Source organism: Arthrobacter sp. NPDC056886 (assembly GCF_042788715.1).
Taxonomy (GTDB): Bacteria; Actinomycetota; Actinomycetes; order Actinomycetales; family Micrococcaceae; genus Arthrobacter.
The window spans coordinates 1-222,683 of the sequence record NZ_JBHUBT010000007.1 but is presented as its reverse complement, the minus strand read 5'-3'; the positions used below and the strand labels follow the sequence as shown (position 1 = coordinate 222,683).

The 222,683-nt window shown below is 65.3% G+C and carries 210 protein-coding genes and 4 pseudogenes (1 of these 214 running past the window's edge); 103 read left to right on the top strand and 111 right to left on the bottom strand.

Translation table 11 applies throughout. The features are described 5' to 3' along the window. Window positions 1–1,717: the 3' portion of a putative bifunctional diguanylate cyclase/phosphodiesterase gene (locus tag ACFRJ8_RS13950; protein ID WP_377986758.1), read on the top strand. 392 nt of this gene lie to the left of the window's left edge; the window shows 1,717 of its 2,109 coding nt (coding positions 393–2,109); its start codon lies off the left edge, out of view; its stop codon occupies window positions 1,715–1,717. 7 nt (window positions 1,718–1,724) lie between these two features. Here the strand turns inward: ACFRJ8_RS13950 and ACFRJ8_RS13945 are convergent, their stop codons facing one another. Next, complete coding sequence (locus ACFRJ8_RS13945; protein WP_377986757.1) at window positions 1,725–2,690, bottom strand: cation diffusion facilitator family transporter; 966 nt, start codon at window positions 2,688–2,690, stop codon at window positions 1,725–1,727. A 160-nt stretch (window positions 2,691–2,850) separates the two neighbouring features. Here ACFRJ8_RS13945 and ACFRJ8_RS13940 point away from each other — a divergent pair, with 160 nt between their 5' ends. The 3 genes and pseudogenes from ACFRJ8_RS13940 to ACFRJ8_RS13930 form a co-directional block, all read left to right on the top strand. Beyond that, a complete protein-coding gene (locus ACFRJ8_RS13940) occupies window positions 2,851–3,246 on the top strand; it encodes a cupredoxin domain-containing protein (protein WP_377986756.1) in 396 nt (131 codons plus the stop codon). Between the two features lie 11 nt (window positions 3,247–3,257). Continuing rightward, window positions 3,258–3,710, top strand: coding sequence for a hypothetical protein (locus ACFRJ8_RS13935; protein WP_377986755.1), 453 nt, complete (start codon window positions 3,258–3,260; stop codon window positions 3,708–3,710). Between the two features lie 27 nt (window positions 3,711–3,737). Beyond that, window positions 3,738–4,490, top strand: a pseudogene (locus ACFRJ8_RS13930) (CDP-alcohol phosphatidyltransferase family protein); the annotation flags it as partial. Window positions 4,491–4,578: 88 nt separating this feature from the next. On the opposite strand, the gene ACFRJ8_RS13925 reads toward ACFRJ8_RS13930, so the two are convergent. After that, on the bottom strand, window positions 4,579–6,156 hold the full coding sequence (locus tag ACFRJ8_RS13925; RefSeq protein WP_377986754.1) for an FAD-dependent oxidoreductase: 1,578 nt from the start codon (window positions 6,154–6,156) through the stop codon (window positions 4,579–4,581). A 28-nt stretch (window positions 6,157–6,184) separates the two neighbouring features. Then, entirely contained in the window at window positions 6,185–7,621 is a 1,437-nt protein-coding gene (locus ACFRJ8_RS13920) for a DUF2252 domain-containing protein (RefSeq protein WP_377986753.1), read from the bottom strand. Window positions 7,622–7,960: 339 nt separating this feature from the next. Between ACFRJ8_RS13920 and ACFRJ8_RS13915 the strand changes: the two genes are divergently transcribed. Together ACFRJ8_RS13915 and ACFRJ8_RS13910 are read left to right on the top strand one after the other, a co-directional pair. Next, the gene (locus ACFRJ8_RS13915) at window positions 7,961–8,290 is read left to right on the top strand and encodes a carboxymuconolactone decarboxylase (RefSeq protein WP_377986752.1); all 330 of its coding nucleotides are present in this window, start codon (window positions 7,961–7,963) and stop codon (window positions 8,288–8,290) included. Window positions 8,291–8,401: 111 nt separating this feature from the next. Next, window positions 8,402–8,980: a TMEM175 family protein gene (locus ACFRJ8_RS13910; RefSeq protein ID WP_377986751.1), complete on the top strand. Its 579-nt coding sequence runs from the start codon at window positions 8,402–8,404 to the stop codon at window positions 8,978–8,980. Between the two features lie 13 nt (window positions 8,981–8,993). Here the strand turns inward: ACFRJ8_RS13910 and ACFRJ8_RS13905 are convergent, their stop codons facing one another. The 3 genes from ACFRJ8_RS13905 to ACFRJ8_RS13895 all read right to left on the bottom strand — a co-directional run bounded on the left by ACFRJ8_RS13905 (window position 8,994) and on the right by ACFRJ8_RS13895 (window position 11,848). Further along, window positions 8,994–9,335, bottom strand: coding sequence for a GNAT family N-acetyltransferase (locus ACFRJ8_RS13905; protein WP_377986750.1), 342 nt, complete (start codon window positions 9,333–9,335; stop codon window positions 8,994–8,996). A 107-nt stretch (window positions 9,336–9,442) separates the two neighbouring features. Next, window positions 9,443–10,492 carry a pirin family protein gene (locus ACFRJ8_RS13900; RefSeq protein ID WP_377986749.1) on the bottom strand — a complete coding sequence of 350 codons (1,050 nt, stop codon included), beginning with the start codon at window positions 10,490–10,492 and terminating at the stop codon, window positions 9,443–9,445. A 72-nt stretch (window positions 10,493–10,564) separates the two neighbouring features. Beyond that, window positions 10,565–11,848, bottom strand: coding sequence for a class I SAM-dependent methyltransferase (locus tag ACFRJ8_RS13895; RefSeq protein ID WP_377986748.1), 1,284 nt, complete (start codon window positions 11,846–11,848; stop codon window positions 10,565–10,567). Between the two features lie 230 nt (window positions 11,849–12,078). Here ACFRJ8_RS13895 and ACFRJ8_RS13890 point away from each other — a divergent pair, with 230 nt between their 5' ends. Then, a complete protein-coding gene (locus tag ACFRJ8_RS13890) occupies window positions 12,079–12,423 on the top strand; it encodes a hypothetical protein (RefSeq protein WP_377986747.1) in 345 nt (114 codons plus the stop codon). A gap of 434 nt (window positions 12,424–12,857) precedes the next feature. After that, window positions 12,858–14,894: a DUF4082 domain-containing protein gene (locus ACFRJ8_RS13885; RefSeq protein ID WP_377986746.1), complete on the top strand. Its 2,037-nt coding sequence runs from the start codon at window positions 12,858–12,860 to the stop codon at window positions 14,892–14,894. Between the two features lie 24 nt (window positions 14,895–14,918). Here ACFRJ8_RS13885 and ACFRJ8_RS13880 read toward each other — a convergent pair whose 3' ends face one another. From ACFRJ8_RS13880 to ligD (ACFRJ8_RS13870), 3 genes are all read right to left on the bottom strand, one after another. Beyond that, complete coding sequence (locus ACFRJ8_RS13880) at window positions 14,919–15,056, bottom strand: hypothetical protein (RefSeq protein WP_377986745.1); 138 nt, start codon at window positions 15,054–15,056, stop codon at window positions 14,919–14,921. A 52-nt stretch (window positions 15,057–15,108) separates the two neighbouring features. Next, a complete protein-coding gene (locus ACFRJ8_RS13875) occupies window positions 15,109–15,711 on the bottom strand; it encodes a thymidylate kinase (protein ID WP_377986825.1) in 603 nt (200 codons plus the stop codon). A gap of 199 nt (window positions 15,712–15,910) precedes the next feature. Continuing rightward, the gene (gene ligD / locus ACFRJ8_RS13870) at window positions 15,911–16,936 is read right to left on the bottom strand and encodes a non-homologous end-joining DNA ligase (protein ID WP_377986744.1); all 1,026 of its coding nucleotides are present in this window, start codon (window positions 16,934–16,936) and stop codon (window positions 15,911–15,913) included. A gap of 172 nt (window positions 16,937–17,108) precedes the next feature. Here ligD (ACFRJ8_RS13870) and ACFRJ8_RS13865 point away from each other — a divergent pair, with 172 nt between their 5' ends. Beyond that, window positions 17,109–17,798, top strand: coding sequence for an alpha/beta family hydrolase (locus ACFRJ8_RS13865; RefSeq protein WP_377986743.1), 690 nt, complete (start codon window positions 17,109–17,111; stop codon window positions 17,796–17,798). A gap of 6 nt (window positions 17,799–17,804) precedes the next feature. Here the strand turns inward: ACFRJ8_RS13865 and ACFRJ8_RS13860 are convergent, their stop codons facing one another. Then, window positions 17,805–19,034 (bottom strand): macrolide family glycosyltransferase, encoded by a 1,230-nt coding sequence (locus ACFRJ8_RS13860; protein ID WP_377986742.1) that lies wholly within the window; start codon window positions 19,032–19,034, stop codon window positions 17,805–17,807. A 170-nt stretch (window positions 19,035–19,204) separates the two neighbouring features. Beyond that, window positions 19,205–21,913, bottom strand: a complete 2,709-nt coding sequence (hrpB, locus tag ACFRJ8_RS13855) for an ATP-dependent helicase HrpB (protein WP_377986741.1) — start codon at window positions 21,911–21,913, stop codon at window positions 19,205–19,207. 294 nt (window positions 21,914–22,207) lie between these two features. Here hrpB and ACFRJ8_RS13850 point away from each other — a divergent pair, with 294 nt between their 5' ends. Further along, the gene (locus tag ACFRJ8_RS13850; protein WP_377986740.1) at window positions 22,208–22,474 is read left to right on the top strand and encodes a hypothetical protein; all 267 of its coding nucleotides are present in this window, start codon (window positions 22,208–22,210) and stop codon (window positions 22,472–22,474) included. A 76-nt stretch (window positions 22,475–22,550) separates the two neighbouring features. Here the strand turns inward: ACFRJ8_RS13850 and ACFRJ8_RS13845 are convergent, their stop codons facing one another. Beyond that, window positions 22,551–22,886, bottom strand: a complete 336-nt coding sequence (locus ACFRJ8_RS13845; RefSeq protein WP_377986739.1) for a YegP family protein — start codon at window positions 22,884–22,886, stop codon at window positions 22,551–22,553. A gap of 963 nt (window positions 22,887–23,849) precedes the next feature. Here ACFRJ8_RS13845 and ACFRJ8_RS13840 point away from each other — a divergent pair. Beyond that, on the top strand, window positions 23,850–24,125 hold the full coding sequence (locus tag ACFRJ8_RS13840) for a hypothetical protein (protein WP_377986738.1): 276 nt from the start codon (window positions 23,850–23,852) through the stop codon (window positions 24,123–24,125). Window positions 24,126–24,404: 279 nt separating this feature from the next. Here ACFRJ8_RS13840 and ACFRJ8_RS13835 read toward each other — a convergent pair whose 3' ends face one another. Beyond that, a complete protein-coding gene (locus ACFRJ8_RS13835; RefSeq protein ID WP_377986737.1) occupies window positions 24,405–24,764 on the bottom strand; it encodes a VOC family protein in 360 nt (119 codons plus the stop codon). Window positions 24,765–24,973: 209 nt separating this feature from the next. Between ACFRJ8_RS13835 and ACFRJ8_RS13830 the strand changes: the two genes are divergently transcribed. Further along, window positions 24,974–25,270, top strand: a complete 297-nt coding sequence (locus tag ACFRJ8_RS13830) for a hypothetical protein (RefSeq protein WP_377986736.1) — start codon at window positions 24,974–24,976, stop codon at window positions 25,268–25,270. A gap of 118 nt (window positions 25,271–25,388) precedes the next feature. On the opposite strand, the gene ACFRJ8_RS13825 is transcribed toward ACFRJ8_RS13830, so the two are convergent. Together ACFRJ8_RS13825 and ACFRJ8_RS13820 are read right to left on the bottom strand one after the other, a co-directional pair. Continuing rightward, window positions 25,389–25,841 carry a universal stress protein gene (locus ACFRJ8_RS13825; RefSeq protein ID WP_377986735.1) on the bottom strand — a complete coding sequence of 151 codons (453 nt, stop codon included), beginning with the start codon at window positions 25,839–25,841 and terminating at the stop codon, window positions 25,389–25,391. A 226-nt stretch (window positions 25,842–26,067) separates the two neighbouring features. Beyond that, window positions 26,068–28,611, bottom strand: coding sequence for a LuxR C-terminal-related transcriptional regulator (locus ACFRJ8_RS13820; protein ID WP_377986734.1), 2,544 nt, complete (start codon window positions 28,609–28,611; stop codon window positions 26,068–26,070). A 248-nt stretch (window positions 28,612–28,859) separates the two neighbouring features. Here ACFRJ8_RS13820 and ACFRJ8_RS13815 point away from each other — a divergent pair, with 248 nt between their 5' ends. Then, window positions 28,860–29,420 (top strand): ion channel, encoded by a 561-nt coding sequence (locus tag ACFRJ8_RS13815; RefSeq protein WP_377986733.1) that lies wholly within the window; start codon window positions 28,860–28,862, stop codon window positions 29,418–29,420. Between the two features lie 283 nt (window positions 29,421–29,703). Then, window positions 29,704–31,272: a hypothetical protein gene (locus ACFRJ8_RS13810; RefSeq protein WP_377986732.1), complete on the top strand. Its 1,569-nt coding sequence runs from the start codon at window positions 29,704–29,706 to the stop codon at window positions 31,270–31,272. A gap of 161 nt (window positions 31,273–31,433) precedes the next feature. On the opposite strand, the gene ACFRJ8_RS13805 is transcribed toward ACFRJ8_RS13810, so the two are convergent. Beyond that, the gene (locus ACFRJ8_RS13805; protein ID WP_377986731.1) at window positions 31,434–32,264 is read right to left on the bottom strand and encodes a class II glutamine amidotransferase; all 831 of its coding nucleotides are present in this window, start codon (window positions 32,262–32,264) and stop codon (window positions 31,434–31,436) included. A gap of 232 nt (window positions 32,265–32,496) precedes the next feature. On the opposite strand from ACFRJ8_RS13805, the gene ACFRJ8_RS13800 reads away from it, so the two are divergent. From ACFRJ8_RS13800 to ACFRJ8_RS13785, 4 genes are all read left to right on the top strand, one after another. Further along, complete coding sequence (locus tag ACFRJ8_RS13800; protein ID WP_377986730.1) at window positions 32,497–32,940, top strand: hypothetical protein; 444 nt, start codon at window positions 32,497–32,499, stop codon at window positions 32,938–32,940. Window positions 32,941–33,029: 89 nt separating this feature from the next. After that, window positions 33,030–33,416: an SHOCT domain-containing protein gene (locus ACFRJ8_RS13795; protein ID WP_377986729.1), complete on the top strand. Its 387-nt coding sequence runs from the start codon at window positions 33,030–33,032 to the stop codon at window positions 33,414–33,416. 105 nt (window positions 33,417–33,521) lie between these two features. Then, window positions 33,522–34,676, top strand: a complete 1,155-nt coding sequence (locus ACFRJ8_RS13790; RefSeq protein ID WP_377986728.1) for an AI-2E family transporter — start codon at window positions 33,522–33,524, stop codon at window positions 34,674–34,676. Between the two features lie 39 nt (window positions 34,677–34,715). Continuing rightward, the gene (locus ACFRJ8_RS13785; protein WP_377986727.1) at window positions 34,716–35,384 is read left to right on the top strand and encodes a GAP family protein; all 669 of its coding nucleotides are present in this window, start codon (window positions 34,716–34,718) and stop codon (window positions 35,382–35,384) included. A gap of 49 nt (window positions 35,385–35,433) precedes the next feature. Here ACFRJ8_RS13785 and ACFRJ8_RS13780 read toward each other — a convergent pair whose 3' ends face one another. Next, a complete protein-coding gene (locus ACFRJ8_RS13780; protein ID WP_377986726.1) occupies window positions 35,434–37,029 on the bottom strand; it encodes an MFS transporter in 1,596 nt (531 codons plus the stop codon). Window positions 37,030–37,271: 242 nt separating this feature from the next. On the opposite strand from ACFRJ8_RS13780, the gene ACFRJ8_RS13775 reads away from it, so the two are divergent. Beyond that, entirely contained in the window at window positions 37,272–37,916 is a 645-nt protein-coding gene (locus tag ACFRJ8_RS13775; RefSeq protein WP_377986725.1) for a LysE family translocator, read from the top strand. 120 nt (window positions 37,917–38,036) lie between these two features. Continuing rightward, the gene (gene trxB / locus ACFRJ8_RS13770; RefSeq protein ID WP_377986724.1) at window positions 38,037–39,050 is read left to right on the top strand and encodes a thioredoxin-disulfide reductase; all 1,014 of its coding nucleotides are present in this window, start codon (window positions 38,037–38,039) and stop codon (window positions 39,048–39,050) included. Window positions 39,051–39,139: 89 nt separating this feature from the next. On the opposite strand, the gene ACFRJ8_RS13765 is transcribed toward trxB, so the two are convergent. From ACFRJ8_RS13765 to ACFRJ8_RS13750, 4 genes are all read right to left on the bottom strand, one after another. Beyond that, window positions 39,140–40,330, bottom strand: a complete 1,191-nt coding sequence (locus tag ACFRJ8_RS13765; RefSeq protein ID WP_377986723.1) for a hypothetical protein — start codon at window positions 40,328–40,330, stop codon at window positions 39,140–39,142. Between the two features lie 199 nt (window positions 40,331–40,529). Further along, complete coding sequence (locus ACFRJ8_RS13760; RefSeq protein ID WP_377986722.1) at window positions 40,530–41,036, bottom strand: universal stress protein; 507 nt, start codon at window positions 41,034–41,036, stop codon at window positions 40,530–40,532. 102 nt (window positions 41,037–41,138) lie between these two features. Next, on the bottom strand, window positions 41,139–41,996 hold the full coding sequence (locus ACFRJ8_RS13755; protein WP_377986721.1) for an SDR family oxidoreductase: 858 nt from the start codon (window positions 41,994–41,996) through the stop codon (window positions 41,139–41,141). 146 nt (window positions 41,997–42,142) lie between these two features. Continuing rightward, a complete protein-coding gene (locus ACFRJ8_RS13750) occupies window positions 42,143–42,940 on the bottom strand; it encodes a dioxygenase (protein WP_377986720.1) in 798 nt (265 codons plus the stop codon). A gap of 141 nt (window positions 42,941–43,081) precedes the next feature. Between ACFRJ8_RS13750 and ACFRJ8_RS13745 the strand changes: the two genes are divergently transcribed. Together ACFRJ8_RS13745 and ACFRJ8_RS13740 are read left to right on the top strand one after the other, a co-directional pair. Then, entirely contained in the window at window positions 43,082–43,420 is a 339-nt protein-coding gene (locus tag ACFRJ8_RS13745) for a YnfA family protein (RefSeq protein WP_377986719.1), read from the top strand. Between the two features lie 8 nt (window positions 43,421–43,428). Continuing rightward, a complete protein-coding gene (locus ACFRJ8_RS13740; protein ID WP_377986718.1) occupies window positions 43,429–43,833 on the top strand; it encodes a type II toxin-antitoxin system VapC family toxin in 405 nt (134 codons plus the stop codon). A gap of 22 nt (window positions 43,834–43,855) precedes the next feature. Here ACFRJ8_RS13740 and ACFRJ8_RS13735 read toward each other — a convergent pair whose 3' ends face one another. Continuing rightward, window positions 43,856–45,271, bottom strand: coding sequence for a PLP-dependent aminotransferase family protein (locus tag ACFRJ8_RS13735; protein ID WP_377986717.1), 1,416 nt, complete (start codon window positions 45,269–45,271; stop codon window positions 43,856–43,858). On the opposite strand from ACFRJ8_RS13735, the gene ACFRJ8_RS13730 reads away from it, so the two are divergent. Further along, entirely contained in the window at window positions 45,270–46,241 is a 972-nt protein-coding gene (locus ACFRJ8_RS13730; RefSeq protein ID WP_377986716.1) for a DMT family transporter, read from the top strand. The two genes, ACFRJ8_RS13735 and ACFRJ8_RS13730, sit on opposite strands and share 2 nt — an antisense overlap. A 99-nt stretch (window positions 46,242–46,340) precedes the next feature. Beyond that, entirely contained in the window at window positions 46,341–47,027 is a 687-nt protein-coding gene (locus ACFRJ8_RS13725; protein ID WP_377986715.1) for an FMN-binding negative transcriptional regulator, read from the top strand. Window positions 47,028–47,210: 183 nt separating this feature from the next. Here ACFRJ8_RS13725 and ACFRJ8_RS13720 read toward each other — a convergent pair whose 3' ends face one another. The 6 genes from ACFRJ8_RS13720 to ACFRJ8_RS13695 form a co-directional block, all read right to left on the bottom strand. Next, entirely contained in the window at window positions 47,211–47,597 is a 387-nt protein-coding gene (locus ACFRJ8_RS13720; RefSeq protein WP_377986714.1) for a hypothetical protein, read from the bottom strand. 40 nt (window positions 47,598–47,637) lie between these two features. After that, entirely contained in the window at window positions 47,638–48,360 is a 723-nt protein-coding gene (locus ACFRJ8_RS13715; RefSeq protein WP_277523959.1) for an SDR family NAD(P)-dependent oxidoreductase, read from the bottom strand. Between the two features lie 20 nt (window positions 48,361–48,380). After that, a complete protein-coding gene (locus tag ACFRJ8_RS13710) occupies window positions 48,381–49,148 on the bottom strand; it encodes an SDR family NAD(P)-dependent oxidoreductase (protein WP_377986713.1) in 768 nt (255 codons plus the stop codon). Next, complete coding sequence (locus ACFRJ8_RS13705; protein ID WP_377986712.1) at window positions 49,138–50,526, bottom strand: MFS transporter; 1,389 nt, start codon at window positions 50,524–50,526, stop codon at window positions 49,138–49,140. Before ACFRJ8_RS13705 ends, ACFRJ8_RS13710 begins: the two co-directional genes overlap by 11 nt. After that, entirely contained in the window at window positions 50,526–51,413 is an 888-nt protein-coding gene (locus ACFRJ8_RS13700) for a polysaccharide deacetylase (protein ID WP_377986711.1), read from the bottom strand. Before ACFRJ8_RS13700 ends, ACFRJ8_RS13705 begins: the two co-directional genes overlap by 1 nt. 73 nt (window positions 51,414–51,486) lie before the next feature. Next, complete coding sequence (locus tag ACFRJ8_RS13695) at window positions 51,487–52,506, bottom strand: asparaginase (protein ID WP_377986710.1); 1,020 nt, start codon at window positions 52,504–52,506, stop codon at window positions 51,487–51,489. 287 nt (window positions 52,507–52,793) lie between these two features. Here ACFRJ8_RS13695 and ACFRJ8_RS13690 point away from each other — a divergent pair, with 287 nt between their 5' ends. Next, window positions 52,794–53,834: a LacI family DNA-binding transcriptional regulator gene (locus ACFRJ8_RS13690; protein WP_377986709.1), complete on the top strand. Its 1,041-nt coding sequence runs from the start codon at window positions 52,794–52,796 to the stop codon at window positions 53,832–53,834. Window positions 53,835–54,028: 194 nt separating this feature from the next. Here the strand turns inward: ACFRJ8_RS13690 and ACFRJ8_RS13685 are convergent, their stop codons facing one another. Further along, the gene (locus ACFRJ8_RS13685) at window positions 54,029–55,474 is read right to left on the bottom strand and encodes a PucR family transcriptional regulator (protein WP_377986708.1); all 1,446 of its coding nucleotides are present in this window, start codon (window positions 55,472–55,474) and stop codon (window positions 54,029–54,031) included. A 186-nt stretch (window positions 55,475–55,660) separates the two neighbouring features. Between ACFRJ8_RS13685 and pxpA the strand changes: the two genes are divergently transcribed. From pxpA to ACFRJ8_RS13655, 6 genes are all read left to right on the top strand, one after another. After that, entirely contained in the window at window positions 55,661–56,362 is a 702-nt protein-coding gene (pxpA, locus tag ACFRJ8_RS13680) for a 5-oxoprolinase subunit PxpA (protein WP_377986707.1), read from the top strand. Between the two features lie 36 nt (window positions 56,363–56,398). Next, window positions 56,399–56,638, top strand: coding sequence for an acetyl-CoA carboxylase (locus tag ACFRJ8_RS13675; RefSeq protein ID WP_377986706.1), 240 nt, complete (start codon window positions 56,399–56,401; stop codon window positions 56,636–56,638). Between the two features lie 2 nt (window positions 56,639–56,640). Then, window positions 56,641–57,993 carry an acetyl/propionyl/methylcrotonyl-CoA carboxylase subunit alpha gene (locus ACFRJ8_RS13670; protein ID WP_377986705.1) on the top strand — a complete coding sequence of 451 codons (1,353 nt, stop codon included), beginning with the start codon at window positions 56,641–56,643 and terminating at the stop codon, window positions 57,991–57,993. Then, entirely contained in the window at window positions 57,990–58,898 is a 909-nt protein-coding gene (locus ACFRJ8_RS13665; RefSeq protein WP_377986704.1) for an allophanate hydrolase subunit 1, read from the top strand. The genes ACFRJ8_RS13670 and ACFRJ8_RS13665 overlap by 4 nt, the downstream gene beginning before the upstream one ends. After that, the gene (locus tag ACFRJ8_RS13660; protein WP_377986703.1) at window positions 58,888–59,874 is read left to right on the top strand and encodes a biotin-dependent carboxyltransferase family protein; all 987 of its coding nucleotides are present in this window, start codon (window positions 58,888–58,890) and stop codon (window positions 59,872–59,874) included. The genes ACFRJ8_RS13665 and ACFRJ8_RS13660 overlap by 11 nt, the downstream gene beginning before the upstream one ends. A 203-nt stretch (window positions 59,875–60,077) precedes the next feature. Continuing rightward, window positions 60,078–60,362, top strand: a complete 285-nt coding sequence (locus ACFRJ8_RS13655) for a hypothetical protein (protein ID WP_377986702.1) — start codon at window positions 60,078–60,080, stop codon at window positions 60,360–60,362. Between the two features lie 9 nt (window positions 60,363–60,371). Here the strand turns inward: ACFRJ8_RS13655 and ACFRJ8_RS13650 are convergent, their stop codons facing one another. Then, window positions 60,372–61,583: an alanine racemase gene (locus ACFRJ8_RS13650; RefSeq protein WP_377986701.1), complete on the bottom strand. Its 1,212-nt coding sequence runs from the start codon at window positions 61,581–61,583 to the stop codon at window positions 60,372–60,374. A gap of 239 nt (window positions 61,584–61,822) precedes the next feature. Continuing rightward, window positions 61,823–62,674 (bottom strand): MIP/aquaporin family protein, encoded by an 852-nt coding sequence (locus ACFRJ8_RS13645; RefSeq protein ID WP_377986700.1) that lies wholly within the window; start codon window positions 62,672–62,674, stop codon window positions 61,823–61,825. Window positions 62,675–62,895: 221 nt separating this feature from the next. On the opposite strand from ACFRJ8_RS13645, the gene ACFRJ8_RS13640 reads away from it, so the two are divergent. Then, window positions 62,896–63,666 carry a potassium channel family protein gene (locus tag ACFRJ8_RS13640; protein ID WP_377986699.1) on the top strand — a complete coding sequence of 257 codons (771 nt, stop codon included), beginning with the start codon at window positions 62,896–62,898 and terminating at the stop codon, window positions 63,664–63,666. A gap of 83 nt (window positions 63,667–63,749) precedes the next feature. Further along, a complete protein-coding gene (locus tag ACFRJ8_RS13635; RefSeq protein WP_377986698.1) occupies window positions 63,750–65,444 on the top strand; it encodes an alkaline phosphatase D family protein in 1,695 nt (564 codons plus the stop codon). Window positions 65,445–65,503: 59 nt separating this feature from the next. Here the strand turns inward: ACFRJ8_RS13635 and lepB are convergent, their stop codons facing one another. From lepB to ACFRJ8_RS13615, 4 genes are all read right to left on the bottom strand, one after another. Further along, window positions 65,504–66,004: a signal peptidase I gene (gene lepB / locus ACFRJ8_RS13630; RefSeq protein ID WP_377986697.1), complete on the bottom strand. Its 501-nt coding sequence runs from the start codon at window positions 66,002–66,004 to the stop codon at window positions 65,504–65,506. 5 nt (window positions 66,005–66,009) lie between these two features. Further along, window positions 66,010–67,620: a multicopper oxidase family protein gene (locus tag ACFRJ8_RS13625; protein ID WP_377986696.1), complete on the bottom strand. Its 1,611-nt coding sequence runs from the start codon at window positions 67,618–67,620 to the stop codon at window positions 66,010–66,012. A 104-nt stretch (window positions 67,621–67,724) separates the two neighbouring features. Then, on the bottom strand, window positions 67,725–69,077 hold the full coding sequence (locus tag ACFRJ8_RS13620; protein ID WP_377986695.1) for a sensor histidine kinase: 1,353 nt from the start codon (window positions 69,075–69,077) through the stop codon (window positions 67,725–67,727). Then, window positions 69,061–70,449 carry a response regulator gene (locus ACFRJ8_RS13615; protein ID WP_377986694.1) on the bottom strand — a complete coding sequence of 463 codons (1,389 nt, stop codon included), beginning with the start codon at window positions 70,447–70,449 and terminating at the stop codon, window positions 69,061–69,063. Before ACFRJ8_RS13615 ends, ACFRJ8_RS13620 begins: the two co-directional genes overlap by 17 nt. 36 nt (window positions 70,450–70,485) lie before the next feature. Between ACFRJ8_RS13615 and ACFRJ8_RS13610 the strand changes: the two genes are divergently transcribed. Further along, the gene (locus ACFRJ8_RS13610; protein ID WP_377986693.1) at window positions 70,486–70,611 is read left to right on the top strand and encodes a hypothetical protein; all 126 of its coding nucleotides are present in this window, start codon (window positions 70,486–70,488) and stop codon (window positions 70,609–70,611) included. Window positions 70,612–70,764: 153 nt separating this feature from the next. Here ACFRJ8_RS13610 and ACFRJ8_RS13605 read toward each other — a convergent pair whose 3' ends face one another. After that, window positions 70,765–71,277, bottom strand: coding sequence for a hypothetical protein (locus ACFRJ8_RS13605; protein WP_377986692.1), 513 nt, complete (start codon window positions 71,275–71,277; stop codon window positions 70,765–70,767). Window positions 71,278–71,481: 204 nt separating this feature from the next. On the opposite strand from ACFRJ8_RS13605, the gene ACFRJ8_RS13600 reads away from it, so the two are divergent. Then, window positions 71,482–73,623: a PKD domain-containing protein gene (locus tag ACFRJ8_RS13600; RefSeq protein WP_377986691.1), complete on the top strand. Its 2,142-nt coding sequence runs from the start codon at window positions 71,482–71,484 to the stop codon at window positions 73,621–73,623. A 91-nt stretch (window positions 73,624–73,714) separates the two neighbouring features. Continuing rightward, the gene (locus ACFRJ8_RS13595) at window positions 73,715–73,966 is read left to right on the top strand and encodes a hypothetical protein (RefSeq protein WP_377986690.1); all 252 of its coding nucleotides are present in this window, start codon (window positions 73,715–73,717) and stop codon (window positions 73,964–73,966) included. Between the two features lie 23 nt (window positions 73,967–73,989). Here the strand turns inward: ACFRJ8_RS13595 and ACFRJ8_RS13590 are convergent, their stop codons facing one another. From ACFRJ8_RS13590 to ACFRJ8_RS13575, 4 genes are all read right to left on the bottom strand, one after another. Continuing rightward, window positions 73,990–74,307 (bottom strand): hypothetical protein, encoded by a 318-nt coding sequence (locus ACFRJ8_RS13590; RefSeq protein ID WP_377986689.1) that lies wholly within the window; start codon window positions 74,305–74,307, stop codon window positions 73,990–73,992. Window positions 74,308–74,402: 95 nt separating this feature from the next. After that, window positions 74,403–75,668 carry an MFS transporter gene (locus ACFRJ8_RS13585; RefSeq protein WP_377986688.1) on the bottom strand — a complete coding sequence of 422 codons (1,266 nt, stop codon included), beginning with the start codon at window positions 75,666–75,668 and terminating at the stop codon, window positions 74,403–74,405. 127 nt (window positions 75,669–75,795) lie between these two features. Further along, window positions 75,796–76,311 (bottom strand): hypothetical protein, encoded by a 516-nt coding sequence (locus tag ACFRJ8_RS13580; RefSeq protein ID WP_377986687.1) that lies wholly within the window; start codon window positions 76,309–76,311, stop codon window positions 75,796–75,798. Window positions 76,312–76,382: 71 nt separating this feature from the next. Continuing rightward, window positions 76,383–76,688: a hypothetical protein gene (locus tag ACFRJ8_RS13575; RefSeq protein ID WP_377986686.1), complete on the bottom strand. Its 306-nt coding sequence runs from the start codon at window positions 76,686–76,688 to the stop codon at window positions 76,383–76,385. A gap of 179 nt (window positions 76,689–76,867) precedes the next feature. Between ACFRJ8_RS13575 and ACFRJ8_RS13570 the strand changes: the two genes are divergently transcribed. Continuing rightward, window positions 76,868–77,719 carry an alpha/beta fold hydrolase gene (locus ACFRJ8_RS13570; RefSeq protein WP_377986685.1) on the top strand — a complete coding sequence of 284 codons (852 nt, stop codon included), beginning with the start codon at window positions 76,868–76,870 and terminating at the stop codon, window positions 77,717–77,719. Window positions 77,720–77,759: 40 nt separating this feature from the next. Here the strand turns inward: ACFRJ8_RS13570 and ACFRJ8_RS13565 are convergent, their stop codons facing one another. The 4 genes from ACFRJ8_RS13565 to ACFRJ8_RS13550 all read right to left on the bottom strand — a co-directional run bounded on the left by ACFRJ8_RS13565 (window position 77,760) and on the right by ACFRJ8_RS13550 (window position 81,688). After that, window positions 77,760–78,848, bottom strand: a complete 1,089-nt coding sequence (locus tag ACFRJ8_RS13565) for a DUF3616 domain-containing protein (protein WP_377986684.1) — start codon at window positions 78,846–78,848, stop codon at window positions 77,760–77,762. A gap of 168 nt (window positions 78,849–79,016) precedes the next feature. Then, window positions 79,017–79,208, bottom strand: coding sequence for a hypothetical protein (locus ACFRJ8_RS13560; protein WP_377986683.1), 192 nt, complete (start codon window positions 79,206–79,208; stop codon window positions 79,017–79,019). Continuing rightward, window positions 79,208–81,034, bottom strand: a complete 1,827-nt coding sequence (gene ggt / locus ACFRJ8_RS13555) for a gamma-glutamyltransferase (protein ID WP_377986824.1) — start codon at window positions 81,032–81,034, stop codon at window positions 79,208–79,210. The genes ACFRJ8_RS13560 and ggt overlap by 1 nt, the downstream gene beginning before the upstream one ends. A 114-nt stretch (window positions 81,035–81,148) precedes the next feature. Next, on the bottom strand, window positions 81,149–81,688 hold the full coding sequence (locus ACFRJ8_RS13550; protein WP_377986682.1) for a hypothetical protein: 540 nt from the start codon (window positions 81,686–81,688) through the stop codon (window positions 81,149–81,151). Window positions 81,689–81,835: 147 nt separating this feature from the next. Here ACFRJ8_RS13550 and ACFRJ8_RS13545 point away from each other — a divergent pair, with 147 nt between their 5' ends. After that, the gene (locus ACFRJ8_RS13545) at window positions 81,836–82,402 is read left to right on the top strand and encodes an antibiotic biosynthesis monooxygenase (protein WP_377986823.1); all 567 of its coding nucleotides are present in this window, start codon (window positions 81,836–81,838) and stop codon (window positions 82,400–82,402) included. Window positions 82,403–82,434: 32 nt separating this feature from the next. Here the strand turns inward: ACFRJ8_RS13545 and ACFRJ8_RS13540 are convergent, their stop codons facing one another. The 5 genes from ACFRJ8_RS13540 to ACFRJ8_RS13520 all read right to left on the bottom strand — a co-directional run bounded on the left by ACFRJ8_RS13540 (window position 82,435) and on the right by ACFRJ8_RS13520 (window position 87,453). Then, window positions 82,435–83,127: a Rieske 2Fe-2S domain-containing protein gene (locus ACFRJ8_RS13540; RefSeq protein WP_377986822.1), complete on the bottom strand. Its 693-nt coding sequence runs from the start codon at window positions 83,125–83,127 to the stop codon at window positions 82,435–82,437. 298 nt (window positions 83,128–83,425) lie between these two features. After that, window positions 83,426–85,411 (bottom strand): aconitate hydratase, encoded by a 1,986-nt coding sequence (locus tag ACFRJ8_RS13535; protein ID WP_377986681.1) that lies wholly within the window; start codon window positions 85,409–85,411, stop codon window positions 83,426–83,428. A 264-nt stretch (window positions 85,412–85,675) separates the two neighbouring features. Next, window positions 85,676–86,443, bottom strand: a complete 768-nt coding sequence (locus ACFRJ8_RS13530) for a DUF2182 domain-containing protein (protein ID WP_377986680.1) — start codon at window positions 86,441–86,443, stop codon at window positions 85,676–85,678. Next, window positions 86,444–87,049, bottom strand: coding sequence for a DUF1326 domain-containing protein (locus ACFRJ8_RS13525; protein WP_377986679.1), 606 nt, complete (start codon window positions 87,047–87,049; stop codon window positions 86,444–86,446). Window positions 87,050–87,249: 200 nt separating this feature from the next. Beyond that, window positions 87,250–87,453, bottom strand: coding sequence for a hypothetical protein (locus ACFRJ8_RS13520; RefSeq protein WP_377986678.1), 204 nt, complete (start codon window positions 87,451–87,453; stop codon window positions 87,250–87,252). A 242-nt stretch (window positions 87,454–87,695) separates the two neighbouring features. Here ACFRJ8_RS13520 and ACFRJ8_RS13515 point away from each other — a divergent pair, with 242 nt between their 5' ends. Together ACFRJ8_RS13515 and ACFRJ8_RS13510 are read left to right on the top strand one after the other, a co-directional pair. Next, complete coding sequence (locus tag ACFRJ8_RS13515) at window positions 87,696–88,268, top strand: GNAT family N-acetyltransferase (RefSeq protein ID WP_377986821.1); 573 nt, start codon at window positions 87,696–87,698, stop codon at window positions 88,266–88,268. 148 nt (window positions 88,269–88,416) lie between these two features. Beyond that, window positions 88,417–89,226, top strand: coding sequence for an IclR family transcriptional regulator (locus ACFRJ8_RS13510; protein WP_377986677.1), 810 nt, complete (start codon window positions 88,417–88,419; stop codon window positions 89,224–89,226). Window positions 89,227–89,369: 143 nt separating this feature from the next. Here ACFRJ8_RS13510 and ACFRJ8_RS13505 read toward each other — a convergent pair whose 3' ends face one another. Further along, window positions 89,370–89,990, bottom strand: coding sequence for an MBL fold metallo-hydrolase (locus tag ACFRJ8_RS13505; RefSeq protein ID WP_377986676.1), 621 nt, complete (start codon window positions 89,988–89,990; stop codon window positions 89,370–89,372). Beyond that, window positions 89,987–91,111: an S-(hydroxymethyl)mycothiol dehydrogenase gene (locus tag ACFRJ8_RS13500; RefSeq protein ID WP_377986675.1), complete on the bottom strand. Its 1,125-nt coding sequence runs from the start codon at window positions 91,109–91,111 to the stop codon at window positions 89,987–89,989. Before ACFRJ8_RS13500 ends, ACFRJ8_RS13505 begins: the two co-directional genes overlap by 4 nt. A gap of 464 nt (window positions 91,112–91,575) precedes the next feature. Here ACFRJ8_RS13500 and ACFRJ8_RS13495 point away from each other — a divergent pair, with 464 nt between their 5' ends. Then, a complete protein-coding gene (locus tag ACFRJ8_RS13495; protein WP_377986674.1) occupies window positions 91,576–92,304 on the top strand; it encodes an HAD family hydrolase in 729 nt (242 codons plus the stop codon). 56 nt (window positions 92,305–92,360) lie between these two features. Here ACFRJ8_RS13495 and ACFRJ8_RS13490 read toward each other — a convergent pair whose 3' ends face one another. Further along, complete coding sequence (locus ACFRJ8_RS13490; protein WP_377986673.1) at window positions 92,361–92,777, bottom strand: hypothetical protein; 417 nt, start codon at window positions 92,775–92,777, stop codon at window positions 92,361–92,363. Between the two features lie 182 nt (window positions 92,778–92,959). Next, window positions 92,960–93,136, bottom strand: a complete 177-nt coding sequence (locus ACFRJ8_RS13485) for a hypothetical protein (RefSeq protein ID WP_377986672.1) — start codon at window positions 93,134–93,136, stop codon at window positions 92,960–92,962. A gap of 149 nt (window positions 93,137–93,285) precedes the next feature. On the opposite strand from ACFRJ8_RS13485, the gene ACFRJ8_RS13480 reads away from it, so the two are divergent. Next, window positions 93,286–94,320 carry an NAD-dependent epimerase/dehydratase family protein gene (locus ACFRJ8_RS13480; protein WP_377986671.1) on the top strand — a complete coding sequence of 345 codons (1,035 nt, stop codon included), beginning with the start codon at window positions 93,286–93,288 and terminating at the stop codon, window positions 94,318–94,320. A gap of 224 nt (window positions 94,321–94,544) precedes the next feature. On the opposite strand, the gene ppsA is transcribed toward ACFRJ8_RS13480, so the two are convergent. Beyond that, window positions 94,545–96,950 (bottom strand): phosphoenolpyruvate synthase, encoded by a 2,406-nt coding sequence (ppsA, locus tag ACFRJ8_RS13475; protein WP_377986670.1) that lies wholly within the window; start codon window positions 96,948–96,950, stop codon window positions 94,545–94,547. 151 nt (window positions 96,951–97,101) lie between these two features. Continuing rightward, window positions 97,102–97,920, bottom strand: coding sequence for a pyruvate, water dikinase regulatory protein (locus ACFRJ8_RS13470; protein WP_377986669.1), 819 nt, complete (start codon window positions 97,918–97,920; stop codon window positions 97,102–97,104). Window positions 97,921–98,038: 118 nt separating this feature from the next. On the opposite strand from ACFRJ8_RS13470, the gene ACFRJ8_RS13465 reads away from it, so the two are divergent. After that, window positions 98,039–98,383 carry a hypothetical protein gene (locus tag ACFRJ8_RS13465; RefSeq protein WP_377986668.1) on the top strand — a complete coding sequence of 115 codons (345 nt, stop codon included), beginning with the start codon at window positions 98,039–98,041 and terminating at the stop codon, window positions 98,381–98,383. Here the strand turns inward: ACFRJ8_RS13465 and ACFRJ8_RS13460 are convergent. Continuing rightward, window positions 98,380–99,318 carry a DMT family transporter gene (locus ACFRJ8_RS13460; RefSeq protein ID WP_377986667.1) on the bottom strand — a complete coding sequence of 313 codons (939 nt, stop codon included), beginning with the start codon at window positions 99,316–99,318 and terminating at the stop codon, window positions 98,380–98,382. The two genes, ACFRJ8_RS13465 and ACFRJ8_RS13460, sit on opposite strands and share 4 nt — an antisense overlap. Window positions 99,319–99,393: 75 nt before the next feature. On the opposite strand from ACFRJ8_RS13460, the gene ACFRJ8_RS13455 reads away from it, so the two are divergent. Continuing rightward, window positions 99,394–100,275, top strand: a complete 882-nt coding sequence (locus tag ACFRJ8_RS13455; protein WP_377986666.1) for a LysR family transcriptional regulator — start codon at window positions 99,394–99,396, stop codon at window positions 100,273–100,275. A gap of 169 nt (window positions 100,276–100,444) precedes the next feature. Here the strand turns inward: ACFRJ8_RS13455 and ACFRJ8_RS13450 are convergent, their stop codons facing one another. After that, window positions 100,445–100,678, bottom strand: coding sequence for a DUF6480 family protein (locus ACFRJ8_RS13450; RefSeq protein ID WP_377986665.1), 234 nt, complete (start codon window positions 100,676–100,678; stop codon window positions 100,445–100,447). A 132-nt stretch (window positions 100,679–100,810) separates the two neighbouring features. Between ACFRJ8_RS13450 and ACFRJ8_RS13445 the strand changes: the two genes are divergently transcribed. Then, a complete protein-coding gene (locus ACFRJ8_RS13445) occupies window positions 100,811–103,315 on the top strand; it encodes a molybdopterin oxidoreductase family protein (protein WP_377986664.1) in 2,505 nt (834 codons plus the stop codon). Continuing rightward, window positions 103,312–103,773 carry a hypothetical protein gene (locus ACFRJ8_RS13440; RefSeq protein WP_377986663.1) on the top strand — a complete coding sequence of 154 codons (462 nt, stop codon included), beginning with the start codon at window positions 103,312–103,314 and terminating at the stop codon, window positions 103,771–103,773. Before ACFRJ8_RS13445 ends, ACFRJ8_RS13440 begins: the two co-directional genes overlap by 4 nt. A 154-nt stretch (window positions 103,774–103,927) precedes the next feature. Here the strand turns inward: ACFRJ8_RS13440 and ACFRJ8_RS13435 are convergent, their stop codons facing one another. From ACFRJ8_RS13435 to ACFRJ8_RS13425, 3 genes are read right to left on the bottom strand one after another with little or no spacing between them, the layout of a single operon-like run. Beyond that, window positions 103,928–104,449 carry a hypothetical protein gene (locus tag ACFRJ8_RS13435; protein WP_377986662.1) on the bottom strand — a complete coding sequence of 174 codons (522 nt, stop codon included), beginning with the start codon at window positions 104,447–104,449 and terminating at the stop codon, window positions 103,928–103,930. Between the two features lie 54 nt (window positions 104,450–104,503). Beyond that, window positions 104,504–106,198, bottom strand: a complete 1,695-nt coding sequence (mctP, locus tag ACFRJ8_RS13430; RefSeq protein ID WP_377986661.1) for a monocarboxylate uptake permease MctP — start codon at window positions 106,196–106,198, stop codon at window positions 104,504–104,506. After that, complete coding sequence (locus ACFRJ8_RS13425) at window positions 106,195–106,476, bottom strand: DUF3311 domain-containing protein (RefSeq protein ID WP_377986660.1); 282 nt, start codon at window positions 106,474–106,476, stop codon at window positions 106,195–106,197. The genes mctP and ACFRJ8_RS13425 overlap by 4 nt, the downstream gene beginning before the upstream one ends. Window positions 106,477–106,970: 494 nt before the next feature. Between ACFRJ8_RS13425 and ACFRJ8_RS13420 the strand changes: the two genes are divergently transcribed. From ACFRJ8_RS13420 to ACFRJ8_RS13405, 4 genes are all read left to right on the top strand, one after another. After that, a complete protein-coding gene (locus ACFRJ8_RS13420; protein ID WP_377986659.1) occupies window positions 106,971–107,237 on the top strand; it encodes a GlsB/YeaQ/YmgE family stress response membrane protein in 267 nt (88 codons plus the stop codon). A gap of 249 nt (window positions 107,238–107,486) precedes the next feature. Continuing rightward, window positions 107,487–108,722: a DUF2382 domain-containing protein gene (locus ACFRJ8_RS13415; RefSeq protein WP_377986658.1), complete on the top strand. Its 1,236-nt coding sequence runs from the start codon at window positions 107,487–107,489 to the stop codon at window positions 108,720–108,722. A 441-nt stretch (window positions 108,723–109,163) separates the two neighbouring features. Continuing rightward, window positions 109,164–110,057 carry a potassium channel family protein gene (locus ACFRJ8_RS13410; RefSeq protein ID WP_377986657.1) on the top strand — a complete coding sequence of 298 codons (894 nt, stop codon included), beginning with the start codon at window positions 109,164–109,166 and terminating at the stop codon, window positions 110,055–110,057. Between the two features lie 147 nt (window positions 110,058–110,204). Continuing rightward, window positions 110,205–110,999: a hypothetical protein gene (locus tag ACFRJ8_RS13405; RefSeq protein ID WP_377986656.1), complete on the top strand. Its 795-nt coding sequence runs from the start codon at window positions 110,205–110,207 to the stop codon at window positions 110,997–110,999. A gap of 72 nt (window positions 111,000–111,071) precedes the next feature. On the opposite strand, the gene ACFRJ8_RS13400 is transcribed toward ACFRJ8_RS13405, so the two are convergent. Beyond that, the gene (locus ACFRJ8_RS13400) at window positions 111,072–111,347 is read right to left on the bottom strand and encodes a hypothetical protein (protein ID WP_377986655.1); all 276 of its coding nucleotides are present in this window, start codon (window positions 111,345–111,347) and stop codon (window positions 111,072–111,074) included. Window positions 111,348–111,739: 392 nt separating this feature from the next. Between ACFRJ8_RS13400 and ACFRJ8_RS13395 the strand changes: the two genes are divergently transcribed. Further along, the gene (locus tag ACFRJ8_RS13395; RefSeq protein WP_377986654.1) at window positions 111,740–113,428 is read left to right on the top strand and encodes an FAD-dependent oxidoreductase; all 1,689 of its coding nucleotides are present in this window, start codon (window positions 111,740–111,742) and stop codon (window positions 113,426–113,428) included. Continuing rightward, the gene (locus tag ACFRJ8_RS13390; RefSeq protein ID WP_377986653.1) at window positions 113,425–114,666 is read left to right on the top strand and encodes a cytochrome P450; all 1,242 of its coding nucleotides are present in this window, start codon (window positions 113,425–113,427) and stop codon (window positions 114,664–114,666) included. The genes ACFRJ8_RS13395 and ACFRJ8_RS13390 overlap by 4 nt, the downstream gene beginning before the upstream one ends. Window positions 114,667–114,743: 77 nt before the next feature. On the opposite strand, the gene ACFRJ8_RS13385 is transcribed toward ACFRJ8_RS13390, so the two are convergent. Beyond that, window positions 114,744–115,787 (bottom strand): Gfo/Idh/MocA family protein, encoded by a 1,044-nt coding sequence (locus tag ACFRJ8_RS13385; RefSeq protein ID WP_377986652.1) that lies wholly within the window; start codon window positions 115,785–115,787, stop codon window positions 114,744–114,746. Window positions 115,788–116,068: 281 nt separating this feature from the next. Here ACFRJ8_RS13385 and ACFRJ8_RS13380 point away from each other — a divergent pair, with 281 nt between their 5' ends. The 3 genes from ACFRJ8_RS13380 (at window position 116,069) to ACFRJ8_RS13370 (ending at window position 119,431) form a co-directional block, all read left to right on the top strand. After that, on the top strand, window positions 116,069–117,517 hold the full coding sequence (locus ACFRJ8_RS13380) for a sugar porter family MFS transporter (RefSeq protein ID WP_377986651.1): 1,449 nt from the start codon (window positions 116,069–116,071) through the stop codon (window positions 117,515–117,517). 99 nt (window positions 117,518–117,616) lie between these two features. After that, window positions 117,617–118,639 (top strand): LacI family DNA-binding transcriptional regulator, encoded by a 1,023-nt coding sequence (locus ACFRJ8_RS13375; protein WP_377986650.1) that lies wholly within the window; start codon window positions 117,617–117,619, stop codon window positions 118,637–118,639. A gap of 99 nt (window positions 118,640–118,738) precedes the next feature. Continuing rightward, entirely contained in the window at window positions 118,739–119,431 is a 693-nt protein-coding gene (locus ACFRJ8_RS13370) for a DUF998 domain-containing protein (RefSeq protein WP_377986649.1), read from the top strand. A 3-nt stretch (window positions 119,432–119,434) separates the two neighbouring features. Here ACFRJ8_RS13370 and ACFRJ8_RS13365 read toward each other — a convergent pair whose 3' ends face one another. The 6 genes and pseudogenes from ACFRJ8_RS13365 to ACFRJ8_RS13340 all read right to left on the bottom strand — a co-directional run bounded on the left by ACFRJ8_RS13365 (window position 119,435) and on the right by ACFRJ8_RS13340 (window position 127,428). Continuing rightward, a complete protein-coding gene (locus tag ACFRJ8_RS13365; protein WP_377986648.1) occupies window positions 119,435–120,898 on the bottom strand; it encodes a YdiU family protein in 1,464 nt (487 codons plus the stop codon). Between the two features lie 165 nt (window positions 120,899–121,063). Next, window positions 121,064–122,053 carry a manganese catalase family protein gene (locus tag ACFRJ8_RS13360; protein ID WP_377986647.1) on the bottom strand — a complete coding sequence of 330 codons (990 nt, stop codon included), beginning with the start codon at window positions 122,051–122,053 and terminating at the stop codon, window positions 121,064–121,066. Between the two features lie 212 nt (window positions 122,054–122,265). Then, window positions 122,266–123,519: an RNA polymerase sigma factor gene (locus ACFRJ8_RS13355; RefSeq protein ID WP_377986646.1), complete on the bottom strand. Its 1,254-nt coding sequence runs from the start codon at window positions 123,517–123,519 to the stop codon at window positions 122,266–122,268. 22 nt (window positions 123,520–123,541) lie between these two features. After that, window positions 123,542–123,961, bottom strand: coding sequence for a YciI family protein (locus ACFRJ8_RS13350; RefSeq protein ID WP_377986645.1), 420 nt, complete (start codon window positions 123,959–123,961; stop codon window positions 123,542–123,544). 116 nt (window positions 123,962–124,077) lie between these two features. Beyond that, window positions 124,078–125,211: pseudogene (locus tag ACFRJ8_RS13345) on the bottom strand (S1C family serine protease); the annotation flags it as partial. A 285-nt stretch (window positions 125,212–125,496) separates the two neighbouring features. Continuing rightward, window positions 125,497–127,428, bottom strand: a complete 1,932-nt coding sequence (locus ACFRJ8_RS13340) for a glycoside hydrolase family 15 protein (protein ID WP_377986644.1) — start codon at window positions 127,426–127,428, stop codon at window positions 125,497–125,499. A 255-nt stretch (window positions 127,429–127,683) separates the two neighbouring features. Between ACFRJ8_RS13340 and ACFRJ8_RS13335 the strand changes: the two genes are divergently transcribed. Continuing rightward, a complete protein-coding gene (locus tag ACFRJ8_RS13335; protein WP_377986643.1) occupies window positions 127,684–128,472 on the top strand; it encodes an alpha/beta fold hydrolase in 789 nt (262 codons plus the stop codon). A 70-nt stretch (window positions 128,473–128,542) separates the two neighbouring features. Here ACFRJ8_RS13335 and ACFRJ8_RS13330 read toward each other — a convergent pair whose 3' ends face one another. Then, complete coding sequence (locus ACFRJ8_RS13330) at window positions 128,543–129,184, bottom strand: LUD domain-containing protein (RefSeq protein ID WP_377986642.1); 642 nt, start codon at window positions 129,182–129,184, stop codon at window positions 128,543–128,545. Between the two features lie 67 nt (window positions 129,185–129,251). Here ACFRJ8_RS13330 and ACFRJ8_RS13325 point away from each other — a divergent pair, with 67 nt between their 5' ends. Further along, on the top strand, window positions 129,252–129,755 hold the full coding sequence (locus ACFRJ8_RS13325; protein WP_377986820.1) for a MarR family winged helix-turn-helix transcriptional regulator: 504 nt from the start codon (window positions 129,252–129,254) through the stop codon (window positions 129,753–129,755). 10 nt (window positions 129,756–129,765) lie between these two features. On the opposite strand, the gene ACFRJ8_RS13320 is transcribed toward ACFRJ8_RS13325, so the two are convergent. After that, a complete protein-coding gene (locus ACFRJ8_RS13320) occupies window positions 129,766–130,998 on the bottom strand; it encodes a low temperature requirement protein A (protein ID WP_377986641.1) in 1,233 nt (410 codons plus the stop codon). Between the two features lie 102 nt (window positions 130,999–131,100). On the opposite strand from ACFRJ8_RS13320, the gene ACFRJ8_RS13315 reads away from it, so the two are divergent. After that, window positions 131,101–131,391, top strand: a complete 291-nt coding sequence (locus tag ACFRJ8_RS13315) for an antibiotic biosynthesis monooxygenase family protein (protein WP_377986640.1) — start codon at window positions 131,101–131,103, stop codon at window positions 131,389–131,391. 141 nt (window positions 131,392–131,532) lie between these two features. Here the strand turns inward: ACFRJ8_RS13315 and ACFRJ8_RS13310 are convergent, their stop codons facing one another. The 3 genes from ACFRJ8_RS13310 to ACFRJ8_RS13300 all read right to left on the bottom strand — a co-directional run bounded on the left by ACFRJ8_RS13310 (window position 131,533) and on the right by ACFRJ8_RS13300 (window position 134,276). Then, entirely contained in the window at window positions 131,533–132,597 is a 1,065-nt protein-coding gene (locus ACFRJ8_RS13310) for an LLM class flavin-dependent oxidoreductase (protein WP_377986639.1), read from the bottom strand. Continuing rightward, window positions 132,590–133,054: a hypothetical protein gene (locus ACFRJ8_RS13305; RefSeq protein WP_377986638.1), complete on the bottom strand. Its 465-nt coding sequence runs from the start codon at window positions 133,052–133,054 to the stop codon at window positions 132,590–132,592. Before ACFRJ8_RS13305 ends, ACFRJ8_RS13310 begins: the two co-directional genes overlap by 8 nt. A gap of 373 nt (window positions 133,055–133,427) precedes the next feature. Further along, window positions 133,428–134,276 carry an aldo/keto reductase gene (locus ACFRJ8_RS13300; RefSeq protein WP_377986637.1) on the bottom strand — a complete coding sequence of 283 codons (849 nt, stop codon included), beginning with the start codon at window positions 134,274–134,276 and terminating at the stop codon, window positions 133,428–133,430. A gap of 579 nt (window positions 134,277–134,855) precedes the next feature. Between ACFRJ8_RS13300 and ACFRJ8_RS13295 the strand changes: the two genes are divergently transcribed. Continuing rightward, a complete protein-coding gene (locus ACFRJ8_RS13295) occupies window positions 134,856–135,770 on the top strand; it encodes a helix-turn-helix transcriptional regulator (RefSeq protein ID WP_377986636.1) in 915 nt (304 codons plus the stop codon). Beyond that, entirely contained in the window at window positions 135,767–136,156 is a 390-nt protein-coding gene (locus ACFRJ8_RS13290; protein WP_377986635.1) for a RidA family protein, read from the top strand. Before ACFRJ8_RS13295 ends, ACFRJ8_RS13290 begins: the two co-directional genes overlap by 4 nt. 63 nt (window positions 136,157–136,219) lie before the next feature. Here ACFRJ8_RS13290 and ACFRJ8_RS13285 read toward each other — a convergent pair whose 3' ends face one another. Continuing rightward, window positions 136,220–137,044, bottom strand: coding sequence for a VOC family protein (locus ACFRJ8_RS13285; protein WP_377986634.1), 825 nt, complete (start codon window positions 137,042–137,044; stop codon window positions 136,220–136,222). Window positions 137,045–137,274: 230 nt separating this feature from the next. Here ACFRJ8_RS13285 and ligD (ACFRJ8_RS13280) point away from each other — a divergent pair, with 230 nt between their 5' ends. Further along, complete coding sequence (gene ligD / locus ACFRJ8_RS13280; protein ID WP_377986633.1) at window positions 137,275–138,519, top strand: non-homologous end-joining DNA ligase; 1,245 nt, start codon at window positions 137,275–137,277, stop codon at window positions 138,517–138,519. Between the two features lie 99 nt (window positions 138,520–138,618). Here ligD (ACFRJ8_RS13280) and ACFRJ8_RS13275 read toward each other — a convergent pair whose 3' ends face one another. Next, window positions 138,619–139,080 (bottom strand): phage tail protein, encoded by a 462-nt coding sequence (locus ACFRJ8_RS13275; RefSeq protein ID WP_377986632.1) that lies wholly within the window; start codon window positions 139,078–139,080, stop codon window positions 138,619–138,621. Window positions 139,081–139,429: 349 nt separating this feature from the next. On the opposite strand from ACFRJ8_RS13275, the gene ACFRJ8_RS13270 reads away from it, so the two are divergent. Beyond that, complete coding sequence (locus tag ACFRJ8_RS13270; RefSeq protein ID WP_377986631.1) at window positions 139,430–139,948, top strand: DUF1269 domain-containing protein; 519 nt, start codon at window positions 139,430–139,432, stop codon at window positions 139,946–139,948. A gap of 59 nt (window positions 139,949–140,007) precedes the next feature. On the opposite strand, the gene ACFRJ8_RS13265 is transcribed toward ACFRJ8_RS13270, so the two are convergent. Then, window positions 140,008–140,394 carry a nuclear transport factor 2 family protein gene (locus tag ACFRJ8_RS13265; protein WP_377986630.1) on the bottom strand — a complete coding sequence of 129 codons (387 nt, stop codon included), beginning with the start codon at window positions 140,392–140,394 and terminating at the stop codon, window positions 140,008–140,010. Between the two features lie 212 nt (window positions 140,395–140,606). Between ACFRJ8_RS13265 and ACFRJ8_RS13260 the strand changes: the two genes are divergently transcribed. From ACFRJ8_RS13260 to ACFRJ8_RS13240, 5 genes are all read left to right on the top strand, one after another. Further along, the gene (locus ACFRJ8_RS13260; protein WP_377986629.1) at window positions 140,607–141,038 is read left to right on the top strand and encodes an FmdB family zinc ribbon protein; all 432 of its coding nucleotides are present in this window, start codon (window positions 140,607–140,609) and stop codon (window positions 141,036–141,038) included. A gap of 35 nt (window positions 141,039–141,073) precedes the next feature. After that, window positions 141,074–142,330 carry a formamidase gene (gene fmdA, locus ACFRJ8_RS13255; protein WP_377986628.1) on the top strand — a complete coding sequence of 419 codons (1,257 nt, stop codon included), beginning with the start codon at window positions 141,074–141,076 and terminating at the stop codon, window positions 142,328–142,330. Between the two features lie 146 nt (window positions 142,331–142,476). Next, window positions 142,477–143,334: a prephenate dehydratase gene (locus tag ACFRJ8_RS13250; protein WP_377986627.1), complete on the top strand. Its 858-nt coding sequence runs from the start codon at window positions 142,477–142,479 to the stop codon at window positions 143,332–143,334. Between the two features lie 97 nt (window positions 143,335–143,431). Next, complete coding sequence (locus ACFRJ8_RS13245) at window positions 143,432–145,597, top strand: transglycosylase domain-containing protein (protein WP_377986626.1); 2,166 nt, start codon at window positions 143,432–143,434, stop codon at window positions 145,595–145,597. Window positions 145,598–145,710: 113 nt separating this feature from the next. Further along, entirely contained in the window at window positions 145,711–146,295 is a 585-nt protein-coding gene (locus ACFRJ8_RS13240) for an HhH-GPD-type base excision DNA repair protein (protein WP_377986625.1), read from the top strand. Window positions 146,296–146,369: 74 nt separating this feature from the next. Here the strand turns inward: ACFRJ8_RS13240 and ACFRJ8_RS13235 are convergent, their stop codons facing one another. Beyond that, window positions 146,370–146,678: an MmcQ/YjbR family DNA-binding protein gene (locus tag ACFRJ8_RS13235; RefSeq protein WP_377986624.1), complete on the bottom strand. Its 309-nt coding sequence runs from the start codon at window positions 146,676–146,678 to the stop codon at window positions 146,370–146,372. A gap of 122 nt (window positions 146,679–146,800) precedes the next feature. Here ACFRJ8_RS13235 and ACFRJ8_RS13230 point away from each other — a divergent pair, with 122 nt between their 5' ends. Further along, window positions 146,801–147,349 (top strand): TOPRIM nucleotidyl transferase/hydrolase domain-containing protein, encoded by a 549-nt coding sequence (locus ACFRJ8_RS13230; protein WP_377986623.1) that lies wholly within the window; start codon window positions 146,801–146,803, stop codon window positions 147,347–147,349. Window positions 147,350–147,454: 105 nt separating this feature from the next. Here ACFRJ8_RS13230 and ACFRJ8_RS13225 read toward each other — a convergent pair whose 3' ends face one another. Further along, window positions 147,455–148,486 carry an NADPH:quinone reductase gene (locus ACFRJ8_RS13225; protein WP_377986622.1) on the bottom strand — a complete coding sequence of 344 codons (1,032 nt, stop codon included), beginning with the start codon at window positions 148,484–148,486 and terminating at the stop codon, window positions 147,455–147,457. Between the two features lie 1,069 nt (window positions 148,487–149,555). Between ACFRJ8_RS13225 and ACFRJ8_RS13220 the strand changes: the two genes are divergently transcribed. Then, window positions 149,556–149,732 (top strand): hypothetical protein, encoded by a 177-nt coding sequence (locus ACFRJ8_RS13220; RefSeq protein WP_377986621.1) that lies wholly within the window; start codon window positions 149,556–149,558, stop codon window positions 149,730–149,732. A gap of 174 nt (window positions 149,733–149,906) precedes the next feature. Further along, window positions 149,907–150,485: a GNAT family N-acetyltransferase gene (locus tag ACFRJ8_RS13215; RefSeq protein WP_377986620.1), complete on the top strand. Its 579-nt coding sequence runs from the start codon at window positions 149,907–149,909 to the stop codon at window positions 150,483–150,485. 212 nt (window positions 150,486–150,697) lie between these two features. On the opposite strand, the gene ACFRJ8_RS13210 is transcribed toward ACFRJ8_RS13215, so the two are convergent. Both ACFRJ8_RS13210 and ACFRJ8_RS13205 read right to left on the bottom strand, forming a co-directional pair. Next, window positions 150,698–151,732, bottom strand: a complete 1,035-nt coding sequence (locus tag ACFRJ8_RS13210) for an LLM class flavin-dependent oxidoreductase (protein ID WP_377986619.1) — start codon at window positions 151,730–151,732, stop codon at window positions 150,698–150,700. After that, the gene (locus tag ACFRJ8_RS13205; protein ID WP_377986618.1) at window positions 151,729–152,379 is read right to left on the bottom strand and encodes an alpha/beta hydrolase; all 651 of its coding nucleotides are present in this window, start codon (window positions 152,377–152,379) and stop codon (window positions 151,729–151,731) included. Before ACFRJ8_RS13205 ends, ACFRJ8_RS13210 begins: the two co-directional genes overlap by 4 nt. A gap of 404 nt (window positions 152,380–152,783) precedes the next feature. Here ACFRJ8_RS13205 and ACFRJ8_RS13200 point away from each other — a divergent pair, with 404 nt between their 5' ends. Continuing rightward, on the top strand, window positions 152,784–153,596 hold the full coding sequence (locus tag ACFRJ8_RS13200; RefSeq protein ID WP_377986617.1) for a hydrolase: 813 nt from the start codon (window positions 152,784–152,786) through the stop codon (window positions 153,594–153,596). A gap of 102 nt (window positions 153,597–153,698) precedes the next feature. Next, window positions 153,699–154,085 carry a VOC family protein gene (locus ACFRJ8_RS13195; RefSeq protein ID WP_377986616.1) on the top strand — a complete coding sequence of 129 codons (387 nt, stop codon included), beginning with the start codon at window positions 153,699–153,701 and terminating at the stop codon, window positions 154,083–154,085. Window positions 154,086–155,915: 1,830 nt separating this feature from the next. Here ACFRJ8_RS13195 and ACFRJ8_RS13190 read toward each other — a convergent pair. From ACFRJ8_RS13190 to ACFRJ8_RS13180, 3 genes are all read right to left on the bottom strand, one after another. Further along, window positions 155,916–156,779: an alpha/beta fold hydrolase gene (locus tag ACFRJ8_RS13190; RefSeq protein WP_377986615.1), complete on the bottom strand. Its 864-nt coding sequence runs from the start codon at window positions 156,777–156,779 to the stop codon at window positions 155,916–155,918. Between the two features lie 109 nt (window positions 156,780–156,888). After that, window positions 156,889–157,479 (bottom strand): histidine phosphatase family protein, encoded by a 591-nt coding sequence (locus ACFRJ8_RS13185; protein ID WP_377986614.1) that lies wholly within the window; start codon window positions 157,477–157,479, stop codon window positions 156,889–156,891. A 338-nt stretch (window positions 157,480–157,817) separates the two neighbouring features. Beyond that, complete coding sequence (locus ACFRJ8_RS13180) at window positions 157,818–158,726, bottom strand: LysR family transcriptional regulator (protein ID WP_377986613.1); 909 nt, start codon at window positions 158,724–158,726, stop codon at window positions 157,818–157,820. 73 nt (window positions 158,727–158,799) lie between these two features. On the opposite strand from ACFRJ8_RS13180, the gene ACFRJ8_RS13175 reads away from it, so the two are divergent. Next, window positions 158,800–159,789, top strand: coding sequence for an EamA family transporter (locus tag ACFRJ8_RS13175; protein ID WP_377986612.1), 990 nt, complete (start codon window positions 158,800–158,802; stop codon window positions 159,787–159,789). A gap of 646 nt (window positions 159,790–160,435) precedes the next feature. Here ACFRJ8_RS13175 and ACFRJ8_RS13170 read toward each other — a convergent pair. After that, window positions 160,436–161,020, bottom strand: a complete 585-nt coding sequence (locus ACFRJ8_RS13170; protein WP_377986611.1) for a helix-turn-helix domain-containing protein — start codon at window positions 161,018–161,020, stop codon at window positions 160,436–160,438. Window positions 161,021–161,141: 121 nt separating this feature from the next. Between ACFRJ8_RS13170 and ACFRJ8_RS13165 the strand changes: the two genes are divergently transcribed. Together ACFRJ8_RS13165 and ACFRJ8_RS13160 are read left to right on the top strand one after the other, a co-directional pair. After that, the gene (locus tag ACFRJ8_RS13165; RefSeq protein WP_377986610.1) at window positions 161,142–162,215 is read left to right on the top strand and encodes an NAD(P)/FAD-dependent oxidoreductase; all 1,074 of its coding nucleotides are present in this window, start codon (window positions 161,142–161,144) and stop codon (window positions 162,213–162,215) included. A 90-nt stretch (window positions 162,216–162,305) separates the two neighbouring features. Continuing rightward, a complete protein-coding gene (locus tag ACFRJ8_RS13160) occupies window positions 162,306–162,827 on the top strand; it encodes a class I SAM-dependent methyltransferase (RefSeq protein ID WP_377986609.1) in 522 nt (173 codons plus the stop codon). 180 nt (window positions 162,828–163,007) lie between these two features. Here ACFRJ8_RS13160 and ACFRJ8_RS13155 read toward each other — a convergent pair whose 3' ends face one another. Further along, window positions 163,008–163,622, bottom strand: a complete 615-nt coding sequence (locus ACFRJ8_RS13155; RefSeq protein ID WP_377986608.1) for a hypothetical protein — start codon at window positions 163,620–163,622, stop codon at window positions 163,008–163,010. A gap of 226 nt (window positions 163,623–163,848) precedes the next feature. Next, a complete protein-coding gene (locus ACFRJ8_RS13150; RefSeq protein ID WP_377986607.1) occupies window positions 163,849–164,523 on the bottom strand; it encodes a TetR/AcrR family transcriptional regulator in 675 nt (224 codons plus the stop codon). Window positions 164,524–164,721: 198 nt separating this feature from the next. Between ACFRJ8_RS13150 and ACFRJ8_RS13145 the strand changes: the two genes are divergently transcribed. Both ACFRJ8_RS13145 and ACFRJ8_RS13140 read left to right on the top strand, forming a co-directional pair. Next, window positions 164,722–165,645 carry an amino acid-binding protein gene (locus ACFRJ8_RS13145; RefSeq protein WP_377986606.1) on the top strand — a complete coding sequence of 308 codons (924 nt, stop codon included), beginning with the start codon at window positions 164,722–164,724 and terminating at the stop codon, window positions 165,643–165,645. A gap of 531 nt (window positions 165,646–166,176) precedes the next feature. Continuing rightward, window positions 166,177–166,563 carry a hypothetical protein gene (locus tag ACFRJ8_RS13140; protein WP_377986605.1) on the top strand — a complete coding sequence of 129 codons (387 nt, stop codon included), beginning with the start codon at window positions 166,177–166,179 and terminating at the stop codon, window positions 166,561–166,563. Window positions 166,564–167,003: 440 nt separating this feature from the next. Here the strand turns inward: ACFRJ8_RS13140 and ACFRJ8_RS13135 are convergent, their stop codons facing one another. Beyond that, window positions 167,004–167,666: a TetR/AcrR family transcriptional regulator gene (locus ACFRJ8_RS13135; RefSeq protein ID WP_377986604.1), complete on the bottom strand. Its 663-nt coding sequence runs from the start codon at window positions 167,664–167,666 to the stop codon at window positions 167,004–167,006. Between the two features lie 201 nt (window positions 167,667–167,867). Between ACFRJ8_RS13135 and ACFRJ8_RS13130 the strand changes: the two genes are divergently transcribed. The 3 genes from ACFRJ8_RS13130 to ACFRJ8_RS13120 all read left to right on the top strand — a co-directional run bounded on the left by ACFRJ8_RS13130 (window position 167,868) and on the right by ACFRJ8_RS13120 (window position 173,987). Then, on the top strand, window positions 167,868–171,092 hold the full coding sequence (locus tag ACFRJ8_RS13130; RefSeq protein WP_377986603.1) for a cytochrome P450: 3,225 nt from the start codon (window positions 167,868–167,870) through the stop codon (window positions 171,090–171,092). 455 nt (window positions 171,093–171,547) lie between these two features. Continuing rightward, window positions 171,548–172,594: a zinc-binding dehydrogenase gene (locus ACFRJ8_RS13125; protein ID WP_377986602.1), complete on the top strand. Its 1,047-nt coding sequence runs from the start codon at window positions 171,548–171,550 to the stop codon at window positions 172,592–172,594. Window positions 172,595–172,760: 166 nt separating this feature from the next. Next, window positions 172,761–173,987, top strand: coding sequence for a hypothetical protein (locus tag ACFRJ8_RS13120; RefSeq protein ID WP_377986601.1), 1,227 nt, complete (start codon window positions 172,761–172,763; stop codon window positions 173,985–173,987). 44 nt (window positions 173,988–174,031) lie between these two features. Here ACFRJ8_RS13120 and ACFRJ8_RS13115 read toward each other — a convergent pair whose 3' ends face one another. Continuing rightward, complete coding sequence (locus tag ACFRJ8_RS13115) at window positions 174,032–174,730, bottom strand: TetR/AcrR family transcriptional regulator (protein ID WP_377986600.1); 699 nt, start codon at window positions 174,728–174,730, stop codon at window positions 174,032–174,034. Window positions 174,731–174,860: 130 nt separating this feature from the next. Between ACFRJ8_RS13115 and ACFRJ8_RS13110 the strand changes: the two genes are divergently transcribed. From ACFRJ8_RS13110 to ACFRJ8_RS13075, 8 genes are all read left to right on the top strand, one after another. Then, window positions 174,861–176,015, top strand: a complete 1,155-nt coding sequence (locus tag ACFRJ8_RS13110; RefSeq protein ID WP_377986599.1) for a VOC family protein — start codon at window positions 174,861–174,863, stop codon at window positions 176,013–176,015. Next, window positions 176,012–176,950, top strand: coding sequence for a fumarylacetoacetate hydrolase family protein (locus ACFRJ8_RS13105; protein ID WP_377986598.1), 939 nt, complete (start codon window positions 176,012–176,014; stop codon window positions 176,948–176,950). Before ACFRJ8_RS13110 ends, ACFRJ8_RS13105 begins: the two co-directional genes overlap by 4 nt. Next, a complete protein-coding gene (locus ACFRJ8_RS13100) occupies window positions 176,947–178,845 on the top strand; it encodes an acyl-CoA synthetase (protein WP_377986597.1) in 1,899 nt (632 codons plus the stop codon). The genes ACFRJ8_RS13105 and ACFRJ8_RS13100 overlap by 4 nt, the downstream gene beginning before the upstream one ends. Then, the gene (locus ACFRJ8_RS13095; protein ID WP_377986596.1) at window positions 178,842–179,189 is read left to right on the top strand and encodes a DoxX family protein; all 348 of its coding nucleotides are present in this window, start codon (window positions 178,842–178,844) and stop codon (window positions 179,187–179,189) included. Before ACFRJ8_RS13100 ends, ACFRJ8_RS13095 begins: the two co-directional genes overlap by 4 nt. Beyond that, window positions 179,186–180,721 (top strand): bifunctional 3-(3-hydroxy-phenyl)propionate/3-hydroxycinnamic acid hydroxylase, encoded by a 1,536-nt coding sequence (locus ACFRJ8_RS13090; RefSeq protein ID WP_377986595.1) that lies wholly within the window; start codon window positions 179,186–179,188, stop codon window positions 180,719–180,721. The genes ACFRJ8_RS13095 and ACFRJ8_RS13090 overlap by 4 nt, the downstream gene beginning before the upstream one ends. Before the next feature lie 9 nt (window positions 180,722–180,730). Continuing rightward, the gene (locus ACFRJ8_RS13085; protein WP_377986594.1) at window positions 180,731–181,357 is read left to right on the top strand and encodes a malonic semialdehyde reductase; all 627 of its coding nucleotides are present in this window, start codon (window positions 180,731–180,733) and stop codon (window positions 181,355–181,357) included. A gap of 464 nt (window positions 181,358–181,821) precedes the next feature. Further along, window positions 181,822–183,717, top strand: a complete 1,896-nt coding sequence (locus ACFRJ8_RS13080; RefSeq protein ID WP_377986593.1) for an ABC transporter ATP-binding protein — start codon at window positions 181,822–181,824, stop codon at window positions 183,715–183,717. Then, the gene (locus tag ACFRJ8_RS13075) at window positions 183,717–184,736 is read left to right on the top strand and encodes a CHAD domain-containing protein (RefSeq protein ID WP_377986592.1); all 1,020 of its coding nucleotides are present in this window, start codon (window positions 183,717–183,719) and stop codon (window positions 184,734–184,736) included. The genes ACFRJ8_RS13080 and ACFRJ8_RS13075 overlap by 1 nt, the downstream gene beginning before the upstream one ends. A gap of 184 nt (window positions 184,737–184,920) precedes the next feature. Here ACFRJ8_RS13075 and ACFRJ8_RS13070 read toward each other — a convergent pair whose 3' ends face one another. From ACFRJ8_RS13070 to ACFRJ8_RS13055, 4 genes are all read right to left on the bottom strand, one after another. Next, window positions 184,921–186,267, bottom strand: coding sequence for a dipeptidase (locus ACFRJ8_RS13070; protein WP_377986591.1), 1,347 nt, complete (start codon window positions 186,265–186,267; stop codon window positions 184,921–184,923). Window positions 186,268–186,270: 3 nt separating this feature from the next. Continuing rightward, on the bottom strand, window positions 186,271–186,717 hold the full coding sequence (locus ACFRJ8_RS13065; protein WP_377986590.1) for a hypothetical protein: 447 nt from the start codon (window positions 186,715–186,717) through the stop codon (window positions 186,271–186,273). Further along, window positions 186,714–188,156, bottom strand: coding sequence for an APC family permease (locus ACFRJ8_RS13060; protein WP_377986589.1), 1,443 nt, complete (start codon window positions 188,154–188,156; stop codon window positions 186,714–186,716). Before ACFRJ8_RS13060 ends, ACFRJ8_RS13065 begins: the two co-directional genes overlap by 4 nt. 473 nt (window positions 188,157–188,629) lie before the next feature. Further along, a complete protein-coding gene (locus ACFRJ8_RS13055) occupies window positions 188,630–189,769 on the bottom strand; it encodes an aminopeptidase P family protein (protein WP_377986588.1) in 1,140 nt (379 codons plus the stop codon). 313 nt (window positions 189,770–190,082) lie between these two features. Between ACFRJ8_RS13055 and ACFRJ8_RS13050 the strand changes: the two genes are divergently transcribed. After that, window positions 190,083–191,258 carry a glutamate--cysteine ligase gene (locus ACFRJ8_RS13050; protein ID WP_377986587.1) on the top strand — a complete coding sequence of 392 codons (1,176 nt, stop codon included), beginning with the start codon at window positions 190,083–190,085 and terminating at the stop codon, window positions 191,256–191,258. A 221-nt stretch (window positions 191,259–191,479) separates the two neighbouring features. Here the strand turns inward: ACFRJ8_RS13050 and ACFRJ8_RS13045 are convergent, their stop codons facing one another. The 5 genes from ACFRJ8_RS13045 to ACFRJ8_RS13025 form a co-directional block, all read right to left on the bottom strand. Continuing rightward, window positions 191,480–191,986, bottom strand: coding sequence for an SRPBCC family protein (locus ACFRJ8_RS13045; protein ID WP_377986586.1), 507 nt, complete (start codon window positions 191,984–191,986; stop codon window positions 191,480–191,482). A 356-nt stretch (window positions 191,987–192,342) separates the two neighbouring features. Continuing rightward, window positions 192,343–192,729, bottom strand: a complete 387-nt coding sequence (locus ACFRJ8_RS13040) for a PLDc N-terminal domain-containing protein (RefSeq protein ID WP_377986585.1) — start codon at window positions 192,727–192,729, stop codon at window positions 192,343–192,345. A 94-nt stretch (window positions 192,730–192,823) separates the two neighbouring features. Continuing rightward, a complete protein-coding gene (locus ACFRJ8_RS13035) occupies window positions 192,824–193,270 on the bottom strand; it encodes a hypothetical protein (protein ID WP_377986584.1) in 447 nt (148 codons plus the stop codon). 256 nt (window positions 193,271–193,526) lie between these two features. Further along, window positions 193,527–194,213 (bottom strand): TM2 domain-containing protein, encoded by a 687-nt coding sequence (locus ACFRJ8_RS13030; protein ID WP_377986583.1) that lies wholly within the window; start codon window positions 194,211–194,213, stop codon window positions 193,527–193,529. Window positions 194,214–194,282: 69 nt separating this feature from the next. Next, the gene (locus ACFRJ8_RS13025) at window positions 194,283–194,786 is read right to left on the bottom strand and encodes a DUF1801 domain-containing protein (RefSeq protein ID WP_377986582.1); all 504 of its coding nucleotides are present in this window, start codon (window positions 194,784–194,786) and stop codon (window positions 194,283–194,285) included. Window positions 194,787–195,125: 339 nt separating this feature from the next. Here ACFRJ8_RS13025 and ACFRJ8_RS13020 point away from each other — a divergent pair, with 339 nt between their 5' ends. Then, window positions 195,126–195,911 (top strand): hypothetical protein, encoded by a 786-nt coding sequence (locus ACFRJ8_RS13020; RefSeq protein ID WP_377986581.1) that lies wholly within the window; start codon window positions 195,126–195,128, stop codon window positions 195,909–195,911. A 183-nt stretch (window positions 195,912–196,094) separates the two neighbouring features. Then, window positions 196,095–196,376, top strand: a complete 282-nt coding sequence (locus ACFRJ8_RS13015; protein WP_377986580.1) for a hypothetical protein — start codon at window positions 196,095–196,097, stop codon at window positions 196,374–196,376. Between the two features lie 35 nt (window positions 196,377–196,411). On the opposite strand, the gene ACFRJ8_RS13010 is transcribed toward ACFRJ8_RS13015, so the two are convergent. The 4 genes from ACFRJ8_RS13010 to ACFRJ8_RS12995 form a co-directional block, all read right to left on the bottom strand. Beyond that, a complete protein-coding gene (locus ACFRJ8_RS13010) occupies window positions 196,412–196,687 on the bottom strand; it encodes an ANTAR domain-containing protein (protein WP_377986579.1) in 276 nt (91 codons plus the stop codon). A gap of 296 nt (window positions 196,688–196,983) precedes the next feature. Then, on the bottom strand, window positions 196,984–197,376 hold the full coding sequence (locus ACFRJ8_RS13005) for a VOC family protein (RefSeq protein WP_377986578.1): 393 nt from the start codon (window positions 197,374–197,376) through the stop codon (window positions 196,984–196,986). Between the two features lie 91 nt (window positions 197,377–197,467). Then, window positions 197,468–198,328: an SDR family oxidoreductase gene (locus tag ACFRJ8_RS13000; RefSeq protein WP_377986577.1), complete on the bottom strand. Its 861-nt coding sequence runs from the start codon at window positions 198,326–198,328 to the stop codon at window positions 197,468–197,470. Between the two features lie 270 nt (window positions 198,329–198,598). Continuing rightward, on the bottom strand, window positions 198,599–198,832 hold the full coding sequence (locus ACFRJ8_RS12995; RefSeq protein ID WP_377986576.1) for a DUF6480 family protein: 234 nt from the start codon (window positions 198,830–198,832) through the stop codon (window positions 198,599–198,601). A gap of 123 nt (window positions 198,833–198,955) precedes the next feature. Between ACFRJ8_RS12995 and ACFRJ8_RS12990 the strand changes: the two genes are divergently transcribed. Next, entirely contained in the window at window positions 198,956–199,234 is a 279-nt protein-coding gene (locus ACFRJ8_RS12990) for a YciI family protein (RefSeq protein ID WP_377986575.1), read from the top strand. A 551-nt stretch (window positions 199,235–199,785) separates the two neighbouring features. Here ACFRJ8_RS12990 and ACFRJ8_RS12985 read toward each other — a convergent pair. The 9 genes from ACFRJ8_RS12985 to ACFRJ8_RS12945 all read right to left on the bottom strand — a co-directional run bounded on the left by ACFRJ8_RS12985 (window position 199,786) and on the right by ACFRJ8_RS12945 (window position 209,825). Further along, on the bottom strand, window positions 199,786–200,010 hold the full coding sequence (locus ACFRJ8_RS12985; protein ID WP_377986574.1) for a hypothetical protein: 225 nt from the start codon (window positions 200,008–200,010) through the stop codon (window positions 199,786–199,788). Window positions 200,011–200,018: 8 nt separating this feature from the next. Continuing rightward, complete coding sequence (pdxS, locus tag ACFRJ8_RS12980; RefSeq protein ID WP_377986573.1) at window positions 200,019–200,933, bottom strand: pyridoxal 5'-phosphate synthase lyase subunit PdxS; 915 nt, start codon at window positions 200,931–200,933, stop codon at window positions 200,019–200,021. A gap of 104 nt (window positions 200,934–201,037) precedes the next feature. Further along, window positions 201,038–202,411, bottom strand: coding sequence for an L-serine ammonia-lyase (locus tag ACFRJ8_RS12975; RefSeq protein WP_377986572.1), 1,374 nt, complete (start codon window positions 202,409–202,411; stop codon window positions 201,038–201,040). Next, window positions 202,411–203,046: a sarcosine oxidase subunit gamma gene (locus ACFRJ8_RS12970; RefSeq protein ID WP_377986571.1), complete on the bottom strand. Its 636-nt coding sequence runs from the start codon at window positions 203,044–203,046 to the stop codon at window positions 202,411–202,413. Before ACFRJ8_RS12970 ends, ACFRJ8_RS12975 begins: the two co-directional genes overlap by 1 nt. Beyond that, window positions 203,039–205,987: a sarcosine oxidase subunit alpha family protein gene (locus ACFRJ8_RS12965; protein WP_377986570.1), complete on the bottom strand. Its 2,949-nt coding sequence runs from the start codon at window positions 205,985–205,987 to the stop codon at window positions 203,039–203,041. The genes ACFRJ8_RS12970 and ACFRJ8_RS12965 overlap by 8 nt, the downstream gene beginning before the upstream one ends. Beyond that, complete coding sequence (locus ACFRJ8_RS12960) at window positions 205,984–206,391, bottom strand: sarcosine oxidase subunit delta (RefSeq protein WP_377986569.1); 408 nt, start codon at window positions 206,389–206,391, stop codon at window positions 205,984–205,986. Before ACFRJ8_RS12960 ends, ACFRJ8_RS12965 begins: the two co-directional genes overlap by 4 nt. A 29-nt stretch (window positions 206,392–206,420) precedes the next feature. Next, the gene (locus ACFRJ8_RS12955) at window positions 206,421–207,641 is read right to left on the bottom strand and encodes a sarcosine oxidase subunit beta family protein (protein WP_377986568.1); all 1,221 of its coding nucleotides are present in this window, start codon (window positions 207,639–207,641) and stop codon (window positions 206,421–206,423) included. Further along, a complete protein-coding gene (gene glyA, locus ACFRJ8_RS12950) occupies window positions 207,641–208,939 on the bottom strand; it encodes a serine hydroxymethyltransferase (protein ID WP_377986819.1) in 1,299 nt (432 codons plus the stop codon). The genes ACFRJ8_RS12955 and glyA overlap by 1 nt, the downstream gene beginning before the upstream one ends. Before the next feature lie 205 nt (window positions 208,940–209,144). Continuing rightward, on the bottom strand, window positions 209,145–209,825 hold the full coding sequence (locus ACFRJ8_RS12945; RefSeq protein WP_377986567.1) for a GntR family transcriptional regulator: 681 nt from the start codon (window positions 209,823–209,825) through the stop codon (window positions 209,145–209,147). 120 nt (window positions 209,826–209,945) lie between these two features. On the opposite strand from ACFRJ8_RS12945, the gene purU reads away from it, so the two are divergent. The 5 genes and pseudogenes from purU (at window position 209,946) to ACFRJ8_RS12920 (ending at window position 215,644) form a co-directional block, all read left to right on the top strand. Continuing rightward, window positions 209,946–210,860 (top strand): formyltetrahydrofolate deformylase, encoded by a 915-nt coding sequence (purU, locus tag ACFRJ8_RS12940; protein ID WP_377986566.1) that lies wholly within the window; start codon window positions 209,946–209,948, stop codon window positions 210,858–210,860. A gap of 91 nt (window positions 210,861–210,951) precedes the next feature. Beyond that, entirely contained in the window at window positions 210,952–213,444 is a 2,493-nt protein-coding gene (locus ACFRJ8_RS12935) for an FAD-dependent oxidoreductase (RefSeq protein ID WP_377986565.1), read from the top strand. A 129-nt stretch (window positions 213,445–213,573) separates the two neighbouring features. Continuing rightward, window positions 213,574–214,200 (top strand): cyclodeaminase/cyclohydrolase family protein, encoded by a 627-nt coding sequence (locus tag ACFRJ8_RS12930; protein ID WP_377986564.1) that lies wholly within the window; start codon window positions 213,574–213,576, stop codon window positions 214,198–214,200. Next, entirely contained in the window at window positions 214,197–215,072 is an 876-nt protein-coding gene (locus ACFRJ8_RS12925) for a bifunctional 5,10-methylenetetrahydrofolate dehydrogenase/5,10-methenyltetrahydrofolate cyclohydrolase (protein ID WP_377986563.1), read from the top strand. Before ACFRJ8_RS12930 ends, ACFRJ8_RS12925 begins: the two co-directional genes overlap by 4 nt. A 144-nt stretch (window positions 215,073–215,216) precedes the next feature. After that, a pseudogene (locus ACFRJ8_RS12920) lies at window positions 215,217–215,644 on the top strand (chorismate-binding protein). Here ACFRJ8_RS12920 and ACFRJ8_RS12915 read toward each other — a convergent pair. Beyond that, entirely contained in the window at window positions 215,628–216,323 is a 696-nt protein-coding gene (locus ACFRJ8_RS12915; RefSeq protein ID WP_377986562.1) for a GntR family transcriptional regulator, read from the bottom strand. The pseudogene ACFRJ8_RS12920 and the gene ACFRJ8_RS12915 overlap by 17 nt on opposite strands. 175 nt (window positions 216,324–216,498) lie before the next feature. On the opposite strand from ACFRJ8_RS12915, the gene ACFRJ8_RS12910 reads away from it, so the two are divergent. From ACFRJ8_RS12910 to ACFRJ8_RS12885, 6 genes and pseudogenes are all read left to right on the top strand, one after another. Beyond that, window positions 216,499–217,368 carry a methylenetetrahydrofolate reductase gene (locus tag ACFRJ8_RS12910; RefSeq protein WP_377986561.1) on the top strand — a complete coding sequence of 290 codons (870 nt, stop codon included), beginning with the start codon at window positions 216,499–216,501 and terminating at the stop codon, window positions 217,366–217,368. A gap of 12 nt (window positions 217,369–217,380) precedes the next feature. After that, window positions 217,381–219,708 (top strand): FdhF/YdeP family oxidoreductase, encoded by a 2,328-nt coding sequence (locus ACFRJ8_RS12905; protein ID WP_377986560.1) that lies wholly within the window; start codon window positions 217,381–217,383, stop codon window positions 219,706–219,708. A gap of 8 nt (window positions 219,709–219,716) precedes the next feature. Further along, window positions 219,717–220,304: a GTP cyclohydrolase I FolE gene (folE, locus tag ACFRJ8_RS12900; RefSeq protein ID WP_377986818.1), complete on the top strand. Its 588-nt coding sequence runs from the start codon at window positions 219,717–219,719 to the stop codon at window positions 220,302–220,304. A 63-nt stretch (window positions 220,305–220,367) separates the two neighbouring features. Next, window positions 220,368–221,684, top strand: a complete 1,317-nt coding sequence (locus ACFRJ8_RS12895) for a molybdopterin molybdotransferase MoeA (RefSeq protein WP_377986559.1) — start codon at window positions 220,368–220,370, stop codon at window positions 221,682–221,684. Continuing rightward, window positions 221,672–222,553, top strand: coding sequence for a formate dehydrogenase accessory sulfurtransferase FdhD (gene fdhD / locus ACFRJ8_RS12890; RefSeq protein WP_377986558.1), 882 nt, complete (start codon window positions 221,672–221,674; stop codon window positions 222,551–222,553). Before ACFRJ8_RS12895 ends, fdhD begins: the two co-directional genes overlap by 13 nt. Window positions 222,554–222,587: 34 nt before the next feature. Then, window positions 222,588–222,683, top strand: a pseudogene (locus ACFRJ8_RS12885) (catalase); the annotation flags it as partial.

Sequence of the window (222,683 nt, the reverse complement as noted above, 5' to 3'; positions counted from 1 at the left end):
CACATCCGGTGCGAGGGCCCGCACGTTGCTGGCCAACGTCCGGCGCGCCTCGCTCGACGCGCTCGACGACGACGTCAACCGTGCTGCCCAGCTCCAGCAGACGGTATCGACCGGCCGCACAGCCCTCTTTGCGCTGGCCGTGGGCGGCGTGTTCTTATTCCGCCGGCGAATGACCAAGTACCTGATGCGCCCCCTGGAGGGGCTGCACCGTGGGGTAGTGCAGCTGCAATCCGGTGACTACAGCCACCGGATCAACGTTGTCCGCAACGACGAACTCGGGCAATTGGCCGAGGCCTTCAATTCCATGGCCGCCACGGTCCACGACAACCACCTGGAACTGACCTTCCGCGCCACGCACGATCCCCTGACGGGACTGGCCAACCGTGCCGTCCTCACCGAATGCCTCGCCGACGTGTTTGGCCACGGAGCTTCTGCGCCGGAAGGCACGGAACGTACTGACACCAGGCGCAGCGACCAGCGCGAGGGCCTGTTAATCATCGACGTCGACGACTTCAAGGACGTCAATGACTCCCTGGGCCATGAAGGCGGCGACGCGTTGCTCATGCAGCTGGCCCAACGCCTGCGGGGCTGCGTGCGCTCCCATGACCTCGTTGCCCGGCTGGGAGGGGACGAATTCGCGATCGTCGTCATGGACGACGGCGGCACGGCGACGGACGACGTCGCCATGCGTATCCAGGACGCGCTGCGCAAGCCTTTCAGCATCGATGAGGTCCAGCTCTTGGTGTCCGTCAGCATGGGCGCCGCCCAGCGCAGCGGCGGAACTGCAGATCCTGCCGAGCTGATGCGGCAGGCCGATTTCGCCATGTACATGGCCAAGCACGGCGGCAAAGGCCGCTACCAGCTCTTCGATGCCCGGGGCTACGACGAAATGACCTACCGCGCCGCCCTCCGGGCGGACCTGGCCACGGCCGTGCAGGCGGGGCAGTTGCGCCTCGACTACCAGCCAGTGGTCAATCTGGGCACCGGTGAAATCGCCGGGGTCGAGGACCTGGTCCGCTGGGAACACCCGACCCTGGGCAGGCTGGGGCCGGCCGAGTTCATCCCCCTTGCCGAGGAAACCGGCGAGATTGGTCCCATCGGCTGCTGGGTGCTGGAGACCGCAAGCCGTCACGTCGCCGGCTGGCGCCGCTCCCCTGGCACCCCCGCCGACCTCTGGGTCTCGGTCAATCTCTCCACGCTTCAGTTATCCAGCGACCGGAATCTTGATGCTCTTGAGCGCATTCTGACCCACCCCGCTTCGCAGGCGGGCAAGGTGATCCTCGAGGTCACCGAATCCGCCTTGGCCACGAACGCCGACGGCGGGGTCGCGGCCCTTAACCGGCTCAAGAGCTTCGGCGTCCGGATCGCAATCGACGACTTCGGGACCGGGTTCTCTTCGCTCAGCACGCTCGCGGCGCTGCCTGCGGACATTCTTAAGATCGACCGCGCCTTCCTGTCCGGGTTGCCTGGGGACGCCCCGGCCGCAGCGATGCTCGAGGGGATCCTGGAAGTGGCCCGGAAACTGAACCTGGCCGTCATAGCCGAAGGCATCGAGGACGCGGGGCAGCTGGACCTGCTGCGCTCCCTCGGCTGCGACATGGGGCAGGGCTTCCTCCTGGCCAGTCCCAGCCCGTCCCCCGTTCTCGAGGCGCTGCTGGCCTCGGGGGCGCGGCTGCAGCCCCTGGCCGGAATGGACGCACCGGCGAACGGCGTCTGAGGCTGAGTCAGCGGTGTCCTGAAACGGCCGGGAAAACCAACGAGGGCTCGTCCGCGGTGGCGAGTGTCAGGACTGCCTCCTCGACGGTTTCGTGGTCCTCAAGCTCGCGTTCAACCCGGCGCAGGGCCACGGCGACGTCGTGTTCGCGGAGATCCCCCAGGATGTCCACTGCCGCCACGACGTAAAGCTTGCGGGGGCCGACATACTCAAGATGCAGGTAGGTGATGCGCTCGATCTCGGGGTGCTCCAGGAGGCGGCGGGCCATGGAGCCCTCAATATCGCTGGTCACGGCCTGCCCCACCAGAAAGCGGCGGTTCCGATCGATCAGCACGACGGCGACCGCGGCCAGCAGGATACCCACGAGAATGGACCCCACGGCGTCCGGCACGGATGAGCCCGTCACCTGGTGCAGGAAGATTCCGGCGAACGCGATCAGCAGACCGATCAGCGCGGCCCCGTCCTCGGCAAAGACCGCGCGCAGCGTGGGATCGGAACTCTTTAGGACTTGTTCGAGGGTTTTCCGGTCCAGCTCGCGGGCAGCCTTCCGGGTCTGCCTGAACGCCTGGATGAAGGACACACCCTCAAAGACGAACGCGACCATCAGCACCACGTAGGCGATCGCATAGTCTGCCGCGGGTTCCGGTGTGAGCAGTTGCTGGATGCCGTGCATCACCGACACCACCGCCCCGGCTGTGAACAGGCCAAAGGCGGCGATCATGGACCACACGTAGGCCTCGCGCCCATAGCCCATGGGGTGGGCCTTGTCCCGTTTCCTCGCCGCCTTCCGTTCGGCGATGAGCAGGAAGACCTGATTGCCGGTGTCTGCCCAGGAGTGGGCCGCCTCGGCAGTCATGGATGCTGAGCCGGTGATGAGCGCGGCCACGGTCTTGGCCACCGCAACCAGAACGTTCACAGCAAAGGCGATGAGCACGGTGAGCGATGCGGACCAGGACTTCTTGCTGTCACTCTTCACGCAAATCTCCCTCCGCGGCTGTGGAATGCCTGCCAGTGACTACGCTATCTCCCGAGTCCGGGGTTTCAAGGTGATCTGGCTCCATTCGTGCCGGGTAGGAGCACAATGAGACTAGTACGTTCATCGGCTCTTTTTCACAAGATGCTCGGGGTGGTGCGCTATGAATGCTCGCCGGAAGCTGCCGTCGCTATGGTTGGTGCTGATCCTGCTGGGGACCGGCGGGTGCGCGGTCGGGAGCGGAACACCGGCGTCGACGTCGGCGCCCCCACCGGACTCCGTCTACGGCGGCGGCCCGACGGCGGGCACCACCGCCGCCACGATCACCATCAAGGACTTCGCCTACGGCGACCCGCTGACCGTAACGCCGGGCGCGGCGGTCACCGTAACCAACATCGACACCGCTCCGCATACAGTCACCGCTGATGAAGGCGCGGCGTTTGATGCGGAGGTCAAAGGCGGCGGCACCGCCACCTTCACCGCGCCGACAAAGCCCGGGTCCTATCCGTACCATTGCACCTTCCATCCGAACATGCACGGGACGCTGATCGTCAAATGAGCCACCAACAAATGAGCGCCCAAAGCCCCGGAAGGTCCCGGCGGCGCCGCGGAACCGGGATGGCCTTGCGCATCCTCACGGCCGTTGCCCTGTTCATTGACGCCGCGGTCCACATCCACCTGGCCCCGGGCTACCAGGCGGGGAACCCCGCGGGGATCGGCCAAGGCAATCTTTTCCTGCTGGAATCGGCCGCGGCCGTGCTGTCCGGGTTGTATGTCCTGCTGCGCGGAAGCAGGACCGCCTACGCCGTCGCGTTCGTCGTTGCGTTCAGTGCCTTCGTCGCAGTGGTGGCGTGCCGCTATGTGGATATTCCCGCGTTCGGGCCATTTCCCGCCATGTACGAGCCCATCTGGTTCTTCGAGAAGTCCCTTAGCGCAGTGGCAGAAGGCGCCGGGGCGGTTCTGGCGGCCATAGGCTTCGCCCGGGCCGGGCGGCGGACGCCCCGGGCCCCGTCCCCCCAGTGAACAGGCCGGAACAGCGGACTTGCTAGCATGTGGGCGGGGTGGTTCAGGCTGAAGTCGACAACACGGGGCACGCAACAAGGGGGCGTTACGTCTACAGGTCCGGCTTCCAGAGGCACGCCGACAGGCCCGCCTTCAGACCTGTCGACAGACACGCCGCCCGACGCCGCAGGCCAAAGTAGCCTGGGGGCAACGGGCGCCCGCCGCGCCGTCACGGATGCGGGGACCGCCGTCGCAGCCTATCTTGTGGTCTGGGCCTCGCTCGGCACGGCGCTCTTCACCGATCCTGTTCTCTGGTTCCTGGCCCTGGCGGCGGGCGCTGCGGTAATCCTTCGGGCCGCTGGCTCCGTTCTACTGCGGAGACCCCGGTTTTCCACCCCTGCGGACCGCGTCACCCTGGGCAGGGCCACCATCGTGGCCTGCTGTGCCGCCGAGACAGTGGTTGGCCTGATCGCCGGATCCGGAACCGGAGGAAGCTCTCTGGTGGTTCTGCTGGGCTCGGTAGCGCTCCTGCTCGATGCCGTGGATGGCCGGGTGGCCCGGTTGACAGGGTCAGCCACGGCCGAGGGTTCGCGGCTGGATTCGGACACGGACGCCGCGCTTGTTCTGGTGTTGTCCTGCGCGGCGGCGGCAACGTTCGGTCCGTGGACCCTGTGCATCGGCCTGATGTACTACGCGTTCCTCGCGGCTGCCTGGTTCCGGCCGTCCCTGAAGGACCCGCTGCCGTCCAGCACCGTCCGCAGGGTCATCGGAGCCATCCAGCCAGCCACCCTGTTGTTCGCCCTGTTGCCCGGCGTCCCTCCGTCGCTGGGAGCCTTTGTCTTGGGCCCTGCGCTTGGGCTGTTGGCCTTTTCATTCGGGCGGGACGTCGTCAATCTGGAGCGGCTCCGCCGGGCGGGGAATCCGCGGGACTGCGGGGTGGGCCGGCCACAGCTGAGGCCGCGCCGGAGGGTACGGGTCTCGGCGCCAGGTTCGCCGCCGCCGGGCCCTGGATGACCGTACCGTCCGCGGCAAACCGTGAACCGTGGCAGGGGCAGTCCCACGTCGAGTCGTCCGCGTTGAACACGACCGTGCAGCCCAGATGCGTGCAGATGGCCGAAACGGCGAGGAGGTCCCCGGCAGGGTCGGCGTAGACGGCGGTCATTTCGCCGTCGACCTCCACTACGGCCCCGACGCCGGGACGGAGCCCGGCGACGGAAGGTTGATCCGGCTGCCGGTGTTGGCGTGCTTGGTCCGGCTGGGGGCTGCTCCCAGCGGCCCGGCCGTCCGCAGTAGCACGATTGGTGTCGAATACCGCCGCCCAGGGGTTGTGGCGCCCCGACAGGGTGTCCGCCAGGACCAGCGCCGCGGCTGTGCCATTGGTAAGGCCCCACTTGCGCAGCCCGGTGATCACATGAACGTGGGCCGCCGTCGGGGTCAAAGTCCCGGCATAGGGCAACCCGTCGACGGGCATGGCGTCCTGCGTGGACCAGCGGAAGCTGGTCTCCCCGGTGCCGAGGCGCTCACGGGAGAATGCCGCAAGACGGCGGTACCGGACGCCGGCATCGGCGCTCTCGGCGGCGCGGTGGCCCTCGCCGCCCGTGAGAACGTACCGGGAACCGTCGACGTCGATCGCCAGGATTGAGCGCATCGGCTCGTCGACGCTGATAAAGGTCCCGTCCAGGGGCGCTGCCGGCGCCAGGCACGCAACGATGTAGGAGCGGTGCAGGTAGCAGCGTTCCGCAAACAGACTTCCGTCGCCAAGAGGAACGTTGGTGGCAACGATCACCTCGCGCGCCCGGACCGTGCCGCGCCCAGTCTCGACGACGCCGGGCACACCATCGCGGACCGAGGTGGCGCGCGAGTCCTCCAGCACGTGGCTTCCGCCCCCGTCCACTGCGCGGGCGAGGCCCTGAAGGTACTTCACCGCGTGAAGCTGCGCCTGGCCATCGAACCGGACTGCGCCCCGGACAGCGAACGGCAGCGTCGTCTCTGAGGTAAAGACTGAAGGAAGGCCGAGCCGCCCGGCCAGGGCCGCCTCGTCGCGGACCCGGGCAACGGCGTCGTCGGATTCTGCGTAGGTGTAATTGGACACCCTGCGGAAGTCGCAGTCGATGCCCTCCTCCACCACGACCCGCGCAATGTGCTCGATCGCGGCCTGGTTTGCCTGCCCATACATCCCGGCGACGTCCCGTCCGTGCCGGGCCGCGAGTTCGGTGTAGACGAGGCGGTGCAGGGAGGTCACCTTGCCCGTGGTGTGCCCCGTGACGCCGGTGCCAATGCGCGCGGCCTCCAGTACCGCGACCGTGTGACCGGCCCGTTTAAGGGCCAGCGCCGCAGTCAGGCCGGCGATCCCGCCCCCAACGACGGCCACGTCGGCCTCGAGATCCGAGTCCAAGGAAGGATAGCCGGTGCCACCGGCCTTGGCGACCCAGAGCGAAACCTGTCGTCCTTCGAGCCGTTCACCCACGGCGCCGCCTTCCGCTGAACATTCAGAATCAGAGGCCCTCAGTTGCTTCCAGGCGGCCGGAGCGGACCGCGTCGGCAAAGGCCTGGTAGTCCTTTTCGTTCTGGTCCGCGTATCGCTCGGAGAAGTCGGTGATGGCCAGCTCGAACTTGTCGCTCCTGCCGAGGTAGGACGCGATCGCGACCGGATCGCCGGACCGGGCGTGTGCCCGCGCCAGCGTCCAGCCACACGCCCCGGCATAGAAGGTCATGCCGAGCGGCTTCATCCCTTCCACGATGGCCGAGCCCTTCATGTCACGCAGTTGGCGCCAATACAGGTACCGGTTGTCCTGCACGCCCTTGGTCCAGCCCAGGAAGATGTCGCTCGCGGCCTGCATCATCCGCTGCCCCTGCACCACGCGCTCGCCCGGCTGCTTGAACTTGCTCTTCGGCAAGTGGTCCTCAAGCACCGATTTCGTGGCCTCCTTGACCTGGAGGAACAGGGGATCCTGTTGATCGCGGCCTTGGAGCAATGCGATGAACGCCCGCGTGCCGACACTGCCCACGCCCACTACCTTGCGGGCGACGTCGATGACTTCGAAGCGCTCCAGCAGGATCCGCCGGTCATCCGGCAGCGTGGCCCGGTAGGACCGGAGCTGTTCACGGACCGCGTCCTCAACCTCATCGCCGGACATACCGTACGTATCTCCCAGGTCCCGGACCGGAATGACGATCGGGGGCTGACTGACAATCCGGTACTCCCCGTCAACGCGCTCGGCCAGCTTGGACAGTGCCTGCAAGCTGTCCCTGGTGTGGGCCTTGGCGACGTTCTGCCGCGCCACCTTTTCCATGCCCTGGGCAGCCTTCTTGAGTGCCTTCCCCTTCTGGCTTGCCACGGCCAGGTTGATGGCTTCCATCAGCTGCTCCTCGGACAGGCGCGCGTACCAAATGTCCAGAGTGCGCATTTGCGCGAACTCGGCCATCGCTTCGCGGTAGGCCCGAGCCGCGGTGAGAGCCGCGTCGCGCGTCTCTTGCTTGGTGAACGCGTTGTTCCGCGCCGCAATCGTGAAACTCGCGGCCATCCTTTTGACGTCGTACTCGAACGGGCCCGGGAGTGTCTCGTCGAAGTCGTTCAGGTCGAACAGCAGGTTCCGCTCGGGCGAGGCGAAGACCCCGAAGTTGGACAGGTGGGCGTCTCCGCACAGCTGGACGCGCAGGCCGGCCCGGGGCGTGTCCTTCAGGTCGGCGGCCATGATCTTGGCCGCACCCCGGTAGAACGTGAACGGTGAGACCAGCATCCGGCCGTGGCGCACCGGCACAAGGTCTTGTTCCCGGGTGAGGTTCTGTTCCTCGAGGAGTGCCACCGGATCGGGCCGGTCGGCAGCGGGCTTCCACCCGGTGTGGCCGGAGACGGGAGCTTTCTTGCGGTTGCCCTTGCCCTTCGACGCCCGTTCCTCGACGCTAAGATGCTTGACTTTCTTCTCGGCCATGCCCGGCGACCTCCCTTTGACGACAGCCGCCACCGGCACTGATTGCCAGGGTCAGTCCTGCTGAGCGCGCGAACGCGCCTTGGGTCGAGCTAATGCGATTGTGGCCCCGAAGCGGCCCCTCGTCAACGCGTTGGCTAGCCTTGCCGAACCCCGGCGCGGCCAATCGTCAAACGCCTTACTGAGGGATTCGGTCACGGCGGGAGGGCTGGCCATCGGCTCATCCCGTTCGGGTGATGCCTTCCTTCACTGTCTCGGGTTACGTTGCAAACGAGTGGCCAAACCCGCTCTCGTTGCCCACTCGGCACACCACACCACACGCAACCAGATGGAGACATGACCATGGCCGAAGAAGAAGCACCCGTCCTCGCCGCCCTCGCCGACATCACTGCCGTGTCGCTCGAACGCTCCACCCTCAACGCCCGCGAGTTGATGCTGGCGCGGATTGCGGCGCTCGCTGCAGTGGACGCCCCGGCCGGCTCTTACCTGCTCAACGCCGGCACGGCAATGGACGTCGGCATCACCCTGGAGGACGTCCAAGGCATCCTCATCGCAGTTGCTCCCATCGTCGGGACTCCCCGGATCGTCGCGGCGGCTGGCAACCTCGCCAGCGCACTGGGCTTTGCCCTCGCAATGGCGGAGGAAGAACTTGAAGCAGAGGCCGAGGGCTGAGCCGTCCTCGCCGAAAAGCAAACTTGACGGTACCGTTTTCTATGAACCGCACGTCACGGCGTCGGCAGTTCCTCGCTGCATCTGCCACGATGCCCTGATCAAAGGCGGCCCATGAACAAGACCCGGCTGGAGGCCTTCAGCGACGGCGTGCTTGCGATCGTCATCACCATCATGGTGCTGGAGCTTCATGTGCCCGCCGAACCCACCTGGCCGGCGTTGCTCCACGAACTTCCAACACTGCTTAGCTATTTGCTGAGCTTCATCTATGTCGGGATCTACTGGAACAATCACCACCACATGCTTCATCTGGCCGGGAGGATCAACGGCAGCGTTCTCTGGGCAAACCTCCACCTGCTGTTCTGGCTGTCCCTCATCCCCTTCACAACCAGGTGGATGAATGACACGGGCCTGGCCGAGGTTCCCGTCCTGGTCTACGGGCTGAACCTGCTGATGGCCGCTATTGCCTACTACATCCTGAAATCGACCCTGATCCGCCAGCAGGGACGTGGCGGCGCGCTGGATGAGGCGATGGGGCAGGACTGGAAGGGCAAGGGATCCCCGGCGCTCTACATCGCCGGGATGCTGCTCAGCCTCGTGAACCCGCTCTTCGGGATCGCCGTCTATTCGGTGGTTGCCGCGATCTGGCTCATCCCCGACCGGCGTGTGGAACGGTTCATCGCCCATCCCTGAGCGCCACGAACGGTCACTGCCGAACGCGTTGGGCCAGCCAGGCACTCACGAACTCCAGATGAGCCGGAGTGGGCGCCAGCACGTTGGCCGCATAGCCGGGGTGCTTTGCAAGGTACTTTTTGATGTACGGGCACACTGGAACGATCTTGAGGCCCGCGTCGACAGTCTCATCCAGTGCCTGTGCGGCGAGAACCCCGGCGAGCCCCTGGCCGCCATATTCCTCGCTAATCACGGTGTGATAAAAAATCCGCTGGGCCTCCCCGACATTGTCCACGTACGCGGCCTGGCCGATCACGGCATCAGCGTCGAGCACTTCGAAACGGCTGCGCTCCGGGTTGTTCCTGATGGTGATCATGTCAGCGGGGTCTCCTCGGATGGGATGGGTTGGCGCGGTGGCCTCTGGCTTGAAGATATTGGACTGGCGTAGGTGTTGGACGCCGCTGGGCACGGCTCCGGCACGGCCTATCCGCGTGGCCGGATGCGGGCATTTGGCAGGGCCGGAGCCGGGAGGGCTGCGGGCTGCCCGGGCGGAAACGGGCCGAACCTCAGGCCCTTCCCGGCCGCCGGAGCGGCGGACACCGCTGCTCCGGCGGGGCCGGCGTCGGAACCGTCCGCAGCACCGTTAGCAGCGCCGTCATCCGCGCCGATCTCGGCCTGCCACTGGGCCCTGTACGCAACAATCTCGTCGTGGCTGCGTCCCACGAAGTTCCACCACATCACGATCTTTTCGCCCAGCGGCTCGCCGCCGATCAGCAGGACCCGGGCCCCGTCCGGGCCTGCCGACAACGCCAGGGAGCCGCGTCCGACCGGCACGTACCCGAGGTGGTCCTTCGGGACGGGGTGCCCGTCGAGGGCCAGGCTGCCCGAGTCCACCAGCAGGCCATGTTCAAAGGACGAATCTGTTTCGAGGGTCAGTTCGGCACCTGCCCCGAGCAGGATCTCCGCGCCCAGCAGGGGCGTATGGGTGGCGACGGGCGAGACGGACCCGGAGAGCGCGCCCAAGAAGACCCGCATGGTCCAGCCGCTTCCGCTGACCGGTTCCGGGCGATAGTGCTCGAATGTGGGTGCCATGTGGCGTGCCCTGTCCGGCAGCGCCACCCACAGCTGCGCACCGTGCAGGACAGTTGTGTCCGGGGTGGAAAATTCCGAGTGGCTGATGCCGCGGCCGGCGGTCATGAGATTGACTTCACCGGGCCGCACTGCTGCGTGGAAGCCGGCCGAATCCCAGTGTTCGATCTCCCCCGTGAACAGCCAGCTGACGGTCTGCAGCCCGGTGTGCGGGTGCCGCGGGACTTTCATGCCGCCAGAATCGCCCACCCGGTCCGGCCCATAGTGGTCCAGGAAGCACCAGGCCCCGATGAGGCTGCGCTGGCGCTGCGGAAGGGTGCGCCGCACGTCCATCGCGCGCGGGCCCCCCAGTGGGACTTGCCGCGGGGCCAGGAGTTCGACGCCGGCGCGTGTCCCCTCCGTTTCGCAGAGGATTTCCTGAGGCGCAACTTCGGTATTGCTCATGAAGATAGCCTAGCTTCGCGCGGTCCGTGGGTCAGCCTTCGGGACACGGCCACAACCGTCCGGGACCCGACCTCAGATCCATGCGGACCGGCGCAACGGGGGTTCCGCGCCGCCGGGGCGCTGCACCAGGACCTGGTTCACGCCCGTGAGGCCGCCCTCGAAACCGAGAGCGCTGGCGGCCATGTAGAGCCGCCACACGAGGGCCCTGCCCACGCCGGCAAACCGCACGGCCTCGTCCCAGTGCTCCTCGAGGTTCCGCACCCAGGCCCGGAGCGTCAGGGCATAGTGGCGCCTCAGCGCCTCAACGTCCAGGACCTCCAGGTGCGCCGATTCGAGCGCAGCGACCATGTCGGAAAGGCTGAGCATCTCGCCGTCCGGGAAGACATAGCGGGGAATGAAGGAATCCGGGTCCGCCGCGGTCGGTCCGGCATTCCACGAGATCGCGTGGTTGAGCAGCCGGCCTCCCGGGCGGAGCAGCCCGGACAGCTGGGAGGCATAGTGCTGGATCTGCTCGCGTCCCACGTGCTCTGACATGCCGATGGAACTGATCGCATCGAACGGCCCGTCATCCACATCGCGGTAGTCCTGCACCCGGATGTCCACCCGCTCCGTCAGCCCGGCGTCCGCCGCCCGTTTGCGGGCCATGGCCGCCTGCTCGACCGAGAGCGTCACGCCAACGACGTCGGCCCCGAAGTGCTGGGCGGCATGAAGTGCGAAGCTCCCCCAGCCGCATCCCACGTCCAGCACCCGCATGCCCGGTTTGAGTCCCAGCTTGCGGCAGACCAGATCAAGTTTGGCCGCCTGTGCGGTGTCAAGCCCGGTTGCGTCGGATTCCCAGACCGCACAGGAGTAGACCATGGACCGGCCCAGGACGAGCGAATAGAAGTCGTTCCCGACGTCGTAATGGTGGGAGATGGCCGCGGCGTCCCGGCCCTTGGAGTGGCGCCTGCCGTACCGGCCCACGCGGGCTTCCTCCCGCGGTGGTGCCGGGTTCGGTCCCAGCGCGCCGAGACGGACGGCAATCCTCAGCAGCGCAAACACCTCCCGGAGTGTCGGCGGCCGGAACGGTCCCGGCTCGGCGAGTTTTCCGGCCGAGCTGAGGGCGGCGAAGGCGGCGAAGATGTCGCCGGGGGCCTCGATTTCACCGGCCACGTAGGCGCGGCTCAGTCCGAGCTGCCCTGGGGACCACAGCATCCGGCGAAGTGCCCGCCGCGACCGGAACACGACAACGGGAGCATTCTCCGGGCCCGCTTCCGAGCCGTCCCAGGCCCTTAGCCGCAGGGGGATGCCGTCGGTGCCAAGGATGATTGCCAATGCGTCGGCAAGCCGTGAAGCCGCATTCGTGGATGTCCCCATGTCCAGTGCCTCGATTCTCGTGACTCGTCTCAAATGCCGTGGGCTGCGCCCGGCATTTCCAAATCTAAGCGCAGGACACGGCCCGCAACCAGAGCTTCGCTACCGTTTCCTTTCGCCGCCCTTCGGGGCCGGCCCTTCCGGCCGGCGCTTTCCGCCGCCCCTTTCCAATGCGGCAGGGCGGCGGCGGGCGGCTCTGGCGCTAGCGGGTGCGGTTGCCTATGGTGTGTCCTATGTCTGAGTCTTTCTCGTCCCTCGTGGACACGTTCAAGAATGTGGGTGTTTCCCGGGCGTACGGCCCCGCCATGAACATCGCAGGGGAAGAGGTCATCCCCGTCGCTGTGGTGACGTTCGGCTTCGGCGGAGGCAGCAGCACCGAAGACGCCCAGGCCGGCGGCGGAAGTGGCGGCGGGGGCGGCGGGCTCGTGTTGCCTCTGGGTGTCTACGCCAAGGGCGCCTCGGGCCGCATGAGGTTCCGGCCCAACACCGTGGTGGTGCTTGTGGCGTTGGCCCCGCTGGTGTGCGCCGTCGGCGTTTCGCTCCGCGGCATACTGCGCACCGTCCGCCCGCGCCGCTAGGGCCGGGGCTGGGGCTGGGGCCACAGCAGACGGCATAAGGAAGTGCAGGAGGCTGGGCCTCCGGCACGCTTCTTCGGCGTCCCCGTCACGCCATCACTGCCTGGCTCGCCACACCGGCCACCCGACGCGACAGTTTGCGGAGGAACCGAGGCGGCCTGGGTCCAGAAAAACTCAAGCTGCTGCGCCCGCTTTTTGTGGACGCTCATGCTAGCCTCCGGTACAGGGTCGCATTGGGGTGTGACTTCTGACGGTAGAGGACGGCTGACATGACCGATCAGAAGTTGGCACGTGGCACGCGGAGCGTGCGGCGTTGGTGGGCCACCATTGCGGCGGCGGCGCTAGTCACCGGCATTCTGTTACCCAGTGCTCCTGCGCTGAGAGCTGAGAGCGCACCCCAGGCCTCTGGCTGGGACTGCTCTTCCGGCTTCGTGAGTATGACTTTCGACGACGGACCCAATGTGTTCAATGAGGACCGCACAAGTTGGATCCTGGACACCCTGCGCGATTATGGGGTGCACGCCACGTTCTTCATCCTGGGCGAACGGGTGGCCGACCCCAATCAGCCCACGCGACCAGACCTTGTGCTGAGGGAAGCATCGGAAGGTCACACGGTAGCCAACCACAGTTGGAACCACCCGGATCTAACCACGTTGAGCACCAGCGACGTTCAGTTGCAGCTGTCCCGCGACAACGATGCAATCACCGCGGCAGGCGCGCCGCGCCCAACGTTCTTCAGGCCCCCATACGGCTACACCAACGCCAATGTCGAGGCTGTGGGCGAATCTCTGGGCCTCCGCCAGGTGATCTGGGACGTCAACAAGGGTGATACGGCCGCGACCAGCACGTCCGGGGTTTCTGATCCGGTCCTTGCGGCAGTCCGGCCCGGAAGCGTCGTCGTACTCCATGACTGGGCGCCGTACACGGCTGAGGCGCTCCCCACGATTCTGGACGGATTGAAATCCCGGCACCTCTGCCCGGGACTGCTGGAACGTACCACTGCCTACAATGCACAATTGCGCGGCTACGTTTCTGTCGTGCCCGATCCGAACGGGCCGCACGACTCGAGCCCGCGACAGTGTCCCTGCAGTGTCTTCACGCCGCTCCAGGCCCCGAGCCTCCTAGCCAGTGCAGCCACCGGCCCGCACGAACTGGGAATGCGGTTTGCGGCCGATGTACCTGGGGTCATAACTGCCATCCGGTTCTACAAGGCCGCTGTGAACACGGGGCCTCATCCGGTTCGCCTCTGGTCCAGCGGTGGTCAGTTACTCGGTTCCGGCAGCGCGCAAAGCGAAACCGACTCCGGCTGGCAACAGGTCGACATCCCGGGTGGCGTCCACGTCCAGGCAGCGACGCAGTACGTTGCTTCGTATTCAGCGCCCGCAGGCCGATTCGCCCAGGACGTGAACTTCTTCGCAACAGCGGCGGGTTCTTCGCCCATCCGGGGGTTGGCTAGCGCAGCGGGGGCGGCGAACGGCCTCTACGCGACCGCTGCAGGATCCTTCCCCAACCGCACGTATGCGGCCAGCAATTACTGGGTTGATGTTGTCTTCGTCCCGGATCCCCCCGCACCGGCGGGCTCGGCGGTCGACGACGTTGGGTCCACGGCGTTCGAGACGGCGCTTTCGGTGCCGGCGCCGGGGGTGCTGGCCAATGACATAGGCAGCGGGCTGGCCGTCTCGGCCTGGTCGCAGCCGCAGCATGGTTCGGTAAGCATGACGGGCTCGGGCGGATACACCTATACGCCGGCTGCCGGGTTCTCCGGACTGGACGCGTTCACTTACACCGCCACGGACACGGCCGGATCGACGGCGTCCGCCACTGTGCGGGTCACCGTGTCCGCAGGGGCGATTGTCGCTCGTGACACTTTCACCCGGTCTGCCACCGGCGGCTGGGGCACCGCGGATCTCGGCGGCGTCTGGACGCCAACCAACACGTTGTTGAGTGTGGACGGCCAGCGCGGGGTGTTGGGCCTCTCTGCGGGGCAGAGCCGTCAGGTGTTCCTCAACAGCGTCAGCAAGCGGGACACCGACACTACAGCTTCGGTCCGATTGGATACCGCGCCGGGGGGAAGCGGAGCCTACGCCAGCGTCGTGGCGCGCCGCGTTGCCCCAACGGTCGAGTACCGCGGGACTGCCAGGGTGCAGGCAAACGGCGCGGTGAGCGCACTCATCTACCGGATGAACGGTTCGCTACCCGAGACGGTCATAGGACAGGAGGTCGTCATCCCGGGGTTGTCCGGGACACCGGGATCAACGCTCTCAGTCCGGTTGAGAGCGGCCGGAACCAGTCCCACAACGCTTAGCCTCACCGTCTGGCAGTCCGGTACGACCGAACCCTCGCCCCAGGTGACGGCGAGCGACAGTACCGCAGCACTTCAGGTGGCCGGCGTGCCCGGGATTACCGCGGCACTGTCGTCCAGGAACGGGCCAACTGTCGTACGGTTCAGCTTCGACGACGTCGTCATACGCTAACGGGCTTTCAAGGCACAGAAACCTCTACCTGGTAGGCAGCGCGGCGTACGACATGACGGGTTCCCGGTCGTCGTCCGCGTCGACCCAGGCCGCGAAGTCCTTCAGCGACATGAAGCAGTAGTAGTCGCAATACCGCAGGTTCTTCTTCTCCGCCTTGCTCATGCCGGTAATTCGATGCGGGCGCTGTGACGGATGGGATGGCGACGGCGCCGGTCTAGGGGGTCGGGGCCAGCCGTCCGCCTTGGCTCTTGTCGGCGTCGGCGATTGCCCGCGCAAGGTCGGAGAACACTTCCTCCGGTGTGCCCGACGCAGCCAGTTCGGTGAAGTGCGCGTATTCGGGCATCGACCGGTAAGCGGCCCTCAGCGAGTGAAGCTCACCGAGCGTTTCCGTGTCCGTGCCGCGGGCCAGCACCCTCTGATGCGCCTGTTCTGGGTCGATCACGAGGTGGATCACAACGTCAGGTTTCGGAAAAGTCGCCAGAAGAAAGGGAAGAAGCCGGCCCCGGGGAAGGCCTCGCGCCTGGCGCAGCGCAAGCTGGCAGTGCAGGTGGCGGTCCATGATGACCAGCCCCGGATGCCGGTGCGCCCTGACGTGGGAAACCACCACATTCGCAGTGCGGATGGCTGTCTCGACGGCATCCGCCAGCCGTGGGTGAAGTTGTATGCCGAACTGTGCGCTCAGCAGAGACATCCTGCGCCGGCCTGCATAGTTCCTCAGCAGCAGCGCTTTCTTGCCCGTCCGCCGTGCGGCTGCGACCGTGGCCCGTGCGGCGGTCGTTTTCCCCGATCCATCAATTCCTGTCAAAACAATCAGCAATCCGGCTCCCTCTCGTGATGGCGGTGTCCGCGCCCGGGTGTGCAACCGAGGGCCTTCCCGGTGGCAAGGCCGCATCGAGGCCGATGGCCAACGGTGAACAGTCCACTGACCAGGACCTGATGAGCTCGTGGGCTCGCCGCACCCCCGCCTACTACTACCAACGGTAGAGGCGGCTGATTCGTCCCCTGACGGTAAACCGTCAGCCGTTGTTGCGCGCCCGGCTGGGCTGGACCCGCGGCGGTTCCCCAGGCATCTTTGGATAGTCCGGCGGGAACGGCAGCTCCCCCAAACCGGCCTCCACGTCCCTGTCCCACCAGTCCAGGAGTAGATCAACGGTGCCCGCGCCTCCCGAATGCATGCCCTCCCAGGGATCGCCGGTGGCTTTGAGCCGCTCCGGCACGGTGATGATCGTGAAGGCATTCGGATCCGCGGATTCAAGCTCCTCCCAGCGGAGCGGGCACGACACCGTCGCGTTGGCGAGTGGGCGCGGGCTGTAGGCACCCGCTATCGTGCGGTCGCGGTTCGCCTGGTTGAAGTCGGCGAAGATACGGGCGCCGCGTTCTTCCTTCCACCAGGCGGTGGTTACCTGCTCGGGCAGGCGCCGCTCGAGCTCGCGGGCCGCCGCAATGACGGCGTGCCGCACCTCAAGGAACTCCCGGGTCGGCTCGATCGGGGCAAAGACATGGAGCCCCCGGTTGCCTGAGGTCTTGATAAAGGCGTCCAGCCCGGCCTCCGCGAGGACGCGCCGCAACTCCAGCGCGACCGGAACGGCATCGGCGAACCCGGTACCGGGCTGCGGGTCAAGGTCGATGCGCAACTGGTCCGGATTGTTCGGATTGCCGGCCCGCGACGGCCAGGGGTGAAAGACCACCGTATTCATCTGCACCGCCCACACCGCCGCGGCGATTTCGTCAATGACCAACTGGGGATGCGAGCGTCCGCTGGGATAGACCACGTCGACCGAACGGATGAAATCCGGGGCACCCTTGGGCGGGTTCTTGGAGAAGAACTGCTCACCGTCCACCGTGTCCTTGAACCGCTGCAGCGTCACCGGCCGGTCCCCGTTCGCCGCCAGGAAGGCATCCCCGACGTCCACCATGTACCGGGCCAGGTCCAGCTTGGTGAGTCCCAGGCCGGGCCACACGACCCTTGCCGGGCTCGACACCCGCAACTCCCGGTCGCCGTGCGGACCGCTGACAGTGAGGTGGACTTCTTCCTTGGCCATGGGGACAACCTACCCCGGCGGCGGGGACAGTTGAAGAGCGCGGCGGGCACAGCGGGCGGACAGCGGCGAACCGGCGTGCGGCGTCGTGGTCACGGAACGGAGGCCCAGCTCGGAAGAACGGCGGGGCCGTCGCCGTGAAGGAGAACAGCCCTTGAACCGGCATGATGGACACATGACAACGCCCGAGTTCCCGATCACCATTGAGGTCGGCGACGCCACAGTGTCGGGCGTCTTTGCCGAGCCCGACGGCTCCTTCGCCACCCTCGTCGTTGCCCACGGCGCCGGTGCGGGGATGGACCATCCCTTCATGGCGGGCTTCACCCGGGCCCTCAACGACCTCGGCGTCGTCACCCTGCGTTTCAACTTCCCCTACCGCGAGGCAGGACGGAAGTTCCCTGACAGGCCACCGGCGGCAATCGCTGCCTGGCGGGCGGCCATGGACGCCGCTGCGTCCCGGTCCGCCGGCCGGCCGCTGTGGGCCGCCGGGAAGTCCTTCGGCGGACGGATGGCCTCAATGGCGGTGGCGGAAGGCATGCCGGCTGCCGGACTGGTCTACCTGGGTTATCCGCTGCACCCGCCGGGCAAACCGGAAAAGCTTCGCGATGAGCACCTCTACGGGCTGACGCTGCCGATGCTTTTCCTGCAGGGCACGCGCGATACGTTCGCCACCCCGGAACTCCTGGAGGCCGTGGCCAGCAACATCGGGCCTTCCGCGACCGTGGAGTGGCGCCAGGGCGGCGACCATTCCTTTGCCGTTGCGGGCGCCAAGCGCCGTGCCGACGAGGCGGGGGCGTCCTTGGCGGCCACGGTGGCTGAGTTCCTGAAGACACACGGCAAAAATCCCGCGAACGCACTGCCCTAGCCGAATCTAACCGACGTTGCCGAAGCGGCCTGCCCCGTGGCGCACACGGGCTTCGATGGCGTCGGCGGCCGCCACGGCCCCTCCCGCGCTGCGGACAATCCGGCTCATCGCGGCCACGTTCCGCCGGACCTGCGCGTCAGTGTGGAGCGCGGCAACTGCGGCCCGGAGCGCCTCGGGCCCGACGTCTCCCGCCGCAAGGTGCCGGCCGAGACCCAGTTCTTCCAGCCGGCGGGCGGTGGCAATCTGCTCCGGCTGCTGCGGCACGGCCACTAGCGGGACGGCGAAATAGAGTGCCTCCATGGTCGAATTCATGCCTGCGTGGGTGATGAAGACAGCGGTTTGGCGCAGTACCTGCAATTGCGGGAAGAAAGGCCGGACCTGGACGTTTGGTGCGATGGCCCCGAGATCGGCGAGGTTGGTCTGGTCCCCGACGGCCATGGCGACGTCCCAGTCGCTGCCGCCGAAGGCGTCAAGGCACATCCGGAAGAAATCTGGCCGGCGGTTCAGTGGAGTGGTCCCCAGCGAAATGAAGAGCAGCGGACCCGTTCCCGCACGGCTCCATTCGCCGTCGTCGTCCCGGCCGCCTACGCTGGGCCCGACAAACCGGAACCGGTCATCGAATGTCTCCCCCATGGGCTGGAACTGGCGGGGAAGAAACACGATGTTGAACGGCGCAGGCGGCCCATCAAACATCCGCGGGGTCCGCACACCTTGCTCGGCCGCGAACTCCGCCAGCAATCGGCCCATGGCCAGCGCAACCTTCGCCATCTCGTCGGCGCCTCCCGCTGGCGGGGAAGGCATCAGCGATCTCAGCGAGAAGTGTTCGTTGCTGGCATAGGTGGGCATGAGGGCGATGGCCGGGGCGCCGATCTTTTCCGCGGCCATGCTGCCACTGAGGGTCATCGCGTCAAAGCAGACGGCGTCCGGCGGGTCTTGCCGCAGACGGTCCACCATTGCAGGAAAGCTGGATCTGATGTCCTCGAACACCCGGTTCATGATCGGCAGCATCAGGTGCGCTTGCGCCCGCTGCCCGGGCCCCAGGGATGGCATCGACGCCATCCAGTTCCCGCCTGAAGCGTAGAAAAGTGCGCCTGCGTGGCGGATCTGCGGTCCAAAGTCGGCCGACGTGAAGTACGTAACCCTGTGCCCGCGGCCTACTAATTCCGCCACCAACGGCAGGGTCGGGTTAACGTGTCCGTAGGCGGGAATGGAGACGAACGCAAGATGCATGGCCATCACTCTTCATCGCTTGGCTGAGATCACGCTTTATTTGCCACTTGACCGGCCTGTTTGCCCGGCGTCCGGCGGGCCAGGAGGCACGCCGGCGTCGTGCAACTTCATCATGCCCCTGTTGCCCGGGCGGCGCGAGAGCTCAGCCGGCGGCGCCGGGCTGCGGACACCGGCGGTCAGTTCCGGGGTTTGGTCCGGGCTGTCGCGGGTGCGGTCCACGGGTCTTCGGGCCACGGATGGCGGGGATAGCGGCCGCGCATTTCCGCCCGGACCTGCGCGTAGGGCCCGGACCAGAACGATGCGAGGTCGTCCGTCACGGCCAGGGGCCGGCGGGCCGGCGAGAGCAGGTGGAACAACACCGGCACGCGCCCATCGGCCAGCCGCGGCGTCTCTGCCCAGCCAAAGCACTCCTGCAGCTTGACGGCCACTACCGGCCGGCCGGTGGTGTCTCCCGCGTCAGGGTAATCGATCCGGATCCGTGAACCGCTGGGGACCGCCAGGGCTTCCGGCACCAGTTCACCCAGCCGGGCGGCCTCGGGCCACGGCAACAGCCGGCTCAGCGGGCCGGCGAGGTCGATCTGGCCCGTGGATGCCCCGCCGGCCAGTGCCGCAAGTTCCGGGGCCAGCCATTCGTCCAGCCGGGCCAGCAGCGCCTGCTCGGAAACGTCGGGCCAGGACCCGCCCAGCTCCCGGTGCAGGAGGGCAAGACGGCGGCGCAGGCCATCCGCCGCCGTCGACCATCCGATGGTCGCCAGACCCTCGCTCGCCAGCGCGCGGGCCACAGCCGCGCGGCCCTCCTCCGCAGAAGGCCGTACCGGGGTGGACGAGAGCACGATCGCGCCAAGGCGGCGCTCCCGCCGGGCCGAGACGCGGCCCTGGCTAAACCTTGCCTGCAGCGTCTCCCTCAGGAGATTGCGGGCGGCGGCCTCTGCGATGTCCGCCGTCAGCGGCGCCGCAGAGCGGATGACGGCGCCGGTCCCCGCCGCGTCGCGCCCCTGCGCGCGCGACACTTCGGCCACGCCCAGCCAGTCGTGCCCGGACAGGGGGCTGCCGGCCGGCAACCCGGCCCGCGTTCCGGACGTGAGCAGGTATTGTGCCGGACCCTCGCCGGGAACGCGGCGCGCCACTCGGTCCGGGAAAGCCAGCGCGACAACGAACCCGATCGCCTCCGCGGCGGCCACCGCCCCGGCGGGGACAGAGGGCCCGACGCCGGAGGGCTCCTGGCGCGCGATCGACTCCATCCGCCGGACGTCCTCCGCCCAGCGCCGGGATCCAGGATCCCGGCCCGTCCGCAGCGCGGCGACCAGGCGCGTGAGGTCAGCGCCCGGGGCGCGCTGGTCCCCCGAGACCAGCGCGACAGCCTCGGCCGCCGTGCGGTGGCCCACCGTCGCGGCGCCGTCCAGCAGGGCGCGGGCAAGCCTGGGGTCGGTCGGGACCCGGGCAAGTATCTTTCCCAGCTCGGTTGCATGACCGTCCGGAGCGACGGCGCCGAGTTCCCGCAGCACTTCAACGGCCTCGTCCATGGCGGCCTGGGGCGGCGCGTCCGGCAGGGCCAGTCCCCGGCCGCCGGGGGCTCCCCAACACGCCAGGATCAGGGCGGCGCCGGTCAGGTCAGCTGCCGCAATCTCGGGCGTCTGGTGGGCCGGCGCGGCGCCAAAGGCCCTCTGGTCATAGCAGCGGATCACGGTGCCCGGGCCCTGGCGTGCGGCCCGGCCGGCGCGTTGTTCCGCAGACGCCCGGGAGCAGGACACTGTCACGAGGCCAGACATCCCGCGGCCGGCGTCGCGGCGCGGCTCGCGGGACAGCCCGGAGTCGACCACCAGCCGGACGCCCGGGACTGTGAGGGAGGACTCGGCGAGTGCGGTAGAAACGATGATCCGAGCAGCCTCGCCGGGCTCACGCCCGGAGACAGCGCGGTCTTGCTCCGCCGGGCCGGCCTGGCCGTGGAGTTCCAAGACCTCCGCGCCGCTGCGGCCGCGGAGCCGCGCGGCGACATAGGAGACCTCCCAGGCGCCAGGAACGAACACCAGGGCGTCAATGTCCTGTCCGGCAGCTAACGCGGCGGCATGCCCCGCACCGGCCGTGTCGGCCACGTGGTCCAGGAAGGCCCGGGCCACCCCCCGTTCGTCCAGCCGCGGCACCGACGCGGGGGCCCATTCCACCTCCAGTGGGAACAGCGCGGACGGACAGTCGACAACCGGTGCCGGGCCACCGTCGTCGTCGTTTCCGTCCGCCGCTTCACCGATCAGTGCCGCGAAGCGGGGCGCGTCGAGGGTCGCCGACATGGCCACGAGCGTGAGGTCACCGCGCAGCTCGCGGACTTCGATGAGCATGCCGAGGAGGAGGTCGGTCTCCAGTCCGCGCTCGTGAACCTCGTCGAGGATCACGGCGTCGATGCCCTCGAGCCCCGGCTCCGCGAGGAGGCGGCGCAGCAGGATGCCGGGGGTAACGAACTCGATGACGGTTCCAGGACCCGTCTGGCGTTCGCCGCGGACCGTGTAGCCCACGCGGTCACCGAGCCGGGTGCCGTCCAGGGCGGCCAGGCGCCGGGCGGCCGCTCGGGCAGCCACGCGGCGCGGCTGGGTGACCACGATCCGCGGACGGCCGCCGCGCCCACCCCGCCCGCTGTTCGCGGAGTTGCTGTTGGCGGTGTTGCTGTTGGCGATGGTGCCGTTTGCGATGTTGGCCATCAGCGGCGGCACAAGCGTCGTCTTGCCCGTGCCAGGCGGAGCCTGCACCACTGCCGCCGCCCCGGCACCGCCGCCTTGCAGCACCGCTGCGAGGGCGCCCAGCGATTCCGCAAAGGTCAGGCCCGCCCCGATGGCGCCGAGGTCGAAGAGGCCCTGGGTGCAGGCTGGGTCCAGGGGTGCGGTCGCGGAAGTCACGCCTCCATTGTCTCCGCAATTCATGCCCAGGCCGCAGAGCGCGTCCCAAACGCCGCGCGCTCCCAAACGCCGAAGTCGCCGGAACCGTGCGAGTACGCCGGAAATTTCCAGCGAATTCGCATGGTTCCGGCGACTCCGATGATCGGGACCGGCCGGTTTCGAGGTCGGGACGCTCCGCGCGGCGAGCTGGGGGCTTCAATGAGTGGGATCGGCAGCTTGGATTGGGGTACCGGTTGGAATAGATGCGGCGAAGGCGGGAGACTGGATCAACTCGATCACGAAAGTGGGAACCACATGATCAACCTCAAGCAAGACACCGAGGGCTTCATCCGCATGAACAGGCATTTCCCGGAAAAGTCGCTGATCAGCATCACGTTCACGGACGGCTCAGAGCAGGTCTATTCCGGGCACCGGCTCAACGGCCTCTATGACGACGCCGTGGCCGAGTACCGGGCCCAGAACCACCTGGACGCCAAGGGATTCTCGCGGGCCCCCAAGAAAACGGTCCAGCCCGCTAACAAGATCGAGTTCGTTCCGGTGCAAGCTGGAATGGACCCGTAACAGCGCCCCGGCACGCAAACATCCGCCTGAGACGTTCAGCCTCGGTCGGCCGTCACCAGCTGCGCATCCCGCCGAATCAGCCGACGCCGATCGCGCCCGGCCCGTGCGCCGGGCGGCGGAGGGCCCGGGCGCGGATGCGGAGATCGTTGTCGTGCACCCGCCGGTCGACGCCTGGCACCGGTGTGGGCGCGGTCCTTGTCCGCGGTGCCGGTGGACTTGCGGGCAACTCTTCCGGGCACAGGTCACTGATCAGCCCCATGCCGGCGTACTCGCGCATGGCCCTAATGCCGGCAACCGCAGCGGGCTTGTCCGCAAATCCCCTAGAGACGGCCAGTACCGCCCCATCCGGTGCCCTGAGCCGGAACCTGATGCAAGCATCAGCGTCTACAAAGAGTTCAAATGTGCCGGCCATGACGATCCTCCGATTTGCGGGCTCCCCCGTCCGGGCATCATTGCCACGTAGAGACGGGGAAAGCTTCGCTGCTGCCCACTGGTTTGGTTTGCCCTCGCTGCTGAACAGACGACGTAAGCTGCGTCTTATTAGTCTCGCTGCGGCCTTGAAACGCCCACAAGGCCGGCCACGTAAATCCTAGGTAAATAGCAGCCAACAAGACCGTGCGCGAGGCCACCAGGTCCGCCGCGGGGGCAGGGACAATGCCGCCGTGCCCCTACAGGGGCGGCCAATGGTCACGGCAGTAGGCAACGCGACTGGCACCCGCGGACGGCGGCGGGATGATCCGGTCCCAACACGGGGCGACGGCGTCGCCCCGTTCTGAAGGCTCTGCCGCCACAATGCGGCCCGCATCACCGGGAAGCCAGGCCATGACTGAATCGTTGGACAACCTACCCCCATTGTTCTTGGCTGAAGGCGCACCGGCTCGCATCACGGACCGCCATGCGCCTCACGCAAGAGTAGCCGGGAGGACTGACACTAAAACAGGGACTTTGGACCGTATCGGCCAGCGCCGCTGGCGCCTAGGCCTGCCACCCGCAGGCCGCCACCAAGTATCAACCACTCCAAAATTCGGGCCACAAAATCCTGATCGCACATTTGTCGCGCCATCGGCGGCCTCAGTGATGTTCCTAAAGAGAAGCCCGACTCGTTGCAGGGCGGTGGACGTAGCGTCTCCTAATGGCCCGGACTTATGCTGGCCGCATGATGCTCCTGCGGTCCCTTGCATGGCTCACAATCTTGCTGCCGGCACTGGTGCCGGTTGCGGGGTGCGCAAGGGTTTGCCCGACAATCGCGTGGATCAACTTCGTCACTGTGGCCCTGGACGGAGACACCCGCAACGTGTACTGGGTTCAGCTGTGCACCCCGGACTCATGTTCCCAGACGACGGCGATCCCAGCGGCGCAGGCTGTACTTCCATCCGTGACCGCAACTCCAACCGGGGCCAACGGTCTCGGTTTCGCGCCCGGTGGTGGTCCCGCAGTGCGTCACATCATCGTCGAGAAGGTCGGCTCGGACAGTTGGCGGTTTGGGTTCGAGATTGACACCCCCGGGTCAGTGATCGTCCGTGCGCTCGACCCAACAGGAAGTACTCTCGCCGAGAAAAGGACGTCCTTGGCGTGGCAGCGGACCGGCGATACGGTCCGATGTGGCGGGCCGGAGATTGCATCACCCGTCACGCTGACGGTCAACGGCTAGCGCTGGCGGTCGCCGGATAGGCAGTACTCCGGTGACCCAGCTCCGAGAGGTGCCCCTGGAGGTCTCGCTTTGGGGCGTAGAAGAGCTCCTGGCTCTGATTCTTTTGAGACTGCGGATGGCGTCCGAGGAGGAGTGCCCTGGGGCGCGTTGTGACCTCCCAGGAGAACTCGGTGGGTCTTCGCCGATGCTGGAGTGCTCTTAGCCATACGCGTGGAGCGGCTTGTCGGGCTGCCAGGCGGCTGCCGACGCTGGCCGGGCTTTGGCGGCCGGGTGAACTGTTTAGTCCACGCAGAGGCAGAAGGGGTGGCTGGCCGGGTCGAGGAATACCCGGAAGGTGGTGCCCGGCTGCACATCCGCCTTGGTGGCCCCCAGTTCGACAGCAACCTTCTCGCCTTCGTCCAGGTCCTGCACCATCAGGTCCAAGTGCATCTGCTGTGGCACCTCCTGGCCCGGCCACTCCGGTGCCCGGTAGCCGTCCACCTGCTGGAACGAAATGCAGTCGCGACCATCCTCGGGACGGATCTCGGCCCAATCGCCGTCAACCTTCACCTGCCAGCCGAGCAAGGCACCATAAAAGCCCGCGAGGGCCCCGGCGTCAGGGCAGTCAATGACGAAACCTGGGAAACGTGCGATAGCCATACCGGAATGCTACCGCCGGAAATTGAACACGTCTCTAAAGCCCGCTTGCAAAATGGTCCACCGCCGTGTCGGTCACCGGCGGACGCGCCGTCCTCGAACGGCTCGGCAGCGCCGCTGCCTCGCACTGCCTTAACTAACCACTTGACAGGCCCGGTGGCGGAGTCTACGACTGGCCTTGTCAAATCCCATCCGCCAGCCTAGGAGTAGCCATGGAGACCACGCCCTACGGAATCGTGCACTTTTTCCGGGGAGGCACCAAGGAACAGTACGAGGCGTCGCTTGCGGCAGTCCATCCAGGCGAGGGGCGCCTGCCGGAGGGTCAAATCTTCCACGCCGCCGGGCAGTCAGAGGGCGGCTGGACCATCATGGCCGTCCATGACTCGAAGGAGAGCTGGGAGAAGTTCCGGGACACGATCCTCATGCCCCGGATGCAACAGGGAATCGAGGGCGGCTTCACCGCGCAGCCCGAAGAGACGGTCATCGACCTCTACAAGGTCCTGCCCTGACGCCGTAATACACACCGACTCATTGACACAGCGGATCCGCCGCCGTAACAGTCCCGGATACGCAACACTGTCGACGTCGGGACGGTCGCTGAACGTCCGCAGCCTGTCAGCCGGGGACTCAGGACGCTATCGGACGAACCACCAAGACCGGGCACGGCGAGTGGCCGGCCACCTGGGAAGAGACCGATCCGATGTGCAGGCCCGCGAAGCCGCCGTGGCCGCGGGAGCCGACCACCACCAGATGGGCTTCCCGTGCGGCGTCCAGAATTGCCGATGCCGCCGAGTCGCTGTGGACGGTCCGCGTCACCACGTTCACGCCCTCCGCAGCCCGCGCCGCTTCAGCGCAGAGGGCCTCCGCTTGCTGCTCCGGAGACGCCTCCGCCACCACCTCCCCTGCGGCGGTTTCCAGCAGTGCGGGGTACCACGACATCGGCGCCTTGCTCCAAACAGTCACTATCCGCAGCTCTGCATCGCGGTACCGGGCCTCGTCGACGGCCCATTCAAGGGCGCCGCGCGACTGCTCGGAGCCGTCAAACCCGACCACAATCACAAAAGGATCCGAATTTGTCATGATTCCAGACTTTCTCCGCCGCCATGGGGTGCCAGGAGGCCTTCGGACCTCAGCGGATTACCTTGCTCCTGATCTGCCCTTATCACTGGAGAATCCTTCCTAAAGGGACCGTCCGCCGGGAGCCCGGCAATCACCGACGGCTACCACCAGTGTCGATCCCTCACCCACCCCTGGCCTCACCCGGTTCGGGTGAACTTCCCGCCCACGGGCCCGTCCGGCCGTCGGGTCAAACGATGCCCCGTTTGGCTGCCGTTTTTAGGGCATCGCGTCGGCTCCCGGCACCGAGTTTCCGATAGATGGACCGTTCGTGCGTCTTGACCGTGTTGACCGAAATGTACAGCGCCTCCGCAATTTCAGCCGCGGTCATGATGGAGCGCATGTAGGCCAGGACTTCGCGTTCGCGCTCGGTCAGGCTCCAGTAGGACTGTGTCCGAAGCCGGGCGTCACCCTGGCTATCACGTGCCATGAGGGCTGCGATGAAGGATTCATGGGCGGTGCCCCAGACAGCGTGCTGCACGAGCAATTCTGCGAGTTCCTCTCTCCGCTCCGCAAAGGGGCGGAGGACGGATCCTGGCTCGGCCCGGTGGACCGCATGTTCAATCCGTTCATGCGCCGCCGCAGTATCCCCGGTTCCGTGCGCCACGAGCGCCTCCGTCAGACTCGCGCAGGTGTCGACATACGAGTTGGCCCGACGATGAGCCAGTGACTCCGTGCAGCGTTGGGCAGCGGTGATCTCACCTCCGCGGCGGAGCAGCTCTGCCAGCAGTGTATCCACCAGAGCCCCATGCCCGCCGGCGCCCAGCGGTTGCGCGATCGCCAGCGCCCCGTCCAAGTCGCCCTGGGCTTCTGCGACCTTCGCCAGGGCAATCGTGTGCAAGGCGTTCCATGACACGCTGTACAGCCCACGTGCATGGAAGGTCTCCAGCACCGAGCCGGATTCGGCAAGCCGGGCCGGATCGCCAGTGGCACAATCAGTCAGAACCCGGTAAATGACACTCAGCGGCCCGGACGGGAACAGGTCACTGCCCAATCTCTGGGTCTTCGCCAGGTAGGTTTGAGCCGCAGTCAGGTTGTCATTCCAGTAGCATGCAATTCCGCGTGCCAGCCAGGCCGGAGCCATCCGCTCCTGCGAACTCCAGCCGAGGGCGTCTCCGCGCTCCACCGCCCGCGTGGCATGCTCTGAAGCGTGCACCAGATCACCGGCTCCGCCAAACGCCAGCGCCAGATCGGCTTGGGCGCAGATCTCAATCCCCTCCAACTGCTCCGGGGCGCCGGTCCCGCCGGCCGTCTGAAGCAGGGCGGCCGCGAGTTCGCCGGTGCGGTGCAACCGAAATTCCGCCTGGGCAAGTAAGAAGAGTCCTGACGCGCCGGCCGCGGAGTGGCCGTTTGCAGGAACGTCCCTGCTCGGCCGGCCGGTTTCAGCGGGGGCTGCGTGGTGATCCGTGCGGCCGATGCCAGGCGTCGATTCGAAATGGGCCCGGCACCCCTCAAGCCTCCGGCGGCGAAGCGCATCCAGGACAAAGGTCCGCGATAGCGCCCGATCGGTGAGCTCGGACGCCGCGGCGCTGTCGCCAGCAAGTTCACGGCACACGGATCTGATCATCAGTATCTCGGGGTCCTCGCTCCACGGCGTGGGCAAGTCCCGGCACAGCCGTTCGAGGGTCTGGGCGTCATTGCCGAGCAGGAAGTCGAGCCAGTGCGCGCCCAGCGACATCACGGCCTGGCGTGGAGCGCGCCCTTGCAGCGCCTGGGTTGCGCACTCGACGACGTCGGCGTCCTGGTAGTACCGCGCCGCCACTCGGTGAAGACGCTCGGCAAGGAGGGGGTCGCGCCTCTCCAGGATTCGCCGGCACTGCGCCGCGAAGAGGGAATGCCAGCGGTACATCGATTCGCCGCCGCGGTAATCGTGCTCCTCGATGAAGAGGCCGTTGCGAATGCATTCCTCGAGGAGCACGCCGCCGTGCGGCCGGCCATAGAGTTCGACGGCGAGTCGGCGGCCTAGCCAGTCGCAGGTTGTGGCCCGCAAGATGAACTCCGCCAGCGATGGTTCGAGCTGGTCGAGGATCTCTTCCGCCACGTAGTCGGCCAGTGGTACGTGCTTGGCCGTGGTGCCCGGCGCGGTCGTCACCGGCACGTTGCCGGACTGCGCCAGCGCGACGATGCTCGCGTGCACGGCGACCGGCCAGCCGGCAGTCATCGTCCAGAGGGATCCGGCGTCGAAGGCCGCGTCCTGTCCGAGCGACCAGGCAAACTGCGCGACTTCTTCCTGCGTAAAGGCAAGCTCGGGGGCGCGCAATTCGCCAAGGCCCTCGCCGTACCGGAATCGTTCCAGCTGGATCGACGTGTGGCCCCGTCCTGAGAGGACCAGCCGCAATGATGGGGGCGCCGACGCCGCCAGCACCCCCACGATTCCGTTCGCCAGCCCCGGCCCGGCCAAATGGACGTCGTCAATTACCAGGACAATCGGCTCCGTGAGCTCCTCGAGGGCCCGGAGCAAAAGGTCGTAGGAGGCGGCCCGGTCATGGGCGAGGCCCTGGTCAAGGGCCAGCAGCGCATCGCTGCCTGGCAGGGGCAATGTGCTGGCCGCACGCTGGATTGCCCCAACAACCCCGTGAAACAACCGGGCGGGTTCGGTATCAAACCGATCGAGCGACAGCCAGGCGCATGGCAGATCGCAGTTGCGGACCCAGTCTCCCAAGAACGTGGACTTGCCGTAGCCGGCCGGCGCTGCCACGAGCGTCAGGCGGTGCGAATCGGCAGACGCTGACAAGGCGTGTTCCAGACGCGGACGCTCCAACGCTCCCAGCCCGCGCAAGGGTGGCCGGATCTTGAACTGAGGTCCAGGCAGCCATCCGACATTCGGCATTTCTCCCACGTAGCACATGCTAGGCCGACGCAAAAGGGCCCTAACAGGGCGCAAAGACCCCTTGTGCGCCTCCGTCTGGCGCGGCCAAATAGCAGCCGGCGCTACCCCTCTACGGCGCGTCGGGAATTGCGGGGCCGGGGGTATCATCAGTCATGGCGACGAAGCCCGGAAGCCAGCCGGACCCGATTTTCCTCCATGAGCTCGACAAAGCCGGCCGGAGGCAGGTCCTTATTTGGGCGGGATTACGGCTTGCCGCATTTGCGGTGCTAATCCTCGCGCTCTATTTCGTTATTCCGGTAGGGGGATTCAATCAGGCCAATCCGGCGGCCGCATGGATCCGTCTGGCAGCTATCGTCTTAGTGTTTCTCGCCGCGCTGTCCCTGCAATTACGGATGATTCTCGCAGCGCATATCCCCCAGGTCCGGGCGGCCGTGACCGTGGTCGAGGCCATTCTCATGTTTCTGTGTCTTTTCTCGCTGCTTTACATGTCTCTGTCCTTGACAGACCCGTCGTCGTTTAGCCATCCCCTCACCAAAACAGACGCCCTATACTTCACAACATCCACCTTTGCCACGGTCGGTTTCGGCGACATCACACCGGTGAGTCAACTGGCACGGTCGGTGGTTTCGGTCCAAATGATTGCTGACTTGGGCGCCCTCCTATTAGTCGCCAAAGTGGCCTTTTTCGCGGCGGGCCGGCGTCTGGGCATGTGAGCCTATCCCGCCTTTGCTATCACCCGAAACGGATGATTGCCGGCCAATGGGCAGAGGCTCGGCGGGGAATGCAGCAGCGGACACTCAAAACCCGTGGGCGGACGGCGATGCGGGGTGCCGATCGACCCCGCGTTGCATGACCGGCGGCCCTTTGCCCGCAGGTTAGATCACCCGGTGTGGGTGGGGTTGCGCGAACGCCCCGAGCGGACAATGAAAATTGTCATGAGTGCCCAACCGCGGTACATCGGGCCCGGTCGACGAGTTGCTACCTAGGCGGTACCCCATGTCTCTCCAAGAACAGCCCCCGAGCTCCGGCAGCACCGAACAGGAAGAAATACTGAGGCTAAGGGCCGAAGTTGCCCGGTTGCAGCGCGAACGGGACGACGCACGGCAGGCCACACAAGCCCCACCGAGGCCTTCCGGACCACGCCACCCAGGGCTGGCTCGCCGGATAGTGGCCATCGTGCTGGTGGTCCTGACGGCAGTGTTGGCCTTCGCCGCCGTGCCGGCCATGTATTTGCGCAGCGAAATCCTCGACACCGATCGCTACGTGGCAACGGTGGCACCGCTGGCATCGGACCCTGCGATCCAGGCCGAGATCACGGACAAGGTCACACAACAGATCTCCGATTCCGTGGACATCGAGGCCATCACCCGGGATGCCCTCAACGAACTCAGCAAGACGGCCCCGCGCGTGGCAGCGGTGATCACCGGGCTGGCACCGGCGATTGCGGAGCAGACCAAGAATCTGATTCATTCCACCGTGTCCAATTTCGTGGCCACGCCGCAGTTCCAGGATCTTTGGATCCAGGTGAACCGGGTGGCACACCAAGGCATCGTGAACCTTGCCACCGGTAGCACAGGCGGCGCTGTAAGTATCGACCAAAGCGGCACGGTGTCAATCTCGACCAAGGAGATCGTTGCCCGGGTCAAGGCCGCCCTCGTCGACCAGGGGGTCGGAATCGCCGCCAGAATCCCGGACATTGACAGGCAGATCACCCTGTTCCAGTCGCCCGAGCTGGTCCGGGCCACGAACGCCATCAGAACGCTGGATGCGACCGCCCCGATATTGGCGTGGTCGACGGTGATTACCGCCGTAGGCGCAATCGCTGTGGCCCCCCGCGGCCGGAAACGGAGCACCACCAGCGGTGTCGGTTTGGCCGTGGCGATAGCCATGGCGTTGCTGGCCCTGGCACTTGTCATCGGGCGCGCTGTCCTCCTCAACTCGATCCCGCCGGGTTCTGTCACCCCGGCGGCGGCTCAAAGCCTGGTCGAGACATTCCTGGTGCCGCTGCGCACCACCCTGCGCCTCGTCTTCGTGGTGGGACTCATCATCGCTCTGGCGGCGTTCTTGGGCGGCCACTCGCGTCCGGCGGAGTTTGTCCGGCACGGCCTGGCGAGTGCGGGAGACTACATCACCGGGAAGATCGGGGCAGGCCAAGCCAAACCCTGGCAACTCTGGCTGGCCCGCTACCGGCGGATATTGGAAGCGGCGATTGTCGGTATCGCTGTGCTGGTACTGATCTTCTGGCAGGACCCGACGGCGGCCGTCGCCATCTGGACAGCGGTTCTGGCCGTGCTGGCCATTCTCCTGATCGAACTGCTGTGCCGCCCCGCCGTTGCTCCCGGGCCAGGCGGCGAGCCGGCTGTCACCGAACCCGTCACCGAGCCCGTCACCGAGCCTGTCGCCGTGCCCGCCACAGGGCCTGCCCCACAGCCCACGCCGGAGTCCGCACCGGGGACTCCCCGAGCGCCGGCAACGGCGGCTGGTTCCCCGGACTCCGCCCCAGCAAAGTCATCCAGCGCGGGTGACCCCCCGGACGAGCCGAATCCCACGCTCCGTCTCCCCTGAGGGCATGCATTCCTGAGGGGCACGCTTGCGCTGGGAGACTGACACCTGGTCAGAAAGCCCCCTGGGTCTCACAGTGTCCTGTCTTGCGGTGGGCCGGCCGGTTGCGGCCGGCACTCGCCGGGCAAGCTGCCGCCAGCGCTAGGCGGCCGGCGCAATGCAGGTTAGGGAGCTGTCGGCGAGAACGGGAAGAGGTCTTCTCCTCCTCCGTGCACAACGAGGCACGTCGATTCCGGTATTTCCCTCCACGCCCCCTGCAGATCCCCCAGCGGCTCGGAAACCACCACGCGCGCGTCGGAGGATAGCTCTTGGAGCATGGGGTTATCCGGGTACTGGGCGCGAAGCGTGGAGATGTCCGCACTGTGGTAAAGCGTCCGCGACATGCCTTCACTCGAGTAGCGGAACGCCCACGTGCTCTCGCCGTCGGTGGTTGCCACAGTCATCTGGATGGGGTACTGGATGCCGTGGCGCTTTCCGACGTCTTCAATCAGTCCCACCGCGGAGGCGACCGCAGCACGCGGATCCTGCTCCAGGCCGAAGGTGAGCGCGACGTAGAAGAACAGTTCCGAGTCCGTCGCTCCCTCGATTAACGGAAACAGCGACGGCTCGACGGCGAAGGCCAAGTCGCGCTTGACCGTCGGGAAATCCGTGATGAGTCCGTTGTGCATCCACAGCCAGCGGTCGTGCCGGAACGGATGGCAGTTTGTCTGCTGGATCGCCGATCCGGTCGTGGCCCGGATGTGCGCGAAAACGCGCCCGGCGGACGCCTGGGCGGATAATTCGCGGAGATTGCGGTCGTGCCAGGCCGGCTCGGTGCTGCGGAACACCCCGGGCGTCGGGGCCGATCCATACCAGCCAACGCCGAATCCGTCGCCGTTGGTGGTCTCGACTCCCATCCGTGCATGTTTGCTCTGCATCACGAGCGAGTGGACGGGTTTGTACAAAAGATCATCAAGTTTCACCGGCGAACCTGAATACGCGAGCCAACGGCACATGGCGTCCTCCTCGTTTTGGACAGCAGTCCATCACGCGTTCCGGGCCCCGCACATCATCATCCGGGGGTGATTCGACCAGCTGTGGGAGGGCCTGGGCGCCGGCCGCAGGATCACCCGCGGCGGGTGACGCGCCTGCGTGGTCCAAAGCCAACACTGGTGGTACCTGCCAGTGATTGGGCTGCCAGGCGTCAGCCCATGAGGAGCGCAAGCCTACGGAGAGAGGGGCCTTGCAATGTCGAGACCGCAACCAGTCCTAGCGCGGATGATGGCGCTGGGGGCAGCCCTCGGGTTACTCGCCGGCTGCAGCACCACAAGCCCGAGCACCAGCCCCGCGACCAGCCAGATTAAGAGCGTTTCACCGGTGTGCGCTGCCTCGGATGCCTTCTCCGCATCGCTGACGAATTTTAAGGACACGCTCAAGCCAGGTGTCACGGTGGAACAGATCCAGTCGGCCCGGGACCAGGTCAAGAAAGCCTACGACGATCTCCTTAACGCAGCCGGTGACGCGGCCAAGGAACGGGTGGATGCCGTCAAGGCTGCCCAACAGAAGTTTGCTGCCGCAGTCAGCGCCATTCCCGACACCGCGACACTGAGCCAGGCAGCCAACTCCCTGCGGGACGAAGCCGCGAACGTGCAGGCCGCCCTCAGCGACCTCTCGAATGACGTGGAGTGCTAGGTCGGCCCGCCCGAAACCTGGACATGCCAACCCCGCCCCCAGAGCCCCGTCCACAAACAACGTTCGCCAAATGAAAGTAGGGAAGCCAAATGGATTTCTTCGAGAACTTTTGGGAAATTTTCTGGTGGCTGTTCATCTTCTATGCGTTCTTCGCATTCCTCTGGGCGTTGTTCATGGTGATCGGCGACCTCTTTCGTGACCACGAACTCAGCGGCTGGTGGAAGGCCGTCTGGATCATCTTCCTGGTCTTTGTCCCCCTCCTGTCCGTGCTGGCATACATGATTGCGCGCGGCAAGGGGATGGCGGAGCGGTCAATGGCCCAGGCGCGCAAGAGCCAGGCCGAAACCGATGCGTATATACGCCAGGTGGCCGCAGCGAGCCCGACCGACGAGATCGCCAAGGCCAAGGCGCTCATGGACGCTGGAACCATCACTCCGGAGGAGTTCAACCGGATCAAGAGCAAAGTAGTCGTCTGACTCAGATTGGGGAACCCTAATAATCGGGGAGCGAGCCGTAAGAACTCACTAATCAGCACTCCTCCTCGCCTCTACGCTGGAGCCAGGCTGAACCAAGGAGGGCTCATGGAACCGGCATCACCGGAATCCGATCCACGTCCGGCCCTCCCCCGCAGCGTAACCATCCTGCTTGCCCTGGCCGGCGCGGCCGTAGTCGCATTCGGCCTTGGTGCGATGCGAGGAATCGTCACACCGGTGTTCTTCGCGTTCGTGCTCACCTTGTGCGTTCATCCCGTGCGCCGCTGGATGCAAGGACGAGGGATACCCCGGGGCATAGCCACGGGGACCACAATCGCGGCCGTCTTCGGGTTGCTGACCGCCTTCGCCACGGTTCTCATTGCCTCACTGGCACAGTTCTCCGCGCTGCTGCCGCAATACGCCCCCCAAGTGCAGCAGCTCGGCGCCACAATTGCCAGTGCGCTGGAATCCTTGGGTTTTGGCCCTGAACAAGCCCAGGAAGTCCTGAACGGGTTTACTCCGAGCCGCATCATCGGGTTCCTCGGCGGCCTCCTGGGCAACATCGCGGGCCTGGTGGCCAGCCTCGTGATCATTTTGACAATGCTCATCCTCATGGCACTGGATGGCTCGCGCGTACCGGTGATCCTGACTCACCTGAACTACCACCGACCGGCACTGGTCGCCGCGCTTGACGTCTTCGGAACCGGCGTGCGCCGCTATATGGTCGCCACCACCGTTCTCGGGCTCGCCCAAGGCGTGTTCAACTGGCTGGTCCTTGTCATCCTGCAAGTCCCCGGTGCCCTGCTGTGGGGGTTGCTCTCGTTCATCTGTAGCTTTATCCCCAACATCGGGTACTTCATCGCCATCGTCCCCCCGCTGTTCTTTGGATTCCTCACCGGTGGTTGGCCGACTGTAGTGGCCATCATCGTCATCTATGGCGGGATCAACGGCGTCATCCAGTCCATCATTCAACCGAAGTACGTGGGCAACGCAGTGTCGCTCAGCGAGACTCTGACCTTTGTCTCCGTCCTCTTCTGGGCCGTGGTCCTGGGCCCTGTCGGTGCCATCCTCGCCGTCCCACTGACGCTCTTCGTTCGCGCCATCCTGCTCGATTCCGATCCCAGGATCGCATGGTGGCGGCCATTGACGGGCGACCAGACGGACGTGGCAATGCTGCTCAAACAAGAGGACGAGGCGATCCGCGCCCGCCGCGGCAGGCCGCGGCCAGGCCGCCCGGACACCGGCAGTGCGCCGAAGCCATGACGCGCCGTCACGGTACTGCCCGGGGCCGGTGAGAGACGCATGCTGAGCACCATCACCAGCCTGGTGCTCTTCGGCCTCGCCGGGGCGATGAGCACTGTGCCTGTCAGTGTGACGATCATGATTCTGCTCTCGCCAGATCCACGCCGCGGCGCCCTGCCCTTCCTGATCGGCAGCCTGGCGGGTTCGATCATGGTGGTGGGCCTGTCGGCGGTCGGGCTGCAGTTCTTGCCCGGCAGGCCGCCGCTCTTGCGCAAGGACGAACTACTGGCCCAGATTGCCATTGTGATCGGAGCAATTCTGATTGGTTATTCCTTATACCTTTTCGTGGGCAAGGGCCAGCGGGACAACGCCATGCTTGGCAAAATGACGTCGAGGTTCCGCTCCGCCCGGCCTTGGGAATTCGTCGTTCTGGGCCTGGGCTTGAACCTGCGTCCCAAGGCAATCCTGCTGGCCGTTACGGCAGGCGCCGTGATCAGTGTCCAGGAACCGCCGCCGCTGGAAGGGAGCGTGCTGATCCTGGCCTACGCCGTCGTGGCCCAATCCGCCGTCGTCATTCCCGTCGCAGTGTGGCTACGCTCACCGGAACGCGCCCAAGCACCCTTGACCACCCTCTACAACTGGTTGCAGCGTCACGGACGCAGGATAGCGGCGATCGTCACGCTGGCGATCGGGCTTTTCATCGTTGGCTACAGCCTCCTGCAACTCTGACCGGAAGTGCCCCGCAGATTGGCCAAAGCCGCCGCCGGAACCCCAGGGCTCAGCCCAGGACGCTCCCCTCGCCGGTGCCGGCCGGCTTGGGGTCAGGGATCCGTATCATGCGGAAGGAAGTGCCGAGCCCGGCGAGGCCGGCAAGGATGGGGACGAACAGTGCGATCTGGAGGGCCAGGGGCCGTGCCTCCGTGTTGATGCGGATGATTTCGTTCTGGATGTCCTCCGGCTGGCCGGCGATCTGTTCCTGGAGTTGCGCGTCGCTCATCACCTGGGCGTCGTCTTCCAGCACGGTCGCGACCTGCTGCTTATCGTCGGGCGGGAGGACCGTGCTGGCATTCGACAAGCCGATGAAAATGGTCGACAACGATGCCAGCATGATGCCGCCGGCGAAGGCGAGCCCGAAGGACAAACCGAACGATCCCGCGGCCGAGTTCACGCTGGCGGCCTCGCTGACCCGCTCGTCCGAAATCGGAGACAGGGTGTAGTTGTTGAGCTGGGATACCAGCAGCCCCAGGCCAAATCCTGAGATGATCAGCGGGATCAGGAGCCACCAGCCGGAGTCCGCGCGGGGCACGATCGGGACCAGCACCACCAAACCCACGACCAGGAACAAGAAACCCCACCGTATGAGGCTGGCCGGGCGCCGCCTCCCGGCTCTTTTCCCGGCGATCATGGCGACCGCGAACATGGTCAGCGAGAGCGGGGCGATCGACAGACCTGACTGCATCGCGTTGTATCCGAGCACCATCTGAAGGTAGATGGGCAGCACGATCATCGTGCCGCCCAGGGCGATCTGCTGGAGCATTTGTCCCGTGGCACCAAAGCGGAAGGTTTTCGTCTGGAAAAGGTCCGGATCCAGCAGTGTCGGCTTGTCACGGCGTTTGCGCTGAATGAGCCAATAGACCAGGCCGCCCAGGCCGACGGCACCGACAGCCAGGAGTGCGCCCACCGCCTCGCCGCCTTCCTGCCAGACCAGGATGCCGAGCACGACGCCGCCCATGCCCACGATGGACAGGATTGATCCGAAGAGATCCAGTTGCCGGGGCCCCGTGTACGGCACGTCTTTGACGAGCCTGATTCCGGACAATACGACCGCGATGATCAGGGCCTCGAGCAGGAAGGCCACCCGCCAGGACAGGAACGTGGTGATGAAGCCGCCCAGCAGAGGCCCGACGGCGGCGGCGATCGCCGCCGAGGCGCCGACCAGGGCATAGACCCGATGCTGGGCATCTCCCTCGAAATTTCCGTGGATGAGGGACTGCATGGCGGGAAGCAGCAGCGAGGCGCCAAGGCCGCCGATCAGAGCCCAGCAGATGATGATCGGGACGAGACTCTGGGCCAGGGTCATCGCCACTGCGCCGACGGCGTAGCAGGCAAGCCCGATGACGTAAGCGCGCTTGCGCCCGATCAAGTCGCCGATCTTGCCGCCGATCAGGATAAAAGCCGCGGACACCAGAGCTTCAAGGGCGATTGTCGACTGAAGTCCGCTGACGGTCGCGCCGATGTCCCTCACCACGGCGGAGATCGAGACGTTCATGATCGATGTATCGACGACGAGCACGAACATCGCCATCGCCAGCAACAGCGCGAGTTTCTGGTTGAACGGCACCGTCTGCGCGTCGCCGTCGCTTGGAGAGTTCATGATTGGCCATCCCCGCGGCTCGCCGCGTCCCGGGTCGTTTCACATGCGATGTTGAAGCCACGCTAACTGCCAAGTACCAAGTCCGAATCATTCCCGGCGGGTGAGGTTTCAGCCCCAGGGTCCGGAATAGCCAGGGAGCGCCACAGCCCAACGCCTCGATGGCCTAACGTAGGAGACTGCCCGGGCTTTGCGGGGCATTCCTTCACGTCCCACCAACGAGCCCGCCCCGGAGGCAAACCAAGATGGTCGAACAGCTAACGGCTTTTGTGCTGACCTGCCTGGTGGTGGTCCTGGTGCCCGGCCCGGACTTTGCGCTCGTGCTCAGGAATGCGGCCCGCGGCCCCCGGGCCGCAGCAGCCGCCGTCGCCGGAATCATGGTGGGCAACACGATTCTTGCCGCGCTGGCCGTTCTTGGTGTCACGGCGCTGCTGGGAGCATCGGAGGTTCTTGGGACCATAATCCGAATCGCCGGGGCCGCCTACCTGCTCTACCTGGGTGCCCGGGCGCTCGCAGAGGCATTCGCCAGAAATCCCATGAAAGAGGGCCTGCCTGCGGCATCCGTCTCTGGACGCCAACCCGGCGGAAGTTCGCCTTTCGTGCAGGGAATGGTGAGCAACCTGCTCAACCCGAAAGTCGCCGTCTTCTACTTGTCCCTGTTCCCGCAATTCACGCTCGCCCCGCTGCCGCCTCTGGCCCAGCACGCCGTGATGGCGGGCATTTTTCTAGTGATCGCGTTGGCCTGGTACGTGCTGGTGCTCAGCGCGCTCAAAAAAGTGACTGGCTTCCTCGCCCGGCCCCGAACCGGCCGGATCGTCGTCGGCAGTTCGGGCGCGGTCCTGGTCGGGGTTGGCGGCACGATCCTGACGCAGACGCTGGTCTCCGCATAACCGATCCCTAGGGCCGCGCCGCGCAGGTGCACCGGGTCACCCGAAAGGGGTGATGGCCGTCACCCGTACCGTGTGCAAGGATGAACGCCATATGGTCTCCCGGAGGGATGGCGGAATCCAATGCCCCACAACCCAGCCGAGCCAGCCGTCGAAGCCGCCGGCACCCAACAGCTCATCATCGTCGGCTCCGGCCCCGCCGGCTACACCGCGGCAATCTACGCCGCCCGCGCCGGCCTCGAGCCGCTGGTCATCGCCGGGGCCGTCACTGCCGGCGGCGCCCTCATGAACACCACCGAGGTGGAGAATTTCCCCGGCTTCCCGGGCGGCATCCAGGGCCCGGAATTGATGGACGGCCTCCAGCAACAGGCAGAGAAGTTCGGCGCCCAAGTGGTGTTCGACGACGTCACCGAAGTCCGGCTCGCAGGCCATCTCAAGCGCGTGGTCACCGGCGCCGGCGAAACGCACCAAGCGCCCGCCGTCATCCTCGCCACCGGCTCCGCCTACAAAGAACTCGGCCTGCCCGAGGAGAAGAAGTTCAGCGGCCACGGACTCTCCTGGTGCGCCACCTGCGACGGGTTCTTCTTCAGGGACCAGGACATCATCGTGGTGGGCGGCGGCGACTCGGCCATGGAGGAAGCCACCTTCCTGGCGCGTTTCGGGAAGACCGTCACCGTGGTGGTCCGCAAGGGCGAGCTCCGCGCCTCCCGCATCATGGCCCAACGCGCCAAGGACAACCCCAAGATCAGCTTCGCGTGGTTCTCCGCCGTCACCGCCATCCACGGGGACTCCAAGGTCACCGGCGTCACCCTGACCGACACCCGCACCGGCGAAACCCGCAACCACGGCGCCACCGGCATATTCGTCGCGATCGGCCATCTGCCTCGGACCGAACTGCTGGGCGGCCAGGTGGAGCTCGACGCCGAGGGCTACATCAAGGTGGACTCCCCCACCACGGTCACGAACCTTTCCGGCGTCTTCGCCTGCGGGGACGCCGTGGACCACCGCTACCGGCAGGCCATTACCGCCGCCGGAACCGGTTGCGCCGCGGCCCTCGACGCCGAACGCTACCTTGCCGCGCTCGACGACGCCGACAGCATCGCCACCGCCCTGGTCGAAGAACCCACGCACTCGTAGGCCACCGCGCCGGACGCGGGCAGCTTCACGCCTGCCTGCTGCACTCAGGGGGATAGAGCACTCACGGTTCAGCCCTCACGGTTCAGCCCTTACGGTTCGGCCGGGGTCCCGTCTGCTGCTCTTGGGGCAGGCGGGGCTGCCGGACTGGTGGGCTGTGACAGCGGGCGAGCGTGAAGCGTCGCATCGAGCTGGTCGGCGTCGACGGCGGCGAGGTTGCGGATCAGGACGATGAGCCAGGCGAAGACCAGCGAGGCGGCGATGAGCTCCACGGCGGTGAGGTTGTAGTAGCCCACGGGGAACCACAGCACAGCAGCCACTAAGATGACTGCCAGGAAGACCCAACCGAGCGCCGCGAAGGTCGCCGAGATGGAGGGAACCAGGGCGCGGATGCGGACGATCAGGGACGCGAACACCACCACCATGCCGGACGCGAACAGGGTGTGGATGCCGAAGCGCTCATCGACGGGGAATAGTCCCACGCCGGCGAGGAAGACGCCAATGAGTACGATGCCCCCTTCGAGCACCTTGACTCGATGCCGCGCCGCGGACGTCGTCGCGGTCGCCGCTAGTGTCGCCGTCGCATAGCCCGCCAGTGTGGTGACCACGACGCCGGCGACGATCAGGGTGAAGTTGAACGCCACCCCGGAAACGTCCGAGCTCATGCCGAGGGCGCTGAGGTTCTCCTGCCACCATTGCGGGTTCTCGGCAGTGAGCATGCTCGTGAGGATTCCAGTGACGAGGAATCCGGCGAGGAGCGCGGAGAGCCGATAGGCGGTCATGCTGAGCGCGGAAAGGTACGCGGTGTAGGCGCTGATGGCGCCCGTGGTCCCGACGAGGATGGCAGCCGCCACCGGATAGAGGACTGCCCCAATGAACGCCCGCTGGAAGATCGCGAAAAGCGCCAGCCAGCCCAGCAGGAAGATGAACGCGTGGGCCAGCGCGAGGCCTGCGACGTCGATGGAATTGCGAATCCGGCTGCGCCGTGCGGATGATGACAGCGCCGATGAAGACAGCGCTGATGATGACCGGGCCGACGACGACGGGGCCGGCAGTGACCAGGGCTGCCCGCGTTGCATGCAACCGGCCACCACTGCCCCGGCCCCTAGAACCGCGGTGCCGAGGGCCGCGATGTCACCGGCCGATCCTCGTCCGGACAACGGGACAGGTTCGCGCCCGACAAGCAGGAACGCGACGATGCCGAGGGCCAGGAAGCCCACGCTGCCGATGACGAGCGCCCGCGACTCGGCCGTGACGGCTGCGCGGTGGGTTGGTTCCGACATCACTCACTTCGATTCGCTGGCGTGGCAACCGGGGCAGTTCCGCCGCCAGGGCCAGCCCGGGTGGCCTCCGCCGGCGATAGCCCAACGTTAAGACCGCGTGGGCTTGGTGCCGTCACCCAGAGCGGATGAATCCCCCGGTGCTGGGCCGGACGGCGTGAGCGCCGCACCTATGTTTGCGGGCGGCAGGGCCGGCCGCGGGTTACGGCCCCAGGTGCGGAATGATCAGCACGGGCCTGGCCTGCAAACGTGTCAGGGACACGCTGACCGAGCCCTCCAGCAGCCGGCTCATCCGGGCAATCCGCCCGGGCCGCTGGCCGCCGACTATCAGCGCGGCCGCATCCGTGCTTTCCGCCAGCCGGCCTAGGGCCTGGGCGACTTCCCCGTTCAGCACCCTGAAGGACCACGCCCCGCCGGGCGGCCCTAGAATGCCCTCGAGGCCGCTGAGCAGCTGCGAGGCGGGGAATTCGGCTTCCGTATTGCGGGCAGGATCCAGGGAAGTGCTTTCCAGGACTTCGGCCGGCTCCCACTCCGTGAGATAGCTGGCCGGGTCCACGAACGCGCAGATCAAGTGCGCCCCCATGATCGCTGCCAGCCCTGCGGCGGCCCGCACCAGCCGTTCTTCGAATGCCCACGGGACGCCGAGAACCAGCGGGCCGTCCGTCCACGGCCCGTCACCGGCCTGCCCGAAATCAGCTGGCGGTTCCACGGAACCCATCAGTTGAGGCCCGCAGCCGCTGGCCGCCTATGCCCGGGGCGTGCAGAGAATCCACGCCTTCATTATGCCCATTGCTGCCCGTCGGCGAAGGTATTAGCTCGCGGTGGCGGCCTCCAGAGCCTGCAGCAGCGGCGTCGTCGGCCGTCCGATCAGCCCGGACAGCTCGCCCGTAACGGTAGCCAGCAGACCGGCTTTGGTGTCCGAGTCCAGGGCGGCGAGGAATCCTGCAGTGCCTTCGTCGAGCCCGGCAGTGGTCAGGACCTCTACCAGTTCGGGTGCCGAGACCGGCCGGTAGACCACTTCCCTGCCCGCGATCTTGGTGATCGCCGTCGCCAGTTCCTTGAAGTCCCAGGCGTAGTCGCCGGAGAGCTCGTATGTGCGGCCCTCGTGCCCGGCGGAACTGAGCACCGCAGCTGCGGCGGCCGCATAGTCTGCCCGGGTGGCGCTGGCCACCCGTCCGTCACCGGCAGCGGCCACGACGGCGCCCGTCTGCTTGGCTGTGGCCACGGCCTGGGCATAGTTTTCGGTGTACCAGCCGTTGCGCAGGATCGCGAAGTCGAGTCCCGACGCGCGGACGAGCTCCTCTGTGGCCTTGTGCTCCGGGGCCAGGATCAATTCGGTGGTGTCCGCGGCCAGGACGGACGTGTAGGCGATGAACCCGACGCCTGCGGCCTTGGCCGCATGGATCACATTGGCGTGCTGGGCCACGCGGGAGCCAACTTCGCTGCCGGAGACCAGGAGGAGTTTGTCGACGCCTGTAAGGGCTTCCGTAAGCGCCGCCGGATCGGAGTAGTCCGCGACGCGCACCTGGACGCCACGGGCGCCGAGCTCACTGGCCTTCGCGGCGTCGCGGACCACGGCCACGAGCGAACCCGGTTCCTGGCTGCTGAGCAGTTCCTCGAGGACCAGCCGGCCCAGCTGTCCTGTAGCACCCGTTACTGCAATCGTCATGTTGCGCTCCTAGAATTCGTGGTGGTTGTTCATGTCGTGATTCTGGCGTGCGGCCGAACCGGCGCCGGGGTTCACAACCGGCCCCCGGTCCGGGTCATTCCCGGTGTTACGTTGTGCGACAGTTACGTCGTGCGACCGCTCTACGGTCAGGTCAGGGTCCACGAGCGTTTGGACAGCCCGAACCAGAACCCGTCGATCGCCGTCTTGGCCTGGATGTCTCCCGAAGCGTAGGCGGCCCCGAGTGCAACATAGAGCGGAGCCCAGTGCTCGCTGCGGGGGTGCGCTTCGCGGGCGGCCGGGGCCTTGTTGAGGAAGTCCAGGATGGAGTCGACGTCGCCGCGAGCCATGGCTTCCTCGGCCCAGTGGTCGAATTCACGCGAGACGGCGGGCGGGGCGCTGTCCGGTCCGCCGGCGGGATTGAACCAGCGCAGGTTGTGCGTGGTGAATCCCGATCCGACGATCAGTGTGCCACGCTCCCGCAGGGGCCCAAGCGAGACCCCGAGGTTGAACAATCCCTGCGGATCGAGGGTGGGCATGGACATCTGCACCACCGGCACGTCCGCTGCCGGATACATCTCTTTCAGCGGAACGTAGGCTCCGTGGTCCAGGCCGCGGCTCTCGTCGCGCTCCACGTGGTGGCCGTGGGCGGCCACCAGCTTTTCCACTTCGGCAGCAAGCTCAGGCGCCTGCGGGGCGTCATAGACCACCTCGTAGTACTTCTGGGCGAAGCCTCCGAAGTCGTACACCAGCCCCGGATCGCGCCCGGTGGCGCTGAGCGTCACGGGGGCATTCTCCCAGTGGGCGGAGACCATGAGAATGTCCTTGGGCTTGCCGAACGTGCCGGACCAGGCATTGAGTTCGCGGGTCCACGTGGCGTCGTCGGCCAGCGGCGGCGCTCCATGGCTGAGGAAGAGGACCGGAGGCCGGTCGGCGGTCTGAGTCATGGAACTATCGTACCCGGATTTGATTGAAGCTTCAAGTTTCTTGTGCGCGGGGCCGCGGGCTGCGCGAAGGCGCAGCCCGAATGGGGAGACTGGGCCAGCATTGCGACGCTGCCGTCAGCAAGGCAGTGCCATTATGAACACGTGACTATCGCGAAAACGATCATGCTCTTCATCCTGGCGGCGGCCGCTGAAATTGGCGGGGCCTGGCTCGTCTGGCAGTCCGTCCGCGAGGGTCGGGACTGGTGGTGGGCCGGGCTGGGGGTCGCGGCGCTGGGCATCTACGGCTTTGCCGCAACGCTCCAGCCGGATGCCCACTTCGGACGCATTCTCGCCGCGTACGGCGGCGTGTTCGTGGCCGGGTCCCTGGCCTGGGGCATGATCTTCGACGGCTTCAGGCCCGACCGGTGGGACGTCCTGGGTACGGTGATCTGCCTGTTCGGCGTCGCCGTCATCATGTTCGTTCCCCGTGACGCCGGTTGAAGGCGACAATGACCCGCTTCGTGATTGCCCCGGATGTGGCGCTCTACCTCGCCCGCAGCGGGGCGGCAATCGCCGACGAACACCAACTGGTGGCCCCGACGCTCCTTCGCTCACAGGTGCTCTCGCTCCTGTACCAGTCGGTCCGGCGCGGCGAGCTGACGGAGGCCGACGCCGACCGTCAGCTCGACTACCTGCGTGGCCTTCGCATCCGGCTCCTCGGCGACCGCGTCCTGCAGCGCGCCGCGTGGAGGCTCGCCGAGCAGCTCGGATGGGAGGACACCCTCGACGCCGAATACGTGGCCCTGACCCAGCTTCAGGCAGACGCATTTGTGACGCTCGATGCCAGATTGGCTGTGACCGTGCAGGGACTGGTCACGATCGCGGAACCCCAGGCTCTGCTCGCCCTGGACTAACGTGGGCCAACCGGGCCCCGCCTTACCGGCCGGCCGTACGGTCGAGCACCTTGCCGAGGATCCGGGCGCCCTCCCGGAAAGCTCCCGGGTTGGGTCCGGCGTAATTGAGCCGGATGTACGGTCCCGCCGGTTCCGCTGGGAACCACTCGGTGCCGGCGGCGATGATGACCCCGGCGCCCTCGCAGTCACGGACAACCTGGTCGACGTCGGTCCCGTCGGGCAGGCGTGCCCAGAGGTTCAGCCCGCCCGTGGGGACGTGCTCCACATGGGCCTGTGGGGCATACTCCCGCAGGCTGCTGACCAGCAGGTCCCGGCGGACCAGGAGCTGGTGGCGCAGCCCGCGCAGGTGCGTCTGCCACGCCGGCTGCGTGACGACGTCGAGCGCGGCCGCCTGGAGAACGCCACTGACATACATCGATTCGGCCCCGCGCTCCGCCAGGATACGGTCGCGGGCCGGGCCGCGGGCGATCACCGCTGCAACGCGGATGCCCGGGGACACGCTCTTGGTCAGCGAGCGAAGGTAGACCACATGGCCGGAATCGTCACGGGCGGCAACGGGCGCCGCGTCGGTGGTGATGCCGAAATCGTGCGCCCAGTCGTCCTCAACCAGAAACGCCCCGTAGGCCCGCACCACCTCCAGCACCTGCTCCCCCACCCGGGCCGGCCACTGCGCGCCGGTGGGATTGGCGTAGTTCGGCTGGGCATAGAACACCCGCGCGCCGCTCTCCTCAAAGGCCCGGGCCAACTCCTGCGGGTCCGGGCCTTCGGGGCCGCTCGGCACCGGAACTACCCGGACACCGGCCTGCGCCGCAGCCAGAATAGCTCCCCAGTAGGTCGGCGATTCCACGAGCAGGGGCTGCCCACTGCCCACCAGTGCCCGGAACACGGAACTGAGCCCGCTCTGGCTGCCGGGGAGCACGATCACGTCGCTCGGGGTCGGTGGCGTGACGCCGGCCGGCGTAGAGGTGCGGAGTTCATGCGCGAACCACGACTGCAGTTCGGGCAGGCCGGCCGCGGGAGGGCGCGACAGGGCCGCCTCGCCCCGGGCTGCGCGCGTCAAGGCCGCCCGCACCAGGCGCTCGGGCAGGAGTTCCCGCTCCGGATAGCCGGAGTGGAATGCGATGACATCGTTCGGGGCGCTGCGCATGGCGGTGGAAACGGGGCGCAGCGGGGCCCGGGGCGAGCCCAGCGCGGAAGTCTGCCAACCGTAGTCCGCGGGCCGGGCTGTCCGGACGGCCCGCACGAAGGTCCCGACGCCGGGACGGCTCTCGATCAGGCCCTGCGCGTCGAGCATGCGGAGAACCTTCTGCACAGTCACCGGGCTGGCCTGGTATTCGGCAACGAGGGTCCGCGTCGAGGGCAGCCGGGCACCGGGCGCGGCATCGGCAATCCACTCTCGGAGCTGTGCCGCAATCCGCGAGGTGCTATCGTTGTACATGAGAGACAATAGTAGCGCTACTACCGTTATGGACCAACCGCTATCTACCCGGCCGGCAACCGGTGCGTGGTGGGGACTGCTCGGCGTCGCGGCCTTCTCTTTCACGGTTCCGTTCACCCGCGTGGCGGTTGCCGGGCTGTCGCCGCTGTTCATCGGGTCGGGCCGGGCGGTTGTTGCTGCCGTCCTCGCCGCATGCGCCCTCGTCCTGACCCGGCAGCGCCCGCCCCGCGGCGCCCAGTGGGCCCGCGTCGCCGTCGTCGCCGGCGGAGTAGTGGTCGGTTTCCCGTTGCTGACCTCGTTCGCCCTCGTCTCCGTTCCCGCCAGCCACGGCGCGGTCGTCATCGCGTTGCTCCCGGCCGCGACGGCGACGATGGCAGTCCTTCGCGGCCACGAACGCCCGTCCATCCCGTTTTGGGCCATCACCGGCGTCGGTGCGGTGGCGGCCATCGGCTTCGCGTCCGTGCAGTCCGGCGGGATCGGACACCTGCAGCTGGCGGACCTGCTGCTCTTCGGCGCAGTCGTGGCAGCGGCCATCGGCTACGCCGAAGGCGGCAAGCTGGCCCGCGAACTCGGCGCGTGGCAGACCGTTTCCTGGGCACTTGTTCTCGCATCTCCCCTGATGGTGGGCATGGCGGCGTTCTCCATGGCCGGGCAGCCGCCGTCCGCCACCCCTGTGCAGTGGGCGGCTTTCGCGTACCTTGGGGTCGTGAGCATGTTTTTCGGCTTCTTCGCGTGGTACCACGGCCTGGCCATCGGCCCTATGGCGCAGGTCAGCCAGATCCAGCTCGTCCAGCCGGTGCTGAGCATCTGCTGGGCCGGGCTCATCCTGGCCGAGGACCTGACCTGGACCACCATCATCGGCGGCGCTGCGGTGGTCTCCTGCGCCGGCCTGGCCCTCCGTTCCCGCTCCGGCCCGCCGAGGGCCAAGGAGACGAAGTCCAAGGAGACGGCGGAGGTGACGGCCCAATAGTGCCCCTGACCCACCCCGGTCCCGCCCTCGCCGGCACCCGCCCCCATGCCCCACACTTCGCAGCCCGTATCCCATCCGCGATCCGAACGGAAGATTCCCGTGTACATCCCCGCACATTTCGCTGCCGGCCCTGATTCAGTCCAGCAGCTGCTTAGCCGCCCGGCCGCCGCCAACTTGATCACCGCAACGGCGAACGGCATCCTGGCCACGCTCATGCCTTTTGTCTTCGACCCGACGTCGGGTGAACACGGTGCCTTGCACGGGCATCTCGCCCGCAATAACCCCCAGTGGTCCGAGCCTGCCGCCGGCGAATCGCTCGCCATCATCCAAGGCGACGACGCCTATATTTCGCCGCAGTGGTACGCGTCCAAGGCAGAGCACGGACGGGTCGTTCCGACCTGGAACTATTCCACCGCCCACGTGTACGGCAAGCTCGTCATCCACGACGATCCCGCCTGGCTCGCAAGCCATGTGCGGCGGCTGAGTGATCACAATGAGGCCGGCTCCGAGCGGCCGTGGACTGTCGACGACGCCCCCGAGCGCTACATTGCCGGCCAGCTGCGCGCGATCGTCGGCGTCGAACTCCTCATCACCCGGATCGAGGCCAAGCACAAGCTGAGCCAGAACCGGTCCGACGCCGACGTTGACGGTGTGGTGGCCGGGCTGCGGGACCGCGGGCAGATGCAAAGCGCCGCCGACGTCGAGCACGCGCGTGAGGCCCGCGATCAGATTCGCTGCCCGCACTCCGACGCCCCGGCCGCTCCCACCGCCGGGCCTGCATCCTGATGGCTGACGGCTGACGGCTGAACCCGGCTCCTGAGCCTGGCACCGGCTGGGGACGCCGCCGGAGCACCACTCTCAATGCCCCAAGCCCGGCCGTTTCCGCTCGGTTTCGCTAGGTTTTCGGACCGGCGACGCGCAAAAGGTCCGTCGCTGCGGCTATACCCGTATCGACGGACCTTTTGCGCGTCAGGCGTCCGTTTCCGCAGCGGAATCCTGTGCCATCTCTTGGCCGAGGTGCAGCACCCGGACCGCCAGCTCCCCCGTGTCCAGGTCCACCAGCGCCAGCTCCCCCGTGGCCGGCTTCCCCGTTTCCAGCTTCCCAGTCTCCAGGTCCGCGGCTGGACGCAGGTCCTGCCACCGCACCCCTTGTTTGCCCCGCAGGACGGTCGACCACAGCGCTTCGACAGTCGACACGGCTTCGGTGGCTCCCGTCGGTCCCGAGACCAGCCAGCCGTCGCTGGTCGCGGCCACTTTCGGGGCTCCCGGCCAGGATTGGCAGGCCTCGTTGATCGTTTGGGCGACGATCAGGTGCTGCCGCAGCGTCCTGGTCGGGCCCAGGACGGGATCGCTCACCACACTTCGTCCGCAGGCACCGCACATGTGAGCGTCCCTCCTAAGGCATGACGTCGCCGGAATTGGGCCCGAGTGTCTGCCCGACGTACAGGTTGCCGCCCGGATCGCTGGCCAGCAGCAGCGCAGTCGGGGCCACCTCGGCCGCCAGCCCGAAGCGCAACAGCGGCAGTCCGGCACGCTTCGCCGCCTTCCACTCCTCGGAGATGCCATCAACCAGGGGCGTCTCGATGGGCCCCGGCGCGATGCTGTTGACCAGCACGTTGTCGGCGGCGGTTTCCAGGGCCAGGGCCTTAGTCAGCCCCACGACCCCGGCTTTCGCGGCGCTGTAGTGGCTGAGCCCGGTTCCGCCCTTGATGGCCAACTGGGAGGCGATGTTGATGATGCGGCCCCACTTCTGCTGCCGCATCTCCCCCACCACCTCCCGGCAGCAGAGGAAGACGCCCGTCAGATCCACCGCAATCGTCTCGTTCCACATGGCCAGCGTCATGTCCTCCAGCGGCGATTCCGTCAGCAGGCCGGCGCTGTTCACGAGAATGTCGATGCTGCCGAGCTGGGAGCGTGCGGCGGCAAAGGCCGCCTTCACGCTCGCTTCATCTGAGACGTCGACGGCGATGCTTCCCGCCGCGCCCGACCGGTCCAGGACGGCGACTCTGTCGCCGTTGGCGGTGAAGGCTTCGGCGATGGCCTTGCCGATGCCGCTGGCTCCGCCCGTGACCACAACGGCGCGGCCCTCCGTGTTGCGGGAGGCGTCAGGGTTGTTCATGCTTGTCCTTCCGGGGCCTTTCAGGCGCGCATCTTGATGGTGAGGCCGCCGTCGACAATCAGGGACTGGCCCGTGACGTAGACAGCGTCATCGGAGGTCAGGAAGCCGATCACGCTGGCCACCTCTTCGGGCCGTCCGACGCGGCCCCAGGGGATTTCCAGACCGGCGCGCTGCAGGCCCTCGGGCCCGAGGGAGTTCACCGGATCCAGGGACTGCGGGGTTTCAATCAGGCCGGGGATTACGGCGTTGGCGCGGATGCCGCGCGGCCCCAACTCGGCGGCCACGCTGCGGATCAGCCCGAGGATGCCGGCTTTGGCGGCAGCGTAGTGGGCATGTTCCTCCCACCCGTAGACCCCGCCGGCAATGGAAGACACGGCAACCATCGCTCCGCCGTCGGTCATCCTCACGGACCCGGCGCGCAGGGTCCGCATCACTCCCGTGAGGTCGACGTCGAGCATGTCGTGCCAGCGCTCATCGGTCATCTCCTCCAGCGGTGAGTTGCGCAGGATTCCGGCGTTGGCCACCGCGTAGTCCAGTCGGCCGTACTCCTGGACGGCGCGTTCGGCAAAGGCGTCGACGGACGGGGTACTTCGGACATCCACTTCGTGGATGACCCCCTGGCCGCCGGCGGCTTTCACCAGCCGAAGGGTTTCCTCCGGGTCGTGCGGGTCGCCGGGAAAGGTGCCGATCACCGAATGCACGGCCCGTTGGGCGTAGTGGACCGCGAGGGCCCGTCCAATGCCGCTGGCCGCTCCTGTGATGACGGCCACCCTATTCTCAGACGTCATGGGGGTGGTCCTCGAGCAGGGCCTCGGCTGGCGGCTTCGCGGCGATCATCAGGAGGCCGGAGAACAGCGTTCCCGCCGCGCCGACCCACAAGGCTGCAGCGCCGGTCCCCATGCTGGCGGCCGCTACCGTGAAGAGGAAACCGCCGAGAATGGTGCCGGGCTGGCTCATGGCGCCGATGAAGGCGGTGCCGGTGGCACGGCAGCTGACGGGGTAGCACTCGGCCATGAAGTACTGGATCGCGGCGTACGGTCCGACCAGGAAGAACAGCCCCGCACCGTAGGTCACGATGATCATGAAGGAACTCTCGGCGAGGGGGCTGAGCATGATGGTGAACGAAATGCCGGAGAGAATCCAGCCGCCGATGATGGTCCGCTTCCGGCCGATCTTGTCACCGAGCCACCCGTGGAAGACGTAGCCGAAGTACGCCAGCCCGTTGATGACGATCAGCATCCAGAAGGCATCGGAGAGTTCCACACCCTTGGCGTTCTTCAGGACGGAGCTGCCGAGAATGCTGAAAATCAGGATGCCGAAGAAGTTGAAGATCCAGGCCAGCGAGAAGACGATCGTGTTCCGGCGCAGGTGCGGCTCCCAGATGCGCTTCAGCGGGGCCGCGGAGGAGTGCTCGACGCCGAATGCATGGGCAAGGGCGTGGGCTTCCTCGGTCTTGCCGTGCTTCTCGAGTTGGGTCAGCTTGTGGTGCAGTTCGAACTGGGGCGTCTCCTTCAGTTTCTTGGCAATGAGCCACACGATGATTACTGCCGGAACGCACGCCATCAGGTAGAGGGCGCGCCAGCCAAGGGACGGAAGGAAGACAAGGGCGAGGGCACTGGCGAGGAGGAAGCCTAGCGGCCAGCCGCCCTGGATGAAGGAGTAGTGGAAGCCGGGGCGCTTGCGCTTGTCCGCGACTTCGGTGACCTGGTAGACCTCGTTCATGTAGGTCGCGTTGACGGCTTGCTCCGAGAATCCGAGCCCGCCGAAGGAACGGACCAGCACCAGCAGGCCGTTGCTGAGGAACGGGATTCCGGTCGGGATCAGGGCCGTCAGGCCGGAGACGATGGCGGTCCCGCCGATGGTGGTCATCATGCCCTTGCGGCGGCCGAGCCGGTCAATGACGGGCCCGATTCCGAAGCAGACGATGGCGGTGCCGACTGCGATCCAGGTGTTGAGTGCGTAGGCTTCGGTCGCGGTCCAGCCGAATTCCTGCTGCATGGCCGGCAGGAGGGTGCCGAAAAGTCCGAAATCGAACACGGCGACGGTCCAGGCACACAGCGCCAGCACGGTGGCGGTGGTTGTGTGGTGCTTGGAGAAGACGGGGAAGCGGCGTTTCTCGTTGGGTCCGGGTTGCGTCAGATCGACGGCGGGCTGCTGGATGGTCATTACTGGTTTTCCTTTCGGGGGCTGCGGGCGAGGAAGGAGTCCGCGATCTGGTCGAACTTCAGCCAGCTGACGCCTTCGTGGGAGTTGATGTGCTCGATGAGGCGCTCAAGCATGAGCAGCACCTGGGGGCGGCCCGAGACGTCCGGGTGGATGGTCATGGTGAAGACGGCCTGATCCATTTCCCGGTACACCCAGTCGAACTGGTCGCGCCACATTTGTTCGATGTCCCGGGGGCTGACGAATCCGTGGGAGTTAGGGGCCGCTTTGATGAACATCATGGGAGGGAGGTCGTCCAGGTACCAGTTGGCCGGGATCTCGACGAGGTCGGTTTCCGTGCCCCGGACCAGCGGCTCCATCCAGGTCTCGGCGGCCTTGGTGTAGTCAATCTTCTTCCAACTGTCGCCGACCCGGACGTAGTAGGGCTCGAAATCCTTATGCATCAGGGAGTGGTCGTATTTGATCCCGCGTTCGAGCAGGATCTCGTTGGTGACCGGGGAAAATTCCCACCAGGGAGCAACGTAGCCCGTGGGCCGCCGGCCCGAGACCTTCTCGATGAGTTCGATCGAGCGGTCCAGGATGGCGGTCTCCTGCTCGCGCGTCATGGCGATGGGGTTTTCATGCGAGTACCCGTGTACGCCGATTTCGTGCCCGGCGTCGACGATCATCCGCGTCAGGTCCGGGAAGGTCTCGATCGAGTGGCCGGGCACGAACCAGGTGGCGGGCAGGCTGTACTTCTCGAAGAGCCGGATGATCCGCGGGCCGCCGACCTCGCCGCTGAACAAGCCGCGGGAGATATCGCAGGGCGAGTCCTCGCCCCCGTAGGAGCCGAGCATTCCGGCAACTGCGTCCACGTCGACGCCGAACGCGACTTGGATGTCCTTAGTCATGAGATCAACCTTTCACTGCGCTTTTTTGTTGAGGTTTGGCTTTTAGGTGAGGTTGTGATTTGCGCGGGAAGAACTAGTCAGGGACCGTGCCCCGTTGGGCGAAGGCCTCAGCAATCCGGGCGGCGGGCATGCCGAGCCTGAGCAGGAGGCTCAGCAAGACCAGCGATTGGGATGGCTTGAGCAGCCCGGAGGCGATGGCACCGGCAGCGCGCAGATCCTCGCCGCCGCCGTCGCCGTACAGGGGTACTACGGCACCGGCTTCCACGCGGGTGCTCGTCACCACGACGACACCGGCCGCGGTGGCGTCGGCGACATCCTGGCACAGCACGCGGTTGGCGTTGCCCGTTCCCGTCCCTTGGAGCACGATCCCGGCCGCGCCGGCCTGGAGAGCGGCCCGCAGGAGGGTGGAGTCTGCTCCGGGGTAGGCAGCAACAAGGTCTACGCGCGGAGAACCGGCGTCCACGCCCGGCAGCGGCAACGGGGAAAGGACGCGTCGTGCCGCCTGGATCTCGACCTCGCCGGAGTCGGACACAAATCCCACCGTGCCGAAGTCCGGGTTGGCAAAGGCGTCGAGGCTGGTTGTGTGGCGCTTGCGGACACCGGCCGCGGGGAAGATGGTCCCGGCAAACGCCAGCAGCACCCCACTTCCCCGTGCATGCGGAGAACCGGCGACGGCGATGGCGCGGGACAGATTGCCGGGACCGTCCGGTGAGTCGGCGTCGGCTGCCTGCTGGGCTCCGGTGAACACGACCGGGCGGGGATCGTCGTGGGTGAGGTCAGCGAGGTAGGCCGTTTCCTCCATCGTGTCCGTACCGTGGGTGACCACGACGCCCAGAACCTGCGGGTCGGCCAGGGCCTGCCGGACTGTGGCGCAAATGGCGATCATGTCGTCGACTGTCAGCAGATACGAGCCTTTCCGGAAAACGTCGACGACGCGGACCGGATGTGCCGCTGGCACCCCCAGGCTGGCGAACACCTGCTCCCCCGTGTCGGACGCCACGGCGGCTCCCCCGGCCCCGGACGCACGGGAGGAAATGGTTCCTCCCGTGGCCAGCAGCACCACGTGGGGACCAACCAAACCTGTGACTGTCATTTCCACTCCGTCTGATTTGCATCCGTCTCCGGATGCTCACCCAATCGATTGGGTTGTTGACTAAAAGTTATCCCTGCCATGTTTTCTGCAGATGCTCCCGGAAGTTTCAAGGGGGTAAATACTTCGCCGCCGGCTGCCGGGATTCCGTCTACCCAATCGATTGGGCCCGCCGTTTGATTGACTATAGAATGTGATGTGCGACACGTCAAGGGTGCTGGGGTCAGGGATCGAGGCATCATCAGGCACTCTTGGTGATGACGACCTTTTGAGCTGAGGCAGGGGAATGCATGGAAGAGAGCACGGCAGGCGGCCGCACAGTGACGCTGAAGGATCTCGCGAGCGAGCTCGGCATCCATCCTTCGACGGTGTCCCGGATCCTGCATTCGGGCTCCGACGTGGCCCGCGGGGCAGCTTCCGTGGCTACGGCCGAACGCGTGCGCGAGCTGGCACGGAAGCGCGGATACTCCCCCGACCCGCAGGCCGCCGGGTTGCGGACGCGGCGCACGCACCTCATGGGCGTGATCGTCCCCCGGCTTTCGGACCTCGTTCTGGCGATCATGTACGAGGGCATTGACGAGGCAGCGGCGGAACTGGGCTACTCCACTTTTGTCATGAACTCCCGCGACGACCCGGAGGAACAGCGCCGCAAGACGGACTCCATGCTGGCTCGACGCGTGGACGGGCTGATCATCGGCGACGCACACCTGGACAGCGGTCTGCTGCGGGAGCTGGCCGCCCGAAAGGTCCCGTTTGTGCTCATGAACCGCCGCGTCCCAGGCTTCCCGTCGGCTACATGCGACGACGTCCTTGGCGGCGAGCTTGTGGCAGACCACCTGTGGAACAGGGGCCACCGCAACGTCGCTGTGATCGCCGGCGAGCCCTACGCCAGCACGGCCGTCGACCGGACGGCCGGCTTCGTGGACCGCTGGCGTGCCCTGGGCGGGAAGGTCCCCCAGAACGCCGTGGTGTGGTCCCGTTTTGATACCGCTGGTGGACGGGAAGCGGCCGAGAGCATTCTGGCTCACTGCAACCCCCACCCGACTGCACTGTTCGCCGTCAACGACTTCGCGGCCATCGGCGCCATGGGAGCCCTGCGGTCCCATGGCCTCGGCGTCGGCCGCGACGTGGCTGTGGTTGGGTTCAATGACACCTCGCTGGCCGCGGAACTTCCCATCCCGCTCTCTTCGGTCCGCTCGCCCATGCTGGATATCGGTCGCACTGCGGTGCAGCTCCTCAAGGGTGTGCTGGACGGCCGGAAGGTCGAATCCGTCAGACTGAAGCCAGCCCTGTGCGTGCGGGAAAGCAGCGCCTTCGGCAACGCGGTGTGACACGGCAAGGGGATCCTCTAGTCAGTCGAATGAGTCGAATCGGAAGGCCATTCGGGCCCGCCCTCTCCGTCAATTAATGACCGACCTGGCAGGCTCTAAGCCCCATGAGTTGAGATTAGTGATCCGGCTCACAGCGTCATATCGGAGGTTCGCCCAAGATTGAGGCTACTTTTCGTGCAAACTGCACAGTCTCCCTAGCGGGCGGCCGCTACGATGCCAAGGGCAAGCATGCACGTGGCGCGGACTTCGCCATCGGACAGGTCGAGTTTCAGCAGCTCCTCGATTTTCCGCAGCCGGTAGCTGAGCGTATTGCGATGGATGAAGAGCTCATCGCAGATCTTCGTGGAGTTCCCGCTGTGGCGCAGGTATGCGTCGAAGGTTTCCCCCAGCGAGCTGCCGCCATCGGCGGCCAGGGGGGCCAGCAACCGCTGGCACATTGCCACCAGGCCAGGGCTGGGCAGTCCCTGCACAATGCCGGCGAGATCGGCCAGCGGCGCCTGGTGCACCCCGGGCCGTCCCACGTGACGGCGGGCAAGCTGAAGTGCCAACGGCAGCTCGCTGAGGCCCGCGGATTCCGAGACGATGACGGACAGTTCCGGGGCGTCCGTAAAGAATCCCCGCGCGGCATCCAGCAAGTCGGCCGCCGAGTGCCGGTGCTGCAGCAAGAGTGTCGTGAGTCCGGCCTCTTCCATGAACCGCACGGTACCGAACCCGGCCTGCAGACCCACTCGGGCGCGCCATGCGATGGCGCGCAGCTTTGCGGGGGCCACATCTTCTGAGCTGCCGATGAGCACGGCACCCCAGTCGCTGTCAGGATCGAACCCGGATTCGAGGGCGTAGCGGCGCAACGGCGCGGAGGGCTCCCCGCGGTCCTCGTAGAGGGCCTCCATGAAGCGTGCGGCTTCCCGGGAATGCAGGGGCGAATGCGACCCGAGCGTATAGCTCAGCTGCATGGCGATAACGGCAGCCACGGGACCCAGAATGGGCTGCAGCACAATGTTGCTCCCGATCCCCTCGATGGCGAGCCTGAACTGCTCGGACTCGCCGCTGGGCAGGCGGAGCGCGGTCCGCGCGGTCCCGCCGTGGGCGGCGCCGGCGGAAACGAGCTCGAAGGCGTTCTGGTCGATCACGGCCACCCTCGCATCGATGGCATCCGCTACCCGCTCCAGCACCTCCGCCAGGGAATGCCCGTCGGCCGCCAGGCGTGTGCATTGGTCCGCCAGTTCCCAGCCCTTCCGCAACTCCTCATAACGCTCGGCGGCGATGACCCGCTCCACGTGCCGCATGACCAGCACAAAGGGCACCTGCGGCGCGAGCTCCAGCAGCGGCAGGCCGTGCACCTCGCAGGCCCGGAGCAGGCCGGGCGGCAGCTCGCTGTGGGCCGCGCCCAAGCCGAACGCCAGCCCGGAGACGGGGACGGAAACCAGCCGTTCCACGTACGCGTCCCAAGTCCTGAAGTCCTTGACGTTCAGGCCCATGCCGTTGGTCAGCACCAGGGCGTTCACGCTGAGGAAGGGCGTGGGGTCCATGTGTTCGGTGGGAGCGCACCAGGTGATGGGCCGGGCCAGCCGGCCCTCGCCGCCCGCAACCCGCAGCCGGATGTTGAGATCGGCGTCGTCTGCTAAATCTGAAATACGCACGGAACCCTCCCACTACGGCGGGACTCCCCCGCCGGACAGTGCAATAACCATAATTGATGCCCGCAGATTCAGCGACCTGCACAATATCGGGCGCGTGAATTGCTGAGTAGCGTTGCACCCATGCAAACCAATGTGACTCCCGACACTTCCCCTGACACGTCTCCCTCTCCTCAAGGACGCGTCCTCTTGAACTCCGATATGGGTGAAGGCCTCGGCCTCCACGAGTTCGGCAATGACGAAGAACTCATGCGCATCATCGACGTCGCCAACGTGGCCTGTGGGTATCACGCCGGCGATCCCGACGTCATGGAACGGACCGTGGCGTTGGCTGCAGAGCACGGCGTGGCAGTCGGAGCGCACCCCGGGCTGCCGGACTTTGTGGGGTTCGGACGCCGCCGAATGTTGCTCACCCCGGCGGAGGTCGAGTCGATCATCCTGTACCAGACCGGGGCCCTGACGGCGTTCCTCGCAAAGCACGGGCTGGAATTGAACCACATCAAGCCGCACGGCGCCCTCTACGGCATGCTGGCCGGCGACGAGGAACTGATGCAGGCCGCCGCAGGCACAGCCTTGCAGTTCGGCGTTCCGTTTTTCGGTCTCGCGGGGACCGCCCACGAAAGCGTGTGCCGGGCCATGGGGGTGGATTTCGTGCCCGAACTCTATGTTGACCTCAATTACGGTCCGGCCGGGGAGCTGCTGATCCAGCGTCGGCCGGCGCCCACCGATCCCGACGCCGCCGCCGAGCGGGTCAGCAGGGCGCTGGCCGGCAAGCCCGTCCTCGCAGTTGACGGCACCGAGCTGGACATCCAGTTCCAAAGCGTCTGCGTCCACTCCGACGCACCGAATTCTGTCGCAGTGGCCACCGCGGTGCGTGCGGTCCTGGGCTGAACCGATCTATCCCACCCACCTGAAAGAGAGCCTCCCGTGGCAACCATCGTTTCCCCGCTCCCCGGCGTCTTCTACCGCAAGCCCGGCCCTGGCAAGCCGCCATTCGCCAATGAAGGCGACACCATCGAGGTCGGACAGACCCTCGGCATTATCGAAATCATGAAGCAGTTCACCGAAATCCAGTCCGACGTGGCCGGCACCCTGGAGTCGTTTGAGGTCAACGAGGGCGACATGGTCAATCCAGGCGACGCAATCGTCGTCGTCCGGGAAGGATAGCAATGAAGAAACTGCTCATCGCTAACCGCGGCGAGATCGCCGTGCGCATCGCCCGGACCGCCCGCGAAATGGGCATCGAGACTTTCGTGGTGGCTAGTGAAGCCGACGTCGAATCCTTGGCCGCCCGGTCCGCTGACCACGTCGTCGTGGTGGGTCCGGCGCCTGCCACCGCCAGCTACCTGAACCAGGACGCCATCGTCGCCGCGGCCGTGGACAACGGCTGCGATGCCGTCCATCCGGGCTACGGGTTCCTCTCCGAAAATGCGGACTTCGCTCGGAAGGTCGCTGATGCGGGCCTGATCTGGGTGGGGCCGCGTGCGGACGCCATCGCGATGATGGGCAACAAGTCCTTGGCGAGGGAATCGGCCCGGAAGGCTGGCGTCCCCGTGCTCCGCGGCTCGGACGGCCCCCTGGATGCGGCCGCCGACGCCTTAGAAATCGCCCGTGGCATCGGCTACCCGCTCGTGATCAAGGCCTCCGCCGGCGGCGGCGGCCGGGGCATCCGCTTTGTGCTCAGCGAAGACAAGCTTCTGGAATCCATTGAGCAGACTCGCGGCGAAGCGGGGGCCGTCTTCGGTGATCCCACCGTTTACTTGGAGCGCTTTGTGCAGCATGCCCGTCATGTGGAGGTGCAGGTCCTCGGCGACGGCACAAACTTCATCCATCTCGGCGACCGCGACTGCTCCATGCAGCGGCGCTCCCAGAAGGTCATTGAAGAAGCACCGGCGCCGGACCTCCCGGACCACGTCCGCCAGAGGATTCGGGAATCCTCCGTGGAACTGGCCCGCCAGTGTGGCTACAGCGGCGCTGGAACGGTCGAATTCCTCTATGACCCGGTCAACCATGAAGCCGCGTTCATCGAAATGAACACCCGCATCCAGGTTGAGCACCCAATCACCGAGGAAATCACGGGCGTCGATCTGATCCGCGAACAGCTGCAGATCGCGTTCACCGGGGCGATGTCCCTCCGCCAGGACGACATCGCATTCAATGGCCACGCCATCGAATGCCGTGTCAATGCCGAGGACCCCGACCACCACTTCTTCCCCAGCCCTGGCCTGATCACGGCCATGGACTGGCCCGCGGGCGCCGACATCAGGGTGGACACCGGGGTGGAGGCCGGTTCCACGGTCACTCCGTACTACGACTCCCTGCTGGCCAAGCTGATTGTGCATGCCGACACGCGCGAAGCGGCCACTGAGGCGATGCTGACGGCCCTGGATGAGACCCACATCGAAGGGGTCAAGACCACCATCCCGGTGCACAAAAAGCTCCTGCGACGGCCCGAATTTGCGGCCGTCACCCACCACTCGAAATTCCTTGAGACCGTCCCCGATCTGATGGAGGCACAATGAGCAGCAGCCCGGTACCCGCCGTGTTGGAGGCCCGCTACACCTGGGGCGGAGACGAATTCCTGTTCGTTGAGGTCGCTGAGTCCATGAGCCTGGCGGCGAACTTCAGGGTGATGTCCATCGCCGCGAAGCTTTCGGCCATGCAACTGCCGGGCATTGTGGACGTCTGTCCCGCCAACGCCTCGCTGCTGGTGAGGTTCGATCCCGACGTTCTGCCGCCGTCGACCCTTGAAGAGACCGTCCGGACCATTGAAGGGGACCTGACGCACCACCACGACCATTCGCTGGAAACCCGGATCATCGAAGTTCCGGTCTGGTACGAGGACCCGTTCACGGCGGAAGTGGCTGAACGATTCCGCGAAGGTTTCCATCAGGAACCCGGCGGCACGGACATTGACTATGCAGCCAAGGTCAACAACCTCAAGGATGCCGCCGAATTCATCCGGCGCCACCATGAGCAGCCGTGGCTTGTCTCCATGGTTGGCTTCGTCGCCGGCCTGCCGTTCCTCTTCCAGCTGGTGGAGCAGGAAAAACAACTCGAAGTACCCAAGTATCTGAGCCCCCGCACCGATACCCCCAAACTGACCGTGGGCCACGGCGGCTGCTTCGGCTGCATCTACTCCGTGCGGGGTGCCGGCGGCTACCAGATGTTCGGGGTCGCTGCCGCGCCCATTTTCGATCCTGCCCAGTCCCTGGCCGATTTCAAGGACTTCATGGTGTTCTTCAAGCCGGGCGACATCGTGAAGTTCAAGCCGGTCAGCGAGGCCGAATACAACAACATCCAGGCTGAGATCTCCGCCGGGACGTTCCGCTACCGGCAGGTGCCCGTGACATTTGATCTGTCCAAGGCGCTGGCGGATCCCGAAGGCTACAACCAGGAACTCATGGAGGCCCTCAATGGCGTTTGACATCAAGAACCCCGGACTGGCCACCACCGTCCAGGACCAGGGACGCACCGGCCACTACAACGTGGGCATCCCGCAGAGCGGTTCCATGGACCAATACTCGGCTGAACTCGGCAATACCCTAGTGGGCAACACCGCCAGGGAGGCCGTCCTCGAATGCACGTACCTGGGCCCGGTGCTGACCACCGACCAGGATGCCGTAGTCGCCGTCACCGGGGCGCCGGTGGACGTCAAGGTCAACGGCGAAACCCGGCCCCAGTGGACCCGGCTGCAGCTGAAGGCCGGCGATGAACTCAGCTTCGGGGTCATCCGGGGCGGCACGCGCTACTACATCACGGTCCAGGGCGGCATCGATGTCCCCGAGGTGCTCGGCAGCCGGTCCACCTACAGCCTGGGCGCGATCGGCGGGTTCCAGGGCCGCAAGCTGGAGGCCGGTGACCAGGTTCCGGTGGGTGCCCCGCTCAACGGCGGAACCCTGCCCGACGCCGATACAGTTCCGGAGGATTTCCGTCCCGTTTTCGCCAAGGAACAGGCCGTCCGGATCGTCCTGGGCCTGTACGACCACCGGCTCACCGACGAGGGACTGGACAATCTCCTCCACAGCGAATGGAAAGTCACCCCGGTGGCGGACCGGATGGGGCTGAGGTACTCAGGTCCCGGAGTGCAATGGAAGGAACGGGAGCAGCCATTCGGCGCCGGCTCCGATCCGTCCAACATCGTGGATGCCGGCTATGCCGTCGGGTCCATCCAGATTCCCGGCGGCACCCAGCCGATCATCCTGCACCGCGACGCCGTCTCCGGCGGCGGGTACGCCATGGTGGGCACGGTCATCAGCGCCGACATGGATCTGGTGGCCCGCGCCGCCCCCGGCACGTCCACCAGGTTCGTGGCAGTCAGCCTGGACGAGGCCCTGGTGGCCCGCAAGGAACTCGCCGAGCTCAAAAGGAACGCCCGGGCGGCCATCGGCGCAGGCAGCTGAGCGGCGGACCGGCGGACTACGGCGGACTGTGGCGGTTGGGCCTGAAACAAGGAGCCTTGTGCTTCTGCAGCGACGGGTCCTTACTGGTGTGAGGAGGCCTGGCCGCCCGCCACCAGGACGCGATATCCCAGGATCCAGCTCCCGGTTCAACAGCTTGGGCGGCAGGTGCTCCACCCGTCGGACCTGGACCTAGGAGGACAGTCATGTTCGCTCGCGTCAGCACGTACCAGCCCGGCCCGGACAGCTCCGGGGCACCCTCAGATGACACCGTCAACCGGGTGCTCGAGCTGCCGGGATGCCTGGGCATTTATTACTTGCTCGGGAAGGACAACAAGTCACTGTCCATCACGCTGTGGGAGGACGCGGACGCCCTTGCCGGCAGCGAGCAGGCTGCCGGCAAGATCCGCACCGAGACCAGCGCGGAACAGCACATGCAGGTTCTGGGCGTCGAGGAATTCGAAGTGCTGACCCGGCACCTCAAGGAGTAAGGCCAAGAATCAACCGTTGCCGAGGACCGCCCCCAGGGACGATCGGCGGAAGTCGGTGTGCCACATTCCCATGTCGTGACCCTCCCGGTCGGTGAGCACGTATTCGGGCCAGCGGTCGAACGCGGAGCAGGGGTGGGATAGCCCGAAATCCACCGTATCGGTGACATTGAGTCCGGTGACGCCGGTAAGGACTGCGTGATGGTCGAAGAGATTTCGCACCTCTGCCGCTGCGCCCTTCTTTTCGGCACCGTCCGCCGTCCGGGCCGACAGGAAGATTGGCAGTCCGGCGTCGTAGGGAAGATCCCGCTTGCCTGCAGCGACGACGGCCATCCCCGCTTCCGGGGTGGATAGGACGACGGCGCGAACGGAAATCGCCGGAATGAGCCCGGGAACGGGGCTGACTGCGGCATACGTGCCGTGATCGTGGGTGACGTAGCAACCTGACCGGAGAATGATCCGAGTTCCAGGCACCTGACCGGCGTCGGGAAGGAACTCAACTACACGGTCCGGGAACGCTGACCCACCCATTGAGTAAATGGGAGCGGCAGTCTCGAAGAACTTCGCCGCCTCCAGATACACGTCCCGCACCAGCCGGCAGTGCCGGTCAACCGCGGTGACCGTATCTTCTGCCCTGCTGTTGGGCACGACGCCTTCATAACCGGCAACCCCCACCAGCCTCAGCCCCGGCGTGGTCCGGACCAGCTCAGCGAGCAGCAGCCCCTCATCCAGGCTGCGCACTCCCGTGCGGCCGCCGGGGGTGCCGACGTCGATCAGCACCTCAAGATCGACCGCCCCGCCGTCGAAGACTTCCCCCGCCGTCCTGACCCCGGCTGCAGAATCAACGAAACAACGGATCTCCCGTCCGGCATCTTCCTCCAGCCACGTGCGGACCCGCGTCAGTCCGAACCTGTCGACGATCTCATTCGCAACGAGAACACGGCCATGTCCCCAAGCCAGTGCCGAAGCGACTTGATCCACGGTGGCGACGGTTACACCGACTGCACCGGCGGCCAGCTGCCGCTCGATGATCGGCGCCGACATCGTCGTCTTGACATGCGGGGCGAGTTCCACGCCCCGCGCCCGGCACCACGCCGCCATGACCCGAATATTGTTGTCGAGGGCATCGCCGTCGAGCCGCAGCTGCGGATACCCCGGTCCCCCGACGATCTGTGGCGCGAAGTCTCCATCGGCTCCGCCCTGGCTCTCGATCAGCTGACTCACACTTCTCCCCGATTCTTAGGTCCCAAAGCTGCTTCGACACTAGCTTCTTCGACACTCCGATAATCTACTCGAACGCCATGGGTCTGGCGGAATCGACCAGTTGACACTGCACTAGTGACATGAGCTCCGCACCTTCAGACCTAATTCGGTTCACCGAGCGCGGATCGGGTAAGCCCCTGCTGCTGGTGCACGGGCTGATGGGCAGCTTCAGCTGTTCAACTCGGTGGGTCGGGTTACTGCTAGGGCTTTTCGTCCTTCGCGGCCTCGGTGAAGAGGGCTCCCTGCGCGGCGCCGGACCCCGACTTGCCGCCGCCCGGGCCGCGCAAGACGAAGGCTATTCCGACGGCCACCACCGCGCCGGTGATTGGCCCGGCGACATACACCCAGTAGTCGCTGAAGTCCAAGCTGGCGAGATCAGGCCCGAACGTCCGGGCCGGGTTCATCGACGTGCCGGAGATGGGGCTGCCCCACAGGCCCGCCAAGGCAATATAGGCGCCCACCCCAAACGCCCCCAGCAGCCCGACATTCTGGGCCCCGGAGGCGGTTCCCAGGATGACACTGACCAGCACCAGCGTCAGCAGTGCCTCCATCCAGAACGCGGCGCCGGCCGAATAATTCGCCGCCGGATAGTTTGAACCGTAGCTCGCGGAGACACCGATCACGCCCTGCAGCAGCAGACAGGCAAGCGTCGCTCCGATGAGCTGGACAACGATGTAGCCCGGCACCCGGCGCCACGGGAAGTCCCCGCGGAGGGCGAACGCGATGCTGACCGCGGGGTTCAGATGCGCGCCTGAAATCTTGCCCATGAACAGGATGATCCCCATCACCATGAGGCCGGGGGCCACCACGGCCGCCGTGCGGCTGATGGCACCGGGGAAAGCCTGGCTCATCATGCCACCGCCGGCCGCGACAACGACGAGCAAGAACGTCCCGTACAACTCCGAGAACAGACGCCGCCATTCCTGGCGGGGATCATCAAAATCCTGGATTCGCAAAAGAATGTTCTGCTCGACAACTCCCAGTTCGCTAGCGAGATTGTGATCGTGCGCCAGACTCTCACGCGCGCCGTCTTTGCCCTGGTCATCCGCCATGGCGTGTCGCCTCCGCCGGTTCTTGACTCGTGCCTTTGCCCATCTGGTTGCCCGGAGCGGTCCGGCACCTGAGACCCTCAATGTACCGCTGCGGGGAATGGTTGTCAGCGCTGCGCCGGTGGCTCGCTGCTAGTTGGTGGCTGGCCCTCCGCCCAGGACCCAAAGAGCCAAGCCGGCGAATTCGTGCGGACATCCGCGGTGCAAAGTCCTAGCATTCAGCCATGAGGCAAGAAACGTGGCAAAAGTATTCCGAGTGGCCCCTTGTCGGTGCGGCTTTTATCTTTCTAGCGGCCTACTCCGTCCTGGTCATTGTCGAGCCGCCGGATCCCTATGCCGCCGCTCTGATATTCGTCGTGGGGGCAACGTGGCTGGCTTTCGGCGTCGACTACATCGTGAAGTTGCTCTTAGCCCCCCGGCCAGGCCGGTGGTTTATCCGCCATCCCCTGGACCTGCTCATGGTGGTGCTCCCGGTAGCGCGCCCACTGCGGCTCCTGCGTCCCTTCACTTTGCGGCGAGTCATGGAACGGGCCCCCGGCACGGCCATCCGGACCCGCCTCATGGCCTACGTCATTTTCTCCGCCATCCTGCTGGTGTACACAGTTGCCCTAAGCGTCCTCCATTTCGAAAGAGCCGCTCCAAACGCGAATATCACGACTATGGGCGACTCATTGTGGTGGGCGATAGTCACCATTACAACGATCGGCTACGGCGACTATTACCCCGTTACCACTCCCGGCCGGTGGGCAGCGGCCGCGCTGATGATCGGCGGGTTTGCTGTCTTGAGCATGGTCACGGCGGCCGTGTCATCCTGGCTCGTTGAAAGCGTGACGGCCGCAACCCGTGTCAAGGAGAAAATAGACGAACCCATCGGCAGCGAGGAACTTGCCCACCTCACGGCCCAGATCAATAGACTCCATGACCAGCTGGCACTGAACCCGGGCGAATCCGCCAGCGGCCCGGCGGAAGGACAAACCCGCAAGGGACCACGCTAGAGGCCTCAACACTGTCTGTTCCGTGAAGCCGTCTGTTCCGTAAAGCCATGGCCGCATCCAGCCGGAGCGGGTACAACTGATTCATGACCACCTCCCCGTTGGTTCTCGGCCCCATGGTGCGGTACGTGGATGAGAAATCGGCGAGTGTCTGGGTGGAGACCCAATCCGCTGCCCGGGTTTCCATCCGCACCGGCGGAAGGGAATGGACCGCCCGTACGTTCGCAGTACACGATCACCACTACGCGCTGGTGGAATTGGACGGACTCGAGCCCGGCACGGTCACACCCTACGCCCTCGATATCAACGGAACACAAGTCTGGCCCGATCCCTCGTCCGACTTCCCGCCGCCCATGATCGCCACCCTGGCCACCGGTAAGCCGCTGCGGATGGCCTATGGCTCCTGCAGGACCAGCGTCCCGCACGATGCGTCCGGCAACCGGACCCACGGCGTCGACTCGCTGCGCGCCTACGCGGTGAAGATGGCCTCCGGGGGTGGGCCGCCATGGCCGGATCTGGTGGTCTTCCTCGGAGACCAGGTATACGCAGATTCGACCAGCGAGCAGATGCAGGAGTTCATCCGCGCCCGACGCGACATCGAGGCGCCCCCCGGCGAAGAACTCAAGGACTACGAGGAATACGCCCACCTTTACTATCTGGCCTGGTCAGACCCCGCGAACAGGTGGCTGCTGTCCACCCTGCCCAGCGCCATGATCTTCGATGACCACGACATCCGAGACGACTGGAACACCTCACTGAGCTGGAAGAAGAAAATGGAAGCCACCTCATGGTGGCATGATCGGATTGTCGCGGGACTGGCCTCCTACTGGGTCTACCAGCATCTGGGGAACCTGTCACCGCAAGAACGGGCCGAGGACGCCGTTTGGCAGCGGATCCTGCGGCACACGGGCCAGGACGAGATCGACGTCGGCGCGGAGCTGGACAGCTTCGCGGAGCGGTCCGATCGGGACCCGAAATCCTACCGGTGGAGCTTCTGCCGCGATTTCGGCGACACCCGGCTGATCGTGGTCGACTCCCGCGCAGCCCGGGACCTGACCCCGGACGACCGGGCACTGGTTGACGCGCCGGAAATGGCCTGGGTCGATGACCGTATGCGTGGCGGCTTCCGCCACCTGCTGGTGGCGACGTCGCTGCCTTTCCTGCTGCCGATGGGCCTGCACTACGTCGAGTCGTGGAATGAGGCCGTCTCGGAAGGTGCGTGGGGAAAACGTGCCGCCCGGGCCGGCGAGAAGGTGCGCCAGGCACTGGACCTTGAACACTGGGGCGCGTTCCAAAACAGCTTCCGGGAAATGGCGACCCTGGCGAGCGAGGTGGCCGATGGCAAACGCGGACCGGCACCGGAAACTATCACCTTCCTCTCCGGGGACGTCCACTATTCGTACGTTGCGGAGGTGGAACGCGCCTCGGGCAGCCGGATCGTGCAGGCGGTCTGCTCCCCCATCCGCAACCCACTGCCCCGACTGATGAGGTCCTTTGCGGCCGTCATGTCCTACGGCCTGGCCACGCCGGTAGGCGCTTTGGTTGCACGCTCCGCAAAGGTCCCGGACCCGCCGTTTCGCTGGTCCGGGGTCAGGGGGCCGTGGTTCCAAAACAACCTGGCCCATCTGGAGGTGGTACCGGAAGGGCTGAAACTATGGTGGGAGACCGGCGTGGTGGACGGCGGCGACCAACAGCATCCCGAGCTGGAATGTGTCGCCTCCCTCACATTGACCCCGCTCAAGGCCCCGGACCCCTCCGACAAGCAGCAGGGAACCGTCTGACTGCAGCGGACGTGAATCACAGGCCGCAGAGGACATCTCCGGTGGCATCCGGGACGCGTCTACTTTTGGCCGGTCAGCAAGGTACCTTGGATCGCCGTCAACGGCACCGCTCCGAAGTCCCTGGAATCAATTGACACGCCGCGGTTGTCCCCCAGCACGAAAACGCTTCCGGCAGGTACCGTCTCGGGCCCGAAGTAAGTGCCGTCGATCCGGCTGTGATCGATGAATGTCTCCACTACGGCAACATCATCGACAAATAGTTCCGAATCCCGGATGGCTACCCGTTGTCCCGCTCCCGCAATCACGCGCTTGATCGCCGTCCGGCCATCGACCGGGCTGGCAAAGGCAACAACGACACCATTGCGGACCCAGCCCGCAGCCGCGGCCGGCTTGTACAGGAACACGACGGCGCCCGAGGGAATCGTGGGGGCCATACTGTCCGAGGAGACCGTCACGGGCTCCACGAGCCAGATGCGGATGGCAAGCACAGCCAGGACCGGGATCAAGGCCGCAACAAGGAGCTTGTGCCGCGAGCGGCTCTCACGGCCGGCCTGTCCCACCGCTATCAATCCCGATCATCGTCCCAGGCAGCCTTAGCCGCCGTCATGGGGTCGTCGGAGTCCCAGTCGCTTTCCTTCAGGCCCACCCGGAACTGGGCCATCATGTCGTGGTCCTCGTGCGGCAGATTGTGGCAGTGCATCATGTAGAGGCCCCGGTTCGGCGTGAACTTCATGAGGAGCCGGACAGTCTCGTTCTCGCCGACGTACACGACGTCCTTGGGTCCGCGCTCGTGAGCCATAGGCGGCGCTCCGTTGCGGCTGAGGATCTGGAAGTCCACGAGGTGAATATGGAGGGGATGGAACCAGCCGCCGGATTTATTCTCGATTTCCCAGATTTCCACGGAGTTGAGGTCGGGATCGGCGATGACTTTCTTGTAGCCGCTGGCGATGACGTCCTGCCAGCTGTCATCGTTAATGGTCCACATGTTCGTGGTGTCATTCCGTTTGACCCGGAATTTGCGCGTCTTCACGCTCTGCCCTGGTTGCAGCGACATGGCCTCGCTGTTGGCAAGCTTGGTAGGGATACGGTTCCAAGTGGGGTCCGAGGTGTCTACCGGCTCATCCGTGACGTCGAAAGCCATGATCTTGTTGGTGAAGTCGTAGTCCACGTTGTTCTTGTTGGACAGGTTGCGGAGTTCAATCCGCTGCCCCGTCTTGTACTTCCGGAAGTCGATGAGGATCTCGTACCGCTCCGCTCCACCATGGCGCCAGCTTCCCACGGACTGCGCCACAGGGATCAAGCCGCCGTCGGTACCCACCACCACCACCGGATCGCCGGTGCTGAGCGTGGGCCGCAGTGATCGGGAGATGGAAGAGTTCAGGATCCGGAAACGGTAGACCCGCTTCTGCACCTTCATGACCGGCCAGGGCCTGCCGTTGACCAGGATCACGTCCCCCCACAGTCCAGAGTGGCTGTTGTCGTCATAGCCCAGGGATCCGTCCGCGGCGAACATGGCATCGCTGACTGTCAGCGCGACGTCAAAGTTGCCCTGCGGGAGGAGCTGCCTTTCCACGGGGTCATGCAAGTGGTACTGCGCGGCGAGCCCTGAATAGGCGTTCAGGGCCGTGAAGTGGACGCCGTGGTCGTGATACCAGAGCGTGCGTGCCGGCTGGAAGTTGGGGTAGTGGTAGTCCTTGTAAAACCCCGGGTGTGTGATGTCGCTGGCGTAGCCGTCGAATTGCGGCTTCGAAGCAGAACCATGCAGGTGGGTCGACGTGGACAGGGCGTGCCCGTCCAGCGCATGCTCGGCCGGCAGCTGGTTCCGAATCCTTAGCACGGCCTTGGTGCCCCGGTCCAGGCTGATCGTCGGTCCAGGGAACAAGCCGTTGTAACCCAGGATGGGAGTGCTCAGCCTGGGCAGAATATTGGCTGTGGCGGCCTTCTCTGTCAGCCTGTAGTAATTGACGGGCAGGCCGTCTGCGGGGTCGGTTCCCGTGGCGTAGGGCTGAAGAACCGGTGCCTGGACAAAAGCCGCCCGGAATGGTGTCGGCATATCGCGGGAGCTTATGCGGCTGGCCGACTTGGCTTCGACTGAACCGGTCGGCAGCATGGCGCCGCCGGCTCCGAGGACACCCAGGCCCCCGATCAACAAAACTTGACGACGTGAAATGGACATAGCCGGTCTCCTTTGTGTTCGTTACCAGACCTTGCAGGACCCTGCTTGGAGATAACCTGAGACGGATTCCCCGACCTTGGGAGAATCCTGAGAACGCGTGCGAGTCAACGGTTCGCCGCCAGACGCGACTGCAACCGCGCTGTCACGGTGGTGCCTGTGCCGGGGACGCTGAGAATCTGCAATGCTCCGCCCGCCTCACGGATGGTGTCCTTGAGTATCCGAAGGCCAAGATGGCCCTCGGCGGCCCCATGTGAGGTGTCGAAGCCCTTGCCGTTGTCCGCAATGCTTATTTCGGCGCCATGTTGGTCTGTCCGCAGCGAGAGGACCACAGTGGTCGCACCGGAGTGCTTTGCGCTGTTTGAGAGCGCTTCCCGGGCCACGCGGTACAACAGCGCGGACGAACCACGGGCAAGCGCGACGTCGGCCGGGATCAGCAGACGCACGGCGAGGCCGCGTTCCTGGTGAGGTTCGACGAGCCGTTCCAGAGACGTCCTGAGCCCCAGTTGCTCGAGGTCGGGCGGATACAGCTCCTGCGTCATGGCCCGCAGGACGCGGACGCTCTGCTGCAGTATTCTGCGGGCACCGCCCAGCACCGGCCGCTGCTCCGGTGGCCCGTGGAGCTCTTCTGATTCAAGGGCATAGCCCAGCCCGGAGAGGTCCTGGATCACTTCATCGTGCAAGTCCCGGGCAATCCTGCGGCGCTCCAGGTCGGAAGCCTCAACAGCGCGCTTAAGCAACCGGTTCCGGGTCGCCTGATGTGCCTGGATCCCACGGGCCAGCCGGACGGCGGGGGGCAGCTGGGCCAGCTGAAGTGCCGCCAGGGCGAGAAGAAGAGGCGGGACCATGCTGTACAGGACTGCCTGCTGCTCGTCCCGCACAGGGTCGTCGTCGTAGTAGGCCTCAAAGATCAGCGGCGTACCGTCGGTGGCCGAGGAGCTGACGTAGACTTCCACGAGTTCTCCCGACGCCAGCTCGTACTCATTCTCAAGTTCCTGCTGGCTTTCCAGGGAAGCCGTCCCCGGCCCCCCTGCCAGGAGGGCCCTGCCCCAGTCCGGCAAATCGAAGCGTTGCCCCACGAGCGAGCGAATGTCCGAATACACCACCCGGCCATTGCTGTCCCATACCTTGATTCGCAGTACCGAGGCGTCGTTACGCCATGGCTCCAAGGCCTTGTCCAGTGCGTCCAGCGCTGTTGCGTCCCCGGCGAGCAGCGCCTCGGTCACAAGAGGTTTGATGGCAAAGTCCGCCACACGTTGAGTGAAGAGGAGCGCGTTGTCCAGGGCGTGCCGCTCCGCTTCGGCCCGGATCCAAAACGCGACGGGAGTCGCCACAATCAGCAGCGCAAGAAATCCCATCAAGAGGAATTTCGCCACAGCGGCCCGGACGGCGAAGCGCTCGGCCGTGCCCGGAAAATCCTCCGGCTTCGTGCCATCCTCAGCTTCAGAAGGCCTGGACATCGGACTCCACGCGCAGGATCCCCCGGACTTCAGCCTCTGCCATGGCCTCACTCTGGGAGTGCGAACCCAATTTGGAAAAGATGGTTTTGACGTAGCCACGGCAGGTGTGGATCGAGATGCCCAGGCTGTTGGCGATCACCCGCACCTCCTGCCCCTCCGACATCAAACGCAGAACGTCCAGCTCTCGGGGGCTCAGGGGTGGCCCAGGGGGGTACACGGCGGCAGCGGAGTGCGGGGCCCCGATCTGCGCCACCAAGGAGGGGTGCACCACCATGTTTCCTGCCCGGGCGTGCCGAAGAGTGTCAAGCATCGTGGCCAGCGAGCCGTCCTTGGGGAGGAACCCGCATATCCCTATCGCCGCCGCCTGCCGCAGGACATCCTGGGACGGGTCGCCTGTCAGCATGATGATCCGGGTAGCCGGGTTCTGTTCCAAAATGCGGGTCGCCGCCGACAGGCCGTCACCGTCCGGCAAGTGATAGTCCATGACAACAACGTCGGGTTCCAGCTCGCGGCACAACTGCACCCCGCTCTCCACGGACGCCGCCGAGCCAACACTGCGAAGGTCCGGTTCCCGGTCCAGGGCACCCGTCAGCAGCTCGGCAAAAGTCCTGTGGTCATCGACCGTCAGGATCCGCAAGGTCGTGGCGCCGGCTCCTGCTTCGCTGGTGGGGATGCCTCCGCTGGCCGGGACGCTGTCCGGGATGCCGACGGCGGGTCTCGGGACCGCCGAAACGGCGGCAACCGGAGCTGCTTCGCCGCCCGTCAGCCGCAGGAGGCGGGCATGCGCGGCGCGCAGGGCCTCGCCCGGTGTGCACCCCATTTCCTGGTGCAGCGTGCGCCGGCATTGCTCGAATGCCTTCAGCGCTTCGAGCGGCTGCGCGGAGTCCTCCAGCCCCAGGACGAGGGAGGACCAGGCACTCTCGTTAAGGAGATCGCCAGCCAGGGCCTCCCTCGCCCAGTGGACCGCGCGCGCTGGCTGATGCAGCGACAGCGCTATTTCGGCGGCCTGCGCCCGGGCCCTGCAGACCCGGTGCTCATGATTGCCCCGCGCTTCCTCGGCCCATGGAGCTGTCAGCTCATCTCCCAGCAGGGGCGCAGAGGCCAGACCCAGAGCTTCCTGCAGGAGTTCCAGGGCCTCGACGGGCTCGCACGTGGAGGCCCGGCGGAGCAAGTCACTGAAGCGGCTCACATCTAGTTCTACAAGGGCAGGATCCATGACATAGCCGCCGGTGACGGTCCGCAGCGGACCGGACTTGCCCTGGCCTGGCTGCAAATGGCGCCGAAGGACGCTGACGTAGCTTTCCAGCGTCGGCAATGCCTCGGCCGGGGGCTGCCCGGCCCACAGGACGTCGCTGAGGCGGTCCTTTGACATGGGCGTGCCGAGATTGAGCAAGAGGATTTCAAGGATTTGCCGGGGTTTGGGACCGCCAAGCTCACCGGCTTCGAGGACTTCGCCGCCTCGCCGGATTCGCAGTGGGCCGAGAATCCGGACCTCGAGGACGCACTGTGGCAACACGTCCCCCGCCGCAGTTGACGGACCGGCAATCTCATGGGTGGGGCTGGGAAGCATGGCAGACCTGCAATTCGGACGGAAATAATGGTCCCTAGTTTTTTCCATCGAGCCCGCCTCGACACGAGTACCCGATACTCGTTTTCCCGGGCGGTCCAGCCGATCTGCGCCGGGTAGTCAGCCGCGTCCCCGGTGGTGTGCTGCCCCCAAGGACAACCCCGGCCCGCCCGGGAGCTCCAGTGCCAGATCGATGGCCCGGTCCGGGAGGTCGAACACGAGCGTGGCGTTGAGGCTTTGACCTTGGGGGACGTCGGCGGGGGCGGGAGAAGACCACAGAGCTTTCCACGTCCCTGTTCCGAGACCTGACACGAAGTAATCAGAGGGATCATACGCGAGGCCACCCTTTTCCAGCGCCGTCAGCTCCACGAGCACCCGTACTCGGTGAAGCCCCTCCGCGGGCGGATCGGCGAGCGCGGCAGAGGCGGCCGTGGGCATCCCGCCGTCGGTCTCCTCCGGCACCACGCCGTTAATGCGCGCCACTCCCCCGGCGACGCCGGCCGAGGCACCCAACAGGGCAGGAGGTTTTCGCGGTGCAGCCGTGACGACGCTGGCGACCAGGGCCGCTACAAGGACGAGCAGGATGACCGGAACGAGGATTTTCGCGCGCTGAAGCGTGGCTGACCTTGACATGCAGGCCAGCATCCACGGAGCGCCCTAGGAAAACCCTTGGAACGCCCTGCGTCCGGGCAGCGGCCCGCGGCCACAAGTTCTCCTGATCACAGGCTAGTTACAAGTCGCCGTCCATACCGTGACGCTCACAAGTGCGCCGGCCCGGCGCACCCTGTTCCTCCCGCCAGGGTGGAGGGGCGAGAAAAGCACAGGATGGATGTCGTCATGAAACGAATACTTGCGTTCCTTATGGCAAATGTCGCGGTCGTCTCGTTGGCTGGCCTAGCCTCGGCCGCCGTCGGCCCTCCGGGCGTCAACGGGCCCGGGCTCGCGGAAGTCGGCCCGGTCGATGCGACGGACGGCTACCCGGTCTGGTACCGCGACCGTACCGGGCTCAGGTTGGAGAAGTGCATAGCGCAGGCCGATCCGCTGTGCCCGGCCCGCGGGGAGCTGCCCGATGAAGCCGCGGCGGTTTCGTTCCCGGATAACTACCCGGATGAAGGTTTCTACTCGCTTACCACCGGCACGATGGACACAGCAGGGGGTGGCAAGGCGCTCGCCGTGATCGCACTGGAACAGGCATTCGGCAGCGGGCCGGTTGCCGACGGCGACCAGGTCACCTTTGCCCGGCTTCGGCTGAAAATCACGAATGTCAGGGATGGCGTGGACTACAAGTTCACCACCCCGGCGGGCACCAAAACCGTCCGGACATCGAAACCGGGCATCGTCTTCGACACCGAGGACATCGGCATCGGTGGAAAGGGAGACTTCTCGGGCGCCCTGGGTGGAAGGATCGGCCCGTTCCTGACCTGGGACACCTACCCCACAGATCCCGCCCTGAAACCGGACGCCAACGGCAAGAACACGTACGTCGGCGACGGCACCACCCCCCACAAGATCACCGGCAGCCCCTACGGGACCAATATCTTCCGGATCGAGGGTCCGGGCATCAATCCGAGCGCCACGGATGCGTGCCCTTCCGTTCCGGGGCCGGTGGCGGACTGTGTAGAAACCGACCTCTTCACGGTGCAGGGAAAGCTTGCGACCAATAGCGGCGTGTCCGCAGAGCGGGCGACGTATTCCAGGTCATCGCTCAACTCCGGGACCGTGGACGTCTTCGCATCGAGCGAATCCGGACCGCAGGCAATCCAGCTCTCCGACTCGTCCGCCGGCAGCGCGGTCTTCAGCCCGACGGCGCTGGAAGGATCCGCCGGCAAGTACTTCGCCAGGATCGCTTTCGACGGACCCCAGCCGCCGTCAACGGTCACTGTCACGAACTCGAGCGACGTTCCGGCGTCGGCGAAGAAGATCGCCGTCGTTGACCGGGTCAGCGGCAAGGCCACCTTCAACACCGACAGCGGTGTCCTGTCGATCGAAGCGGTGTCCAGCGATACGGCGGGTGCACGGACCCTGACTGCCGTCGGCTTCGGCGAGCTCGCGTCGGGCTCCCTGGCATGGGGTCCCCTCGCGGCTCCCCCAGTTTCTGTCACCGTTCGATCCGACGCCAAGGGCGAAGCGGTGTTGCCCGTCGAGGTGACGGGCGACGCCCGCGCTCCGATTCCAGTCGCCGCCCAAGCCGGAGCCGATCAAACGGTTCAGGAAGGTCAGAAAGTAGACCTTGACGGGTCCGCCTCCAGCGGTCCGGTCTCCACCTACTCGTGGAGCAGCCCTTCCGGGGTGGTACTGAGCGATCCCACCGCGGCCCGGCCCAGCTTCACCGCCCCCGCGCCGGGAGACTATGTCTTTTCCCTCACGGTCAACGGCCCCGGTGGCCCGAGCACGGCAACTGTCACCGTGACAGTCACAGCCACCGTGGCAGCGGCGGCAAACGCCGGACCCAACCAGCAAGGCGCACAACGCGGAGCCAAGGTCACATTGGATGGCAGCGGTTCCACCGGCGCCGCTACTTATTCGTGGACGCAGATTCTGGGCCCGGGTGATCCTAAAGTCACCCTGACCGGCGCCAATTCCGCCCGTCCGTCGTTTACCTTCCCGCTCTACAAGTACCCTGCGAGTTCGGGTGCGCTGACCTTCAAACTGACGGTGGGAAGCGCTGACGGGTCCTCAAGCGATGCCCAGGTGACGGTCACCCCGCGGGCCGACGCGGTGGCGGTTACCTCCGCCCGCTACACGGCCAGCAAGCGCGAATGGCGGGTGGACGGCACAAGCTCCATCCTGTCCGGTCAGGCGGTGACGGTACACCTCGGCGGCTTGGACGGAACCGTCCTTGGTACGGCCGTGGTAGACGCCACGGGATCGTTTTCCATACGAGTTACATCGGCTGTTATCGGCCGGGCCGGCCAGAGCGTGAGCGTGGAGTCTCCCCTGGGCGGCACCGCAACCGGCTTTGCAGTCCGTGTCCAGTAACCAGCCTGCCGCCGGATCCCGGGGGGCGGCCGTCAGGCCGGCCGTCCCCCGGGGCCGTGGCGCCAGGCCTGCTGCCTCGGACGGAGAGGGTGTGGTGCCGCAGGCCACGTCCTCAGGAAACGCGTCCGATGCGGCCGCAGGCACCACCCTGCGGCTGCAGGTACTCGAAATCATCGACAGCCTCCTCAACAGCGCCGGGCCGGAACTGGAGGAGCACCGGGCCCGCCTGCGGGATCACCTCAGCGAGCATCCCTGGGACCCGGAAACCGCCCTGCTGCGGTACCTTTGGGACCGCGAACAGCAGGGTGTCACGCCACCGGGACTGCCCGAAGCGGGCCTGTGATGGCTTCCTCGGAGCGGTCCTTCTCAGCGGGGGCCGCTCCCGGGGGCGGTTACGTTCTCTATGGCGACCGTTTCGATGATTCTGGTCGATGGCTCACCGACCAGCGCCGGCGCCGTCACGCCGGTTTTCCACGTATCGTTCTGCAGCCGGCCCAGGAAGTCCACTGCAGCCGCCTGCGTATCGAAATCCATCTCCAGCATCACATAGTCTTGCTGGTCAATCGGGCGCGAGATGCGGTATGACCGCACGCCCGACCTGGCGCGGTCCAGCGGATCACTGTCGAAAGCCCTCCGCCACATGGCGAAGTCCCGGACCTGGTGTTCGATCTGCAGGGTAATCACTGATGGGCTCCTGTCGACGGTTCTACACGCCCAACTGTAGGCCCGGAAGGCCCCGGCAAGTAAGGCGCCCGGCCGAAGTGATGTTCGCGTGGCGTCTAAGCCGGCTGGGATCCGGTGTTGGTCGTGGCGTTGGCCTGATCGGCCTGGTGGCGTTGCCGGCGGCTCGCCAGCAGGAACGGTACCGCGATCAATTCGATTACGCCGCCGATCGCCAGCGAGGCCGGGTAGCCGTACACATCGGCCGCCCGACCGAGCAGCGGCTGCACCACCACGCCGCCGCTTGAGCCCATCAGTGAATCGAAGCTGAGCACTGTTGCCCGCTGCTTTGAGGCGATCATGTCGTTCAAGTACGCCTGCCGCACCGGGATGCCGGACGACGACACCAGTGCCCAGAGCGCCAACAGCACCAGAGCCAACCAGAACACCTGGGTGAACCCGAGCACCACCAGGATCACCGTGTCCACGATGCTGCTGAGGATCAGCACGCTGGTGCGTCTGCGGACGAGGCGCCGGACGCGTGGCGCTATCCAGCCGCCCAGCACCTCAGCTCCAGCCACGATGGCCGCCGCCAGGCCCGCAATGGAATACGCGTGCGGGTCTCCGAACAGCTCAAGCAGGTACGGCTGCAGGGCGTAAAACACATAGATCCCGACGCCGGCGGTGAACGGCGCGGCCAACATCACGTACCGTACGGGCGGATTCTTCAAGCCGTTGTCGATCGATGCGGCGAGCACAGCTCGGGTCGCCTGAAGGGGATGGGTGGAGCGTTCGGGGGTGAACCCGACGTCGTGCATGAGCGCAAATGCCACCGCGAACATGGCCAGCAGCACACCCACGCGCAGCAGAAACGGCACGCCCAGATTGGTCGCCTGCGCGATCACGCCGCCGGCCACGGAGCCGGCGAGCATCGCAACGCCGGACACCATCTGGCCCCGACCCAGCACCGCCTCCATCCCGCCTTCATAGCCGGAGAAGCGCAGCGCATCGATGAGCCAGGCCTCGACTGCTCCAGAGAAGAAGGTAAAGCCCAGACCGAGCAAGATCGACACCACTGCCCACCACCAGAACGGGGCAGAAAACTGCCAGAGCAGGTAGTAAAGGTAGGTCGAGACGGCGAGGGTCACGGTTCCGAGCAGGAACGATACGCGGCGCCCCCAGCCATCGGCAACCACCCCCGTGGGCACTTCGAACAGCACCATACCGGCCGTGAAGAAGGCGTTGGCGGCAAATGCCTCAAGGTTGCTGAGGCCGGCATCCAGCAGGAAAAGGGTGTTGATCCCCCAGATGAACGAGGCCGCAAGCGTATTGCCCAGCGTCAACGTCAAATAGATGCGCTGGATCTTTAGGGCGGCGGCGTTCATCGCGTCGCCGTCCCCGCCAGGGCGAGGAGGGGGCACGAGCCCATTCTCGTCTCCCCTGCGGGCGTGCGCCAGAGTAAATCAGGCTAGCGGCACGGCGCGATCGATCGAGCCAAAGCGGCCGGCCTGCTCAGCTGCCTTGGCTCGTGTAGAACGACCGACGGCGGGCATACTCATGGATCCGGTCCAGGGTGGCGATCTGTTCGCGTGCCCTCGTGGCCAGTTCGTCGAACCTGGACCCGTCCAGTCCCAGATCGCCGGAGAGGTCGTGCAGCGTCTGCCACATCCCCAGTTTTCCCATCACGGCCGACCGCATGAGCTCGGATTCCAGCAACAGCGTCATCGGCGAGCGGCTCACCACCCGCCCGTTGAGTTTGAGCCGGCCGGCGCGCTCCGCGACCCACGCCGCCGCGCGCCGCGGCATTCGCCGGGGCAGGTCAAAATCGCCCACTAGTCCGCGTACATACTCCCGCTCTTCCCGGATCTGGGCGGCGAGCGCAGTAAGTTCGGCGTGGAAGGGGGTGTCCGTGAAGTCGCGCGCCATGCGCTCTATTCGGCCCTGCCCTGCAGTGGCCCCCGCGAGGTGGTCCGACAGGTAGAGGCCAAACAACTTCTTATCGACTGTGCTGGAAATCTGGGGTGCCATGAAAGCTCCACTCTGATGGAGGAGTTGCTTCGGGTTCACCACCCTACAGCAGCCCCGGCACGCCAAGCCGGCTATTGGGGCAAGTCGTCCCGCGCCGGCCGCACGGCCTCGGCATCGGGGTCCATCGCCACAAGCCCGGCGTCGTCCGCCACCTCTGTCAGCTCCTGCGCGACGTCAGGCTTAAGCCAGGACGCCACCACGCTGACCCCGCCGCCGTCGTCGCGGTCAATCACGACGTCGATCTCGTTGGCGGCCGCGCCCATGCCCAACAGCTGTTCGCGATACGACGCCTCCAGGGCAACCAGGCTTTCCTCGGTCCACTCCCCCGGCCGAATCCTCGTTGAGATTTCGACCGGTTCAGGCTGATACAGCGTCATGAAAATCCCTCCTTTGGGCTTTGACCCGGGCCGGGCACGAGCCCATTCTCGTCTCCTTGCCCGGCGTGCGCCAGAGAGGTAGCGTCCGCCTCCGTTGCGCCCGGGCGTTCCGGAGGGAACGCAGCGGTGGCAGACTTTGTTCACTTGCAGTACCGATGAGGAGGATGCCGGTGGCGGACATGGCTGAGGCCCTTTTGCACGACGGCACGGCAATACCGATCCTGGTGAGCGGTGACGGCCGGGCGCTCCTGATCCCTGCGGATATGAAGCCGCATTCCGAGTCGGAGGCCCAGACAATGCGCGATTGGGGCGCCGACCCCGGACTCGGGCCCAACCTTGTTGCGGCTCTCTCGCAGTCCTATCGCGTTGTGGCGGCTGACTACGAGGGGCACCGGATGGCGCAGCCGGCACCAGACACGCTCACGCCGGAGAACGTCACCGCCGATTTCCTGGCCATCGCGGATGCGGCACACGCCGAAACCTTCGCGTACTACGGGTACTCTTGGCTGGCCCTGTGCGGTTTGCAGTTGGCGATCCGCACAAACCGGCTCTGGGCGCTCGTCATGGGCGGATTCCCGCCGCTCGAAGGCCCGTACAAGAGCATGTTGGCGGTGACGCAGGCGGCCCACTCGGCGGCTGCCGGGTCCTCGGAACAATCTCCGGCGGTAAACCTGCCCGTCGAACCAGGCGACTGGGATGCCGCGACAATACAGACCAACGAAGCGCAGACCCGCCAGTTCGTCACGCTGTACGAGGCGCTCCAGGACTTCGACGATTCAGCTGTTTCCGTGGCGCGGGATCTCCCACGGCTTGCGTTTGCCGGCTCCGCCGATCAAATCGTCTACGGACCCCGCTGGGGAGACGTGACGGTGCGGATCGGCGAACCGCTTGCTGCCCACGAGCGCGAGCTCATCGACGCGGGGTGGGACGTTCAGGTGCTCCCGGCCCTCGATCACCTGGGCGCGATGCACAGCGACGTCGTCGTTCCCCTCCTGACGGCCTGGCTCGGAAAAGTGGGCCGGGAGCACTAAGAACGCCCACAACCTGCGGCGCCGTTGCAGCCCTGGTTACCTACTTGCTGAGACGGAAGACATCGGCCTTGATTTCGTGGCGTCCCGTTTTCCGCTTTCCAGCCGGTGTCCCATATAGAACCAGGGCCGACCTTCCGTCGTCCAGTACGGTGATCCCCTCGGCATGGTCCTCACCCTCACCGAACGGCGCGTCAAATTCGCAAGGCAAATCGTCTTTCTGCAGGACGTCCTCGGCCTGCGACGTCAGCGCGTTCCGCCAGCGAAACACGGCCGTTCGTCCGGCGAGCTCCATGGTGGGGCCCGCCAGGACGAGCAGGTCCTCTCCGTGGCGGCACAGGTCCCGCACGCCCAAACCATGCAGGCGAAGGAAGTGCTTGCGGTATCGACGATTCCCTGGGCCGATCGGCTGCGGCTCCATGCCGGGCCCGTCACCAACCAGGAGCTCGATGATCAGGGCCCACCCTCTCAGCACCGGCCCCCGCAGACCGATGAACACCCGGTCTCCCGCTACGGCGAGGCCCTCGCAGTCAATGCCGTTGTCCTTGCCCGGGATCGGGCGGGACCCGGAATTCGAGGACTGGATGAAGCTCTCGAGATGGGGGTCATCGGCCAGGAGGTCCACTAAGTCCGCGCCCCGGCCGAGGCCGAGCACGGCGGGGGGTTGCTGATGCCCTGTCCGGCTGCCGCCCGGATCGAGGAGGGACTGAGTCGAGAGGCGGGCCAACACCCGGCGGCGCTGGCTGACCTCCACCGTCGCCAGGGACCTCTGCGCCTCTTCGGGCGTGGCGTTGTTCTTGACCTGTTTGCGGGCCGAGCTGTGCGATCCGGCCAGCCACAGCGTGTCACCCTCGACATCGAGCCCTTCGATGTCCATCTCACCCCTGTCCCCGGGCAGTTCCAGGAGCTGGGTGAGATCGAAGCTGCGATGGGCGCGGGCCTGGCCGCCGCCCTCCAGTGTGAGCCGTTCGACGCTGGTCGTCTCGTCATTGGCGACCCAAAGGTGGCGGCCTTGGCGGGCGACGGCGGACAACCCGTCGCGGAGGTCGGCCTTCCGGTCAAGGGTGCTGCGCTCATCGAGTACCAGGGTGATTTCACCGATTGGCTCGTCCGGCTGCGGCCATCCGCTCACTGCGGCTCACCCCGTCGCCTACGATGCTGCAGCTCCGCAAGCCGGTGTCCCGGTACTGGTTTCGTCCTCATCAGCGGGCCTCGGTCTGTGATTTCAGCTGGAGTGCCTCATCACAGCATGATCCGCACGGCCCGGTCCAGCAATAGTGGGCGGCGAAGTTAGGGTCCGTCACACGCCTGAGGTCGTCTTGGCTTCCACGTCATCCACGAACGCCACTTGAGTCGAATATTGCTGATAAAGCTGAACGGCGTCTCCCAAGGGCAGGCGTCCGAAGTTCAGAGCCGTTTGCAGCCCCTCCAACTGGGCATTGCACGTCTCTGCTGCGGTGACTTTCGTGGCCACGGAGGCGTTACCGGCCATCACCGCGAACGTTTGACCACCATCGCAGAGCCGCCCCCGCGCCTCACCGGCTCAGCCGCGGCGACCATGCGTCCGTCGGACTTGAACTCGATCGCTGTTGCTGCGCCGATCTCCGCCGCGGACGTCGACGGCGCACCCGCTGGCACCAGCTGATGACCGTACGGTGCCAGCTGGCTTCCGTAGGCGGTGATGAACTCCGACTCCGCTGTGACCGTTGCCGTGTTCCGCTGCGACGCGCGCGGCGCAGCGATCGCCTCCGAGATGCTCATGCCCAGATCCACCCGGTTCAGGATCGTTTGCAGGACGGTGGTGATGATCGTGGATCCACCCGGGGAGCCGAGCGCGAGGAACGGTTTGCCGTCCTTGAGGATGATGGTCGGTGACATCGAGGAGCGCGGGCGCTTCTTCGGCTCAATCCGGTTGGGGTCCGTCGGATCGTAGACGGCGGAGAAGTCGGTCAGCTCGTTGTTGAGCAGGAACCCGCGGCCGGGAACCACGATGCCGGACCCGCCCGTCTGCTCGATTGTGAGCGTGTACTCAACCACGCTTCCCCATTTGTCCGCGACCGTCAGGTTGGTGGTCGAGATGTTCTCGGTGTCCCTCTCGACCGCGGGCGCCGCGACGGCGGCGGGACACACGCCGTCGTACGAGGCCACGTTCCCTGGCGGAACCGGCTTCGTGGCCGCGTGCCGCGGATCGATCTGGCACAACCGTTCCTTGCCGAAGCGCGGGTCAGTGAGCGCGGCGGTGGGCACGGCGACAAACGCCGGGTCGCCCACATATTTGCCCCGGTCCGCGAAAGCCAGGGCGCTTGCCTCAAGGTAATGGTGCAGGGCGTCGGGTTTGGACATCTCGGTGAGGTTGAGTGGGTCAAGGATGTTCAGTGCCTCGCCCACGGTGGTGCCCCCGCTGCTCGACGGCGCCATGCCGTAGACGTCCAGGCCCCGGTAGTCCACATGCGTGGGGGCCTGGTCCAGGACGTGATAGGCCGCGAGGTCGGCCGTCGTCATGTGGCCTACGGGAACGGGCAGTGCAGTGCCCGGGGCCTTCGGCGGAGCCTGCACACTTGCCGCGATTTCCGCGGCCAGTGTGCCGCGGTAGAAACCGCGCGCGCCCTGCTTGGCGAGGAGCCGGTAGGTTTCGGCGAGTTCGGGATTCCGGAAGACACTGCCGACGGCGGGCGCGTCGCCGCCCGGCAGGAACAGCTTTCTGGTCGAGGTGAACGCCGCGAAGCGGGGCTTGTTCTCGAGGGTCTGCAGCCGGAACGTGTCGTCGACGACGAAGCCCCTCGTGGCAACCTTGATGGCAGGTTTGAGAACATCTGCGAGGCTCAACGTCCCCCAGCGGTCGAGTGCGCGCTCCCACGTGGCCGCCGTGCCGGGGACACCAACGGAGACGCCGCTGGTGACGAGGTCAGGCGTGAATGGATATGGCTTACCGGTCGCCGGGTCAATGAAGGCTTCGTGCCGCATCGCTGCCGGTGCAGTTTCACGGCCGTCGATGGTGCCAACCCTGCGGGACTCCGCGTTGTAGAACACGAAGTAGCCACCACCGCCGATCCCGGCGCTGTAGGGCTCGGTCACGCCCAGGGTCGCGGCCGCGGCCACGGCCGCGTCCGCCGCGTTCCCGCCCTTTCGAAGGACTTCAATTGCCGCAGCCGATGCCTCGGGGTCCACAGTGCTCACCGCGCCGCCGTACCCGGTGGCGGTCGCGGTCCTTTCAGTCTCCCGCGGGTCGGCAAAGGCGGGGGCGCTAACGGTGCCGCTGGCCATGCTCAAGGCCAGGGCCGCCGTAAGGGCAGCGAGTCGACGTCCCGCATGTGGCATGGTCGCTCCGGGGGTCAGGGTGGTGCGAGTAGACGGTGGAGTCACGGTACCGCTCCGCCGGGCGACACTCAACACTCTCAGGGCGTTTGGGCCGAGCGGTACTGCCTGAGGGTCTTAACCCGGCTGCGGGTGGCTGAGCTGGCGCTTGATGGCATCGAGCTCGTCGCTGAGTTCTTCGACCCGCAGGCTGTATCTGGCGAATGCGGCTTTGCGGCGCTGCGCCTCCCGGCAGCTCACAACGAGAGTGAGGATGCCCAGGGGCACGGCGACAACCAAAGCCCAGCCGGCAGCCGAGAGGTAGTCCAAGGCGACCGGAAGTGCGGCCCGGAAATCGATGAACTCGTTCACGCCGTCCACGACTCCGCCGAGGACCGTGTCAAGGGAGCCCAGAAACTGTCCCACCACGGGGGTATCGGCCAGCGACGGCGCGCCCAGCCGGTCCGCGGCGCCGCCGCCCCAGCGGGAATCTCTGAGGTGGGACAAGACATAGATTCCTGCGCCGATGTTGGCCACCGCGTAGACAAGAACTGACCCGAGTGCAGCCCAATGAAGCTGACGAGGCCGCCAGAAACACAACAGTAGCCCGGCGGCGATGGCCGAGAGCCAGGTCAGGGCCTTCAGCCACTCGCTGGTTACGCCGCTCAAAATATCCACAACACCGACCTTCCCTAGACCCTTTGGAAGGTTACCGCCTGCTCTCCAGTTCAATCGCACCTTGAGGTTCGACACGGGCTAGTGCAAGAGGGCCGACAGGTCCGACGGCGGGGCAACTGCGCCGTCGGTAAGATTCGTAGGGTGACCATCTCCGATTCCCAGCTCCAGCCAGTTACGGTGTCCGTTGCCCGCACAGTCCAACCCGGCCGGACACGTCAGGCCAGCGCCTGGGCGCATGCAGGACAGGAACTCGCCCGTGAATGGCCGGGCTATCTCGGCTCCGGCTGGGTGCGTTCTGCCGCGGACTCCAATGAATGGCACATGTTGTACCGCTTTGCCGATGCCGACCTGCTCAACGACTGGGAGCAGTCCGATGAACGGCGCTGGTGGATCGACAGTGCGGCAGACCTCGTGGAAGTGACCCAGATCGAGCGGCGCACTGGCATTGAAGGCTGGTTCGCTCAGCCTGGCGATGTCCGCCTCAGTGTTCCCGAGACGGTTGTTCCTCCCAGGTGGAAACAGATGGTGAGTATCTTTCTGCCCTTTTTCCCGCTCAGCCTGCTGGCAAATTTCCTGTTGCATCCGCTGACTCAGGAGTGGCCGCTTGTGTTCCAGGTGCTGTTGGCCACCTGTCTCCTCACGCCTCTGATGACGTATGTGTTCCTTCCGGTCACCACCCGGCTGTTGGGGCCCTGGCTGCGCAAGAAGCGTTGACGGAGGCGCCCGCCGAGGTCCTGGTCAGTTCCTTATCCCGCCCCGGGGAGGGACACCTCAACCAGACCATTCTCGATGCGTGTGCTGAACCGCGGCTGGCCCGCTGTCGCTGGCCCGCCCATGACTTCCCCGCTACGCAGCGAGAAGGCACTCCCATGCCACGGGCAGACAACGCAGGGCTCCCCGCGTTCTTCGACCTTGCCTTCATGGAGGGGCCCGGACAAGTGGCTGCAGACATCAGACAAAACGTTTACGGCGTCGCCCCGGCGGAACACGAGCAGCGGCATCCCGGCCACCATCCTCTGCTCCAGCTTTCCCTCAACGAGCTCGTCCAAAAGGGCCAGGGCGTGCCAACCAACCGGGAAGCGGTGAGGCACATCCTCGCTGTGGTTTACGCCGGCGGCCTGACGATACGTAAGGTGGCCACCCAGGAAACCGGCGGCGGCAAGTGACGCAAACCCAAGATACCCAAGCAGCTTGCCTCGTGGCTGCCGCCCGCGGGACCGCTCCACCAGCGACGCGACATACAGACTGGTGGCCGCGAGGTTCCCCGCGGCGTGGACCAGGCCCACGCGCTGCTGCTGTTCATGAAGTTCCGACCAGTCGGTGAAGCCGGCCACAGCGGAAGGAACCGCGCTGATGACCCCCACGCCAATCAATATGCGGGCCGCCCGGTCGCTTCCCGGCACTGCATCCAAGATGGCGGCCGATGTCCACGCCCCCATCGGTATCTGGACCCCAACCGGGTGAACCGGATGTCCCAGAGGCACCCCGTGGAGCACATCACGGAGCCACGGGAACCGGACAATCGAGTTCACGGTTCCTCTAACTCCCGCGACCAAAGGATCAAGCCAGAGACTGTCCTCCAGACGTGAAACGAGATTCAGCAGCGGCAACGGTTTCATGTGCTTCCTCCATCATCTAATCGTTCAGCTGAGCCTAATTTCTCGGCCCTCATCTGCACAGCCCCAGGAGGATCAATTGCGCGCCAGCAGCCGCACCGAAGCCATGGCAGCCGGGCACTCACGCGGTTGCTTGGTCACGGGCGTCCCGCGCTCTCCGTTGGCGCAGCCAGGGGATGAGACCACCGGCCAGGAGCATGTCCACTTGGCGACTGGAGAGGCTGTGCCGCACGGGGTAAACCTCGCCGCGGGTCTCGTTCTGCACGAGGATCTCTTTGCCTGTCACGAGGGCGTCGTGTATTCCTGTCAGCAGGAGCACATCGCCTTGGTGGATTCGGTGGTGATCGGCGGCATTGGTGAACTCGAGTGCGAGGACCCCGAAATTAGCCAGGTTCTGCCAATGAATCCGCGCGAACGAGACTGCCACCACTGCGCGCAGCCCGAGGAAGCGCGGGGTGATAGCTGCGTGTTCGCGTGAAGATCCCTGGCCGTAGTTGGTGCCGCCGACCAGGATGTGACCGGTCGCGTCGCGGGTCTTTGCGGCGCGCGCTGGGTAGGTCGGGTCGATCTGGTCGAAGGTGAATTCGGCGAGCTTGGGGATGTTGCTGCGGTAGGGCAGAACGCGCGCACCGGCGGGCAGAATCTCATCCGTGGAGACATCATCCCCCACCACCAGGGCGACTGGTGCCTCGATGCGGTCGGCCAGGGGACCGAATACCGGAAGCGAGGAAATGTTTTCGCCCTTGACCAGCGTCACTTTGCCGGCTTCCTCCGGCGCCAACGGCTCCTCCAGCATTGCCACGTTCACGCTCGACACCTCGGGGAGTTCGATCACGGGGTATTCCAAGTCGAAGAGCTCTGTCAGGTCCCGCGGGTCCGTGATCGTTCCGGTGAGTGCGGCAGCCGCGGCCGTCTCCGGTGAGCACAGGTAGACCGAGTCCTCCTTCGTGCCCGAACGGCCGGGAAAGTTGCGGGGCATCGTGCGCAGGCTGTTGCTTCCGTTGGCGGGGGCCTGGCCCATCCCGATGCAGCCCATGCATCCGGTCTGATGCAGCCGGGCCCCGGCGCTGATCAGATCAAACGTGGCGCCCATCCTGGTGAGGTCCTGCAGGATCTGTCGGGAACTCGGATTGACGTCGAGGGACAGCCCGGGGTGGCACTGCCGCCCCTTCGTGATTGCCGCGACAATAGCGAAGTCGCGCAGACCCGGGTTGGCTGAGGACCCAATCACCACCTGCGCCACCGCCCGGCCTGCGGCCTCCCGCACCGGGACGACGTTGCCGGGCGAGCTGGGCAGGGCGATGAGCGGCTCGATCGTGGCGAGGTCGATCTCGTCGGTCACGTCGTAAGCGGCATCGGAATCGGCGAGGAGTTCGGTGAAGTCGCCCTCGCGCTGTTCGGAGCGCAGGAAGGTCCGGACCCGGTCGTCGGCCGGGAAAACGGTGCTCGTCGCACCGAGTTCGGCACCCATGTTGGCAATCACGTGCCGGTCCATAGCGCTCAGTGTCGCGAGGCCGGGACCGTGGTACTCGATGATCCGGTCTCTTCCGCCCTTGACGCCGTGCCGGCGCAGCATTTCGAGAATGACGTCCTTGGCGCTGGTCCACGGAGGCAGCTGGCCGGTAAGCCTCACGCCCCAGATCTCCGGCATCTTCAGGTAGAGCGGCTCCCCCGCGATTGCCAAGGCTACCTCGGTGCCGCCGACGCCGATTGCCAGCATCCCCAGTGAACCTGCGGCCGGGGTATGGCTGTCGGAGCCGACCATGGTCTTGCCCGGAACACCAAACCGCTGCATGTGAGTCGGGTGCGACACCCCGTTGCCGGCTTTCGAGAACCACAGGCCAAACCGGCGGCAGGCCGAGCGGAGGAAATCATGGTCTTCCGCGTTCCTGCTGTCGGCCTGCAACAGGTTGTGGTCCACATACTGCACGGATACTTCAGTTTGTGCCCGGTCGAGCCCGAGGGCCTCCAGTTCAAGCATGACCAGCGTCCCGGTCGCGTCCTGGGTGAGGGTCTGATCGATGTGCAAACCGATCTCATGCCCGGGAATCATTTCTCCGGCGACCAGATGCGATGCGATGAGCTTCTGCGCCACGTTGTGGGCCACGGCGGGCTTCCTTACTCGAAACGCGAGGCCGGACGCATCCGTCGGCAACCAATCGGCCACCGGGCACTCGCCTTATCCCCAAAATAGCCCACTCCGAGCGCCGGGAACAGTGGAGATCGGACGTCCTCGGGCAGGGTTGCCTGGGCGGTCCGTATGCCGTTCATCGCGGCAGGGCCGGCTCCGCCCGCACCGGCGAGCGCGGCGGTGGCCAGTCGGCGTTCCTGAGCCCGGGAAGGGCCGTTCGAAGAGGGCGATGACCGTCCCTCACATGGGCGCGGTCATTTGGAGCCCCGGCAGCAACTCCGGGTGAGCCGGGACGAAGAGCGCGAAAACAATCAGTGAGACTCCAGTGATCCGGCTGAGGGCGGGTCCGTATTTCCACGTCTTCTCCAGGAAGATGACTATCGTGAGCACCGCCATCCAGGCCAGGTTCATCACGCCAACTGCAATCAGCACCACCATGAGCCCCCAACAGCAGCCCACGCAATACACGCCGTGGTACATGCCGACGCGGACATCCCGCAGGCGGCCCTTGTATCCGGAGACGTGCAACAGGAATGCTACCGGCGACCGGCAGTGCCTGAGACAGAAATCCTTCAGCGGGGTCAGCTGGTAGGCGCCGGCCGCCATCAGAACTCCTGCTCCCACCCAGGGTGCGATAGCCGGGCCGTCCTCAGCCAGCAGCGCAGAGAGCGCCGCGGCAGCGTAAGCAACGACTCCGAATCCGATCCACGTCAAAAGGTAACCGCCCACCAGGCCAGTTGTCCGGGTGGCCCGGACCCGGCGGCTGCGGACGGCACGGATGGATCTGAGGTACGTCGAAGTGAGCGGCGCCAGCGCCGGCAACATCATGGCGGCCATCATCAGCGCCCACACGCCCAGGAAACCCCAGAGCCCCAGTCCCATGGTTCCCGGGCCGGTGGACATGCCGGCCAGGCCTGAGAAAGTGAAATACCACGCCAGTGCGGCGCACCCGATCAACGCCAACTCTGCGGCATGGTGGCTGGCAGTCAGGCCGCTTCTGCCCGGCACTTAGGCGGACCAGGCGAAGGGGGCCGAGAAGGAGTTCTTCCCGGCGTTATCCCAGGTCATCAAGAACACGTCGACGCGGGCGGTGCTGGAGGTGCCGGCTGCCAGGGTATCGGCAGGGAATCCGACCCCGCTAAGTTTCACTCCCTGTCCTGTGGAATCAAATGGATTCATGAAGTCCTCGACCACCATGTCGACGGCACTGCCGATCCGCACCTGGTGGACACGCCCGTCGTCGGCGTAGGCCATCTCCAGGGACTCCATGCCCGCCATTTCACCGATCAAGGGTGCGAGGCCCTCCATCGGTCCGCCGAGCTGGCCGCCGAAGACTGCACCGAGCGCTTCGGCCTGCTCGGCGGAGGCGGCGGCGTCCATCAGGAGACCGACCTTCCAGCCCCCCTCACTCATCAGGGCCGGTGTATCGGCGAGGACGCAGACTGTCAGGCCGCCGACGTCAACACCGTTGACTTCGCCGGTTTCCACGTGGAAGGCCAAGGCCACGTTGCAGCGGTCATTGTCCGCCGGTGCCGTCTGTCCTGTCGCCGTACACGGGCAGATCATGTCGCAATTGCAATTTTCAAAGTATGTACCCTCGACATGCCACGGCATTCGGGGCTCCTTTCGAAGAGGCCCCCCAAAAATAAAGTCTCCTCGCGGCCCTGAACAGTGTCAACGGTGGATGGTGGCCCGTGCATGAGGCCCTTCAGGGACGCTCCTCACGTCGAAGGGATGGGTGCAGAGAGCCAAGAGTTTGCTGGTAGAAGAGGCCGAGTGGCGGCACTGTCACCTCGGCGGATGTGCCGCCTCTACTAATCGGCCGGCATCACGACATCCTCCAGCATCGTCCGGTCGAAGAATCGGATCTCGCCCGTTGCCTGGAAAAACACGGGCACCACTGACGTATTCGCGTCTTTCGAGGTCTCGTAGATCTCGGGCGCGCTCCCGTGTTTTCGCGCAATGGTTCCCACCAGGTCTGTGCCGCGAACCCGCACGGTGCGGTATTTGTAGCTCATTGGACCCCTTTGTCTGACGACCTTTTCTCTGCCAAGGCAAAGGCTACTCCTGAGGGGCCTTGAGATGATGACGGCCCGCAGCTCCTTGGCAACTCCTTGGCGGCCGGACCGGCAGCTACTGCCCAACGGATAGGCATTTCGTTGGAGGCGCATAAACTGGGCAGGTGGCCATCCTCACCGATGCATCCAGCACTGGCTCAGCAACGGACTGCGGCAGGCCCGGACCGGGAGGCCTCCGCGATATGGCGATCGAGATTCGTCCTGCGATTCAGTTCGAAGACGTTGGAACAGTGCTTGGACCCAAGCGGCCCGATGCAACCGTGTGCTGGTGCCTGAGCTATCGCATCCCCTCCAAGCAGAACGTGCAGTTGCGTGGCACGGAGCGTGCCGCGCTCATGAGGGAACTCGTGGGGCAGGATCCGCCGCCCGGGGTGCTGGCGTACGACGGCGGCGAGGTGGTGGGCTGGGCCGGCGTCCACCCACGCTCCGACACCAATTTTGCCCGCAACCGCAAAATTCCCCACGTGGACGAGCTCGACGTGTGGTCGGTGTGGTGTATCCGGGTGCGGCCCGGGCACCGCGGCGAGGGAATCGCCCACCATCTGCTGCGGGGTGCCGTCGACTTTGCCCGCAGCTACGGTGCGCCTGCCATCGAGGGCTACCCCGTCGACAACCAGGGCAGCCACATCGACCTGACAATGGCCTACGTTGGCACACAGAAGCTCTTCGAACAGGCCGGGTTCACCAAGGCTGCTGACACCGACTCCGTGATCAATGGCTTCCACCGCGTGCTGATGCGACTGGACCTGCGTTGACGACAGGACGTGTCAATCCACTTAACGCAATGCCGGCCACGTCACACCGCACGGCATAGGATCGAAACAGTGAGACTAACCGAGAGGACGCTACAGGCGGCCTTGTGGCGGGTAAGCAAGCCGCAGAAACTACTTGAGAGTATGGATCATGGCTTCGAAAAATGACCCCGAATCAGACATCGATGCGGAGTCCGGCCAGCACGGCGGCGTCCAGTCGGTGGACCGGGCACTGATGGTCCTGGAGATCCTTGCCCGGGACGGCCATGCGGGCGTGAGCGATATCGCCGACGAGATGGGCATCCACAAGTCCACCGTCTCCCGGCTGCTGGGTTCACTGGTGAGCAGGGAAATGGTCCACCAGAACAGCGAGCGCGGAAAGTACCAGCTCGGCTTCGGCATTCTGAGGCTGGCAAGCTCCATCCCCGGGCGGCTCAGCCTGGTCCGCGAGGCCCGGCCCGTACTCGAAAGCCTTGCTGAAGAATTCAAGGAGACAGTGAACCTCGCCGTCCTGCGCTCCAACTACGCGGTCAACGTGGACCAGGCCATGGGCCCGTCGACACTAGCCACCTACGACTGGGTGGGCAGCCTGACGCCGCTGCACGCGACCTCCAGCGGAAAGGTCCTGCTGGCAGCACTATCCGCGGACGAGCGTGACCGGGTCCTGAAGGAGACCGGGCTTCCGGCCCGGACGCCACGGACCATCACCCACAGGAACAAGCTCGAAACCCAGCTCCTCGACGTCGCCCGCGACGGCTACGGCGTGGTCCGGGAGGAATTCGAAATCGGGCTCAACTCGATGTCCGTGCCGGTGTACAACCATGTGGGGGCCGTGATCGGCGCCGTCAGTATCTCTGGACCGGCCTTCCGTTTTGATCCCGAGACGGCACCAGGACTCCTCGAAGCGCTCAAACAAGCGGGGCTGCAGATTAGCGCGAAGATGGGCTACACCGGGCATTAAACGCCGATTGAGCCTGTCGAAACCGGGTTTGGACAGGCCCAATCAGCAGTGTTCAGTGGAAACTTATCCTCAGGCCGGGATGCGGTCCTTCGCGTAGACCTTCGAGCCCGTGGCCGGCTGCCGGCCGAGCTTGGGGACGCCTTTCACTGGCTGACCCTGGCCAGCGTCTCCCGCTCCGCCCCGATGGTGGTGCTATCGCCGTGGCCGGTGCGCACCACGGTGGTTGCAGGCAGCGTCAGCAGCCGTTCGCGGATGGAGGCGAGGATGGTGGGGTAGTCGCTGTAGGACCTGCCGGTGGCGCCCGGGCCGCCGTTGAACAAGGTGTCCCCGGTGAAGACCGTATCTTCGTCCTCGACGTGGAAGCACGTAGATCCCGGCGAGTGGCCCGGGGTGTGAACGGCGCGAAGGGTCGCCCCGCCCACCTGGAACGCGTCACCGTCGGCGAGGTAGCGGTCCGGTTTGACGCCGGGATAGACCTGCTCCCAGAGCATCAGGTCGTCGGGGTGCAGGTAGATCGGCGCCTTCACGGCCTCCGCCACAGCACGCGCCGCGCCAATGTGGTCGTTGTGCGCGTGTGTGAGCAGGATGGCCAGGACCCTCCGCCCGCGGACCTGGCCGATGATCGCCTCCGCATCATGCGGGGAGTCGATGATCACGCACTCGTCGTCGTTTCCCACAATCCAAACGTTGTTGTCCACGTCCCACGTGCCGCCGTCGAGCGAAAACGTCCCCGAGGTGACCAGGTTCTCGATGGTGACGCTCATGCGGACTCCCCCACGGACGCGCTGGCAGCGACCGGGCGGATTTCAACCACGGAACGCAGGACCTTGCCCTCGTGCATCTTGCCGAAGGCCTCCTCCACCTGGTCGATGGTGATGCGCTCGGTGACGAAGGCGTCCAGGTCCAGGTTGCCCAGCTTGTAGTGCTGGACCAGCATGGGGAAGTCGCGGGACGGCAGGCAGTCGCCGTACCAGGAGGACTTCAGCGACCCGCCGCGGCCAAAAACATCCAGCAGCGGCAGCTCAAGCATCATGCTCGGCGTCGGCACGCCCACCAAAACCACACGGCCGGCGAGGTCCCTGGCGTAGAACGCCTGCTTGTACGTTTCGGGGCGCCCCACCGCTTCAATCACGACGTCGGCACCGTTGCCTCCGGTCAGGGCTCGGATCGCCTCGATCGGGTCTTCCTTGCTGGAGTCCACGCCGTGAGTGGCGCCGAGGGACTTAGCCATTTCCACCTTGTTGGCGTCGATGTCCACCGCGATGATCGTCGTGGCGCCGGCCAGCTTCGCGCCGGCGATCGCAGCGATGCCAACGCCGCCGCAGCCGATGACGGCGACGGATTCGCCCCGCTTGACCTCACCGGTGTTGATGGCAGCGCCGATGCCGGCCATCACACCGCAGCCGAGCAGCCCGACGGCGGCGGGGTCGGCGTCGTCGTCAACCTTGGTGCACTGCCCGGCGGCGACGAGCGTCTTCTCGGCGAAGGCGCCGATGCCCAGCGCGGGCGAGAGCTCCGTGCCATCCTCAAGGGTCATCTTTTGGGTCGCATTGTGGGTGTTGAAGCAGTACTGCGGCTGGCCCTTGGCGCAGGCGCGGCACTCGCCGCACACGGCGCGCCAGTTCAGGATCACGCGGTCCCCGGGAGCCACTTCGGTGACGTCCGGGCCGACGGCGCTGACTACGCCGGTGGCTTCATGGCCCAGCAGGATGGGGAAATCATCGGTGATTTCGCCCTGTTTATAGTGCAGGTCCGTGTGGCAAACGCCGCAGGTCAGAACCTCTACGAGCGCCTCACCGGGTCCGGGATCGGGTACGAGAATGTTCTCGACCGAAACAGGGGCATCTTTTTCCTTGGCGATGACCGCTCTGACTTTGTGAACCATGATTCCTGTGATCCTTTCCTGAGCCCCTGGGGACTCTTTAGCGACGGACTCGCGTTGCCAATCCGGCCGACTCTTGCGGCTCGAAATCGTCTGCAACACTCGACGAATTGCGTATTACACAACGCAATGCACATAGCGCGTACTTGAAATATGGCAGTCATCACATAGGGGTGTCAATAGAATCCCAAAGCGGGACCTAGGGCGGGCCAGCGCCTCGATCCTTCGCTACCGCACTGCGCATTCGGCCGCGTTCGAGCACAGCGCGACCGCAACGGAACGGGCCACTAGATCACGGCGTCGCAGCCACTCCGGTTGAGCGCACGTCGCCGTTGCGCAGGCCATGAAGTCATCTCGATCGCTCACACCGGAGCTCCATATTAAGTAGTCTTACTATGCACGTTCATGGGTGGAGCCTTCGCCGGGTACGGCGTTTGCAGCCGCCCTCAACTTAAGGTGGAGTAACGGTGGCGTCAGGCTCAAAATCCGAACAGAAACGCGGCGTCCTTTTCGATGTGGACGGAACCTTGATCGACTCGAGCTATTTCCATGCCCTTGCGTGGTGGCAGGCGTTCCGGCGGGAGGGGCTGGACATCCAGATGTCCGCAATCCACCGCTGCGTCGGCATGGGCGGCGACAAGCTCATCGAACACCTGGTTCCCGAGTGCACCAAGGACATGCAGGACGACCTGAAGTCCGCGCACGGCGCGGTGTTCTCCACGTTCTGGCCTTCCCTGCGGCCCTTCGACGCTGCCCGGGACCTCCTCGCCGCGTGCTCCGACGCCGGGCTGGCCGTGGGTTTGGCATCATCAGCGCAGGAGCGCGATCTGGACGTCACCCGTCGCCTCCTGGACGCCGGCACGTCCATCGATGCGTGGACCAGCTCTAACGACGCCGACGAGAGCAAGCCCGCCCCCGATATTCTCCTTGCATGCTTGGAAAAGCTTGAACTCAGCCCGGCGGACGTCGTCTACGTTGGCGATGCCGTCTGGGACGTGTTGGCCGCCGCCGCGATCGGAGTTCCCGCCATTGCCCTAACCTGCGGCGGAATCAGCGAAGCCGAACTGCGGGATGCGGGAGCCGCAGAGGTGTACGACAATCCGCGGCACCTCTTGGAGAACCTCGACAACAGCGCCATTGGCAAGCTGAGCGCCGGCGAGTTGAGCGGCGAAGACACTGGACTTGGGGGCCGCTGAGGTCGGCGCCGATCCCAGAGATTGTGCTCCGGCCGGTCTCCCCCGGAGCGCCCAAATCAGCCGAAGCCCTCCTGCATATAGGCCCGGATGGCGCCGATCACCGGCGCGGATCCCTGAGTGCGGTAGACATCGATGGGTCTGGAGCCCAGCTGCACGTTGGGGCTGCACATCCAGAGCATGGCCTGGGCGGGCGTGAAAGCACAGTGAAGGTGCCCCACTAGGGCATCCAGATCCGCGAGCTGGAGCCTGCCAGCCGCGTTCGGCGCATCCTGGCCCGATGTCCAGCGACCCAGAAGATCCGCATTGACGCCCAGCAGGGGCGCCGCAGCATCCATGCCCAGCGAGTTCACTAGCCGTTCGGCAATTGCCGCTGGGCTATAGCCAGGGGCGTCCCTCAATTCCGCGAGACTGGCGAAAACCGTGGTGGCCGACAACTCCGGTTCTCCCGCGCTCATGTCCTGCAGCTGTTCCATGGCGCAATGCTATTTATTCGCGTTCCCTTGGAGTAGGGCCACAGGACCTCCCGCTCGCTGGTCATCCGCGGGGTTTGCCTGGACGGGAGACTGCAACGGGCGGCGCGACGAGAGCAGCCGGGTTCTCCCAGCGCAGGGATATCCCGCTGGCCCTAGCATCGGGCGCTTAGGGGTCAGGTGTGCTAGCTTCCGGTCGATTCGGGGTGTTCCCGTGCGCGCTTTTCCTCGGGGGTCTCGTCGCTTTCGTCAGGCATGAAAGTAGGATCGAGTTCCGTTGTAGGTTCCCCTGCGGACCGGATGCCGTGGTTGTGGCCGACGCCGTCTTGTGCTTTGTCCGGTTCGTTCGGTTCGTCACTCATAGCCTCAATGTAGGCCGGGCCTCCAGCGGTGTCGAGGCGTTTTCACCCCTTGTGCCGGGGTGTCAATTCTGTTTCGCTGGAGTGGTCCCCTGAAGCGCGGGACAACGAGGCACTTCACCACCGCCTTCAAACCACGCTGAGGAGAACCCATGCGCATTGTGATTACCGGAGCCACCGGACACGTTGGCACAGCACTCTTGACGCGGCTCCAGGAGGCCCGCTCGGAGGAGGCTGCCGAACTTGAGCTCGTGGGTGTCGCCCGCCGTAAACCCGAGAAGGAGTCGGCCCCGTACCGCGACGTGGAGTGGCACTCCATTGACGTCGGGGACCCCAGCGACCAGCCGGCATTGGAGAGGGCCCTCGCCGGGGCTGATGCGGTGGTGCACTTGGCGTGGCTGATCCAGCCCAACCATGATCGGGAACTCCTTCGCCGAACCAACGTGGCGGGCACAGCCCAGGTTCTGGCTGCGGCCCGTACAGCAGGAACCGGGCACATCGTGTGCGCCTCGTCAGTGGGCGCCTACTCGCCCGCCCCCAAAGACCAGCGGACCAAAGAGGGCTGGCCGGCGGGCGGCATCAAAGGGTCCCATTACAGCGAGGACAAGGCCGCGCAGGAAGGGCTCCTGGACAGTTTCGCCAAGGAGAACCCCGACGTTGTCCTGGCACGGCTCCGACCCGCCTTGACGTTCAGTGCCGAGGCCGGGAGCGAGGTGGGCGGCTATTTCCTTGGCAGCGTCCTGGCGCGGCTCGTCCCCCGTAAGCCTTGGTTGCCCCTGCTGCCCATTCCGAAAGAGCTGGTTTTCCAGGCTGTGCACGCTGCCGACGTCGCGGACGCCTATTGGCGCGTGCTGCAGAGGCGGGCTGAAGGCGCCTTCAACATCGCAGCCGAACCTGTTCTCGATCCGAATGCGCTGGGTTGGGTGTTCAATTCGCGGCGGGTGTTACCGTTGCCGCTTCCGGTACTGCGTGCCCTCGTCGAGGTTAGTTGGCGCTTGCGGTTGCAGGCGACCGACGGCGGATGGATCAATATGGCGGCCGGCGCACCCATCATGGACACCGCCCGGGCGCACGAACTCCTGGAATGGACACCCCGACGGTCCTCGCTGGAGTCGTTGACTGAAATGCTGGAGGGTCTCGGCGCAGGCAAGGGGCGCCAGAGCTCGCCCCCGCTCACGCGGCGGTAACCGTTCACCCGCCCGAGGCAGCATGGCGGCGCTAGTCCCCCGAGCTAAAACCGAGCCCTGCCGTATTCCCTCCGATCAGACGGCTGGGGTGCCCGGGCATTCGTAGGTCACGGCAATGTGACGATGCGCCCACAGCAGCACGGACTGAATTTCGTAGTCCGTGCTGCCCGTCGGGTGTCCTGCCTGTCCTTCCCTGGACGCCGTGTGGTCAGTTCACCGTGCTGTCAATGCGCCTCGGCACCGACCCCTGCCTCGACGGCCTCGCCGGCGAGCCGGAGCCAGGTGTCCACCACGGTGTCGGGGTTCAAGGAGACAGAATCGATGCCTTCCTCGACCAGCCACTCGGCGAAGTCCGCGTGGTCGCTGGGGCCCTGGCCGCAGATGCCGACATATTTGCCGCGCGCCTTGCAGGCCTTGATGGCCATGCTCAGGAGCTTCTTGACGGCGGGGTCGCGTTCATCGAAGCCGCCGGAGACAATCGCGGAATCCCGGTCCAGGCCCAGGGCCAACTGGGTCATGTCATTGGAGCCGATGGAGAATCCGTCGAAGTAGTCCAGGAACTCGTCGGCGAGCAGGGCGTTGGACGGAATCTCACACATCATGATCACCTCGAGGCCGTTCTCGCCGCGGGTGAGTCCGTTCTCCGCCAGCAGTTCAATGACCCCGCGGGCCTCGTCCAGGGTCCGCACGAACGGGATCATGAGCTTGACGTTGGTCAGCCCCATTTCGTTGCGGACGAAGGACAGTGCCTCGCACTCGAGGTCGAAGCAGTCCCGGAAGGAGGATTCCAGGTACCGTGAGGCGCCGCGGAAGCCGATCATCGGGTTTTCTTCGTGCGGTTCGTAGGCAGGTCCGCCGATCAAGTTGGCGTACTCGTTCGACTTGAAGTCGGACATCCGCACAATCACCGGTTCCGGCGCGAAGGCCGCCGCAATGGTGGAGACGCCTTCGGCCAGCCGCTTGATGTAGTAGTCGCGCGGGCTGTCGTACGCGGCGATCCGCTCCCGGATTTCCGCGATGACGTCGGCCGGCTGCTCGTCCAGGTTCAGCAGCGCCTTGGGGTGGATGCCGATCTGCCGGTTGATGATGAATTCCAGCCGGGCCAGGCCCACGCCGTGGTTGGGCAGCTGTGCGAATGTGAAGGCCTGCTCGGGGGTGCCGACGTTCATCATGACCTTGACCGGGGCCTCGGGCAGCTGGGTGATCTCGGTTTCCTCGATGCTGAAGTCCAGGAGCCCTTCGTAGATGGTGCCGGTCTCGCCGTCGGCGCAGGAGACGGTCACGTCGAGTCCGTCGGAGAGCAGGTCGGTGGCCGCGCCGGTGCCGACGACGGCGGGAATCCCCAGTTCCCGGGCGATGATGGCCGCGTGGCAGGTGCGTCCGCCTCGGTTGGTCACGATGGCGGAGGCGCGCTTCATGATCGGTTCCCAATCCGGGTCGGTCATGTCCGCGACGAGGACATCGCCGGTCTTGAACGCGGCCATCTGGTCAATCGACGTGAGGATGCGGACTTTGCCGGCACCGATGCGCTGGCCGATGGCGCGGCCCTCGGCCAGGACCCGGCCGGTCCCGTTGAGGCGGAAGCGGCTCAGGCTGCCGGAGGCCCGGCGGGACTGCACGGTCTCCGGCCGTGCCTGCAGGATGTACAGGCCGCCGTCGATCCCGTCCTTGCCCCACTCGATGTCCATCGGGCGGCCGTAGTGGTTCTCGATGGCGACGGCGTGCCGGGCGAGCTGCTCGACGTCGTCGTCCGTGAGGCTGAAGCGGTTCCGCAACGATGCCTCCACGGGGACGAAGTCGATGGTGCGGCCGATCTCGCGGCTGCTCGTGTACGTCATCTGGAGGGCTTTCTCGCCCAGTCCGCGCTTGAGGATGGCGGGCCGGCCGGCCTGCAGCGCAGGCTTGTAGACGTAGAACTCGTCCGGGTTCACTGCCCCCTGGACGACGGCCTCGCCGAGGCCGTAGGAGGACGTGACGAACACGGCGTCCTGGAACCCGGACTCCGTGTCCATGGTGAACATGACACCGGAGGCCCCGACGTCGGAACGCACCATCCGCTGGATGCCGGCCGAGAGCGCCACCTCGGCGTGTTCGAACTTGTGGTGCACGCGGTAGGCGATGGCCCGGTCGTTGTAGAGGGACGCGAATACGTCCTTGATGGCGAGCAGGATGTTCTCGATGCCGCGGACGTTCAGGAACGTTTCCTGCTGCCCGGCGAAGGAGGCGTCGGGCAGGTCTTCCGCGGTGGCGCTGGAGCGGACGGCCCAGGAGAGGTCCTCGGAGCCACCGTGCTTGTCCACCAGTTGCTGGTAGGAGTTCCGGATTTGCGCCTCAAAGTCCGGCAGGAAGGGTGTCTCGCGCATCAGGGACCGGATCTCCTGCCCAGCCGAGGCAAGGGCCGTCACATCATCGGTGTCCAGGCCGACCAGGCGGTCGGCGATCTTCTGGTCCAGGCCGGAATCTGCCAAGAAGGTGCGGTAGGCATCAGCGGTGGTGGCGAAGCCGTCCGGGACCTGGACGCCGGCGGAGGTCAAATTCTGCACCATTTCGCCGAGGGAGGCGTTCTTTCCGCCCACCCGGTCCAAATCCTTGAGTCCGAGTTCTGAGAACCACAGGATGTCTGTCGTCATGGTTACTGCTCCTTTGCAGATGATGGCATGCAGATGGGCCGCCCCGCTCGCGACGATAGCCGGTTGGTGGGCGCAAATCTTGTCCACAGTGACAGGTCTGGGGCGCTCTTTCCACATGATGTGCGCCACACCGAGCTTGTGAAACTTTTCCCTAATGTTTGAGGTTCATGCGCTGCAAGATGGTCGCCGCCATTTCCTCCACGGAAACCGTGGCCGAATTCAGGTACGGAATCCGGTGGGAGACGTACAACTGCTCGGCGCTGCGCAGCTCAAAACCGCACTGCCGCAGCGACGCGTAGGGTGAGCCGCGGCGCCGTTCGGTACGGATTTGGCTGAGGCGCAGGGGGTTGGAGGAGAGGCCGAAACATTTCTCAACGAAAGGCCTCAGCGGTTTGGGGAGCCCCTCCCGCTGAAAGTCCTCGTCCACCAGTGGGAAGTTCGCGGCGAAGATTCCGTGTTGCAGCGCCAAATACATGGTGGTGGGTGTTTTTCCGCAGCGGGACGGTGCCACCAGGATGACCTGGGCCTTTTCCAGCGCGCGCAGGCTCTGGCCGTCGTCGTGTTCCATGGCGTACTCGACGGCGGCCATCCGGGATTGATACCGCTCCGCATTTCCCAGGCCGTGGGCCCGGCCGGGCTCGCCACTGGCCGGTGAGCCCAGGGCCTGCTCCAGCTGTCCGAGATGCGTTCCGATGAGATCCACGATGATCCCCCGGCAGGTCGCCAGGACCTGGCGGATGTCACTGCTGACGGCGGTGGAAAAGACGATCGGTTGCAGGCCGGTGGTGGCCAGTTTGTCGATGGTTCGGACCACGGCCTTGGCCTGTTCGACGGTGGTGATGAAGGGGACCGTGATGCGGTCAAAGTTATTGGCGGGAAACTGCGTCAGCAAGGTGTTGCCGAGCGTTTCCGCGGTGATGCCGGTGCTGTCCGAAAGGAAGTAGACAGGCCGAAGATCGTCATTGGTCATGAACGCATTCTCCACCAGGAGCGGTCCCCGCCCGGCATCGGGCAGCCGGCGGGTCCCTACCCGGGCCTCGGGACACAGACGTAGACTGCTCGCGTACAACGCCACCAACTGTCGGGAGATGGACATGACCTATGCAGGCACCGGAAACGAGAAGGCCGTCGCAGCAAGCGACCTTAACCGGACACATGTCGGGCTGACCGTGAGCTTCGAGCCCGACGAATTCACCGTGGTCTTCGGCCGGATCGGCGCCATTGCGCGCAAGGAGGGCGGGGTAACCATCGCACTTGCAGGGGTGGACGGCACAGGTGGCCTGCCCTCTCATTTCAGCCTGCCTCCCGCCCAACTGGTCTACGTCCAGCCGGACATGCTCACTAATACGGAGTCGACCATCAAGGATTTGTTTGGCAAGGTGCAGGAGAATCTGCGGAGCCACAAGGGAGATCAGCGGCCCGACGCCGTTTAGGGAACCTTCTCTGCGGATCCAGTCTCGCGTCGCTCGGAAGTGATGTGGCGGGCCCGGGGGGCATTGATCGGCGATGCTGTCCGGATGGCGCCTATGCTGGCAGCCACTACGAGGGCAACCGCTATGGCATCCATGTATCCGAACTTCTGCCCGAGAACCGCAAAGCCGGCCAGCGCCGCCACGGCCGGCGCCGTGCAGGTCAGGACCGAGAACGTGGCGGCTGGGAGGCGGCGCAGGGCCATGAGCTCGCAGGAGTATGGGACAGCCGTCGAGAGCAGCGCGACGCCGAGGCCAAGGCCAAGGACCGTCGGCTCCAACAGGGCAGTCCCGGCTGTCAGGATCGCGCCAGGCAGCGAGACGACCGCCCCGACGGCCATTCCGAGGGCCAGCCCGCCCAGCCGTGGGAACGTTGCTCCGGTTCTGGCGTTGCAGAGGATAAACAAGGCCCAGCACGCCGCCGCACCGAGCGCGAAGCAGACTCCGGCGACGTCGAGATCGGCCAGCCCCTCCTGTCCCAGCAGGGCTACCCCGATGAAGGCCAGCGCCGCCCAGAGCAGGGCTTTGGCGCGCCGGCTGGCCACGACGGATAGGACCAGCGGGCCCAGTACTTCGATGGTGACCGCCGTGCCCAGAGGCAGCCGTGCAATGGCCTCGTAGAACAATGAGTTCATCGCTGCCATGGTCACTCCGAGTCCGATGGCGGCCCGCCATGCCCTTGGGCTGTGCCCGTGCAGCCTCGGCCGGGCAACGGCCAGAAGGATGATGGCCGAGAACGCCAGGCGCAGCGTCACGATGCCCAGCGGTCCGGCGGCGGGAAAGACGAGCACAGCTACAGCCGCACCGAGTTGCTGGCACAGCACCGCGGCCATCACCAGCCCGGTTGCCGGGGCGAAACCGGGGGCTGGCGTGCCGGAGAAGGCCTGGGAGGTGGTCATTTGCATAGTTCCAACGTTAGGAAAGTCGGCAGGCGGCGGGAAATGCCGTTTGAGTTGCTGTTATAACCTAAACGCATGAGCGTTGAGGCGCGACATTTGAGGGCATTCCTGGCAATCGCCGAAGAAGGCGGATTCAGTTCCGCTGCGGCTGTGTTGCGGGTCAGCCAGCCGGCGCTGTCCCGGACGCTGCGGCAACTCGAGGCGCACCTGGGCGCCAAACTCTTTGACCGCTCGACCCAACACGTGGCCATCACTCCCGCCGGGGAGGCGCTGCGTCCGCGCGCCGCCGCCGCGATCGCCGCCCTCGACGCGGCACTGGACCCCGCTGGGATACCTGTCCGGCCGTTGCTGCTGGGGTATCCGTGGTCGGCCCTCGGCCGCCGGACTGGACCCCTGCTACGCCGCTGGCGCGAACTGCACCCAGGGACGCCGGTGGAGTTGCGACGCGTGGATGACCGTTTCGGCGGTCTAGCCGCCGGGCGTGCCGACGTCGCCCTGATCCGCGGGGAACCACCCGTGGCCGGGGGCCCGGCCGGCATGCGGCAATGCGAACTGGCCGAGGAGCCCCGCTTCGCTGTCCTGCCTGCCGACCACGAGCTGGCCGGCCGCGACGAGGTGCGTCTGGCTGACCTGTTTCACGACGTTCTAGTCGTCAATACGCTCACCGGGCTCACACGGCTGGACCTGTGGCCGGCGGGGATGCGCCCGAAGCACACGGTGGCCACGGACAATACTGACGACTGGCTGCTGGCGATCGCCTCCGGCCGTGGCATTGGCGTCAGCGGCAGCTCTACTGCGGAAACCTATCAGCACCCTGAGGTCATTTACCGTCCGCTCGTCGACGCCCCGCCGGTCACCGTTTCGCTGGCATGGCTGGAGCCGGTGTCCCACGCGGCCGTGCCGGCGTTCGTGAAGTTCATGGTGAACGAAGTGCCGCCGGACCTCGCGGCGGACTAGAACCTTGTGGAGACCGCGGGTTCAAGGGGTGCGGCCCAGGTTCCGCAGAAGGTCCGGTAAGGGCCGAAGCTTTCGGGGGTGCAGCGGCGTAGTGCTCGAGGCAGGGCCGCCCGGTGCCCGCGGATCCATCGCAGGGCCGCGGCCATGGCTGACCGGAAGCGGGGCGGGCCTATTCGTCGTGGCCCTGATCCCCGCTCATCTGATCCTCGGCCGGGGGCGTCTCTCCCGGGGGCACTCCCCCGCCTGGCTCCAGCCCAGTGATCTTGCCGCTGAGCGGATCCGGGTTGGCCGAGGCAGCGGGATCGGAGGACCGGTCACCGCGCTGGTCCGACTGCTCCGCGTTGTCCGCCTTCCCGGGAGGATCCGGGTTGGCCGGGTCATTTTCGGGATGATACGTGCTCATGGTTTTGCCTTCCCTCGGGTAGTGACTCTGGACTAATTGTAAGCATGCTGATAATTCTGGAACCGTCAAGGCCGGGACTCGGATGCTAAGCAGCATGACGGCTGCGGTGGCCTGAGGCAAAGAAGGAGCGAGATGGTCGACCGAATAGCCAACATTTGGGGAACCCGGACCGCTTACGCCCGGGACGGCCTGTGGCCGGTCCGGGTGGACCAGGTCCTGGACGACGGCATCGCGGAGGGCGACGTTGACCGGTGGGTGCAGTCCGCCTGCGTCCTCTGCAGCAACGGATGCGCCTGCGACATCGCCGTCAAGGATGGCGCGATGGTCGGGATCCGCGGCCGGGCGCAGGATCTGGTCAATCATGGCAGGCTCGGACCAAAGGGGCTCTTCGCCAGCCGGGAGGGTGTGTCCAACAAGGACCGCCTGACGAGTCCCCTGGTCCGCGAGAACGGGCAACTGGTCGAATGCGACTGGGACACTGCGATGCGCCGGATAGTGGACCGGAGCAGGCACCTGTTGGCGGAACGCGGCCCGCTCAGCCATGGCTTCTACACCAGCGGGCAGCTGTTCCTGGAGGAGTACTACGCGCTGGCCGTGATCGGGAAGGCTGGCATCGGCACGCCGCACATGGACGGAAACACCCGATTGTGCACCGCTACCGCGGCGGCGGCCATGAAGGAGTCGTTCGGCGCCGACGGCCAGCCCGGATCCTATACCGACATCGACAGCTGCGACGCAATCTTTCTCTATGGCCACAACATGGCCGAGACACAAACGGTGCTTTGGTCCAGAGTCCTGGACCGGATCGCTGGCCCCGACCGGCCCCGGATCGTCTGCGTGGATCCGCGCAACACGGAGGTCGCACGCCACGCCGACGTGCACCTGGCCATCCGGCCCGGCACGAATCTTGCCCTCATGCACGCCCTGGTCCGAGAAGTGCTGGCCCAGGGCTGGGATGATGCCGGCTATGTCCGCGACCACACGTTGGGCCTGGACGCTCTCCGGAAGGTGGTGGAGCCGTGGACGGTTGAGGCGGCTGCCGCCGCCTGCGGTGTCCCGGCGTCGGACATCAGGGACGCAGCGCGGATCTTCGGCACCTCCGACCGGATCGTGTCCACCGTGCTGCAGGGCTTCTACCAGTCCTCGCAGGCGACGGCGGCGTCGTGCCAGGTCAACAACCTGCACCTGCTGCGCGGGATGCTCGGCGCCCCGGGGCGCGGGGTCCTCCAAATGAACGGCCAGCCCACGGCACAGAACAACAGGGAATGCGGCGCGGACGGGGACCTGCCCGGATTCCGCAACTGGGAGAACCCGGACCACATACAGGAACTGGCCCGGCTCTGGAACGTGGATCCGATGACCATCCCGCACTGGGCGCCGCCAACCCATGCCATGCAGATCTTCCGGTACGCCGAACAGGGCTCGATCGACTTTCTGTGGATCTCGGCGACTAACCCGGCGGTGTCCATGCCCGAACTTCCCCGGATCCGGGACATCCTCGCCAAACCCGACCTCTTCCTCGTCGTCCAGGACCTCTACCTCACAGAAACGGCACAGTACGCGGACGTGGTGCTTCCGGCAGCCGGATGGGGCGAAAAGACCGGGACGTTCACCAACGTCAACCGCATCGTGCACCTCTCTGACAAAGCAGTTGACCCTCCAGGTCAGGCCCGCAGCGACTTGGACATTTTCCTCGACTACGCGCGCAGAATGGATTTCACGACGCTGAACGGGGGGCCGCTGCTGGACTGGACCGGGCCCGAGGAGGCGTTCGAGGCCTGGAAGGACTGCTCCCGCGGACGCCCGTGCGACTACACCGGCATCACTTACGACAGGCTGCGGGGCGGCAGTGGCATCCCCTGGCCGTGCAACGAGGACCACCCCCGCGGAACGGACCGCCTGTACGGGGACGGCGTCTTCCCCACCGACCCGGATTACTGCGAAAGTTACGGCCATGACCTGCTCACCGGCGCAACGGTGGGAGCCCAGGCCTTCCGCGCCCAGGACGCTGGAGGGCGGGCACTGTTCAAGACCGCCCCGTTCCACCCGCCGCACGAGGAACCCGACGAGGACTACCCGCTCCGGTATACGACCGGGCGCACGGTGTACCACTTCCACACCCGCACCAAAACGGGCCGTTCGCGGCCCCTGTCTGACGCGGCGCCGCGGGCCTGGGTTGAACTGGCCACGGAGGACGCGGACCGGCTCGGCATTTCCGAAGGCGATCTGGTCCGGGTCACCTCCCGCCGGGGCCGGATCGAGGTCCCCGCACGAGTCAGCGGCATTGCGCCCGGCACGGTGTTCGCCCCGTTCCATTACGGCTACTGGGACACCGGCGGCCGCCCGGGTACCCACCCGACGGCCGCGAATGAACTGACCCTGACCGAATGGGACCCCGTATCCAAGCAGCCGATGTTCAAGAACGCGGCTGTGACTGTGGAGAAGATCGGCGATGCCACCGGACCGGCGCCGGCCCCGACCACCGCGGCGTCCCGGCCCGTCTCGGCGATTGGCACCGCGCCGGTCCCGGCCACGGCCGGCGGCGACGGGGCCCAAGCCACGGAAACAACGGACACCGAACCGGCACCCCGGTTCCCCGACGCGATCAGAAACACCACGGAGGGTGGCCGGCCATGAACCTTAACATCTATCTGGGCATGCTCCGTCAGGCCGAGAACACGCTCGCCGATTCCTTCCGTCAGGTGGCGGAGGGCCACGGGGCCGAGCCAGATGTTCACTTCCTCTGCCGCACCCTGGCCGCCCAGTGCGACCGGCACGGGGAACTCCTCGGGCCCGTCGTGCAGCGCTACGGCGAAAACAGCTCTGACAACGAGCCCGAACGGCTTCACGCCGAGGGCCTGAACACGACCCGGAACGGTCCCGTCGGTCTCCTGCGCGACCTGCAGGACCTCTACCTGCTGGCCAGCTTCGTCGATGTCACCTGGACGATGGTCAAGCAGGCCGGGTCCGCGCTGCGCGATAAAGAGCTACTCGCCGTCGTGGAGACATGCGACGCCGAAACGGCCACCCAGCTGCGCTGGCTCCAAACGCGGATGAAACAGGCCGCACCCCAGGCCCTTGTCGCAGCACGCTGAGGCCATCGAAAGAGATCACAGCAACACCGGGAACATGTCCCGAACGGACTCACACCCGTCTTCGAAGGCGGCCTGGCCGGCTCTTCCGCCCCCTTAATGAACTGGCCCATCACCCGGTCCTCAGATCAAAGGATCGCCGGCGAACATCAAAATCTCACTGACCGGGGTCGGTGAACCGTCCCGCCGCGGTTTCCAAGAGCAGACCCTCGAGTTCGCGGAGCTGTGCCGTTGCCCGGTCCAGCAGATTCGCCGCCAGCTCCTGTCCGACGCGCTGGTCCGTGCGGGACAGAAGGCCCAAGGTCTTCCAGAGCAGCGACTTGCCGGTGACGGCGCTGATCAGCGCTTCGAGTTCCAGCTGTTCGGCCGCGCCGGTCCTGGCATGGAGCGGATTGAGCGGACCAAGGGAAGCGAGGTACGCCCCTGTCCACGCGAACGGCTTTTTGTAGGCCGGGATGCCTAAGCCGAGCTCCTCCGTGATGCCCTCAAGGGTTGCCTTGTCGGCGCTGACTTCCATCGCGAGCCGCGCGATAATACTTCCGCGTGGCGAGTCCTTCCATGTCTTGGCAGCCTGTTCGAAGAGACGCTCCCCCGCCGCCGCGGCTATCAGGTGACTGTGCAAGTACGCGGCCAAGGAGCTCTCCCCGGTTGTGTCCTTGCCGTGCTGTCTGGCGTTCATGGTCCTATACCTTTCGTCCCTCGGCCTCCTGTACGGTCTCGGGTCCCCAGTGACCTAGAACGAGGGGGCGCCGGGTTCAGCGAGCGGGTGCTCGCGCTGGAGCTGGGCGACCTTCGGATCGTTCTCGTCTGCGCCGTAGTCCGAGCTGCGAGTGATGTCCTTCCCGCCGGGGAGCTTCATGGCTCGGAAGATCAGAGTGAGTCCGGCGGCAACGATCAGGTTTATCGCAAATGCGACGACGGCGATGTAGACCTGTATGTCGGTACCGGGGATGGCCGCAATGGAGCCACCAAAGTTGGCTTTCGTGACGGGGTTGACCACGTTGTAGGCGGCGATAGTGCCGTAGATGATCCCTGCTGCCCAGCCGCCGAAGAGGGCCCACCGGTGAAACCAGCGAGTGTAGAGCCCGGCCACGATCGCCGGGAAAGTCTGCAGGATCCAGATACCGCCAAGGAGCTGCATGTTGATTGCTGCCGACTGGTCCATGGCAATGACGAATACCAGTGCACCGAATTTCACCACGAGCGAGGCGATCTTGGAGACTTTTGCTTCCTGCCGGGGTGTGGCGTCCGGCCTGATCAGATCGCGGTAGATGTTGCGGGTAAACAGATTCGCGGCGGCTATTGACATGATCGCTGCCGGGACAAGTGCACCGATGGCAATGGCGGCGAGGGCGATACCGGCAAACCATTCGGGGAAGCTATCCAAGAACAGCTGCGGCACTACCAGTTGGGGGTTGATGGCGCCGTTCAAGTCGATGGGGTTGGTACCGGCGTAGATGGCTACGTAGCCCAGGAGTGCAAGGAACCCCAGCATCAGTGAGTACAGAGGCAGCACGGCGGCATTCTTGCGGATGGTGTTCCTGCTCTTGGTCGCCAGGACACCCGTGATCGAGTGCGGGTACATGAACAGCGCCAAGGCCGAGCCCAGAGCCAGCGTCCAGTAGGCGGAGTAGCTGGCGGCGCCAGGAATGAATATTCCATTGGGTTTGCCGGTGGCCGGGTTGGTCGCACCCATTTTGGCCTCGGCGGAATCGAAGATGGGGCCCCAGCCCCCGAACTTGATCGGCAGGTAGATTACCGCGACGATCACCGCCAGGTAGATCAGCAGATCTTTCACGACGGCGATCAGGGCCGGGGCCCGCAGGCCCGACGTATAGGTGTAGGCGGCCAAGACCACGAATGCGATGATCAGCGGCAGGTCCGTTAGCAGCACGTTCTCTGAACTGCCCAAGCCCAGTACGGTGAGCACGGCCTTGATGCCGACCAGCTGCAGCGCGATGTAGGGCATGGTTGCGACGATGCCGGTAACGGCGACGGCCAGGGTGAGCGCCGTGCTACCATAGCGGCCGCCAATGAAGTCCGCCGGTGTGACGAACCCATGCCTGTGCGAGACGGACCACAACCGGCTCATCAGGAGGAACACGATGGGGTACAAAACGATCGTGTAAGGCACCGCGAAGAAGCCGCTCACGGCTCCAGTGGCCCACATCGCAGCCGGAACGGCCACGAAAGTATAGGCCGTGTAGAGGTCGCCGCCCAGAAGGAACCAGGTTACCCAGGTCCCAAAACCGCGGCCGCCGAGGCCCCACTCGTCAAGGCTGTGCAGCCCAGTCCGCTCATTCCGGCGCCACCGCGCAGCAATGAACCCCAAGGCCGCCACCAGGACGAAGAGAATGATCACAATGGCGAGCGCCACGCCGCTGATGGGCCGGTCCGGAGCGGCCAGCGGCGCGGCGGCCACGCTCATTTCCCCTCCTCGGGGTTGGTTGCGACGCGCACGGAATCGCGGCGGCGGCGGTCCTCCTTGCCGACCAGCCAATAGGAGATCCCGACGAGGGCCGAGGTGATCGGGATCCACATCATCTGATACCAGTAGAAGAACGGCATACCAGCCAAGCGCGGCTCATCCATGGAGTACGCGGGCACATACAACGGAACCACAACGGCGATGGTCAACAGGATTCCTGTGATGATGTATGGACCGGGTCTGGCCGGCCCGCGTGTCGGCACATCAGGACTGGACATCGACGCCTCCTCATCGAGACGGCGCCGGAGCGGGAGGGCTTCCCGGGACGTGCCGGCGGTCTGTAGACCGCGTGTCGCAGCGGTCAATACACACAGGATAGACACTGGATTTATTCTCCAACAGGGCAAATACGCCCGCCTCTGACGGCCAGGAGCAATGGCATCAGCAGCGGCGGCGTCGGCAATTCAGGATCGTTGCGCAGACAATCTCCCCACCCCGTACTTCAGGCCGTCGGCACGAGCTGAATTCGATCCGCCAACTACCAACGCTCAGCTAGGGTTTGGCCTTGTCCGCCACCGCGCAGGTCCGCCTGGCATAGAGGGGGTGGCTCGGCTGAGTTCCAACGTTCCCGCCTGATCTGTGAGGCCACTACCGGCAGATTTTGAGCACTGACGGGCCCCCCGCCCACGAGGTATTGCGCGCTACTAAGCATGCTGATTAGATCTTGATAACGGCCGCATTCCACGACCGGCAACCGAAAGGACGGACAGTCATGGGAATTCTTGCGTTCCTCATTCTCGGCCTTATCGCAGGAGCTATCGCCAAGGCGATCCTTCCCGGCCGGCAGGGAGGCGGCTGGGTGATCACACTCGTTATCGGCGTCGTGGGCGCCATCCTCGGGGGCTGGATAGGTTCATTGATCTTCGGCGGAGGCCTCGCTGACTTCTTCGACCTGCGGACCTGGCTCCTCTCGATCCTCGGGGCCGTTGTTGTGCTCCTGATCTATGGCGCCGTTGCCGGCCGCAGAAGCAGGGCCTAGAGGCCACCGGCCAAGGCCGCCTGGTGGGCGTTCGGGGAATTGCTGGCGGGCTGCATAAGAACCCCAGCAAAGAGCCCGACCCTGCGCTCCCCGAGCTGCCCATTTCGCTCCGGGCAATTCCCAGCCCCGCGGACGCCTTCGAAGCACTGGTCAGCATCGATGGACGCTGCCCAGTATCGGTCAGGTACTCCATCGGGAGTTCCCCGATCAGACGCACTATTCCAAACCTATGAGATCCAAGGAAACGTCATGTTCACCACCGAACAAATTGATCGTCTGCTCAACCAAGGCGCAAATGTTCTTTCAGAGGACGGAGAAAAGATCGGCGCCATCGGCCAAGTCTTCGTGGACAACGTAGACGGACAGCCGAGCTGGGTAACCGTCAGGACGGGATTATTCGGAATGTCCGAATCCTTCGTACCCCTGGAAGGAGCCCGAACCGAGGGTAATGACATCGTCGTTCCCTACAGCAAGGACCACGTCAAGGACGCGCCAAGAATCGACGCCGATCGGCCCCTGGAGCCTGCCGAGGAAGACCGGCTCTACCAGCACTATCAGCTCGACACCGGACGCGCCTACACCGAAGCGACTACAGATACAGCAGGATCCGGGCCAGGGCCAGAGCGTAACGGCGCACCCGCCGCCACGGGCACCACCGCCCCAACGGAACAACGGGACACCGCCGCGCCGGACCGCACCGCCGCACCCGTCACCGCTGCCGGATACGACACCACCGCACCAGACCGCACCACCGCACCCACCGAACAACGAGAGACCGCCGCACCAGACCGCACCGCCGCACCAGACCGCACCGCCGCACCCGCCGCAGCCGGCACTCCCGGAGGCGACACCACCGCTCCCACCGCTCCCACCGAACAACGAGACACCGCCGCACCAGACCGCACCGCCGCACCCGCCGCAGCCGGCACTCCCGGAGGCGACACCACCGCTCCCACCGAACAACGAGACGCCGCCGCACCAGACCGCAGCGCAGCACCCACCGTCGCCGCGACCGCCGCTGCCGCCGGCGTGGGCGACACCACCGCACAACGAGACACCGCCGCTGCGGACCGCACCCAAGCACCCACCGCTGCGGGCGCCGGCACTACAGCACCACGAGACACCGAACGACGAGGCACCGCACAACGAGACACCGGCGCAGCCGCCGCCACCGGCCGTGGACGCCTGCGCAAATACATCACTACGGAAGAGGTCACCAAGACGGTTCCGGTACAGCGCGAAGAAGTCCGAATCGAGCGGGAGCCAATCACGGAGGAAAACCGTGACGAGGCGTCGAACCGTCCGGACAAAGACGACGAGCACGACGTGATCCTCCACGAGGAACGAATCATAGTTACCAAGGAGACCGTCCCGGTCGAGCGGGTCCACATCGGTACCGAAACGGTCACCGAGGATGTCACCATCAAGGAGAAAGTCCGCAAGGAACACATCGACACCGACGGACCCGAAGAGGGCCGCGGCTAAACCCGCCGAACCATCAAAAGCCGGGGCTAGGAGCCTGTCGCCCTTGCCCCGGCGTCTGAACGCCGGAAGGCTATGGATCCCGTCGCGTTGCTCCGCCTGCCCTGGTGTGGAGAACCTTCCGGCCAAGGCTGCGACGCCGCTACCCACACCACCGTGCACCCACACCACCGTGCAGGCGAACCCACAACATTTGGGACTGCAGTGGCGCGGCCTCAACCTCTGCGCACTGGACCGAAGGATCGCCACGGGGGGGACTCATCCCGGACCGGTGCCCGGCGGAAAAGCTGAGCACGGTGGGAACGTACTCGAGCAGCTGTATTCCGGCCCCTCCAGACCCCACCAGCCCGGCCATCCCTCGGCCGAGGCATACCCGTCCAGGGAGACGCCACACCCTTCCGGCCTGGTCAGATGCCCTTGGATTTCCCCGCCATAGGATGAGGCATGGACTTCGTGGATGCGCTTTGGACTGCGGTAGGAGCCGGGCTGATCGTGGTGATGCTCGCCGACGTCTTCCACACCCTTCTGTATCCGCACGGTTCCGGCCCGGTCTGCAGAACAATAATGCGTGCATTCTGGCTTCTAACGAGGAGCTTTAGAGGCAGAGCCGGGACATTGTCGGCTCCCGTGTCTTTGGTCGCAGTAATTGCAGCTTGGACGGGGCTCGCAATTCTGGGATGGGCTTTGATCTACCTGCCTCACCTGCCTGGAGGGTTCGTCTACGGAGAAGGCGTGCCGCAGCAAGGGGATTTTGCCGAAGCCGTCTACATCTCAATGGGCAGTCTTTCCACCGTGGGCTACGGGGAAATAGTGGCCGGACCTCCGTTCCTCCGGATATTGGCGGGCCTGCAGTCCATCACCGGATTCGCGTTGCTAACGGCCACAGTGTCATGGTTCCTGCAACTTTTCCCCGCCCTGACCCGCCGTCGGACCCTTGCTCACCAGCTCAATCTGATGAGGGAAGCGGGCGGACGTGAAGGCATAGCCGGACTTGACCCGACTCATTCTGCGGCGTTGATCGAATCGCTGGCGAGCAGTGTCGCTACAGTCAGTGTCGACTTGAGTTCCTTACGTGAAAGCTACTATTTCCGGGAAGTCGAACAGAGGAGTTCGCTGGCAGCCACAGTTGCTTATGCCCAGGACCTGGCATCCGAGGCGAAGCTCAGTGAGAACACGGAACTCAGTTTCGCCGGGCGAATGCTTCACGCGTCCTTAGAGGACCTGGCCGCAGTCCTCCGCGGCAAGTTTGGTCACTCCGGCGAAACGTCCTCGGCAGTGTTTGACAGTTACGCATTGCACCACAGGCACCGTCAGGAACATGCTCGCGCCGGGGACTAACCACCCGGAAAATGCCTTTCCGCTAGACAGCTGCACTTCCCGGACCGCTCGGCGACGCCGACTCCGCCCTATCGTGGTGCAGAGGCTCTGGCTAGACTTAAATTGCGCCGGACTAGACGCATGAATTCGTCTCGGGAGGGCAGGATCATGACAGACCGCAGCGACTCTGAATTGCCCGCGGACCAGGCGCCCGCGGAAAGGAAACCTGAAGAACGGGAGCTCCGGGGCCGGTATGTCGAAGGCACCTACGGCAAGGCCGGGGTCCAGCGAGGTCGCCGCGCGGAGGACGAGGAAGGCCAATACATCCAAGGTGACTACGGTGCGGCCGGCAGCGAGGGCGGTCTGCCCGAACCCTTGGGCGACCAGGCCAAAGACTCCGGACGGTACGTGGCGGCCGACTATGGCGAGGCTGGTGCGGCTCCGGGACGTACGGCGGCGTCGGAAATCGGACAGTACGCCCAGGGTGATTACGGTGCGGACGGGACCGTGGATCCCTTGCGCAAGGCCGGAACTGGTACGCGCAACGATGAGCCGATGACCGAGCGGCACGGTGGCCACGACGCTGCATCGCAGGCCGCGCGCGCCTCGTCTGGTGCGGACGTCCAGGCCGATGACTCCCGCAGCGGCGCAGACGTGGGAGAGGCGGTCGACGTCGCGGAGCGGGGCACCGCGGCGGAGGGGGATCACTCGCATCCGGAACGGGCCAAAACGGGCGAAGCGCCCGTCGAGCAAGTGTTCAACGACCCCGCCATGACCGAGGGGCAGCGGACCGGGACCGGCTCCGCAACTACAACCGGGGCCATACCGCCTGGACCTTCAGCTGCCGAAGCCGGATCCGGCGGAGCCCAGTCCGAAGTCGGGGCTCGGGAGTCCGACCGCCTCGCGGCAGGCGAGCCCCCGGCCGCAGGCAAGCCCTTCGACACCGGCACGAAGGAGGAATGAACAAAGCGGCGCCCTGTCGATCACAAGGAAAAGCCCCGGACCAGCCTGGTCCGGGGCTTTCCAGCGCGTCTGTTAGCGCCCGATGCAGACAGTGAGATCCAGATGAATGTCGTTATCGGTGACAAAGCGGTCCTGGAGATAGCGGGCAAGGCTCGCGTCGGTGGCCGTATGAACGCTTTGCGCGATCGCTCCACGCAGCACCGCCTGGGTGTTAGTGGACTTGACGACGTCCAGCGGCGCCCAGCCACGATGGCCGCCGGTAAGACGTTCTATGTCCGTGCGGAAGGAACGCTTGTGGTCTTCGCGGACTGTGGCGCGCATGGTGAACGGGATAAAGGGAGTGGGCAAGGAGGTCCTTTCACGAGGCAGCCGGTCATCGACGCCCCAGTCTGAACAAGACCTCTGAAGCGACCGTTATTCCCCCAAAGCAGCCAGGGAGTCCAGCATCACGGCGCAGGAATTCCCGCCGTTGAGCAGCTGCTCCCCGCGTAGTCGGAGTCCATCTTGCGTGAGCGTTCGCGACCGGATTCAGCCGCAGTCCGGGCCCCGCCTGTCCGGTCGCAGGCCTCTTCCGCCGCGTGTCCGTGGGGCCTACACTCTTCAAATCAAATCGAGTGCAGGCCCCGTTCCGCGGCCCGGCTTAGGGGGATCGGAAGTTCTGACCGGCCCGGTTGGATCGGAAGAGGCGCCGGCTGGTTGGCCGACGGCCGGCGCGAGCCCGCTAGAGGGAGAAAATCGGCATGAGGATCCTCGTCGATCTCACCAAATGCCAGGGCTACGCCCAGTGCGCCTTCCTCGCCCCGGACGTCTTCACGATCCAGGGCGACGAGGCGCTGACCTATGATCCGCACCCTGACGGGGCGCATCTGACCGGGATTCGGCGGGCCGCCGCTGCCTGTCCGGTTCAGGCCATCCGGCTCGAACAGCCGGACGGGCAGGACGGATCGCCGCATCCGGCCACGGCACCCGCGACGGCTGCTCCTGCCGAAGACGGCGGGGGCTCTTTCAAGAGAACTGGACGGATCGTCATCGTGGGGGCATCGATGGCGGGGCTGCGCGCGGCGGAGCGGTTGCGCGACGAAGGGTTCACCGGATCGCTGACTTTGGTCGGCGAGGAGCCGCACGAGCCCTACGACCGGCCTCCGCTGTCCAAACAGGTCTTGGCCGGGACGGTGCCTTTGGAAGACACCTCACTGCCCCGCCACCGGGACATCCGCGCCACCTGGCGGCTGGGCATGGCGGCCTCCGGGCTGGATCTGGCTGCGAAGCAGCTCCACCTCGCCGACGGCAACAAGGTCGGCTTCGACAAGCTGTTGATCGCCACCGGCCTGCGGGCCCGCCCCTGGCCTAACCCGGTGGAGGCAGCCCTTGCGGGAGTGATGACATTGCGCACCCGGGAGGACGCCGCGGCCCTGCGACAGTACCTCGCGGGCCGTCCGCGTCGGGTGCTGGTCATCGGCGCCGGGTTCATCGGGTGCGAGGTCGCGTCCGTGTGCCGGGAACTCGGCCTGGCGGTCACGGTGGCAGAAGCTGGGCAGGCTCCCCTCGTCGCCGCCCTTGGCGGGGTGGTCGGCGCAGTCGCCGGGGAGCTGCAGGTCGAGAACGGCGTGGACCTGCGATGCGGCGTCCGCGTCCTGTCGCTTGAGGGTGATGCCACCGGACGGCTGCGCCGGGCCATTTTGTCCGACGGCACAACTCTTGAGGTGGATGTGGCGGTTGCCGCGCTGGGCTCCGTCCGCAATGTCGAATGGCTCGCAGATTCCGGCCTGGCGTGCGGCGTATGGGGCGTCGCCTGCGACGCCGGCTGCCGCGCGTTCGACGCTAACGGGCTGGTCACCGATGACGTGTTTGTCGCCGGCGACATTGCGCGCGCGCCGCAGCCGATGTACGGCTATCAATACCTCGCCGTCGAGCACTGGGGAAACGCCATCTCACAGGCCGAGGTCGCGGCACACAACATGGTCAGCGGCGAAACCGAACGGTGGCCTCACTTGGAGGTGCCGAAATTCTGGTCCGTCCAGTTCGGCACCGAAATCAAGAGCGTCGGGGTGCCCTCGGTGGCCGATGAGGTAGCCATCGTCCAAGGATCGGTGGCCACGCGCCGATTCCTGGCCGTCTATGGCTACAAAGGCCGCATCGTGGCGGCGGTCGCCTTCAACCAGAACAAGTGGCTAGATTTCTACGAGCCACTGATCGAGCAGGCCGCGCCTTTCCCGCCGGCATTCCACCACCTCGATGAGTCAGTCCAGGCCCGGCCACTGCCGGCCGGGTTCAAGCCAGCTGTCAGCCCCACTCAGGATGCCACCGTCGTTGTGACCGGCCACGATCCCAATGAACGCCGCGCCCGGCTGACGAACGCCGCGGCCGGTGAAACGCCGTCGCGGAGACCCAAAGAAACCTCCCCCCGATTGAAGGAGCCTTCGCCATGACGCAGGCCAGCACATGGGAGCAGATCCTCGACTTCTCCAACCGGGCTAACCCCTACCCGCTGTACGACGAGCTCCGCCGGACCCCCGTGACACGCCTCGCGGACGGAAGCTACCTCGTCAGCACGTACGCGGAGATCGCCGCCCTGCTGCACGACCCGAGGATCAGTTCCGACATCACCCGCAACCCGGCTGCCGCGGCTGCGGGCGCCACTGCCGGAGAAGACGGGGACGGCCCGGGCATGACTCCGACTTTCCTCAGCATGGATCCTCCCGATCACGACAAGTTTCGACGGATCACCATGCGCCACTTCGGACCGCCCACGACGCCGGGCAGGGTCGCCGGGATGGAGGCGAGGATGGCGGAAATTGTCACCGACCTGGTCGACAACATGATGGACCAGTCCCGGATCGACGTCGTCGATGATCTGGCGTATCCGCTGCCCGTCACGGTGATCTGCGAATTACTTGGGGTGCCCCCGGGCGACGAACAGCGCTTCCGGGTCTGGGTGGACGTAGCCCTGCAATCCACGGATCCCGGACTCGATCCCGAAACACAGCAAGAAAAGAGGGCCGAGGCCGGCAAAGAACTGCGCACGTTCATGGAAGAACTGGTCGAAGCCCACAGGCGGACGCCTGGCCCGGACCTGCTCTCGGCGATGGCCACAGATGACGGCCCGGAAGGCCGCATGCCGGACGAACAGCTGGTGAGCACAGGGCTCCTTCTGCTCATCGCCGGACATGAAACCACCGTGAACCTCATCTCCAACGGCGCACTGACGTTGCTCCGCCACCCAGCCGAACTCCAGCGGCTACGCAACGATCCCGGTCTCGCCATCCCGATGGTCGAGGAATTGCTCCGCTACGAGCCGCCCGTCCATTTCGTGCCTTTCCGCACAGCCCTCGACGACATCGACATCGCCGGCACCACCATCCCCGCCGGCGCCTCCCTCACTTTGGTCCTGGCCTCGGGGAACCGCGACCCCGCCTACGTCGCCGACCCAGACCTCTTCATCCCGGACCGGCGCAACAACCAACACCTCGGCTTCGGCGGCGGTATCCATCTCTGCTTCGGCGCACCCCTGGCCCGGCTCGAAGCCCAGATCGCCCTCACCGCGTTCGCCACCAGGCTGGAGAACCCGCGGCTGGTGTCCGATCCGCCCCCGTACCGGCCGAGCCCGTTCCTCCGCGGCCCCTCGCATCTCCTGGTCGACATCGACGGCGTCGCCGCTCGTCAGTAGTCACGCGTCACCAGTCATCAGCGCACAGCAGAGCATGAGGCCGACGACCGAGGGGCGGCGTGGAAGTGCACGCGGGTTTATGGATCCCGTGGCCGTTCGCCGGGGAACACGATTCCGAGCTGGTTCCTGATGGCGTCAGCGACGGCCATGGTCCGGATCGATTCGGCCAGCGGCCGCTGCGGAACTTCCAGCTGCCCTGCCGATATGGCCCGGGCGACGGCGGCAGCCTCGTAGTGCAGGCCCTCAAAGTGCGCTCCGGCCGGCTCCTCATAGGCCAGCCGGGTGCCGTCCGGGAAACGGACGCTGAAGTTGCCCGGCATGTTGAACGGACCGTCAATGGTCAGTGAAGCCACCGTGCCCACGATGGTGGCCGAGGTGGGCGTGAAATTGTGCAATTGGGTGTTCATCATGGCCTGGCGTCCACCGGCGAAGGACATGACAGCTGAAAGCTGGCCGTTGACTCCTGATTCGTGCGGTTCGCCGAGAGCCAGGAGACGGTCCGGTTCGCCGAGGACGGACGTGATGAGCGAAAGCGGATAGGTCCCCAGATCCAGCAGTGGCCCACCTGCCAGGGCCGGGTCGAAGATCCGGTGGCTGCCGTCAAAGTACTCCCCGTATTCAGCAAAGACCGTAGTGATGTCCCCGAGCATTCCGGTGTCCAGCACTTGCCTGATGACGTCGAACTTGGGCAGGAAAAATGTCCACATCGCTTCGGCGGCGAACAGGCCGGCCGCGGCTGCCCGGCTGGCGATAGCTGCCGCCTGTTCGCGGTTAATGCCGATCGGCTTCTCGATCAGGACGTGCTTGCCGGCGTCGAGCGCCATGAGGGCAGCTTCGTAGTGGAAGTTGTGCGGCGTGGCCACATAGATGATGTCGACGTCGGAGTCGACCAGCTCCTCATAGCTGCCAAACGCTGCAGGAATGCCGTGCCGTCCGGCAAACATTTCCGAACGGTCCAGCGAGCGGGATCCGATCGCGGCAATCACCTGCGAGGTGTGCGCCTGGACGGATTCCGTGAAGCGTTCCGCAATCCAGCCCGGGCCCATGATCCCCCACCGGAGGGCAGGTGCGTCGCGGGAGGCAGGGACCCTGGACGCTGGGAGCGAGCGGTTCCCGGTCATGTTAAGTGAGCCTTAGTGTCGATATCGATTCTCACGAGAAACGCAAGGGTCTCCGCGAACTTTGTCCTGACATAGTAACAAGCCCGATTTGCGCTGGGCAAGGCCCGTAGCATCCAATCCAGCGCATCGTTGCCACTTTGACCGCATGTCAGCACAAAGTCTTGACCATTGCGTTAGAGCGCTCTAACGTTGAAGTCAGTCACGTGACCCAGCACACTCCCGGGAACGCTCTCCAAATTCAAAGTCCGCCCTTCAGGTCGGCCGAATCGAGGAAGTCAACAATGTCGTTGCACACAGCAAGCTCGCCCGCATCGGGCTCAAGACATCGCGGATATCTCGCCCGACTCACCGTCATCTCCACGCTCGGCGGACTCCTGTTCGGCTACGACACCGGAGTCATCTCCGGTGCGCTGCTCTACATGCAGGACTCACTGAGCATGAGCCCCGTCGAAGAAGCCACTGTCGTCAGCGCACTGCTGTTTCCCGGTGCCGCGGTCGGCGCGCTGAGCGGCGGACGGCTCGCCGATAAGCTCGGTCGGCGCGGCACGCTGCTCGTCTGTGCGCTGCTCTTCCTCATAGGAGCGCTGGGCTGCGCCGTCGCGCCGAATGTCGGATTCATGATTGTGGCCCGCGTCATCCTTGGCCTAGGCGTCGGCGCCGCCGCCGTAACCTGCCCCCTCTACCTTGCAGAAATGGCCCCGGCGCATCTGCGCGGACGCATGGTCACGATCAACGAACTGATGATCGTGACCGGCCAGATGCTCGCTTTTGCCATCAACGCCCTCCTCGACGCCGTCATCCACGACACGGAGGTCTGGCGCATCATGCTCGGTGTTGCCTCCATCCCCGCCATCGCGCTTCTGATCGGAATGCTCGTCCTGCCCGAATCGCCGCGCTGGTTCGCGATCCGTGACAGGTTCGATGACAGCCGGCGCATCCTCGACCTCAGCCGCAGCCCGGAGGAAGCCGATTTCGAGTACAAGGAAATCGTTGAGTCCGCGAACATGGCGCGGGATGAGCGCTCCAGTGCTTGGCGCGACCTGAAGAACAATCCCTGGATGCGGCGGCTTCTCTGGGTTGGCATCGGGCTCGCCGTGGCCCAGCAGGCAACGGGCATCAATACCGTGAATTACTACGCGCCGACGATCCTCGAGCGCAGCGGCCTCGGCGTGAGCGCATCGCTCGTGGCAACCATCGCCGTCGGTGTGACGTCGGTGCTGATGACCGTCCTGGGCATCTGGCTGCTGGGCTTCATCGGGCGCCGCCGCATGCTGGTCATTGGCTTCTCCGGGGTCGTGGCTTCGCAGGCACTCCTCGCGGTCGTTTTCACGCTTCCCCAGTCGGACCTCGTCAGCTACACCATCCTGGCGGCAATGATGCTGTTCGTGGCCTTCGTGCAGTGCTTCATCGGAACCTGCGTGTGGCTGCTGCTTTCCGAGATCTTCCCGCTCGCCATCCGCGGCTTCGCGATGGGCATTGCCGTGTTCGCACTCTGGACCGTGAACGCGGCAATTTCCTTCCTGTTCCCGATCCTGGTGGTCGCCCTGGGCTCAACCGGCACGTTCACCGTGTTCGTACTGGTGAACATCGTTTCCCTGATCTTCGTGGCGAAATTTGTCCCGGAGACCAAGGGGCAGTCGCTGGAGGAGTTGGAGGTGCACTTCCGCACCGGAGGCATACCGATCATCGCGCCCCCGGCCGCGGCTGGCGAGAAAGCCGCAGCCCTGTAAGAGCAGCGCTGCCAGTTCGCGGGCGAAGGGCGGCGGCCGGAAGCCGCCGCCCTTCCCGCGATACGCTTGCTGGCAGGAGGCCACTTGTCGGGGAATGCAGTGAATCAACATGGGGCGGCCAGGCGCGCCACAATTGAGGATGTAGCACGGGAAGCCGGCGTATCGCGGGCACTCGTTTCCCTGGTGCTCCAGGGTTCACCAAAGGTAAGTCAACAAAAAAGGGACGCCGTGGCCATCGCCATGGCTGCCCTGGACTACCGGCCAAGCAATGCGGCCCGCTCGCTTGCCAGCGGACGCACGCGAACGGTCGGAGTGCTGCTGGATGACCTTGCCAATCCGTGGTTCGTCGAGCTGCTCGACGGGATGCAGAGCATCTTCCGGGAGCAACAGCTGAGGATGGTCCTAGGCGACTCCCAATATCTGGCCCGCCCGGGGGAAAGCCCGGTGTCCGCGTTCATGGAAATGCGCGTCGACGGTCTGGTCATCGCCGGGGACCTCGACGCCGATGCAGACCTGACCCGCGCCACACTAAATACCCCAGCGGTGGTCACCGGCACGCGCGCCTTCGACCTCCCGGCAGCAGACCTTGTCACCAACGACGACGCCGCCGGCGCCCGCCTGGCGGTCGAACACCTCATTGGCCTCGGCCACAAAGACATTGCCTTCCTCACCGCCCCCACCGGATCCGCTACCTTGCGGGCCAACGCCTACCGGGACACGATGACCCGCCACGGCCTGCAGGACAACATCCGTGTGGAGCCCACGGACATGAGCGAAGAGTCCGGCTTTGCGGCAATGAGCCGCCTTATCGACAGCGGCCGGACGCCCACAGCGGTCTTCGCCGCCAACGACATCCTCGCCGTCGGTGCGCTCTCGGCCGCCGACGACGACGGCATCAGCGTTCCTTCACACCTCTCACTGGTCGGATACGACAACACCTATCTCGCCGGGATCCGTCATCTCTCCCTGACCACCGTCGACCCGGTCAGCCGGGACGTAGGCATCCGCGCGGCCGAGTTTCTCCTCGCCCGCATCGCCGACCACTCCCTGCCGCCACGCACCGACGTGCTACCCCCGCGCCTCGTCGTTCGCAACAGCACCGCTCAGGCTACCCCTCTCTAGCTCGCCCGCTTGTCTCAGACCGCATCCACGTGACGAAAGCGTCCGCTCTACGCAAGCGGCGGGGTGGTTCGGCGTTTCCACCGAACCGTAGACTTCACCATGGTGTCAGTTTCTATCGCCAGCCAAGCGGCGGCCCGACGTCGGCGTATCGGGCTCGCCGCCATGGCTGGCATGATCGGGGCGGTCCTTTTCGTGTCCGTCTTCACGGTGTCGGGGTGGCTGGACCCCGGCTACTCCCCGACGCGATTGTTCGTCAGCGAGCTGTCCCTAGGCCCCCACGGCTGGATTCAGATCCTCAACTTTGTCCTGACCGGCGCCTTGATGCTGGTCTTCGGGCTGGGGCTCGCGGCGCACTTCAACACCGGCGCCGCGTCCCGTGCCGGCCCCGCCCTAATACAGGGCATCGGAGTCAGCCTGATGGCCTCCGGACCGTTCACGACCGACCCGTCTTCGATGTTCCAGCAATCCAGTATTCACGGCCTCGTGCACGGCATATTCGGTGCGCTGGTCTTCACGTTCGCGCCAATCAGCTGTTTCGTCTTCTACCGGCGCTTCCGCCGTGATACCGGCTGGCGCCCACTGGCGGGGTGGACACTGGCCAGCGGTGCTGTTCTAACTGTCGGAGTCGTCCTGCTCAAGATCAGCCAACAGCCCGGGAGCGGACTCTTCGAGTGGAAGGGCCTCGTGCAACGCGTCATCCTGTTCACGTTCATGGCCTGGATCTTCGCAGTCGCATTCCGCCTTCGCCGCCAGTACCGGAGCGGGGAAGGCACCCCGCCAGCGCAGCCGTGATGCTCAGGTTCCGCAGAAGGTCCGGTAAGGGCCGAAACTTTCCGGGGCGGCAGCGGCGTAGTGCTCGAGACCGGGCCGCTCATCGAAGGGTGAGGTTACCGCGTCCATCAGCCGTTCCAGCAGACCCATGTTCCCGCCGGTAGCGGCGGCCAGGGCCTCCTCCACCAGGTGGTTCCGCGGAATGTAGACGGGGTTGACTTGGTCCATGGCGTCAGCATCCGGCGCCAGGGCGCGCCAGCGGGTTACCCAGGCATCAAACCTCGCTGGATCCAGAACCTGGCCCCGCGCAGGCTCTGCTTGGCCGCGCGCGGCTTTGCCGAGGTTCCGGAAAAATGATGTGTAGTCCGCCCGTGACTCCTGGATCAGGGCCACAAGTTCGTCCACAAGAGGCGAGGTCACTTCGTCGTCGAGCCCTTCACCGAACCCCAGCTTGGCTCTCATGCCTGCTGACCAGGCTGCGCTGTACTGCGGGCGGAACATGCTAAGGGCTTCCACCGCGAGGTCCACCGCCTGCTCCTGGTCATCGTGGAGCAGGGGCAGGAGGGATTCGGCGAGCCTGGCAAGGTTCCACTCCGCCACCACCGGCTGATTGCGGTAGGCATACCGTCCGGTCTCGTCGATCGAGCTGTAGACCGCGGCGGGGTCGAAGCCTTCCATGAAGGCACACGGCCCGTAGTCGATGGTTTCGCCCGAGACCGTCATGTTGTCGGTGTTCATGACCCCGTGAACGAACCCAACGAGCATCCACCGGGCCACCAGTGAAGCCTGGGCTGATATGACCGCTTGGAGCAGTGCGAGGTAGCGGTTCTCGGCCTCCGCGGCGGCCTGGTGGTGACGGGTTATCGCGTAGTCGGCGAGCCGGCGGAGGAGGCCGATATCGTCCGTTGACCGGGCGTACTGGAAGCTGCCGACGCGCAGGTGGCTGCTGGCAACCCTAGTGAGAACGGCGCCGGGCAGGAGCGTCTCGCGCTGCACCGAACGCCCCGTCCCCACGACGGCGAGGGAACGCGTGGTGGGGATGTTCAGCGCGTGCATTGACTCGCTCACGATGTATTCGCGCAGCATAGGACCGACCACTGCCTGGCCGTCGCCGTTCCGCGCAAACGGCGTCCGCCCTGATCCCTTGAGGTGGATGTCGCGGAGCTGCCCGTCCGCGTGCCCGATCTCGCCGAGCAGGAGTGCGCGCCCGTCGCCGAGACGGGGTGCATACCAGCCAAACTGGTGGCCGGCGTAGGCCTGCGCCACCGGGCTGGCCTCCGCAGGGACGGCGTTGCCGATCAGCAGAAGCAGACCCTCAGGGCTTCTGAGGAAGGCCGGATCGAGGCCCAGCTCAGTGGCGAGGGGCTCGTTGAGCACCAGAAGGCGCGGATCGGGAGCCTCCTCCGCGCGCCACGGAATGGCCATCTCCTTGAACTCCCGGGCGAAGCGGCCATTGAATGTGACGGTTGAATGCGCGATGTCACTCATCTTTCAAGGATACGGTCGACGCTCAAGCACCAGTGCCATCGGAGATTAGTTTCCGTCTGCCTATCGCACGGGGTGCAGAGGCAGCCCGCCTTCCCCGTGGAAAGCGGGCTGCCTGGGAGGGCGCGCCGGCCAAGGCGGTGCCCTGGAGGCCCTCCCGCGCCGCGGCTAGTTTTTGATGGATTCTTTTTTGGGTTCCTTCTTGGGTTCCTTGTTGGGTTCCTTGGGATTGTCGGCGTCCTTGAGTTCCACTTCTGCCGTGGCCTGGATCAGCGCCAGCAGGTCAGGGTCGAGCCCGGGCGCGAATTCCTCGCGGCGTTCCGGTGAAATGGTCATCGGGAAGCCGTCCGGTGCGACGTCGGTGCTCAGCTGGGTGCCGTCATTGGAGGGTGATGCGCCCCGGTACAGCTTGCCGGCCTCGCTGAGGTTGTCGGCGCTGAAGGTGTACTGGATGCTCTGCAGGCCCTTGTCCAGGAGTTTCTTCACTTCCGGGAACTGCTCGGCGTTGGTCTTCGGAATCGGAAGCACTTTGCCCCAGTTGACGCCGAGGCTTTCCAGGGCCTTCGCGAACGCATTCTCGTGGGCCTGGTCCCGGACGATGAGGTAGGCGATCGTGGACCGTGCCGTCTTGTTCTCGGTCATTTCGTAGATTCGGCACTTCTGCAGCCGGCCGGTGGACTCGAGCATCAGGTTGTACAGCAGGTCCAGGACCAGGTTGCCGCTGTTGTAGACGTAGGACCCGCTCCACGGGTTGCCGGCCGCATCCACGGGCAACGCCCCCTGGGCGCCGACCAGGTAGTGGTGGATGTTGCTCGTGTCCAGCGCGATCTTCAGCGGCGTGGCCCCCTTGGCTCCGGGCTGGTCCACGGGGTCGGTTTTCTTGCCCTGGTACTCGGGGGACCCGTCCAGCAGCCGGGAGATGGTGGTGCCGATCAGCTCGACGTGGCTGATCTCCTCGGTACCCACGCCCTGGAGCAGGTCCTTGTAGGGCTTCGCGGCTGCGTCGCCGCGGAAGTTCATGCTCTGGAACAGGTACTGCATCATGGTGCGCATCTCGCCGAACTGCCCGCCCAGGCCCTCCTGCAGGGCGTTGGCTGCGGCGGGGTCGGGCTCGTCGACGGCGATTTCGTTGATCAGTTGCTGGGTGTGCAGGTACATACGGTAGTTCCTCACTCTGGTCTGATACTGGTCGTCGTCCTCTTCAGCTCCGGCTTCGAATACCTCATGGCCGGATCGGTACTTCCGCGGCGTGGCAGCCGCAGGATCTAACCATAAGCATGCTTAGTATCCTTGGCAAGGAAATTAGCCAGCGAAATCGCGGCCGCAAAGCGCTCTCGTCCCAGGCGGCCCGCAGGCTCCGGCTGCGGGACCTACGGCCGGGCTAGCTCCTCGATCTTTCGTTCCAGCGCTGTGCGCTCGGCCGCGTTCGAGCACAGCACGACCGCCTGCTGGAGGGCGGACTTTGCCTCTCCGCGCCGGTCGAGCCTTATCAGCATCTCGCCCCTGACCGCTGGCAGCAGGTGCGAGCCGTTGAGCTCACCCCGTGATCTGATCGCGTCGACCAGTGCCAGCCCGGCCGCCGGACCCGATGCCATGGCCACCGCAACCGCGCGGTTCAGTTCGATGACCGGAGAGGGCGCCAGCCTGCCCAGGGCCTCGTAGAGGATCACGATTCGCTGCCAGTCCGCTTCCGCAACGGAAGGGGCCACCGCGTGGCATTCGGCGATGGAAGCCTGCAACCCGTACGCGCCGAGCCCACGGCCGGCAGCCACGGCCCTGGCCAGCGCTGCACGCCCGCGCCGGATCGCCGACTGGTCCCACAACCGCCGGTCCTGGTCCTCAAGGAGAACCGGCTGGCCGGACGTATCAAGCCTCGCGGGGAAGCGCGCCGCCGTCAGTTCCATCAGGGCCAGCAGGCCGAACACCTCGGGTTCTGGCGCCAGCCGCGTCAGCACACGGCCCAGGCGGCGCGCTTCACCGGCCAGGTCTGCGCGCATCCAGGAGTCACCGCCGGACGCGAAGGAACCCTCCGTGAAGATCAGGTACACGACTTGGAGCACCGAGCCTAGCCGTTCGGGCACTTCACGCGCTTCTGGCACGGTGAACGGAATGTGGGCGGCGGCCAGAGTCTTTTTGGCCCGGGTGATGCGCGCCTGGATGGTCGGCACCGGAACCAGGAACGCCTTCGCGATCTCGTCGGTCCCCATGCCGCCCACCACGCGCAGCGTCAAGGCGATCCGCGCTTCCTTGGACAACACCGGATGGCAGGAGATGAACATCAGGGCCAGCACGTCGTCGTCGATCGCTTCGGGGTCAAACAGCGCATCCGCGCCCGGAAGTTCCTCCGAGAGGTCGCGGACCAGGAGTGCGTACTTTTCGTCGCGGGCGGCACGCCGCCGGAAGGTGTCCACCGCCCGGCGCCGGCCGGTGGTCAGCAGCCAGCCCACCGGCTCCGCGGGGATCCCGTTCACCGACCAGGACACAAGGGCCCCGGCGAGCGCCTCCTGTGCGAGGTCTTCGGCCAACGGGAAATCGCCCGTATAGCGGGCCAGGGCGCCGACGATGCGGGCGGATTCCATGCGCCACACCGCTTCGACGGCGGCCCGTGCCTCGTTGCTGCTCACTGCCGGTTCCGGGCTGGCTGGTTCAGAGTTGGCCGGTCTGTTCCCGCCACGCGCGTTCCCTCTGGATCCATTCGTTCTCCTGCGGGAACTCGTCGATGGAAGGCACCCTGCGAATCTCAGTCTTGGTGCCCGCCGTGAGGGGTGCCCGTTTTGCCCACTCGATCGCCTCCTGCTTCGATGCGACGTCGAGGATGTAGTAGCCAGCGAACAGTTCCTTGGTTTCACCGTAGGGCCCGTCAGTGACCACCGGGGTTTCGCCGCTAAAGTCCACCACGACGCCCTCTTTCGGATCATCCAAGCCCTCGGCTGCCAGCAAGACACCGGCGCGGATCAATTCGTCGTTGAATTTGCCCATGGTGTCGAGAACCTCATTGAAGTCGGCGTTCGCAAGATTGGCGTACGACTCGTCGGTTCCGCGCATGATCAACATGTACTTTGCCATTTCAATCTCCTAGGTTTTGGAAGGTCGCGCTTCGACCTTCCCACCCACAGGTCGAACAGCGCGAGGGCCAATCGACACGTGCCAGGAAATTTATGCAGGGGGCACTGGACACCCCGTCAGCCAGCGGTGACCGCGCCGAGGGTGACGTCCGCGCTCTGCTCCTGGCCGTCGCGGACAAAGGTGACCTTGACCGTAGCCCCGGCAGCCTGTTCCCGCGTGGCCGCCGTAAGCTCGGATGCATCGGTCACACTGCGGCCGCCCAGCCCCGTGATCACGTCGCCGGCCTTCAAACCGGCCTTGTCCGCTGCGGAGCCCGGGGTCACGGAGGTCGCCTCGGCTCCGGCCGCGAACTCCGAAGAGGCTCCCGAGGCCTTGTCCCGGACCGAGACGCCCAGTTGGCCGTGCGTGGCCGTGCCCGTCGCGATGATCTCCTGGGCGACGCGTTTCGCGTCGTTGATCGGGATGGAGAAGCCGACCCCGATGTTCCCCGCCTGGTCCGAGGAGGAAGACGTGGATCCGGCCGAGGCGATGGCCACATTGACTCCGATGATCTCACCGTTCGCGTTCACCAGGGGGCCGCCGGAGTTTCCCGGGTTTATGGCCGCATCCGTTTGGATGACGTTGATGCTGATGGTGTCCTGCGCGGCGCTGGAGGAGCCGTCCTGCAGGGCGGACGTGGCCGAGGACGCTGTCTCGATGGTGCGGTTCGCTGCCGAAACGATGCCGTCAGTGACCGTTCCACTCAAGCCCAGGGGCGCTCCGATGGCTATGGCGGTGTCGCCCACATTGACCTTGCCGGAATCGCCGAGGGCCGCGGCAACCAGCCCCGGGGCAGTGATTTGGATGATGGCCAGGTCCGAGAGGGGGTCCGTTCCGACAATTGTCCCCGGGGAGACGCTGCCGTCGCTGGTCCGAACCTCGATGGCCGCGTCCGCTGCCTGCCCGTCCAGGGTGACCACATGGGTGTTGGTCAGAATATGGCCGGAATCGTCGAGAATGATGCCCGACCCAGTACCGCCTGAAGCGCCGGAACTGGCGCTGATGGTGACCACACTCGGTGAGGCCTTCTGCGCGGCGGCTGTCACCGCACTGACACTGTCAGGATTGTTGACGATCACCGGCGTGTATTGGGTAGTTTGCACAGTGCCGGATGCCGGCGCGGCGGTATTCCACATCGCCGTTGCCCCGGCCGCCACGCCCCCGCCGATGCCGCCCGCAGCCACCAGGCAGGAAACGTAGAGCCCGGCGCCCACGCGCCTCCGTGTCTTCAGGCCTGCAAGGGTTCCGGTGTTTTCGCTGCGGGTGGGCAGTTCATGCTCGTTCATGGGTCATCCTGATCTCGTCGTTCTTGCCTGTGCCGACCTCACGCCTCATGATCGCGCTCGGGGTTGCCGCCCCGCGGATTTCGAAGCCGTATCCCCATCCTCAAACCCCGTACTGTCGACGGTCTGTCGTGGCGCTGTGAACGGACTGTGAGCCGTGGACTGGACGTGGACCCGCGAGCGTCTGGTTGGGGTCAGGTTGTGTCGCTGCAGTCAGGTGCTGCGGTGTGCGGGGGCGAACTGCGCCGAAAGATTGGTTTCCTCGGCTCGGATGAGGTGCACGAGCGCGTTGATGAGGGCCAGATGGGTGAACGCCTGTGGGAAGTTGCCGAGGTGACGGCCGCTCACCGGATCCAGCTCCTCGGCGTAAAGGCCCAAGGGACTGGCGAGGGACAGCAGATGTTCGCACAGTGCCTTGGCGCGTACCACTTCTCCGATCTCGACGAGGGCTGAGACAAGCCAGAACGAGCAGGTGGTGAAGGTCCCCTCGTCGCCGGCGAGCCCGTCGTCGGTCTGCTCGGGGCGGTAGCGCAGTACGAGCCCGTCCCGGGTGAGTTCATCGGCGATGGCCAGGACGGTGGCGCACACGCGTGGATCGTTGGCGGGGAGGAATCGGACGAGCGGGACAAGGAGAAGCGAGGCATCCAGGTTCGTCGTGCCGTAGGACTGGACGAACACGCCTCGGTCGTCCACGCCATTGCGGCAGATGTCCTCATGGATCTCCTCGGCGATGGTGTCCCACTTCCGGGCGTAGTCGGCCTGACCGTGCAGGCGCGCCAGCCGGGCACCACGATCCAGGGCTACCCAGCACATGAGCTTTGAGGAGGTGAATTGCTTCGGTTCGCCACGAACCTCCCAGATGCCGTGGTCCGGGTCCCTCCAATGGGCGGCGGCTTGCTCGACCTGGCGGAGCAGGACGGGCCAGAGCGGCTCGGGAAGCTGGTCACGGGATTTGGCGTGGAGGTAGACGGAGTCCAGCATCGTGCCCCAGACGTCGAGCTGCCGTTGATGGGCGGCGGCGTTGCCGATCCGGACGGGGCGGGCGCCGTCGTATCCGCCGAGCCCCTCGACGGTAACCTCGGGAAGATCCCTTTCGCCGTCGATGCCGTACATGATCTGCAGGTCGTCCTCGGCGGCGACGTCGCGGATGAAGGCGAAGAAATCGTCGGCCTCCCGGTCCAGGCCGAGGGTGTAGAGGGCCCAGAGCGCGAACGTGGAATCGCGCACCCACGTGTACCGGTAGTCCCAGTTCCGCTCTCCCCCGGGTGTCTCGGGCAGCGACGTGGTGGGCGCCGCGACCAGAGCTCCGGTCGGCGCGTAGGTGAGGCCCTTCAACGTCAGCGCGCTGCGCTGCAGCTGCTCCCGCCACGGGTGGTCGGGGAACTCGCCCGCGGTGATCCATTGCCTCCAGAACTCAGTGGTCTGCCACTGCTTGCGCGTGGCTTCCTCCCACGTCCGCGGTGGGGGCAGAGACCCCCAGGAGAGCGCGATGAAAGCCTCCTCCCCCTCAGTCATCCGGGTGCGCATGACTGCGATGGAGTCCTCGATGCCCAGCCGCCGGTCGGTGGTCAGACGCAGCACCGGATGGCCCTCATCGCCGCCGACGGTCACGACCTCCCCGTAGCCTGGGCTGGAAAACCCCCACCGTGCACGGCGCCTGCCGTAGTCGAAGACCGGCTCGCACAGCACGGACAGCTCAACTGCACCGTTGACGCATCTGACCGTGCGCAGCAGGCAATGCTCAGCCTCGTAGTTCATCGGCGGCCGGCGGTATCGGCCGGCCCTCTCGTCGGTGTGGTGCCACGGACCCATCACCAGGGCATCCCTCACGATCAACCAGCCGGTCCTGGTCTGCCAGGTGGTCTCCAGGATCAAGCTGCCGGGGAGATAACGGCGCGCAGTGGGCTCCCGAACGCCGTACGGCGCCACCTTGAAGCCACCCGCGGCGCGGTCAAGCATGGTGGAAAACAGACTCGGCGAGTCGTGACGTGGCACGCACATCCACTCCACCTGCCCGCTCGATGCGATCAAGCAGTTGGCCTCACAGTCAGACAAAAACCCATAGTCGGCGATCGGCGGGTACGGGCTCGTGCCTGCTCCCGGCCGCCGCCGCCCCTGGGGCCCTGATCCGGCGTCGATCCTCACTCCCCCAGTATGCTCGCCCAGACTGGAAGCGGGAATCCTGACTCCACGCGGACCCGTCCCCTGGGTAAACGCGCGGCCTTGACACGCTTGGAGCGACGGGTCTAGAACTGCTACAGCGATCGCTCCATGCAGCGTGTCGGGACAGATCTGGTGGGCGATCCGGCCGATAGCAGGTTCAACGAAGAGAGTTCTCAGATGGGTGCCGGCGCGGTTGCGACGATCAGCACGTACTTCCGAGTTTGTGACGGAGTGCGGGTGAGGTTCGCGGACAACAAGGCAGACTCGGATATCACCATGCTGCTGCTGGCGCCGTGGCCGGAAAGCCTTTGGGCCTTCCGGCGCATCTGGAACCACGTTGCGGCAGTCGGGCGGGTGGTCGCCATCGACATGCCCGGATTCGGCCATTCAGATGGTCGCCCGGAGTTGATCGCCCCGGACGGCTCCGGAGCGTTCCTGGCCCGCCTGATCGATGAATGGGGCCTCGGAGTTCCGCACGTCGTCGGCCCGGACGTTGGCACGGCCGCGGCGCTTTTCCTTGCCGCGAAGGCTCCGGAACGGGTCACGAGCCTGACCATCGGCGGCGGCGCCGTCCGCTTTCCGATCGATGCGGGCGGCGCCCTCAAGGAGATCATCGAAGCGCCGACTCTGGATGACGTGCGCGCTCTCGACGCCAGAACGAATATCGGCTACGCGGTGGAGCTGCCCGCCCCGAGTGCCAGCGAGCCGGAGGTCCACGAGGACTACGTCAGCGCCTACGACCTCGGGCGCTTCGCAGAGTCGGCGAGGTTTGTGCGGACCTACCCCGAGCAGAACCCGGTGCTGCACGATCTGCTGCCGTCCATCACCACGCCGACCCAGATCGTCGCTGGCCGCCACGATGACCTCGTGCCATGGTCGAACAGCGAGTACCTGGACGACCTGCTCCCCCACCGCGAGATGCATCCTCTCGACGCCGGCCACTTCGCGTGGGAAGAAGCAGCGGAGGAATACGGCCGACTGGTGGCCGACTGGGTCAGCGGCGGGTATCGACGCGTCGCGGACTAGGCGGTCAGTCGAACCGCCTTGCCCTGACGGTTACCGACAATCCGGGCGCCCGGCATCCGACCTGGCACGATTAGAACCCCAGTGCCTCACCGCAAAGGACAACGGTGATGCGGCCGGGTACCCACTCGCGGTTGATGATGAGAACTTTGTTCACGCCGCTGTGCACACCGTAGGCTGCCTGGGCCCGGGCGTCCTCCAGCGGGAAGGCGTATTCATCGACGCGGCGCAGTGCGTCCTCCAGGCCGGGAACGATTTTCTGCGTCCCAACCAAGAGAACGACCTTCCCGGCGCCGGATGCGTACGGGCCGATTTGGCTGCCGCTCGCGGAGGCGACAACCAGCGACCCGGTCTCGGTGATGGCGTGCACACTACCGAGCATGACGTCCGGCGACGCGCTCAGGCGGCGGATCTCGTCGGCCTGCGTGGCGCGGTCCATACTGTGGAGCCGGGGCCGGAGCGGCCTGTAGTGGCCGGACTTCTCCATCTCCCCTGTGATGCCCGCGGCCTCGAGCGAGGCCGATGCTCCTTGGTGCACTTGCGACCCGGCCGGGATGAGATCCAGGACCATGCGCTTGGCCTCTGCGCTGTTCGGGGCGCGAAGGACGGTGATCCCGTTCGCTTCCAGCGCGGCAGCGGTCCGCGCGACGCGGTCCTCCTCTGCCGGGGCTGAGAATTCTCGACTCAATGTCCTGTTGGGCTGTACTTCATTCATGGGACGGTCCTCCTCACCGCTCCGGTGTACTTGCGATTGCAAATACCTGTGGAGTTAACTGGTGAGCATGGACGAAAATTCCTCACCAAGCGCCGTGGCCACCCTCTTCGACCGGCTTGTCGAAGAGTCACTTCCCGGGCAACGCGGAGAGAAGGCATGGCGGGCAATGTTGCACGCCCATGCCACGCTCATGCGCCGGCTCGACACCGATCTCAGGGAGGACACCGGCCTGCGCCTCGCCGACTTCGACGTTCTGGCGCAGTTGGCCGCGGCGGGCGGCGAACTACGGATGACTGACCTCGCTGCCCGGACGCTCATCTCACGTTCGGGATTGACCCGCCGCGTCGCGAGGTTGGTCGACGAGGACCTGGTACGCCGGGCGAACGTCGCCGGGGACGGGCGCGGCGTGGTTGTTGCCTTGACCGACGCCGGCGTCGCGCGCCTGGAAGAAACGGTGCCGGTCCACCTTCGCGGCGTGTCCGAACTGTTCGTCGAGCGGCTCGACGATCAGGAGCTCGCCGTTCTCGAGACCGCCCTTGGCAAGGTCATCGTCGACTGCACCTTCGGCTGAAGATACGGTGTCAGGCCTCAGCCTGCCGGAGGGCCTGCTCCTCGTGCCGGTAGCCGACTGTCTCGTAGGAAACGACGATGAGGGCCGGCGACGCGGCGACGAGGAGCAGCGTGGCGCCCACGCTCGCACCCAGGCCCACCGCGACCACTGCGGATACAAGGACGATGGCGGCCGCGCCGAAGATCCAGAGGTGGTACCGGTCGGCCGTGCGCAGCAGGAACGAGTAGATCGTCACAAGGATCAGCTCGAACACGAACACTGGGATGGCGACAGTGAGCACCGCTGCGGTGGCGCCGATGTGGCTTTCACCGGAGATGTAGACGGCCGCGGCGTGGAGGCCGGCCCCGGTACCGACGACCGCGGCGAACACGACGATATGCCCGTAGCTCCATCCGAACGCGCGACGCCGATGGCGTACCAGCACCCGCCCGGCCGGAATGGTGAAGTACAGCCACCACATCGCGAAGGCGAGGGCAGTGCCGCCGAAGGCGACGAGCACGACCTCGACCGACCAACCCGATGTGTCGACGACAGCCGAGACCGCGAGAACGGTGCCGAGGATCACCTCACCGAGCGTGATGATCACGAGCAGCGAGTACCGTTCCGCGATGTGGTGCGGATGCCACGGGGTGCCGCCGTCCTTGTGCTCGGCGAGGAGCGGGCCCGCCAGCTCGACCCCGGTGAGAGCCACGATGACCCACGACGTCGTCCCGATCGGCAGTGAGGCAAAGATGAGTAGCACCCAGCCGACCTGCGCCACCGAGACAGAGGCCGCGTAGGCCAGGCAGGCCCGCCGATGCACGGGGTCATGCCGCGCCGCGCGCAGCCAGAGAGCGACCGCGGCGACACGCATGATCACGTACCCGCTCACCATGATTGCGTTGTCGACATGACGGCCTTCGTCGATGGAGAGGAAGAAGGGAGGCATCCCGAGCGCGATCACCAGCACCCCGATCATCTCGATCAAGGTCGCTATACGGAAGAACACGTCGTCGTTGTCGTACGCGGAGGCCAGCCAGGCGTAGTTCACCCACGCCCAGCTGATCGCGAAGACGCCAAGGACGAACCCAGTGAGCGCGGCCGACCAGTGCCCTTTCTCGAGGAGCAGCGCCGTCTGTGTCGAGACCGCGCTGAAGCCCACGACGAAGGTGAGGTCGAAGAGCAGCTCAAGCGGAGTCGACGTCCGGTGCTGCTCGGCCGGATCGCGCCCCGACATGCGTGCGAGCCGATGGGCAGGGCTCATGCATGAAGGCTACTCCGGCGGCGCGTTGCCTGGGACCGCTTGGCGAACACGGAGCGGAACAGCGGCAGGCAGCTGGGGATTTTTCTGTGTGAAACTGGTCCGATGATTACCGAACACGCGCTATTGCCGGTCATCCCCGGTCAGGAAGACGACTTCGAGCTGGCGTTTGGGGAGGCGAGGCCCATCATTGCTTCGATGGCTGGCTTCAGGAAATTGTCGCTGTCACGTTCGGTCGAGTCGCCGGGCACGTATCTGCTGCTCGTTGAATGGGATCGGCTCGAAGACCATACCGTTGGATTCCGACAGTCCGAGCAATACGGCAATTGGCGCGCACTGCTGCACCACTTCTACGATCCCTTCCCCGTCGTGGAGCACTACGAGAGCATCCTGTAAGCGGTCTGCCCGCGCGGCTGATCAGGTACTAATCCGCGCAATGGCCTCGCCGAGCACGGCCTTGCCACGGCCTCCTCCGGCATCCGACCTGAACCGCGGGCAATCCCTCATACGCGACGGGACAGTCCGCTGGACGGCTGGCTACCCCATCAGGTCGCGCACCAGCGGGGCCACGCGGGAGCCGAAGAGCTCGATGCAGGTCATGATCTGGGTCTGGGGCATCCCGGGCATGCCGTACTTCAGGTCAAAGCGGCTGGCGCCGAGTGTCTTGAGCGTCTCGGTGATCTTTCGGGCCACGGTCTCGGGCGAGCCCACATGAAGCGCTCCCCCCGGGCCGACGTCCCGGAGGAAGCTCTGCATAGTCGGCGGCCTGAATCCGCGCACCCGGGCGGCCTCAGCGAACGCGGTTTCGTAGTGGGGCCAGAACTCTTCGACCGCTTGGTCATCGGTGGCGGCAACGTGCCCGGGCGAATGCACGCCGACTGGCCGGTCGGGCTGGCCAAACTCAGCCATGGCCCGGTGGAACAGCCCTGCGAACGGTGCGAAGCGTGCTGTATCACCGCCGATGATGGCGATCATGAGGGCGAAGCCATACCGGGCGGCGCGCACCACCGATTCCGGGCTGCCGCCGACGCCGATCCAAGTGGAGAGACGTCCAGATTCCGTGCGGGGATATGCGGTCAGCCCATCCAGGGCTGCCCGGGTATTTCCGCGCCAGGTGACGGGCGTTTCCTTGAGGAGCTCGGCGAACAGGTTGACCTTTTCTTCAAACAGTTCGTCATAGTTTCGGAGGTCGTACCCGAACAGCGGGAAGGACTCGATGCTTGATCCCCGTCCGAGAATGACTTCGGCGCGGCCGTTGGACAGGGAGTCCAGGGTTGAATACCGCTGGAATACCCTTACGGGGTCATCGGAACTGATGACCGTGACCGCGGATCCAAGACGGATGCGGGAGGTGCGCGCCGCGATCGCGGCGAGAACGACGTCGCCGGCTGAGAGCGGAAAGCTTTCGGTATGGTGTTCGCCGATCCCGAAGTAGTCCACACCGGTTGCCTCGGCGAGCACACCTTCGTCGACGAGATTCCGGATGGTCTGGGCGTCCGAAAGCCGCGTCCCGGAGCTGTCGGTGTGGACATCACCAAAGGTATCGAGCCCGAGCGTAATAGCCGGGGTGCGTACCTCGCGGTCCATCGGGTGTTCAGCCATTGTTGTGCCGTATCCGGCCCAGGATTGCCGCGGGTTGCCGGGGCGCAGTTCCAGCCGCGGGCCTGCGGTCCAGCACGAGGGCGGCGGCGATGCCGAGCATCCAGATGTCCTTTGCCAGCCCGGTACCCTGCGGGCTGGGCCGGATGCCGTCCTCCAACGTCATGCCCGGCGTCCGCAGGTACATGGTAAACAGGGACCCGGAGAAGATCCCGAGACCGATCCCGGCTAGGCGGCTGGGCAGGAAGGGTGCCAGCAGGGCCGCACCGAGCGTCATTTCCGTGTAGCTGAGCATTTTGCCGAACTTCTCGGCGTCTATTCGGCTGACCGGCGGAATGACCCTGGCCGCCATGGCTTGAAGTCCGGCCGCGTTGTCCTTGTCCAGCTTGCGTTTGCCCCAACCGGCATTCAGGATGAATGCTCCCGTGGTCAGGCGGAGGGGCACGTGATTGAGCCGCATTGTCGAGTCCTTTCATGAAATCTAGTCAGCGCTCTCTGGGCGGGACGGTACGTAATCCTGCCCGCTTCCAGCGCCGCGGCCGGGGATGCCGTCGGGGCCGAGCTGCACTTCACTCATGCGACGATCCTCCTCACCGCTTCTCCAAGTACTTGCGGTTGCAAATACCTATGGAGTTAACTGGCTGGCACGCACGAAAATTCCACTCCTGATGAGGTGGCTGCCTTGTTCAAGCTGCGTGTCGAGGACTCGCTGCCGGGCTGGAGCGGAGGGCCGGCGTGGAGGGCCGCCGTCGAGGTGCCGCGCCTGATGCAGCCGTACGCCGGAGACGGTCCCGGCCGATCGGGACAGTCTCCGGCTTTCCCTGCCGGACGGGCTAGAGCTGGCTGTGCGCGGCAACGGCCGGATCGGAACCGGCGCGGGCGCCAGACTCCAGGGCCGATATCTGCGCTATTTCGGCCGGGGCGAGCTGGAGCGCCGCGGCGCCCAGGTTTTCCCGCATGCGCGCGCTATGAGCCGACTTGGGGATGACGATTGTGCCTTGGGCAAGATGCCAGGCGAGCACGATCTGGGCGGGCGTGGCACCGTACCGGGCTGCCAGGGATTTCACGGCGGATGCATCGAGATCCGCGCCCTGGCCCAAAGGACTGTACGCCTCCACTGCGATGCCCAAGGACCGGCTCTTGGCCGCCAGGTCCCGCTGCTGGAAGGTGGGGTGGATTTCGATCTGGTTGACCGTCGGGACAATTTCCGAGCTCTCGAGAAGCGTGTCCAGGTGGTCAGAGAGGAAATTCGACACTCCGATGGCGCGGATCTCGCCGCCGGCATACAGCTTTTCCATGGTTTTCCAGGCCTGGGTGAAGAGTCCTTGGGATGGCACGGGCCAGTGGATCAGGTACAGGTCCACATAATCGATGCCGAGTGCCACGCGGCTGTGCTGGAACGCCTCGTGGGCTGTGCCCTGTTCGCCGTTGCGCAGCTTGGTGGTGATGAAGATTTCTTCGCGCGGGAGCCCTGACGCGGCAATAGCGGCGCCGACGCCGGCCTCATTCCGGTATGCGGCGGCGGTGTCGATGTGGCGGTAGCCGGCTTCCAAAGCATCCTCGACAATGCGCTGGGTGTCTTCCGCCGGGACCTGGAAAACGCCGAAGCCGAGCTGCGGGATCTGGACGCCATTGTTAAGGGTCACGGTGGGGATGTTGGCTTCACGAATCTGGGACATCATCAATTCTTCCTTGTGGGTGTATTTCTGTTGGGGCGGTAGGCACCGGCGGCCCGGCACGTGCCGGATTCCTTGGGCTACGCCGAGGTGGTTTCGACGGTGGCGGGGCGTCGCCGTCGTGGCCCATCGACCACAGGCGGGACTGGCTCTATTGCCCAGGCGGCGTGATGCAAAGCGCCGGCCAACCAGGCCTGTACACGAACCCGCCTCCCCCGTATGGAACCTGCACGCCGTGCCGTGGTTATCGGTGCATCCGGCGACGCCCCGCGGCCCTCGTGCTTCATTGAGTTGATAACCAGCAAGGCCATCATCAGTGAATTATCCATCGTCTTCTTCCTGTTTTCGGTTGTGCATTGAAACATCGGTTGTGCATTGAACCGTGACTCCAGCCCTGCGCCGGTTTTCTTCTTCTGCTACTGAGTCCGGTACTTCGACCTGTGCCGGCTTTCGCGCGGCCATGCATTCGACGCTACGGAGGTCGGGATGCGATGTCAGCAGGTTTGCCGCTCCCTGCATTTCCTAGGAATGGCAGTCCTACCTTCGCCATGGAAAGGAAGGACCCGGCCCGGCAAAATGGAAGACATGGGTCAAAGCGCAGAGTTTGGAAAATTCCTGAAGGCCATGCGGTCACGGCTGACGCCGGAAAACGCCGGGCTAGCGTCCGGCTCCGGTGGCCGGAGGGTCCCCGGGTTGCGGCGTGAGGAGATCGCGCGGCTGGCAGACGTGAGCACTGACTACTACACCCGTCTGGAACAGGGCCGGAACATCCATCCCTCACGCGCCGTCCTGGATTCGGTGGCTCGGGCCCTGCGTCTGGACCCCGGCGAACAGGCGCACATGATCGACCTCCTGGAGAACTGCGCGAACTCCCAGCGTCCACCCGTACCGCTACAGGGCGTGCGGCCCGCTCTGCGCCAGCTCCTGGATGCCGTCGGCAACGTTCCCGCCCTCGTTCTGGGCCGCCGCACGGATGTACTGGCTGGAAACCGTCTGGCTTCCCTTTTGCTGGCCGACTTCGCGGCCATGCCGGTGGCAGAGAGGAACCTGACCCGGTGGATCATCCTCGATCCGCGCGCGCGGGGGCTCTTCCGCGACTGGCCGGCTGTCGCGTCCGAAGCCGTCGGTGCCCTGCGCACGGATATTGGCCGGCATCCCAACGACGCGCGGGCCAATCAACTTGTCGGCGAACTCGCGGTAAGCAGCGAGAAATTCCGCCAATGGTGGGCCGGGCACCGGGTCGCGACGGCATCCGCGGGCAGCGTCCGGCTGAGTCACACGATCGTCGGGGACCTGGAACTGAACTTTGAAGATCTGGCCGTGGGTGAGGACGCGGACCAGCTGCTTCGCATTTATTCCGCGAAGCCAGGCTCGCCGTCGGCCGATTCCCTCTTGCTGCTCGGCAGCTTCGGCGCCGGACCGGCGGCTGTGACGGAAGTTCCGCCGGCAACAGTCGGTCAGCAGGCAGACCTTCTGCATCGTCAGGAGGACATCGCGTGACGATCAAGCGCACGACTTCTGGGCCGGGACTACCCGGAGGCTTCCCCTTCAGCCTGGCCAGCGAAGCAAATGGTGTCTGCTTCGTCAGCGGGATGCCCGCACTGGATCCCGAAGGCAAGTATCACGAGGGAACCTTCGAGGAGGAGACGGCCCTGGCCTGGCACAATGTCACGATGATCGCCCACGCTGCCGGCTTCGCCGTTGAGGAGATCGTGTATGTGCAGTGCGTCGTCGCTGACATCACCGACTACAGCAGCCTGAATGCGTGGTGGCGGCGGCAATTCCCGGATCCTTCTACTGCTCCGGCCAGGTTCACCTTCCAGGCTGGCGCTCTTCCTTTCGGCGCCAAGGTGGAGATCCAGGCGGTGGCCGCGCACGGCACCTGAGGCGACGCCGACACGGCGCCGATCAGGAAACCTGCCACCCGTGGCTGCCGACTCTTGGATCGCTCATCCCGACGGGGGCGTGAACTGGCTGGCCGTGAACTCGGCGCCCTGGGGGTCCCGGATCAGTGCCGTGCGCGTCCACTCGGTGTCGGCCTGGCTAAGGACCCGGGCGCCGAGTCGCTCCGCATCAACCACCGTCTGGTCCCGGTCGGCCACGGTGAACGAGACGTGCCAGTGCGGCGGTTCGCCGGGGGCGGTGGCCGCTATCCAGGCAATCGCATCCGCGAAGCCAGGTGGCGCGGCCAGCCCTGACTGCCTCGCCCTGATGCCCGGATCGACTGTCGCCTCAAGGTGATCACCATAACCGGGCCTGCGGATCATCATCGCGAAGCCGAGGTCGTCGACCTGCCAGCCGAATGCCTCTTCGTAGAACTTAATGGCCGCACCGGTATTAGCCGTGTGGAGATCGCTGAAATTCCACGCGCCGGGCTGATTGGCCACCTGCGCCCCTAAGCGCCGCCTGGCCTGCCAGATGCGGAACTCGGCGCCCTGCGGATCGGCCAGCGCCGCACTGCGGCCGCCCTCTCCGGCATCGGCAGGTGCCGACCGCACCGTAGCGCCGGCAGCCATCAGTCGCTGCACGGCGGCATCCGCGTCCTCGACGGATACGTACGTACTCCAGGCCGCGGCACTCTGGGCGCTGGCCATCCCCGCGACGTCCTGGCCATCGAGCTTTGCAATCAAGTAGCGGCCCGGCGCTCCCGCGGGCATGACGTCCTCGAACGTCCAGCCGAAGATTCCGGCGTAGAACTCGACGGCCGCCTCGACGTCAGGCTGCTCGGTGTCGATCCAACACGGGACACCCTGCGGATAGGTCCGTTGGGTCATGTCTCACTCCCTTCCGTGGGACAGCCTAGCGAGCCAGGATCCGGCCGGGTACCCCATCCGTCCCCTGAACCCGCCACCCCCACAAGGCAGCCGCGTGGCACCGCTGTCGCGCATTGCCCCACTTCAAACCTGCCGTCGGTCAAGGACTGTGCCGGGGCACTTTCCAAGCCAACTTCGCCTGCGTCACCGCTGCTCTGGCTGGGACATCCGATCATTGCTAGCGTGGCGGCATGAACCCGTCGAAGGCCCCCGCCGAGATCCTCAACATTGCCGGTAGCGAGGTTCGCATCTCGAATCCGGACAAGGTGGTGTTCCCCGAGCCGGGGCTCACCAAGCTCGACGTGGTGCGCTACTACCTCGCCGTCGCCGATGGTGCGCTGCGGGGCGCCGGCGGACGGCCCATGGTGCTCAAGCGCTTCCCGAAGGGGATCGGCGCTGAGCCGTTCTTTCAGAAGCGCGTGCCTGAAAACCACCCCGACTTCATCGACACGACGACGCTGCACTACGCGTCGGGGACCTCAGCCGAAGAGGCCGTCATCCGGGATGCCGCGGGCTTGGCGTGGGTGGCAAATCTCGGCTGTCTGGACCTCAACCCGCACCCCGTGCGCGCCGAGGACCTCGAGCACCCCGACGAGCTCCGGGTCGACCTCGACCCGATGCCGGGGGTTGACTGGTCGCAGATCGTTGACACCGCGTATGTCGCGCGGGAGGTGCTCGACGACGTCGGGCTGGTGGGGTGGCCGAAGACGAGCGGTTCGCGGGGGCTCCACATCCTGGTGCGCATCGCGCCCCAGTGGTCGTACCGCGACGTGCGGCTTGCCGCCGAGACCCTCGCCCGCGAGGTCGAGAACCGTGCTCCGGGCCTCGCCACCGCGCGGTGGTGGAAGGAGGAGCGCGGCGAGAGTGTGTTCGTCGACTTCAATCAGAACGCCAAGGACCGCACCGTGGCATCGGCGTACTCGATCCGGCCCCTGCCGGACGCCCGCGTCTCGACGCCGCTCACTTGGGACGAGGTTACCTCCACCCGGCCGGAACAATTCACGGTGCCCACGGTGCTTGAGCGCTTCGCAGCGAAGGGCGACCCCCATGCCGGCATCGACGACGCCGTAGGGTCCCTCGACGGACTCATGGCCCTGGCTGCCGAGCTCGGCCCCGCCGAAAAGCCGCCGCGGGCGGGAGACGGTTTGGGCCGCCGGCAGTCGGTGATGCCGCTTATCGAGGTGGCACGCACCAAGACCAAGCCCGAGGCACTCGCGGCGCTCGACAAATGGAAGACGCGGCACGCGGACCTCGTCCCGGCCCTGCATCCCGCGGACATCCTCGTCGACGGGATGCGCGGATCGAGTTCCCTCTGGTACCGGGTGCGGGTGAATCTGCAGCACGTCCCCGAAAATGAGCGTCCGCCGCAGGAGGAGCTCATCGCTGACTACGACCCCTGGGCGGGCAAGGAGTGGCCGGGGCGCCCTGGGTCCTGAAACCACAGGATGTTGTCCGCGCCAAACCAGGACCCAACCTGGGCGCAGACAGTCATGTTCAGTCTCGCGGGTGGCGCTACGGTGGCCCGGTGATTGCGGTCAATACTCTCCCTTGATCACGAAGTACGAGCCGCGAATAACGCCCGCCAGCTTCGATTTTTGTCGGGCGAATTTGAAGCGCGTCGCCAATTCCTCCGGAATCTCCATGCCTTCGGCGAGTTTGAACCCGACCGCTCTCTTCCCGGCGTCGATGCTGTACATGACGTTGATCGAGAGCCCCGACTCGTAGAAAACGTAGGCCATCCGCAAACCGTCGACGTCGAAGGAGGTCGCTTCCAGCGGGCGGGAACCGATGACGATTTCACGCTCGTCTCGGAGTATCCGGCTCACCCGGTCGACCACCTCCGGAACCTCGCTCGCGGGGCTCACAGTGAAGACGTGGTCGTACTTGTTCCGGTAATAGCGAGCCTCGTTGGCGCGCAACCCGGCGAGGGCCTCAGCGACGGGAGACGATTCCAAACCGACGGTAGAAACGTTCTTGAAGTCAACGATGTACGGCATGCACCCTCCTGGTTGGATGTGTTGGGACCCATGCTAACGCGACGACGTGCTGCCCTGACGTCAAAGCGTTTGTGCGCAGGGTGCCTGGTCCCGTGACAGGGGCTCAGCCCCAGTGTGATGCACAGCCGAGGCGGCATTGGCTCATGAAAGTGGAGGACTTAAGGCCCTGCCGGGGCGCGCTTGTCGGGGCAAGAGTTGGACCTACGTGACGCGCGTACCGTCCCGGTGTGTGCGGACAAGCCGCCCGCCGTCGGGAGTTCGGTCATTTCCAGCACCGTCGGGACCGACAGCGTCGACCAAGGAAGCGGAGCGGCCGCAACGCAGGCCGGAACCGAGTGGAGGGCACACCATGTCAGAGCGCAACTACACCTTGTTCGTGTCGTCATACGCCGACGCGGACTCGGCGGCAGACGATTTCAAGGCGATCAAGAGCATGGACGACGCGGCCGTGGTGGCTGCGGTCGTCCTGTCGCGTGACGCCTCGGGCCGGACCGAGGTCAAGGAGCACGGGGGCGGGCTGGTCGCCGGCGGCACGACGGCGGGCGCCATCGGCGGACTCGTGGTCGGGTTGTTCGCTCCGCCGCTGCTGCTGTCCGGCGTGATCGGTGCTGGGATCGGCGCAGGTGTTGGCGCCATCGCGAAGCGGCACGAGGAGAAGTCCATCGGCGTCAACGCGGACGAGTGGCTGCCGCCGGGCTCCTCGGCGATCATCGCGGTCGTCGACGACCTCTACCTCGACCGCGTCGACAAGGCGGTGGAGAAGGCCACCAAGAAGGTCAGCAAGGCCGTCGAAAGTGGTGACTACGACGCCGTGGTCAAGGCCGTGAACGAAGGCGACGAGAAGATCATCGAGGCCGCTTCGTCCTGATCGGCCGAAGCACCCTACTGGGAGAGGGCCGGCTGCTCCGATGACGTCGCGGGTGTTCCTTATTGGGCCGGCGGCATCCGCGCGTTCAGGGCGTCATTGACGGGGGCGAAGGCGACCCGATCCAGGACAAGGTCGATCTCGCGGATTTTGTCTGCGTTGATGGTGAGCAGCTCGATGCACCTGACGGCACCGGCAGCCGTGTCGGTGATGAAGTCGTACACGACGCAGGCACGGTCCTGCGCGGTGAAGACCTCCCGGATCTCGTTGCGAACCAGGGCCGGGAGAAGGCGCTTGAGTGCCGTGGTCCATCCGGCCTTGTCGAGGGCGGTGCCGGCGAAGGTGGCCACGAGATCCTCCCCGAGCAGGTTTTCAAGAGCGTTCAGATCGTGGGAGCCAACGGCCTGGATGTAGGAGCGTGCGATCCCTTCGACGCTGGAGTCCGGCATGAGAGCTCCTTTCTAGAGCAGCGGAGGGGCCCCGCCAAAGGGGCCCCGTCATTTGGGCCATGGGCAGCCATGAATCCGCGGGTGGTCACATCGTTTCCCAGAAGCCTAGCGGCCGCGGAGTGGTGCGGGAAGCCTCGCACTCGTGAGGTTCGGGCATCCGGCCCGGCTGCCCGTGCCGGCTCGAGGAAGGGCCCAAAGCCCCTGACTCCGTTATGGGGCTCAGCCTACTCTGGCAACACACTCTGGGATGGTTTTTCCATCTTCGTCGTCGCCTGCGCTCGGCCGTCCAAACCCGCCAGGTCAAGAACGCGACCCGGCCCGCCTGTCATACCCGCAGAACGGAGAGGACCCGATCCATGGCCACATACGAGTACCGATGCTCCGATGGTTCGCTTTTCGAAGCATCCCACCCGATCGGGGACGCCCCCGACACGCTTCCGTGCCCCTCCTGCGGTGAACCATCCCGCAGGGTATTCAGTGCACCGCACCTTTCCAGGGCCGGATCACAGGCCTTCCGACTCATCGACTCCACCAACCGCAGTGCAGCCGAACCCGAGGTGGTGAACTCTCGGATTCCGGGCAGCCCCAGGCGTGTACAGCAGTATTCATCCAACCCGTTACATCGGACATTGCCGCGACCCTGACCGGCAACACGCGGCGCCCAGTCAAAGGAGATGAAATGCCAGCAAAGATATTTGCCCTGGACTCCACCAAGAAGTTCGAGGATCAGGAAAAGATCGGGCACAACCGATGGCACCCCGACATTCCACCAGTCGCGACGGTTAAACCGGGGGATTCCTTCCGGGTGGACTGCCGGGAGTGGTTTGACGGCGCGATCGTTAACGACGACTCCGCCGACGACATCCTCAACGCCCCGCTGCTGACCGTCCACAAACTCAGCGGTCCCTTCGCCGTCGAGGGCGCAAAGCCCGGCGACCTGCTGGTGGTGGACATCCTGGACGTCGGTCCCATTCCGCAGGAGGATTCCGGCCCGCTTGCCGGGCAGGGATGGGGCTACACCGGCATCTTCGCCACCAGCAACGGCGGCGGCTTCCTCACCGAGCAGTTTCCCGACGCATACAAAGCCATCTGGGACTTCACCGGACAAATCGCAACATCGCGGCACGTGCCGGGTGTTTCCTTCACCGGGCTGATCCACCCCGGGTTGATGGGGACGGCACCCTCAGCCCAGCTACTGGCGAAATGGAACAAGCGCGAAGGCGACCTGATCGCCACGAACCCGACGAGGGTCCCGCCCTTGGCGCTGCCACCCGAGGCCGAGCACGCGGTCCTGGGGCACCTGCCGCCGTCGGAATTCGACAGGGTGGCCGCGGAAGCGGCCCGGACCGCACCGCCACGGGAAAACGGCGGGAACCAGGACATCAAGAACATGTCCAAGGGCACCCGTATTTTCTATCCCGTGTTCGTGGACGGAGCCAACCTCTCTATGGGCGATCTCCACTTCTCACAAGGCGACGGAGAGATCACGTTCTGCGGCGCCATTGAAATGGGCGGCTTCATGGACCTCAGGGTGGAGCTCATCAAGGGCGGCATGGAGACTTACGGGGTGAGCGAAAACGCCATCTTCATGCCCGGCAACGTCGACCCGCAGTTCAGTCAATGGCTGGCGTTCTCCGGCACCTCGGTGACTCTGGACGGTGAGCAGCGCTACCTCGACTCGCACCTTTCGTATCAGCGGGCCTGCCTCCACGCCATCGACTACCTGACCAAATTCGGTTACAGCAGCGAGCAGGCGTACCTGCTCCTAGGTGCCGTGCCGATCGAAGGGCGCCTGTCCGGCGTCGTGGACATCCCGAATTCCTGTTCCACGGTTTACATCCCGACGGCCATCTTCGACTTCGATGTCCGTCCCTCAGCGGCCGGCCCCCACAAAATCGACCCGGGCATCGGCGCGCCGAAGGCCAGCAACAAATAGCAGCGGCCGACGGCGTTGGGAACCGTCGTCGGTGAGGTTGCGTCCCAACCGCTGTCACGGCTGAGGCTGAAGTAGCACGCGTCTCGGTGACCTTCGGAGCGCCCCCGTTTGGGTGGGCGGGGGTGGGTCGTGACACCATACGGATCGTGACCCAGAAGATTGCGTACCAAGGTGAGCCCGGCGCCAACTCCCATATCGCGTGCAAGCAGATGTTCCCCGAGCTGGAAAGCGTCCCGTGCGCCAGCTTCGAGGACGTCTTTGAATTGGTGTCCAGCGGCGGGGCCGATCTGGCCATGATTCCGATCGAGAACTCGATTGCCGGCCGGGTGGCGGATATCCACATCCTGCTCCCCGAGTCCCGTCTACAGATCGTCGGCGAGTTCTTCCTGCCCATCCACTTCGACTTGCTTGGCATCCCCGGCAGCACCATTGAGGCCGCCACCGAAGTCCACAGCCACATTCACGCCCTGGGCCAGTGCCGGCGCCTGATCCGTGAAGCACGCTTACGCCCCGTCATCGCCGGCGACACGGCAGGTTCTGCCCGCGAGGTGCGGGAGTGGAACGATCCCGCCAAGCTCTCCCTCGCTCCCCCGCTCGCGGCCCAGATCTACGGCCTGGAAGTGCTGGCCTCCCGGGTCGAGGACGATCCGTCCAACACCACCCGCTTTGTGGTCCTGGCGCGGGAAGCGGAACTTCCAACCCGGGATGAGCTGCCCGGACCGGCAGTGACCAGTTTCGTGTTCCGCGTCCGGAACGTCCCCTCCGCGCTCTACAAAGCTCTTGGCGGTTTTGCCACCAACGGCGTGAACATGACCCGGCTGGAGAGCTACATGGTGGGCAACGAGTTTGCTGCCACCATGTTCATGGCCGACGTCGAGGGCCATCCCGCGGACCTGCCACTCCAGCTCGCCTTGGAGGAACTGGAATTCTTCACCGCCGAGGTCCGGATCCTGGGTGTATATGCCGCCGCGGAGTTCAGGACCCAGCAGGCGGCCAGCAGCTGACCTCTCTGCTTACCCGGCCGCGCTGTTGCGCACTGGCCCTCGATGGGGTTCCCGCGTATTCTGAACACACATCTCGCGCGCGAAGGCTGGACAGAAAATGGCGCCGAAGAACCGAAAAAGGTTCCGTCTGGCCGCGGCCCTCTGGAGGGTCCTCGGGTTCTTGACTGTGAGCGCGGTCTGCGGGGTGCTGGTCGCCAGCCTGGTGGTCCCCGGCGTCGCGGCTGCCGGCCTTGCGGTCAGGACTTCGATCACCTTCTTCAATGGCCTCCCCTCCGAGCTAGTGGTTGATTCGCCGTCACAAACAACCAAAGTACTGAGCGCGGACGGGAAGACAATCGCCACCTTCTATGCGGAGAACCGTGTGAAGGTCGGGTTGGGCCAGATGTCGCCGTACATCAAGGATGCGATTGTCGCCATCGAGGACAGCCGCTTCTACGAGCACGCCGGTGTGGACCCACAGGGGATTCTCCGGGCGCTGGGATCCAACCTGACCAGCGGGGGGCGGCAGGGCGCCTCTACGCTGACCCAGCAGTACGTCACCAACGTGGTCAATGAGTCCCTGTTGTCGGCGGACCGGGGCGATCAGGTCGTCCTCAGCGGGCAGAAGAGCCTCGGCTATAAGGTGCGCGAGATGAAGCTCGCCATCGAACTGGAGAAGCACCACACCAAGGACCAGATCCTCGAGGGCTACCTCAACATCGTGTTCTTCAACCGGGACGCCTACGGCATCGAAGCCGCGGCGCGGCATTTCTTCAGCACCACGGCCAAGGACCTCACCCTGCCTCAGGCTGCCCTGCTTGCGGGGCTGGTAAACAGCCCCACCTTCTATGATCCGTCCGTCCATCCGGACAACTCCGTCAAGCGGCGCAACCAGGTCCTGGCGGCGATGCTCAGCCAGGGCAAAATCACCCACGCTGAGCATGACGCCGCCGCGGCCAGCAGCGTCAAGCTGAAGATCGCTCCCGCGAAGCAGGGCTGCGCGGCAGCGGAAATGGCACCGTACTTCTGCGACTACGTTTCCCACCTCATCCTCAACAACCCGGCCTACGGCGTGGATGTTGCCGAGCGTGAGAGGAAGCTGTTCCGCGGCGGACTGACCATCAGGACCACCCTGGACAGCAGGCTGCAGGGTCCGGCGCAGGCGCAGGTCAATGCCACAGCCGGTGCCAACCCGGACAAATGGGGGGCCGCGCTGGTCTCGATCGCACCGGGAACCGGCAAGATCCTGGCCATGGCTCAAAACACCGTCTTTCTTCCGGCGCCCGGAAAATTCGATACCCAGCTGAACTTCAACGTCGATTCCAAGGATGCCAACGGCAACGACCTCAACGGTGCCGGCGGGTTCCAGCCAGGGTCCACCATGAAACCGTTCACCTTCGCCGAATGGCTCAACGAGGGCAAACCCCTGACCGCCATGGTGGACGCCTCCCGGCGGACCTATCCGCTGGGCTTCCCCTGGAAGTCCAGCTGTGGAAAGGTCCTCGGCGCCTACAGCACGGCGCAGAGAGCCCTCGGCGCCGCGGATGACCTGCAGAACAACGATGAAGGTTACTACCGCAAGATGCCTGTCAACTACGGCCTCTACAACTCCATCAACACGGCAACTTTCGCCGAGGCCGCCCAGCTGGACTTCTGCGGCATCCAGAAGATGGTGGACGCCGTGGGGATCCACAGCGGCGTGGACAACGCCCCGGTGAATATGCACCAGCTGGGCAACCTGCTCGGTGCCATCGGCGTGGCGCCGCTCCATCTGGCCAACGCGTTTGCCACCTTCGCCAACGACGGTAAATACTGCACCCCCATTGCGATCACGGCAGTAGCCGACGCAGCGGGACAGAAGCTGCCGGCCCAGACCAGCGCCTGCCATGGTGCGATCAAGCCCGAGGTCGCCCGCGGTGTGAACGCCGTGCTGCAGGACGTGCTCAAGCGCGGGTCAGGCGTTTACATCAAACCCAAGGTCCAGGACCGGTTTCCGACGGCGGCCAAGACGGGCACCTCCAATACCAACGGCGCCACCTGGGTGGCCGGCTACACCTCCGGCCTCGCCACCGCTTCCTTCTTCGGCGACACCCTCGAGGGCCAGAAGCGGCCCGGCCGGAACATCACCGTCAACGGCAAGTTCTACAAGGCCATTGACGGGTACATGCTCGCCGGCCCGCAGTGGGCGAACTACATGCTGAAGGTCGCCGGACTCTACCCCGCCGTGGCCTTCCCCGCGCCGCCCAAGTCCATGACCACGCCTCCCCCGCGTCCCCCGCGATGACACTCCATGACGCACCCGTCCCGGAACGAAGGTTTCCGATTCACAGGGTGGACGGCAACGCCCTGCTGTCGTAGTGTCATGACGCGGCACGGAGCAGGTGGGAGGATGGGCGCATGGAACTGCACATCACTGGCGACCCCGCCGCCGACCAACTGCTCAGCAATGACGCGTTCGCGCTCCTAGTCGGCATGCTGCTTGACCAGCAGGTGACCATGGAGTCTGCGTTTGCCGGACCCGAAAAGATCCGGACGCGCATCGGATCCACGGCTCCTGCCGCAATCGCCGAATATGACCCGGCGGGCTTCGTTGAGATCTTCAAGGAGCGTCCGTCGATCCACCGCTTCCCTAGCTCCATGGCCGGCCGCGTCCAGGACCTCGCCGCGACGGTACAGCGCGATTGGAATGGGGACGCAACTGCCATCTGGAGCCAGGACCACCCTGACGGACAGGAAGTGCTGCGCAGGCTGAAGGAATTGCCCGGCTTCGGAGAGCAAAAGGCAAAGATCTTCCTCGCACTACTCGGCAAGCAATGCGGACTCCAGGCCCAAGGCTGGCGCGAGGCTGCTGGTCCCTACGGCGAGGAGAGTGCATTTCTTTCTGTCGCCGACATCGTGGACCCCGAGTCGCTGAAAAAAGTGCGCGCCAACAAGCAGGCCGCCAAGGCCGCCATCAAAGCCGCGAAAGCGTCCGAGGGCTGAGACCAAGGGCACGACCCAAGGCGTTCCGAAACACTCGCTGAACTGTTGGGCGGATCCCGGCAATGACCCGGCGCTTACCTGCCCGCTCCCCCAGCCAAGCGATACGACTCCTGCAGCAGCTCGTCCAGTTCCTCGACGTCGATCCCTTCCAGACGGACCAGCACCAGTTTCGGCGACCGTTCGTGGTGGGGCGTCCAGAAGTAGGTGCCGGGGCCAGTCCCTGCAAGTGCTTCCCGTTCCTCGGTTTTCACGGTGAGGACGCCATCTTCCCAGATGCGTGCCATCAGGGTTTTCCCGAACCACGCCGGCTGGCCCCAACTGGACCGCTCGCTAACCCCCGGCAGGCCACGGCAGATCTGCCGGACATCTTCCTCTGTGGCCATGGTTCACTGTGGCACCGGAGCCCCTGACCAGGCAATGGCAGTCCTGTCTCGGAAGACTTCGAAAACGTCCCAACGGCGCCGGTCGGGAGCGGCCGCGGCCGGGCTTCCGACATACTAGTTCCATGCAGGCGACGACGGTCTTGGTTGAGGGCGAGAGTGACCGGCTGGCGGTCGAGACGCTGGCCTTTCGCCGTGGCCATGACCTGGCAGCCTTGCAGGTGACGGTGGTACCGATGGGAGGCGCGACCAGCATCGTGCACTTCCTCGACCGCTACGGCCCGAATGGAGCAGGCCACCGGTTGTTAGGCCTGTGCGACGCCGGGGAATCTCGTGGCATCGCCCGCGCTCTCGGCCGGGCAGGCATCGGGTCCGGTTCGCTGGCCGAGCTTGGGTTCCACGTCTGTCACGCCGATCTAGAGGACGAACTCATCCGCTGCCTCGGGATCGATGCCGTGCTCAACGTCATCGCGGCTCAAGGCGAGCTTACGTCCTTCCGGCTCCTCCAACGCCAGCCGTCACTGCGAGAGCGGCCCATAACGGCGCAGTTGCGCCGGTTCTTCGGCGGACGCAGCGGTAACAAGGTCCGATACGCGCCACTGCTAATCGACGCATTGCCCGCCGGACATGCGCCTCCGCCGCTCGCCCGCCTCGTTGCATCATTCGCACCGTGATCCACCGCGGGCCGCGCGCACTCCGGACGGCCCGCTCAGTCTCGCGGCTTCAACCGCTTGGTGACTCTCGTGATGACCCTCGCGGGGCTCCCGAAGCGTTATCGGCTAGCCCGCTGACACGTCGATCAGCACCTTGCCGACGACGCTCTCTTCCACCGCCGCGTGGGCCGCAGCCGTGTCAGCCAGGTCAAAGCGATGCAGCGGCAGGCCCGCGGCCTCTCCCACCGGAAGGGCGCCGTCGGCGATGGCCGCATTGATGTCCTCGGCAGCGGCGTGCACCGCCGCCATGCCAACGGTGTAGAGCAGCACGAACTGGTAGCGGACGTTGAGGCTGAAATGCCTGCGCACGTCCAGGGTCATCTGATCGCCGCCGTTGTTCGCGTAGACGGCGACGGAGCCGCGATTGCGGATCACTGCCAGGTCAAGTTCCGCGTTCTGCGCGGGTGCCACCTCCACGATCTGGTCGACGCCGTTGGGAGCGATCCGGCGGATCACCGCGGCCGCGTTGGTTTCCCGGTAATTGATGACGTGATCGGCGCCGGCGGCCGTGACCAACGCAGCCTTTGCTGGGCCGCTCACGGTCGTGATCACGGCGGCGCCGGCCCACTTGGCGAGCTGGATCGCCGCATGGCCCACGGCGCCGGCCCCTCCAGCGACGAGAACCACTTTGCCGGCCAAGGCCCCCGGGTGCAGCCGTCGCGGGCCGTCCTCGGCGATGGTCAGGGCCCGGTGGGCGGTGATCGCGGGAACGCCCAGGCTTGCGCCGACGTCGAACCCGGCATTCTCCGGCAGCGGGAAAACCCGCTCGGCCGGCAGGACGGCGAACTCCTGCGCTGTCCCGCCGTCGGCGCGCTGGTAGGCGGCCAAGGCCAGCCAGACCCTGTCACCGACGTGGAGATGCTCGACGCCGGGTCCGACGGCGTCCACTGCACCGGCGCCGTCTTGGTTCGGCACGACCTCCGCGAAGGGCAAGGGCTCGCCCGGTTTGGCGCCGCGGCGCGACTTCCAGTCGGTGGGGTTCACCGCGGAGACCATGATCCGCACGCGCGCCTCCCCGGGTCCCGGGTCGCGGATCTCGCGGTCAACGAGCTCAAGAACAGACGGATCACCGGTGGCACGGTAAACGATTGCTTTCATACTCAAACCTAACGCCGGCCCGGACCGAAAATTCCCGCCGGGCGCCGGACCAGATGCGGGTGAGAGGGGGCGCACCCTGTCGTGTGCCGACGATTCCCGCAGGAGTGCACATGCGGGTCGGTCACGTTCTCAGCCCCGAAGAAACCGTCAGGGAGCACCCGACTTCGGCTCCGACCAAGGCCAGGGCGGTCCACGAATCCGGGGCCCTTTGCACGATGTCGGAATCGAACCCGGCTTCGAGGCTGAGCCTGCGCCGCCGGTCGCCGAGGACAGCCGGCGGCGCGCTGAAGTGCCGCCTGTTGCGGAGGCTGGCCGATCCCGTCCAGTTCACCAAGGGTGTTGGAACTCATCTGCGACATGCACTGGAGTTATTTCGTGGTTCGACTACACAATTTTCGGGTCCCTTTTCCCGTCCACCTCAGCGCCAGTGTTGGCCTAACCCCCGTGGACTGGCTTTAAAAATATAAGTGGGTATGGTGATGGATAAGTAGCGTTTAGAAAGGCGTGATTCCATTGCCAGGAAAGTCTCACAGGAATATCAGTGTCAAAAAGTCGGGAAAGTTGATTCGCGAAAAGAGAGCTGAGAAAAGGGCAAAAGCCGAAACCAGCGAAACTCTGTTTACAAAGCCGCGTAAAAACCAGAGGTGATGCGCCGGGCCTGCTGTCCACCACCGCAAGTAGGCCCGTCGTCACGAACGCGCACGGGGACAACACGGATGGGCACCCCAAGACACTAATGGTGTCAATTCAAAATCGCGCCTCACGGCTCAATGCACACAGAGCGCGCCATACCGGTCGCTTCATAATGCTTTGACCCGATATTGGTTGAATCCCCGGTGGACAGCATTTCGAGCCTTCCAGAGTTCCAGACGTTCAGACACAGAAAGGACCCGCCTTGCGGTCGATACGCATCGCCCTGATTATCCCGTGCCGCCTCAGCCAGCCCATTCGCGCCGAAAAGATCGACACGCGCCTGGTCTCAGGACAATCCTTAGTTGAAGGAAATGTCGAGACAGTCACTTTTAATGATTGGCTTGTATATCTAAACGACGAGGCAGATTGCATTCCCTTGCCCCTGAATCTCCGCGCCGAAGTGCTGCTCCGCGAAGCAGGCCTACATCTCGAGGAGACCGTCAGCGGCACCGCCATCTTCCTCGGACATGGAAGAAACGGAGAGGAAACAGACGCACCCGCACACCTGCTCCGGCTGGCCGAACGCCTCTTCGACACCGCACTGGCTGCCTAGCCACAAGGGAAAATCCGTCCCGCGAAGCGTTGTCCCGTGGGCCGCACCGGCCCGAATCGAACCCAATGCCACCCCAGATCGCGGACGGTTGCGGATAACCAGACAATTCGGACGAGGGTATGTTGTGCCCCGAGGTGGGACTCGAACTACATCCCCCGGTGCGAGAATTTCTGCATGCTCACCTTCCTGGAGACTGAACGGCTCCTACTCCGGCAGTTCACCTCCGACGATGCCGAACTACTCGTGGAACTGGACAGCGATCCGCGCGTGATGCGGTACGTCGCCGGCGGTATCCCCACCTCCCGGGGCGAGATAGAAGACGACTTCCTCCCTGCATTCCTCGACTACTACCAGCGCTATCCCGGCTACGGGTTCTGGGCCGCGCTCGAGAAGAGGACCGGGGAATTCCTCGGCTGGTTCCACTTCCGGCCGCGCACCGACGATCCACAGGATCAGCCGGAGTTGGGCTACCGGCTGCGCCACGCGGCCTGGGGAAAGGGGCACGCGACGGAGGGATCGCGGGCGCTGATCGCCAAGGGGTTCAGGGAGTTCGGGGTGCAGCGGGTTGTGGCCTCGACCATGGCAGTCAACACGGCCTCCCGAAGGCTGATGGAGAAGTCCGGGATGCGCCTTGTGCGGGCCTTCGTCGCCGAGTGGCCGGTGTCCGTTCCCGGCGAGGAGCACGGTGACGTCGAATACGCGATCACCCGAGATGAATGGGAGGCTGACGATTCTCGCCTTCGTCGCCAGTGACCCGCCGGCATCAGCCGGCCGGACGTACAGACCCCGCAGCGAGGTCCGCGATCGACCCTGAGGGATTCAACCTCGCCTCCCGCGCGGGCCTGTCCCCCGTCACCTGGCTCCGGATCCTTCGCCCGCGGGGACCGACACCTCCCGCAGAGGCAGCAAGGCGCGGAGCAGGTCAAGCACCACTTTGTCGTTGTTCGGATGTCGCTGAGGTGTCCCTATTGCTTCAGCGCAGCCCGGACAGCGGGCAGCACCTCGGTCGCCAGCATCTCAATGGAGCGCAGGGTCGCCGCCTGCGACAGGCCGCCCAAGCCGACCTGGGCGAGGAAGCGGGTATGGCCTAGGATCTCGTGCTCCCAAAGGATCTTGTCGACGATTTCCGCCGGGCTGCCAGCGAAGAGCGCACCGCGCGGGGCCGCCCAGGCCTCGAAGCCTGCGCGATCGAGCCGGCCGGTGCGCGGCATGTTCTGGTGGATGTATGAGGAATAGTGCGGGAAGAACGTGTCTTTCGCTCCCTGCGAGGTCTCCTCAACGTAAAAATGCGAAGTCACGCCGATCCGCCCCGGCATCTGGCCTGCCTGCGCCGCCGAGCGCCGATACAGTTCAGCCAGGGGTCCGAACCCCTCCGGGCGCCCCAGGATCGCAAGGTATAACGGCAATCCAAGCCTTCCGGCACGCACCGCCGAGGCAGGCGTCGCGCCGACCGCAGCCCAGATCGGCAGGACGGACTGGGCCGGGCGCGGCCAGATTCCCGCATTTGTCAGCGGTGGGCGGGTGGTTCCGTTCCAGGTGACGGGGTTTTCGTCGCGGATCCGCAGCAGCAGCTCGAGCCGGTCCTCGAAGTACTCGTCGTAGCGCTCCAGCGGCTGGCCGAAGAGCGGGAAGGACTCCAGGTAGGCGCCGCGTCCGGCGGTGATTTCGGCGCGTCCGGCGCTGATGAGATCCAGCGTTGCGAAGTCCTCGAAGACTCGGACCGGATCGGCACTCGAGAGGACCGTGACGGTGCTGGTCAGGCGGATTCTCTTGGTCTGCGCGGCCGCTGCAGCCAGCAGGACCGGGGGCGAGGACACCGCGAAGTCCTCCCGGTGGTGCTCGCCGACGCCAAAGACGTCCAGCCCCGCCTCGTCGGCCACCCTTGCCCATTCAAGGATGTCGCGGGTGCGCGCACCTGCATCCATCGGCTTCCCCTCAGCGTTGCGGGTGAGCTCGCCGAAGGTGAATATGCCGATCTCGAAGGGGACGGAGGCGCTCATGCGGGTGCCACCGCTTGAGAACCGACCTCAATGGCAAGGAAGTCGCGTACGTCGTCGAGCATGGGTGTATTGATGCCGTGTGCCAGTCCTTGATACACCCGCTCGATCAGCGAGGTGTGCTGTGGGAGGTACTCGCTGCTTCGGATAATCGCCGCGGGGGCGATGACCCGGTCGTCTGAGCCTCGGCCCCAGAACAGGGTCGGTCGGCTGCCGCGCAGTGTCTCGTCGCCCGGCTGTGGTGCGCCCAGGACGAATCCGCCCAGCACTACGGGGGCCAGCACCCGTTCGGGTCGCGTCCGCAGCAGCTGGCTAGCCATGAGCCCTCCCTGCGAGAATCCGATGGGCACAATGCTGGTGCCGGGGTCCACGTTTGCCTCGACCCAGGCCCAGATAGCGTCGGTTGCTTTCTCCACAGCTCCGGCCGGCGGGTTTCCGGGCGTGGTGATCGAGAACCATGCCGCGCCGCCGTTACCGAGCTCAATCGGAGCCCGCAGGGATGCCCAAGGCAGGCTCAATCCTAGCGCGGGGCCCAGCGAGCCCAAGTCGTGCTCGGTGGAGCCGAAGCCGTGCAGTAAAAGTGCCACCGCATCGGGAACGGCATCGGCGGTCCAACTTTGCGAGCGCACGTCGCGCAGTGTGGTGGTCATTCGAGGGTCAGCTCCTTGGGTCAAGGGAATCCGGGATCCGGGGTGCGGCTCGTGGGCCGCGGAGATCGGAGGACGGCATGGAACGAACAGCCGCCACCGGCCACAAGCACGGCAGCGGGCAGCTCACTGGGATCAACGATACACGGATTACTTGCAGCTTCAACTATTTGATCCGAACTCGCGCCTTCCCGGCTCCCCGGGCGCCAAGTCGCGCGGGTTCGCCTTCCCGGGCCGGCGTGGGTCTGGAATTCGTGCATGCGACATTTGGAATCCCCGACAACCAGACACCGAAGGGATCTCTCTTCCTAGGAGACTTTCCCCTGCCATAGGCTGGGCACGTCAGCCTGCGTCCGAAGGTGGAGAACGCGGAAAGCAGGACACATGACGCCTAGAAGGGGCAGACCATGCTGATCTGCGCGACCTGCGCCGTCGAACGAGACGAACCTACCCCGGAGGTCTGCCCGATCTGTGCCGACGAGCGGCAGTATGTGCCCGAGGACGGACAAAAGTGGCTCTCACTGGACGGGCTGGCGCAGGAGGGCCAGCAGACAGCGTTGAAGGAGAACGAGCCGGGACTTGTCGGGATCCAGACAGAGCCAAAAGTCGGGATCGGCCAGACCGCTCAGCTCGTGGTGACACCCGAGGGTTCGCTGCTGTGGGATCCGGTCGGATATGTCGATGACAGCGCTGTGCAGGCAGTGCTTGACCGGGGCCCGGTCCTGGCGATCGCCGCCAGCCATCCGCACATGTTTGGTGTGCAGGTCGAATGGTCACATCAGCTCGGTGGCGTCCCTGTCCTTGTGGCGGACGCAGACCGGCAATGGCTGGGGCGCAACGAAACTGTCATCGAATACTGGTCCGGCCATCAAACGATTGCCGAAGGGTTGACCCTCCACCAGACCGGCGGGCATTTCCCGGGCAGCGCGGTGGTGCACTGGGCTGCAGGAGCGGACGGCAAAGGAGTACTGCTCACCGGTGACAGCGTGTATCCGAATCCAGACCGACGCTCCATCTCCTTCATGCGCAGCTACCCGAATCATTTGCCGCTATCGGGCGCGGTGGCGTTGCGGATTGCCGCGCAGCTGGGGGAGCTCAAGTTCGACCGGATCTACGGCAACTTCAACAACGTCATCGCGTCCGGAGCCCAGGCCATCCTGCACGATTCCGCCCAACGGCACGCTGCTTGGGCACGAGGAGACTTCGACCATATGACCTGAACGTCCATTCTCCGTAAGCGTCAGTTTGGAATCGAGCAGAGGTTCAACCTGAACGGCGCTGGGCGTAGTGGGTCGCAGACGAAACACCCGAGGAGGGTCACCATGACGGTCACTTTCAACCACACCATCGTCTACGCAACGGACAAGCGCCGTTCGGCGGAGTTCCTGGCCAACGTGCTCGGACTGCCGAAACCCCAGGCCATGTGGTCTTTCATGACCGTGCCCCTCGAGCACGGAGTGGCCCTCGATTTCGCCACGACGGACCGTCCCATCTCCCCGCAGCACTACGCCTTCCTGGTCAGTGAGGAGGACTTCGACGGAATCTTCGCGAGGATCAAGGCCCAGGGCATTCCCTACTGGGCGGACCCGGGACGGTCCCGCCCGCAGCAGATCAACCACAACGACGGCGGACGCGGCGTCTACTTCGCGGATCCGGACGGGCATTTCCTCGAGGCGATCACGCGTCCGTACGGCTCGGGTGGTGGATGAAGTCCTAGGGACGACGCCGACGACCGCCTTTGACAGCTCGCCCTACCTTCCGGGAGCGGAGCGCCGTAGTTGCTGCCAGATCTGCTTGATTGGAACCGCCCGAAGATCCGCCTATGTCGTCAACTAGCAAAACCTGCGCCCGATGCATGGTTCGCGAAACCTGCCCCGGCGTACAGACTTTCAGGGATCTGCTCCTTCTAGCCGGCTCATTCTCTAGACAACAGAGAAGATGCGGTCCTAAGCTGGGCGAATCTTTGGTAAGGAACGCGCAACGGCCGCTAGGGGGCGAACCGGTTGGCTCCAGAACCTCATCACCGCACCGGCGTCTACCTGCGCGTAGTGATAATGCCCGCGCTAGCCGCTTTGGCGTGGCTGGTCTTGGGCGCCACATCCGCACAGGCCGAGGCGGGGATCGATGCCACTCCTTCTGCGTCCTCACCTGCAGACATCGCACCGCCGCAGGCAGCGAAGACGCTGGCACCGATTGCTAGGTTGCCGCTGATCGGCCCAGCAGGAACGGCACCTTCTTTGGCTGTTCCTGATGCCACAGCGGCAGCGGCGCCAGCCCGTGCGGTGGCCAGGGCAGTCGTTGCTGCGGTCGATGACATCTCTGGTGCTGTAGCGGCAGGGCCCGCTGCGACATTGCCGCAGGTTACCGTTCTGCCCTCACGTACGGTGCATCTTCCGGCTCCGTCCGCCGCATTGCCGGACCCTGGCGTCGTTGCAGACCGACCGCCACTCCCCGCACCTACGGTGCGTCTTCCGCTTCCGTCCGCCGCATTGCCGGACCCCGGCGTTGTTGCAGACCGACCGCCACTTCCTACACTTTCGGTGCATCTTCCGGCTCCGTCCGCCGCATTGCCGGACCCCGGCGTCGTTGCAGACCGACCGCCACTCCCCGCACTCACGGTGCCTCTTCCGGCTCCGTCCGCCGCGTTGCCGGACCCCGGCGTCGTTGCAGACCGGCCATCAGGCCTCGTACGTACGGCTGGCGCTTCGCCTGCCACCACAACGGCTATTCCTTCACCCGCGGCCGCAGCTGGGACCACTCGCCCCGCTGGGCTGCCACTAACTTCTGCCCCGGACTCCGCCAGCGTGGGAACTCCTACTTACATGGCCCCGTCCCTGCTCCTGGGCTCGCCCTCGGCGGAAGTATCTGGCTCGACGGGAGGCGCAGCCTTATTGCCCGGGAACGGTTCCGGCGGCCCGGTACATCCACCCCTTTCTTCGGCGGAAGTCAGCGGGCTGGCCACCGGTCCTGGAGGCGGAAACGGGGCTCAAGCAGCGGCCGAACCGACGTACGACGATCTCACCGGCGATCCCCCGGGCGCGGGCCAACCGTTCGGACACAACTGGGACCTGCCTGAAAATCAAGCGTTCCCTCCTGGCTCTTCACCTGACTGACCAGGTCGCCCCTGCCGCGCCCCGCGGCAGCCAGCGACCATGGGCACAACCGTGCCTGAAGACTCAATCAGGAGAAGAAAAATCATGCTTACATTTGTACGACGCGACGTCTACGATGCCCATTTCGCAGGAGGAGTCCTGGTGCCGTTGTCCAGGCGTCGGGTGGGAAATTGGCCCGATCCTTCCGGGAGCTGACCTCTGCACGACGTGCCTGATCCGTATGTCGGGTCACAAGTGCAGATCATTTGGTAGTCAATTCCGTCGGTCCGTTTGATTGGGCCGCCAGCCGACAATGTCGGCTGGCGGCACAATCCCGGAGCCTGGTCTTGGCCAAGGAGGCAGGTTCCGGCGGCCCACACCACGGAATTGCTCACTGTAGTTACTGGTCCTGTCAGCTGCCTGGGAGTGCGGTCCAGAGGCGGCCGGTCACGGCAATTGGAGGAATTTGATCAGGGCGGCGGAAAGCTCACTGGGAGCCTCCTCTGCCATGTGATGCCCCGAGTCAATCCCATGCCCGCTGACATCCGAAGCCCAGGCTTCCCAGACTTTAAGCGGATTACCGTAGAGGTCTTCCAGATCATCACGCAGTGACCAGAGCAGCAACAGGGGCGCTGTAACCTTCCTGCCTGCTTGTCGATCGGCCTCCTCGTGTTGGCGATCAATGGTCAGACCGGCTCGGTAATCTTCGAGCATGGCTCGCACCGTATCGGGGTCGTGGATGGCCTGGCGCCACTCATCGTAGTTTTCCTGACCCATCTCCCTGGCGCTTCCGTGGTACCAGCATTCGGGGTCGGCCATGATGACACGCTCGGGAATCTCGGGCTGAGCATAGAAGAACCAGTGCCACCATTTAGTGGCGAACGTCGCGTCGGCCCTGGCCAAGTGCTCGCTGATCGGGATGCAGTCGAGCAGCGCGAGCTTGGATACCGCCTCCGGGTGATCAAGTGCCAGGCGCAGGGCGGCGTAGCTGCCCCTGTCGTGTCCTACGAGGGCAAACTGCTCGTGCCCCAGGGCCGACATGAGGGCCAGCATGTCCTGAGCGGTAGCCCGTTTGGAATGAGCTGAATGGTCCGCCGTGAGTGTCGGTTTACTTGACCGTCCATAGCCTCTGAGGTCTGGGCAGATGACACGGAATCCAGCGTTCACCAGTTGGGGCGCCACCCGATGCCACGTCGCGGACGTACGCGGGTGCCCGTGAAGTAACAGGACGGGCCGGCCCTCACCGCCGTGTCTGACAAACAGCCTGGACAAGCCGACATCGATGCGTTCTTCTTCGAAACCCTCAAACATTTCCTTAGCATGCCGCATAAAACGAGAAACCTAACCCTCGATGGGCGCGATGCGTTGGATTGAAAGGATCGGCTTGCAGAAGCGGAAACGGTACAAGGGCCGATGCCTGTCAGCCGTGGGCGCCAGCCATGACCGGCTCGCCGTTAACGTATTCGACCTGCCAGCCGTCGACGGCATGGTGGGCCAAGTTGAGCGCGGCGGGGTCGATATGTGGCAGGGTCTGGCCGATGGCACGGCTCAGGCTCGCCCTGATGAGCGTGCCGTGACTGACGGCCAGGACGCGACACCCCCGGAACTCCACGGCCAGCGCTTCCAGCGCGGCCAACCCGCGGCGTGCTGTCGCTTCCTTGCTCTCGGCGCCGCGGAATCCACCCGGGATGCGCAGTGCGTCCCGTTCGGGTCCGGGCTGCAGGCCCTCCGCGGGTCCGAAGCTGCGCTCGGCGAGTTCCGGCACGCGCCGGGCCACGCTGAGCCCCAGCCCGGCAGCAATGAGGTCGGCAGTTTGGGCAGCACGGCTCAGCGGCGAGGACACGATCGCATCCCACTCGTAGCCAGACAGGGCGGCGACGGCGTCCCGCGCCTGGCGGCGGCCGACGTCGTTCAGCGGAATGTCGGTGGATCCCATTAGCCGCCGCTCCGCGTTCCAGTCCGTCTGGCCATGGCGGACAAGGGCAAACGTCGTTACGGTGGCGCCCTCCATGCTCGAGACGGACGGAAAAATGTGCGGGCGCACCACAACCGCGCGGCCGTAAGGCCGTCCGTGAAGGCAGAGGCCCTCGCCAGGACAAAGCAGACGGTGGGGTACACCGACAACGCCGATTTCGCCGGCCCCGGCGCACCGCACCCGTCCGGCCACAGAAAAACGCGCAGCTTTTCCTGATTTCGGCATGATCCCTCCTACCCAGATGCGGAATCCATGCAAGTTTGACGTATTAACAACGTTGCCCCGCTGTGCTGAGAAATCACTGAGACTGGCCACTGCGGGGCGTCCCGCCAGGGTTTCCCAAGGTTTGCCCAATCCGCTGCCGGATACTGCCTCTAGCTCGCAGCTGGGCCCGCAATTTTGCGCAGGAGGCCGGCAAGGTGCTGAATGCCCGGGCTTTCGGTCATGGTCCTGCGGTGCACCATCCCCACATGACGAGCCGGCACGGGATGGACCACCGGTACCGCGATCACATCCGCGGGCAGTGCGGGCCTGCCGAGACGAGGCACGAGCGCCACCACGACCTCTTGCTCCACCAGCGCGATGTGGGTTGCGAAGTCCGGATCGTAGACCTGGATATCCGGGACACGTCCCAGATCGGCAAAAATCCGCAATAGGGCCTCGTTGCAGATGGCGCCGTGCGGCGTGCTGATCCACCGCTCATCAACCAGATCGGCAGCTTCCACCTCCTCCTTTCCTGCCAGGGGATGGTTGCGGTGCACCAGAAGATCCGCGATGTCATCGCAAAGCCACTCGAGCATTACGTGCTCTGGAATCACAAGCGGGACGGAGTTCCAGTCGTGGACGATGCCGACATCGGCTTCCCCGCCGGCTACACGTGCCACCGCTTGACGGGGGTCCTCAGCCAGCACCGTGACGTCCAGGTCAGTTCCGGAGGAAGCGAGCATGCCCAGCATCGGCCCCACCAGCCCCCGGCACGCAGTGGAGAAGGACACCACCTTCAAGCGCCCATACGGTTTGGCGGGATCGGCCAGGAGCGTGGACTGGAGTTCTTCCAGTTCGGCGAGAATGCGGCGCCCATAAGCGGCCAAGGCAAGTCCGCGTTCAGTCAGCAGCACCCCTCGGCCGTGCCGCTCCAGGACCGAGAAGCCAGTCTGCTTTTCCAGCTTCTTGATCTGCTGCGATACCGCCGACGGGCTGAAGCCCATCACCTCCGATGCTGCAATGACGGAACCATGGTGCTCAATCGCTGCCAGCGCACGGAGCGCTCCGATGTCTATCATGAAGCAAACGTACATGCTATGCGGCATAAATCAACGCTGGTGCTTCATTCTTCTCTCTGTCAGGGTGAGGAGTGTGAACCTTCGCCATTCCTTGCTTGCCACCCTCGTCGCTGTCTTGTGGGGCCTAAACTTCGTGGCCATCGACTTGGGCCTCCACACCAACGGACGCGACGTTCCGCCGTTGCTGTTCGTGGCCATGAGGTTTGTCCTGGTGGTCTTCCCCTGGATTTTCTTCGTGCGCAAGCCCGATGTCGGCTGGGCAGCAATCGTCGGCGTCGGACTCTTCATGAGCGCCGGCCAGTTCGGGCTGCTGTACCTGGCCATGGCCCTGGGCATGCCGGCTGGCCTGGCCTCCCTGGTACTACAGGCGCAGGTTCTGCTTACGGTTCTGTTGGCCGGCGTGTTCCTTGGCGAGCGGCCCAGCGGACGTCAGTTGGCCGGCGTCGTACTTGGCGTCGCCGGCCTGGCGGTAGTGGCGGTGGGCCGCAGTGCCGTTGCCCCGCTACTTCCGTTCCTCATTGTGCTGGCCGCGGCGCTTTCCTGGGCTGTGGGCAACGTGGTTGCACGCAAAGCCAAGGCGGCCTCGGGGCTGGGGCTGGTGGTCTGGTCGGGTGCGGTGGTTCCGCTCCCTCTCGCCGGGCTTTCCCTGATCATCGATGGTCCCGATGCCATCACCGCAACGATCGGAGACCTCCAGCCCGCCACTGTCCTGAGCGCGCTATACACTGCGGTTTTCGCTTCGCTGGTGGGCTACGGGATCTGGAACCGGCTGCTCGCGAGATACTCGCCGTCGGCCGTGGTCCCTTTCACGCTGCTAGTGCCGGTCGTGGGGATGAGTGCCGCGTGGCTGGCCCTGCAGGAGGTGCCATCGGCCACTGAAGTGGCTGGCGGACTGCTCCTGCTGGGAGGAGTGGCGACGGCGGTGCTCACCAGAGGTGGTGGGCCGATTCAACGACCGGGCCCCGCTTCGGCCAGTGGCGTGCGGCTCGCAGACGCCGACGAACAAAACCCTCAGCGACTGCAGAAATCAGCCAGTGGAAGACCGTCCGAGAACTCGCGTTGACCAGACGGCCAGTCTCGCTCCTGGTCAGGGGCCCTACAACGGAGTAGGTGGCATTGAATGAGGCCGCCACTCCGGTCCTGCATCAAGTTGACATACTCAGCAACCTTTCTCACAGCAATCTCACAGACGATCCGTACTTCTGAACACAGTCACTGAGCCCACTGTTATTCACACCCGGGTATCCCCGGACTCGACGGCCGGAGCGACTTATTGGAGCGTCTGTCGCGAGTGGCATGACCTTTCGACGCAAGAGGAATGGCACTGTACCAATGGCGTCATTCATACATGAAAGGCAGCCAAAGTATCCCCGAACAGTGAGGTGCCAACGATGTCACTAAAACGCGAACGGCCCGTCTGGAACCGTCAAAATGTTCCCTTGATGCTCTTGGGCGTCGGCATTCTCCTGGTACTGATCGCCGCTGGGACAGTCGTTTGGGTTGTCTATGTTGGCCCGGTCATCTCTCGCCTCACGGGAACCTAGGCGGACCGCAAGTCATGCAGCTCCAAGCGCTCCCCGCCATGAGGGAGTAAGCAGCAACACCGCTGCCCACGTCAAGAGAAGGAGCCGCCAGACCAGCGGACAGAAGATGCGTTAGCGACGCTGAGAGTACTGAGTCCCAGTGGGTGCGCCATCGGACTTCTTCGGCTATGAGGGCGTTGGCCGTGCGCGTACGTGCATCCGTTCTCCCTGCTGTCCAAACAGACTGATGAACTCGACGGGTCTGCCGTCAGCGCTGGCGAACCAGTGCGGTGTATGGGTGTCGAATTCCGCGGCTTCGCCAGGGCGGAGTTCGAAGTCCTTGTCGCCCAGCACCAGACGCAATCGTCCATTGAGGATGTAAAGCCATTCGTAGCCTTCGTGAACGCGCGGGTCGGGCTCTCCCCGGCGGGTCTCGCCGTCGAGCACCATCTTGAAGGCCTGCAGTCCGCCTGGGCGCCGCGTGAGCGGAACGGCCGTCATGCCGCCATGGGTGATGGGGCGCAGATGAATTCTCGGGTCCCCGGTCGGCGGGGCGCCGACCAGATCATCGAGGGGAACACCGTACAACCTCGCGAGGGGCAGCAGGATTTCGAGGTTTGGCCTACGTTGGCCCGCTTCCAGGCGAGACAGAGTACTAACGGATACCCCGGAAGCGGCGGAGACCTCTCCGAGAGTGAGGTTCCGTTCCGTACGAAGTGCCCGAAGCCGGGGGCCAACCGCCCCGAGAACATTGTCTAGGTCATTTGCCATCCTTCGATTTTGCCATATCGGCAAAATGTTTTGTCAAACCTGGGCGATGCGACACAAGCTGTTGTAACCGCACACGGACGCTGGCGGCGAACTTCTAATATGCATCGAAGGGCAAATCAGTATGGACACCACACGGTATGACGTTGTGATTGTTGGCGGCGGCGCGGCGGGTCTCAGCGCGGCCACGACGCTGGGCCGGGCGCTGCGTTCGGTGCTGGTCATCGATTCCGGAACACCCCGGAATGCACCAGCGGCGGGTGTGCACGGATATCTCTCCAGGGACGGCATGAACCCCGGGGAACTTCTGTCCGTCGGGCGCAGTGAAGTGCTCTCCTACGGAGGCAAGGTCATTGACGGCGAAGCCGTTTCGGCACGGCGAACCCCCGACGGGTTCGAGGTGATCCTCGGAGACGCCCGCCGGTTCTCCGGCAGGCGCCTCCTGGTCACCACTGGCTTGACGGACGAACTGCCTCCCGTCGACGGGCTGCAGGAGCAATGGGGAAAGGGTGTTGTGCACTGCCCCTACTGCCATGGCTGGGAAATCCGCGGGCAACGGATTGGAGTGCTGGGCACAGGCACACTGTCAGTCCATCAAGCACTGTTGTTCAGGCAGTGGTCCCCGGATGTCACCCTCTTCCTCAACGACACCGTGCAACCCACTGACGAGGAGTGGGACAAGCTCGCCGCCCGCTCCGTCACGGTCGTTGACGGCGCCGTGGCGTCCGTTGACGCTGTCGACGGCGTCCTCACGGGGCTCACGCTCCGCCAGGGTCGCACGTTCGACCTGCAGGCCCTGGCAGTCGGAGCACGGATGGAGGCCAGATCCGCGCTGCTGGAATCGCTCGGGCTAACTTCCCAGGTGCACCCGTCGGGGGCCGGACGGTTCATCGAGGCCGGCGATATGGGTGGTGCGACAGCCGTCCGCGGCGTGTATGCGGCGGGCAATGTCTCCAACCTAATGGCTCAGGTGATCACCGCGGCGGCCGAGGGTGTCATGACCGGCGCAAGGATCAACGCCGACCTCATCGAAGAGGAAACCCGATGGGCCGTTGAGGGGCGCTTCGGCCCCTTCTCCCCCGCCTCGGAAGCGGCCGTCTCCAAGATCGTGATCGGTCACCGACGCCACGACCTTGAAGAGGGTCAGAAAGTTACCGACACGGGCCCTGCGTCCACAGTAGAAGGGCAAGTAGCATGAATCACCAGCCCCACCCGTCGCGGCACAACGACCACCAGCACCAGCAGCGACCTGCAGATGCTCGAGCTGCTTCGCAAGTAGGGCTTCGCCGTGATCGAGGCGGACCTCGACGACGGCTTCCCCACGCTTTCCGGCTCTTCTTTGACGGCGGATGCAGTCCTGGTTGACCTCGTATGGGCATCGTCCTCACTCCACCACGTCACCCACCCCGCCCAGCTCCTCTCGGGAGTCCGCCAGGTACTGTCGCCCGGTGGGGTCCTGGTCGTCGTCGAGCTCGCCGCCCTGCCCCGCTTTCTTGGCCATCCGCGCGATGCGCTTTTGGAGCAACGCTGCCACACCGCCGCGGCGGCCGAAGGGTGGAACCACCACCCGAACTGGACGCCGGTCATCGAGGCCGCCGGGTTCAGCGTCACCCAGTCCGAAGTGACAACCATTGCACCCGTGACCCCGGCCGCACGGGAGTACGCCAAACAGTGGTTCGCGCGCTTCTCACACCTGGCAGCCCTGACCGCGGACGACCGCGACTCCGTGGAAGATCTGCTGGAACGGTTCCCCGATGACGTTCAGCTCGAACCCCGCGCCACCCGGACCGTCTGGGTGGCTCAACTGTAGGACGGCCATGGAAACGAATGACGCCGGGGAGATCCAAGGTTTGTCCAAGACTGGTGCCCGCCTCTATGGTGTCCACGCAGTTGGCCGGAACCAAAAAGCGGCCCTCCTGTACGTCAGATACAGGAGCACCGCCTTGGGGAGGGGCTTGCAGGATTGCTGGACGTTCAGCCAGGTCAGGGTTCAGTCGTCGCTGCCGCGGCCGCCATGGCCACCGCTGTCATCTCCCGGTTCCGGCGCCTTCCGGAGTCCGCCCTTGTCATCGCCTGGTTCGGGCGTCGTTCGCAGCCCGCCCTTGTCATCGCCTGCCTGGGCCGCCCGGGGCGCCTGTGCCTGCCGGCGACCGCCGTTGTCGTCACCGGGTTCGGGCGTTGTCCGCAGCCCGCCTTTGTCATCGCCCGGTTCTGCTGCAACGGTCCTGCCGTTGCCGGTGGACGTTTGACCCGAGACCGGCCCTCCGTGGCCGTCACCCGGTTCGGGCGTGGCTCGGGTCCCGCCGGTGTCGTCGCCTGGTTCGGCGGGATTGGAGGCTTTCTTGACTGCTGCTGCTTTTTTATCGTCGGCCTTCGCATGGTCGCTGGTCTTGGTTGCCGCCTTCGGTGCCGCCTTGGGGACGACTCTGGCCGGTGCGGGGGCGGCGGTTCTGGTGGCCGAATCGTCCGTGACGAGAACGTTCCTGGCGTCGTCGCTGGTACCCGTAGTGGAACTGCTGAGGGTCTGGGTGTTGGCGGCGAGAGCGGCAGATCCGGTGAGAAGGATGCCGGTGAGGGAGAGCGCGAGGGCTGCTTTTGTTTTCATGGTTCAACGGTAGGAATCCGTTGGAAAGGATAGGTGCGGAAGGAATCCAAGAGTTAGCCAAGATTGGTGCCGCACTCAGCCCCCATGACGGCGGCAGGCTCAGGAAAAGATTGGAAGCGCATCTGTAGCGGCCGCATGGAGAGGGCCTTTTGCGGAAGTCAAGGATGCCCCTCTCATGCATTGCTGCCTGAGGCCGCCCGACCACGGGCGGACTCAGACGGCAACGCTACAGGACTGCACAATCAATGGTCGCGCCCTGGAAGTCACCTTCGGCGCCCAGTTGCCTTTCCAGGCCCATGATGATCGTGTCCAGCGTCAGGCGGAAGACGCGGACGTCGTGGCTTGGAGGGGTCAGCCCGTCTTCGCCGACAGTGGGGGGTTTCAGGCTCGACCACCGGTGAAGCGCGCCGTTGAGTTCGGCCGTGACCACACCGGTGATGACGACACCCCCGAGAGCGGTGAACTGCGGGATCTCCGACTGCGGCACCCCTGCGGCGTCCAGGATCGCGGTGAGCGCAACCAAGAACGGGTCTTCGGGCTGGATGAAGTCCGCCTGGTGGCTGAACGAGTAGCCCATGAGCTTGGGGTGGCGGTGCGCCAGCGTCCGGAAATCCGTGGCGAGCTGGCGGATTCGCTCCTGCCAAGGAGCGTCCTCGAGCGTCACGGTGCGGAACTGGGTGCCGACCGTCCTGGCCACGCCGCGCAGCACGGCGGCCTTGTTCGGCACATGGTGATACAGCGACATCGGGTTCGCGTCGACCGCCGTCGCGAGTTTGCGCATGGTGAGCGCCTCGACCCCGTCCGCGTCGATAAGCCGCAGGGCGGCGGCGTAGATGCCGACCTCGGTCAGAGGCACCTCCCTCTTCCTGGTACCCCGCGGGGAGCTCTTCGTCTTGTCCATACGTGGACGCTATCAGATTCATACAGTGTATGAAAAATGGCCTCAGCCGCAGGGGGAATGAAGATCGCCCACACGGCTCGGCATTGCGGTGTCCATTCCATACGTTGTATGGTTTAACTTCCATACGACGTATGTTTCTGTGGCGCACCCGCATCGTCGGCGCCGTTGACCATCCCTCCCTAAATAAAGGAGCAACTCATGACCGTACACTCCACGAACGCGCCGCCATCCAGTCCGGCTCCGCGCGTCCACAGCAGAGGCACCTCGACGCCTCGACAAAACCCCATCCAAGCGCTGCTGTGTGCCGCCTGCGGCCAGCTGCCCCATCCCTCGAAAGCCCGCCTTACCCTGGCAAACGTCACAGCCATGCTGCCGATTGAGCTTTTGGTTCATGCCGCTGTAATGAACTCGGCACTGCCCTATGTTCTGAAGGTACTGGTCCTGACGTTGACGGCCACCGTACTGGTGATCTGGGTCGCCGAACCCTCCGTTCGGCGCGCATTGCGGGGCTGGTTGCATGCACCTGCCCTGCGCCACCGGCGCCGGCTGCACAACTCTGCTGCCCTGTGGCGGCTCCGCACTCTAATCGATTACAGCAACGAAGCCCAGGAGAAACTGGTAGAGGCCATCTCCCGTGTCGACGCAGAGATCCTCGTTTGCCGGAATCACAACGTTGCCGGCGGGATGCTGGACGAGCTGGTCGTCTCCGCGCCCGATCATGTCACCCACGCGGAACTGCTCGCGGCGGCCGCGGGCGGCGGAGGACGGGATGTCCGAGCGTGGCCGGCGACAGCCCCGACCGTGGCGGACGGCCAGACCAAGGCCCTTGCCTTGGCCCTGCGGGTCGCGGAGGACCCGGGCGAACTCCAACTCGCGGTCGCCGAACTGCTCGACGCCGAACCCGTCGCGGCTCCCGCCAGCGACAGCACCTCACCGGCGGCCAGCAAACCGGCATGTGATGGGACCGTCCTGAAAATACCATCCCCGCGGTATGGACCCCTCGGCTTCTCCCGTCCCAGGGCGCCCTTCACTCCGGCCGAATCCGCCCGGGCGCATCGGCTGGCCGAGCTCGCCGAGCTCACTGAATTGACACGAAAACACCCAGTCAGGCCCCGGCAATAGAAGACCGGGAGATGTCGTCCCCACAGCGGGAACCGCATCGAAAGGAGACAACCATGGAGGCAGCCCAGTCCTCACTTATCCGCTCATGCTCGGAACTTTCCTACGGAGACGAGATCGAAGCCTGGTGCTTCGGCAAGCTCCTGCACCGAGGAAGGGTGAACCGGACCCTGCCGTCCGTGGAGATGTTCTGGATCATTTGCTCAAGGACCGGAACACGCAAGCTTGTGGACATGGAGGGCGCCGCCATTCTCCGGATTCCGGCAGCGCCCCGAGGTGCGAGATCCGCGGGACCGCCGTCGTCATCCACCTGGCGTGGGCCCTCCAGATCGGGCCGTAATATGTGCCAGCGAGCGCAACCGGACACCGCTGGGGCCAGCCAAAAAGCGATCCATGGGCAGATACAGGAAGGAAATGACAATCTGCGGTATCCAGCCTCGCAGGAAACGGCAGGAGACGACGTCCAATGTTAATCCACAAGGAGACTCGCGGGGCCCAGTCGGCTCTTGGGCTGCACGGGAGCTCTGTTGCTCCGTGAATCATACCCAACACCACCATTCCAGCTCCTACTTTCCCCACTCGTCCCACAGGGACCTGCGGCTCAACGTAGTCGTCCGACTAGACGCCGTCGAAGAGACAGCCAAAGTCGACGTTCGAGGCGTCCTGACGCACGCCAACCTCCGGGCCCTCTACGTCGTCTGCCGCCGGGTCGTCACCAAGTTTCCGGGGTATGAGGTGGTGGTTAATATCGCGCATGCCGGGGTGACGACCTCGGCCTTCGATGAACTCCGGGAGCACGCCCGCCAGTCCAGTCTTTCCTCTGGTATCGATTCCTCGGCGACTCCCTGCCGGCTGCGGATCGTGGAGCCACCGGTCACCCTCAAAGTCCAAGAACACGCCCCTGCATTGCCGAGCGCCTGATCACGGGCCACGCATTGCCGGTATACAGCGACCGTTCGTCAACTCCCTGACCAGAGGTACTCGTAGAGCGTTTCGCGGCTGTTGCCGAACTCCCCAGCCAGGCCGGTTTTCTGCCCCTCCCTACGCCGTAGCTCCTCCGTCAGGCCCCGGGGCGGGGCCCTTTCGCCGCGGGCAGGTCAACTTCCCGATTAAGCCATCGGTGGTGCAATCGCGGGTGTCCCTCAAGGCCACGAGCGCCCGCAGATTGAGCCTCTTCGGTTTCTCCGCAGCCAGCCGGTAGATCTGGATGGCCGACAGGTGGACGACATGTTCGTTCAGGAGCGGGATCAGCTTCGTGGTCCTAAAGAGTCCGAGCGTGGCCATGACCCCTGCAGCCTTCCATTCCTAATGCGTTGCGGCCTGGACGCGCCCTCAGGCCGGAATGCTACCGGACTGCACAATCAATGGTCGGAGCCCTGGCTCTCAACAAAGGCGGCGAGTTGGCCCTCCAGGCCCATGATGATCGTGTCCAGCGCCAGGTGGAAGACGCGGTTCTCGTCACGGCCTGGAGGGGTGAGCCCGTCTTCGCCCGCACTGGGCGGGTTAAGGCTCGACCACCGGTGGAGCGCGCCGGTGAGTTCGGCGGTGAGGACACCGTTCATGGCGAAGCCCACGAGAGCGGTGAAATGAGAGAGCTCCGAGTGCGGCACCCCTGCGGCGTCGAGGATCGCGGTGAGCTCACTCCAGAACGGGTCGTCGGGCTGGATGAAGTCCGACTGGAGGCTGAACGAGTAGCCCATGAACCTGGGGTGCCTATGGGCCAGCGTTCGGAATTCCGTGGCGAGCAGGCGGATGCGCTCCTGCCAGGGAGCGTCCTCCAACGTAGCGGTGCGGAACTGGGCGCCGACCGTTCTGGCCACGCCGCGCAGCACGGCGTCCTTGTTCGGTACGTGGTAGTAGAGCGACATCGGGTTCGCATCGAGCGCGGACGCGAGTTTGCGCATGGTGAGCGCCTCGACCCCGTCCGCGTCGATGAGCCGCAGGGCGGCGGTATAGATCCCGGCCTCGGTTAGAGGCACCTCTCTCTTCCGGGTTCCGCGCGGGGAACTTTTCACCTTTTCCATACTCGGACACTATCAAATTCGTACAGCGTATGGAAATAGCCTCGGCCGCGCGGCGGCATGACGGTCGCCGACATTCAGGGTTGCGATCAACCTTTCATACGCTGTATGGTTATGGTTCCGTACAACGTATGTTTCTGTGACGCATCTCCGCATCGCTGGCGCAGTAGCCCATCTCCCCCGCCCTGTACAAAGGAGCAACCCATGACCACACTGTCCAAGAACGACCTGCGACCCATCCCGTCCCCGCGGGGGGTCCCGCTGCTCGGCCACACGCCGCAGATCCCCAGTACCAACCCCGTGGAGTACTTCGGCGAACTGTCCAAGCAGTTCCCCGAAGGGCTCTACGCCATGAAGATCGCCGACATTGAGCAGATCTTCGTCTGGGACCCGGACCTGGTGGCCGAGGTCTGCGACGAGACGCGGTTCTTCAAGCAGATCGACAAGACGCCACTGGCCCATGTCCGGGACTTCACTGGCGCCGGTCTTTTCACGGCCCACCAGCACGAGGAGGAATGGGGCATGGCGCACCGAGTCCTTCTCCCGGCCTTCAGCCAGCGTGCCATGAAGGGCTACTACGGGCAGATGCTGGAGATCGCCCAGAACCTGGTGGGCAAGTGGGAGCGCAGGGAGGGCCAGTCGGTCAACATCACCGACGACTACACCCGGCTGACCCTGGACACCATCGCCCTGTCGGGGTTCGGCTACCGGTTCGACTCTTTCGCCATGGAGGATCTGCACCCCTTCCTCAACGCGCTGCTGGAGGCTTTGGTTGAGTCGCTGCGGCGCACGCAGGAGCTGCCGATGATGACCAAATTGCGCAAGGCCGATGACAAGAAGTACCGCGCAAACATCCAGCTGATGCGGGACCTGGTCGAGAGTGTGATCAAGGAGCGCCGTGAGGGGAAGGGCACCGCTGAGGAGGATGACCTGCTGGGTCTGATGCTGGAGGCCACCGACCCGGAGTCCGACAAGGGGCTGGACGATGACAACGTCCGTGACCAGGTGGTGACGTTCCTGATCGCCGGTCACGAGACCACCAGCGGCCTGCTGGCGTTCGCCACGTACTCGCTGATGCGCAACCCGCACGTGCTGGCCCAGGCCTACGCCGAGGTGGACCAGCTGCTGCCCGGCGACACGGTGCCGGACTACGACACGATCATGCAGATGGACGTGATCCCGCGCATCCTCGAGGAGACCCTGCGCCTGTGGGCTCCCATCCCGATGATCGGCAAGTCCCCTCTGGAGGACACCGTCATCGGCGGCTGCTACGAACTGAAGAAGGGAGCGCGTGTCAACATCCTCGAGGGCCCGCTGCACACCCACCCCAAGGCGTGGGACCGGCCGGAGGAGTTCGACATCAACCGGTGGCTCCCGGAGAACCGGGTGAACCATCACCCGCACGCGTACAAGCCGTTCGGCAACGGTGTGCGTGCGTGTATCGGCCGGCAGTTTGCACTCACCGAGGCCCGCCTGGCCCTCGCGCTGGTTCTGCAGAAGTTCAAGTTCGCCGACGCCAACGACTACAAGATGGACGTCAAGGAGGCGCTGACCCGCAAGCCCGACGGCTTCGAACTGAAAGTGCGCTCCCGTCAGGAGCACGAGCGGACCGTGTTCGGCGCGGTGGACCTGCAGACCGACGACACGCGGGCACCGGCCGCGGTCAGCGGTGTCGGAGTGAACCTGACCGTCGCCTACGGCTCCAGCCTCGGCTCGTGCGAGGACCTGGCGCGCACCATCGCCGACCGCAGTGAGCGCTCCGGTTTCGGCACCACGTTGGTTGGTCTGGACGAGCTGGGCGACAACCTGCCCACCGAGGGCCTACTTGTCGTGGTGGCCTCCAGCTACAACGGCAAGGCCCCGGACAACGCGCAGCGTTTCGACGACCTGCTGGCCGCCGGACTCCCGGAGGGGTCGCTGTCGGACGTGCGGTTCGCGCTGTTGGGGGCCGGCAACACCCAGTGGGTGGCCACTTACCAGGGCTTCCCCAAGCGGATCGAGGCAGGCCTGCTGGCCGCCGGCGCCACCCCCGTCATCGATCGCGGCGCCGCGGATGCCGCTGGTGACTTCGACGGCATGGCCACCCGCTGGATGGAAACCCTGTGGGCCACCTTGGCAGAGGAGTACGCCGCCGACACCTCCGAGGCGAGCAGCCCGCGCTTCCAGGTGCAGTTGCTCACCGAGGCGGACGTGCGCCCCGCGATCGTCTCCGAGCAGGCCTACCCCCTCACGGTGGTGGCCAACGAGGAACTCGTGGCCGACGCGACTGGCCTGTGGGACTTCAGCCTCGAGCCGCCGCGCCCGTCGGCGAAGTCCATCACCATCGGGCTGCCGGAGGGTGTCACCTACGAGACCGGCAACCACCTGGCCGTCTTCGCCAAGAACGAACCGGCGCTGGTGAACCGCGCCCTCGCGCTGCTCGGCGTCGACCGCGATCAGGTCCTGCGCCTGGAGCAGTCCGCCGGCGGCCGCACCCACCTCCCGGTGGGCACCCCTGTGACGGCAGGACTGCTGCTCACCGACTTCCTGGAACTCCAGGACGTGGCCACCCGCTCTCAGATGCAGACGCTGGCCGAGCACACCGAGTGCCCTTGGACCCGACCGCAGCTGCAGGCCTACACGGCCGACACTGCCGAAGCCGAGGAGCGCTATCAGACTGAGATCCTGGGCAAGCGGGTTTCCGTGCTGGGCGTGCTGGAGCGCTTCCGGGCGGTCGAGCTGCCGCTGGCGATCTTCCTGGACATGATGGGCCCGATCCGCCCGCGGTTCTACTCCATTTCCTCCGCCCCGCTGGCCAACTTCCGCCATGTGCGCCTGACCGTGGGCCTGCTGGAAGGCCCGGCCCTGTCAGGTGACGGCCAGTACCGGGGCACCTGCTCGTCCTACATCGGTGGCCTTGAGCCCGGCGACGTCTTCTACGGCTACGTGCGCGTGCCCTCCCCGACCTTCGCCCCGCCGGCCGACCCTGCCACGCCGTTGATCCTCATCGGCCCGGGCACCGGCATCGCGCCATTGCGCGGTTTCTTGGAGGAACGCGCGTCGCAGCACGAGAGCGGTACCGAGGTGGGCCTGTCGCAGGTCTTCGTCGGCTGCCGACACCCGGAGCACGATTACTTCTACCGGCAGGAGATGCAGGACTGGGAGCAGGCCGGGATCGCCCAGGTGCACACCGCCTACTCCGCGGTGACCGGCCACCCGGCCCGGTTCGTCCAGAACGCCATCGCCAACGCCGCCGACACGGTGTGGCAAGCCATCGAAGACGGCGCGTCTATCTACGTCTGCGGCGACGGCCGCCGCATGGCGCCCGCCGTGCGCGAGGCCCTCGCAGTGATCTACCGCGAGCGGACCGGCAACGACGACGAGGCCGCCCAGCACTGGCTCGCCCAGCTCGAGGCCGATGGGCGCTACCAGCAGGACGTCTTTGCCTGATCCCGCAGATGCCGGGAGGGTGCGGTGGTCCCGACACCCCGCACCCTCCCGGCCGCCACTCACCGGCCAACCACACCACGACACTCAAGTCAACAAAGGAGTCACCATGGCGACGGAAACCCAGGCCACGGCCGCCCCCCAGGGCGGCATCCTGACAGCCACCTGCCAAACCGATGCAGCGACATTACCGCCACCGCAGCTTCCGCCTGCTCACCTCGAGCACCGGGCTTGCGAGCTGACCCATACGCCATGGGCCGGCTGGTACTGCGAGACCGAAGCAGACTGAACCCGCGGCGGTGCCCACACATTCGCCTGATCCCCAGACGCCGGAACGGTGCGGCGAACCCGACACCGCCCCCTCCCGGCCACCACCCGATTGCGAAACACCCCAACCACACGGCAGCCATTGGATCCCGAACCGCCAGGAAAATGCCGCTCAGAGAAAGCAGATCACCATGCATACCATGCTCGCCGCACGCTTCCACCTGGACAGCAAGAAGTTCGCCGTGGAGGAGGTCCCCATCCCCGTTCCCGGCCCGGGTGAAATCCTGATCGAGGTGAAGGCCGCAGGCGTCTGCCTGTCGGACGTCCACCTGCTCGACGGTTCCCTCGTCCCGCTGTTCGCCACATCCGACGCGGTCACCGTCGGTCACGAGGTCGCCGGTGTGATCCACACCCTAGGCCCGGACCTCAAGCGCGGCCTGACCGTCGGCACCCGCGTTACCCTTGAGGCCGGCAAGACCTGCGGCCAGTGCGCCGGCTGCGTACGCCGCCGCCCCTGTACGCAGATGCTCACCGCTGGCATCGACTACGACGGCGGCTGGGCCCAGTACACCCTCGCCCGCGAGGACACGCTCATCCCCATCCCGGACAGCCTCCCCTTCGATCAGGCCGCGATCATCCCCGACGCGGTTTCCACCCCTTACGCCGCCGTCGTTACCACCGCCGGGGTGCGCCCCGCACAGTCCGTCGGCATCTGGGGCGTCGGCGGAGTCGGGGCCCACAACGTCCGCGTCGCCCGCATGGCCGGCGCCGCGCCGGTCATCGCCGTCGACCCGCTGCCCAGCGCCCGCGAGCGTGCCCTGGCTTTCGGTGCGGACTTCGCGCTGGACCCCGCCGCCGACGACTTCGCCGACCACATCCGCACGGTTACGGGTGGACGAGGCCTGGACTTCGCCTTCGACTGCGCCGGAGTGCCCGCCGTCCGGGAGCAGGCCGCCTCCGTACTCGGCCTCAACGGCGCCCTCATCCTCGTCGGCATCAGTCCCAGGCCCCTCACCATCACCGAGGGCCTGACCTTCAACTACCTCGGCAAGCAGGTGCGCGGCCACTACGGCGGCACGCCCGAGTCCGTCAGCGAGCTGGTCCGACTGGCCGAGGTCGGCCGTCTAGACCTCGCACCCTCGATCACCGACCACTTCCCGCTCGCCGAGGCCGCTGACGCGGTGAACCGGCTGGCGAACAAGATCGGCGACCCGATCCGCTTCATCCTGGTGCCCTGACACCTGTACAGATCAAGACCACCCCGGTAGGGGCGAGTGGGCGCCAGTGCTTGAGAGAGCGCTGGCGCCGTTCTCGTGCGAACTGTCAGTTTCATTCCGGGTCTTCAGACCCACATAAGGGTCACTGAGGCAGCAACAATCCTTGTTCAGCGCACGTACTTACCTTGTGATCCACTCAACATTCGAGACAATCGAGGATGCCATGCCCAGGAAACGTCACGAGTCCCCGACGGCTGCTTCGAAGGAAAAAGTCAGTCTATGGGGGCTGGTCCTGCTCGGGTTTCTCGCCTCTCTAGCCTTGGTAGCGGCGCTATCCTACGTCTTCGCGGCCTACACCACGCAGAGCCTGACACCCTTGGCAAACGAGCAGACGCTGACGACGGATCAACAGTCCGGCGTTCTTCGGAACGCCGTGACAGCAGGGGCTGCGCTCGGTGTTGGTGTGACGCTCCTGCTCACCTACCGGCGTCAAAGAGCCACAGAAGAAAATCTCTCGATCACTAACAGCCTTTTGGAACTACAGCAACGGCAGCATTATACCCAGGTGGTCTCCGCCCTGAGGGACCGATACTCACTTGCAGCAGAACAGCTGGGGAGCAAAAAACTCCCCCTTGCCATTGCTGGCGTCCATTCGATCGAGTCCCTGACCGATGAATGGTTTGCGGAGAACAACGATGTTGAGCGGCAAAACTGTGTAAGTCTTTTGACTGAATTTCTAAGACTGGCGAAGAAGGACAAGGATAGTCTTTCGGATGTAGGCTCGCTCATTACCGCGACCATCCTCCGCCGCTTAAAGGCAGGGCTCGCGGAGGGTCGGTACTGGGGGCTGCGCATCAACATGGCATATCATGCCCCGTCCAACATTTCCGACCTATACGTCAATGGCGCACAGCTGGACCTCCGAGGCGTTCGTGCCGAGAAACGTGGAGACTATGACATCGGCAGCATGACCAGGTGGTACATGGCCGCCGGCAGCGTCGACCTGACCGATCTGCAGCTGGACATGGGCAATCTTCGCTTCCAGGACTCCGTGTTTCATGGCGGCAGCATCAGATACAGTATCGACGAAAACGGCAATGGCCGCGGTCGAATTGACTTCAACCGATGCACTTTCAGCGGAACAAGCTTTGAAAATGTCGACCAAGGCCGCGATGCCCTGTCCCTAACCTTCAAAGATTGCCGATTTGAAGACGGTAGCTTTAGCTTCGCCACGTATCAGCGGCCTAAATCCTTGTCTTTCATCAACTGCACCTTCGACAAGAACATATTTGCAGGCAGTAAAGAAATGAGCGGGTTTGACTTCACCGAACTCTTGGTTCAGAACTGCGAATTTGCGGCCGGCCTTCAAAAACACGAAACTCGGAGTGCGACAGAGGTTCCAGAGCGCGATTAGTTTGGCGACGGTCATTCTTCGCCGGCAGCCCGAGGTCGGGCCAGTCAGCGGGCGGCGTCGCCGTTCGCTGTGACCTCATCGACGGCACCGCGCAGCCCGGCAGTATGGAGCTCGGGGAGTGGACTGCGACATATTGCACGTGCCTCGTTGGCAGAGACACCCAGCATTCGCAGCATCGCCTCGGTCGCCTCATCCGTCGTCTCGGCGTCGTCGCGGTCCGGTTCGGCATGGATGAGCTGTCCAAGGAAGGTTGCGGCGCCGACGGCGCACACCACCGCGACGTCGACGTCTGCCATTGTGAACCGTCCGGATTCGACGCCGGCCACGATGTCACGCCGGACACGCGGTGTCAGTCCTTTCTGCGCGCCAAGGAGGTCCAGCGCGTTGTGCAGGATTACCTTGCTGAGCTCAGGTTCACGGCGGTGGAAGCGACCGGTCAACCTGAAGCTGGTCGCAAACGCGACGGCGGGGTCGTCGACGTCCGTGGTGAGCTCGTCGAGGACCGCGCCGAGGAGGTCCATGACGTGCTCCACCGCTGCCTCGAACAGCTGGTCTTTCGACTCAAAGTGGTTGTAGAAGGAGCCGATCCCAACGTCCGCGGCCTGCGTGATCTCCAGCACCGGCGTGTTGGTCTGCCCTTGAGCCAGGAATGACTGTGCTGCGCGGACCAACGCGGCGCGAGTCTGCGCCTTCCGTCGATGCGACCGGGTTGGTTCCGGGGACGAGGCTGGGGCTTGGGTCAACGCTGGCTCCTTGAAGTCATCCGGTCATAGGAATCCTACCAGCGCCCGATCAACGGTGAAGAAATCTTCAACTTCCCTTGACTGACGATATCTTCATAACCGAATATATATTCAGAAAGTGAGGCCATCCATGAACGATCACCATGACCACCCTGGGACCCACAGCGATCTGCACACTGACCTGCACAGTGAGCAAGGGGCGCTGCGAGGCGAGCACCGCGGACGGGCGGCTAACCCGCTCATCAAGGTGCATGACATCGCCTGGCTCGAGTTCCAGAAGCCGGACCTGCTCGCTGCAGAGACCTTCGCGCACGCCTTCGGCTTCGCCACGAGCCTGCGCACCCCTGAGGAGCTGCACCTGCGAGGCAGCGACACCGGAGCGCCGTGCGTGATCGTGCGGCGCGGACCGAGATCGCAATACGTGGGGGCCGCGTTCACTGCGGCCGAGGCCTCAGACGTCCTTCGCCTGGCTAACGCGACGGGCACGGCCCCGAAAAAACTACCGGAGACCATCGGGGGCATAGGGGTCGGCCTCGTGGATCCGAGCGGCGCCGCGATTCGCGTCGTCGCAGACACGCACAAACTCCCTTCGCTGCCGGCCCAGACGCCCCTCACATTCAACGCAGGCCGCGAGCTGGCGCGGACCAACCAGAGCCAGCGGCCCCTGCGTCAACCAGCGACGGTTCAGCGCCTCGGTCACGTCGTGCTGCAGAGCACCAAGTACCGTGAAACGCTCGACTGGTACCTGGAGCACCTCGGCCTGATCGTCAGCGACTTCCTCTACTATCCCGGCCAGCGCGAGCGCGGTCCGACAATGAGCTTCATCCGCTGCGACCGGGGTTCCACGCCAACCGATCATCACACCATCGCGATGACGCTGGGACCGACGAATCGCTACGTGCACTCGGCATACCAGGTCGCTGACATCGATGCCCTTGCCGCCGGCGGTGAGCTTCTGCGCGACCTTGGATACCACCGTTCGTGGGGGATCGGCCGCCACATCCAGGGCAGCCAAATCTTCGACTACTGGCGCGATCCCAATGGGTTCCTGGTCGAGCACTTCACCGATGGGGACATGTTTGACTGCACCCTCGAGCCCGGGTGGGCACAAATGTCCGCCTCCAATCTCGCCCAGTGGGGCCCTCCGGCGAGCAAGGACTTCCTCGGTATCGCCCCGGGCCGAGAGTCGCTGCGTGAGCTGGCCTCGATGGTCTCCGCCCTCCGCGACGACAACGAGTTTGATTTCGCGCGCCTGCGCGGCCTGATGAAAGTAGCCACCTCATGACCGTCTCCATCTTGCGTACTGCCGACAATTGGTGGGTCCACACGCCCACCGGTGCCGCCCGTATCGCCACTCCTGCGACCACCACTGGCGAGCTGATCGCCGATCGGGCGGCCATCCAAGCAGCGATCGCCCGCGGCGAAACTGTGCCGGAGGAAAGCCTGGACCTTATCTCGCCGATCACAGTGCCGTGCCGTGTGGTAGCCCAGATGACGAACTTCGCCTCGCACGTGAAGGACGCCGGCATGGATCCCAAGAAAATCCCACTGACCTTCTTCCGCAAGTCCTCTGGCTCGATCAGCGGGCCCCATGACGACGTCGTCCGGCCGGCGCACGTGCGGTTCCTCGACTACGAGGCTGAGATCGGCCTCGTGATGGGCCAAGAGACCCCGGTCGGCTCTGTCATCACCGATGACACGATCGCCGATTACGTCGCGGGGCTCGTGATGACCAACGACGTCTCGGCCCGCGACGTGCAACTCCCGAAGACCCAGTTCTACGAGTCCAAGTCCTACCCGAGCTTTACGCCCACCGGACCGACGCTCGTGCTCTTCGATGCCGAGGACTGGAGCCGCTTCGGTGAGCTGCGGTTGCGGCTGTGGGTGAACGGCGAGATCCGTCAGGACATGACGGTGGCCGACATGATCTACCTGCCCGTCGAGGCGCTGCGGGCACTCACCCGCTTCCAACACCTCTCCCCCGGTGACCTGGTACTGACTGGCACCCCCGTCGGCACCGCACTGAGCGCACCAGCGAAGCCGGTCGAGATCATCAGCAATCTGCTCCCCCGGGCCACTAAGTGGCGCCTGTTCTTCAAGGCCCAGGGCCGCAATCGAAAGTACCTCAAGTGCGGTGACATCATCGAGATTGCCATCAGCACCGACGACGGGAAGATCGACCTGGGGCGCCAGCGCACGACGGTGAGGGACGCCCGGTGAACGGCACGCCTCTCTGGCCGCCATACGCGGGCCCAGATGACATCGTTGACATCGAGAGGACCCCCCTCTCCGAACGCGGACTTCCGGCGTCGACGTACGAGCTGCTGTGCCGAGCCGCCCGGCTCTGGCCGGACCGGACGGCGGCGGCAGTCCTTGCGAACACCGAGCGCTGGCAGGAACCCGTCAAGCTGACGTTCGCGGAGCTTCTCGCCAATGTGAACCGGATAGCGAACCTGCTGAGAGAAATTGGGGTCGGCCGCCAGGACACCGTGGCCTTGCTCTCGCCCAACTGCCAGGAGCTCATCTCCGCGACCCTGGCCGCCCAGGCTGCCGGAATCGCCGTCCCGATCAATCCCGGCTTGTCCGAGGCCCACATCGCCGAGCTGCTCCAGCGCTCGGGCGCGCGTGTGCTGGTGGCGGCCGGGCCCGACATCGATCCAGTCGTCACCGAGGCCGTTTTAAGCCTCGCGAAGAATGGCCTGGTGGACCATGTGCTCCTGATGTCACCGACCGGGCAGGCACCCGCCGGGCCGGCCTCGACCGTCGGATACGCAAGCGTGGACTACCTGGCACGCCGGGCAGCAAACGCGTCGGCCGAGCAGTTCCACGGCCATCGGCCCGGACCAGGCGATATGGCGGCACTTTTCCACACTGGCGGCACCACCGGCACCCCGAAGCTGGCGGCACACACCCAAGCCAACGAGGTCGCAGACGCCTGGATGCTCGCAGCGAACGACCTCCCGGACGAGGACGCCGTGTACTTCGCCGCGCTGCCGTTGTTCCACGTCAATGCCCTCGTGGTGACCGTCCTCGCTCCCCTTTTCAAGGGCCAGACCGTCGTGTGGGCCGGACCGCTGGGCTACCGCGACCCTGCCCTCTACGGCGTCTTCTGGAAGCTGGTCAAGCACCACCGGATTAGCGCCATGAGCGCGGTCCCTACCGTATACGCCACGCTTGCCGCGTCTCCCGTAAACGCCGACATCAGCAGCCTGCGCCACGCCATGGTCGGAGCCAGCCCCTTGCCCGCGGCCGTCCGTGCCGGCTTCGAGAAAGCCACCGGCGTCACCCTGATCGAAGGCTACGGCCTGACAGAAGCGACGTGCGTAAGCGTACGGAGCTTCCCAGACGCCACTAAGAGTTCGCTCGGCTGCCGACTGCCCTACCAAAAGATCAAGGCTGTGCACGTCGACGACGCCGGGCACTGGCATGATGTCCGACCAGGCGTGAGAGGCCAGCTGGTAATCAAGGGCCCGACGGTCTTTCCCGGCTACGTCATCGGCAACGGCCCACACGGCCTCGTGCTCGACGGCCTCGGCAAACTGCGGGACGGCTGGCTCGACACCGGGGACCTCGGACAGGTCGATGAGGACGGCTTCGTCCGGCTCACCGGTCGTGCCAAGGATCTGATCATCCGAGGCGGCCACAACATCGACCCTGCAATCGTCGAGGACGCCCTCCTCACCCACCCGGACGTGACCGGCGCAGCGGCGGTCGGCAGACCCGACCGCCATGCGGGAGAGGTACCTGTCGCCTACGTAACGTTGGCTGCGGGGGCGGCAACCGGGTCCGAGGACCTGATCCGCTGGGCGGATGACCGGGTCGGGGAACGGGCGTCCTCGCCGAAGTCGGTCACAATCGTCGATCGGCTTCCGGTCACTTCCGTCGGCAAACTTTACAAGCTCGCGCTCCGGGCGGACGCCACCAGGGTAGCGCTGGACGAGGCTTTGCAGGAGATCGCCGCCGTCCACGCCGTGGAGACCGAGATCGAGGACGGCACGATTGTCGTCACCGTGAGTGCTGACGAGGCATCGCATGCGGCCGTCAAGTGCGCCCTCGACGAGTATGGGGTCCGATGGCGGATCACGCACCGTCCCGCCCGAAAGGCGGAACGATGATCGTCGTCCTCACGATAGCGCTGGTTGGATGTTTCACCATGCTTGGCCTGGCAAAGGTGCTTGGCGCGGCGGGGATGCCGGCCCGCGCCGCACATGTGGGCTTCACCAGCGCCTCCTTTAGGCGCATCGGCGCCCTGGAGCTTCTTGCCGTCCTCGGCCTCCTGCTCGGGCTGGTCCTGCCGTGGATCGGGCTAGCCGCAGCCGTCGGCCTCCTGCTTCTGATGACGGGAGCCTGCATCACCCATCTCAGGAAGGGCGACGGTCCACGTGAGATCGCCCCGGCGGTCGCCATGATGGCTGGACTCGTCGGCTATCTTGTTCTCGTTTCGGCGGCAATAGTATGAGCGCCCACAACGACGGCGTTGCGCCGGTGGTGGTGGTCGGTGCTGGCCCTACCGGGTTGGCTGTCGCCACCCTACTCGGCCAGTACGGCGTTGAGTGCCTCGTCCTGGAACGCCGGGAAGGGGTCCGCCCGCTGCCACGCGCGGTACATCTCGACGACGAGGTCTATCGCATCCTCAACCGTCTAGGCGTGGGGACGCAGTTCGCCGGACTCAGCCGCCCTGCGCACGGGCTACGTTTGCTCGCACCCGACCACCGGGTGCTCGCGGAGTTCCAGCGACCGGCCGACGGCGGCGCCCACGGTTACCCCCAAGCGAACATGTTTGACCAGCCGGACCTCGAGCATCTCATGCGCAACAACCTCCGGATCATGCCTACGGTGACCCTGCGCGGAAATGTCGAAGTTCTCCGTGTGACCCAAGGCAACGCGGCAGCAGTCCAGGTGGACTTCACGGATCGTGCCACGGGGGCACGCGAGTCGGTCCATGCCAGCCACGTCCTCGGCTGCGATGGCGCCAACAGCATGGTGAGGGGTGCCATCGGCGCGGAGATGGAGGACCTGGGCTTCGAACAGCGCTGGCTGGTTGTCGACGTCGACACCTCGGCGCAACTGAACCAGTGGGAAGGCATCCACCAGCTGTGCGACTCCCACCGTGCCGGTACCTACATGCGCGTCGGGGACGTCCGCTATCGCTGGGAGTTCCAACTGCTGCCTGACGAGACTGCCGCCGACTTTGCGACGATAGATACGCTCCATCCGCTGATCCGGCCGTGGACCGGCGACGTCCCGGTGGAGGATCTGCGCGTGATCCGGGTCGCCGACTACACCTTCCGCGCCCAGGTCGCCAACAAGTGGCGCGACCGCCGGGTCTTTGTCCTCGGCGACGCCGCTCACCTGAGTCCTCCCTTCATAGGTCAGGGCATGGGGGCCGGACTCCGGGATGCGGTGAACCTTGCCTGGAAGCTCGCCGGTGTTCTTGCCGGCGACCTCCCCGCAACCACGCTGGCCAGCTACCAGACCGAGCGCAAGCGGCACGCGAGAAGAACCATCACTGTCGCAAAGCTGTTCGGCCTCACCATGACCGCGGGTGGTCGCGTCGTTACGGCCCTGCGGAGGTTCCTCGCACTGGGCCTGCACGTCGTGGCAGGCCATCCCGCAGAATCATGGACAGCTATCCCCCTCGGCTCTCGGCTCTCGGCACTCGCCCCCATCTCCGCCGTCGGACGTCTCTGCCCCAACTCCCGCATCTCGGTCACCCCGGACGCCAAACGATTCGATGACGTCGCCGGAGACGGATTCGCACTGCTGGCTCTCGCGATCACCCCCGAGGAGCACGACCAGATCCTGCAAAAGGGCGCGGGGCCCGTCGCCCCCGACCCCGGCTCTGAGCTCCACCAGTGGCTCGTCCGGCATCGGATCGCTGCTGCGGTTGTCCGCCCGGATCGGGCCGTGATGTCAACCTCGGGCTCCGTCGCCGGATGCCTCACCCGCCTGCCGTCATTCAACTCAGCCGCTCCCCTCCCCAAAAACTAGAGGAACACCATGAACTCCCCGACATCCCTGGCCACAATCGACGACACTCTCGCCATCGACTCCGACAGCACCCAACGGCTCTTCCTCGACGCGCGGACAGCCAATAGCTTCTCCTCCAAACCGGTCCCAGCCGACACGCTGGCCGCGATCTACGAGCTGACGAAGATGAGCCCCACGATGATGAACAACCAGCCGCTGCGCATCACCTGGGTCCAGTCACCCGAAGCCCGCGAACGTCTTGCCTCGCACCTGGCGGAAGGCAACCAGGAAAAGACCCGCAGCGCCCCGGCAGTCGCGGTGCTGTCCTATGACAGCGACTGGCACGAACATTTCCCAACGTTCTTTCCACCCGCACCCGAACGCAAAGCAATGTTCGACGGCGACAGGAACACGCGCGCCGAAATCGGCAAGAACAACGCCTGGCTCCAATCGGGGATTTTCATCATGGCGGTCCGCGCAGTCGGACTCCATGCTGGCCCCATGGGTGGATTCGACGCCGCCGGCGTTGACGCTGAGTTCAACGCCGGTACCGCACACCGGGCGTTCATGGTGGTCAACGTCGGGGAACCAGGCGAGAACGCCTGGTTCCCACGCCTGCCCCGCCTCTCAGCCGACATCGCCGTACGAACCATTTAACTAGTCGCATGCCACAACAGGCAGGGTCTTCTTCTTCCACCGTCGAAGGAGGAGGCCCTGCCTGTTGTGATCCGTTGGATCCTTCGGGAAGCCCGTGCTTTGCCGCAGGACGGGTGCCTCTCGCATTAACTCAACTGCCGGCCGGTTCGAGGTCGATGCCGTTACTGAAGCGACCCAGAGCCACCGTCTCCGGTGAGTTCAACATCCCGCGTCGCCCGATGCGCTGCCGCCACCACGCCGGTGATGGCCAACTGCTTCCCCGGCGCGGGGCCTCTCATCCGGCAGCACCCACGTGTTGGCGTTCCGCACAGGCAACCAAACAATTGCTTCCACCACAGGTGGTGGGCATTGCAACCCAGCTTTTATACGTTGTATGGTTATTGTTCCATACAACGTATGGTTCTGCGACGTATCCCGCATCGTCAGCGCAATAGCCCATCCCACCCTGTACAGAGGAGCAACCCATGACCGTGCACTCCACGGACAACCTGCCATCCAGCCCGGAAGACGTCGAAGCAGTCAAGACCCAAAGACAGGGTCCCGGTCGGCGTTCGCGCTGGGATCTCAGCACTCTGCGCGAGCTGTGGCGGTTCAAGGACTACGGCCGACCCGAGCGGAAGTCGCTGGTTCTGGGCATGCTGATGAACGGCGGGCAAATGGCCGCCAATCTTGCGGCCCCCTGGCCGCTAGCGCTGGTCATCAACGACCTGCTCCAGGACAAGGGCCAGGACAAGGGCCAGGCCCAGAGCGGGATCCTGCACACCGTCGCCGGGTGGTTCGGCGGTTCGTCGATGGCGATGCTGCTGGTCGCGGCGAGCGCCGTGCTCGTGATCACCGCTGTCGCGGGGATGTTCTCCTACCTGGGCGACATGTACATGAATGGGTCCGGCCAGCGGATCACCTCGCGCATCCGAGCTGATGTGTTCGCCTACACCCAGCGGCTGCCGATGGCCTTCCACGACCGGCAGTCCGTCGGCGAGCTGACCAGTAGGGTCGTTTCCGACACGTCAACGGTGGAATCGACCCTGCGGGATGTGGGCACCGATCTCGTCCCGTCGGTGCTGACACTGGCCGGTACCGCCGCCGTGATGGTCGCGGTGGACTGGCGCCTGGGGCTGATCGGGCTCGTCGTCGCCCCGCTGGTGTTCCTGACCGCCAATCACTTCGCAGGCCTGACCCGGCAGTACGCCCGTCGCAAGCGGGCCGCCACCGGCGACCTGACCGGGCTCGTCAGCGAGTCGCTGATGGGCATCCGCACGGTGCACGCGTTCGGCAACCAGCGGGTGCAAGACCAGCGGTTCGCCACGCAGAACGAGAACGTGCTCCGCCTGTCGCTGCGCTCGGTCAAGGTCAGCGCCAAGTTCTCCCCCGCCCTGCAGATGGTCGCCGCCGTGGGCACCGCGCTGGTGCTGTTCGTCGGCGGATACGGAGCTTTGAAGGGCTGGTGGCAGGTCGGGGTGCTGGTGGTCGTCACCAGCTACCTCAAGACCATGCTCTCGCCGATGAAGTCCCTGGCCAAGCTGGCACCTAGCTTCACCCAGGGCGCCGCATCGGCCCAACGGATCGCCGACATCCTCGATCAGCCCACCGACCACCAGGGCACCGACGAGCCGCTGCCGGCACGCGTCGGCGGCCGCATCGAGCTGCGGAAGGTCATGCTGGACTACGGCACCGGCCGCGGGCCGGTCTTCACCGACATCGATTTGACCGTCACTCCTGGCGAGCGGATCGCCCTGCTCGGTGACAACGGCGCCGGCAAGTCGACCCTCCTGTCCGTGATCGGCGGCCTCTACCGTCCCACCGCCGGCCAGGTCCTGCTCGACGGGCACTCGGTCCCCGACGTCCCGGAGCACTGGCTGCACCAGCAGGTGGCCATGGTCCTGCAGGACACCTTCCTGTTCTCTGGCACACTGGTCGACAACATCCGTTACGGTCGCCCCGAAGCCACGGACGCCGAGGTGGCTGCCGCCGCCAAGGCGGCCCTGGTCAGCGAGTTCGCCGATGACCTCCCCGACGGGCTCGACACCACCGTCGGTACCGGAGGGACCGGGCTTTCCGGCGGGCAGCGCCAACGCGTCGGCATCGCCCGCGCACTGCTCGTCGATGCCCCCGTCGTGCTCCTCGACGAACCCACCGCCGGCCTGGACGTTCACGCCGAGGAACTCGTTGTCCAGGCGCTGGGCCGGCTCGTCGAAGGTCGGACGATCATCGCGACGACGCATCGGCCCGCGGTCACTGCGCTGGCCACCCGCACCGTGTACCTGCGCCAGGGTGGCGTCTTGGACACCGAGCTGCCCGAGACCGCTCCGGCAGACCCTTCCGCCGACCAGACCCGCCTCACCACCATAGGAGCCTTCTAATGACCATCACCGCGACGAACACCCGAGTGCCGTCCACCCGCCGCACCAAGTCGTCGAAGAATCAGGCGGCGACCGCGGCCCCGCCCACGGCTGGCGAGGTGGTGCTCCAGGCCCTCCTCGCCCAGACCAGGGCGCTTCGGGCGGCCGAGCGCAAGGTGCGCGACGGCGACCCGAATGGGGTTACCAAGATGCGGGTCGCCATCCGCCAGCTACGTTCCATCCTTCGCGGCTTCTCCCGCATCCTCGATCGGCAGGTCACTCGACCGGTGTGCGCCGAGCTGGCCTGGCTGGGCCGCCAGCTCGGCGAGGAGAACGACACGCAGAGGACACTCATCGAGCTGAAACGACAGCACGACGCACTGCCGTCGGAGTTGATCGTCGGCCCCGTGGTCGACGACGCCCGCACCCAGCTGGACCAGCTCGCCGTTAGCAGCAGCCAGACCACCCAAGCCACGCTCGACAGCGATCGCTACGCCGCGCTCCGTCAGGTGCTGGACTGGCCGCCGGCCGACCCGCCCTTCACCGAACGCGCCGTGCGGCCCGCGGCGGAGGAGCTGCCAAAGAGCATCGCCAAGGCGCTGCGCACGCTCGACCGTTACCTCGTGGCCGCCCAGGCGCTCCCGGCAGGGACGGAACGGGATGAGGCGCTGCACGACGCCCGCAAGGCCGACAAGCAACTCCGCTACGTGATCGACGTCGCCGCCCCCGTCGTCGGCAAACCCGCCCGGCGGCTGGGCCGGCAGGCCAAGAAGCTCCAGGACCTGCTCGGCGACTACCAGGACGCGGTCGTGACCCGCCCAGTGCTGCAGGAGCTCGGTTCCGCCGCGTCGGCCAAAGGTCATCCGACCAGCACGTACTACCTGGTGGACGCTCTGGAGCAGGTCCGCACCGACCGTGTTCTGGAGAAGCTTCCTCGCCGGCTGAGCAGCCTCTACGACGAGGCGGCCTGGCTGCCCGACGCCGCTTCCCTCCAGTACGACGCGGGGACGTCGGCCGCGCGGACCGGGAGCGGGAACTGAAACGCACAGGAGCTGACAACTCGAGCGTTACCGGACGTCGACGGGGCCGCCGCAAGCCGAGCGCCGGCCCGGTCTCAGCCGGCCACCAAGGCCAGACAGCTCAGTGCCGCTGATGCCGAATCGTACGCCAGCAGAGGCAACCCGCTGCACATTCGCATCTGCATGAGCACCGTGGCAGACGCGACTAACCGCGCAGCGTGGCGTACTGCTGCAGGAAGCGGGCCAGTGACTCGGCCAGGGCGCGGATTTCTCCCGGGTCGACGCTCTCGTTCGGCGCATGGATAAGCGCGAGGGGTTCCTCGACGCCCAACAGGATGATCTCCGCGTCCGGGTAGGTGTCGGCAAACACGTTGCAGAGCGGGATTGATCCCCCCTGCCCCAGGGTCGTCATCGGCCGCCCGTAGGCCGCGAGCATCGCGGCACTCATGGCCTCAAATGCCGGACCGCCGACTGCCGCCTGGAAGGGGGACCCGATGGCCTCGAGGTCCACCGCAACGTGGACTCCCCAGGGTGCGGCGGCCCGGAGCTGGTCCATCAACGCTGAGTGGGCGTCGGCGGCGGCCATGCCTGGCGGGACGCGTAGGTTCAGCCGCGCGCCGGCCCGCGGCACGATCGCCGCCGTCGAACCCGTGACCGGCGGGCAGTCGATGCCGAGCACGGTGACGGCCGGTCGCGCCCAGAGCATGTCGGATACGCTGCCGTCGCCCAGCAGCGAGACGCCCTCGAGCACGCCGGCGTCGCCGCGGAACTGTTCCGGCGGATAAGGCGCGCCGGTCCAGGTCTGGGTGTTGTCCAGTCCCGAGACAGTGGTGTTGCCTTGTGCGTCCCGGAGGGATGCCAGCATCGAAATCAGCGCGGCCAGCGCGTCGGGGGCTGCACCGCCGAACATCCCGGAATGGAGTTCGGAGGTCAACGCCTCCACTCTCACCACGACATTGACCATCCCGCGCAAGGTAACGGTCGCCGCAGGGTGCCCCACTGCGGCGTTGCCCGTGTCGCAGACCAGGATGGTGTCGGCACGGAGCAGGTCAGGGTGGCTCGCTACGAACGCCTCCAGCCCGCCAGTGCCCTGCTCCTCCGAGCCCTCGACCACCACTTTCAGGTTCACCGGCACATCGTTGCCGAGCGCTCTCAGTGCCAGCAGTTGGGCCAGAATGTTGCCTTTACAGTCGGCGGCGCCCCGTCCATACCAGCGGCCATCTACCTCGGTGAGTTCGAAGGGCGGGGTGCGCCATGCGGCATCATCGAGGGGTGGCTGAACGTCATAGTGCGCGTAGAGGAGCACGGTGGGAGCATCCGGATCGGGTCCCGGTCTCGAACCGACTACAGCGTCCGAGCCGTCCGGCGTCCGCTCGAGGTGGGCATCGGCAAATCCAAGCTCAGCGAATTTGTCCAGGACCCACTGCGCCGCCCTTGCGCACTCCTCGGGGGGAAACTGCCGCGGGTCCGCCACCGAGCGGATGGCCACAAATCCGGCGAGCTCCCCCTGCGCCGGACGCATCAGATCGGCAATGCGGGAGCGTAAGTCCACGGCTCACCCTCCGCCCGAGTTGTAGGTATTGAGGCCGTCGATGAACTGCTGGAAGTCAGCCAGTTTGTCCGGGCAGTAGATCTTGATAATCGCGAGCTCGCCTTTGGCGACGCGGCCGTTCGCGATCACCGGCCTGCTTCCGGGCCCGGTTGCGCCGTTCGTCAGCTGGCTGTGGAAGGTGGCCCGGCTCAGCGCGTCGTTCGGGTTCGCGCAGACAGCGCCGCCGTCGTCGCCAAGCACCCGGGCTATCTGTTCGCGCGAGGGGGCCGTCCCCCCTGCCGCATCGATCTCCGCGATCAGCTGGTCGGCCTTCGCCAGGGACTGCTGGGTCTCCCTCGCATGCCGGAACATCACCAGGGCAGTCACGGCGAACAGCACCAGCAAGATCACGGAGACGATGTAAACGATCGAGCGGCTCCGCTTGGTTGAGGACTCCAGATGGGTGCTCATGACTCTGGCACCTCCGTCTGCGCCCCTTGTTCAGGCAGCTTCCAGGAGGGCTTGCGCAGCTTATAGAAGAGGAACGGAACGAGCAGGCCCAGGCCCAGTGCGCCGCCGGCGACGATCAGGAAATACACGAGCGGATCGCCGCTGCCGAATTGCGACGGCGGGACGAACCCGACGAGAAGGGCGGCCAGGGAGGCTGCGAATCCGACGCCGCAAAGCCCGACCAGCATCGGCGCCCGGTAGCCGCGCGGGTGGTCGGGGTCGTTGCGGCGCAGCCGCACCGCGGCGATGAACATCAGCAGGTACATGATCAGGTAGACCTGCGTGGTGATCACCGAGAAGATCCAGTACGTGCTCGAGACATCCGGGACCAGCGCGTAGCCGAGGGCGATCACGGTGGTGACGAGCCCCTGGACGACCAGGAGGTTCTGCTGTACGCCGTTTTTGTTCAGCTGTTGCAGGAACGGCGGGAGGTAGCCTTCCTCACGCGAGATCAGCAGCAGGCCCTTCGACGGACCGGCCAGCCAGGTCAGCATGCCGCCGAGGGAGGCAGCGACCAGCATGATGCCGAAGATCGGAGTAAGGGCCTGCAGGTTGAACGAGGCCAGCACCGCGTCGAAGGCCTGCATGACACCCGCCGTGAGGGAGAGCTGATCGGCCGGGACGATCCAGCTGATCGCCAGCGCCGGCAGGATAAAGATGAGCAGTACGAGTCCCATGGCCAGGAACATCGACTTCGGATATTCCTTGGCCGGGTCCTTTAACGAGGACACGTGCACTGCGTTCATCTCCATGCCACTGTAGGACAGGAAATTGTTTACAATCAGCACCAGGCTGGCCAGCCCCGCCCATTGAGGAAGGAGGTTTGCCGCGGTCATCGGAGCGGCAGATGGATTGCCTTGACCGAGGAAGACGGCGCCCAGAATGACGAGCACGGCGCCCGGAATAAGGGTGCCGATGATCAGGCCTCCGCCAGCCAGGCCTGCCACGCCCTTCGTGCCGCGGGATGAGACGTACACACCGGACCAGTAGGCGACCACGATCACTAGGGCCGTCCACACGCCGCTACTGGCCAGTGCCGGGTTGAAGACGTAGGCGAGCGTGCTCGCGACGAACCCCAGAAGGGTCGGATAGTAGAAGATCGTCATGGCGAACTGGCACCAGACCGCTAGGAAGCCCATCGGTTTGGAGATCCCGGACGATACCCAGTTGTAGATGCCACCCTTCCATCCGGACGCCAGTTCAGCGGACACGAGGGAAGTGGGCAGGAGGAAGACGATCGCGGGGACCACGTAGAGGAAGACTGAAGCAAGGCCGTAGACGGCCATGGTCGGGGCGGCTCGCAGACTGGCCACCGAGCTGGTGGTCATCAGCGCCAGCGCCACCCAGGAGATCCACACGGCCGGGGGTGCCTTCGGCCGGGTCACTGCCTGTTCGCTCACGTTAGACACACCCTTGGGTGCGCCGTGGTCTGTGCCACGGGCCAGGCGGAGTAATACCGCCTGGGGCGAGTAGTCGACTGTTCGAACATGCCACTGCCCCCTGTCACACAAAGTGCTCGGTGTCTACAGCATGGACCTAGTAATTGGCCGGGAACAGTCACCAACTCCCCTATACGTCAGGTCGCGGGGGTGCTAATTTGAACGGCTTCGGGTGCGCTTCCAGAGCAAGTCGGTGGCGGCAATGTCCGACTGTCACGGTCGAGAAAACGAGCAGACGTAGCCCGCTTGGCCCAGTGCTGGCTTCGCCGCCTCTGCGATGGCCGTGGCCCCGTAATCGACCACTTGGTCAGCGGTGAGGGTGCCGAACGCCCCGATCGACATCGCAATGTAAACAGCGGTGGCAATCGACAGCGCGGACTCTCAGGAGCGATCTCGTTCCGGGTCCACGTCAGATCGTGGACCACGTCGGCTGACTAGTGGACGATTCTCATCTCGTGCGAGGTCTGGTTGAGTCGCCGTCCGCCGTCAGGAATGACCGTCACAATGTCCTCGATCCGTACGCCGAACCTGCCCGGCAGGTAGATTCCGGGTTCGATCGAGAAGCACATGCCGGGGTGGAGGATCTGGGTTTCGCCCTCGACCATGTACGGCGGCTCGTGAGTCGTCAGTCCGATTCCGTGCCCGACGCGGTGAATGAAGTAGTCGCCGTAGCCAGCTTCAGTGATCACCGCCCGAGATACGCGATCGATCTCCTGGCACTCGACGCCTGGCCACACGGCCTCGAACCCGGCCTGCTGTGCGTGTCTGACGACGTCGTGGACCTCGCGCTCCTCGGCGGTGGGTTCGCCGACGTGCACTGTCCGCGTCGTGTCTGATCCGTAGCCGTGTTTGAGGCCGCCGAAGTCGAGCACCACCATGTCGCCGTCCTCGATGATCCGCGGGCCGATCTCGTGGTGAGGGTTGGCGCCGTTCGGACCCGACCCAACGACGGTGAAGTCCACCTGCGAATGACCGAATTGGCGAAGCAGGTCCGCGAGATCAGAGCCGACGTCGGTCTCGCTGCGCCCAGCGAACCGCACGGTGACGATCTCCTCGTACGCCTGGTCTGCCGCCGCGCCGGCCGCCGCCAGCCGCTCGATCTCGTCGTCATCCTTGATCGCCCGAAGCATCGGCAGGGCGGTCGTCATCGAGACGTAGGACGAGTTGGGCAGTCGATCCTGCAGGCCGAGGAGGTGCATGGCCCAGGCGGAGTCAGAGACGGCATAACGTCCGGTTCCGGCCATCAGCGTCGCAGATTCCGTGTAGGGGTCGCTCCCGTCGGTCCAGTCGGTGATCCTCAGAATCGAGGCGCTGACGGCCGCTTCCGCGTCGGGCCTTTCGAGCCTCGGAACGATCATGGCGGGCTCCGCGTCGACGGGGATCACGAGCATGGTGATGCGTTCAGTGATGGCCACGGGTGCATACCCCGTGAGGTACAGCAGGTCCGGGCCGGGAGTGACCAGGATGCCGTCGAGCCCGGCATCTTGGGCGGCGCGGGCTGCTCGCCGCAACCGCTCGGCGAAGTCATCGGCGGTGAACGGAGCCGGCTCGGAAGGGCTGCGATGATCACTCATGGTTCGCATTTTCGTGCGCCGGGCATCACTGGTCAACCCGTCGCGCCTCCGGTAATCCCGCGTCGCTGCCCCGACCCGCCGTTACGCGTCCCGTTCCCCGCAAGGTTTGGCCGATGGGGCACTTGCGTCTGGACAACCGTCTTTACAGGCTTTTCCTTCCGGCAGGCTGTTGTCGGGGATATTCTGGGGAAATCAGCAGCGCGAGCGGGCCGGTGATCATGGTTCGTGGAGGAGGCTGTATAGCTTCATTGGCAGCCGCCCTGCAGTAGCAGGGCTGGAAGCCTTCCTGTTAGGAGCTGCCTTGAATACTTCAATGACGAGACCAGCCAACCGTTCTGGCGGCGGGGTTCAAAGGACGTTCGGCGTCGAGGAGGAATTCCTGCTCGTCGATGCCACGACGGGGCAGCCCGCACCCGCCGCGGAAGAGTGCTTGGCCAAGTCCCCGCAGCGCCCTGAAACCAGTGGCGGCCCATCCTTGGCTTTGGAGGTCCAGCAAGAGCAGCTTGAGGCCGTTGGGCCTGTCTGTTCTACGCTGCAGGAAGTGATTGCGGGCATCCGAGAGGGCCGGCGGCTTGCCGACGAGGCGGCCCGTTCGGTGGGTGCACGAGCGGTCGCCGTGGCCACCAGTCCCGTCCCGGCCACTCCCACCCTCGTGCCGCAGCCTCGATTCCTGAATATGGCAACCCGATTCGGCTTGACGCTCAGGGAGCAACTCACCTGCGGCTTCCATATTCATGTCGGTATCACCGACGGTGAGGAAGGGGTGGCAGTCCTGGACCGAATCCGGGTCTGGTTGCCCGTGTTGCTGGCGCTCAGCGCGAACTCCCCTTTCTGGCACGGCGCCGACACCGGATACGCAAGCTTCCGCTACCAGGCTTGGAACCGCTGGCCGACCGCCGGGCCCAGCGAAAGGTTCGGATCAGAACGCGAATACCACCGGTACGTGCAATCCCTGCTGACAACGGGCGTACTCCTTGACGAAGGCATGGTGTACTTCGACGCGCGCCTCTCCCGGAACCACCCGACGGTGGAGGTACGCATCGCCGACGTCTGCATGGAGGCCCCACACGCGGCCGCGATTGCCGCGATAGTGCGGGGCCTCGTTGAACGGGCCGCCCAGGAATGGCGCGCCGGGATTTCTGCGCCCCGTCTGTCCGCCGGGCAACTGCGCCTGGCGGCGTGGAAAGCAAGTCAATCAGGAGTCGAGGACACCCTGCTGCACCCCCTGCTGAACATTCCATGCCCGGCCGCCGAAGCGGTCCAGGTCCTCCTCTCCCATATCCGGCCGGCCCTGGCCGACAGCGGGGACGAGGAGCAAGTGAGCGCGGAAGCGGCCCGGATCCTGACCTCCGGCACAGGATCACGCCGGCAGCGCGAGATCATGATGAGCACCCAGAGTCTGCCCGCCGTGGTGCTCGAGGCCATCGGACACACCCACGGGACCGCCCCGGCCCCGCATCGCCGATCCCGGCGCCTGCAAACTAGCTGACTGACCCCTACGGGACACGAATGCACAGCCACGACGGCGTTCGGTGTGCCCGCTCTCCCGAGCTCCGACTCGACCCGCGGGGATGTATCGTCTGACGGCGTCCCGGCAGAGAACCGGTGACGCAACGTCAGGCGGCCACTAGAGGGTCGTCGCGGAGCATGGCCGGAGCACGTTCAGGAGGCGTCGGGCCGTCTTGGACGCTGCGCGTTGCCTTGGTGGTGCTAATGACCCATGATTTTTGGGTGTCGGCTGAGGATTTCGGCTCGTTTCCGGACGGCGTCAACGTAGTCGTTGAACGCCTGCTGCGTGTCGGACACGAACTCGCAGAGCAGGAGCCCGCAAAGCGGGCCAGTGAACTCTTCTTTTACGCGCAGGTGCGTCATGCCGCCCCGGGGTTCAAGCGTGAAGGTGCGCACACCGGTGAGCAGGCCCAAGGGCAGCCCCTGGGTCCAGGTCATTGCTTCCCCGGGCACCTGCTGGACGCGCAGCCGGAAGGTGCGGTTCCCTCCGGTATGGCTGCGGATTCTGATGGTGCCACCGTTGCGCAGCTCGCCCCTGATGTGGGTGATGCCGGATTCCCATACGGTGTAGTTCCGTGCATCCGTAATGATGTCCCAGACGGTGGAGCTTCGGGCGTTGATCAGTGTCTCGCCCTCGACGCAGTGCCTGGACTTACCTTGTCTCTGGCCGGGAGGGCGACGGGTTGTGGGCACCTGGTCTGTAGACATCAGTGCGCACCCCAAGCCATTGCCCGCGGGACCGGACTGCCGTCGCGGCCATTCAGAGGGCGGCCGGCCCCATGGCCGATGGCGCCGGCAAGGGGCAACGCCGGATTCTGGACGGCCTTGACACAGCAGTCTTTCGCGGCCGGCCGGTTGTGCATCCCCGGCAGGACGTTCCCTACTGTTACTTCGGTCAAGAGATTCTCCTTTTCAAAACGGAGTGATAGCCGGATATTAGCCCGGCTTCCTGTGCGCAGCCGGAAAGTCCATTGACCGGTTCATGTCTCACAGCCTCCGGCCGGCCCGAGTCCCCTGCGAGGTCACTGCGTCTGCTGCTAGGCAGTACCGGGGCCATGGCGCTCTCAGACCAGTGCCTTGCTCTTGATCCGTTCAAATTCATCAGCGCTGATGGTTCCAGAGTCCCGAAGGGCCGTGGCTTTGGAGATCTCCTCGCTCGGACTCGGTGCAGCGACGCTACGGATGTAGGCGTTCGAAGCCTCCCGGTTCGCCCGCGACCGTTCCATGGACCGCTCCGTCATGCCCTTACCGCGGGCAATCAGGTATACCAGCACGCCCAACACGGGCACGAAGACCAGGAAGAAAATCCAGACGGCTTTCCACCACCCGCTCAGCTTGTCGTCGCGGAACAGATCCCCAAAGACGGCGAACAACGCCCAGAGGAAGGCGATGAACGCGTATACGAAGAAGAACCACCAGAAAAAATCCCAAAAGTCTTCCAAGAAACTCATGTCAACTTCCCTGCTTTCGGTCGGAGCGGTGTTGTACGGGAATGCAGCTTGGGCAAGACTGAGGCTGCTGCTTGCCTACCGGAGAACCTCGGGGTCAGCACTTGGTCGCCGTCTGCAGGTCACTGACCGCGGCCTGGACGTTGGCCGCGTCGTCCCAAAGGGACGCGGCCGCCTGGGTCAGGGTTGCGTCATCCGGGACGGCTCTGACAGCTGCGTCGAACTTGTTTTCGGCCGTTTTGACGCCGTCCATCTCGTCTTTGGCTACGTCCTGGCTCGCCTTGACCAGGTCGTCATAGGTCTTCGCGACCTGTTCGCGTGCCGATTTGATCTGTTCTATGGTGGCGCCCGGTTTTAGTGTCTGTTTGAAATTTGTCAGGGATCCGGCGAAGGCGCTGGCCGCCGCGCAGGCCTGCGAAACGTTCTTCTCCGCTCTGGCGCTGCTGACGGACGTTCCGGGGCTTGATGTGCCGCAGCCTGTGAACAGTGCTATGGCTGCCCCGGCTGCGATCGATCCTGCCAGGATCGGGTGTGGTCTGGACACTGAGGGCTCCTTTCCGAAATGGATTGCGGCTGGGAGGTCTGCCATGCGCGAGTCCGATTATTGTCTGCCCGCACCGTGGGTGTGGACCTCATCCGGGGAAGATGATCCGAAGTGGCAGAAGCCGGAGTCGCGGTTGCCCCGCCATGAAATAGCGGCCACCGCGGGACCCCGTACCGACAGTTGGCTGCAGCAGCAGATCCCCGCCAATCGTGGACTCATCGTCCTTCAAACAGGACGGGGTGCTGGTCAGCCGGTCCTACCCGGGGATCCGGTACTCCTCGGCCATGAGGCGCCAGGCTTTGCCGGTGGTGCTCACCGTAAGCGTGTAGGACCCCTGGGGCAGGGTGACACCGGTGGCCCCGGAGCGGGCCTTGATCAGCGAAAGAACGGTGAGAGCCGGCCCCTTCACGGGCTGGAGGTAGACGACGGCCGGTCCAGTGAAGGCGTACTCGATGTGGAGCCTGCCGGTGACGGTCACAACGGGCACCGCGGGTTCGGCGGCGGAGGCCTCCGCGATGGTGACCCACTCTTTCACCGGTGGCGTCGGGGCCGGGTTCAGCAGTGCGTTCATAGCGGTGACGGTGGCGGTGAGGGTCCCAGTGACGGGAGCCGCGATGATGCAGAACACCGCACCACCGAGGGCGGCGGCCAAGACCGTCGAGGCCATACGCAGGCGGCGGCGTAGGGAGTTGGTGCCGGCCAACGGCATGGAAGCACCGTCAGCGGCGTATTCCCTGGTGATCCGGAACAGGTCAATGAGCCACCAGATCCCAAACCCACCGAGGGTCAGCAGCTTCAGGGTGCCGGTGACGGGCCGGCGGAGATAGAACCGGTCCGCGCCGATGAAGCCCAGGCACAGGGCCAGCAGCCACGCGGTGCGCAGGGAGCGCATCGGCAGCAGCTCACCTTCGAAGAAGAGCCCGTACTGCTCGGTCGGGGGCACATTCCGATTCTCGAACAGCCACGTTGGGATGTCCACGGTCTTTCGGCACCTCGGCAGCAGGCCTCGGGTTCAACGCTTCTTGCCCCCAACACCCGGCACGGACGCGACTTGCTTCATCCACGCCGCGATCTGGCGTTCATCGACGTCGTCCAAGGATTCGAGCTCCACACCCCGCGTCGACTTGCCCATCCCCACCGGTGTCACCGGCGGTACAGGCTCGAGCACCGCGCCATTCACAAACATGAGTTTGATATGGCCAGCAAAACCGCCGCAGCTGAAGCACCACCCGTCGCCGACGCCGTAGTACGACATGCCCCACTTCACGGAGCGCTGGAGGTCGGGCAGCGTCTTTGCCGCCAGCGCATCGACCGCTTCGGCGATGCCGCGCTGCGGCTGCGGCAGGCTGGCGATATATGCGAAGACCGGCTTGTCGCCGACCGCCGCTTTCGCGGGGCTTGCCCTGCCGGTCATGGCTTCCGGCAGAGTAGTGGCGACATCGACATGTACCGCTGCGCGCGAGGCCGGCTTTTCGACTTCCCTCTTACCGATCTCCCTGCTGGTCATGGAGAGCATTATTCCTTATGCGTCGCGCGGAAAACCCGCCGGAACAACCTGTCGGCCGCGAACTTCCGGTTCCCCCAAGACGAAGACGACGCCGTCACGGAAGTGGCACGTTCCTCCCAGAACTGTCGCCCACGGACATCGCCCTGCCCTAATTTTCCTTCTGGCGTTTTTAGGCCCAAACGCCCCGGCCGGAGGCCTTCACCCACGGCTAGGCGCGGCCACCGGACAGTTGGTCCAAGGCAGGCCCAAAGCCCCTCGTGAACCAGGATGAGTGCGCATAATTTTGGTAGTACGACCCGGCTAACCTCGGAAGTGAGCCCGGTAGGTCATTTAGAGGGAGGATGCGTGATGGGCGGCGCAAGCGGTCCTGACGATGCGCGACGACTCGACGCAGACTGGGACGACACTCCGGAACCCTTGAACCAAACGGAAAATAGTGCCTCTGACAATGGAGTTGACGACCGCTACTACGAAGAGACTGACGGTGTTATCCCCGACGGTGAAAACTACGGGTACGTCGATGACACGGTCGACGGTATGTTGCCAGGAGACCCGGCGGCCGCCGCCGTCCGGGAAACCGTGGTGGCCCGCGAAGAGGAGCGCTTCGGCGGCATCAAGTTCGGCTCCGCCTTCTTCGGCTGGCTGGTTTCAACCGCAATGGCTGTTCTGCTGGTTGCTCTGGTTGCGGCGGCCGGCAGGGCCGGCTTGCTGCCCGCCACGGACCCGCTCTCTCGAGCTGGCCAGACATCATCAGGTGGCGGCATGACCGGAATGATCGTGCTCTTGTCGCTCCAACTCCTCGCCTATTTTTCGGGTGGCTACGTGGCCGGCCGGATGGCGCGCTTCAACGGCGTCGGCCAGGGGCTGATGGTGTGGCTGTGGGGCGTCATTGGCGCCGTAGCGGCGGCACTGCTGGCGATTCTTGGGCAATCCAATGTCTTGACCACGATCAACAGTTACCTTCGACTGCCGCTGGTCGAGGGGCCGCTTCGCCTAGAAGGCATCATTGCGGCCATCGCGGTGGCCGCCACAGCCCTGATAGGCGCCGTGCTGGGCGGGCTCACTGGAGTTCACTACCACCGGAGAGTGGACCGTGCGGGCTTTACTCCGACGGAGGAGTACTACCACCCCTAGACGAAGAATTCCAAGGCGGCCTCACCTGGTGGCAGAGAGTCGACACGGCCCTGTGCTTTGCGGGAGTACCGACCCATCCGCCGGGCGCACGGCTCCGAACCCCTAGTCAGACTCCCCGGACGTGCCCGAAGCACCACACGCCGACGGTCCGCAGGGGGGCCACTCCAATGGAAGGTGCCACAGATGAGCGTCACGAATCACCCGCGTTTCTTGTCCGAGTGCTTGATTCAGGATCCCAACAGGCAATCAGGCCTCCCGGACGATGAAATATACGGCGTGTACATCAGCTGGTGCTTGCTGAACGGCGAAGAGGTCGGCTCCAACAAGTCCTTGTGGAGCGAAATGCGCCGACAGGGCCATGCTCAGCCGCACAGGAGCGGCCGGCAGCGCTCCTGGGCCGGAGTGACGATGACCGGCCCGGCGGCGGTGGACTACATACTTTCGAGCCAGCCAAGCCTGCTCTAGCTTCCTCACAAACCGGATCAGCTTCTAACCCGTATTTAGTCGCGCCGGCGGGTGGGGATCTCTCCGCTGCTGGTGAGCCGGTCGGCGACGTCCCTAAGTTTGGTCTGGGTTTCGGAGCTTGCCCTCGTCAGGACCTGGAACGCCTGCTGGGAGGTGATTTTGAACCTTTCCATGAGGATTCCTTTGGCCTGGTCGATGAGGTCCCGCGTGTCCAGCGCCAGGTTAAGCTGGCTGATTTCCTGCGCGTCGGAGAATGCATCCTGGCCTTCGCCCCTGCGGTAACGGTCATCGGCTACGAGACAGTCGGCCACGGCCACCTGAGGCAAGCACTACGCCGCACGTGAGGTCGGCTCAGAACCCACTTGGCTACGCCCGGAACCTCACCAACGAACAAGACCTGGCAGCGAAGCACAAGGCGCCTACGCGTCTCGGCGTCCCCGAAGGACGGACCAGTGGTGACCACGGCGTGACCGGAAGGAACGGCTGGGACTGAACGAAATCACGTGCCCGAGGTGGGACTCGAACTGCGTCCCAGCTCATGCCGACGCCGGTCCCGGCCAGGGCCACCGATGAGTCATCGGCCGACTGCAGCGTTCACAGAGGTGTTTCACGAGTTGGTTCCGGGCTGGTAAGTGCCGGCGCTCCATTCCTGTCCTTGGGGATCGAGCACTCGGCTGCGCCGGGTACCCCATGGGGTGTCTTCGGGCTCGATCACGGAAGTTCCGCCCGCGGCCAGGGCCTTCTGATGAAATGCGGTGACGTCTTCAACCAGAAGATATAGTCCCTGGCCGGTTGACTGACCGATCAGGGGCGGCCGGTGGTAGCCGGCGTCGTTACTTGCCACCATCAGCACTGCCTCCCCCATGCGAACTTCGGCGTGCAGTACCGTTCCTGCGGGGCCGTCTTGCCGGCGAACGACATCAAATCCCACCGCCTGGAGCCACTCCAGGGCTGCGGGTGCGTCGCTGTAGCTGAGATAGGCGAATAGCTTGGCGTCCATGCGGGAATGTTATGCCCCAGTGGAGCCGTGCGGAACAGTGGCAATAGGGATGGCGCGGTTGCACAACTCCAACCCCGGAATTGACAGTGACTCAGCTGCCAAGGGCCGCGGCGACGGCAGCCTGCATGGTGGTCGTCGGGCGCCCTATCAGCCGCCCCAAGTCGCCGGTTTCGACATAAAGGTCACCCCTGGCCACCCCCAGATCACCGTCCGCAAAGACCTCCGCTACTTCCCGTGGGAACCCAAAAGTCTGCAGCAAGCCAATGTATTCATCCTTGGGCATGTCGTGATACTCGACGTCCTTTCCGCTTGCCTCGGACAGGGCCTGCGCGAACTCCGTCATGGTGAAGGCTTGATCACCACCGAGTTCGTACACGGCATTTGCGTGCCCGGCCCCTGTGAGTACTGACGCAGCGGCGTCGGCGTAGTCTGCATGCGTTGCGGCGCTGACCCGGCCGTCGCCGGCCGCGCCAGGGACGACGCCACTGTCCACGTACGCTGCGGCCCTGTCGGTGTAGTTCGCGAGGTACCAGGAATTACGCAGGAACACGAAGGGCAGCCCGGAGTCCCGGATATAGGCTTCGGTGGCTTTGTGGTCCGGCGCTATCAGCAGGGGGCTGGTGTCGGCTTTCGGTGCACTCGTGTACGCAATCAGGTGGACTCCTGCCCGGACGGCCGCATCAACAACGTTCCGGTGCTGCTGCAGCCGGGCACCAACCTCGTTGCCGGAGACGAGAAGTAACTTGTCTACGCCCACCAAGGCTGCGTCCAGACCCGTCGGATCTCCGTAATCGGCCCTGCAGGTCACGACCCCCAAGTCCGCGAGCCCGGCGAGCTTTTCGCTGTTGCGTCCAATGGCGACGATCTGGTCGGCGGGAACTCCCTGGCGGAGCAGCGCGTCGATCGCCTTACGGCCGTAGCGCCCTGTGGCGCCTGTTACTGCAATGGACATGAATGCCTCTCATAATGAACAGACCCAGTCTGTTTCTTGAACTAACTCCCTTAACTGCATCATCGGTTCTGGTGTGGATAAGCAGAACGCGTGTGGGTTAGGCCGGCTGCGTCCGCACGTCAGGGAACCAGCTCCGCAGATGCTTCTCTTGGTTTTTCTCCGGATTGCCGTCTTGGGCCCCAGATCCAGCCGTACGAAAGGTCCATTGTCGGCGCTTTCAGGGTGCTGGGGAGATCTGTCCGTGACCGATCCGGCAGCCCCGAGGGCCCACTAACTGAGCAATCCCACGATGTAACCGACAAAGTACAGCAGCGACAACATGACCACTGCCGCGATCCCGGCCATCCAGAGAATCTGGGTACCCTTCGTCGTGCCGTTCTCATCGTGACCCTGCGGCCCAGCCGTCGTGCCTTCGCCCGGAGGGGTTTCGCCTGGCGGCACTCCGCCTCCCGGCTCCAAGCCAGTAATCTTGTCCTCGTATGGGTCTGGATTGCTTCCTGACACGTTCACTCCCTTGGTCGCGGTCCTGATGTTTGATCAGGGGGCGCTCGTCGTGGTTTGATGCGGCCCAGAGACTTCGTCTGGTGGCAGTCAGATCTCTACACAAGCAACGGGTAGGATCGCCGTATGGAATTCGTCGTGATGTATAGCCTCACCGAAGGCGTCGACCGTTCGCGCATTCTTGAAACGTACCCCCGCCATAAGGCCTACTTCGAAGCGTTCCGGGCCGCGGGCGGCGGCCTCATCGCATTGGGCCCGTTCCAAACGACTGATCCGGCCGGTGGATCGATGGGGATCTTCACCTCGCGCGAGGATGCCGAACGCTTTATCGCCGGAGATCCTTTCACCGTCGAGGGGCTCGCCGTTCCGCGCATCCTTGAGTGGGACGCCGTGCGTTTCGATTAGGCACATCCGGGCTTCATTCTCTCGGCCAGAGGGAGGGCTGAGCTCGCGAGCCGACAAGCATGCTACGTCCCGTGTCGTCCTTTCCTCATCAACCGCCCGCCCAGCCAGTACGAACAGGAGGCTGGGCCAGCCGGACTGCAGTCCCCTCACATGCTGTCGGCGTCCTTTCGAGCCAGCACGGCGTCGAGCACCCTGTACTCGGCTTCCTCAACCGCCCAATAGGCGCATCAAATCATCGGAGAGAGCCATGACAATTCCTTTCACAGAGCTTGACTTGGTTGTGACCTGACCCGAGATCGCAGTCACCGAACCGGCGTCGCCCGTTCGAACGCAGCGATCCCACCGTCCCTTCTACACTCAACCTCGAGCTCACAGACATTCAGGGCCGAAAGTCCTTTTGACCGTGCGGGACCGCCCTGGCCCAGCCTCAATCTCCCGCGGCCGTAGCGGTGGGGCGGACAGCGGCTTCATCTCAGGCCGAACATCAACCGAGGCATCGGCCCGCCAGCTCAACCACATCGTCGAGTCGGTGTTCCCGCCGGACGCGGCGGCTAGGCCCGGATCCGGTATCCCGTCGCCTTATCGAAGAGCCTTCGCGTGCTGTTTCCGGCGGCCGCAATCCAGAGGACGGAGTCGTCATCAGCGGCTTGTTCCACCACGCCGGTCATGATGTGCTCCCCCGAAAGCCACACCTCCACCGTGTGGCCCGTCAGCCGGGCCCAGTCGCTACGCGGCCCACGTCCGGCCAAGGTCTGGCTTGGGCTCGTACCCACCATGATCCGCTTTACCAGCCGCGCTCGGCGAGGCGGTGCGGCTGCGGGATCTCGTCGACGTTGATGCCGACCATGGCCTCGCCCAGGCCGCGGGAGGCCTTGGCGATCTCGTCCGGGTCGTCGAAGAAGGTGGTGGCCTTCACGACGGCGGCGGCGCGCTGGGCCGGGTTGCCGGACTTGAAGATGCCGGAACCGACGAACACGCCGTCGGCGCCGAGCTGCATCATCATCGCGGCGTCCGCCGGGGTGGCGATGCCGCCGGCGGTGAACAGCACCACCGGGAGCTTGCCGGTCGCGGCAACTTCCTTGACCAGTTCGTACGGGGCCTGCAGCTCCTTGGCCGCGACGTAGAGCTCGTCCTCGGCCATGCCGGCGAGCTTGGCGATCTCGGCGCGGATCTGGCGCATGTGCGTGGTCGCGTTGGAGACGTCCCCGGTGCCGGCCTCGCCCTTGGACCGGATCATCGCCGCGCCCTCGTTGATCCGGCGCAGGGCCTCACCGAGGTTGGTGGCACCGCAGACGAACGGAACGGTGAAGTTCCACTTGTCGATGTGGTTGGTGTAGTCGGCCGGGGTCAGGACCTCGGACTCGTCGATGTAGTCCACGCCGAGGGACTGCAGCACCTGCGCCTCGACGAAGTGGCCGATCCGGGCCTTGGCCATGACGGGCACGGACACGGCCGCGATGATCTGATCGATCATGTCGGGATCGGACATGCGGGACACGCCGCTCTGGGCGCGGATATCGGCCGGAACACGTTCCAGCGCCATCACGGCCACGGCACCGGCGTCTTCGGCGATGCGGGCCTGCTCGGCGTTGACGACGTCCATGATGACGCCGCCCTTGAGCATCTCAGCCATGCCGCGCTTGACGCGGCTGCTGCCCGTGACTGTGACGTGTTCATATGGGAGTGGTCTGTCGGACACTTTTTGCTCCAATGGGGCGGGATGCCTGCGAAGTCAGGCATTTCACTAACGGGATGAACCCCGGGTTTCCATTCGCACCCGGGGGCTACGGGTGCTTCACCGGGTCAGCACTCGATGACGTTGACCGCAAGCCCCCCGCGGGAGGTTTCTTTGTATTTGCTTTTCATGTCCGCGCCGGTTTCCTTCATCGTCTTGATGGCTTTGTCGAGCGATACCTTGTGCGAGCCGTCCCCGTGCAGGGACAGCCGCGCGGCGTTGATGGCTTTGACGCTGGCAATGGCATTCCGTTCGATGCAGGGAATCTGCACCAGGCCGCCCACCGGGTCGCAGGTCAGGCCGAGGTTGTGTTCGATACCGACTTCTGCGGCGTTTTCCACCTGTTCAGGCGTCCCGCCGAGTACCTCGCACAGGCCAGCGGCTGCCATCGAGCAGGCTGAGCCCACCTCGCCCTGGCAGCCTACTTCGGCGCCGGAGATGGAGGCATTGATCTTGAACAGGATTCCGACGGCGGCCGCGGTCAGCAGGAAGCGGACCACGCCGTCGTCGTCGGCTCCGGGCACAAACTTGACGTAGTAGTGCAGGACGGCGGGGACGATTCCCGCTGCGCCGTTGGTGGGGGCAGTGACGATGCGCCCGCCGGCGGCGTTTTCCTCGTTGACGGCCAACGCAAAGAGGTTCACCCACTCCATCGCCCGCAGGGGGTCGGTAACGCCCGTGTCTGCGGTCAGGGTCTGGAATAACGACGGTGCGCGCCGCCTGACATTCAGTCCGCCGGGAAGGATCCCGTCGGCGGCGCAGCCATTGTCCACGCATTCGCGCATTACGGCCCAGAGCGCCAGCAGCTTTTCGCGGAGGTCCGCTTCGCTGCGCCAGGTGAGCTCGTTGGCCAGCATGACGTCGGAGATGCCCATTCCTTCGCGCCGGCAGATTTCCAGGAGCTCGTCGGCTGTTGTGAACGGGTACGGCAGCACAGTGGTGTCGGCCACCACGCGGTCGTCGGCGTCCGCGTCGCCGTCCACCACAAAGCCGCCGCCAATGGAGTAGTAGCTCCGTTCGTTGAGTACGGCACCGGTGTGGTCCAGGGCCCGGAACGTCATTCCGTTGGGGTGGGCGGGCAGGGACTTGCGGCGGTGCAGCACCACATCCTCGTCCCAGTTGAAGTCCACCCGGTGGTGCCCGCCGATGACGAGTTCGGCATCGAGCGCGGCGGCCGCCACCTGGTCGTCGGCCGTGGAGGTGTCCACGGTTTCCGGGTCCAGGCCTTGCAGGCCCAGTACCACCGCCTTGTCCGATCCGTGGCCCCGGCCGGTGGCACCGAGCGAGCCGAACAGTTCGGCCTGCACCCTCGTGGTGGAGCTCAGGAGCCCGCTGCCCTTGAGCCCGTCGGCGAACAGTTTGGCCGCCCGCATCGGGCCGACCGTGTGTGACGACGACGGCCCGATGCCAACCGAGAAGAGGTCAAGGACGCTAAGGGCCATCAGGGCACCTCAGGGGAAGCGAACTCCCTCATTGCGTCCAGAAGCCACCGGCCCAGGAACTCGGCGAACGAGGCACGGGGGAAGAGCCGGAAGCTTTCGTCCCCGGTCTTCTGGAGGACCACCGGGATGTTGCCCACCTCGGTGTTCAGGGCCGTTCCCGGGGTGAAGCTGCGGGGGTGCAGGTCAAGGGCGCACCCCTTCTCCAGGACCGCGCGGGCGCGCGGTCCGGTGAGCTCCAACGTGGTGCGGTTGGCGGACAGGTCCACGACCTGGCCCGGGGCGTTGCCCAGCGCCTCCACGAGGGACCCGATGAGGTCTCCACCCAGGGAATCGTGGGCATTTTCCGGTGCGACCACCAGGAACTCGGACGGTCCCAGCCAGAGGACGCTGACGCCGTTGCCGCCGCCCACCTCGCCGCAGCGGGCCGGCAGGCTGCCCGCCACGGCGGCGATCCGTGAGCCTTCCTCGGAGCGGGGGTCCACGCGGACGCCCGCCATGGTCTGGAACGGGCCCTCGCTCAGGACCACTTTTCCTTGGATAGAGCCGGCTTCCAGTGCGGCGGCCAGGTGGGAGGCGGGGCTGCGGCGGATTCCCCGGAGTCCATTGATGCCATTGAGTGCTGCTGTGTTAGCCATCTTTGCGGGTCCCTTCGGGGTCAAAAAGTACGGTTTCGGCAACGACAACATCAACCAGCTGGTCCCCGGCAGCGGCCACCAGGGTTTCACCGATGCGGTTGCGGCCGTTCTTGATCAGCGCCAGGGCGAACGACCGGCCCAGCGCCGCGCTGTGGTAGCTCGAGGTCACGAAGCCCTGCATCGGGACGGGCCCGTCGGCGGGGTTGACGGTGATGCCCTTTTCCACCAGCTGGGTGCCTTCCGGCAGCCGCAGCGTCCCGTCCACGGGGAGGACGCTGACCAGGTGCTTGCGGTCCTCGCGCCGGGCGTCGGCCCGGGCGTAGGAGCGCTTGCCGATGAAGTCCTTGGCCTTGGACACCACCCATTCCATCCCGGCGTCCTGCGGGGAGACGGTGCCGTCGGTGTCCTGGCCGACGATCGGGTAGCCCTTTTCGGCCCGGAGCACGTGCATGGTTTCTGTGCCGTACGGGGTGATGTTGTATTCAGCCCCGGCGGCGGCCACGGCTTCCCAGGTGTTCAGCCCGTACCAGGACGGCACGTTGATTTCGTAGGCCAGTTCGCCGGAGAACGAGATCCTGCAGATCCGCACCTGCACGCCGGAGGCCAGGGTGGTTTCGCGGAACGTCATGAACGGAAAGGCTTCCGCGTCCAGCCCGCCGCCCGCGGCGAGTTCGGGTGCCACCTTGGCGATGACCGCACGGGATTTGGGCCCGACGACGGCGATGGTGGTCCATTGTTCGGTCACGGACGTGCAGTGCACGTCCAGCTCCGGCCACTCGGTCTGCAGCCATTCCTCCAGCCAGTCCAGGACCTTCGCGGCGCCGCCGGTGGTGGTGGTCATGAAGAACCGGTCCTCGTCGAGGCGGAGCGTGACGCCGTCGTCGAAAATCATGCCGTCCGCCATGCACATCACGCCGTAGCGGGCGGAACCGGGGGCCAGCTTCTTGAACGCGTTGGTGTAGATCCGGTTGAGGAATTCACCGGCGTCCTTGCCGCGGATTTCGATCTTGCCGAGGGTGGTGGCGTCCATGAAACCCACGGACTCGCGGACGGCGGCGCACTCGCGGAGCACGGCGGTGTCCATGTCCTCGCCGTCCTGCGGGTAGTACCAGGGCCGCTTCCACTGGCCCACGTCTTCGAACAATGCACCTTGTGCCACGTGCCACGGGTTGATCGAGGTGACGCGGGCGGGGTCGAAGAGTTCTCCGCGCTGGCGACCGGCGAGTGCCGCGAACGCCACCGGGGTGAAGGGTGCCCTGTAGGTGGTGGTGCCGATGTCGCCGATCCCGCGGGACGCTTCACCGGCTGTCCGGAGAGCGGCGGCGATCACGCCGATCGCGTTCACCCCGGAGGTCTTGCCCTGGTCGTTGGCGGTGCTGATCGAGGTGTAGCGCTTGATGTGCTCCACGGACCGCATACCGGCCCCGGTGGACCGCAGCACGTCGGCCACGGACTGGTCCCGCTGGAAATCCACGAAGTGGTGGTGCCAGTCATCCGGTGTCCCGGCCTGGCCGGGGACCAGCCACAGCTGGCGGGTCGGTCCCGACGCCTTCGGTTCGCCGATGGCGGACGGCTGCGTAACGGACTTGAAGCCGGCGGCGATGGCGGCCGACGCTCCGGCGGAGACGCCCTCGGCCAGGCAGTCGGCGAGTTCGAAGCTGCCGCGGCCGGAGCCGATGCTCTGCTGGTTGGGAACGACGGTGCTCGGCACAAACGCTGCCAGGTCCTCGTCCCAGCGCAGCTTGCCCTGCCGCTGGGAGTGGAGGTGGACCAGCGGGCTCCAGCCACCGGAAACTGCCAGCAGATCGCAGGGAATCTCTTCGACGCCGGACGTGAGTTCGCCGTCGTCGTTGATGCTGCGGACGGTGACGCTCTCAACCCGGCCGTCGGCGGAGTGCGAGGCGGTGGTGTTGGCAACGGCGCTGCCGATCAGCACCCGGGTGCCGGCTTCGACGGCGGCTGCGGCGACGTCCGTGAGCTTGGCGCGCGCGTCCACGACGGCTGCGACCTTGACGCCGGCGGCGCGGAGGTCCGCGGCGAGGGCGTAGGCGCTGTCATTGGTAGTGCCGATGACAGCGCGCTGCCCCGCGGCAACGCCGTAGCGGTTGAGGTAGCTGCGCACCGCGGAGGCGAGCATGATGCCCGGTCGGTCGTTGTTCTCGAAGACCAGCGGCCGTTCGTGGGCGCCGGGAGCCAGCACCACCTGCTTTGCGCGCACGTGCCAGATCCGCTGCCGGGATACGCCGGGGGCGGCCGGGGTGGAGAGGTGGTCGGTGCGGTTCTGGACGGCGATGACGTAGTTGGCGTCGTAGGCGCCGAACGCGGTGGTGCGGTTCAGGACGGTGGACTCGGCGCCCGAGACGAGTTCGGCTTCGACGTCCGCCACCCATTCCAGGGCAGGCTTGCCCTCGATGGACTCAGCCAGTCCTGGTGCAGTGGGTCCGGACAGGAGCGATCCGCCCAGTTCGGGCTGGTCATCCATCAGGATCACGCGGGCGCCGGTGCGGACCGCTTCGCGGGCGGCGGCCAGGCCGGCGGGTCCACCGCCGATGACCAGGACATCGGTGTGGACGTACTTCTTGTCGTATTCGGCGCGGTCCTCGTCCGGGTCCAGCTTTCCCAGTCCGTTGAGGTATTCGGCGCTGAGGCCGTCCACGAGGGACACCGTGGTGGCGGGGAGCATGGACTCGGCCACGTGGCCCGGGAAGCGGGCGGCGACCTTGACCAGCGCGTTGGATTCCTCCACGCCGGCGGACATGATGCCGCGGGGGCGGTCCTCGTAGAGCGAGTTGCCGGCGGTGATCCGGCCGTTGGCGAGCAGGGCCGAGGCGAGGGTGTCGCCGGGGTGTCCCGTGAATTCCTCGCCGTCCAGTGTGAAGCGCCAGGAGACGGTGCGGTCGATGCGTCCGCCGGCGTCGAGGCGGGCGTTCTGGGAAGTCACTTGGTTGCTCCTTCCGGGGCGGTGGTGCTGGAGGCTGTGCTGGTTGCGGCGATGCTGGGTGCGGCGCTGCCAGTGGTGGTGCTGTCCGCGGCGAGGCTGGCAGTTCCGGCTTCGGCAGCCGGAGGAATGGCAGTTGCAGGCCGGGGCGTCCCCATCGGGTAGACGGCCTGGATGTCGTAGGTGACGGTGTCGCGGAGCATGTTGAACCATTGCCGGCAGCCGGTGCTGTGTAGCCAGCGCTCGGCGAAGGCGCCTTTGGTGTTGTCGCGGTAGAACAGGTACTCGGCCCATTCACGGTCCGTGAGCTCTGCCGGGTTTTCCGGGTAGGGCACGTGGGCCTGGCCGCCGTAGTGGAATTCGGTCTCGTCGCGGGGACCGCAGCTGGGGCAGGAAATCAGGAGCATGTCCTTACCTCTTTCTAGTGGGCAAGTTTTTAGTGGGCAACGGCGGCGGCGCCGTGTTCGTCGATCAGGGCGCCGGTTTCGAAGCGCTCCAGCGCAAAGGGCTTGTTCAGCTCGTGCGGGGTGCCGGTGGCGATCGTGTGCGCGAACGTCAGCCCGGCCGCCGGTGTGCCCTTGAACCCGCCGGTTCCCCAGCCGCAGTTGACGAACATGTTCTCCACCGGGGAGGTGCCCACGATCGGGGAGGCATCCAGGGTGGTGTCCACGATCCCGCCCCAGGTCCGGAGCACGTGGGCCCTGGCGAAGATCGGGAAGAGTTCGACGGCGGCTGCCATCTGGTGCTCGATCACGTGGAATGATCCGCGCTGGCCGTAGCCGTTGTACGAGTCCACGCCGGCACCCATGACCAGTTCGCCCTTGTGCGCCTGGGAGACGTAGACGTGGACGTGGTTGGACATGACCACGGTGGGGTGGACCGGCTCGTGGAGCTCCGACACCAGTGCCTGGAGGGGGTGGGACTGGATGGGAAGCCGGAACCCGGCCATTTCCGCGAGCACCGAGCTGTGCCCTGCGGCGCAGAGGCCCACCTTTTCGGTGTTGATGGTGCCGCGGTTGGTCTTGACCCCCACCACCTTGTTTCCGTCCTTGACGAAGCCGGTGACTTCGCAGTTCTGGATGATGTCCACGCCGAGCTCATCGCATTTGCGGGCGAACGCCCACGCGACGTGGTCGTGCTTGGCGATGCCGGCGCGCGGCTGGTAGGTGGCACCCATCACCGGGTAGCGGATGTTGTCATTGATGTTCAGGATGGGGCAGAGTTCCTTGACCTGCTGCGGGTCCAGCCACTCGGCGTCGACGCCGTTGAGTTTGTTGGCTCCGACGCGGCGGACGCTTTCACGGACGTCGCCGAGGGTATGGGCCAGGTTCATGACCCCGCGCTGGCTGAACAGGAAGTCGTATTCCAGTTCTTCCGGCAGGATCTCCCACAGCTTCAGGGCGTGCTCGTAGATCGCCGCGCTCTCGTCCCAGAGGTAATTGGAGCGGATGATGGTGGTGTTGCGGGCCATGTTGCCGCCGGCCAGCCAGCCTTTTTCCAGGATGGCGATGTTGGTCATCCCGTGGTTCTTGGCCAGGTAATACGCCGTCGCCAGTCCGTGACCGCCGCCGCCCACAATCACGGCGTCGTAGGAGGACTTGGGGTCCGGGTTGCGCCAAAGGAAGTCCGGGTGCTCCGGCAGCTGTTCCGTGCTCATTATGCTGCCCCGTTCTTGTCACCGGAGAGGTTCGGGTAAAGGGGGAACTTATCTGCCAGGTTTTCAACCCGTTGCCGAAGTTCGGCTGCCGTCTCCTCGCTGAACTCGCGTTTGAGGGCTGCGGCAATAATGTCGGCCACTTCGGTGAACTCGGCTTTGCCAAAGCCACGCGTGGCAAGGGCCGGGGTGCCGATCCGAAGACCGGAAGAGACCATGGGCGGGCGGGGGTCAAACGGGACGGCATTGCGGTTAACCGTGATGCCGATCCGGTGCAGGCGGTCTTCGCCCTGCTGGCCGTCGAGGTCCGAGTTTCGCAGGTCCACCAGGACCAGGTGCACGTCGGTGCCGCCGCTGACTACAGTCGCGCCGGATGCGGCGACGTCTGCCGTCAGCAGGCGTTCGGCGATGATGCGGGCACCTTCCAGGGTGCGTTCCTGGCGTTCCCGGAATTCGGGCTCCGCCGCGAGTTTGAAAGCGACAGCCTTCGCCGCGATCACATGTTCCAGCGGTCCACCCTGCTGGCCGGGGAAAACCGCGGAGTTAACCTTCTTGGCGATGTCGGCGTCATTTGTCAGGATCACACCACCACGAGGGCCGCCAAGGGTCTTGTGCGTGGTGCTCGTGACGATGTGGGCGTGCGGCACCGGGTTCGGGTGCAGCCCGGCTGCCACCAGACCGGCGAAATGCGCCATGTCCACCATCAGGTACGCGCCGACCAGGTCCGCGATCCGGCGGAATTCCGCGAAGTCAAGCTGCCGCGAGTAGGCGGACCAGCCGGCCACGATCAGACGGGGCTTGTTCTCAACGGCGAGGCGCTCCACCTCGGCCATGTCGATCTGCATGGTGTCTTCGCGAACGCCATAAGGGACAACCTTGTAAAGCTTGCCGGAAAAGTTGATGCGCATGCCATGGGTTAGATGGCCGCCATGCGCGAGATTCAGCCCCAGGATGGTGTCACCGGGCTGGATGAGGGCGAACATCGCCGCTGCATTGGCCTGAGCGCCGGAGTGGGGCTGGACGTTAGCGAATTCGGAACCGAAGAGTGATTTGAGGCGGTCGATGGCCAACTGCTCCACGACGTCGACGTGCTCGCAGCCGCCATAATAGCGCTTGCCGGGGTAGCCCTCGGCGTACTTGTTGGTCAGTACCGAACCCTGCGATTCCATGACGGCAGTCGGCGCAAAGTTTTCGGAGGCGATCATCTCCAGCGTGCCCTGCTGGCGCACCAGCTCCTGCTGTATAGCGGCGTGGATCAGCGGATCGGTCTCTGCGAGCGAGCGGGTCAGAACGTCGACCATCATTTCTCCTAAGTCTGCTATCTAATATCCTGTTGATATATTAGTTTCGTGGTTCAAGTATGCTATCCACCCCGGTGGGTGTCAACAGATTTTCCGGCCGGTTTGGCCGGCTGAGCCAAGGGCCGCGGACGGACCAAGGGGCCTGAGACGCCTGAAGCGCAGCCCGGGGGGCTGCGCTTCAGGTCCAGGCCGCTGGAGAACTTGCTTAGGTGGCGAAAAGAGCTTCGCGTACAGCGTGCTCGAAGCCGCTAACGTGGATGCGCGCGAGCTCCGCTGCCTGGGTTTCATCGCCGTCGATAACCGCACGGAGAAGGTCCACGTGCTCATGCACGTGGCGCGAAAGGTCTGGAAGGCGATCCAGGACCATGCACCAGATTCGTATCGCGAGATTGTCGTAGCGAATCAGAACGTCCTCGAGGTGGGGATTGCCGGCGGCGGCATAAATGCCTTGGTGCACCTGAGCATCCAGCCGCAGGGTTTCGACCACGGATGCCGTACTGGTGTCGAAAGACTCGACGGCGCGCAGAACACCCCGCAGTCGTTCCCTCATCGATTCCGTCGCCACGCGCGCAGCCCGGGAGGCGGCGAGGGGTTCGAGCTGGGTGCGTATTTCGGAAATGAATGCAAGGTCGGTGACCTCCACTCGCGTCGCGAAAGTTCCCCTTCGCGGATAGGAAACTACCAGGCGATCGAGCTCCAGCCGCTTCAAGGCTTCACGTACCGGAGTCCGCCCGACGCCGAGGTCCTTGGCGAGGTCGTCGTCATTGAGGAGATCGCCGGGCTTGATGTCAAGCATCAGCAGCCTGTCCCGGATGCGCTCGTAGGCCACGTCAGCCAACGACCTCTTTGCCGCATCGTCAGCGATAGCCAGAACTTCAAAAGCCATAACGTGGTCCCCTTTTCATTCAAGCCAAGAAGGCTATTGACCTCACCCAGTGACCAGTATACGCTGAATGCCACGCTAATATATCAGTTGTGAATCTTGAAATATATCTAAGGAGGAGACATGACCCTAGTGGCGACAGACTCATCTACCAGCACGCTGACTCAGTCAGAGGCTCGCGTGGCAGACCAAACGCAGAAATTCGTGCTCACACTGTCGTGCGGCGAACGCGCGGGCATCGTCCAAGCGGTCACTACCTTTCTTTTTGAGCGTGGCTTCAATATCGACGAACACCAGCAGTTCGACGACGGCCTCCGCCAGACGCTGCATCTGCGGACCGCCTTCTCCGGCTCGGCGGACCACACCCCGGAGAGGCTCCAGGAGGAATTCCGTTCGATCGCTGACCGGTTCGATATGAAATTCAGCTTCTATGACCAGACCAAGCAACGCGTCCTCGTGATGGTGTCCAAGTTCGGCCACTGCCTTAACGACCTGCTCTTCCGCTGGCGGGGCGGAAGCCTCGGGGGTGACATCGCCCTTATCGTTTCCAACCATGAAACCCACCGGGCCATGGCCGAGGCCGCGGGCCTCCCCTTCATCTATCTCCCGGTGACCCCTGAGACAAAGTCAGATGCGGAACGGCGCCTCCTGGAACTGGTGGATGAGCATGACATCGACCTCGTCGTGCTCGCCCGGTACATGCAGGTGCTGTCCGACGACCTCTGCCGCTCTTTGGAAGGCCGGGCTATCAACATCCACCACTCCTTCCTCCCTGGGTTCAAGGGTGCGCGCCCTTACCACCAGGCCTACGACCGTGGAGTCAAGCTGGTGGGCGCCACGGCCCACTACGTAACCGCGGAACTGGATGAGGGGCCAATCATCGAACAGGAAGTCATCAGGGTCGACCACAGCTACGGACCGACCGCACTTTCAACAGTCGGACGGGACGCCGAGGCATTGGCACTGTCCCGCGCCGTGCGGTGGCACTGCGAACACCGTGTGCTGCTGGACCAAACCAGCACTGTCGTGTTCCGTTAAACACGACCACCGAACCAGCACCGTCGTGTTCCGCTAGGCACGACCATCAAACCGGCAACGAAGACACACGAAACTCAGCAGGAGAAACCACATGGCATCGACGCCAAGCATCGTCATTATTGGAGCTGGAATCGTCGGCACGAACCTGGCCGACGAACTGGTCACCCGGGGTTGGAACAACATCACCGTCCTGGACCAGGGACCGCTGAACATGCCCGGGGGCTCCACGTCCCACGCCCCCGGTCTCGTCTTCCAGACCAACCCCTCAAAGTCCATGGCGCTCTTCGCCAAGTACACGGTGGAGAAGCTTCTGTCCTTAACCGAGGACGGCGTCAACTGCTTCAACCAGGTCGGCGGCCTCGAGGTCGCCACCACCGAGACCCGTCTCGCGGACCTGAAGCGGAAGCTCGGATACGCCGCAGCGTGGGGAATTAGCGGCAAGATCCTTTCGCGTGAAGAGTGCATGGAGCTCTACCCGCTCCTGAACGAAGAAGACATCCTGGGCGGGCTCCATGTCCCCAGCGACGGCCTAGCCAACGCCGCCCGCGCCGTTCAGCTGCTGATCAAGCGTACGGAAGCCGCGGGCGTCAAGTACCGGGGCAACACCACGGTCACGGGTATTGAACAGTCCGGCCGGCGCGTCACGGGCGTCCAGACGTCCGAAGGTCTTGTCCCCGCGGACATCGTGGTTTCCTGCGCAGGCTTCTGGGGGGCCAAGATCGGCGAAATGATCGGCATGTCCGTCCCCCTTCTGCCCCTGGCCCACCAGTACGTCAAGACCACACCTGTACCGGCATTGAAGGGCAAGAACGACCTGCCCAACGGCGCCTCCTTGCCCATCCTGCGACACCAGGACCAGGACCTTTACTACCGCGAGCACGGCGAGCGCTACGGCATCGGCTCCTACGCCCACCGCCCCATGCCCGTGGACCTTGCGGACCTGGCCACCTACGAGCCGGCCGCGATCAGCGAACACAACATGCCCTCCCGGCTCGATTTCACCCTGGAAGACTTCCTCCCGGCATGGGAAGCCACCAAGCGCATGCTGCCCGCGCTGCGGGAAAGCGACATCGAGGACGGCTTCAACGGCATCTTCTCCTTCACCCCCGACGGCGGATCCCTGGTGGGCGAGTCCAAGGAGTTGGACGGCTTCTTCGTCGCCGAAGCCGTCTGGGTGACCCACTCAGCCGGTATCGCCCGCGCCGTTGCCGAACTGCTGACCACCGGCAGGTCCGAGATCGATCTTGGTGATTGCGATATCCACCGCTTTGAAGAGGTCCAGCTGACCCCGGAATACGTCAGCGAAACGTCACAGCAGAATTTCGTTGAAATCTACGACGTCCTCCACCCGCTCCAGTCCAAGCTCTCCCCCCGCAACCTCCGAGTCAGCCCCTTTTACGCCCGCCACAAGGCGTTGGGAGGATTCTTCCTGGAGGGCGGCGGATGGGAACGCCCCTACTGGTTCGAAGCCAACGCGGAACTGCTGAAGGAGATGCCGGCGCAATGGCAGCCCCCGGCCCGTGATGCCTGGTCGGGGATGTTCAGCTCGCCCATCGCCGCCGCGGAAGCTTGGAAGACCCGCACGGCAGTGGCCATGTACGACATGACTCCGCTCAAGCGCCTCGAGGTCTCCGGTCCGGGAGCATTGAAGCTGCTGCAGGAACTCACCACCGCGGACATGACAAAGAAGCCCGGCGCAGTCACCTACACCCTCCTGCTGGACCACGCCGGCGGCATCCGAAGCGACATCACCGTTGCCCGTCTGAGCGAAGACACCTTCCAGCTCGGAGCCAACGGAAACATCGATACCGCCTACTTCGAGCGGGCCGCACGCCACCAGACGGAAAGCGGAACCGCCAGCGACTGGGTGCAGGTGCGCGACACGACAGGCGGCACCTGCTGCATCGGCCTGTGGGGCCCCCTGGCGCGGGACCTTATCAGCACCGTGAGCAGCGACGATTTCTCCAACGACGGCCTCCGTTACTTCCGTGCCAAAAAGGTGGTCATCGGCGGCATCACCGTCACCGCGATGCGGCTGTCCTACGTCGGCGAGCTGGGCTGGGAGCTCTACACCAGTGCGGACAATGGACAGCGCCTCTGGGATGCCCTGTGGAAGGCCGGTCAGCCTCACGGCGTTATCGCCGCGGGCCGGGCCGCCTTTAGCTCGCTGCGTCTCGAAAAGGGTTACCGCTCGTGGGGCACTGACATGACCACCGAGCACGACCCCCTGGAAGCCGGCCTCGGATTCGCCGTCAAGATGACCAAGGAAAACTTCGTCGGAAAGGCGGCTCTGGAAGGCCGCACCGAGGAAAGCTCCGCCCGCCGCCTGCGCTGCCTGACGGTCGACGACGGCCGCAGCATCGTGCTGGGCAAGGAACCGGTGTTCTACAAAGACCAGGCGGTCGGCTATGTCACCAGTGCCGCCTACGGCTACACCGTCGCCAAGCCGATCGCCTACGCGTACCTCCCGGCCGCTGTCTCCGTTGGTGACTCAGTCGAGATCGAGTACTTCGGACGGCGCATCCAGGCCACAGTCACGGCAGATCCGCTTTACGACCCCACGATGACCAGGCTCCGCGGCTAACCACGCGCCGGACCAACAAAGAGCACGCGGCTCGGACTCATGCCCTCGAACCAGAGTCCGGGCCGCCGCTCTTCCACGGCTCGTCCCATACCCCGCCCAGTCGACTCGAGCTTCAGCCCAGGAAGACACATGATCAGTTCAGAAACAGTCACCGAATACCTCGCCCGCCTTGCCTCCCGCGAACCCACCCCAGGCGGCGGCGCCGCCGCGGCCCTCCACGCCGCTCAGGGGGCGGCGCTCGTCGCCATGGTTGCCAGATACACCACCGGTGCGAAATACGAGCAGCACGCCGAGCTCGTTCAAAGGATCATCAGCGCCGCCGACGGGCTGGTAGTCGAGGCCCTGCGCCTGACCGACGCCGACCAAGTTGCTTTCCAAGGCGTCATCGATTCGTACAAACTTCCGTCCGGAACGGAAGATCTCAGGGCCGCACGAACGGCAGCCATCCAGGAAGCCCTCATCCTGGCCGCGCAACCCCCCGCACAGCTCATCAAGTTCGCCGGCGTCGTCGTGGATCTTGCCACGGAACTTTTCGAGGTCGCGAACGCCAATGTGATCAGCGACATCGCTGCAGCCGCCGACGCAGCCCGCGCAGCCGCCACCACCGCCCGGGTGAACATCGACATTAACGTGGTGGCCATCAAAGACGCCGCGGCCCGTTCACGGCTGGCTGACCAGACCGACGGCGTTGAGGAAAAGGTCATCCTGGCAGCGGACTCCCTCGTACGGCGCGTGCGCGAAAGGATTCTCGGTTGAGCACCTTACTCCTGTCCGGAAAAACACTGGCGAAGACTATTCAGCAGAAAGCCCACGATGAGGCCCGGGGCCTCGAGGCCGACGGGCTACACCCAACGCTCGCAGTGGTTGTGGCCACCGACGACGGCTCCACGCACTGGTATGTCCGGTCCATCCAACGGGCCGCGGAAAGGGCCGGGATCAGTTGCCGGATTATGGACCTTGGCCACGATGCTACCGGGGAGGTCCTGGCCGCTGCACTGAAGGACCTCAGCGCAGATGCTTCAGTGAACGGCATCATCCTCCAGACGCCTCTGCCTCCCGGCGTCCAGACGGATGAGCTGGTCGGTCACATTGCCCCGGATAAGGACATCGATGGCGCGAACCCGCTGAGTCTTGGCCGACTGGCTGTCGGCCAGCCCGCCTTCGCACCTGCCACGGCCCGGGCCGTAATCGAGATCCTTGACCACTTCGACGTCCCACTCGCAGGCCGGAGCGTCGTCGTCATTGGCCGGTCCGCCGTCGTGGGAAAGCCATTGTCCCTGCTGCTGCTGGAACGCGACGCCGCCATTACGGTCTGCCACTCCAAGTCAGGTCCGCTGGAGAAATACACCAAGACCGCCGACGTCGTGGTGGTCGCTGCCGGGCGCACCGGCCTGCTGAACGGCGACCACGTTTCTTCCGCTGCCGTAGTGATCGACGTCGGCACCAACGTCCTTCCCGACGGCTCCCTTGTGGGGGATGTCGACGAAGCCAGCGTCCGCGGCGTTGCCGCGGCACTGACACCTGTCCCCGGCGGCGTCGGCTCCGTCACCACATCCCTGCTTCTCCTGCACACAACCGAGGCCGCGCGGAAACAGTTGCGTACCTTGGTCCCTGGAACTGCCGGATGATCCACGGCAGGCCCACCTGCCAGCACCTGGAATCCGTTGTCGTGGCCGTCGAAGGCATGGATACCCCTGATGGGCTAGCCTTCGTTTCCGCGCTCGAACGGGTGCCGGGTTCCTTCTGCACGGTGCGAACTCAAACCGACCGGGATGTGCTGCACACGCTCGGCGAATGCCCCGAAATTGCCCGCGACCGATCAAGGACGGCTGTTGTGGCGGCCTGCCTACCCTCCCGGCTCCATGACCGGGGCACCCAAAATCAGCAGCATGGACGTCCTCGACGAAGTGGAATCCCAACCGCGCGGACCTTATTCAGGTGTGGTTGGCTATTTTCCCCCAACGGCGCCGCAGACCTTTCGGTCACCATTCGCAGCGCCGTCGTCCACACCCCTCCTGCGGAACGGCAGCGGCTGTCCGTGGGTATCGGTGGGGCGATCACAGCCGATTCCGACCCGGACGACGAGCTGGCAGAGATCCACACCAAAGCCAAGGGCTATCCTTGGCTTTCTAGGCGCGTCTTTTCCTGGTTGAGCTCATGCCGTGCGTTTCAGACCAGATGGATTACAGGACGGCCCTGATCAGGTTCTCGAAGTCGGCGACGTGCTGGGTGGTCAGCCGTGCAGCTGCCTCGGAGTCCCCGTCCGCGATGCATTCGAGAAGCTCAATATGCTGGGCAATATGCTCCGACACTGGCGGAAGCTTTTCCAGCACCAGGCTCCAAATCCGCGTTGCCAGGTTGTCGTATCGAATCAGGACTTCTTCAAGGTGCCGACTTCCAGTGGACCGGTAGATCATCCGGTGGACCCGCATGTCCAGGCGCATGAGATCCCGTTGCGAGTGCATCACCGGCAGAAGCTGCCCGACTTCCCGGGCAAAGTCCCGAAGCTCCCGCCGAAGCTGCGGCGACGCCATCCGCGCAGCGCGCGCCGCTGCTGCAGGCTCCAAGAGCTGGCGTATCTCGGAGATTTCAGCCAGATCAGTTATATCCACGCCAGCGGCGAATGTTCCCCGCCGGGGATAGGCCACCACCAAATGGTCGCTCTCAAGCCGCTTCATGGCTTCCCGGATCGGCGTTCTGCCAACACCGAGGCGCCTGGAAATGACTTCATCGTTGAGGGGTTCACCAGGTTTGATGTCCAGAACGATCAATTCGTCGCACAAGACCCTATAGGCGAAGTCGGCGAAGGACTCGTCCTCCTGCCTCCCCGGCAGGTACGATCCCCCCGCCTCCACCGGTAATTCGCCACCAGTTGCCATTTCCAAGTCCCCTCCCGACGTACGACTGAGCCTTGACGTGAAGGCTCCATGTACATAGTATTCCTAGAACTGATATATCACTATATGAGCATAGAAATGTCAATTTTCCCCGGCTGCCGAATGGATGCCGCCCTCCCCACGGGCAGTGCATGGGTTGGCCAAAGAACGGAGCGCAATGAGCAAGGAAGCTGCTGCAAGGGTGTGGCTGGAAGTTGTGCCGTCTGCCGATCTGTTCACCCAACTCCCCCTGGCCTTCGACACGCCGGGTTCCGTCAGTGTGACCTGCCTTCCGCATCACGGCCCCGCAAGGACCGTAGAAGCATCCGCAAATCTCGCGCGACTGGGCTACCACACAGTTCCCCATCTCGCCGCCCGTAGCATTACCAGCCAGGCCGAGCTGCATGCCCTGTTGCGGCAGTTGCAGGGCGCGGGTGTCTCCGAGCTGTTTGTCGTTGCCGGTGACCGGCGCACGCCTGCTGGTCCCTACTCATGGAGCGGACAACTCTTGGAGGCAATCACGGCGTACTCGCCTGAGTTCTCCTTGGGCATTGCTGGATACCCCGAAGGCCACCCCGAGCTGAGCCAGGAACAGCTCATGGGCAGCCTCCAGGCCAAGGCACCAATGGCCTCCTCACTGGTTACTCAGATGTGCTTTTCCGCGCCGGCAATCAGCCGATACCTCCGGATGATCCGCGAAAGGGACGTCAACCTTCCCGTGTGGGTCGGCGTCCCGGGTCCGGTCTCCATCAAGAAGCTGGTATCGATGGGAGCCCGCCTCGGCGTAGGCCGCTCGCTAAGGCTTGCCCGGGGGACAGGAATGGCGGGGGCCCTCTGGCGAGGCGGCGACTTTAACTACGACAGTGCCCAGCTGATCCGCCAAGTTCACCACGAGCTGGGCGGGGATCCGCTCTTTGCCGGGTTCCACGTTTACACCTTCAACGACCTGGTGCGCCTTCCTCGCCTCTTGGCCAGCCTGCCGACGCAGCGGCAGAGCACTTTGCCCCAAAGTGTCGCCGCCCTCCCCCTGTTTCCTGCCAAGATCTGAAGGGAAGATCACATGGCTTCAAAAGCCCCCCTACATAACATCGACGAGTCAAAGCTGACCGTCACCAAACCCAAGACCAAGGCCGTCGGAATCCCCGCGGTGGTGAACTCGCTGAAGATCTCCCTCGAGCAGATGGGTCCGCTGCGCAGTGTCCAAACGCTGCTGGCAGTCAACCAGCTCGACGGGTTCGACTGCATGGGCTGTGCGTGGCCCGAACACGAAAAGCGCAACGCGGCCGAGTTCTGCGAAAATGGCGCGAAGGCAGTGGCCGAGGAGGGCACCCGCCGCCGCGTCACCCCCGAGTTCTTCGCCAGACACTCCATCGAGGACCTGAAAACGCGGGACGACTACTGGCTGGGTCAGCAGGGCCGGCTGACCCACCCGATGCTTTTGGCCGAGGGAGCCACGCACTACACACCCATCGAATGGGACGCAGCCTATGAGCTGATCGCCCAGGAGATGAAAGAAATGGACCATCCCGACCAGGCAGTTTTTTACACTTCCGGGCGGACCTCGAATGAAGCCGCTTTCCTCTACCAGCTCCTCGTGCGGGGACTGGGCACGAATAATCTCCCCGATTGCTCCAACATGTGCCACGAGTCCACGGGTTCAGCCCTCGTTGAAACCATCGGCATCGGCAAGGGCTCGGTCAGCCTCGTCGACCTGGAGACAGCCTCGCTGATCTTCGTTGCCGGGCAGAACCCAGGTACTAACCACCCGCGCATGCTCAGCGCCCTGGAAAAAGCGAAGAAGAACGGCGCCGTCATCATCTCCGTCAACCCACTTCCCGAGGCCGGGCTCCTCCGGTTCGAGAATCCACAGACGATCTCCGGAACGCTGGTGGGCACGCAACTGACCGACGACTTCCTGCAGATCCGGGCCGGCGGAGACCAGGCCCTCTTCCAGGGGCTTGGCAAATACCTCCTCGAGGCGGAGGCCCAGGGGAGGAAGACCCCGGGACTGGCTACGGTCCTGGACCACGAATTCATCAATAACCACACCGTGGGCATCAACGAATACCTGCGGCACCTCGAAAAGGTCCAGTGGAGTGAAATAGTCGAAGCCACGGGCCTGAGCTTGGAGCAGATCAAGACCACGGGCGAACGCCTGCTGGCCTCCAATGCCACCATCGTCTGCTGGGCCATGGGCCTAACCCAGCACAAACACTCAGTTCCCACGCTCCGGGACGTCGTTAACGTGCTGCTTCTCCAAGGCAACATCGGTAAGTCCGGAGCAGGAGTATGCCCCGTCCGCGGCCACTCGAACGTCCAGGGCGACCGCACCATGGGCATCTTCGAAAAGATGCCAGAGGCGTTCCACGACAGGCTGGACCAGGAGTTCGAGTTCCTTTCCCCTCGCAAGCACGGCTACGACACCGTTGCGGCGATTCGCGCCATGCGGGACGGCAAAGTCCGCGTCTTCATTGGAATGGGTGGAAACTTCGTCCGGGCGGCCCCGGATTCCGAGGTCACGGAGCGGGCATTGGCCAACACAGACCTGACGGTACAGATCTCCACGAAGCTGAACCATTCCCACGTGTCCACGGGCCGACGCGCGCTGATCCTCCCGACGCTGGGTCGGACCGAAAAGGACGCGCAGCGCACCGGCGACCAGAGAGTGACGGTGGAAGACTCCATGAGCGCCGTCCATGCGTCCCGTGGACGCATTAAGCCGGCAAGCGAGCACCTCCACTCAGAAGTGGCCATAGTGTGCAACCTCGCCCATAAGCTCTTCACCGACAGTGACAACCTCCCACTGCCCAACACGCCTAAAGCTGCCTGGCTCTCGCTGAAAGACGACTATTCCCTGGTCCGGACACACATCGAGGCGGTCATCGACGGCTTCGAAAATTTCGAGGAGCGGATCCAGCACCCGGGCGGCTTTGTCCTCCCCCACCCTCCGCGGGACGCCAGACAGTTCGCGACCGCGTCGGGCAAGGCCCACTTCACCGGCAATGAGCTGGAATTCATCAAGATCCCCGAGGGGCGGCTGGTCCTTCAAACACTTCGCTCCCATGACCAGTACAACACCACCATCTATGGCAAGGATGACCGATACCGCGGTATCCACGGTGGGCGTCGGGTGGTTCTAGTCAACGAGGCTGACATCGCTGAGCTCGGCTTTAAGGACGGTGACATGGTTCATCTGATTTCCGAGTTCCGCGGGACAGAGCGGCGGGCGGACAACTTCCGGATCGTTTCGTACTCGACCCCGAAGGGCTGTGCGGCAGCCTACTACCCGGAGACCAACGTGCTCGTCCCGCTCGATTCGGTAGCCGACACCAGCGGCACGCCGACATCCAAATCCGTCATCGTGCGGCTGGAACGGGCCGAAGCGTGAGCGCCGACATGATGACGGCGACAGCCTCCACACGTGTGGACGGGCCGCGGGTTGAACTGGCCGTCCGCGAATATCTACTTGCGATCGGAGAGGACCCGGACAGGCCAGGGCTCGTGGATACGCCCGCGCGGGTAGCCCGCGCGGCTGCGGAGATATTTGGCGGGCTTCATGAGGACCCCCTGGTCGTGCTGGATAAGACCTTTGACCTTGGGCACGGAGAAATGGTCATCGTCAAGGACATCCCCTTCTACTCCACCTGCGAGCACCACCTGGTGCCGTTCCACGGCGTAGCCCACGTTGGATACATCCCATCGGCTGAGGGTCTGGTCACGGGATTGAGCAAGCTGGCCCGGCTCGTCGATGTCTTTGCACGCAGGCCCCAGGTCCAGGAACGGCTGACAACCCAGGTGGTTGATGCGCTGGTCAGTTCTCTGCGGCCCCTGGGGGCCATTGTGGTAGTTGAGTGCGAGCACCTCTGCATGTCGATGCGCGGTGTCCGCAAGCCCGGGGCCAAGACCATCACTTCAGCCGTCCGCGGGGAGCTCCGTCTGCCGGCGGCCCGGGCTGAGGCGCTCAGCCTGATACACGGGCGCTAAGAATCTCCGGACACACGATGTACCGCACTCCCCCAGCGCATCAGACAGTCAGAAAGGCCCGCGATGCCAGCTCGTGAAATCGCCACAGACGGTCGCGCTTCCGCGTCACCCCCTATCCGCCAGCATGCCGGAAGGCCAGCCCCAACCTGGTCCGAAGCCCGCCAGATTGCCTTTAATTGCGCATCAGCACTCCCACCCGTGAGCGTCCCGCTCGCTTCAGCACCAGGCCGAACACTGACCCGCGACGTCATCGCGCGGCAGAACATTCCCCACTACGCTTCCTCGGCGATGGACGGTTGGGCCGTCAATGGCCCCGGTCCCTGGCGCCTTTCCCAGCAGGGACGCACATTGGCACCCGACGAAGCCAGCACCATTGCCACCGGTGGACTGGTACCGCCGGGCGCCAACTCGATACTGCGCACGGAAAGTGGCCGGCTCACCCACAACGCGGAAGGCGAGCTAGTGCTGACGCTCAACCACCACGCGAAGCACGGCGAGCCACTGCCCGGTCAGCACATCCGCCATGCGGGTGAAGAGGCGACGGCGGGTGAGGTGTTGATCCCAGCGGGTACATTACTGAACCCCGCCCACATTGCCCTCGCTGCCGTAGCCGGCCACGACGAACTGCGGGTCCAAGGAAGGCCGATGGTAGCGATCGTTCTGACTGGTTCTGAGGTGGTCACCTCCGGCCTTCCGGCCCCGGGACAGGTCAGGGACACGTTCGGTCCGCAACTTGAGTCGGTCATTTCCCTTCTCGGAGCCACGCCCGGCAGCCCCTTCCGCATTGGCGACTCCTACCACGACTGGCTCTCGGCCCTCGGAGATTCTGGATCTCTCACCGGACAGCGACCGGATGTAACCATAACGACCGGGGGAACCGGCCGTTCCGGCACAGACCATTTCCGCGCCGCCGTGGCCGCGCTGGGCGGCCGGCTGTTGCTGGACGGCGTCGCCATGCGCCCTGGCCACCCCGCTGTCCTGGCCGAACTCCCCGACGGTCGGTTCCTCCTCGGCCTTCCCGGAAACCCCCTCGCTGCAATGATGGCGCTAACCACGCTCGCAGAGCCGCTTCTGGCAGCGCTCGGAAACAAGTCCATGAGCGCAGTTGGACATGTGATTTCGGGCGCTGACGTTGATCCCTCCCCGGGGCGTACGCGCCTCATCCCCTGCACGTTTAGCCACGGACTGGCATTTCCTGCCTCACATACAGGACCGGGCATGATGCGTGGTCTTGCCTGGGCGGACGGCGTCATGGCCGTTCCCCCCGAGGGCGTCCTGTCCGGTGAGCCCACTCCGGTGCTCCCGCTGCCCTGGACACAGTCGAACGAGAACATCGCTTCCATAAAGTCTCGAGTACGGAGCATCGCATGGCACGAATGACGCAGCGTAGGAAGATTCATCGCTTTCGTATCGACGGTTCAGGCACCGAATACCCAATACGGTTCAAGGAAGACGTACTGGCCGCCGAGGAGCCACTGGAAATCCGCATCGGCGGCAAGTCCTTCGCTGTCACCATGAGGACCCCAGGAGACGATTTTGACCTGGTAGCGGGGTTCCTTGTTTCCGAAGGCATCATCAGAAGTCAGTCCGAGCTCGTCTCGCTTCGCTTCTGTGCCGGAGACACCGGAGGCACACAGACGTTCAACGTGATCGAGGCACAACTGCGGCCGGATGTGGTCATGCCGGACACCATGCGCCACGTTTACACCTCAAGCTCCTGCGGCATCTGCGGGACTGACTCGATCGAAGCCGTCCGCAAGACACTCCATTTCGACCCTTCCCAGGACGAGCTGGAGATTCCCTTGGATGTACTCGCCGAACTGCCGGAGCGGCTTCGCGGGGCCCAAGCTCTGTTCGAGAAGACCGGAGGTGTTCATGCAGCGGGCCTGTTTAGGGTGGATGGTCCGAGCCCGGAGCTGCTTTGTCTTCGGGAGGACGTAGGCCGCCACAACGCTGTCGATAAGGTGGTGGGGTGGGCTCTGCGCCAAGACCTGTTGCCGCTGACCGGCACCGTACTCCAAGTCTCTGGACGGGCTTCTTTCGAGCTTGTTCAGAAGGCAGCGCTGGCCGGCATTCCCGCCCTGGCAGCGGTGAGCGCACCTTCAAGTCTTGCCGTTGACCTGGCTGCTGAGACCGGAGTGACGTTGGTGGGGTTCAGCCGGGGACACAGCCTGAATGTCTACACCGGACGCGAGCGGTTGGCCCCTCCGCGTAAGGCGAGCCGTGAGGAGAACTATGCCCGGCTTTGATGTTGTCCTCGCCGGCCTTAGCGCAGACCCCATCTCCAGGAACCCGGAGAACTACTTCGCGCAGATCGAGCAGGCCACCTTCGCGCCGTCGAACTTCGTGCCCGGCATCGCCGCTTCCCCGGACAAGATG

Excerpts from the sequence above, each read along its gene's own strand:
- ACFRJ8_RS13940 (WP_377986756.1), top strand. The coding sequence starts at position 2,851 with ATGAATGCTCGCCGGAAGCTGCCGTCGCTATGGTTGGTGCTGATCCTG.
- ACFRJ8_RS13935 (WP_377986755.1), top strand. The coding sequence starts at position 3,258 with ATGAGCGCCCAAAGCCCCGGAAGGTCCCGGCGGCGCCGCGGAACCGGG.
- ACFRJ8_RS13920 (WP_377986753.1), bottom strand. The coding sequence starts at position 7,621 with ATGGCCGAGAAGAAAGTCAAGCATCTTAGCGTCGAGGAACGGGCGTCG.
- ACFRJ8_RS13915 (WP_377986752.1), top strand. The coding sequence starts at position 7,961 with ATGGCCGAAGAAGAAGCACCCGTCCTCGCCGCCCTCGCCGACATCACT.
- ACFRJ8_RS13910 (WP_377986751.1), top strand. The coding sequence starts at position 8,402 with ATGAACAAGACCCGGCTGGAGGCCTTCAGCGACGGCGTGCTTGCGATC.
- ACFRJ8_RS13905 (WP_377986750.1), bottom strand. The coding sequence starts at position 9,335 with ATGATCACCATCAGGAACAACCCGGAGCGCAGCCGTTTCGAAGTGCTC.
- ACFRJ8_RS13900 (WP_377986749.1), bottom strand. The coding sequence starts at position 10,492 with ATGAGCAATACCGAAGTTGCGCCTCAGGAAATCCTCTGCGAAACGGAG.
- ACFRJ8_RS13895 (WP_377986748.1), bottom strand. The coding sequence starts at position 11,848 with ATGGGGACATCCACGAATGCGGCTTCACGGCTTGCCGACGCATTGGCA.
- ACFRJ8_RS13890 (WP_377986747.1), top strand. The coding sequence starts at position 12,079 with ATGTCTGAGTCTTTCTCGTCCCTCGTGGACACGTTCAAGAATGTGGGT.
- ACFRJ8_RS13885 (WP_377986746.1), top strand. The coding sequence starts at position 12,858 with ATGACTTTCGACGACGGACCCAATGTGTTCAATGAGGACCGCACAAGT.
- ACFRJ8_RS13880 (WP_377986745.1), bottom strand. The coding sequence starts at position 15,056 with ATGAGCAAGGCGGAGAAGAAGAACCTGCGGTATTGCGACTACTACTGC.
- ligD (WP_377986744.1), bottom strand. The coding sequence starts at position 16,936 with ATGGCCAAGGAAGAAGTCCACCTCACTGTCAGCGGTCCGCACGGCGAC.
- ACFRJ8_RS13865 (WP_377986743.1), top strand. The coding sequence starts at position 17,109 with ATGACAACGCCCGAGTTCCCGATCACCATTGAGGTCGGCGACGCCACA.
- ACFRJ8_RS13860 (WP_377986742.1), bottom strand. The coding sequence starts at position 19,034 with ATGGCCATGCATCTTGCGTTCGTCTCCATTCCCGCCTACGGACACGTT.
- ACFRJ8_RS13850 (WP_377986740.1), top strand. The coding sequence starts at position 22,208 with ATGATCAACCTCAAGCAAGACACCGAGGGCTTCATCCGCATGAACAGG.
- ACFRJ8_RS13845 (WP_377986739.1), bottom strand. The coding sequence starts at position 22,886 with ATGGCCGGCACATTTGAACTCTTTGTAGACGCTGATGCTTGCATCAGG.
- ACFRJ8_RS13835 (WP_377986737.1), bottom strand. The coding sequence starts at position 24,764 with ATGGCTATCGCACGTTTCCCAGGTTTCGTCATTGACTGCCCTGACGCC.
- ACFRJ8_RS13830 (WP_377986736.1), top strand. The coding sequence starts at position 24,974 with ATGGAGACCACGCCCTACGGAATCGTGCACTTTTTCCGGGGAGGCACC.
- ACFRJ8_RS13825 (WP_377986735.1), bottom strand. The coding sequence starts at position 25,841 with ATGACAAATTCGGATCCTTTTGTGATTGTGGTCGGGTTTGACGGCTCC.
- ACFRJ8_RS13815 (WP_377986733.1), top strand. The coding sequence starts at position 28,860 with ATGGCGACGAAGCCCGGAAGCCAGCCGGACCCGATTTTCCTCCATGAG.
- ACFRJ8_RS13810 (WP_377986732.1), top strand. The coding sequence starts at position 29,704 with ATGTCTCTCCAAGAACAGCCCCCGAGCTCCGGCAGCACCGAACAGGAA.
- ACFRJ8_RS13805 (WP_377986731.1), bottom strand. The coding sequence starts at position 32,264 with ATGTGCCGTTGGCTCGCGTATTCAGGTTCGCCGGTGAAACTTGATGAT.
- ACFRJ8_RS13800 (WP_377986730.1), top strand. The coding sequence starts at position 32,497 with ATGTCGAGACCGCAACCAGTCCTAGCGCGGATGATGGCGCTGGGGGCA.
- ACFRJ8_RS13795 (WP_377986729.1), top strand. The coding sequence starts at position 33,030 with ATGGATTTCTTCGAGAACTTTTGGGAAATTTTCTGGTGGCTGTTCATC.
- ACFRJ8_RS13790 (WP_377986728.1), top strand. The coding sequence starts at position 33,522 with ATGGAACCGGCATCACCGGAATCCGATCCACGTCCGGCCCTCCCCCGC.
- ACFRJ8_RS13785 (WP_377986727.1), top strand. The coding sequence starts at position 34,716 with ATGCTGAGCACCATCACCAGCCTGGTGCTCTTCGGCCTCGCCGGGGCG.
- ACFRJ8_RS13780 (WP_377986726.1), bottom strand. The coding sequence starts at position 37,029 with ATGAACTCTCCAAGCGACGGCGACGCGCAGACGGTGCCGTTCAACCAG.
- ACFRJ8_RS13775 (WP_377986725.1), top strand. The coding sequence starts at position 37,272 with ATGGTCGAACAGCTAACGGCTTTTGTGCTGACCTGCCTGGTGGTGGTC.
- trxB (WP_377986724.1), top strand. The coding sequence starts at position 38,037 with ATGCCCCACAACCCAGCCGAGCCAGCCGTCGAAGCCGCCGGCACCCAA.
- ACFRJ8_RS13765 (WP_377986723.1), bottom strand. The coding sequence starts at position 40,330 with ATGTCGGAACCAACCCACCGCGCAGCCGTCACGGCCGAGTCGCGGGCG.
- ACFRJ8_RS13755 (WP_377986721.1), bottom strand. The coding sequence starts at position 41,996 with ATGACGATTGCAGTAACGGGTGCTACAGGACAGCTGGGCCGGCTGGTC.
- ACFRJ8_RS13750 (WP_377986720.1), bottom strand. The coding sequence starts at position 42,940 with ATGACTCAGACCGCCGACCGGCCTCCGGTCCTCTTCCTCAGCCATGGA.
- ACFRJ8_RS13740 (WP_377986718.1), top strand. The coding sequence starts at position 43,429 with ATGACCCGCTTCGTGATTGCCCCGGATGTGGCGCTCTACCTCGCCCGC.
- ACFRJ8_RS13730 (WP_377986716.1), top strand. The coding sequence starts at position 45,270 with ATGAGAGACAATAGTAGCGCTACTACCGTTATGGACCAACCGCTATCT.
- ACFRJ8_RS13735 (WP_377986717.1), bottom strand. The coding sequence starts at position 45,271 with ATGTACAACGATAGCACCTCGCGGATTGCGGCACAGCTCCGAGAGTGG.
- ACFRJ8_RS13715 (WP_277523959.1), bottom strand. The coding sequence starts at position 48,360 with ATGAACAACCCTGACGCCTCCCGCAACACGGAGGGCCGCGCCGTTGTG.
- ACFRJ8_RS13710 (WP_377986713.1), bottom strand. The coding sequence starts at position 49,148 with ATGACGTCTGAGAATAGGGTGGCCGTCATCACAGGAGCGGCCAGCGGC.
- ACFRJ8_RS13705 (WP_377986712.1), bottom strand. The coding sequence starts at position 50,526 with ATGACCATCCAGCAGCCCGCCGTCGATCTGACGCAACCCGGACCCAAC.
- ACFRJ8_RS13700 (WP_377986711.1), bottom strand. The coding sequence starts at position 51,413 with ATGACTAAGGACATCCAAGTCGCGTTCGGCGTCGACGTGGACGCAGTT.
- ACFRJ8_RS13695 (WP_377986710.1), bottom strand. The coding sequence starts at position 52,506 with ATGACAGTCACAGGTTTGGTTGGTCCCCACGTGGTGCTGCTGGCCACG.
- ACFRJ8_RS13690 (WP_377986709.1), top strand. The coding sequence starts at position 52,794 with ATGGAAGAGAGCACGGCAGGCGGCCGCACAGTGACGCTGAAGGATCTC.
- ACFRJ8_RS13670 (WP_377986705.1), top strand. The coding sequence starts at position 56,641 with ATGAAGAAACTGCTCATCGCTAACCGCGGCGAGATCGCCGTGCGCATC.
- ACFRJ8_RS13665 (WP_377986704.1), top strand. The coding sequence starts at position 57,990 with ATGAGCAGCAGCCCGGTACCCGCCGTGTTGGAGGCCCGCTACACCTGG.
- ACFRJ8_RS13660 (WP_377986703.1), top strand. The coding sequence starts at position 58,888 with ATGGCGTTTGACATCAAGAACCCCGGACTGGCCACCACCGTCCAGGAC.
- ACFRJ8_RS13655 (WP_377986702.1), top strand. The coding sequence starts at position 60,078 with ATGTTCGCTCGCGTCAGCACGTACCAGCCCGGCCCGGACAGCTCCGGG.
- ACFRJ8_RS13645 (WP_377986700.1), bottom strand. The coding sequence starts at position 62,674 with ATGGCGGATGACCAGGGCAAAGACGGCGCGCGTGAGAGTCTGGCGCAC.
- ACFRJ8_RS13640 (WP_377986699.1), top strand. The coding sequence starts at position 62,896 with ATGAGGCAAGAAACGTGGCAAAAGTATTCCGAGTGGCCCCTTGTCGGT.
- ACFRJ8_RS13635 (WP_377986698.1), top strand. The coding sequence starts at position 63,750 with ATGACCACCTCCCCGTTGGTTCTCGGCCCCATGGTGCGGTACGTGGAT.
- ACFRJ8_RS13625 (WP_377986696.1), bottom strand. The coding sequence starts at position 67,620 with ATGTCCATTTCACGTCGTCAAGTTTTGTTGATCGGGGGCCTGGGTGTC.
- ACFRJ8_RS13620 (WP_377986695.1), bottom strand. The coding sequence starts at position 69,077 with ATGTCCAGGCCTTCTGAAGCTGAGGATGGCACGAAGCCGGAGGATTTT.
- ACFRJ8_RS13615 (WP_377986694.1), bottom strand. The coding sequence starts at position 70,449 with ATGTCAAAGGACCGCCTCAGCGACGTCCTGTGGGCCGGGCAGCCCCCG.
- ACFRJ8_RS13605 (WP_377986692.1), bottom strand. The coding sequence starts at position 71,277 with ATGTCAAGGTCAGCCACGCTTCAGCGCGCGAAAATCCTCGTTCCGGTC.
- ACFRJ8_RS13600 (WP_377986691.1), top strand. The coding sequence starts at position 71,482 with ATGAAACGAATACTTGCGTTCCTTATGGCAAATGTCGCGGTCGTCTCG.
- ACFRJ8_RS13585 (WP_377986688.1), bottom strand. The coding sequence starts at position 75,668 with ATGAACGCCGCCGCCCTAAAGATCCAGCGCATCTATTTGACGTTGACG.
- ACFRJ8_RS13580 (WP_377986687.1), bottom strand. The coding sequence starts at position 76,311 with ATGGCACCCCAGATTTCCAGCACAGTCGATAAGAAGTTGTTTGGCCTC.
- ACFRJ8_RS13575 (WP_377986686.1), bottom strand. The coding sequence starts at position 76,688 with ATGACGCTGTATCAGCCTGAACCGGTCGAAATCTCAACGAGGATTCGG.
- ACFRJ8_RS13570 (WP_377986685.1), top strand. The coding sequence starts at position 76,868 with ATGGCTGAGGCCCTTTTGCACGACGGCACGGCAATACCGATCCTGGTG.
- ACFRJ8_RS13560 (WP_377986683.1), bottom strand. The coding sequence starts at position 79,208 with ATGGCCGGTAACGCCTCCGTGGCCACGAAAGTCACCGCAGCAGAGACG.
- ggt (WP_377986824.1), bottom strand. The coding sequence starts at position 81,034 with ATGCCACATGCGGGACGTCGACTCGCTGCCCTTACGGCGGCCCTGGCC.
- ACFRJ8_RS13540 (WP_377986822.1), bottom strand. The coding sequence starts at position 83,127 with ATGGGGGCGTGGACATCGGCCGCCATCTTGGATGCAGTGCCGGGAAGC.
- ACFRJ8_RS13525 (WP_377986679.1), bottom strand. The coding sequence starts at position 87,049 with ATGCCGTGGCATGTCGAGGGTACATACTTTGAAAATTGCAATTGCGAC.
- ACFRJ8_RS13520 (WP_377986678.1), bottom strand. The coding sequence starts at position 87,453 with ATGAGCTACAAATACCGCACCGTGCGGGTTCGCGGCACAGACCTGGTG.
- ACFRJ8_RS13515 (WP_377986821.1), top strand. The coding sequence starts at position 87,696 with ATGGCGATCGAGATTCGTCCTGCGATTCAGTTCGAAGACGTTGGAACA.
- ACFRJ8_RS13510 (WP_377986677.1), top strand. The coding sequence starts at position 88,417 with ATGGCTTCGAAAAATGACCCCGAATCAGACATCGATGCGGAGTCCGGC.
- ACFRJ8_RS13505 (WP_377986676.1), bottom strand. The coding sequence starts at position 89,990 with ATGAGCGTCACCATCGAGAACCTGGTCACCTCGGGGACGTTTTCGCTC.
- ACFRJ8_RS13500 (WP_377986675.1), bottom strand. The coding sequence starts at position 91,111 with ATGGTTCACAAAGTCAGAGCGGTCATCGCCAAGGAAAAAGATGCCCCT.
- ACFRJ8_RS13490 (WP_377986673.1), bottom strand. The coding sequence starts at position 92,777 with ATGGAACAGCTGCAGGACATGAGCGCGGGAGAACCGGAGTTGTCGGCC.
- ACFRJ8_RS13485 (WP_377986672.1), bottom strand. The coding sequence starts at position 93,136 with ATGAGTGACGAACCGAACGAACCGGACAAAGCACAAGACGGCGTCGGC.
- ACFRJ8_RS13480 (WP_377986671.1), top strand. The coding sequence starts at position 93,286 with ATGCGCATTGTGATTACCGGAGCCACCGGACACGTTGGCACAGCACTC.
- ppsA (WP_377986670.1), bottom strand. The coding sequence starts at position 96,950 with ATGACGACAGACATCCTGTGGTTCTCAGAACTCGGACTCAAGGATTTG.
- ACFRJ8_RS13470 (WP_377986669.1), bottom strand. The coding sequence starts at position 97,920 with ATGACCAATGACGATCTTCGGCCTGTCTACTTCCTTTCGGACAGCACC.
- ACFRJ8_RS13465 (WP_377986668.1), top strand. The coding sequence starts at position 98,039 with ATGGACATGACCTATGCAGGCACCGGAAACGAGAAGGCCGTCGCAGCA.
- ACFRJ8_RS13460 (WP_377986667.1), bottom strand. The coding sequence starts at position 99,318 with ATGACCACCTCCCAGGCCTTCTCCGGCACGCCAGCCCCCGGTTTCGCC.
- ACFRJ8_RS13455 (WP_377986666.1), top strand. The coding sequence starts at position 99,394 with ATGAGCGTTGAGGCGCGACATTTGAGGGCATTCCTGGCAATCGCCGAA.
- ACFRJ8_RS13450 (WP_377986665.1), bottom strand. The coding sequence starts at position 100,678 with ATGAGCACGTATCATCCCGAAAATGACCCGGCCAACCCGGATCCTCCC.
- ACFRJ8_RS13445 (WP_377986664.1), top strand. The coding sequence starts at position 100,811 with ATGGTCGACCGAATAGCCAACATTTGGGGAACCCGGACCGCTTACGCC.
- ACFRJ8_RS13440 (WP_377986663.1), top strand. The coding sequence starts at position 103,312 with ATGAACCTTAACATCTATCTGGGCATGCTCCGTCAGGCCGAGAACACG.
- ACFRJ8_RS13435 (WP_377986662.1), bottom strand. The coding sequence starts at position 104,449 with ATGAACGCCAGACAGCACGGCAAGGACACAACCGGGGAGAGCTCCTTG.
- mctP (WP_377986661.1), bottom strand. The coding sequence starts at position 106,198 with ATGAGCGTGGCCGCCGCGCCGCTGGCCGCTCCGGACCGGCCCATCAGC.
- ACFRJ8_RS13425 (WP_377986660.1), bottom strand. The coding sequence starts at position 106,476 with ATGTCCAGTCCTGATGTGCCGACACGCGGGCCGGCCAGACCCGGTCCA.
- ACFRJ8_RS13420 (WP_377986659.1), top strand. The coding sequence starts at position 106,971 with ATGGGAATTCTTGCGTTCCTCATTCTCGGCCTTATCGCAGGAGCTATC.
- ACFRJ8_RS13415 (WP_377986658.1), top strand. The coding sequence starts at position 107,487 with ATGTTCACCACCGAACAAATTGATCGTCTGCTCAACCAAGGCGCAAAT.
- ACFRJ8_RS13410 (WP_377986657.1), top strand. The coding sequence starts at position 109,164 with ATGGACTTCGTGGATGCGCTTTGGACTGCGGTAGGAGCCGGGCTGATC.
- ACFRJ8_RS13405 (WP_377986656.1), top strand. The coding sequence starts at position 110,205 with ATGACAGACCGCAGCGACTCTGAATTGCCCGCGGACCAGGCGCCCGCG.
- ACFRJ8_RS13395 (WP_377986654.1), top strand. The coding sequence starts at position 111,740 with ATGAGGATCCTCGTCGATCTCACCAAATGCCAGGGCTACGCCCAGTGC.
- ACFRJ8_RS13390 (WP_377986653.1), top strand. The coding sequence starts at position 113,425 with ATGACGCAGGCCAGCACATGGGAGCAGATCCTCGACTTCTCCAACCGG.
- ACFRJ8_RS13385 (WP_377986652.1), bottom strand. The coding sequence starts at position 115,787 with ATGACCGGGAACCGCTCGCTCCCAGCGTCCAGGGTCCCTGCCTCCCGC.
- ACFRJ8_RS13380 (WP_377986651.1), top strand. The coding sequence starts at position 116,069 with ATGTCGTTGCACACAGCAAGCTCGCCCGCATCGGGCTCAAGACATCGC.
- ACFRJ8_RS13370 (WP_377986649.1), top strand. The coding sequence starts at position 118,739 with ATGGTGTCAGTTTCTATCGCCAGCCAAGCGGCGGCCCGACGTCGGCGT.
- ACFRJ8_RS13365 (WP_377986648.1), bottom strand. The coding sequence starts at position 120,898 with ATGAGTGACATCGCGCATTCAACCGTCACATTCAATGGCCGCTTCGCC.
- ACFRJ8_RS13360 (WP_377986647.1), bottom strand. The coding sequence starts at position 122,053 with ATGTACCTGCACACCCAGCAACTGATCAACGAAATCGCCGTCGACGAG.
- ACFRJ8_RS13350 (WP_377986645.1), bottom strand. The coding sequence starts at position 123,961 with ATGGCAAAGTACATGTTGATCATGCGCGGAACCGACGAGTCGTACGCC.
- ACFRJ8_RS13330 (WP_377986642.1), bottom strand. The coding sequence starts at position 129,184 with ATGAATGAAGTACAGCCCAACAGGACATTGAGTCGAGAATTCTCAGCC.
- ACFRJ8_RS13325 (WP_377986820.1), top strand. The coding sequence starts at position 129,252 with ATGGACGAAAATTCCTCACCAAGCGCCGTGGCCACCCTCTTCGACCGG.
- ACFRJ8_RS13320 (WP_377986641.1), bottom strand. The coding sequence starts at position 130,998 with ATGAGCCCTGCCCATCGGCTCGCACGCATGTCGGGGCGCGATCCGGCC.
- ACFRJ8_RS13315 (WP_377986640.1), top strand. The coding sequence starts at position 131,101 with ATGATTACCGAACACGCGCTATTGCCGGTCATCCCCGGTCAGGAAGAC.
- ACFRJ8_RS13310 (WP_377986639.1), bottom strand. The coding sequence starts at position 132,597 with ATGGCTGAACACCCGATGGACCGCGAGGTACGCACCCCGGCTATTACG.
- ACFRJ8_RS13305 (WP_377986638.1), bottom strand. The coding sequence starts at position 133,054 with ATGCGGCTCAATCACGTGCCCCTCCGCCTGACCACGGGAGCATTCATC.
- ACFRJ8_RS13300 (WP_377986637.1), bottom strand. The coding sequence starts at position 134,276 with ATGATGTCCCAGATTCGTGAAGCCAACATCCCCACCGTGACCCTTAAC.
- ACFRJ8_RS13295 (WP_377986636.1), top strand. The coding sequence starts at position 134,856 with ATGGGTCAAAGCGCAGAGTTTGGAAAATTCCTGAAGGCCATGCGGTCA.
- ACFRJ8_RS13285 (WP_377986634.1), bottom strand. The coding sequence starts at position 137,044 with ATGACCCAACGGACCTATCCGCAGGGTGTCCCGTGTTGGATCGACACC.
- ligD (WP_377986633.1), top strand. The coding sequence starts at position 137,275 with ATGAACCCGTCGAAGGCCCCCGCCGAGATCCTCAACATTGCCGGTAGC.
- ACFRJ8_RS13275 (WP_377986632.1), bottom strand. The coding sequence starts at position 139,080 with ATGCCGTACATCGTTGACTTCAAGAACGTTTCTACCGTCGGTTTGGAA.
- ACFRJ8_RS13270 (WP_377986631.1), top strand. The coding sequence starts at position 139,430 with ATGTCAGAGCGCAACTACACCTTGTTCGTGTCGTCATACGCCGACGCG.
- ACFRJ8_RS13265 (WP_377986630.1), bottom strand. The coding sequence starts at position 140,394 with ATGCCGGACTCCAGCGTCGAAGGGATCGCACGCTCCTACATCCAGGCC.
- ACFRJ8_RS13260 (WP_377986629.1), top strand. The coding sequence starts at position 140,607 with ATGGGGCTCAGCCTACTCTGGCAACACACTCTGGGATGGTTTTTCCAT.
- fmdA (WP_377986628.1), top strand. The coding sequence starts at position 141,074 with ATGCCAGCAAAGATATTTGCCCTGGACTCCACCAAGAAGTTCGAGGAT.
- ACFRJ8_RS13245 (WP_377986626.1), top strand. The coding sequence starts at position 143,432 with ATGGCGCCGAAGAACCGAAAAAGGTTCCGTCTGGCCGCGGCCCTCTGG.
- ACFRJ8_RS13240 (WP_377986625.1), top strand. The coding sequence starts at position 145,711 with ATGGAACTGCACATCACTGGCGACCCCGCCGCCGACCAACTGCTCAGC.
- ACFRJ8_RS13235 (WP_377986624.1), bottom strand. The coding sequence starts at position 146,678 with ATGGCCACAGAGGAAGATGTCCGGCAGATCTGCCGTGGCCTGCCGGGG.
- ACFRJ8_RS13230 (WP_377986623.1), top strand. The coding sequence starts at position 146,801 with ATGCAGGCGACGACGGTCTTGGTTGAGGGCGAGAGTGACCGGCTGGCG.
- ACFRJ8_RS13225 (WP_377986622.1), bottom strand. The coding sequence starts at position 148,486 with ATGAAAGCAATCGTTTACCGTGCCACCGGTGATCCGTCTGTTCTTGAG.
- ACFRJ8_RS13215 (WP_377986620.1), top strand. The coding sequence starts at position 149,907 with ATGCTCACCTTCCTGGAGACTGAACGGCTCCTACTCCGGCAGTTCACC.
- ACFRJ8_RS13210 (WP_377986619.1), bottom strand. The coding sequence starts at position 151,732 with ATGAGCGCCTCCGTCCCCTTCGAGATCGGCATATTCACCTTCGGCGAG.
- ACFRJ8_RS13205 (WP_377986618.1), bottom strand. The coding sequence starts at position 152,379 with ATGACCACCACACTGCGCGACGTGCGCTCGCAAAGTTGGACCGCCGAT.
- ACFRJ8_RS13200 (WP_377986617.1), top strand. The coding sequence starts at position 152,784 with ATGCTGATCTGCGCGACCTGCGCCGTCGAACGAGACGAACCTACCCCG.
- ACFRJ8_RS13195 (WP_377986616.1), top strand. The coding sequence starts at position 153,699 with ATGACGGTCACTTTCAACCACACCATCGTCTACGCAACGGACAAGCGC.
- ACFRJ8_RS13190 (WP_377986615.1), bottom strand. The coding sequence starts at position 156,779 with ATGTTTGAGGGTTTCGAAGAAGAACGCATCGATGTCGGCTTGTCCAGG.
- ACFRJ8_RS13185 (WP_377986614.1), bottom strand. The coding sequence starts at position 157,479 with ATGGAGGGCGCCACCGTAACGACGTTTGCCCTTGTCCGCCATGGCCAG.
- ACFRJ8_RS13180 (WP_377986613.1), bottom strand. The coding sequence starts at position 158,726 with ATGATAGACATCGGAGCGCTCCGTGCGCTGGCAGCGATTGAGCACCAT.
- ACFRJ8_RS13170 (WP_377986611.1), bottom strand. The coding sequence starts at position 161,020 with ATGGCAAATGACCTAGACAATGTTCTCGGGGCGGTTGGCCCCCGGCTT.
- ACFRJ8_RS13165 (WP_377986610.1), top strand. The coding sequence starts at position 161,142 with ATGGACACCACACGGTATGACGTTGTGATTGTTGGCGGCGGCGCGGCG.
- ACFRJ8_RS13155 (WP_377986608.1), bottom strand. The coding sequence starts at position 163,622 with ATGAAAACAAAAGCAGCCCTCGCGCTCTCCCTCACCGGCATCCTTCTC.
- ACFRJ8_RS13150 (WP_377986607.1), bottom strand. The coding sequence starts at position 164,523 with ATGGACAAGACGAAGAGCTCCCCGCGGGGTACCAGGAAGAGGGAGGTG.
- ACFRJ8_RS13145 (WP_377986606.1), top strand. The coding sequence starts at position 164,722 with ATGACCGTACACTCCACGAACGCGCCGCCATCCAGTCCGGCTCCGCGC.
- ACFRJ8_RS13135 (WP_377986604.1), bottom strand. The coding sequence starts at position 167,666 with ATGGAAAAGGTGAAAAGTTCCCCGCGCGGAACCCGGAAGAGAGAGGTG.
- ACFRJ8_RS13130 (WP_377986603.1), top strand. The coding sequence starts at position 167,868 with ATGACCACACTGTCCAAGAACGACCTGCGACCCATCCCGTCCCCGCGG.
- ACFRJ8_RS13125 (WP_377986602.1), top strand. The coding sequence starts at position 171,548 with ATGCATACCATGCTCGCCGCACGCTTCCACCTGGACAGCAAGAAGTTC.
- ACFRJ8_RS13110 (WP_377986599.1), top strand. The coding sequence starts at position 174,861 with ATGAACGATCACCATGACCACCCTGGGACCCACAGCGATCTGCACACT.
- ACFRJ8_RS13105 (WP_377986598.1), top strand. The coding sequence starts at position 176,012 with ATGACCGTCTCCATCTTGCGTACTGCCGACAATTGGTGGGTCCACACG.
- ACFRJ8_RS13095 (WP_377986596.1), top strand. The coding sequence starts at position 178,842 with ATGATCGTCGTCCTCACGATAGCGCTGGTTGGATGTTTCACCATGCTT.
- ACFRJ8_RS13090 (WP_377986595.1), top strand. The coding sequence starts at position 179,186 with ATGAGCGCCCACAACGACGGCGTTGCGCCGGTGGTGGTGGTCGGTGCT.
- ACFRJ8_RS13085 (WP_377986594.1), top strand. The coding sequence starts at position 180,731 with ATGAACTCCCCGACATCCCTGGCCACAATCGACGACACTCTCGCCATC.
- ACFRJ8_RS13080 (WP_377986593.1), top strand. The coding sequence starts at position 181,822 with ATGACCGTGCACTCCACGGACAACCTGCCATCCAGCCCGGAAGACGTC.
- ACFRJ8_RS13075 (WP_377986592.1), top strand. The coding sequence starts at position 183,717 with ATGACCATCACCGCGACGAACACCCGAGTGCCGTCCACCCGCCGCACC.
- ACFRJ8_RS13065 (WP_377986590.1), bottom strand. The coding sequence starts at position 186,717 with ATGAGCACCCATCTGGAGTCCTCAACCAAGCGGAGCCGCTCGATCGTT.
- ACFRJ8_RS13055 (WP_377986588.1), bottom strand. The coding sequence starts at position 189,769 with ATGAGTGATCATCGCAGCCCTTCCGAGCCGGCTCCGTTCACCGCCGAT.
- ACFRJ8_RS13050 (WP_377986587.1), top strand. The coding sequence starts at position 190,083 with ATGACGAGACCAGCCAACCGTTCTGGCGGCGGGGTTCAAAGGACGTTC.
- ACFRJ8_RS13045 (WP_377986586.1), bottom strand. The coding sequence starts at position 191,986 with ATGTCTACAGACCAGGTGCCCACAACCCGTCGCCCTCCCGGCCAGAGA.
- ACFRJ8_RS13040 (WP_377986585.1), bottom strand. The coding sequence starts at position 192,729 with ATGAGTTTCTTGGAAGACTTTTGGGATTTTTTCTGGTGGTTCTTCTTC.
- ACFRJ8_RS13025 (WP_377986582.1), bottom strand. The coding sequence starts at position 194,786 with ATGCTCTCCATGACCAGCAGGGAGATCGGTAAGAGGGAAGTCGAAAAG.
- ACFRJ8_RS13020 (WP_377986581.1), top strand. The coding sequence starts at position 195,126 with ATGGGCGGCGCAAGCGGTCCTGACGATGCGCGACGACTCGACGCAGAC.
- ACFRJ8_RS13015 (WP_377986580.1), top strand. The coding sequence starts at position 196,095 with ATGAGCGTCACGAATCACCCGCGTTTCTTGTCCGAGTGCTTGATTCAG.
- ACFRJ8_RS13005 (WP_377986578.1), bottom strand. The coding sequence starts at position 197,376 with ATGGACGCCAAGCTATTCGCCTATCTCAGCTACAGCGACGCACCCGCA.
- ACFRJ8_RS13000 (WP_377986577.1), bottom strand. The coding sequence starts at position 198,328 with ATGTCCATTGCAGTAACAGGCGCCACAGGGCGCTACGGCCGTAAGGCG.
- ACFRJ8_RS12990 (WP_377986575.1), top strand. The coding sequence starts at position 198,956 with ATGGAATTCGTCGTGATGTATAGCCTCACCGAAGGCGTCGACCGTTCG.
- ACFRJ8_RS12985 (WP_377986574.1), bottom strand. The coding sequence starts at position 200,010 with ATGGTGGGTACGAGCCCAAGCCAGACCTTGGCCGGACGTGGGCCGCGT.
- ACFRJ8_RS12975 (WP_377986572.1), bottom strand. The coding sequence starts at position 202,411 with ATGGCCCTTAGCGTCCTTGACCTCTTCTCGGTTGGCATCGGGCCGTCG.
- ACFRJ8_RS12970 (WP_377986571.1), bottom strand. The coding sequence starts at position 203,046 with ATGGCTAACACAGCAGCACTCAATGGCATCAATGGACTCCGGGGAATC.
- ACFRJ8_RS12960 (WP_377986569.1), bottom strand. The coding sequence starts at position 206,391 with ATGCTCCTGATTTCCTGCCCCAGCTGCGGTCCCCGCGACGAGACCGAA.
- ACFRJ8_RS12955 (WP_377986568.1), bottom strand. The coding sequence starts at position 207,641 with ATGAGCACGGAACAGCTGCCGGAGCACCCGGACTTCCTTTGGCGCAAC.
- glyA (WP_377986819.1), bottom strand. The coding sequence starts at position 208,939 with ATGGTCGACGTTCTGACCCGCTCGCTCGCAGAGACCGATCCGCTGATC.
- ACFRJ8_RS12945 (WP_377986567.1), bottom strand. The coding sequence starts at position 209,825 with ATGGCTTTTGAAGTTCTGGCTATCGCTGACGATGCGGCAAAGAGGTCG.
- purU (WP_377986566.1), top strand. The coding sequence starts at position 209,946 with ATGACCCTAGTGGCGACAGACTCATCTACCAGCACGCTGACTCAGTCA.
- ACFRJ8_RS12935 (WP_377986565.1), top strand. The coding sequence starts at position 210,952 with ATGGCATCGACGCCAAGCATCGTCATTATTGGAGCTGGAATCGTCGGC.
- ACFRJ8_RS12930 (WP_377986564.1), top strand. The coding sequence starts at position 213,574 with ATGATCAGTTCAGAAACAGTCACCGAATACCTCGCCCGCCTTGCCTCC.
- ACFRJ8_RS12915 (WP_377986562.1), bottom strand. The coding sequence starts at position 216,323 with ATGGCAACTGGTGGCGAATTACCGGTGGAGGCGGGGGGATCGTACCTG.
- ACFRJ8_RS12910 (WP_377986561.1), top strand. The coding sequence starts at position 216,499 with ATGAGCAAGGAAGCTGCTGCAAGGGTGTGGCTGGAAGTTGTGCCGTCT.
- ACFRJ8_RS12905 (WP_377986560.1), top strand. The coding sequence starts at position 217,381 with ATGGCTTCAAAAGCCCCCCTACATAACATCGACGAGTCAAAGCTGACC.
- folE (WP_377986818.1), top strand. The coding sequence starts at position 219,717 with ATGATGACGGCGACAGCCTCCACACGTGTGGACGGGCCGCGGGTTGAA.
- ACFRJ8_RS12895 (WP_377986559.1), top strand. The coding sequence starts at position 220,368 with ATGCCAGCTCGTGAAATCGCCACAGACGGTCGCGCTTCCGCGTCACCC.
- fdhD (WP_377986558.1), top strand. The coding sequence starts at position 221,672 with ATGGCACGAATGACGCAGCGTAGGAAGATTCATCGCTTTCGTATCGAC.